Annotated in this window: 198 protein-coding genes, 1 tRNA gene, 3 rRNA genes and 4 pseudogenes (1 of these 206 cut by a window edge); 101 read left to right on the forward strand and 105 right to left on the reverse strand. The window is 69.2% G+C overall.

The annotated features are described in order from the left end of the window. Window positions 1-58 precede the first annotated feature (58 nt). Window positions 59-4,015, reverse strand: a complete 3,957-nt coding sequence (gene eccCa, locus ABR737_RS32635; protein ID WP_350254434.1) for a type VII secretion protein EccCa — start codon at window positions 4,013-4,015, stop codon at window positions 59-61. Window positions 4,016-4,271: 256 nt separating this feature from the next. Here eccCa and eccD point away from each other — a divergent pair, with 256 nt between their 5' ends. From eccD to ABR737_RS32665, 6 genes are all read left to right on the forward strand, one after another. Beyond that, a complete protein-coding gene (gene eccD / locus ABR737_RS32640; RefSeq protein ID WP_350254436.1) occupies window positions 4,272-5,735 on the forward strand; it encodes a type VII secretion integral membrane protein EccD in 1,464 nt (487 codons plus the stop codon). 157 nt (window positions 5,736-5,892) lie between these two features. After that, entirely contained in the window at window positions 5,893-6,180 is a 288-nt protein-coding gene (rpsO, locus tag ABR737_RS32645) for a 30S ribosomal protein S15 (RefSeq protein ID WP_030991941.1), read from the forward strand. Between the two features lie 293 nt (window positions 6,181-6,473). After that, window positions 6,474-8,693, forward strand: a complete 2,220-nt coding sequence (locus ABR737_RS32650; protein WP_350254437.1) for a polyribonucleotide nucleotidyltransferase — start codon at window positions 6,474-6,476, stop codon at window positions 8,691-8,693. Beyond that, entirely contained in the window at window positions 8,690-10,069 is a 1,380-nt protein-coding gene (locus ABR737_RS32655; RefSeq protein ID WP_350254438.1) for a M16 family metallopeptidase, read from the forward strand. The genes ABR737_RS32650 and ABR737_RS32655 overlap by 4 nt, the downstream gene beginning before the upstream one ends. A 36-nt stretch (window positions 10,070-10,105) precedes the next feature. Further along, entirely contained in the window at window positions 10,106-10,858 is a 753-nt protein-coding gene (gene dapB / locus ABR737_RS32660) for a 4-hydroxy-tetrahydrodipicolinate reductase (RefSeq protein WP_350254440.1), read from the forward strand. 5 nt (window positions 10,859-10,863) lie between these two features. Further along, window positions 10,864-11,319: a tetratricopeptide repeat protein gene (locus ABR737_RS32665; RefSeq protein ID WP_350254441.1), complete on the forward strand. Its 456-nt coding sequence runs from the start codon at window positions 10,864-10,866 to the stop codon at window positions 11,317-11,319. 114 nt (window positions 11,320-11,433) lie between these two features. Here the strand turns inward: ABR737_RS32665 and ABR737_RS32670 are convergent, their stop codons facing one another. Together ABR737_RS32670 and ABR737_RS32675 are read right to left on the reverse strand one after the other, a co-directional pair. Next, window positions 11,434-11,991 (reverse strand): SCO5741 family PH domain-containing membrane protein, encoded by a 558-nt coding sequence (locus tag ABR737_RS32670; protein ID WP_350254442.1) that lies wholly within the window; start codon window positions 11,989-11,991, stop codon window positions 11,434-11,436. Window positions 11,992-12,090: 99 nt separating this feature from the next. Beyond that, window positions 12,091-12,330 (reverse strand): hypothetical protein, encoded by a 240-nt coding sequence (locus ABR737_RS32675; RefSeq protein WP_088800359.1) that lies wholly within the window; start codon window positions 12,328-12,330, stop codon window positions 12,091-12,093. A 232-nt stretch (window positions 12,331-12,562) separates the two neighbouring features. On the opposite strand from ABR737_RS32675, the gene thyX reads away from it, so the two are divergent. The 8 genes from thyX to ABR737_RS32715 all read left to right on the forward strand — a co-directional run bounded on the left by thyX (window position 12,563) and on the right by ABR737_RS32715 (window position 23,000). After that, complete coding sequence (gene thyX, locus ABR737_RS32680; RefSeq protein ID WP_350254444.1) at window positions 12,563-13,321, forward strand: FAD-dependent thymidylate synthase; 759 nt, start codon at window positions 12,563-12,565, stop codon at window positions 13,319-13,321. A 197-nt stretch (window positions 13,322-13,518) separates the two neighbouring features. Then, window positions 13,519-14,418 (forward strand): 4-hydroxy-tetrahydrodipicolinate synthase, encoded by a 900-nt coding sequence (dapA, locus tag ABR737_RS32685; RefSeq protein WP_350254446.1) that lies wholly within the window; start codon window positions 13,519-13,521, stop codon window positions 14,416-14,418. A gap of 114 nt (window positions 14,419-14,532) precedes the next feature. Continuing rightward, window positions 14,533-16,218 carry a ribonuclease J gene (locus ABR737_RS32690; protein WP_350254448.1) on the forward strand — a complete coding sequence of 562 codons (1,686 nt, stop codon included), beginning with the start codon at window positions 14,533-14,535 and terminating at the stop codon, window positions 16,216-16,218. A gap of 689 nt (window positions 16,219-16,907) precedes the next feature. Further along, window positions 16,908-18,436: ribosomal RNA gene (locus tag ABR737_RS32695) — 16S ribosomal RNA — on the forward strand. Between the two features lie 305 nt (window positions 18,437-18,741). Beyond that, a 23S ribosomal RNA gene (locus ABR737_RS32700) occupies window positions 18,742-21,864 on the forward strand. 74 nt (window positions 21,865-21,938) lie between these two features. Beyond that, window positions 21,939-22,055, forward strand: a 5S ribosomal RNA gene (rrf, locus tag ABR737_RS32705). Together the 16S, 23S and 5S rRNA genes form the textbook arrangement of a ribosomal RNA operon. A 116-nt stretch (window positions 22,056-22,171) precedes the next feature. Next, window positions 22,172-22,849 (forward strand): DegT/DnrJ/EryC1/StrS family aminotransferase, encoded by a 678-nt coding sequence (locus ABR737_RS32710; RefSeq protein ID WP_350254449.1) that lies wholly within the window; start codon window positions 22,172-22,174, stop codon window positions 22,847-22,849. Between the two features lie 75 nt (window positions 22,850-22,924). After that, window positions 22,925-23,000: transfer RNA gene (locus tag ABR737_RS32715), tRNA-Thr, on the forward strand. A 268-nt stretch (window positions 23,001-23,268) separates the two neighbouring features. On the opposite strand, the gene ABR737_RS32720 is transcribed toward ABR737_RS32715, so the two are convergent. Next, complete coding sequence (locus ABR737_RS32720; RefSeq protein ID WP_350257011.1) at window positions 23,269-25,899, reverse strand: SpoIIE family protein phosphatase; 2,631 nt, start codon at window positions 25,897-25,899, stop codon at window positions 23,269-23,271. 302 nt (window positions 25,900-26,201) lie between these two features. Between ABR737_RS32720 and ABR737_RS32725 the strand changes: the two genes are divergently transcribed. From ABR737_RS32725 to ABR737_RS32765, 9 genes are all read left to right on the forward strand, one after another. After that, a complete protein-coding gene (locus ABR737_RS32725; protein ID WP_350254450.1) occupies window positions 26,202-31,751 on the forward strand; it encodes a HAMP domain-containing protein in 5,550 nt (1,849 codons plus the stop codon). Window positions 31,752-32,006: 255 nt separating this feature from the next. Beyond that, complete coding sequence (locus ABR737_RS32730) at window positions 32,007-32,666, forward strand: response regulator (RefSeq protein ID WP_129293893.1); 660 nt, start codon at window positions 32,007-32,009, stop codon at window positions 32,664-32,666. A gap of 92 nt (window positions 32,667-32,758) precedes the next feature. Continuing rightward, window positions 32,759-35,545: a DNA translocase FtsK gene (locus ABR737_RS32735; protein ID WP_350254452.1), complete on the forward strand. Its 2,787-nt coding sequence runs from the start codon at window positions 32,759-32,761 to the stop codon at window positions 35,543-35,545. 223 nt (window positions 35,546-35,768) lie between these two features. After that, the gene (locus tag ABR737_RS32740; protein ID WP_350254454.1) at window positions 35,769-36,575 is read left to right on the forward strand and encodes a helix-turn-helix domain-containing protein; all 807 of its coding nucleotides are present in this window, start codon (window positions 35,769-35,771) and stop codon (window positions 36,573-36,575) included. A 103-nt stretch (window positions 36,576-36,678) separates the two neighbouring features. Further along, window positions 36,679-38,175: a 30S ribosomal protein S12 methylthiotransferase RimO gene (gene rimO, locus ABR737_RS32745; protein WP_350254456.1), complete on the forward strand. Its 1,497-nt coding sequence runs from the start codon at window positions 36,679-36,681 to the stop codon at window positions 38,173-38,175. Further along, entirely contained in the window at window positions 38,172-38,813 is a 642-nt protein-coding gene (pgsA, locus tag ABR737_RS32750; RefSeq protein ID WP_350254457.1) for a CDP-diacylglycerol--glycerol-3-phosphate 3-phosphatidyltransferase, read from the forward strand. Before rimO ends, pgsA begins: the two co-directional genes overlap by 4 nt. Beyond that, window positions 38,810-39,346, forward strand: a complete 537-nt coding sequence (locus tag ABR737_RS32755; protein WP_350254458.1) for a CinA family protein — start codon at window positions 38,810-38,812, stop codon at window positions 39,344-39,346. Before pgsA ends, ABR737_RS32755 begins: the two co-directional genes overlap by 4 nt. Window positions 39,347-39,440: 94 nt before the next feature. After that, window positions 39,441-39,824 (forward strand): helix-turn-helix domain-containing protein, encoded by a 384-nt coding sequence (locus ABR737_RS32760; RefSeq protein WP_086720541.1) that lies wholly within the window; start codon window positions 39,441-39,443, stop codon window positions 39,822-39,824. A gap of 197 nt (window positions 39,825-40,021) precedes the next feature. Further along, entirely contained in the window at window positions 40,022-40,492 is a 471-nt protein-coding gene (locus ABR737_RS32765) for a Dps family protein (RefSeq protein ID WP_350254460.1), read from the forward strand. 529 nt (window positions 40,493-41,021) lie between these two features. Here ABR737_RS32765 and ABR737_RS32775 read toward each other — a convergent pair. The 5 genes from ABR737_RS32775 to ABR737_RS32795 form a co-directional block, all read right to left on the reverse strand. Next, entirely contained in the window at window positions 41,022-41,798 is a 777-nt protein-coding gene (locus tag ABR737_RS32775; RefSeq protein WP_350254462.1) for an SDR family NAD(P)-dependent oxidoreductase, read from the reverse strand. Between the two features lie 61 nt (window positions 41,799-41,859). Continuing rightward, window positions 41,860-42,705 (reverse strand): Fpg/Nei family DNA glycosylase, encoded by an 846-nt coding sequence (locus ABR737_RS32780; protein ID WP_350254463.1) that lies wholly within the window; start codon window positions 42,703-42,705, stop codon window positions 41,860-41,862. 69 nt (window positions 42,706-42,774) lie between these two features. After that, window positions 42,775-47,550: an ATP-dependent helicase gene (locus ABR737_RS32785; RefSeq protein WP_350254465.1), complete on the reverse strand. Its 4,776-nt coding sequence runs from the start codon at window positions 47,548-47,550 to the stop codon at window positions 42,775-42,777. 140 nt (window positions 47,551-47,690) lie between these two features. Continuing rightward, complete coding sequence (locus tag ABR737_RS32790) at window positions 47,691-48,614, reverse strand: hypothetical protein (protein WP_350254467.1); 924 nt, start codon at window positions 48,612-48,614, stop codon at window positions 47,691-47,693. Window positions 48,615-48,742: 128 nt separating this feature from the next. Further along, window positions 48,743-49,252 (reverse strand): MarR family winged helix-turn-helix transcriptional regulator, encoded by a 510-nt coding sequence (locus tag ABR737_RS32795; protein ID WP_350254469.1) that lies wholly within the window; start codon window positions 49,250-49,252, stop codon window positions 48,743-48,745. An 80-nt stretch (window positions 49,253-49,332) separates the two neighbouring features. Between ABR737_RS32795 and ABR737_RS32800 the strand changes: the two genes are divergently transcribed. The 8 genes from ABR737_RS32800 (at window position 49,333) to ABR737_RS32835 (ending at window position 56,151) form a co-directional block, all read left to right on the forward strand. Further along, a complete protein-coding gene (locus ABR737_RS32800; RefSeq protein WP_350254470.1) occupies window positions 49,333-50,502 on the forward strand; it encodes a PP2C family protein-serine/threonine phosphatase in 1,170 nt (389 codons plus the stop codon). 294 nt (window positions 50,503-50,796) lie between these two features. Beyond that, complete coding sequence (locus ABR737_RS32805; RefSeq protein WP_350254472.1) at window positions 50,797-51,675, forward strand: STAS domain-containing protein; 879 nt, start codon at window positions 50,797-50,799, stop codon at window positions 51,673-51,675. Next, window positions 51,672-52,085, forward strand: coding sequence for an STAS domain-containing protein (locus ABR737_RS32810; protein ID WP_350254473.1), 414 nt, complete (start codon window positions 51,672-51,674; stop codon window positions 52,083-52,085). Before ABR737_RS32805 ends, ABR737_RS32810 begins: the two co-directional genes overlap by 4 nt. Beyond that, window positions 52,066-52,539, forward strand: a complete 474-nt coding sequence (locus ABR737_RS32815) for an ATP-binding protein (RefSeq protein ID WP_350254474.1) — start codon at window positions 52,066-52,068, stop codon at window positions 52,537-52,539. The genes ABR737_RS32810 and ABR737_RS32815 overlap by 20 nt, the downstream gene beginning before the upstream one ends. Continuing rightward, the gene (locus ABR737_RS32820; RefSeq protein WP_350254476.1) at window positions 52,524-53,549 is read left to right on the forward strand and encodes a SpoIIE family protein phosphatase; all 1,026 of its coding nucleotides are present in this window, start codon (window positions 52,524-52,526) and stop codon (window positions 53,547-53,549) included. The genes ABR737_RS32815 and ABR737_RS32820 overlap by 16 nt, the downstream gene beginning before the upstream one ends. Further along, the gene (locus tag ABR737_RS32825) at window positions 53,546-54,859 is read left to right on the forward strand and encodes a PP2C family protein-serine/threonine phosphatase (RefSeq protein WP_350254478.1); all 1,314 of its coding nucleotides are present in this window, start codon (window positions 53,546-53,548) and stop codon (window positions 54,857-54,859) included. Before ABR737_RS32820 ends, ABR737_RS32825 begins: the two co-directional genes overlap by 4 nt. 207 nt (window positions 54,860-55,066) lie before the next feature. Continuing rightward, window positions 55,067-55,477 (forward strand): ATP-binding protein, encoded by a 411-nt coding sequence (locus ABR737_RS32830; protein WP_350254479.1) that lies wholly within the window; start codon window positions 55,067-55,069, stop codon window positions 55,475-55,477. A 200-nt stretch (window positions 55,478-55,677) separates the two neighbouring features. Continuing rightward, window positions 55,678-56,151, forward strand: coding sequence for a MarR family winged helix-turn-helix transcriptional regulator (locus tag ABR737_RS32835; protein WP_350254481.1), 474 nt, complete (start codon window positions 55,678-55,680; stop codon window positions 56,149-56,151). Window positions 56,152-56,185: 34 nt separating this feature from the next. On the opposite strand, the gene ABR737_RS32840 is transcribed toward ABR737_RS32835, so the two are convergent. Further along, window positions 56,186-56,536: an STAS domain-containing protein gene (locus ABR737_RS32840; RefSeq protein WP_350254483.1), complete on the reverse strand. Its 351-nt coding sequence runs from the start codon at window positions 56,534-56,536 to the stop codon at window positions 56,186-56,188. A 559-nt stretch (window positions 56,537-57,095) separates the two neighbouring features. On the opposite strand from ABR737_RS32840, the gene ABR737_RS32845 reads away from it, so the two are divergent. Continuing rightward, window positions 57,096-58,256, forward strand: coding sequence for a PP2C family protein-serine/threonine phosphatase (locus tag ABR737_RS32845; protein ID WP_350254484.1), 1,161 nt, complete (start codon window positions 57,096-57,098; stop codon window positions 58,254-58,256). A 143-nt stretch (window positions 58,257-58,399) separates the two neighbouring features. Here ABR737_RS32845 and ABR737_RS32850 read toward each other — a convergent pair whose 3' ends face one another. Further along, entirely contained in the window at window positions 58,400-59,266 is an 867-nt protein-coding gene (locus tag ABR737_RS32850; protein WP_350257012.1) for an AraC family transcriptional regulator, read from the reverse strand. Window positions 59,267-59,621: 355 nt separating this feature from the next. Between ABR737_RS32850 and ABR737_RS32855 the strand changes: the two genes are divergently transcribed. The 7 genes from ABR737_RS32855 (at window position 59,622) to recX (ending at window position 64,771) form a co-directional block, all read left to right on the forward strand. Further along, window positions 59,622-59,786 (forward strand): hypothetical protein, encoded by a 165-nt coding sequence (locus ABR737_RS32855; protein ID WP_350254486.1) that lies wholly within the window; start codon window positions 59,622-59,624, stop codon window positions 59,784-59,786. Beyond that, complete coding sequence (locus ABR737_RS32860; RefSeq protein WP_350254487.1) at window positions 59,783-60,049, forward strand: DUF4190 domain-containing protein; 267 nt, start codon at window positions 59,783-59,785, stop codon at window positions 60,047-60,049. The genes ABR737_RS32855 and ABR737_RS32860 overlap by 4 nt, the downstream gene beginning before the upstream one ends. A 356-nt stretch (window positions 60,050-60,405) precedes the next feature. Beyond that, entirely contained in the window at window positions 60,406-60,576 is a 171-nt protein-coding gene (locus tag ABR737_RS32865) for a hydrophobic protein (RefSeq protein ID WP_086716166.1), read from the forward strand. Between the two features lie 490 nt (window positions 60,577-61,066). After that, window positions 61,067-61,261, forward strand: coding sequence for a DUF3046 domain-containing protein (locus tag ABR737_RS32870; protein ID WP_350254489.1), 195 nt, complete (start codon window positions 61,067-61,069; stop codon window positions 61,259-61,261). Window positions 61,262-61,455: 194 nt separating this feature from the next. Further along, complete coding sequence (locus tag ABR737_RS32875) at window positions 61,456-62,631, forward strand: AI-2E family transporter (RefSeq protein WP_350257013.1); 1,176 nt, start codon at window positions 61,456-61,458, stop codon at window positions 62,629-62,631. A 355-nt stretch (window positions 62,632-62,986) separates the two neighbouring features. After that, entirely contained in the window at window positions 62,987-64,108 is a 1,122-nt protein-coding gene (recA, locus tag ABR737_RS32880) for a recombinase RecA (RefSeq protein ID WP_350254491.1), read from the forward strand. 6 nt (window positions 64,109-64,114) lie between these two features. Continuing rightward, window positions 64,115-64,771, forward strand: a complete 657-nt coding sequence (gene recX / locus ABR737_RS32885; protein WP_350254493.1) for a recombination regulator RecX — start codon at window positions 64,115-64,117, stop codon at window positions 64,769-64,771. A gap of 132 nt (window positions 64,772-64,903) precedes the next feature. Here recX and ABR737_RS32890 read toward each other — a convergent pair whose 3' ends face one another. The 8 genes from ABR737_RS32890 to ABR737_RS32925 form a co-directional block, all read right to left on the reverse strand. Continuing rightward, the gene (locus ABR737_RS32890; protein WP_350254495.1) at window positions 64,904-65,311 is read right to left on the reverse strand and encodes a rhodanese-like domain-containing protein; all 408 of its coding nucleotides are present in this window, start codon (window positions 65,309-65,311) and stop codon (window positions 64,904-64,906) included. Then, a complete protein-coding gene (locus ABR737_RS32895) occupies window positions 65,308-65,850 on the reverse strand; it encodes a cupin domain-containing protein (protein WP_350254497.1) in 543 nt (180 codons plus the stop codon). Before ABR737_RS32895 ends, ABR737_RS32890 begins: the two co-directional genes overlap by 4 nt. Before the next feature lie 77 nt (window positions 65,851-65,927). Next, on the reverse strand, window positions 65,928-66,014 hold the full coding sequence (locus ABR737_RS32900; protein WP_350257014.1) for a putative leader peptide: 87 nt from the start codon (window positions 66,012-66,014) through the stop codon (window positions 65,928-65,930). Next, complete coding sequence (locus ABR737_RS32905) at window positions 66,007-67,977, reverse strand: FAD-dependent monooxygenase (protein ID WP_350254499.1); 1,971 nt, start codon at window positions 67,975-67,977, stop codon at window positions 66,007-66,009. Before ABR737_RS32905 ends, ABR737_RS32900 begins: the two co-directional genes overlap by 8 nt. 216 nt (window positions 67,978-68,193) lie before the next feature. Next, entirely contained in the window at window positions 68,194-69,129 is a 936-nt protein-coding gene (locus tag ABR737_RS32910; protein WP_350254500.1) for an amino acid ABC transporter permease, read from the reverse strand. 73 nt (window positions 69,130-69,202) lie between these two features. After that, window positions 69,203-69,850, reverse strand: coding sequence for an amino acid ABC transporter permease (locus ABR737_RS32915; RefSeq protein ID WP_350254501.1), 648 nt, complete (start codon window positions 69,848-69,850; stop codon window positions 69,203-69,205). 130 nt (window positions 69,851-69,980) lie between these two features. Next, window positions 69,981-70,889: a glutamate ABC transporter substrate-binding protein gene (locus ABR737_RS32920; protein WP_350254503.1), complete on the reverse strand. Its 909-nt coding sequence runs from the start codon at window positions 70,887-70,889 to the stop codon at window positions 69,981-69,983. 56 nt (window positions 70,890-70,945) lie between these two features. Then, window positions 70,946-71,731: an amino acid ABC transporter ATP-binding protein gene (locus ABR737_RS32925; RefSeq protein ID WP_350254505.1), complete on the reverse strand. Its 786-nt coding sequence runs from the start codon at window positions 71,729-71,731 to the stop codon at window positions 70,946-70,948. 276 nt (window positions 71,732-72,007) lie between these two features. On the opposite strand from ABR737_RS32925, the gene ABR737_RS32930 reads away from it, so the two are divergent. The 3 genes from ABR737_RS32930 (at window position 72,008) to ABR737_RS32940 (ending at window position 74,648) form a co-directional block, all read left to right on the forward strand. Continuing rightward, a complete protein-coding gene (locus ABR737_RS32930) occupies window positions 72,008-72,748 on the forward strand; it encodes a response regulator transcription factor (RefSeq protein WP_350254506.1) in 741 nt (246 codons plus the stop codon). A gap of 16 nt (window positions 72,749-72,764) precedes the next feature. Continuing rightward, on the forward strand, window positions 72,765-74,180 hold the full coding sequence (locus tag ABR737_RS32935) for a sensor histidine kinase (RefSeq protein ID WP_350254508.1): 1,416 nt from the start codon (window positions 72,765-72,767) through the stop codon (window positions 74,178-74,180). A gap of 264 nt (window positions 74,181-74,444) precedes the next feature. Continuing rightward, on the forward strand, window positions 74,445-74,648 hold the full coding sequence (locus ABR737_RS32940; protein WP_006602702.1) for a cold-shock protein: 204 nt from the start codon (window positions 74,445-74,447) through the stop codon (window positions 74,646-74,648). A gap of 141 nt (window positions 74,649-74,789) precedes the next feature. Here ABR737_RS32940 and ABR737_RS32945 read toward each other — a convergent pair whose 3' ends face one another. Further along, window positions 74,790-75,785, reverse strand: a complete 996-nt coding sequence (locus ABR737_RS32945) for a TAXI family TRAP transporter solute-binding subunit (RefSeq protein ID WP_350254510.1) — start codon at window positions 75,783-75,785, stop codon at window positions 74,790-74,792. Between the two features lie 319 nt (window positions 75,786-76,104). Between ABR737_RS32945 and ABR737_RS32950 the strand changes: the two genes are divergently transcribed. From ABR737_RS32950 to ABR737_RS32960, 3 genes are all read left to right on the forward strand, one after another. Further along, complete coding sequence (locus ABR737_RS32950; RefSeq protein ID WP_350254511.1) at window positions 76,105-76,656, forward strand: DoxX family protein; 552 nt, start codon at window positions 76,105-76,107, stop codon at window positions 76,654-76,656. A gap of 93 nt (window positions 76,657-76,749) precedes the next feature. Beyond that, a complete protein-coding gene (gene miaB, locus ABR737_RS32955; protein ID WP_350254513.1) occupies window positions 76,750-78,264 on the forward strand; it encodes a tRNA (N6-isopentenyl adenosine(37)-C2)-methylthiotransferase MiaB in 1,515 nt (504 codons plus the stop codon). A gap of 164 nt (window positions 78,265-78,428) precedes the next feature. Further along, entirely contained in the window at window positions 78,429-79,139 is a 711-nt protein-coding gene (locus ABR737_RS32960) for a class III extradiol dioxygenase subunit B-like domain-containing protein (RefSeq protein WP_350254515.1), read from the forward strand. A gap of 92 nt (window positions 79,140-79,231) precedes the next feature. Here ABR737_RS32960 and ABR737_RS32965 read toward each other — a convergent pair whose 3' ends face one another. Beyond that, entirely contained in the window at window positions 79,232-79,606 is a 375-nt protein-coding gene (locus tag ABR737_RS32965) for a hypothetical protein (RefSeq protein ID WP_350254516.1), read from the reverse strand. Between the two features lie 185 nt (window positions 79,607-79,791). On the opposite strand from ABR737_RS32965, the gene miaA reads away from it, so the two are divergent. From miaA to hflX, 6 genes are all read left to right on the forward strand, one after another. Then, window positions 79,792-80,730, forward strand: a complete 939-nt coding sequence (gene miaA, locus ABR737_RS32970) for a tRNA (adenosine(37)-N6)-dimethylallyltransferase MiaA (protein ID WP_350254518.1) — start codon at window positions 79,792-79,794, stop codon at window positions 80,728-80,730. A 108-nt stretch (window positions 80,731-80,838) separates the two neighbouring features. After that, entirely contained in the window at window positions 80,839-81,354 is a 516-nt protein-coding gene (locus ABR737_RS32975; protein WP_350257015.1) for a hypothetical protein, read from the forward strand. 120 nt (window positions 81,355-81,474) lie between these two features. Further along, window positions 81,475-82,350: a diaminopimelate epimerase gene (dapF, locus tag ABR737_RS32980; protein ID WP_350254519.1), complete on the forward strand. Its 876-nt coding sequence runs from the start codon at window positions 81,475-81,477 to the stop codon at window positions 82,348-82,350. A gap of 189 nt (window positions 82,351-82,539) precedes the next feature. After that, window positions 82,540-84,732: a RelA/SpoT family protein gene (locus ABR737_RS32985; RefSeq protein ID WP_350254520.1), complete on the forward strand. Its 2,193-nt coding sequence runs from the start codon at window positions 82,540-82,542 to the stop codon at window positions 84,730-84,732. Between the two features lie 174 nt (window positions 84,733-84,906). Next, the gene (locus ABR737_RS32990; RefSeq protein WP_350254522.1) at window positions 84,907-86,574 is read left to right on the forward strand and encodes a M1 family metallopeptidase; all 1,668 of its coding nucleotides are present in this window, start codon (window positions 84,907-84,909) and stop codon (window positions 86,572-86,574) included. Between the two features lie 183 nt (window positions 86,575-86,757). Continuing rightward, the gene (hflX, locus tag ABR737_RS32995; protein WP_350254523.1) at window positions 86,758-88,245 is read left to right on the forward strand and encodes a GTPase HflX; all 1,488 of its coding nucleotides are present in this window, start codon (window positions 86,758-86,760) and stop codon (window positions 88,243-88,245) included. 123 nt (window positions 88,246-88,368) lie between these two features. Here the strand turns inward: hflX and ABR737_RS33000 are convergent, their stop codons facing one another. Beyond that, entirely contained in the window at window positions 88,369-89,559 is a 1,191-nt protein-coding gene (locus ABR737_RS33000; protein WP_350254525.1) for a trypsin-like serine peptidase, read from the reverse strand. A 281-nt stretch (window positions 89,560-89,840) separates the two neighbouring features. Between ABR737_RS33000 and ABR737_RS33005 the strand changes: the two genes are divergently transcribed. From ABR737_RS33005 to ABR737_RS33025, 5 genes are all read left to right on the forward strand, one after another. Continuing rightward, window positions 89,841-91,235 carry a diaminobutyrate--2-oxoglutarate transaminase family protein gene (locus ABR737_RS33005; RefSeq protein WP_350254527.1) on the forward strand — a complete coding sequence of 465 codons (1,395 nt, stop codon included), beginning with the start codon at window positions 89,841-89,843 and terminating at the stop codon, window positions 91,233-91,235. After that, entirely contained in the window at window positions 91,232-93,247 is a 2,016-nt protein-coding gene (locus ABR737_RS33010) for an IucA/IucC family protein (RefSeq protein ID WP_350254529.1), read from the forward strand. The genes ABR737_RS33005 and ABR737_RS33010 overlap by 4 nt, the downstream gene beginning before the upstream one ends. A 99-nt stretch (window positions 93,248-93,346) precedes the next feature. Beyond that, window positions 93,347-94,048: a GNAT family N-acetyltransferase gene (locus tag ABR737_RS33015; protein WP_350254530.1), complete on the forward strand. Its 702-nt coding sequence runs from the start codon at window positions 93,347-93,349 to the stop codon at window positions 94,046-94,048. Window positions 94,049-94,153: 105 nt separating this feature from the next. Beyond that, window positions 94,154-95,920, forward strand: coding sequence for an IucA/IucC family protein (locus tag ABR737_RS33020; protein ID WP_350254532.1), 1,767 nt, complete (start codon window positions 94,154-94,156; stop codon window positions 95,918-95,920). Window positions 95,921-95,961: 41 nt separating this feature from the next. Next, window positions 95,962-97,965: an ATP-dependent DNA helicase gene (locus ABR737_RS33025; RefSeq protein WP_350254534.1), complete on the forward strand. Its 2,004-nt coding sequence runs from the start codon at window positions 95,962-95,964 to the stop codon at window positions 97,963-97,965. 203 nt (window positions 97,966-98,168) lie between these two features. Here the strand turns inward: ABR737_RS33025 and lexA are convergent, their stop codons facing one another. Next, window positions 98,169-98,966, reverse strand: a complete 798-nt coding sequence (gene lexA / locus ABR737_RS33030; RefSeq protein ID WP_328384037.1) for a transcriptional repressor LexA — start codon at window positions 98,964-98,966, stop codon at window positions 98,169-98,171. A 569-nt stretch (window positions 98,967-99,535) separates the two neighbouring features. Here lexA and nrdR point away from each other — a divergent pair. Both nrdR and ABR737_RS33040 read left to right on the forward strand, forming a co-directional pair. Next, window positions 99,536-100,066, forward strand: coding sequence for a transcriptional regulator NrdR (nrdR, locus tag ABR737_RS33035; protein WP_018092899.1), 531 nt, complete (start codon window positions 99,536-99,538; stop codon window positions 100,064-100,066). A gap of 123 nt (window positions 100,067-100,189) precedes the next feature. Further along, window positions 100,190-103,063, forward strand: coding sequence for a vitamin B12-dependent ribonucleotide reductase (locus ABR737_RS33040; RefSeq protein ID WP_350254536.1), 2,874 nt, complete (start codon window positions 100,190-100,192; stop codon window positions 103,061-103,063). Window positions 103,064-103,312: 249 nt separating this feature from the next. Here the strand turns inward: ABR737_RS33040 and ABR737_RS33045 are convergent, their stop codons facing one another. Next, on the reverse strand, window positions 103,313-103,924 hold the full coding sequence (locus ABR737_RS33045) for a TerD family protein (protein ID WP_350254538.1): 612 nt from the start codon (window positions 103,922-103,924) through the stop codon (window positions 103,313-103,315). 342 nt (window positions 103,925-104,266) lie between these two features. On the opposite strand from ABR737_RS33045, the gene ABR737_RS33050 reads away from it, so the two are divergent. Further along, on the forward strand, window positions 104,267-104,872 hold the full coding sequence (locus ABR737_RS33050) for a YdbC family protein (RefSeq protein ID WP_350254539.1): 606 nt from the start codon (window positions 104,267-104,269) through the stop codon (window positions 104,870-104,872). Between the two features lie 12 nt (window positions 104,873-104,884). Here the strand turns inward: ABR737_RS33050 and ABR737_RS33055 are convergent, their stop codons facing one another. Beyond that, complete coding sequence (locus ABR737_RS33055) at window positions 104,885-105,667, reverse strand: TetR/AcrR family transcriptional regulator (RefSeq protein WP_350254540.1); 783 nt, start codon at window positions 105,665-105,667, stop codon at window positions 104,885-104,887. A gap of 250 nt (window positions 105,668-105,917) precedes the next feature. Between ABR737_RS33055 and ABR737_RS33060 the strand changes: the two genes are divergently transcribed. The 4 genes from ABR737_RS33060 to ABR737_RS33075 all read left to right on the forward strand — a co-directional run bounded on the left by ABR737_RS33060 (window position 105,918) and on the right by ABR737_RS33075 (window position 109,245). Further along, window positions 105,918-106,577 (forward strand): histidine phosphatase family protein, encoded by a 660-nt coding sequence (locus ABR737_RS33060; protein ID WP_350254541.1) that lies wholly within the window; start codon window positions 105,918-105,920, stop codon window positions 106,575-106,577. An 11-nt stretch (window positions 106,578-106,588) separates the two neighbouring features. Then, on the forward strand, window positions 106,589-107,497 hold the full coding sequence (locus ABR737_RS33065; protein ID WP_350254542.1) for an ADP-ribosylglycohydrolase family protein: 909 nt from the start codon (window positions 106,589-106,591) through the stop codon (window positions 107,495-107,497). Window positions 107,498-107,823: 326 nt separating this feature from the next. Continuing rightward, complete coding sequence (gene rnhB, locus ABR737_RS33070; protein WP_350254543.1) at window positions 107,824-108,525, forward strand: ribonuclease HII; 702 nt, start codon at window positions 107,824-107,826, stop codon at window positions 108,523-108,525. 66 nt (window positions 108,526-108,591) lie between these two features. After that, on the forward strand, window positions 108,592-109,245 hold the full coding sequence (locus ABR737_RS33075; protein WP_350254545.1) for a hypothetical protein: 654 nt from the start codon (window positions 108,592-108,594) through the stop codon (window positions 109,243-109,245). Window positions 109,246-109,538: 293 nt separating this feature from the next. On the opposite strand, the gene ABR737_RS33080 is transcribed toward ABR737_RS33075, so the two are convergent. Further along, entirely contained in the window at window positions 109,539-110,249 is a 711-nt protein-coding gene (locus tag ABR737_RS33080) for a hypothetical protein (RefSeq protein WP_350254547.1), read from the reverse strand. A gap of 219 nt (window positions 110,250-110,468) precedes the next feature. Continuing rightward, window positions 110,469-112,256, reverse strand: a pseudogene (locus tag ABR737_RS33085) (helicase-related protein); the annotation flags it as partial. Window positions 112,257-112,453: 197 nt separating this feature from the next. Here ABR737_RS33085 and ABR737_RS33090 point away from each other — a divergent pair. Next, a complete protein-coding gene (locus tag ABR737_RS33090) occupies window positions 112,454-114,613 on the forward strand; it encodes a RecQ family ATP-dependent DNA helicase (RefSeq protein ID WP_350257016.1) in 2,160 nt (719 codons plus the stop codon). A gap of 38 nt (window positions 114,614-114,651) precedes the next feature. Here the strand turns inward: ABR737_RS33090 and ABR737_RS33095 are convergent, their stop codons facing one another. Further along, window positions 114,652-116,091, reverse strand: coding sequence for a hypothetical protein (locus ABR737_RS33095; RefSeq protein ID WP_350254549.1), 1,440 nt, complete (start codon window positions 116,089-116,091; stop codon window positions 114,652-114,654). Between the two features lie 225 nt (window positions 116,092-116,316). Between ABR737_RS33095 and ABR737_RS33100 the strand changes: the two genes are divergently transcribed. The 6 genes from ABR737_RS33100 (at window position 116,317) to ABR737_RS33125 (ending at window position 127,756) form a co-directional block, all read left to right on the forward strand. Then, window positions 116,317-118,281 carry a recombinase family protein gene (locus ABR737_RS33100; RefSeq protein ID WP_350254550.1) on the forward strand — a complete coding sequence of 655 codons (1,965 nt, stop codon included), beginning with the start codon at window positions 116,317-116,319 and terminating at the stop codon, window positions 118,279-118,281. 274 nt (window positions 118,282-118,555) lie between these two features. After that, complete coding sequence (locus ABR737_RS33105) at window positions 118,556-120,079, forward strand: restriction endonuclease subunit S (RefSeq protein ID WP_350254552.1); 1,524 nt, start codon at window positions 118,556-118,558, stop codon at window positions 120,077-120,079. Window positions 120,080-120,567: 488 nt separating this feature from the next. After that, a complete protein-coding gene (locus ABR737_RS33110) occupies window positions 120,568-121,107 on the forward strand; it encodes an endonuclease domain-containing protein (RefSeq protein WP_350254553.1) in 540 nt (179 codons plus the stop codon). 516 nt (window positions 121,108-121,623) lie between these two features. Further along, window positions 121,624-125,031 (forward strand): PIN domain-containing protein, encoded by a 3,408-nt coding sequence (locus ABR737_RS33115; RefSeq protein WP_350254555.1) that lies wholly within the window; start codon window positions 121,624-121,626, stop codon window positions 125,029-125,031. Between the two features lie 37 nt (window positions 125,032-125,068). Continuing rightward, window positions 125,069-125,281, forward strand: a complete 213-nt coding sequence (locus ABR737_RS33120; protein ID WP_350254557.1) for a transposase — start codon at window positions 125,069-125,071, stop codon at window positions 125,279-125,281. Window positions 125,282-125,596: 315 nt separating this feature from the next. Beyond that, window positions 125,597-127,756, forward strand: a complete 2,160-nt coding sequence (locus ABR737_RS33125) for a RecQ family ATP-dependent DNA helicase (RefSeq protein WP_350254559.1) — start codon at window positions 125,597-125,599, stop codon at window positions 127,754-127,756. Between the two features lie 55 nt (window positions 127,757-127,811). Here ABR737_RS33125 and ABR737_RS33130 read toward each other — a convergent pair whose 3' ends face one another. Beyond that, the gene (locus ABR737_RS33130; protein WP_350254560.1) at window positions 127,812-129,095 is read right to left on the reverse strand and encodes an AbiJ-related protein; all 1,284 of its coding nucleotides are present in this window, start codon (window positions 129,093-129,095) and stop codon (window positions 127,812-127,814) included. 330 nt (window positions 129,096-129,425) lie between these two features. Between ABR737_RS33130 and ABR737_RS33135 the strand changes: the two genes are divergently transcribed. The 5 genes from ABR737_RS33135 (at window position 129,426) to ABR737_RS33155 (ending at window position 141,286) form a co-directional block, all read left to right on the forward strand. Next, complete coding sequence (locus ABR737_RS33135; protein ID WP_350254562.1) at window positions 129,426-132,929, forward strand: helicase-related protein; 3,504 nt, start codon at window positions 129,426-129,428, stop codon at window positions 132,927-132,929. Beyond that, the gene (locus ABR737_RS33140; protein WP_350254564.1) at window positions 132,913-135,636 is read left to right on the forward strand and encodes a DUF1156 domain-containing protein; all 2,724 of its coding nucleotides are present in this window, start codon (window positions 132,913-132,915) and stop codon (window positions 135,634-135,636) included. Before ABR737_RS33135 ends, ABR737_RS33140 begins: the two co-directional genes overlap by 17 nt. Before the next feature lie 45 nt (window positions 135,637-135,681). Next, a complete protein-coding gene (locus ABR737_RS33145) occupies window positions 135,682-138,492 on the forward strand; it encodes an ATP-binding protein (protein WP_350254565.1) in 2,811 nt (936 codons plus the stop codon). Between the two features lie 401 nt (window positions 138,493-138,893). Further along, window positions 138,894-140,456, forward strand: a complete 1,563-nt coding sequence (locus ABR737_RS33150; protein ID WP_350254566.1) for an AAA family ATPase — start codon at window positions 138,894-138,896, stop codon at window positions 140,454-140,456. Next, window positions 140,456-141,286, forward strand: coding sequence for an HNH endonuclease (locus tag ABR737_RS33155; protein WP_350254568.1), 831 nt, complete (start codon window positions 140,456-140,458; stop codon window positions 141,284-141,286). The genes ABR737_RS33150 and ABR737_RS33155 overlap by 1 nt, the downstream gene beginning before the upstream one ends. A 152-nt stretch (window positions 141,287-141,438) precedes the next feature. Here ABR737_RS33155 and ABR737_RS33160 read toward each other — a convergent pair whose 3' ends face one another. The 5 genes from ABR737_RS33160 to ABR737_RS33180 all read right to left on the reverse strand — a co-directional run bounded on the left by ABR737_RS33160 (window position 141,439) and on the right by ABR737_RS33180 (window position 150,315). Further along, on the reverse strand, window positions 141,439-142,644 hold the full coding sequence (locus tag ABR737_RS33160) for a hypothetical protein (protein ID WP_350254569.1): 1,206 nt from the start codon (window positions 142,642-142,644) through the stop codon (window positions 141,439-141,441). A 2-nt stretch (window positions 142,645-142,646) separates the two neighbouring features. Next, complete coding sequence (locus ABR737_RS33165; protein WP_350254571.1) at window positions 142,647-147,254, reverse strand: coiled-coil domain-containing protein; 4,608 nt, start codon at window positions 147,252-147,254, stop codon at window positions 142,647-142,649. A gap of 2 nt (window positions 147,255-147,256) precedes the next feature. Continuing rightward, window positions 147,257-148,030 (reverse strand): hypothetical protein, encoded by a 774-nt coding sequence (locus ABR737_RS33170; RefSeq protein ID WP_350254572.1) that lies wholly within the window; start codon window positions 148,028-148,030, stop codon window positions 147,257-147,259. Then, window positions 148,030-149,652, reverse strand: coding sequence for a hypothetical protein (locus ABR737_RS33175; protein WP_350254573.1), 1,623 nt, complete (start codon window positions 149,650-149,652; stop codon window positions 148,030-148,032). The genes ABR737_RS33170 and ABR737_RS33175 overlap by 1 nt, the downstream gene beginning before the upstream one ends. Window positions 149,653-149,940: 288 nt before the next feature. After that, window positions 149,941-150,315, reverse strand: a complete 375-nt coding sequence (locus tag ABR737_RS33180; protein WP_350254574.1) for a hypothetical protein — start codon at window positions 150,313-150,315, stop codon at window positions 149,941-149,943. A 76-nt stretch (window positions 150,316-150,391) separates the two neighbouring features. Between ABR737_RS33180 and ABR737_RS33185 the strand changes: the two are divergent. Further along, window positions 150,392-150,613 (forward strand): annotated as a pseudogene (locus ABR737_RS33185) (transporter); the annotation flags it as partial. 172 nt (window positions 150,614-150,785) lie between these two features. Here the strand turns inward: ABR737_RS33185 and ABR737_RS33190 are convergent. The 23 genes from ABR737_RS33190 to ABR737_RS33300 all read right to left on the reverse strand — a co-directional run bounded on the left by ABR737_RS33190 (window position 150,786) and on the right by ABR737_RS33300 (window position 169,811). Continuing rightward, the gene (locus ABR737_RS33190) at window positions 150,786-152,156 is read right to left on the reverse strand and encodes an SPDY domain-containing protein (protein WP_350257017.1); all 1,371 of its coding nucleotides are present in this window, start codon (window positions 152,154-152,156) and stop codon (window positions 150,786-150,788) included. Window positions 152,157-152,216: 60 nt separating this feature from the next. Then, window positions 152,217-153,335 carry a DnaB-like helicase N-terminal domain-containing protein gene (locus ABR737_RS33195; RefSeq protein WP_350254576.1) on the reverse strand — a complete coding sequence of 373 codons (1,119 nt, stop codon included), beginning with the start codon at window positions 153,333-153,335 and terminating at the stop codon, window positions 152,217-152,219. Beyond that, complete coding sequence (locus tag ABR737_RS33200) at window positions 153,335-154,591, reverse strand: DNA cytosine methyltransferase (protein WP_350254578.1); 1,257 nt, start codon at window positions 154,589-154,591, stop codon at window positions 153,335-153,337. Before ABR737_RS33200 ends, ABR737_RS33195 begins: the two co-directional genes overlap by 1 nt. After that, the gene (locus ABR737_RS33205; protein ID WP_350257018.1) at window positions 154,588-155,511 is read right to left on the reverse strand and encodes an adenine nucleotide alpha hydrolase family protein; all 924 of its coding nucleotides are present in this window, start codon (window positions 155,509-155,511) and stop codon (window positions 154,588-154,590) included. Before ABR737_RS33205 ends, ABR737_RS33200 begins: the two co-directional genes overlap by 4 nt. A gap of 35 nt (window positions 155,512-155,546) precedes the next feature. Further along, window positions 155,547-156,014 (reverse strand): hypothetical protein, encoded by a 468-nt coding sequence (locus tag ABR737_RS33210; RefSeq protein WP_350254579.1) that lies wholly within the window; start codon window positions 156,012-156,014, stop codon window positions 155,547-155,549. Next, complete coding sequence (gene trpA / locus ABR737_RS33215; protein WP_497137490.1) at window positions 156,007-156,747, reverse strand: tryptophan synthase subunit alpha; 741 nt, start codon at window positions 156,745-156,747, stop codon at window positions 156,007-156,009. The genes ABR737_RS33210 and trpA overlap by 8 nt, the downstream gene beginning before the upstream one ends. 95 nt (window positions 156,748-156,842) lie before the next feature. After that, on the reverse strand, window positions 156,843-157,244 hold the full coding sequence (locus ABR737_RS33220) for a hypothetical protein (RefSeq protein ID WP_350254580.1): 402 nt from the start codon (window positions 157,242-157,244) through the stop codon (window positions 156,843-156,845). A gap of 172 nt (window positions 157,245-157,416) precedes the next feature. Then, window positions 157,417-158,064, reverse strand: a complete 648-nt coding sequence (locus tag ABR737_RS33225) for a winged helix DNA-binding protein (protein WP_350254582.1) — start codon at window positions 158,062-158,064, stop codon at window positions 157,417-157,419. A gap of 201 nt (window positions 158,065-158,265) precedes the next feature. Beyond that, the gene (locus ABR737_RS33230) at window positions 158,266-158,988 is read right to left on the reverse strand and encodes an SPDY domain-containing protein (RefSeq protein ID WP_350254583.1); all 723 of its coding nucleotides are present in this window, start codon (window positions 158,986-158,988) and stop codon (window positions 158,266-158,268) included. After that, window positions 158,985-159,824 (reverse strand): hypothetical protein, encoded by an 840-nt coding sequence (locus ABR737_RS33235; protein ID WP_350254585.1) that lies wholly within the window; start codon window positions 159,822-159,824, stop codon window positions 158,985-158,987. The genes ABR737_RS33230 and ABR737_RS33235 overlap by 4 nt, the downstream gene beginning before the upstream one ends. Window positions 159,825-159,869: 45 nt before the next feature. After that, entirely contained in the window at window positions 159,870-160,469 is a 600-nt protein-coding gene (locus ABR737_RS33240) for a hypothetical protein (RefSeq protein ID WP_350254586.1), read from the reverse strand. A gap of 171 nt (window positions 160,470-160,640) precedes the next feature. After that, on the reverse strand, window positions 160,641-161,291 hold the full coding sequence (locus ABR737_RS33245) for a hypothetical protein (protein ID WP_350254588.1): 651 nt from the start codon (window positions 161,289-161,291) through the stop codon (window positions 160,641-160,643). A 77-nt stretch (window positions 161,292-161,368) separates the two neighbouring features. Continuing rightward, window positions 161,369-161,983, reverse strand: a complete 615-nt coding sequence (locus ABR737_RS33250) for a hypothetical protein (RefSeq protein WP_350254589.1) — start codon at window positions 161,981-161,983, stop codon at window positions 161,369-161,371. Between the two features lie 53 nt (window positions 161,984-162,036). Continuing rightward, entirely contained in the window at window positions 162,037-162,645 is a 609-nt protein-coding gene (locus ABR737_RS33255) for a hypothetical protein (RefSeq protein WP_350254591.1), read from the reverse strand. 56 nt (window positions 162,646-162,701) lie between these two features. Continuing rightward, complete coding sequence (locus ABR737_RS33260; RefSeq protein ID WP_350254593.1) at window positions 162,702-164,501, reverse strand: type IV secretory system conjugative DNA transfer family protein; 1,800 nt, start codon at window positions 164,499-164,501, stop codon at window positions 162,702-162,704. 39 nt (window positions 164,502-164,540) lie between these two features. After that, window positions 164,541-165,311: an SPDY domain-containing protein gene (locus tag ABR737_RS33265; RefSeq protein WP_350254595.1), complete on the reverse strand. Its 771-nt coding sequence runs from the start codon at window positions 165,309-165,311 to the stop codon at window positions 164,541-164,543. Next, on the reverse strand, window positions 165,308-165,898 hold the full coding sequence (locus ABR737_RS33270) for a hypothetical protein (RefSeq protein WP_350254597.1): 591 nt from the start codon (window positions 165,896-165,898) through the stop codon (window positions 165,308-165,310). Before ABR737_RS33270 ends, ABR737_RS33265 begins: the two co-directional genes overlap by 4 nt. A 68-nt stretch (window positions 165,899-165,966) precedes the next feature. Then, window positions 165,967-166,788, reverse strand: a complete 822-nt coding sequence (locus ABR737_RS33275) for an SPDY domain-containing protein (RefSeq protein WP_502964420.1) — start codon at window positions 166,786-166,788, stop codon at window positions 165,967-165,969. A 7-nt stretch (window positions 166,789-166,795) separates the two neighbouring features. Next, a complete protein-coding gene (locus ABR737_RS33280) occupies window positions 166,796-167,140 on the reverse strand; it encodes a hypothetical protein (protein WP_250051026.1) in 345 nt (114 codons plus the stop codon). Between the two features lie 26 nt (window positions 167,141-167,166). After that, entirely contained in the window at window positions 167,167-167,970 is an 804-nt protein-coding gene (locus ABR737_RS33285; RefSeq protein WP_350254600.1) for an SPDY domain-containing protein, read from the reverse strand. After that, window positions 167,967-168,356, reverse strand: a complete 390-nt coding sequence (locus tag ABR737_RS33290) for a hypothetical protein (protein WP_350254601.1) — start codon at window positions 168,354-168,356, stop codon at window positions 167,967-167,969. Before ABR737_RS33290 ends, ABR737_RS33285 begins: the two co-directional genes overlap by 4 nt. 272 nt (window positions 168,357-168,628) lie before the next feature. Continuing rightward, window positions 168,629-169,036 carry a hypothetical protein gene (locus ABR737_RS33295; protein WP_350254603.1) on the reverse strand — a complete coding sequence of 136 codons (408 nt, stop codon included), beginning with the start codon at window positions 169,034-169,036 and terminating at the stop codon, window positions 168,629-168,631. A gap of 25 nt (window positions 169,037-169,061) precedes the next feature. Further along, the gene (locus tag ABR737_RS33300) at window positions 169,062-169,811 is read right to left on the reverse strand and encodes a hypothetical protein (RefSeq protein ID WP_350257020.1); all 750 of its coding nucleotides are present in this window, start codon (window positions 169,809-169,811) and stop codon (window positions 169,062-169,064) included. Window positions 169,812-170,092: 281 nt separating this feature from the next. Here ABR737_RS33300 and ABR737_RS33305 point away from each other — a divergent pair. After that, window positions 170,093-171,420 (forward strand): annotated as a pseudogene (locus ABR737_RS33305) (IS630 family transposase). Here ABR737_RS33305 and ABR737_RS33310 read toward each other — a convergent pair. The 20 genes from ABR737_RS33310 to ABR737_RS33405 form a co-directional block, all read right to left on the reverse strand. Further along, on the reverse strand, window positions 171,379-171,903 hold the full coding sequence (locus ABR737_RS33310; RefSeq protein ID WP_350254605.1) for a hypothetical protein: 525 nt from the start codon (window positions 171,901-171,903) through the stop codon (window positions 171,379-171,381). The pseudogene ABR737_RS33305 and the gene ABR737_RS33310 overlap by 42 nt on opposite strands. Window positions 171,904-171,916: 13 nt before the next feature. Next, entirely contained in the window at window positions 171,917-172,771 is an 855-nt protein-coding gene (locus tag ABR737_RS33315; protein WP_350254606.1) for a relaxase/mobilization nuclease, read from the reverse strand. Then, complete coding sequence (locus ABR737_RS33320; RefSeq protein WP_350254607.1) at window positions 172,768-173,538, reverse strand: hypothetical protein; 771 nt, start codon at window positions 173,536-173,538, stop codon at window positions 172,768-172,770. Before ABR737_RS33320 ends, ABR737_RS33315 begins: the two co-directional genes overlap by 4 nt. Continuing rightward, a complete protein-coding gene (locus tag ABR737_RS33325) occupies window positions 173,535-173,969 on the reverse strand; it encodes an MDR/zinc-dependent alcohol dehydrogenase-like family protein (protein WP_350254609.1) in 435 nt (144 codons plus the stop codon). Before ABR737_RS33325 ends, ABR737_RS33320 begins: the two co-directional genes overlap by 4 nt. Window positions 173,970-174,243: 274 nt before the next feature. Further along, window positions 174,244-174,741: a hypothetical protein gene (locus ABR737_RS33330; RefSeq protein ID WP_350254611.1), complete on the reverse strand. Its 498-nt coding sequence runs from the start codon at window positions 174,739-174,741 to the stop codon at window positions 174,244-174,246. 95 nt (window positions 174,742-174,836) lie between these two features. After that, window positions 174,837-175,934: a hypothetical protein gene (locus ABR737_RS33335; protein ID WP_350254613.1), complete on the reverse strand. Its 1,098-nt coding sequence runs from the start codon at window positions 175,932-175,934 to the stop codon at window positions 174,837-174,839. Window positions 175,935-176,022: 88 nt separating this feature from the next. Continuing rightward, entirely contained in the window at window positions 176,023-177,075 is a 1,053-nt protein-coding gene (locus tag ABR737_RS33340; RefSeq protein ID WP_350254615.1) for a hypothetical protein, read from the reverse strand. Between the two features lie 17 nt (window positions 177,076-177,092). Beyond that, window positions 177,093-177,551 carry a hypothetical protein gene (locus ABR737_RS33345; RefSeq protein WP_350254617.1) on the reverse strand — a complete coding sequence of 153 codons (459 nt, stop codon included), beginning with the start codon at window positions 177,549-177,551 and terminating at the stop codon, window positions 177,093-177,095. Window positions 177,552-177,924: 373 nt separating this feature from the next. Further along, on the reverse strand, window positions 177,925-179,037 hold the full coding sequence (locus ABR737_RS33350) for a hypothetical protein (protein ID WP_350254619.1): 1,113 nt from the start codon (window positions 179,035-179,037) through the stop codon (window positions 177,925-177,927). Beyond that, window positions 179,030-179,761, reverse strand: coding sequence for a glycosyltransferase (locus tag ABR737_RS33355; RefSeq protein WP_350257021.1), 732 nt, complete (start codon window positions 179,759-179,761; stop codon window positions 179,030-179,032). The genes ABR737_RS33350 and ABR737_RS33355 overlap by 8 nt, the downstream gene beginning before the upstream one ends. 49 nt (window positions 179,762-179,810) lie before the next feature. Then, window positions 179,811-180,596, reverse strand: a complete 786-nt coding sequence (locus ABR737_RS33360; RefSeq protein ID WP_350254621.1) for a hypothetical protein — start codon at window positions 180,594-180,596, stop codon at window positions 179,811-179,813. A gap of 33 nt (window positions 180,597-180,629) precedes the next feature. Continuing rightward, window positions 180,630-181,199 (reverse strand): hypothetical protein, encoded by a 570-nt coding sequence (locus tag ABR737_RS33365; RefSeq protein WP_350254623.1) that lies wholly within the window; start codon window positions 181,197-181,199, stop codon window positions 180,630-180,632. A gap of 13 nt (window positions 181,200-181,212) precedes the next feature. Next, window positions 181,213-182,727 (reverse strand): VirB4 family type IV secretion system protein, encoded by a 1,515-nt coding sequence (locus ABR737_RS33370; RefSeq protein ID WP_350257022.1) that lies wholly within the window; start codon window positions 182,725-182,727, stop codon window positions 181,213-181,215. Window positions 182,728-182,772: 45 nt separating this feature from the next. Continuing rightward, on the reverse strand, window positions 182,773-183,300 hold the full coding sequence (locus tag ABR737_RS33375) for a hypothetical protein (RefSeq protein WP_350254625.1): 528 nt from the start codon (window positions 183,298-183,300) through the stop codon (window positions 182,773-182,775). 21 nt (window positions 183,301-183,321) lie between these two features. After that, complete coding sequence (locus ABR737_RS33380) at window positions 183,322-183,780, reverse strand: DUF6238 family protein (protein ID WP_250050999.1); 459 nt, start codon at window positions 183,778-183,780, stop codon at window positions 183,322-183,324. A gap of 48 nt (window positions 183,781-183,828) precedes the next feature. Next, window positions 183,829-185,301 carry an SCO6880 family protein gene (locus ABR737_RS33385; RefSeq protein WP_350254627.1) on the reverse strand — a complete coding sequence of 491 codons (1,473 nt, stop codon included), beginning with the start codon at window positions 185,299-185,301 and terminating at the stop codon, window positions 183,829-183,831. A gap of 72 nt (window positions 185,302-185,373) precedes the next feature. Further along, window positions 185,374-186,711, reverse strand: a complete 1,338-nt coding sequence (locus tag ABR737_RS33390) for an SCO6881 family protein (RefSeq protein ID WP_350254628.1) — start codon at window positions 186,709-186,711, stop codon at window positions 185,374-185,376. A gap of 32 nt (window positions 186,712-186,743) precedes the next feature. After that, window positions 186,744-187,418 (reverse strand): hypothetical protein, encoded by a 675-nt coding sequence (locus ABR737_RS33395; RefSeq protein ID WP_350254630.1) that lies wholly within the window; start codon window positions 187,416-187,418, stop codon window positions 186,744-186,746. After that, window positions 187,418-187,735, reverse strand: a complete 318-nt coding sequence (locus ABR737_RS33400; protein WP_350257023.1) for a DUF6112 family protein — start codon at window positions 187,733-187,735, stop codon at window positions 187,418-187,420. Before ABR737_RS33400 ends, ABR737_RS33395 begins: the two co-directional genes overlap by 1 nt. A gap of 123 nt (window positions 187,736-187,858) precedes the next feature. Next, a complete protein-coding gene (locus tag ABR737_RS33405) occupies window positions 187,859-188,977 on the reverse strand; it encodes a C40 family peptidase (protein WP_350254632.1) in 1,119 nt (372 codons plus the stop codon). A gap of 507 nt (window positions 188,978-189,484) precedes the next feature. Here ABR737_RS33405 and ABR737_RS33410 point away from each other — a divergent pair. The 9 genes from ABR737_RS33410 (at window position 189,485) to ABR737_RS33450 (ending at window position 194,899) form a co-directional block, all read left to right on the forward strand. Further along, window positions 189,485-190,240, forward strand: a complete 756-nt coding sequence (locus ABR737_RS33410) for a DNA-methyltransferase (protein ID WP_350254634.1) — start codon at window positions 189,485-189,487, stop codon at window positions 190,238-190,240. A 246-nt stretch (window positions 190,241-190,486) separates the two neighbouring features. Then, window positions 190,487-191,044: a DUF4913 domain-containing protein gene (locus ABR737_RS33415; protein ID WP_350257024.1), complete on the forward strand. Its 558-nt coding sequence runs from the start codon at window positions 190,487-190,489 to the stop codon at window positions 191,042-191,044. Next, complete coding sequence (locus tag ABR737_RS33420; protein ID WP_159482628.1) at window positions 191,041-191,514, forward strand: hypothetical protein; 474 nt, start codon at window positions 191,041-191,043, stop codon at window positions 191,512-191,514. Before ABR737_RS33415 ends, ABR737_RS33420 begins: the two co-directional genes overlap by 4 nt. 18 nt (window positions 191,515-191,532) lie before the next feature. Beyond that, window positions 191,533-192,234 (forward strand): hypothetical protein, encoded by a 702-nt coding sequence (locus tag ABR737_RS33425; protein WP_350254635.1) that lies wholly within the window; start codon window positions 191,533-191,535, stop codon window positions 192,232-192,234. A gap of 28 nt (window positions 192,235-192,262) precedes the next feature. Next, on the forward strand, window positions 192,263-193,018 hold the full coding sequence (locus ABR737_RS33430) for a hypothetical protein (RefSeq protein ID WP_350254636.1): 756 nt from the start codon (window positions 192,263-192,265) through the stop codon (window positions 193,016-193,018). Window positions 193,019-193,200: 182 nt separating this feature from the next. Next, window positions 193,201-193,515 carry an SH3 domain-containing protein gene (locus ABR737_RS33435; protein WP_350257025.1) on the forward strand — a complete coding sequence of 105 codons (315 nt, stop codon included), beginning with the start codon at window positions 193,201-193,203 and terminating at the stop codon, window positions 193,513-193,515. Window positions 193,516-193,573: 58 nt separating this feature from the next. After that, window positions 193,574-193,918, forward strand: coding sequence for an SH3 domain-containing protein (locus tag ABR737_RS33440; protein WP_350254638.1), 345 nt, complete (start codon window positions 193,574-193,576; stop codon window positions 193,916-193,918). A 76-nt stretch (window positions 193,919-193,994) separates the two neighbouring features. Further along, window positions 193,995-194,462, forward strand: a complete 468-nt coding sequence (locus ABR737_RS33445) for a hypothetical protein (protein ID WP_350254639.1) — start codon at window positions 193,995-193,997, stop codon at window positions 194,460-194,462. Further along, window positions 194,459-194,899: a hypothetical protein gene (locus ABR737_RS33450; RefSeq protein WP_109893099.1), complete on the forward strand. Its 441-nt coding sequence runs from the start codon at window positions 194,459-194,461 to the stop codon at window positions 194,897-194,899. The genes ABR737_RS33445 and ABR737_RS33450 overlap by 4 nt, the downstream gene beginning before the upstream one ends. A gap of 28 nt (window positions 194,900-194,927) precedes the next feature. Here the strand turns inward: ABR737_RS33450 and ABR737_RS44005 are convergent, their stop codons facing one another. Then, window positions 194,928-195,143, reverse strand: a complete 216-nt coding sequence (locus tag ABR737_RS44005) for a hypothetical protein (RefSeq protein WP_497137443.1) — start codon at window positions 195,141-195,143, stop codon at window positions 194,928-194,930. A gap of 239 nt (window positions 195,144-195,382) precedes the next feature. Between ABR737_RS44005 and ABR737_RS33460 the strand changes: the two genes are divergently transcribed. The 8 genes from ABR737_RS33460 to ABR737_RS33495 all read left to right on the forward strand — a co-directional run bounded on the left by ABR737_RS33460 (window position 195,383) and on the right by ABR737_RS33495 (window position 201,610). Beyond that, a complete protein-coding gene (locus ABR737_RS33460) occupies window positions 195,383-196,231 on the forward strand; it encodes a winged helix-turn-helix transcriptional regulator (protein ID WP_350254643.1) in 849 nt (282 codons plus the stop codon). Further along, window positions 196,228-196,743, forward strand: a complete 516-nt coding sequence (locus ABR737_RS33465; protein WP_350254644.1) for a hypothetical protein — start codon at window positions 196,228-196,230, stop codon at window positions 196,741-196,743. Before ABR737_RS33460 ends, ABR737_RS33465 begins: the two co-directional genes overlap by 4 nt. After that, the gene (locus ABR737_RS33470) at window positions 196,740-197,969 is read left to right on the forward strand and encodes an MFS transporter (protein ID WP_350254645.1); all 1,230 of its coding nucleotides are present in this window, start codon (window positions 196,740-196,742) and stop codon (window positions 197,967-197,969) included. The genes ABR737_RS33465 and ABR737_RS33470 overlap by 4 nt, the downstream gene beginning before the upstream one ends. Window positions 197,970-197,997: 28 nt before the next feature. Continuing rightward, window positions 197,998-198,306: a hypothetical protein gene (locus tag ABR737_RS33475; RefSeq protein WP_350254646.1), complete on the forward strand. Its 309-nt coding sequence runs from the start codon at window positions 197,998-198,000 to the stop codon at window positions 198,304-198,306. A gap of 113 nt (window positions 198,307-198,419) precedes the next feature. Continuing rightward, window positions 198,420-199,613, forward strand: coding sequence for an MFS transporter (locus ABR737_RS33480; RefSeq protein WP_350257026.1), 1,194 nt, complete (start codon window positions 198,420-198,422; stop codon window positions 199,611-199,613). Next, window positions 199,574-200,200: an HAD family hydrolase gene (locus ABR737_RS33485; RefSeq protein ID WP_350254647.1), complete on the forward strand. Its 627-nt coding sequence runs from the start codon at window positions 199,574-199,576 to the stop codon at window positions 200,198-200,200. Before ABR737_RS33480 ends, ABR737_RS33485 begins: the two co-directional genes overlap by 40 nt. A 24-nt stretch (window positions 200,201-200,224) precedes the next feature. After that, window positions 200,225-201,091 (forward strand): SPDY domain-containing protein, encoded by an 867-nt coding sequence (locus ABR737_RS33490; RefSeq protein WP_350254648.1) that lies wholly within the window; start codon window positions 200,225-200,227, stop codon window positions 201,089-201,091. A 30-nt stretch (window positions 201,092-201,121) separates the two neighbouring features. Then, window positions 201,122-201,610, forward strand: coding sequence for a hypothetical protein (locus ABR737_RS33495; RefSeq protein ID WP_350254650.1), 489 nt, complete (start codon window positions 201,122-201,124; stop codon window positions 201,608-201,610). Between the two features lie 107 nt (window positions 201,611-201,717). On the opposite strand, the gene ku is transcribed toward ABR737_RS33495, so the two are convergent. The 5 genes and pseudogenes from ku to ABR737_RS33515 all read right to left on the reverse strand — a co-directional run. Beyond that, on the reverse strand, window positions 201,718-202,533 hold the full coding sequence (ku, locus tag ABR737_RS33500) for a non-homologous end joining protein Ku (RefSeq protein WP_350254651.1): 816 nt from the start codon (window positions 202,531-202,533) through the stop codon (window positions 201,718-201,720). 137 nt (window positions 202,534-202,670) lie between these two features. Continuing rightward, window positions 202,671-203,177 (reverse strand): DUF6233 domain-containing protein, encoded by a 507-nt coding sequence (locus ABR737_RS33505; RefSeq protein ID WP_350254652.1) that lies wholly within the window; start codon window positions 203,175-203,177, stop codon window positions 202,671-202,673. Then, entirely contained in the window at window positions 203,178-203,414 is a 237-nt protein-coding gene (locus tag ABR737_RS44010) for a DUF8825 domain-containing protein (RefSeq protein WP_497137437.1), read from the reverse strand. A gap of 26 nt (window positions 203,415-203,440) precedes the next feature. Beyond that, complete coding sequence (locus ABR737_RS33510; RefSeq protein WP_350257166.1) at window positions 203,441-204,193, reverse strand: hypothetical protein; 753 nt, start codon at window positions 204,191-204,193, stop codon at window positions 203,441-203,443. Between the two features lie 24 nt (window positions 204,194-204,217). After that, a pseudogene (locus ABR737_RS33515) lies at window positions 204,218-204,421 on the reverse strand (HNH endonuclease); the annotation flags it as partial. Between the two features lie 113 nt (window positions 204,422-204,534). On the opposite strand from ABR737_RS33515, the gene ABR737_RS33520 reads away from it, so the two are divergent. The 4 genes from ABR737_RS33520 to ABR737_RS33535 all read left to right on the forward strand — a co-directional run bounded on the left by ABR737_RS33520 (window position 204,535) and on the right by ABR737_RS33535 (window position 206,736). Next, window positions 204,535-205,035, forward strand: a complete 501-nt coding sequence (locus ABR737_RS33520) for a dienelactone hydrolase family protein (protein ID WP_502964421.1) — start codon at window positions 204,535-204,537, stop codon at window positions 205,033-205,035. Between the two features lie 136 nt (window positions 205,036-205,171). Continuing rightward, window positions 205,172-205,525, forward strand: coding sequence for a DUF317 domain-containing protein (locus tag ABR737_RS33525; RefSeq protein WP_350254653.1), 354 nt, complete (start codon window positions 205,172-205,174; stop codon window positions 205,523-205,525). A gap of 85 nt (window positions 205,526-205,610) precedes the next feature. Then, a complete protein-coding gene (locus ABR737_RS33530) occupies window positions 205,611-205,898 on the forward strand; it encodes a hypothetical protein (protein WP_350254655.1) in 288 nt (95 codons plus the stop codon). 16 nt (window positions 205,899-205,914) lie between these two features. After that, complete coding sequence (locus tag ABR737_RS33535) at window positions 205,915-206,736, forward strand: SPDY domain-containing protein (protein WP_350254657.1); 822 nt, start codon at window positions 205,915-205,917, stop codon at window positions 206,734-206,736. Window positions 206,737-206,942: 206 nt separating this feature from the next. On the opposite strand, the gene ABR737_RS33540 is transcribed toward ABR737_RS33535, so the two are convergent. From ABR737_RS33540 to ABR737_RS33585, 10 genes are all read right to left on the reverse strand, one after another. After that, window positions 206,943-207,635 carry a hypothetical protein gene (locus ABR737_RS33540; RefSeq protein WP_350254659.1) on the reverse strand — a complete coding sequence of 231 codons (693 nt, stop codon included), beginning with the start codon at window positions 207,633-207,635 and terminating at the stop codon, window positions 206,943-206,945. Between the two features lie 78 nt (window positions 207,636-207,713). After that, window positions 207,714-208,154, reverse strand: coding sequence for a hypothetical protein (locus tag ABR737_RS33545; protein WP_497137432.1), 441 nt, complete (start codon window positions 208,152-208,154; stop codon window positions 207,714-207,716). 90 nt (window positions 208,155-208,244) lie between these two features. Further along, on the reverse strand, window positions 208,245-209,957 hold the full coding sequence (locus tag ABR737_RS33550) for a relaxase/mobilization nuclease domain-containing protein (protein WP_350257027.1): 1,713 nt from the start codon (window positions 209,955-209,957) through the stop codon (window positions 208,245-208,247). A gap of 13 nt (window positions 209,958-209,970) precedes the next feature. Next, on the reverse strand, window positions 209,971-210,468 hold the full coding sequence (locus ABR737_RS33555) for a MobC domain-containing protein (protein WP_350254662.1): 498 nt from the start codon (window positions 210,466-210,468) through the stop codon (window positions 209,971-209,973). Window positions 210,469-210,599: 131 nt separating this feature from the next. Beyond that, the gene (locus ABR737_RS33560; RefSeq protein WP_350254664.1) at window positions 210,600-210,833 is read right to left on the reverse strand and encodes a hypothetical protein; all 234 of its coding nucleotides are present in this window, start codon (window positions 210,831-210,833) and stop codon (window positions 210,600-210,602) included. A 90-nt stretch (window positions 210,834-210,923) separates the two neighbouring features. Continuing rightward, window positions 210,924-211,115: a hypothetical protein gene (locus ABR737_RS33565; protein WP_350254666.1), complete on the reverse strand. Its 192-nt coding sequence runs from the start codon at window positions 211,113-211,115 to the stop codon at window positions 210,924-210,926. Next, the gene (locus ABR737_RS33570) at window positions 211,112-212,740 is read right to left on the reverse strand and encodes a hypothetical protein (RefSeq protein ID WP_350254668.1); all 1,629 of its coding nucleotides are present in this window, start codon (window positions 212,738-212,740) and stop codon (window positions 211,112-211,114) included. Before ABR737_RS33570 ends, ABR737_RS33565 begins: the two co-directional genes overlap by 4 nt. After that, the gene (locus ABR737_RS33575; protein ID WP_350254669.1) at window positions 212,737-213,378 is read right to left on the reverse strand and encodes a WhiB family transcriptional regulator; all 642 of its coding nucleotides are present in this window, start codon (window positions 213,376-213,378) and stop codon (window positions 212,737-212,739) included. Before ABR737_RS33575 ends, ABR737_RS33570 begins: the two co-directional genes overlap by 4 nt. Before the next feature lie 154 nt (window positions 213,379-213,532). After that, window positions 213,533-214,240 (reverse strand): zinc finger domain-containing protein, encoded by a 708-nt coding sequence (locus ABR737_RS33580; protein WP_350254671.1) that lies wholly within the window; start codon window positions 214,238-214,240, stop codon window positions 213,533-213,535. Window positions 214,241-214,242: 2 nt separating this feature from the next. Beyond that, the gene (locus tag ABR737_RS33585; RefSeq protein WP_350254672.1) at window positions 214,243-215,121 is read right to left on the reverse strand and encodes a helix-turn-helix domain-containing protein; all 879 of its coding nucleotides are present in this window, start codon (window positions 215,119-215,121) and stop codon (window positions 214,243-214,245) included. A 657-nt stretch (window positions 215,122-215,778) separates the two neighbouring features. On the opposite strand from ABR737_RS33585, the gene ABR737_RS33590 reads away from it, so the two are divergent. Then, a complete protein-coding gene (locus ABR737_RS33590) occupies window positions 215,779-216,636 on the forward strand; it encodes a helix-turn-helix domain-containing protein (protein ID WP_350254674.1) in 858 nt (285 codons plus the stop codon). Between the two features lie 85 nt (window positions 216,637-216,721). Here the strand turns inward: ABR737_RS33590 and istB are convergent, their stop codons facing one another. The 4 genes from istB to ABR737_RS33610 form a co-directional block, all read right to left on the reverse strand. Then, the gene (istB, locus tag ABR737_RS33595) at window positions 216,722-217,495 is read right to left on the reverse strand and encodes an IS21-like element helper ATPase IstB (RefSeq protein WP_350254675.1); all 774 of its coding nucleotides are present in this window, start codon (window positions 217,493-217,495) and stop codon (window positions 216,722-216,724) included. Continuing rightward, entirely contained in the window at window positions 217,495-219,084 is a 1,590-nt protein-coding gene (gene istA, locus ABR737_RS33600; RefSeq protein ID WP_350257028.1) for an IS21 family transposase, read from the reverse strand. Before istA ends, istB begins: the two co-directional genes overlap by 1 nt. A gap of 377 nt (window positions 219,085-219,461) precedes the next feature. After that, window positions 219,462-220,718: an MAB_1171c family putative transporter gene (locus tag ABR737_RS33605; RefSeq protein WP_350254677.1), complete on the reverse strand. Its 1,257-nt coding sequence runs from the start codon at window positions 220,716-220,718 to the stop codon at window positions 219,462-219,464. 9 nt (window positions 220,719-220,727) lie between these two features. Continuing rightward, window positions 220,728-221,300, reverse strand: coding sequence for a hypothetical protein (locus ABR737_RS33610; protein WP_350254679.1), 573 nt, complete (start codon window positions 221,298-221,300; stop codon window positions 220,728-220,730). A gap of 394 nt (window positions 221,301-221,694) precedes the next feature. Between ABR737_RS33610 and ABR737_RS33615 the strand changes: the two genes are divergently transcribed. After that, the gene (locus tag ABR737_RS33615) at window positions 221,695-222,345 is read left to right on the forward strand and encodes an HAD-IA family hydrolase (protein ID WP_350254681.1); all 651 of its coding nucleotides are present in this window, start codon (window positions 221,695-221,697) and stop codon (window positions 222,343-222,345) included. A 1,321-nt stretch (window positions 222,346-223,666) separates the two neighbouring features. Here ABR737_RS33615 and ABR737_RS33620 read toward each other — a convergent pair. After that, complete coding sequence (locus ABR737_RS33620) at window positions 223,667-224,872, reverse strand: hypothetical protein (RefSeq protein ID WP_350254682.1); 1,206 nt, start codon at window positions 224,870-224,872, stop codon at window positions 223,667-223,669. Between the two features lie 205 nt (window positions 224,873-225,077). Here ABR737_RS33620 and ABR737_RS33625 point away from each other — a divergent pair, with 205 nt between their 5' ends. Then, window positions 225,078-225,581 (forward strand): NUDIX domain-containing protein, encoded by a 504-nt coding sequence (locus ABR737_RS33625; RefSeq protein WP_350254683.1) that lies wholly within the window; start codon window positions 225,078-225,080, stop codon window positions 225,579-225,581. A 17-nt stretch (window positions 225,582-225,598) separates the two neighbouring features. On the opposite strand, the gene ABR737_RS33630 is transcribed toward ABR737_RS33625, so the two are convergent. The 7 genes from ABR737_RS33630 to folE all read right to left on the reverse strand — a co-directional run. Then, window positions 225,599-226,141 carry an NUDIX hydrolase gene (locus tag ABR737_RS33630; RefSeq protein WP_350254685.1) on the reverse strand — a complete coding sequence of 181 codons (543 nt, stop codon included), beginning with the start codon at window positions 226,139-226,141 and terminating at the stop codon, window positions 225,599-225,601. Further along, entirely contained in the window at window positions 226,138-226,980 is an 843-nt protein-coding gene (locus ABR737_RS33635; protein WP_350254686.1) for a class I SAM-dependent methyltransferase, read from the reverse strand. Before ABR737_RS33635 ends, ABR737_RS33630 begins: the two co-directional genes overlap by 4 nt. 64 nt (window positions 226,981-227,044) lie before the next feature. After that, complete coding sequence (locus ABR737_RS33640) at window positions 227,045-227,968, reverse strand: DUF2797 domain-containing protein (protein ID WP_350254688.1); 924 nt, start codon at window positions 227,966-227,968, stop codon at window positions 227,045-227,047. A 22-nt stretch (window positions 227,969-227,990) separates the two neighbouring features. Beyond that, on the reverse strand, window positions 227,991-228,686 hold the full coding sequence (locus ABR737_RS33645) for a dTMP kinase (protein ID WP_350254690.1): 696 nt from the start codon (window positions 228,684-228,686) through the stop codon (window positions 227,991-227,993). Window positions 228,687-228,708: 22 nt separating this feature from the next. Beyond that, window positions 228,709-229,776, reverse strand: coding sequence for a nucleoside phosphorylase-I family protein (locus ABR737_RS33650; RefSeq protein ID WP_350254691.1), 1,068 nt, complete (start codon window positions 229,774-229,776; stop codon window positions 228,709-228,711). Beyond that, on the reverse strand, window positions 229,773-230,591 hold the full coding sequence (locus tag ABR737_RS33655; RefSeq protein ID WP_350254692.1) for a hypothetical protein: 819 nt from the start codon (window positions 230,589-230,591) through the stop codon (window positions 229,773-229,775). Before ABR737_RS33655 ends, ABR737_RS33650 begins: the two co-directional genes overlap by 4 nt. Continuing rightward, window positions 230,591-230,686, reverse strand: partial view of a GTP cyclohydrolase I gene (gene folE / locus ABR737_RS33660; protein WP_350254694.1) — the 3' portion only. Its footprint extends 549 nt past the window's final position; only the last 96 of its 645 coding nucleotides appear in the window; its start codon lies off the right edge, out of view; it ends in the stop codon at window positions 230,591-230,593. The genes ABR737_RS33655 and folE overlap by 1 nt, the downstream gene beginning before the upstream one ends.

Raw genomic sequence — 230,686 nt, forward strand, 5'->3', positions numbered from 1 at the left:
GCGGTGGGGCGCCCCTCCCAAGAGAGGCGCCCCACCGCCGTGAGGGCGTACGGACCGCTCAGCGGCTGTTCGCCGGCAGCCAGCCCGTCTGGACCAGCTGCGCACCCCGCTTACGCGTGATGAACGTGGCCCGTCCCGGAGTCAGGCTCTGGCCCTTGACGTTGCCCATCAGCGGGCCCTCGGACGGGTCGGCGGACAGGATCAGACCCTGCGCACCGAGCTCCTTCGTCCGCTGCATCACCGGCTCGAACGAGGAGCGTCCGGCGCCCGAGGAGCTGCGCGCGATGATCAGACGCAGACCCAGGTCACGGGCGAACGGCAGGTACTCCAGCAGCGGCTGCAGCGGGTTGCCGCTGCTGGTCGCCACCAGGTCGTAGTCGTCCACGATCACGAACGCGTCCGGCAGGTCGTACCAGCTGCGGTTGCGCAGCTGCTCCGGCGTGACGTCCGGGCCCGGCATCCGCCGGCCCAGCGAACCGGCGAGGCCGGTGATGACCTCCTGCAACTGCGGCCCCGCGGCGCAGTACTTGTACAGATGGCTCTCGGGGACCTCGCCGAGCAGCGCACGACGGTAGTCGGAGACCACCATCAGTGCCTTGTCGGACGGGTAGCGCTCGGCGATCTGCTTGGTCAGCAGGCGCAGCAGCGAGGACTTTCCGGACTCGCTCTCGCCGTAGATGACCAGCAGCGGGTCGGTCTCGAAGTCGATGAACGCCGGCGAGAGCGTGGTCTCGTCGACACCGATCGCGATGCCGTGATCCGGGTAGTCGTTGCCCTTGGGCAGCTCGTTGACGTGCAGCATCGTCGGGAGCATCCGCACCGCGGGGGCGGGCTCGCCCTGCCAGTGCTCGCTGACCGTCGACACCAGGTTGGCGATGCCCTCGCTCAGCGTCTCCGGGTCGCTCATCCCGTCCAGCCGCGGCAGCGCCGCCAGGAAGTCGAGCTTCTCGGGGGACATACCGCGGCCGGGCTTGCCCATCGGGACGTTCTCCGCGCGCTTGCGGTCGAACTCCGACTCCATCGGGTCGCCCAGGCGCAGCTCGACGCGGTTGAGGAGCTGGTCGCGCAGCGCGGGCCGCACCTCGGTGTAGCGCGCACCGGCAATGATCAGGTGGACACCGAAACCGAGACCACGGGCGGCGATGTCCAGGATCACCGGGTCCATCTGCTCGTAGTCGGTCTTGAACGTCCCCCAGCCGTCGATGACCAGGAAGACGTCGCCCCACTTCTGGTCGGGGTAGGCGCCCGAGGCCCGCCGCTGGCGGTAGGTGCTGATCGAGTCGATGCCGTTGGCGCGGAAGAACTCCTCCCGCTCGTTGAGGATGCCGACGACCTCGGAGACCGTACGGCGCACCTTCTCCGCGTCCAGACGCGAGGCGACACCGCCGACGTGCGGCAGGCCCTCCATGGCCAGCATGCCGCCGCCACCGAAGTCGAGGCAGTAGAACTGCACCTCGGACGGGGTGTGGGTGAGCGCGAACGAGGCGATGGCGGACCGGATCAGCGTGGACTTGCCGGACTGCGGACCACCCACGACCAGGCCGTGACCGGCACCGGCGGAGAAGTCCAGGTACATCACGTCACGCCGCTGCTCGAACGGCTTGTCCACCAGCGCCACCGGCACCACGAGCTTGCCGAGCGCGGTGTACTCCGGCGCGTGCACACCCCGTTCGGGCGTGACCGCGAGCGTCGGCAGCAGCTGGTTGACGGTCGGCGCCTCGTCCAGCGGCGGCAGCCACACCTGGTGCGCCGGCGGGCCCTGGCCCTGCATGCGCTGGACGATGACGTCGAGCACGGTGTCGGCCAGCGCGTCGTCCTGCTCCGGCTCGGCCGCCGCGACCGGCGTGGGGTCCTCGATGATCTGCTCGACGACCGGGGCCGCCGTGAACGGCACCGGCAGCCGGTTCGTCCGGCTGCCGCCCCCGCCGCCGCCGGCACCGGGACCGCGGTACGGGCCCGAGACATACGCGGCCTTGAACTGGACCATCGTCTCGGTGTCGTACTTGAGGATGCCGGAACCCGGGACGTTCGGCAGGTGGTAGGCGTCCGGCACACCGATCGCGGTCCGCGACTCCGCCGCGGAGAAGGTCCGCAGACCCAGCCGGTAGGACAGGAAGGTGTCCAGGCCGCGCAGCTTGCCCTCTTCCAGGCGCTGCGAGGCGAGCAGCATGTGCACACCCATCGACCGGCCGATACGGCCGATCTGGATGAACATGTCGATGAAGTCGGGCTTGGCGGTCAGCAGCTCGGAGAACTCGTCGAGCACCATCACCAGCGAGGGCAGCGGGTCCAGCGGGGCACCCGCGGCACGCGCCTTCTCGTAGTCGGTGATGTTGGCGTAGTTGCCCGCCGAGCGCAGCAGCTCCTGACGGCGCTGGAGTTCACCGGTGATCGAGTCGCGCATGCGGTCGATCAGCGTGACGTCCTCACCGAGGTTGGTGATGACGGCCGCGACGTGCGGCATCTCCGACATACCGGTGAAGGTGGCGCCACCCTTGAAGTCCGCGAGGATGAAGTTGAGGGTCTCCGAGGAGTGGGTGACCGCGAGCGCCAGCACCAGGGTGCGCAGCACCTCGGACTTACCGGAACCGGTCGCACCGACACACAGGCCGTGCGGGCCCATGCCCTCCTGCGAGGCCTCCTTGATGTCGAGCATGACGGGCTGGCCGTCCTTGTCGACACCGATCGGCACCCGCAGCCGCTCGTGGAGCGTGCGCGGCCGCCAGGTACGCGACACATCGACGGAACCGGCGTCACCGAGGTTGAGCAGATCGGTGAAGTCCAGGTTCGACAGCAGCGGCTCCTCGCCGTCCGCGCCGGAGCCCGCCCGCAGCGGGGCCAGCTGGCGCGCCAGCGCCTCCGACTCGGCGATCGACAGGGTGTCGCAGACACCGTGGTAGACCGCGCCGCCGGCCGACTCCAGCACCAGCTTGTCCGGCCACACCTGGACGGCCAGGCCACCGCGGATCTCGTCCAGATCGCCCGGGACGACCTCCAGGATGGTGACGCCCTGCAGGCCCTCGGCCCCGGCGATCACCGAATCCATCGGCACGTCGCCGCCGTCCAGCACGACCAGCACATGCGGGGTGTCGGTCACCGGAGTGCCCTGCGGGTTGAACCGGCCGCGGCCCTCCAGCTCGTCCGCCAGCAGCTCCTCGATCTCACCGAGGTCACCGACGACCAGCCGGCGGTTGCCCGCGCCGTCCGTCGTCTTGTCCTGCACCTGCGGCAGCCACTTGGTCCACTCCCACTCCGCCTGCGCACCGGGCGCGGCGACAACGGCCACCACCAGGTCCTCGGGCGAGTGCAGGGTGCACAGCTGGGCGACGATGGCGCGCGAGGCGCCGTAGACCGTGTCCGGGTCGCCGGAGACGGTCAGGTGGTAGAAGGCGCGCAGCGAGACCGCTAGCGGCAGATCGTCCAGCTGCCCGTGCTTGTCGAGGAATTCCTTCATCGCATGCGCGGTGAGCGGTTCCAGCTCGTCGACCGGAGCGGTCTCCGGAGCCCGCAGGGGAGTGGCCAGCTGCTGCGGCCCCAGCCCCAGCCGTACCTGCCCGAAGTCCGGATCGCCCGCCCGGCGCTCCCATACGCGTTTGCCCTCGGCCACGATCGACCACAACTGGCTCGGGTCGGGGTGGGTGAACAGCTGCGCGTCCCGCTGCTTGCGCGCGGTGCGGCGTACCTCTTTCCGCTTCTGCGTAAGGTACTTGAGGTAATCCTGGCGTTCCTGGAGCATTTGCCCGGAAGGCCCTTGGCGGGCTTTGACGATCTGCACGATCGCCATTGCCAGGGTGGACGCCACCATAAAGCCGCCCATGATTTTCATGAACGGCTGGTTGCCCATGAACAAGAATCCCGCCGAAGACGCCATACCCATCATGGGCATAAGGGTCATCAGCATGTTTTCTGATTCGCCCTCACGCGGAAGCTCCGGGGGTGCCTCGAGTGTCACCTCCTCGGAGGGAACTTCGGGTGGCAGCGCGCGGGGCGGGCGCTTGACGATGACAACGCTCACCGAGGCATCAGTCCTTCATGCATCTCGCAGACTCGGACCGCCCCCGTTGGATTCGACGGTCCCCCCGGACCAAGTGCTTGGCCCGAACCAGGCGTTGATCCTACTGTCAACCGTCAAGTCTCGGGGTGGGTGGGGCGACCGTCGAATTGGACGGTACGCTGACGCCTCGCGAGCGTGCCCACAGCCCCGAAGTGACGGCTCTCTATATAGGGCGCGTGACGCGACAAAACGCCCAACGGATAGGGGGAACCGCCAGGTGAGCACGAGCACTGGCACCGGCTTTTGCCGGGTCACAGTCGCCGCGCCGGATGCACGGATTGACGTGGCTCTGCCGGAGGACGTCGCACTCGTCGACATTTATCCGGAGATTCTGAGGCTCTCCGGTCAGTCGCAGGCGGAGGGCGCTCCGACCGGCTATCACCTAGTACGCCGCGACGGCACGGTTCTTGACGCCGGACAGTCGCTGGCGCAGCAGCAGATTCTCGACGGCGACCTTCTTCTTCTGAAGCCGTTCGCCGAGTCGCTGCCGCTCCCGGTCTTCGACGATGTCTCCGACGCCGTCGCCTCCGCGGTCAAGCGCAACCGCAGCCGCTGGAGCGACGACCTCATGCGCGTCGTCGGCCTCACCGCGGGTGTGCTGCTGCTCGTCATGATGGCGTTCGCCCTGTGGGTCTCCGAGCCCGAGCACCGCGACATGCACCGCCTGCCCGGCATCATCGCCGGTGTCGTCGGCATCGTGCTGGTCGCGCTGTCCGGCGTCCGCGCCCGTGTCTACGACGACCACGGCTCCTCCATCGCGCTGGGCCTGGCCTCGCTGCCGCACCTCCTGCTCGCCGGCTCCGGCATCTTCCCCGTCGACCCCGGCGCCGACCCCGGCCGGCTGCACCTCCTCGTCGGCTGTGTGACCGTACTGATCGCCTCCGCGCTGCTGGTGGTCATGCTGCCGCGCGGTGACGCCCCCTTCGTCGCCGCCGCGTTCCTGGCCGCCACGGGCACCCTCGCGGTCTTCGCCGCGATCCTCACCGACGCCGCGCCCAGTGAGGTCGCCGCCGTCACCGCCGTCGTCTCCATCGCCCTGGTCGCCTGGCTGCCCGGCCTCTCCGCACGCTTCGCCCGGCTGCCCATCGGCTACAAGTCGCCCGACCAGATCGCCAAGGGCTCCTACGACAACGGCGGCGAGACCGAGTCCGTCGACTTCGTCAAGATCGGCAACCAGGCCAAGCGCGGTCACGAGCTGCTGCTCGGCCTCGTCGCCGGCTGCGCCGCCCTGACCGTCGGCTCGGCCGGTGTGGTCCTCGGCTTCTCGGACAACGTGTGGGCCCAGCTGCTCGCGCTGGCCGCCGGCATCACGATCATGCTCCGGGCCCGGCTCTTCGACTACACCGCGCAGGTCGCCTGCCTGACCATCGCCGGCATCCTCACGGTCGTCCTGCTCATCCTGGGCATCGCGCTGAACCCGCCGACGGAGATGTTCGTCGATCTGGCCCGTTACCAGGACGCCGGTCCGCTGAACATCCACACCGTCTGGTTCTCCGGCAGCATCGCGGCGGGCGCCGCCCTCCTGGTCAGCGTCGGCCTGATCGTCCCCCAGAAGGGTGTCACCCCCTTCTGGGGCCGGATCTTCGACATCTTCGACGGCCTGGTCCTGCTCTCCCTGGTGCCGCTGTGCCTGGCGGTCCTGGACGTGTACGGCAAGGTGCGCGGCCTCACCAGCAGCTGAGGCCCCCGCTCACCGGCCTGCTCAGCGGCCCCCCGACCAGCCGGTCGGGGGGCCGTTTTCAACTGGTACGCTGTGTGACGGCCCGGACGAGTCATCCAAGATTCCCTGTGATGTCAACCAGGGACGCTCACCGGGCGGAACCCAAGAGGAGTACCGCGTGTCGCTCGACGCCGCTACGAAGAAGCAGATCATGACCGAGTTCGCCACCAAGGAGGGTGACACCGGCTCCCCCGAGGTCCAGGTCGCGATGCTCTCCCGCCGGATCTCGGACCTGACCGAGCACCTCAAGACCCACAAGCACGACCACCACTCCCGCCGTGGTCTGCTGCTGCTCGTCGGCCAGCGCCGCCGCCTGCTGCAGTACCTGGCGAAGAAGGACATCACGCGCTTCCGTGCGCTGGTCGAGCGCCTGGGCATCCGCCGCGGCGCGGCGGGCGCCAAGTAAGACGCCGTAGAGGGAGCGGTTCCTACCAGGGGCCGCTCCCTTTGCCATACGCACCGGACACCGGCGCCACCTCATGGTGGACGGAACCTTTGTAGTCTGGTGCCGTATCGCAAAACTGAACGCGGTAGGAGCGCCTCCTGGCCGCCGGTCCTCGGTAGTGGCCCCCGGACGATCCATGAACACCATGTGTCATCACTCCGGGTGCTTCGATCGAAGACCGGCCCGCACCGGCGCTCCACCGAAGAAGGTCCGCTGCCACACGGGCAGCGGACGCAGACGAGGAGATATTCCTGGTGGAGAACGAGACCCACTACGCCGAAGCCGTGATCGACAACGGTTCCTTCGGCACCCGCACCATCCGCTTCGAGACGGGCCGCCTGGCCAAGCAGGCCGCCGGCTCCGCCGTGGCGTACCTGGACGACGACACCATGGTGCTGTCGGCCACCTCCGCTTCCAAGACGCCGAAGGACCAGCTGGACTTCTTCCCGCTGACCGTCGACGTCGAGGAGCGGATGTACGCAGCCGGGAAGATCCCCGGTTCCTTCTTCCGCCGTGAGGGCCGTCCCTCCGAGGACGCCATCCTCACCTGCCGGCTGATCGACCGGCCGCTGCGCCCCTCCTTCAAGAAGGGCCTGCGCAACGAGATCCAGATCGTCGAGACGATCATGGCGCTCAACCCCGACCACCTCTACGACGTGGTCGCCATCAACGCCGCCTCCTGCTCCACGCAGCTCGCCGGCCTGCCCTTCTCCGGCCCGGTCGGCGGCACCCGCGTCGCGCTGATCAACGGCCAGTGGGTGGCGTTCCCGACCCACACCGAGCTCGAGGACGCCGTCTTCGACATGGTCGTGGCCGGCCGCGTCCTCCCGGACGGCGACGTCGCGATCATGATGGTCGAGGCCGAGGCCACCGAGAAGACCATCCAGCTGGTCAAGGACGGCGCCGAGGCCCCGACCGAAGAGGTCGTCGCCGCCGGTCTCGAGGCCGCCAAGCCCTTCATCAAGGTCCTGTGCAAGGCCCAGTCGGACCTCGCCGCCAAGGCCGCCAAGCCCGTCGGTGAGTTCCCGGTCTTCCTCGACTACCAGGACGACGTCCTGGAGGCGCTCACCGCCGCGGTCAAGGGCGAGCTCTCCCAGGCGCTGACCATCGCCGGCAAGCAGGAGCGCGAGGCCGAGCTGGACCGCCTCAAGGCCGTCGCCGCCGAGAAGCTGCTCCCGCAGTTCGAGGGCCGCGAGAAGGAGATCTCCGCCGCGTACCGTTCGCTGACCAAGAGCCTGGTCCGCGAGCGCGTCATCAAGGAGAAGAAGCGCATCGACGGCCGCGGCGTCACGGACATCCGTACGCTCGCCGCCGAGGTCGAGGCCATCCCGCGGGTGCACGGTTCCGCGCTGTTCGAGCGTGGCGAGACCCAGATTCTGGGCGTCACCACCCTCAACATGCTCCGCATGGAGCAGCAGCTGGACACCCTCTCCCCGGTGACCCGCAAGCGCTACATGCACAACTACAACTTCCCGCCGTACTCCGTCGGTGAGACCGGCCGCGTGGGTGCGCCCAAGCGCCGCGAGATCGGCCACGGTGCGCTCGCCGAGCGCGCCATCGTGCCGGTGCTGCCGACCCGCGAGGAGTTCCCCTACGCGATCCGCCAGGTCTCCGAGGCGCTGGGCTCCAACGGCTCGACGTCCATGGGCTCGGTCTGCGCCTCGACCATGTCGCTGCTGAACGCCGGTGTGCCCCTCAAGGCCCCGGTCGCCGGTATCGCCATGGGCCTGATCTCCCAGGAGATCGACGGCCAGACCCACTACGTCGCCCTCACCGACATCCTCGGTGCGGAGGACGCCTTCGGCGACATGGACTTCAAGGTCGCCGGCACCAAGCAGTTCGTGACCGCGCTGCAGCTCGACACCAAGCTCGACGGCATCCCCGCCTCGGTCCTGGCCGCCGCGCTGAAGCAGGCCCGTGACGCGCGTCTGCACATCCTGGACGTCATGAACGAGGCCATCGACGTTCCGGACGAGATGTCCCCGAACGCCCCGCGGATCATCACCGTCAAGATCCCGGTGGACAAGATCGGTGAGGTCATCGGCCCCAAGGGCAAGATGATCAACCAGATCCAGGAGGACACCGGCGCCGACATCACGATCGAGGACGACGGCACGATCTACATCGGTGCCGCCGACGGTCCGGCCGCCGAGGCCGCCCGCGCCACGATCAACGGCATCGCCAACCCGACCATGCCGGAGGTCGGCGAGCGCTACCTGGGCACGGTCGTCAAGACCACCACGTTCGGTGCGTTCGTCTCCCTGCTCCCGGGCAAGGACGGCCTGCTGCACATCTCGCAGATCCGCAAGCTCGCCGGTGGCAAGCGCGTGGAGAACGTCGAGGACGTGCTCGGCGTGGGCGCCAAGGTCCAGGTCGAGATCGCCGAGATCGACCAGCGCGGCAAGCTCTCCCTGATCCCCGTGATCGAGGAAGAGGACGCGGACGCGGACACGAAGGACGACGCCGCCAAGTGACGTCCCGTACGCACGCGACGACGGCCCGCACCTCTTCGGAGGGGCGGGCCGTCGCCCGTACCCAAACGCTTCTCAAGGGCACCGCGGGCGCCGGCACGGTCCGCCGGACCACCCTCCCCGGCGGTCTGCGGATCGTCACCGAGACGCTGCCCACGGTCCGCTCCGTCACCTTCGGCATCTGGGCGCACGTCGGCTCCCGCGACGAGACCCCCTCGCTCAACGGCGCCACGCACTACCTCGAGCACCTGCTCTTCAAGGGCACCGAGCGGCGCAGCGCCCTGGACATCTCCGCCGCGATCGACGAGGTCGGCGGCGAGATGAACGCCTTCACCGCGAAGGAGTACACCTGCTACTACGCGCGGGTGCTGGACACCGATCTGCCGCTCGCCATCGACGTGGTGTGCGACATGCTCACCGGCTCGCTGGTCGAGGCCGAGGACGTGGACGCCGAGCGCGGGGTCATCCTCGAAGAGATCGCGATGACCGAGGACGACCCGGGCGACTGCGTGCACGACCTGTTCGCGCACACCATGCTCGGTGACACCCCGCTCGGCCGCCCGGTCCTGGGCACCGTCGACACCGTCAACGCCCTCACCCCCGAGCGCATCCGCCGCTTCTACAAGAAGCACTACGACCCCACGCACCTCGTCGTCACGGCCGCCGGCAACATCGACCACGCCAAGGTCGTCCGCCTGGTCCGCCGCGCCTTCGAGCAGGCCGGGGCCCTGGACCGTACGGACGCCGCCCCGATCGCGCCGCGCTCGGGTACCCGCGCCATCAAGGCCACCGGCCGCGTCGAACTGCTCAACCGCAAGACCGAGCAGGCCCATGTGATCCTCGGGATGCCCGGGCTGGCGCGCACCGACGACCGGCGCTGGGCGATGGGCGTACTGAACACCGCCCTGGGCGGCGGGATGAGCTCGCGCCTCTTCCAGGAGGTCCGCGAGAAGCGCGGCCTGGCCTACAGCGTGTACTCGTACACCTCCGGCTTCGCCGACTGCGGGCTCTTCGGCGTCTACGCCGGCTGCCGCCCCAGCCAGGTGCAGGACGTCCTCAAGATCTGCCGCGACGAACTCGACCAGGTGGCCTCCCACGGCCTCACCGACGACGAGATCCGCCGCGCGATCGGACAGCTGCGCGGGTCCACCGTCCTCGGCCTGGAGGACAGCGGAGCGCTGATGCACCGCCTCGGCAAGAGTGAGCTGTGCTGGGGCGAACAGATGTCGGTCGACGAGATGCTGACGCGGATCGCGGCCGTCACCCCGGACGAGGTGCGCGAGGTGGCCCGCGAGGTGCTGGGCACCCGGCCCTCGCTGTCCGTCATCGGCCCCCTGAAGGACCGGCAGGCGGCCCGGCTGGACGACATCGTCGCCTAGGCCCCCGCGACACCACCGAGAGAGAGACGGGAAACGATGAGCAAGCTGCGCGTGGCCGTACTGGGAGCCCAGGGACGCATCGGCTCCGAGGCCGTACGGGCCGTCGAGGCCGCCGACGACATGGAGCTGGTGGCCGGGCTCGGCCGCGGCGACAAGCTGGAGACGCTGGTCGAGACCGGCGCCCAGGTCGTGGTCGAGCTGACCAACCCCGGTGCCGTGATGGGCAACCTCGACTTCTGTGTGCGGCACGGCATCCACGCGGTGGTCGGGACGACGGGCTGGACCGATGAGCGCCTTGCGCAGCTGCGCACCTCGCTCGCCGCCTCGCCCGGGGCGGGCGTGCTCATCGCCCCGAACTTCTCCATCGGCGCGGTGCTGACCATGCGGTTCGCACAGCAGGCGGCCCGCTTCTTCGAATCGGCCGAGATCGTCGAGCTGCACCACCCGAAGAAGGCGGACGCCCCGTCCGGCACCGCCGCCCGCACCGCCCAGCTGATCGCCGCGGCCCGGGAAGAGGCCGGCTGCGCCCCGCAGCCGGACGCCACCACCACCGCGCTGGACGGCGCCCGTGGCGCGGACGTGGACGGCATCCCCGTGCACTCCGTACGGCTGCGCGGTCTGCTGGCCCACCAGGAGGTACTTCTCGGCGGGGAGGGCGAAACCCTCACCATCCGCCACGACTCCCTCCACCACAGCAGCTTCATGCCGGGCATCCTGCTCGGTGTGCGCCGCGTGGTCACCACTCCGGGCCTGACCGTGGGCCTGGAAAACTTCCTCGACCTGGGCTGACGGGTATGGGTGGAAAGATCACGTACTTCTTCCTCGCCACCGTGCTGGTCCTCGTCTTCGGGGTGGTGGGGCTGGAGGGGGTACTCCTCCTGATGACCGGCGAGCCGGCTGCCATGGGCATGGGCGCGGTGGCCTTCGTGCTGCCGTTCATCGGCGCCTGGTTCCTCCGGCACAACACCCGCTTCGCACGCGACGCCCACCGGCTGGCGCACGCCCTGGAGGCCGAGGGCGGCCTGCCGGCCGACGAGCCGGCCCGGACCCCCGGCGGCCGGGTCGACCGGGACGCCGCCGACGCGGTCTTCGCCCGGCGGCAGGCCGAGACGGAGGACGCACCCGGCGACTGGCGTGCGTGGTTCCGGCTCGCGGTCGCCTACCACGACGCCCGGGACACCCCGCGCGCCCGGAAGGCAATGCAGCGCGCCATCGCCCTGCACGACGACAAGCCCGTACCGGCCGCGTAGGGCGGGTACGGGCGCTCAGGGACGGACGGATCCGGTCCTCACGGGGCCGGATCCGGCGGTTCTGCGAGGTCTTCCACGGAGCCGGCGCGGCGGGCGGGCCCGCCGCGCCGGACCTCAGGCGCGGTACTCCGCCGCCCAGGTCTCCAGCACATCCGCGGCCCGCTCGAACGCCTCCGGGCGGGACAGAAAGTCACCGTTGTGGTCGGTGAGCAGGGACCGCAGCGGTTCGCCCTGCGTCCGCTCGATGATCAGCGACTGTCCCTGCACCGTCCGCGGCAGCCCCAGCCAGCGCACCGGCTGCTGGCGCGTCCGCACGGAGGCGACCGCGCTCCACGGCTCGGTCGTCGTACGCAGCAGATTCACCTGCCGCAGGCCTTGCGCACTGACCCATACCCCGACCCGCAACAGCCGCAGGGCCAGGGTGATCATCGCTGCCCCCACCACCGCACAGGCCGCGGCGCCGGGCAGCGAGCCGGCCATCGCGATGACCAGTGCGGAGATCAGCACGAACGAGGCGAGCAGCAAAAACACCGCCGCCGCCCCTACCCGCCACGGTCCGGGGCGGTAGGGACGGCGCCAGTGGTCGGGCTCGTCATGCGCGAGCGCGGCCGCATCCTCGGCACGGGTGTCGGGATCGAGGTCGCGGTCGGCCGTCAGGAAGGGCAGGGGCACGGCTGATCCTCACTCATGGGCACGCACGGAAGCTGTGACCGGTGAGGCTATCGGGACGGGCGGAGCGGAACCACTTGGCGGCACGCCCCGCCCGCCCGATCAGCGATGCGATGCCTCGGACTGATGCACCCGGCTCGAGCCGGAGCTGTCCTGCTGCAGTGCGGGAACGCCGAACAGCAGGGCGCCGGCCAGGCCGCCCACGACTGTCAGCGTGATGAGAGACTGGCCGAGGAGCTGCGCGCGCGAGGCGCGCTGCCGCGGCGGGGGAGTGACATTGCTGCGGAACCGGTCTGCCTCGGCAACGAAGGCGAACGGGACGGGCTCTCGCCGGCGGAACATGAGCGGGCTCTCCTAGGAACCTCGAAGTGGGCACTGTCACAGGGTTAGACGTCTGCGGCGTCCAGATGGTGCCCGTTTTCAGGGACTTCTGTGAAAAATATCAACGGCCGCTCCGCGCGCTGCTACGGCGCGCCCGATTTGCGGCTAACGCGGCATCACGCGGTGTTTCCCGGACTGTCGGTGGCGGGCCGTAGGGTGGTCGCGCACGAGGATCGATTGGAAGGAACCGCCGGTGTCCCAGACCCCCGCCGAGAGCACTGAGAGCCCCGACAGTGCAGCCGTCAGCTTCCGGAGCGAGGTGACGGTCGAGCTGGTCAAGCACAGCGCCGCGGACAGCGACGTGCTGTGGGCGGCCCGGGTCTCCACGGCCGGTGAGCAGTCCCTGGAGGAGCTGCAGAAGGACCCGGAGCGCTCCAAGGGCCTGATCAACTACCTCATGCGGGACCGCCACGGCAGCCCCTTCGAGCACAACTCCATGACGTTCTTCATCAGCGCGCCGATCTTCGTCTTCCGCGAGTTCATGCGGCACCGCGTCGGCTGGTCGTACAACGAGGAGTCCGGCCGCTACCGTCAGCTGGACCCGGTCTTCTACGTCCCCGGAGAGTCCCGCAAGCTCGTCCAGCAGGGCCGCCCCGGCAAGTACGAATTCGTCGAGGGCACCCAGGCGCAGCAGGAGCTCACCGGCCGCGTCATGGAGGACTCCTACCGCCGGGCCTACGAGGCGTACCAGGAGATGCTCGCCGCCGGCGTCGCCCGCGAGGTCGCCCGCGCGGTGCTCCCGGTCGGCCTGTTCTCCTCCATGTACGCCACCTGCAACGCCCGCTCCCTGATGCACTTCCTCGGCCTGCGCACCCAGCACGAGCAGGCGAAGGTGCCGTCCTTCCCGCAGCGCGAGATCGAAATGGTCGGCGAGCGGATGGAGGCGCACTGGGCAAAGCTCATGCCGCTCACGTACGGCGCATTCAATGCGAACGGCCGGATCGCCCCGTAAGGCCCAGGTTGCGGGCCGGATACCGGAGCGCGCAGGACAGACGTGCGAAGTGTCCGGATTGCGGCATTTTGAGAAGTTCATCTACGCTGAACAGACGGACCCGGCACTGCTTGAACCCCCGAGCAGGCAGTGCCGGAGTCCACATCCCTGCTCCCCAGAGGCGCATCCCGCGGTGAGCTACGAGTAGCGTGGGACCCATGGCTCCGACTTCCACACCGCAGACCCCCTTCGGGCGGGTGCTGACCGCCATGGTCACGCCGTTCACGCCGGATGGCGCCCTCGATCTCGACGGCGCACAGCGGCTGGCTGCCCACCTGGTGGACGCCGGCAACGACGGCCTCGTCGTCAACGGCACCACCGGAGAGTCCCCGACCACCCGCGATGCGGAGAAAGCGCAGCTGGTCCGCGCGGTGGTCGATGCGGTCGGCGATCGCGCCTTTGTGGTTGCCGGAGCCGGTACCAATGACACCCGCCACAGCCTGGAGCTGGCCCGCGCCGCCCAGGACGCCGGCGCCCACGGTCTGCTCGCGGTGACGCCGTACTACAGCAAGCCCCCGCAGGAGGGCCTGCTCCGGCACTTCACGGCCATCGCCGACGCCACCGACCTGCCGGTCATGCTCTACGACATCCCGGGCCGCAGCGGTGTCCCGATCAACACCGAGACCATCGTCCGGCTCGCCGAGCACCCCCGGATCGTCGCCAACAAGGACGCCAAGGGAGACCTCGGCCGCGCCAGCTGGGCCATCGCCCGCTCAAGCCTCGCCTGGTACAGCGGCGACGACATGCTCAACCTCCCGCTGCTCTCGGTCGGTGCCGTCGGCTTCGTTTCCGTGGTCGGCCATGTCGTCACCCCCGAGCTGCGCGCCCTCCTGGACGCCCACCTCAACGGCGATGTCACCAAGGCCACCGAGATCCACCAGAAGCTGCTGCCCGTCTTCACCGGTATGTTCCGCACCCAGGGTGTCATCACGACCAAGGCCGCCCTCGGCCTCCAGGGTCTGCCCGCCGGACCGCTGCGGCTGCCGCTCGTGGAGCTCTCCCCCGAGGAGACCGAACAGCTCACGCGCGATCTCGCGGCCGGCGGGGTACAGCTCTGATCACAGACTTCACAACTGAATACGGACCAACAACCGCCTCATAGCAAGTGCACGAATGTCATGCGCGCCACGTGCCCTCGACGGCAGCGTGGCGTGTGTGGTGAGGAGAGTCTTTTGAGTCATCCGCATCCTGAGCTCGGCGCCCCGCCGAAGCTCCCCAAGGGTGGCCTGCGCGTCACCCCCCTCGGCGGCCTGGGTGAAATCGGCCGCAACATGACGGTCTTCGAATACGACGGCCGACTGCTGATCGTCGACTGCGGAGTGCTCTTCCCCGAAGAGGAGCAGCCCGGAATCGACCTGATCCTGCCGGACTTCACGTCCATCAGGAATCGGCTCGACGACATCGACGGCATCGTGCTGACCCACGGCCACGAGGACCACATCGGCGGTGTCCCCTACCTCCTGCGGGAGAAGCCGGACATCCCCCTCATCGGCTCGAAGCTGACCCTCGCCCTGATCGAGGCCAAGCTCCAGGAGCACCGCATCCGTCCCTACACCCTCGAGGTGCAGGAGGGGCACACGGAGCGGATCGGCTCCTTCGACTGCGAGTTCGTCGCGGTCAACCACTCCATCCCCGACGCCCTGGCCGTCGCCATCCGCACCCCTGCGGGCATGGTCGTCCACACCGGCGACTTCAAGATGGACCAGCTCCCGCTGGACCGCCGGCTCACCGACCTCCCCGCCTTCGCGCGGCTCGGCGAGGAAGGCATCGACCTTCTCCTCTCCGACTCCACGAACGCCGAGGTCCCGGGCTTCGTACCGCCCGAGCGGGACATCTCCAACGTCCTGCGCACGGTCTTCGCGAACGCCCAGAAGCGCATCATCGTCGCGAGCTTCGCCAGCCATGTGCACCGCATCCAGCAGATCCTCGACGCGGCGCACGAGTACGGCCGCCGGGTCGCCTTCGTGGGCCGTTCGATGGTCCGCAACATGGGCATCGCCCGCGAGCTGGGCTATCTGAAGGTCCCCGCCGGCCTGGTCGTGGACGTCAAGACGCTCGACGATCTCCCCGACGACGAGGTCGTGCTGGTCTGCACGGGTTCCCAGGGCGAGCCGATGGCCGCCCTCTCCCGGATGGCCAACCGCGATCACCAGATCCGGATCGTCCAGGGCGACACCGTGATCCTGGCGTCCTCCCTTATCCCGGGTAACGAGAACGCGGTCTACCGCGTGATCAACGGCCTCACCCGGTGGGGCGCGGACGTCGTCCACAAGGGCAATGCCAAGGTCCACGTCTCGGGCCACGCCTCGGCCGGCGAGCTGCTGTACTTCTACAACATCTGCAAGCCGAAGAACCTCATGCCGGTCCACGGCGAATGGCGCCATTTGCGCGCCAACGCCGAACTGGGGGCACTGACCGGTGTCCCGAAGGAACGGATCGTCATCGCCGAAGACGGTGTCGTGGTCGACCTGGTCGGCGGTGTCGCCAAGATCGTCGGCAAGGTCCAGGCGGGCTATGTCTACGTCGACGGCCTCTCGGTCGGCGATGTCACGGAAACCCACCTCAAGGACCGCCGCATCCTGGGTGACGAGGGCATCATCTCGGTCTTCGTGGTCGTGGACAGCACCACCGGCAAGATCGTCGGAGGCCCGGACCTGCATGCGCGCGGCTCCGGCATCGAGGACTCCACCCTGTCGGGCGTGGTTCCCAAGATCGAAGAGGCCTTGGCCAAGGCGGCCCAGGACGGTGTCGCGGACGCGCACCAGCTCCAGCAGCTGATCCGCCGCTCGGTCGGCAAGTGGGTGTCGGACAACTACCGCCGCCGCCCGATGATCCTCCCCGTGGTCGTCGAGGTCTGACGCCCAGGGCTGCAGGCAGGTACTCAAGTAGGAGCGGGGCGCCCGGATTTGCATCCGGGCGCCCCGCTCCAGTACGTTTACGTCTCCTCCTGAACGGGAAGCGCCGCACGCCTGTGCGTACGGAGCGCCCCCGCAAAACCAGGTGGAATTCCGGCCCAGAGCAATCTGATAAAGTCGGATCAGCCGAAAGGCAAACCCCTTCCGACGGGAAATCGGACCGAATAAGAACCGGCAACGGAACGAAATCGGGTCTGCTAGAGTCGGAAAGGCCGGAAAGCGAAAGCCGGACGGTCGACCCGCTCCAACACGGGGCCGGAGACGGAAACGGATCTGGTAAGGTTGGAAACGCGAAGAAGCCGAAAGGCGGAAACGCACCGGCGAAAATCGGGCCCGCAAGGATCTGATAGAGTCGGAAACGCAAGACCGAAGGGAAGCGCCCGGAGATCCTGGTGAAACAGGAACAAAGGAAGCGTCCGTTCCTTGAGAACTCAACAGCGTGCCAAAAGTCAACGCCAGATATGTTGATACCCCGTCGACCGGAAACTTCCGGGAGATGAGGTTCCTTTGAAAAAGTCCACCACGGCCCATGCGGTCGGGGTGGCACACACAGCGAGGACGCTGTGAACGACCGGACTTATTCCGTCTGGTTGTTCCGCTCTCGTGTGTGTTCACCGGATTACCGGTAAACATTCACGGAGAGTTTGATCCTGGCTCAGGACGAACGCTGGCGGCGTGCTTAACACATGCAAGTCGAACGATGAACCTCCTTCGGGAGGGGATTAGTGGCGAACGGGTGAGTAACACGTGGGCAATCTGCCCTTCACTCTGGGACAAGCCCTGGAAACGGGGTCTAATACCGGATACGACTACCGACCGCATGGTCTGGTGGTGGAAAGCTCCGGCGGTGAAGGATGAGCCCGCGGCCTATCAGCTTGTTGGTGGGGTGATGGCCTACCAAGGCGACGACGGGTAGCCGGCCTGAGAGGGCGACCGGCCACACTGGGACTGAGACACGGCCCAGACTCCTACGGGAGGCAGCAGTGGGGAATATTGCACAATGGGCGAAAGCCTGATGCAGCGACGCCGCGTGAGGGATGACGGCCTTCGGGTTGTAAACCTCTTTCAGCAGGGAAGAAGCGAGAGTGACGGTACCTGCAGAAGAAGCGCCGGCTAACTACGTGCCAGCAGCCGCGGTAATACGTAGGGCGCAAGCGTTGTCCGGAATTATTGGGCGTAAAGAGCTCGTAGGCGGCTTGTCACGTCGGATGTGAAAGCCCGGGGCTTAACCCCGGGTCTGCATTCGATACGGGCAGGCTAGAGTTCGGTAGGGGAGATCGGAATTCCTGGTGTAGCGGTGAAATGCGCAGATATCAGGAGGAACACCGGTGGCGAAGGCGGATCTCTGGGCCGATACTGACGCTGAGGAGCGAAAGCGTGGGGAGCGAACAGGATTAGATACCCTGGTAGTCCACGCCGTAAACGTTGGGAACTAGGTGTGGGCGACATTCCACGTCGTCCGTGCCGCAGCTAACGCATTAAGTTCCCCGCCTGGGGAGTACGGCCGCAAGGCTAAAACTCAAAGGAATTGACGGGGGCCCGCACAAGCAGCGGAGCATGTGGCTTAATTCGACGCAACGCGAAGAACCTTACCAAGGCTTGACATACACCGGAAACGTCTGGAGACAGGCGCCCCCTTGTGGTCGGTGTACAGGTGGTGCATGGCTGTCGTCAGCTCGTGTCGTGAGATGTTGGGTTAAGTCCCGCAACGAGCGCAACCCTTGTTCTGTGTTGCCAGCATGCCCTTCGGGGTGATGGGGACTCACAGGAGACTGCCGGGGTCAACTCGGAGGAAGGTGGGGACGACGTCAAGTCATCATGCCCCTTATGTCTTGGGCTGCACACGTGCTACAATGGCCGGTACAATGAGCTGCGATACCGCGAGGTGGAGCGAATCTCAAAAAGCCGGTCTCAGTTCGGATTGGGGTCTGCAACTCGACCCCATGAAGTCGGAGTTGCTAGTAATCGCAGATCAGCATTGCTGCGGTGAATACGTTCCCGGGCCTTGTACACACCGCCCGTCACGTCACGAAAGTCGGTAACACCCGAAGCCGGTGGCCCAACCCCTTGTGGGAGGGAATCGTCGAAGGTGGGACTGGCGATTGGGACGAAGTCGTAACAAGGTAGCCGTACCGGAAGGTGCGGCTGGATCACCTCCTTTCTAAGGAGCACTTCTTACTCGGACTTGTCCGGGTCAGAGGCCAGTACATCAGCGAATGTCTGATGCTGGTTGCTCATGGGTGGAACGTTGACTATTCGGCACACTCGGTTGGTTGTCACTAGTACTGCTTCGGCGTGGAACGTGGGGATTGATGGAGTGGGCCGGGCACGTTGTTGGGTATCTGAGGGTACGGACCGTTGAGTCTGGACCTTCGCGATGCCGGCCCCAGTGAACTCAGCCTTCGGGTTGGGGTGGTGGGTGGCTGGTCGTTGCTTGAGAACTGCACAGTGGACGCGAGCATCTGTGGCCAAGTTTTTAAGGGCGCACGGTGGATGCCTTGGCACCAGGAACCGATGAAGGACGTGGGAGGCCACGATAGGCCCCGGGGAGCTGTCAACCAAGCTTTGATCCGGGGGTGTCCGAATGGGGAAACCCGGCAGTCGTCATGGGCTGTCACCCGCTGCTGAACACATAGGCAGTGTGGAGGGAACGCGGGGAAGTGAAACATCTCAGTACCCGCAGGAAGAGAAAACAACCGTGATTCCGGGAGTAGTGGCGAGCGAAACCGGATGAGGCCAAACCAGTCACGTGTGATACCCGGCAGGGGTTGCGTGGTTGGGGTTGTGGGAGTTCTCTTTTGCAGTCTGCCGGCTGTGAGACGAGTCAGAAACCGTTGATGTAGGCGAAGGACATGCGAAAGGTCCGGCGTAGAGGGTAAGACCCCCGTAGCTGAAACATTAGCGGCTCGTTTGAGAACCACCCAAGTAGCACGGGGCCCGAGAAATCCCGTGTGAATCTGGCGGGACCACCCGTTAAGCCTAAATATTCCCTGGTGACCGATAGCGGATAGTACCGTGAGGGAATGGTGAAAAGTACCGCGGGAGCGGAGTGAAATAGTACCTGAAACCGTGTGCCTACAAGCCGTGGGAGCGTCGCTGTATGTGCTTGCACATGCAGTCGTGACTGCGTGCCTTTTGAAGAATGAGCCTGCGAGTTTGCGGTATGTTGCGAGGTTAACCCGTGTGGGGAAGCCGTAGCGAAAGCGAGTCCGAATAGGGCGTTGAGTAGCGTGCCCAAGACCCGAAGCGGAGTGATCTAGCCATGGGCAGGTTGAAGCGGAGGTAAGACTTCGTGGAGGACCGAACCCACCAGGGTTGAAAACCTGGGGGATGACCTGTGGTTAGGGGTGAAAGGCCAATCAAACTCCGTGATAGCTGGTTCTCCCCGAAATGCATTTAGGTGCAGCGTCGTGTGTTTCTTGCCGGAGGTAGAGCACTGGATAGGCGATGGGCCCTACCGGGTTACTGACCTTAGCCAAACTCCGAATGCCGGTAAGTGAGAGCGCGGCAGTGAGACTGTGGGGGATAAGCTCCATGGTCGAGAGGGAAACAGCCCAGAGCATCGACTAAGGCCCCTAAGCGTGTGCTAAGTGGGAAAGGATGTGGAGTCGCAGAGACAACCAGGAGGTTGGCTTAGAAGCAGCCACCCTTGAAAGAGTGCGTAATAGCTCACTGGTCAAGTGATTCCGCGCCGACAATGTAGCGGGGCTCAAGCACACCGCCGAAGTCGTGTCATTGCAGTAATACTCCCAACGGAGGCTGTGATGGGTAGGGGAGCGTCGTGTGCCGGGTGAAGCAGCCGTGGAAACGAGTTGTGGACGGTTCACGAGTGAGAATGCAGGCATGAGTAGCGATACACACGTGGGAAACGTGTGCGCCGATTGACTAAGGGTTCCTGGGTCAAGCTGATCTGCCCAGGGTAAGTCGGGACCTAAGGCGAGGCCGACAGGCGTAGTCGATGGACAACCGGTTGATATTCCGGTACCCGCTTTGAAACGCCCAGTATCGAATCCATTAATGCTAAGGCCGTGAAGCCGGCCTGGAGTCTTCGGACAAAGGGACGTGGTGGAGCCGCCGATCCAAGGTGGTAGTAGGTAAGCGATGGGGTGACGCAGGAAGGTAGTCCAGCCCGGGCGGTGGTTGTCCCGGGGTAAGGGTGTAGGCCGTGTGGTAGGTAAATCCGTCACACGTTAAGGCTGAGACCTGATGCCGAGCCGATTGTGGTGAAGTGGATGATCCTATGCTGTCGAGAAAAGCCTCTAGCGAGTTTCATGGCGGCCCGTACCCTAAACCGACTCAGGTGGTCAGGTAGAGAATACCGAGGCGTTCGGGTGAACTATGGTTAAGGAACTCGGCAAAATGCCCCCGTAACTTCGGGAGAAGGGGGGCCATTGCTGGTGATGAGTCTTGCACTCTGAGCTGGTGGTGGCCGCAGAGACCAGCGAGAAGCGACTGTTTACTAAAAACACAGGTCCGTGCGAAGCCGTAAGGCGATGTATACGGACTGACGCCTGCCCGGTGCTGGAACGTTAAGGGGACCGGTTAGTCACATTTCGGTGTGGCGAAGCTGAGAACTTAAGCGCCAGTAAACGGCGGTGGTAACTATAACCATCCTAAGGTAGCGAAATTCCTTGTCGGGTAAGTTCCGACCTGCACGAATGGCGTAACGACTTCTCGACTGTCTCAACCATAGGCCCGGTGAAATTGCATTACGAGTAAAGATGCTCGTTTCGCGCAGCAGGACGGAAAGACCCCGGGACCTTTACTATAGCTTGATATTGGTGTTCGGTTCGGCTTGTGTAGGATAGGTGGGAGACTTTGAAGCAGCCACGCCAGTGGTTGTGGAGTCATTGTTGAAATACCACTCTGGTCGTGCTGGATGTCTAACCTGGGTCCGTGATCCGGATCAGGGACAGTGTCTGGTGGGTAGTTTAACTGGGGCGGTTGCCTCCTAAAGAGTAACGGAGGCGCCCAAAGGTTCCCTCAGCCTGGTTGGCAATCAGGTGTTGAGTGTAAGTGCACAAGGGAGCTTGACTGTGAGACTGACGGGTCGAGCAGGTACGAAAGTAGGGACTAGTGATCCGGCGGTGGCTTGTGGAAGCGCCGTCGCTCAACGGATAAAAGGTACCCCGGGGATAACAGGCTGATCTTCCCCAAGAGTCCATATCGACGGGATGGTTTGGCACCTCGATGTCGGCTCGTCGCATCCTGGGGCTGGAGTCGGTCCCAAGGGTTGGGCTGTTCGCCCATTAAAGCGGTACGCGAGCTGGGTTTAGAACGTCGTGAGACAGTTCGGTCCCTATCCGCTGTGCGCGTAGGAGTATTGAGAAGGGCTGTCCCTAGTACGAGAGGACCGGGACGGACGAACCTCTGGTGTGCCAGTTGTCCTGCCAAGGGCATGGCTGGTTGGCTACGTTCGGAAAGGATAACCGCTGAAAGCATCTAAGCGGGAAGCCTGCTTCGAGATGAGTACTCCCACCCCCTTTGAGGGGTTAAGGCTCCCAGTAGACGACTGGGTTGATAGGCCAGATATGGAAGCCTGGTAACGGGTGGAGTTGACTGGTACTAATAGGCCGAGGGCTTGTCCTCAGTTGCTCGCGTCCACTGTGTAGGTTCTGAAGTAACGACCTGTGTTTTTGCCGGGTTGGTTAACTTCATAGTGTTTCGGTGGTCATTGCGTTAGGGAAACGCCCGGTTACATTCCGAACCCGGAAGCTAAGCCTTTCAGCGCCGATGGTACTGCAGGGGGGACCCTGTGGGAGAGTAGGACGCCGCCGAACAATTTTTCAGCTCCGGTCCCTGAACCTTCGTGGTTCAGGGACCGGAGCTTTTTTGTTCTGATTTTCGGGTGGTGGGTGTAACTCGACGTTCATCTGACCTGAGCAGGATCCGTTTCATGCGGACAGTAGGAGCGCTCAAGTCGGCCGGTGTCAGTGCTGGGGATGAGGTCGTGGTGCCGGCGTATGGCAACGCCGAGGTCGCCCGGGCCGTGCTGGAGTTGGGCGCGGTGCCGGTGTTCGCCGATGTGGACGGCGACAGTTACTGCCTGGACCCGGCCGCGGTGTCGGATGTGGTGACCAGCCAGACGGCTGCGATCGTCGCGATCCACCGGTTCGGTCGGCAGGCGGACACCGGGTGGATCCGTGAAGTGGGTCAGCGGCGCGGCCTGTTGGTGCTCGTGGAGAACGAACCCGGGGCGGACCCGGAGGGCGCCGAGCTGCGGCGGGCGCATGCGTCGTACCTGGACGGCAGGCTCAGCGGGGTCCGGACGCCCACACCGGCGGCGGGCCACAGCTACGAGCAGTATGTGGTGCGGGTACCCGGCAATGGGCGGCCCGACCGGGATGCGTTCGCGCGGGCGCTGCGGGCCAAGGGCGTTGCCTGCAGGGTGCCCGTGCTGGCTCCGGTGTACCGGATGCCGGGGCTGCGGCGGGATGTCTTTCTGCCGCAGACCGAGCGGGCGGTGGACGAGACCCTGGCGTTGCCGGTGCACGCGGGGATGTCGCGGCGGGAGCTGCACAAGATGGTCGGTGCGTGCAATGCGCTCGGCGGGCTCCTGCAGCCGGCCTTTTAGTCGAGTAACGGTGCACCGGGCGGTCGACGATTCGAACCTGCCGCCGAGTTGGGGTAATATCTATTCCGCTGCCGCGCCCCAATAGCTCAGTCGGCAGAGCGTCTCCATGGTAAGGAGAAGGTCTACGGTTCGATTCCGTATTGGGGCTCCAGAGGATAAAGGCCCCCGCCATTCGGCGGGGGCCTTTGTCGTATGCCGATCCGGTGCCGGTGCAGTGCCGATCCGGTGATGTCGTATCAGCCCCGAGGGCGGGAGCCATGGGCCGTGTTGTGGGCGGCGGTTGGGGCGGCTCCGGGAATGGCTTCCCGTAAGGGGCGGGCCAGGGCAGTCGGTCGTGCGGCACAGCGCATGAGGCGGGCGGTGGTGGCAGGGGAGCGGCCGGGGGCCGTGAGTGGTGGGCGTCGGCCGCTCCCTGAGGGTCAGTCCGCCTGGGCCTCGGGGATGCGCATGGCGAGGATGGCCATGTCGTCGGAGGCGGGTTCGGCGGCAAAGCGTTCCACGGCGCGCAGCACGCGGGCGGCGACGGCGCCGGCCGTCAGTCCCGTACAGGTGGTCAGGAGGTCGGTGAGGCCGTCGTCGCCGAGCATGCGGGTGCCCTCGCGGCGCTCGGTGACGCCGTCGGTGACGCACAGCAGGACATCGCCGGGGTCGAGTCTGACGGTCTGTTCGTAGAGCTCCAGATCGTCCATGACGCCGAGGAGCGGCTGGGGTTCGGCGGCCGGCTCGACGGTGCCGTCCTGGCGGAGACGGAGCGGAAGGGGGTGGCCGGCGCAGACGACCTTGAGGACGGCGCCGCCGTCTGCCTGGGGCCAGAGCTCGCCGTAAAGGAGCGTCAGGAAGCGGCTGCGGGCGCCCTCGTCGAGGATGGCGGCGTTGAGGCGTTCCAGGACGGCGGGGCCGCCGAAGCCCTCGCGGGCGAGGAGACGCAGCGCGTGCCGGGCCAGGCCCGTGACGGCGGCCGCTTCCGGGCCCGTACCGCAGACGTCGCCGATGGCGAAGCCGTAGGCGCCGTCGCGGATCGGGAAGATGTCGTAGAAGTCGCCGCCGACCTCGTTGCCCTCGCCGGCCGCGCGGTAGATGACCTCGACCTCCACGCCGGGGATCGCGGGCTGCTCAGGGGGCAGCAGGCTGCGTTGCAGGGACTGGCTGATGGCCGTGCGCTCGGAGTAGAGGCGCGCGTTGTCCAGGGCGAGCGCGGCCCGGCGGGAGAGGTCTTCGGCGAGCTCCAGGATCTCCTGGCGGAAGTGCTCCTCGGTGGGCTTGCCCAGGGTCAGCATGCCGATGACGCGGTTGCGGGCGACGAGGGGAAGGACGACCGTCTCGCCGCCCACCGCGGAGGCGGTGGCGAGGGTGGCGCCGGGGCCGGTGGAGGGCCGGGCGGCGTTGCCCAGGCCCAGGCTGCGCATGGAGGTGCGCAGGGCGGCGTCGTGCGCGGCGTCGCCGGGGGCGGTCCAGATACGGGCACCGGGGGTGGGGACCGGCTCGGGCGGGTCGACCTTCATCAGCAGCGTCTTGAGGCCGTCGATCCGGTCCTCGTCCTCGTGCAGCACATAGGACAGCTCGGGCTCGGAGGTCTGGTCGGCGACGGTGTAGACCGCGCACCACGTGGCGAGGGTCGGGACCGTCATCTGGGCCATCAGGGCCAGGGTCTGGTCCCGGTCGAGGGTCCCGGCCAGCAGGTCGGAGGCCTCGACGAGGAAGGAGAGGGAGCCGCGGCGGAGCTTTTCCAGCTCGGTGAGGCGGGCGCGCTCGACGGCGAGGGCGATGCGGTCGGCGGCGAACTGGAGACGCAGCGCCTCCTCGTTCGTGTAACGCCCTGCGCCCTCTGCGGCGACGCCGAGCGAGCCGGTCAGCCGGCCCTCGACCTTGAGGGGGACGGTGACGACCGAGCGCATGCCCGTGCCGCTGAGGAGGGGGACGGCGCCGGGGACCGCGGTGAGGTCTTCGTGGACGGCGGGCATCCGGGCGGAGCCGTAGCGTCCGGAGCCGGCCTCGACGGGGACGCGGGCGAACCGCTGGCGGGCGGAGGGCAGGCCCGTGGAGGCGCGGACCTCCAGTTCGGTCTCGTCGTCGGTGGCCAGGAGGAGGTAGGCGGCGTCGCCGTCGAGCATGTCGCGGGCCCGTTCGACGGTGCGCTGGAGCAGGCCGTCGAGGTCGTCGGGGGCCGGTGAGCCGATGAAGACCTCGAACGGGTCGGAGGCGCGTCCCTCCGACGAGCCGGCCTGGGAGGCGGCGTCCGGGGCGGGGGTGCGCTGGGGGCTCTGCAGGATGGCGCGCTCGTGGTCGCGCACCAGGAGGCAGACCGTGGAGGCCTCGCCGTCGGCGTCGCGGACGCGCAGGTGGGAGGCGTAGACGGGGACGACCCGGCCGTCGGAGCCGCGGATGCCGTAGGAGCCTTCCCAGCGGGAGAGCTGCAGGGCCTCGACGATGCCCGTGCCGGTTCCGGGGGTGTGCGGCCAGGCGGCCAAGTCGGTGAGTGGTTTGCCGATGACCTGCTCGGGGTCGTAGGCGAAGAGGTCCTGGGCGTCCTCGTTCCAGAAGCTGATGCAGCTTCCGCGGTCGATCTGGATCACCGCGACGCGGACGCGGGTCTCGGCGACCGGGAGGGCGTCCACCGGCAGGGCGGGGCCGGCGGAACGGGTGCCGGCCGGCCGCTCGGGGAGGTCGAGGTGGAACCATACGTGTTTTTGTGCGGCGGTGTACTCGACGCCCCAACGGGTGGCGAGCGCGCCGCACAGCAGCAGGCCGCGGCCGCCCTCGCGGTCCGGGTGGACGACGACCTGGCCGGCGTTCTGGAGCGGGATCTCGCGTTCGGGGTAGCGGTCGGCGACGGTAATCCGTACGCCGTCCTCGTTGCGCAGACACAGCACATCGGCGGCGGTGCCGGCGTGCACCACGGCGTTGGTGACCAGCTCGCTGGTCAGCACCACGGCGTCGTCGACGATGTCGGCGCAGCCCCAGCCCTGGAGGGTGTCGCGGACGAAGGCACGGGCAGTGGCGACCGAGCGCCCGACCGGCTCGAATGTTGCGGCGGCCCGCGCGGTGATCACTGGTCTCCTCATGCGTGTGTCGGTGATCTGCTCCCCCATACTCGCGGCGCCCTCCGAATAAACCTGTGGTGCCTCCACCACTGCCCGTGCTCGATGGCCGGGACGATGGACAGCCGTATGCCAGGTTACTTACCTTCGCCGCACCCGAGGATGCCGGTCACGTGTGTTTCCGCCCCAATCGTGCCCCGGGACGGTGTGCGATGCTGCCGAACTGTTATGGCCTGGTTGGGCCATGGTGAAACACTGGGCACGTATCAAGAGAAAGCCCGGGTAGAACGGTCGACCCTTGCGGGAGGGACACGGTGGAGTCTGGCGCAGCGGCGCGGGGCGCAAGCACGCGCGCGAAAGGCGGACGTTCCCGGAACAACGGGACGACCGAGGTGGATACGGCTGCGCTGAATCGGCTGTTGGTCGCTCTGGTCGCGATGCGGGACGGGAACTTCCGCAAGCGGCTCACGGTTTCCGGCGATGGCGTCATGTCGGAGATCGCGGCGGTCTTCAACGAGGTTGCGGATCGCAATCTGCATCTCACGGGCGAGCTGACGCGGGTGCGCCGGGTCGTCGGCCGTGAGGGAAAGCTCACGGAAAGGCTGGAGGTCGGCGCCGCCGAGGGCTCCTGGGCCGCGGCGATCGACGCCTCGAACGCCCTGGTCGACGACCTCGTACGGCCCGTCTCCGAGGTGGGACGGGTGCTGTCGGCGGTGTCCGAGGGCGACCTGGAACAGCGGATGGATCTGCGCTCGCGCAGTTCGGACAGTTCTTCGGAGCACCCTCTGCGGGGTGAATTCCTGAAGGTCGGCCGTACGGTCAACGGACTGGTGGATCAGCTCTCCGCGTTCACCGACGAGGTCACCAGAGTGGCCAGTGAGGTCGGTACGGAAGGCAAGCTCGGCGGCCAGGCGCGGGTGCGCGGAATGTCGGGTTCGTGGAAGGACCTCACGGAATCCGTCAACACCATGGCGTCCCGGCTGACGGCGCAGGTCCGTGACATTGCTCTCGTCACCACGGCGGTGGCCAAGGGTGATCTGTCGCGCAAGGTGACCGTCCATGTCTCCGGCGAGATGCTGGAGCTGAAGAACACCGTCAACACGATGGTGGACCAGCTCTCCTCGTTCGCCTCCGAGGTGACGCGGGTCGCCCGGGAGGTCGGCACCGAGGGCGAGCTTGGTGGTCAGGCGCAGGTCCCCGGCGTTGCCGGGGTGTGGAAGGACCTGACGGATTCGGTCAACCTCATGGCCGGCAACCTCACCGCGCAGGTGCGCGGGATCGCCCAGGTCACCACTGCCGTCGCCAATGGCGATCTGTCGCAGAAGGTTACGGTCAGTGCACGCGGCGAGGTCGCGCAGCTGGCCGACACGATCAACACCATGACCGAGACGCTGCGGACCTTCGCGGACGAAGTGACGCGGGTGGCGAACGAGGTCGGCGCGGAGGGGCAGCTCGGCGGTCAGGCGCAGGTGCCGGGCGCGGCCGGGACGTGGAAGGACCTCACCGACTCGGTGAACACCGCCTTCCGCAACCTCACGGCGCAGGTGCGGGACATCGCGCAGGTGACGACGGCGGTCGCCAACGGTGATCTGTCGCAGACGGTCACCGTCGATGTGGCCGGTGAGATGCTGGAGTTGAAGAACACCGTCAACACGATGGTGGGTCAGCTGTCGTCGTTCGGTGCCGAAGTGACGCGCGTTGCGCGGGAGATCGGTGTCGAGGGTGAGCTGGGCGGCCAGGCCGCGGTGCCCGGGGCGGCCGGGACGTGGAAGGACCTCACGGACTCCGTGAACACCGCCTTCCGCAACCTGACCGGGCAGGTGCGCAACATCGCGCAGGTGACGACGGCGGTTGCCAACGGCGACCTGTCGCAGAAGGTCACCGTCGATGTCTCCGGCGAGATGCTGCAGCTGAAGAACACCGTGAACACCATGGTGGATCAGCTCTCCTCGTTCGCCGACCAGGTCACCCGGATGGCCAGGGACGTGGGCACGGAGGGCCGGCTGGGCGGCCAGGCCCGGGTGGACGGCGTCAGCGGCACCTGGAAGGAACTGACCGACTCCGTCAACTTCATGGCGGGGAACCTGACTTCCCAGGTGCGGCAGATCGCGCAGGTGACGACGGCGGTCGCGCGTGGCGACCTGTCGCAGAAGATCGACGTGGACGCGCGCGGCGAGATCCTGGAGCTGAAGAACACCATCAACACGATGGTCGACCAGCTCTCCGCCTTCGCCGAGCAGGTCACCCGGGTCGCCCGGGAGGTCGGTACGGACGGCAGGCTGGGCGGTCAGGCGCAGGTGCCGGGCGTCGCGGGCGTCTGGCGCGATCTGACCGACTCCGTGAACGGCATGGCCGGCAACCTGACGGCCCAGGTCCGCAATATCGCGCAGGTCGCGACGGCGGTGGCCCGCGGTGACCTGTCGCAGAAGATCGACGTGGACGCCCGGGGCGAGATCCTGGAGCTCAAGAACACCCTGAACACCATGGTCGACCAGCTCTCCTCGTTCGCGGAGCAGGTCACCCGGGTCGCCCGCGAGGTGGGCACCGAGGGCATCCTGGGCGGCCAGGCCGAGGTGCAGGGCGTCAGCGGCACCTGGAAGGACCTCACCCAGTCCGTCAACTTCATGGCGAACAACCTCACCTCGCAGGTGCGCAACATCGCGGAGGTGACGACCGCGGTGGCCCGCGGTGATCTGTCCAAGAAGATCACCGTCGATGCCAAGGGCGAGATCCTGGAACTGGTCACGACCGTCAACACGATGGTCGACCAGCTGTCGTCGTTCGCCGAGCAGGTGACCCGGGTGGCGCGTGAGGTGGGCACCGAGGGTCAGTTGGGCGGCCAGGCGCGGGTGCCGGGCGCGACCGGGATCTGGCTGGACCTCAGCGACAACGTGAACCTGATGGCCAACAACCTGACCATCCAGGTGCGCAACATCTCCCAGGTCTCGGCGGCGGTCGCCAACGGAGACCTGACCAAGAAGGTCACGGTCGAGGCGCGCGGCGAGGTCGCGCAGCTCGCCGACACGGTCAACACGATGGTCACGACGCTGTCGTCGTTCGCCGACGAGGTCACCCGGGTGGCCCGTGAGGTGGGCACCGACGGCATCCTGGGCGGTCAGGCCCGCGTCCCCGGCGTCGCCGGTACGTGGAAGGACCTCACCGAGTCCGTGAACTCGATGGCCAACAACCTGACCGGCCAGGTCCGCAATATCGCCATGGTCACCACCGCCATCGCCAAGGGCGATCTGACCAAGAAGATCGACATCGATGCGCGGGGTGAGATCCTGGCGCTGAAGACCACCATCAACACCATGGTCGACCAGCTGTCGTCCTTCGCCGAGCAGGTCACCAGAGTGGCCCGTGAGGTGGGTACGGAAGGCCAGCTGGGCGGTCAGGCACAGGTGCGCGGCGTGGCCGGCACCTGGCGGGACCTGACCGAGTCGGTGAACGAGATGGCCGGGAACCTGACCCGTCAGGTGCGGGCCATCGCCGCGGTCGCCGCGGCGGTCACCCTCGGCGATCACAACGTCCGGATCGACGTGGACGCGGCCGGCGAGATCCTGGAGCTCCAGGACAACGTCAACACGATGATCTCCACGCTCCGCGAGACCACCCTCGCCAACGAGGAACAGGACTGGCTCAAGGGCAACCTCGCCCGGATCTCCGGTCTGATGCAGGGCCGGCGCGACCTCAAGGACGTCGCCACCCTGATCATGAGCGAGCTGTCGCCCGCGGTCTCCGCCCAGCACGGCGCGTTCTTCCTCGCCGCGCAGCCCGACAGCCACGAGATCGGGGCGGACGGCGGCGAGGCGGGCGCGTACGAGCTGCGGCTGATGGGCTCGTACGGCTACGCCATGGGCGGGATGCCGACGACCTTCCGGCCGGGCGAGACGCTGATCGGCACGGCCGCGGAGGAGGGGCGCACCATCCTGGTGGAGAACGTCCCGTCCGGGTATCTCAAGATCGCCTCCGGGCTGGGCGAGGCGCCGCCGGCGAATGTGATCGTGCTGCCGGTGCTCTTCGAGGACAAGGTGCTCGGCGTGATCGAGCTGGCGTCCTTCCAGCCGTTCACCCAGATCCAGAAGGACTTCCTCAGCCAGATCGCCGAGATGATCGCGACCAGCGTCAACACCATCTCGGTCAACACCAAGACCGAGGTGCTGCTCAAGCAGTCGCAGGAGCTGACCGAACAGCTCAAGGAGCGCTCGGGCGAGCTGGAGAGCCGGCAGAAGGCGCTGGAGCTGTCCAACTCCGAGCTGGAGGAGAAGGCCGAGCAGCTGCGGGCGCAGAACCGCGACATCGAGGTGAAGAACACCGAGATCGAGGAGGCGCGGCAGGTCCTGGAGGAGCGCGCCGAGCAGCTTGCGGTCTCGATGCGCTACAAGTCGGAGTTCCTGGCGAACATGTCGCACGAGCTGCGGACGCCGCTGAACTCCCTGCTGATTCTGGCCAAGTTGCTGGCCGACAACGCCGAGGGGAATCTCTCCCCGAAGCAGGTCGAATTCGCCGAAACCATCCATGGCGCCGGCAGCGACCTGCTCCAGCTGATCAACGACATCCTGGACCTGTCGAAGGTCGAGGCCGGAAAGATGGACGTCAGCCCGACGCGGATCGCGCTGGTCCAGCTCGTCGACTACGTGGAGGCCACGTTCCGGCCGCTGACCGCGGAGAAGGGACTCGACTTCTCCGTACGGGTCTCCCCGGAGCTCCCGGCGACACTGCACACCGACGAGCAGCGGCTGCTGCAGGTGCTGCGCAATCTGCTGTCCAACGCGGTGAAGTTCACCGACAGCGGCGCCGTCGAGCTGGTGATCCGGCCGGCCGGTTCGGATGTTCCGGTGGCCATCCGCGAGCAGCTGCTGGAGCACGGTTCGCTGCGCGACCCGGACGCGGACATGATCGCCTTCTCGGTGACCGACACCGGTATCGGTATCGCGTCGAGCAAGATGCGGGTCATTTTCGAGGCGTTCAAGCAGGCGGACGGCACGACCAGCCGCAAGTACGGCGGCACGGGCCTGGGTCTGTCCATCAGCCGGGAGATCGCCCGGCTGCTGGGCGGTGAGATCCATGCCGCGAGTGAGCCCAACCGCGGCTCCACGTTCACGCTCTACCTCCCGCACAACCCGGGCGGCCTGCCGCCGCAGGGCTATCCGCAGCTGGTGGCCGGCGGGATCGCGATGGACGCGGAGGCGCGGGAGACGGAGGTCGGGCGCCTGGAGGCCGAAGAGCAGCAGAGCCGCGAGCTGGACTCCGGGGGCAGCCTCAACCGGCGCCGCCGCCGGGCGGTTTCGGGCTCTGCGCGCCGCTTCGAGCTTCCGGGACGCCAGCAGCCGTCTCCGGCGCCGTCCCAGGCCCTTCAAGCTTCCCGGGCCCCGCAGGCTCCCCAGGCGGCTGAGGCGCCGCCGCAGCCGGTCGCGCCGCAGCCCGCCGAGGAGCCCTGGATCGGCAACGGCCAGGATCTGGTGGATCCCGCTTTCGAGGGCGGTTTCCATGGCGAGAAGGTGCTGATCGTCGATGACGACATCCGCAATGTCTTCGCGCTCACCAGCGTCCTGGAGCAGCACGGGCTGTCGGTGCTGTACGCGGAGAACGGGCGCGAGGGCATCGAGGTGCTGGAGCAGCACGACGACATCGTGCTGGTCCTGATGGACATCATGATGCCGGAGATGGACGGCTATGCGACCACGGCGGCGATCCGCCGGATGCCGCAGTTCGCCGGACTTCCCATCATCGCGCTGACCGCGAAGGCGATGAAGGGCGACAGGGAGAAGAGCATCGACTCCGGAGCCTCCGACTATGTGACCAAGCCGGTGGATACCGATCATCTGTTGTCGGTCATGGAGCAATGGATGCGCGCGGAGTGAGGGAGCGTCCAGTATGGAGGCGTAAGAGGATCATCGCGTGTTGACTCAGTGTCGCCGTGGACGTGTGGAAGCGCAGGATTCGGGGAACCTTCTGGTCTCTGTCTGCGTTTCTGCTACGTGCACAGTGACATCGCGGTGACAGGGTGTGGCGACAGGCGGGGTGCAGCTACCATGACCGGCACAAGGACGGGCGGCATGACGGAGTCGTCCCCTGGGGCGGCGTCCGGTTCCATGCCGGGGCGAGGAGGACGGGCCATGGTGCAGAAGGCCAAGATCCTCCTGGTCGATGACCGGCCGGAGAATCTGCTGGCGCTGGAGGCGATCCTCTCTGCGCTCGATCAGACACTGGTGCGGGCATCGTCCGGGGAGGAAGCGCTCAAAGCACTGCTCACGGACGACTTCGCGGTGATTCTGCTCGATGTGCAGATGCCGGGGATGGACGGGTTCGAGACCGCCGCGCACATCAAGCGGCGGGAGCGGACCCGCGACATCCCGATCATCTTCCTCACGGCCATCAACCACGGCCCGCACCACACCTTCCGCGGCTATGCGGCAGGCGCGGTGGACTACATCTCCAAGCCGTTCGACCCCTGGGTGCTGCGCGCCAAGGTCTCGGTGTTCGTCGAGCTGTACATGAAGAACTGCCAACTGCGCGAGCAGGCCTCCCTGCTGAGGCTGCAGCTGGAGGGCGGGCGGCCGAGCGCCGACGAGGCGCGGGAGTCCGCGGGGCTGCTCGCCGAGCTCTCCGCGCGGCTGGCCGCGGTCGAGGAGCAGGCCGAGGCGCTGTCCAAACAGCTGGACGAGACGGCAGACGCGGCGGCGGTCGCCACGGCCGCCCATCTGGAACGCAAACTGACGGGTCTGCGCCGGGCTCTGGACGCTCTGGAGCCGGGGGCGGGCAGCGTCGCGGGGTGACTGACGCCCTTTCATGAGGCGGGCGCGCGACACGTTCGGGTGAAGCGCTGTGCGCTCGTGTGATGCCCGCGTTCGCCTGTAATCTCGTCGCCATGGCCTCACGTACGTCCGGCAAGGGAACCCAGAGCACGGCGGGACCCTCCAAGCAGCGCGCCGGACGGACCGCGGGCGCCGCCAAGAAGACCGCCGCGAAGAAGGCGCCCGCCAAGCCGCCGGTCAAGAAGACCGCGGCCGCGAAGAAGGCTCCGGCCAAAAAGGCTCCGGCCAAGCGGGCTCCGGCGAAGAAGGCCGCTCCCAAGCCGGCGCCGTCACCCACCGGCGGTGTCTACCGCCTCGTCCGTGCCTGCTGGCTGGGGCTGGCGCACACCATCGGGGCGGTGTTCCGCGGTATGGGCCGTGGCGCGAAGAACCTCGATCCGGCGCACCGCAAGGACGGGCTGGCGCTGCTGCTGCTCGGCCTGGCGCTGGTCATCGCGGCCGGTACGTGGTCGAACCTCAGCGGCCCGGTCGGTGACCTCGTCGAGCTGCTGGTGACCGGGGCGTTCGGCCGGCTCGACCTGGTCGTGCCGATACTGCTCGGCGGCATTGCGATCCGCCTCATCCGGCACCCCGAGCGGCCGGAGGCCAACGGCCGGATCGTCATCGGGCTGTCCGCCCTGGTCGTCGGTGTCCTGGGCCAGGTCGCCATGGCCTGTGGCTCGCCCGGCCGGGACGACGGTCTGGCCGCCATACAGGATGCCGGCGGCTATCTGGGGTGGACCGCGTCCAAGCCGCTGATCTTCACCGTCGGGCAGACCCTGGCCGTGGCGCTGCTGGCGCTGCTGACCGTCTTCGGGCTGCTGGTGGTCACCGCGACGCCGGTGAACGCCATCCCGCAGCGGCTGCGGGCGCTCGGTGTCCGGCTGGGCGTGGTGCAACCGGACGAACCCGAGGAGTACTTCGACGAGGCCGAGGACTACGCGGAGGAGTGGCGCGAGCAGCCCGCCCGCGCGCCGCGGCGCCGCGCCGCCGCACCGGCCGCGAGCGACCCGGAAGCGATAGAGGAAGCGGCCCTGGCCCAGCGCCGCCGCCCGCGCCGGGCCTCCGCACAGCCCGCGGCGGACCGGCCGATGGACGCGGTGGATGTGGCCGCGGCGGCGGCCGCAGCGCTGGACGGTGCGGTGCTGCACGGTGTCCAGCCCTCTCCGCTCGTCGCCGGGCTCAGCAGCAGCATCTCCGGGGAACGCCGGGAGCAGGACGGCGAGGACACCGCGGGGGAGAGCGGCACGGTGCCGCCGGCCCGCGGCGCGGAGCCGAAGCCGTCCGCGGCCGAGGACACCCCGGCCGTACCGGACTTCACCAAGGCGCCGCCGGAGCCGTCCGGCGAGCTGCCGGCCCGGGCCGAGCAGCTGCAGCTGTCCGGTGACATCACCTACTCGCTGCCCTCGCTGGACCTGCTCGCGCGCGGCGGGCCCGGCAAGACCCGCAGTGCCGCCAACGACGCCATAGTGACCGCACTGACCACGGTCTTCCAGGAGTTCAAGGTCGATGCGGCGGTCACCGGCTTCACCCGCGGCCCGACGGTCACCCGCTACGAGGTCGAGCTCGGCCCGGCCGTCAAGGTCGAGAAGATCACCGCGCTGGCCAAGAACATCGCCTACGCCGTGGCCAGCCCCGACGTCCGGATCATCAGCCCGATCCCCGGCAAGTCCGCGGTCGGCATCGAGATCCCCAATACCGACCGCGAGATGGTCAACCTCGGCGATGTGCTGCGGCTGGCCGATGCCGCGGGCGATGAACATCCGATGCTGGTGGCGCTCGGCAAGGACGTCGAGGGCGGCTACGTCATGGCCAACATGACCAAGATGCCGCACGTCCTGGTGGCCGGCGCCACCGGCTCCGGCAAGTCCTCCTGCATCAATTGCCTGATCACCTCGGTCATGGTGCGGGCCACGCCGGAGGACGTCCGGATGGTGCTGGTCGACCCCAAGCGCGTCGAGCTGACCGCGTACGAAGGCATCCCGCACCTGATCACGCCGATCATCACCAACCCCAAGCGCGCCGCCGAGGCGCTGCAGTGGGTGGTGCGCGAGATGGACCTGCGCTACGACGATCTCGCGGCGTACGGCTTCCGGCACATCGACGACTTCAACGAGGCGGTGCGCAGCGGCAAGGTCAGCTCGCCCGAGGGCAGCGAGCGCGAGCTGGCGCCCTATCCGTACCTGCTGGTGATCGTCGACGAGCTGGCGGACCTGATGATGGTCGCGCCGCGCGATGTGGAGGACTCCATCGTCCGCATCACCCAGCTCGCCCGCGCGGCAGGCATCCATCTGGTGCTCGCCACCCAGCGCCCGTCCGTCGATGTGGTCACCGGCCTGATCAAGGCCAATGTGCCCTCCCGGCTCGCGTTCGCCACCTCCTCGCTCGCCGACAGCCGGGTCATCCTCGACCAGCCGGGCGCCGAGAAGCTGATCGGCAAGGGCGACGGGCTGTTCCTGCCGATGGGTGCCAACAAGCCGGTCCGTATGCAGGGCGCGTTCGTGACCGAGGCCGAGGTCGCGGCTGTGGTCCAGCACTGCAAGGATCAGATGGCGCCGGTCTTCCGCGACGACGTCACCGTCGGCACGGCGAAGAAGAAGGAGATCGACGAGGACATCGGTGATGATCTCGATCTGCTCTGCCAGGCCGCTGAGCTGGTGGTTTCCACGCAGTTCGGGTCGACCTCGATGCTGCAGCGCAAGCTGCGGGTGGGCTTCGCCAAGGCGGGCCGGCTGATGGACCTGATGGAGTCACGCAACGTCGTCGGGCCGAGCGAGGGGTCCAAGGCTCGTGACGTTCTTGTGAAGCCTGATGAGCTGGATGGAGTGCTGGCGGTGATCCGGGGGGAGGCTACCGAGTAGCACAGACATCCGGGCCGCACGGACGAGAAAAGAAGGCAACCGTTTCGCCTGCCGATACGTCAAGTTGAGGGAGATGAGGGAACGATGCTCCACCATCGAGCCCCAGGGCACCGCCGACGGCGTTCCGATGGCGTAAAACCCTGCTCTCCCGCTTGCCCGACCCTTTCGCTCCACCCCTAGACTGAACTTCCAGCAGGTGGCTACACGCTCGAAAGGCGCCCCCGTGTCCATCGGCAACTCCCCCGAAGCAGACCGGCCTTCCGTCGGCGCTGCCCTCCAGAAGGCCCGTATCGGAGCGGGACTGACCGTCGAAGAGGTCAGTACGACGACACGGGTGCGCATCCCCCTCGTGCAGGCGATCGAGCAGGACGACTTCTCCCGCTGTGGCGGCGATGTCTACGCCCGGGGGCACATCCGGGCGCTCGCCCGCGCGGTCTCCCTTGATTCCCGACCGCTGATCGACCAGTTCGACGCCGAGCACGGCGGACGGCCCGCGCCGACCCCCGCCGCACCGCTCTACGAAGCCGAGCGGATCCGTTCCGAGCCGCGCCGCCCCAATTGGACCGCGGCGATGGTCGCGGCGATCGTCGCGGTGGTCGGGTTCATGGGCTTCACGCTCTTCACGGGCAACGGCAAGAGCGACAGCGGCCCGATCGCGGGCGGCGACGCCAATGCCAAGCCGGCGCCGGCGCCCACCCGCCATCCGTCGACCATCAAGCCGCCCGTCAAGCCCGATCCCTCCGACAGCGCCGTCGCCGGACTGCCGAAGGACAAGGTCACGATCAAGGTGACCGCCCGTGACGGCCAGAGCTGGATCTCCGCCAAGGACGCCAACGGCAAGCTCCTGGAGGACGGCCTGCTCAAGAAGGGCGAGTCCAAGACCATCACCGACAAGGAACGCATCGACCTGGTCCTCGGCAATGCCGGAGCCGTACAGCTGTACGTCAACGGCAAGGAGGTCAAGAAGGTCGGCGACAAGGGCACGGTGGAGCGGCTCAGCTATACGCCGGGGGACCCCCAGGCGGGCTGAGAGCCCTCCCCGGCGGGTGCCGACCGCCCGTGCCGGGCACCCGGAACGGGCGGCGGAGACCTGCGCGCCAAGGGGGTGGCCGGGACAAAGTAGGCTGAGGCCTATGCCCGAACGCCGTACCGTCGCCCTTGTCACTCTTGGCTGCGCCCGTAACGAGGTGGACTCGGAGGAGCTCGCAGGCCGCCTGGCAGCGGACGGCTGGGACCTCGTCGAGGAAGCCGCCGAAGCCGATGTCGCCGTCGTCAACACCTGTGGTTTCGTCGAGGCCGCGAAGAAGGACTCCGTCGACGCCCTGCTGGAAGCCAACGATCTGAAGGATCATGGCAGAACCCAGGCCGTGGTGGCCGTCGGCTGCATGGCCGAGCGCTACGGCAAGGAGCTCGCCGAGGCGCTGCCCGAGGCCGACGGCGTGCTCGGCTTCGACGACTACAGCAGCATCTCCGACCGCCTGCAGACCATCCTGAACGGCGGCATCCACGCCGCACACACCCCGCGCGACCGCCGCAAGCTGCTGCCGATCAGCCCGGCCGAGCGCCAGGGCTCCGCCGGTGTCGCGCTGCCCGGCCACGCCCAGGCCGAGCCGGCAGCGGCCCCGCCCGAGGACCTGCCGGAGGGCATCGCGCCCGCCTCCGGGCCGCGTGCGCCGCTGCGCCGCCGGCTCGGCAGCAACCCCGTGGCCTCGGTGAAGCTGGCCTCCGGCTGCGACCGGCGCTGCTCGTTCTGCGCCATCCCGTCCTTCCGCGGCTCCTTCATCTCGCGCCGGCCCTCCGATGTGCTCGGTGAGACGCGCTGGCTGGCCGGGGAGGGCGTCAAGGAGATCATGCTGGTCTCCGAGAACAACACCTCCTACGGCAAGGACCTCGGCGACATCCGCCTGCTGGAGACGCTGCTGCCGGAGCTGGCGGCGGTCGACGGCATCGAGCGGATCCGGGTCAGCTATCTGCAGCCCGCCGAGATGCGGCCGGGGCTGATCGACGTCCTGACCGGTACCGACAAGGTGGCGCCGTACTTCGATCTGTCCTTCCAGCACTCGGCGCCCGGGGTGCTGCGCTCCATGCGCCGCTTCGGCGGCACCGACAGCTTCCTGGAGCTGCTGGAGACGATCCGTACGAAGGCGCCGCAGGCAGGTGCCCGCTCCAACTTCATCGTCGGCTTCCCCGGGGAGAGCGAGAGCGACCTCGCGGAGCTGGAGCGCTTCCTCACCGAGGCCCGGCTCGACGCCATCGGCGTCTTCGGCTACTCCGACGAGGACGGCACCGAGGCCGCCTCGTACGAGGACAAGGTCGATCCCGATGTGGTCGCCGAGCGGCTGGCGCGGGTCTCGCGGCTGGCCGAGGAGCTGACCGCGCAGCGCGCCGAGGAGCGGATCGGCGAGACGGTGCGGGTGCTGGTCGACCGGAACGACGACGAGGACGGCCTCGTCGGGCGGGCCGCACACCAGGCGCCGGAGACCGACGGCGTCACCCTGCTGTCGACCGACCGGGAACTGGAGCCCGGTCGTATGGTCGAAGCAAAGGTGGTGGCGAGCGAGGGCGTGGACCTCGTCGCGGAGGTGCTGTCGGTGGAGGGCACAGGGTGTACCGAGGAGGCGGCCAGATGAGCGGAGTCCCGGCTTCCGCATCTGGTGGCCCGCGCACGGCGCCGGTCGTCCGGCAGGCCGGGCTGTGGAACATCGCCAACCTTCTGACGATGCTGCGGCTGGTGCTGGTCCCGGCCTTCGTGCTGCTGCTGATGCACGACAACGGAACGGACCCCGTCTGGCGCGTCTTCGCCTGGGCCGCCTTCGCCGTCGCGATGATCACCGACGTCTTCGACGGCCATCTGGCGCGTACGTACAACCTGGTCACCGACTTCGGCAAGATCGCGGACCCGATCGCGGACAAAGCGATCATGGGTGCGGCGCTGATCTGCCTGTCGGTGCTGGGTGATCTGTCGTGGTGGGTGACCGGCGTGATCCTCTTCCGGGAGCTCGGCATCACGCTGATGCGGTTCTGGGTGATCAAGCACGGAGTGATTCCGGCCAGTCGTGGCGGCAAAATCAAGACATTGGCACAGGGCATCGCGGTGGGGATGTACGTCCTGGTGCTGACCGGCCCCCTGGCGACCTTCCGCTGGTGGGTGATGGCGGTGGCCGTCGCGCTGACCGTGGTCACCGGGTTCGACTACATCCGGCAGGCCGTGGTGCTGCGCCGGGCCGGACTGGTGCAGGAGCGGGCCGAGCGGGACGCGGCACGGTGAGCGGGCCGGGTTCTGCCGCGGCCGGGGCGCTGGAACTGCTCGCCGGGCGTGGGCAGAGCCTGGCGGTGGCCGAATCACTGACCGGCGGGCTGGTGGCGGGCGCCCTGACCGCCGTCCCCGGGGCCTCGCGGGTGGTCCGCGGCTCGGTCACGGTGTACGCCACCGACCTCAAGCGGGAGCTGCTGGGCGTGGACGCCGCCCTGCTGGCCGCGTGCGGTGCCGTGGACGGGGAGGTCGCGCGGCAGATGGCGCGCGGTGTGCGGCGGGTGCTGGGTGCCGACTGGGGCATGGCCACGACGGGGGTGGCCGGCCCCGATCCTCAGGACGGGTATCCGGTGGGCACCGTTTTCGTGGCGGTCCAGGGGCCGGACGGCGCCGGGCAGGTGCGGCGGCTGGCGCTGGAGGGCGATCGTGACCGGATCCGCCAGGACACCATTGACGCCGTGCTCGCAATGCTGTTGAGCGAACTGACAGAAAATACGCGGGCACAGGATACGGAACAACACGGGGGGAATGGATGTTTGCAGCCCTGAGTGAACACGTACTTGCACCCCGCACGCCTCCAGCCCGAGGCGGTACGGTGGGGCGAGAAGGATCCGGATCCGAGGTCCGAGGAGGGAGCCAGCGATGATTCTGCTTCGTCGCCTGCTGGGTGACGTGCTGCGCCGACAGCGTCAGCGCCAGGGCCGAACCCTGCGCGAGGTCTCTTCCTCCGCCCGGGTATCGCTCGGCTATTTGTCCGAGGTGGAGAGGGGGCAGAAGGAGGCTTCCTCCGAACTGCTCTCATCGATCTGTGACGCGCTGGACGTGCGCATGTCCGAGCTCATGCGGGAGGTCAGCGATGAGCTGGCACTCGCCGAGCTGGCAGCGTCCGCGGCCGCGAGCGACCCGGTGCCCGCACCGGTGCGGCCGAAGCTCAATTCGGTGTCCGTCACGTCCCTGGCCGGTGTGCCGGAGGAGCGCGTGACCATCAAGTCCCCGGCCGATGTCGTGGATGTCGTCGCGGCCTGACACCCCTGTTCGTACGTACCGGAGCCCCGGTGGGCAGCAGCCCGCCGGGGCTCCGTGCTGCCCGGGCGCGGGCGGGTGTGCGGGACGGAACGGGACCCCGGGGAGGGCCCCGTACGGGCCGTCCGGGCAGCTCGGAACGGGCGATTCATTTATACGATGGCCAAATCGGATAAATCGCCTGAATCAGGAGTGTCTGGATGTCTGTCGTCAAGAGCACGCTGTCCGACAAGGACAGCAAAGTGGTCGGGACCGCCCTGCAGGGAGCGCTCGTCGACCTGGTGGACCTGTCTCTCGTGGCGAAGCAGGTGCACTGGAACGTCGTCGGGCCCCGCTTCCGCTCCGTACACCTGCAGCTCGACGAGGTGGTCACCAGCGCACGGCAGCATGCCGACACGGTGGCCGAGCGGGCGTCCGCGATCGGGGTGTCGCCCGACGGGCGCGCCATCACCGTCGCCAAGACCAGTGGCATCAGTGAGATCACGGATGGCTGGATCAAGGACGGTGATGTGGTGCGGGCGATGGTGAACGCGCTCGGCGCGGTCATCGGGCGGATGCGCGAGCGGATCGTGGCCACCGCGGACCCGGACCCGGTCAGCCAGGACATCCTCATCGGGCTGACCGCCGACCTGGAGAAGCACCACTGGATGTTCCAGGCCGAGTCCCACTGACGGACCGCGGGCGCTCGCCGAGGTGCCGCGGCGTCGGCCGTGGGGCTGGGGCGCCCGCCGGGGCCGGCTTGCCGGGGCGTGCCGTGCGGGCCTGCGGTGACCGCTGCGGGGTGCGCGGCGTCGAGGTTCGTTGCGGGGCTTGTGGGGCGGGCTGCGCGCCGGAAATGCCCCGGTGCGCCCTCCCGCAGGGCGGTGGGACCCGTCTAGCGTCGGCCGGAGGAGGCAGCCATGGGGTGGCGTGACGTCGCGGCCCGTGCGTCGGCCGGCCGGCGCCCGCGGGCCGTACCCGGGCGCTGGATATCCGCGGCCGTCGTCGGGGCCTTGTGGTGGTGGGCGGCGGTCCGGCTGGTGGTGTGGCCGCAGTCGGCGGGGGTGGTCGAGGGGGTCGTGGCGCTGGGCGGCTGGGGGCTCAGTCTGCTGCCGGTGCACTGTGTGCCGCGGCCGGACCGGCCTGACGGCGGCCCGCGGCGCGCCCTGGTCCGGGTGGTCAGGGGGTTTCGCGGGGTGTGGGGGGCGTGGGGGGCGTTGGTCACCAGGGCATGGCGACGCCGCCGTTCGGGCGGAGGATCTGGCCGGTCATGAACGACGAGGCGTCCGACGCCAGGTGCAGCACGGTGTGGGCGATGTCCTCCGGCTCTCCCACCCTCCCCAGGGGCGACATTTGGATCATCGGCCCCTCCGCCTGCTGCTGGGCGTGGGCGGTGTGCCGCTCGGTCATCGCCGTACGGATCCAGCCCGGGGCGACGGCATTGACGCGTATGCCGTGCCTGCCCACCTCCGTGGCCAGGGTCTTGGTGAGCTGGACGACGGCGGCCTTGGCGGCGCCGTAGCAGAGCAGGCCAGGTGCCCCGGTGTCGATCGCGCCGGAGGCCATGTTCACGACGGAACCGCGGGTGGCGGTGGCGATCATGGCGCGGGCCGCCTCCTGGCAGCCGTGGAGCACGCCCTTGAAGTTGGTGTTCCAGACCCGGTCCAGCTCCGCGTCCTCGGTCTCCAGGACGGGGGAGGAGTACATGATCCCGGCGATGTTCGCCATCACGTCGAGGCGGCCGGTGGCGCTGCGGGCGGCGTCGACGACGGCGGCGATCTCGTCGCGCCGGGTGACATCGAGGTGGTGGGCGTGCGCCGAGCCGCCTGCCGCGGTGATCGCCGCCGCGGTCGCCGTGACGCCCTGGTCGTCGAGATCGGCGCAGTGGACGGTGGCCCCGGCCTCGGCGAGGAGGACGGCGGTGGCACGGCCGATACCGCTTGCCGCGCCGGTGACGATCGCGGTGCGGCCCGTGAGGTCGTACGCCGTGAAGGGCATGGGGTGAGGGTAGGGAGGAATCTGACGGGGCGTCAATTGGTGGGACGTGATGCGTTACGGCTCAGTCGGTGGGCCCCGTGTCCGGCGGCTCGGGCTGGCAGGCGGGGCACCAGTAGGTGACGCGGTCCTCGGCGGCGGGGTCCTGGTCGGCGGTGCGGATCGCGGTGCCGCAGTACAGGCAGGGGCGGCCGGCCCGGCCGTAGACCCACAGCCGGCGGTCGGGGCGGGCTCCTCCGCTGCCCTGGAGCGGGTGCGGGCGGTAGCCCCAGGGGGTGGTGGTGCGGGCGGGGCGGTGCTTGTTGGCCTCCAGGAGCTTTTTGGCGAGCGCGGGCAGGCGCTCGGGCCGGGGCAGTTGCCCTACGGGGAGCCAGGGGGAGGCGCGCAGCAGAAAGCACAGCTCGGACTTGTAGACATTGCCGATGCCGGCGAGATTGCGCTGGTCGAGCAGGGCCTCGCCGAGCGGGCGATCGGGGGTGGAGAGCAGCAGGGCGAGGGCTTGTTCCGGGTCCCAGTCAGGACCGAGGAGATCGGGTCCCAGATGGCCGACGACCCGGGGTTCGTCGGTGGTGCGCAGCAGGTCGAGGACGGGGAGGCGGTAGCCGACGGCGGTGTGTGCCGCGGTGCCGAGGACCGCCCTGATCTGATGGGCGGGGCCGCCGCGCCAGCGCTCGGCCGGGGCGTAGATCTTCCATGCGCCGTCCATCCGCAGATGGGAGTGCAGGGTGAGGCCGCCCTCGAAGCGGGCGAGGAGGTGCTTGCCGCGGGAGCGCACCTCCAGCACCTCGCGGCCGGTCAGATCCACCGTGGCGAGCCGGGGGACCCGCAGGTCGCAGCGGGTCAGCGGGTGGCCGGCCAGCGCGTCGCCGAGCCGCTGGGCCAGACGCCAGACGGTGTCGCCTTCGGGCATGTCACCATCATGCCGCGCGGGTGTGCGCGGGCGGGGATCCTGGCGCGGAGGTGGGGTTGCCGCTGCCCGTCACCCCCTCAGCCGCAGTCCCCTCGGGGTCGGGTGGAAGCCGGCGGACTCCAGGGCGGGGGCGTAGGGGGAGGTGAGGGCCGAGGTGCCGTTGATGCGTTCGGTGGTGAGGGTGCCCAGGGCGCCGGCGCGGGCGGCATCCGTGAGTGCCTCGACGGCGAGCTGCAGGCGGGGGTCCGTGGCGGCCGGGGCCGGGTCGTGGCCGAGCGGCCAGATGAGCAGGGTCTTGCCGCCGCGCTCCAGGTAGAGCGTCAGCTCGCCGTCGACGAGGACGACGAGGGAGCCCGCCTTGCGGCCGGGCTTGTGGGCCGAGCCCTCCGGCGGCTCGGGCCAGGACAGGGCGGCGCCGTAGGCATTCGCCGGGTCGGCGGCGGCCAGCACGAGCGCGCGCGGCGGGCCGCCGCGCCGGGACTGCGCCGGGCCGCCGTCCGGCAGGGCGTCATCGGCGGTGCGCTCGCGCTGGGTGCTGACCGCGCGCAGCCGGTCCACCGCGCCGTCCATCGCGAACTGGGCGGCGCCCAGCCCCTCGACCACATAGCCGCGGCGGGCCTGGCCGGACTCCTCGAAGGCGGCCAGTACGCGGTACGCGGCGGAGAACCCGCCCTCGACCCCCTCGGCGGCGACCGCGCCGCGGGTGACGATGCCGTGCCGGTCCAGGAGGGTGCGGGCCAGGGCGTGCGCGCGGTGGGTGGGGTCCGGTTCGGGGGCGGGCAGCAGCGACCAGCGGCCGCCCACGGTCGGCGGGCCGGAGCGGGAGGCGGTGGGGCGGCCGCTGCGGCCCGCGGCCGCGGTCAGCGAGCCGTATCGGCCCCGGGGGACGGCCCGGCGGGCGCGGTGGGCGGTCGAGCCGGCCGTACGGCCCGAGCCGAGGAGGGCGCGCAGCGGGGCCAGGGTGTCATTGGTCAGCCGGCCCGACCAGGCCAGGTCCCACAGGGCGTCGGCCAGCTGGGAGTCGGTGGCCTCGGGGTGGGTGGTGGCGCGGACCTGGTCGGCGAGCTGGCGGAAGAACAGGCCGTATCCGGGGGCGAGGGCGGTCAGCAACGACTCGTGCAGCGCGGTCAGTTCCAGCGGGAGGGGCTGCGGGAGCAGGAGCGGGGCGGAGTCGGCGAGATGCAGACAGACCCAGCCGTCCTTGCCCGGGAGCGCTCCGGCGCCGGCCCACACCACCTCGCCGGTGGTGGTGAGTTCGTCCAGCAGCGCCGGGGTGTAACCGCCGACGCGGGAGGGCAGCACCAGCTTCTCCAGGGCGGAGGCGGGCACGGGGGCGCCCTGAAGCTGCTCGACGGCGCGCACCAGACCGTCGATACCGCGCAGGCCGTGCGACGAGCCGGTGAGCGGCGCCGGCACCCCGCTCGCCGGAGCTGGCCGGGGCGCACCGAGGTGCTGCCACTGGGGGAGGAAGGTGGCGAGCGCGGCGGGCGGCACCGGCTCCAGCTCCTCGCGCAGCGCGGCGAGCGAGCGGCGGCGCAGCCTGCGCAGCACCTGGGCGTCGCACCACTCCTGGCCGATGCCCGCGGGGTGGAACTCTCCCTGGACGACCCGGCCGGCCGCGGCGAGGAGATGCAGCGCGCCGTCGGTGACGGCCGTGCCGAGGCCGAAGCGGGCGGCGGCCTGCTCGGAGGTGAACGGGCCGTGGGTGCGGGCGTAGCGGGACAGCAGATCGCCCAGCGGGTCCTTGACCGGTTCTGTGAACGACTCGGGGACGCCGACCGGCAGTGCGGTGCCCAGGGCGTCGCGGAGCCGGCCGGCGTCCTCGACGGCGGCCCAGTGCTCGGTCCCGGCGATCCGCACCGCAATGGCCCGGCGGGCGGCTGCCAGCTCCCTGGTCCAGGCCGGATCCGCGCCGCGCTCGGCCAGCTCGGCGTCGGTCAGCGGCCCCAGCAGCCGCAGGACGTCGGCGACGCCCTCCACGTCCTTGACCCGCCTCTCGTCCGTAAGCCACTGCAGCTCGCGCTCCAGCCCGGCCAGCACCTCGGCGTCCAGCAGTTCGCGCAGCTCGGCCTGGCCCAGCAGCTCGGCCAGCAGCCGGGAGTCCAGGGAGAGGGCGGCGGCGCGGCGCTCGGCGAGCGGGGAGTCGCCCTCGTACAGGAACTGGGCGACATAGCCGAACAGCAGCGAGCGGGCGAACGGGGACGGCTCGGGAGTGGTGACCTCCACCAGCCGGACCCGGCGCGCCTCGATGTCCCCCATCAGCTCCGACAGGCCCGGTACGTCGAAGACGTCCTGCAGGCACTCGCGGACGGCCTCCAGCACGATCGGGAAGGACCCGAACTCGCTCGCCACCTGGAGGAGCTGCGCGGCGCGCTGGCGCTGCTGCCACAGCGGGGTGCGCTTGCCGGGGCTGCGCCGTGGCAGCAGCAGCGCGCGGGCGGCGCACTCCCGGAACCGGGAGGCGAACAGCGCGGAGCCGCCCACCTGGTCGGTGACGATCCGGTCGACCTCGCCGTGCTCGAAGGCGACATCGGCCGCCCCCACGGGGGACTGCTCGGGGTCGTACTCCGCGCCGCGGGCGGCCAGGCCTGGATCGGCCGGATCGAATGCGGCGTCGCCGTCCAGGAGGTCGAGGCCCAGCAGATCGGCGTCGGGCAGCCGCAGCACGATGCCGTCGTCGGCGTGCATCACCTGGGCGTCCATGCCGTAGCGCTCGGCGAGGCGGGCGCCGAGGGCCAGCGCCCACGGGGCGTGTACCTGGGCGCCGAAGGGGGAGTGGACGACCACCCGCCAGTCGCCGAGCTCGTCACGGAACCGCTCCACGACGATCGTGCGGTCGTCGGGGACGTGGCCGCAGGCCTGCTTCTGCTCGGCGAGGTAGCTCAGCACATTGGACGCCGCCCAGTCGTCCAGCCCGGCGGCGGCCAGCCGGGCCCGGGCGTCGTCCGGCCCCAGCGCACCGAGCTCGCGGAGGAAGGCACCGAGCGCACGGCCCAGTTCGAGGGGGCGGCCCAGCTGGTCGCCCTTCCAGAAGGGGAGCCGCCCCGGTACGCCGGGGGCGGGGGTGACCAGGACCCGGTCGCGGGTGATGTCCTCGATGCGCCAGGACGTCGTGCCGAGCGTGAAGACATCGCCGACGCGGGACTCGTAGACCATCTCCTCGTCGAGCTCTCCCACCCGGCGGCCGCCCTTGCCGGAGTCGCCGCCCGCCAGGAACACCCCGAACAGGCCGCGGTCGGGGATGGTGCCGCCGGAGGTGACGGCCAGCCGCTGGGCACCGGGGCGGCCCGTGACGGTCTGCGCCACGCGGTCCCACACCAGGCGCGGCCGCAGCTCGGCGAAGGCGTCGGAAGGGTAGCGGCCGGCGAGCATGTCCAGCACGGCCGTGAACGCCGACTCGGGAAGCCCGGCGAACGGGGCCGCCCGCCGGACGACGGCCAGCAGCTCCTCGACGTCCCAGGTGTCCATCGCGGCCATGGCGACGAGCTGCTGGGCGAGGACGTCCAGCGGATTGGCCGGCACCCGCAGCGCCTCGATGGCGCCCGAGCGCATCCGCTCGGTGACCACGGCGGCCTGCACCAGATCGCCGCGGTACTTGGGGAAGACGACGCCCGTCGAGACCGCGCCGACCTGGTGCCCGGCCCGGCCGACCCGCTGCAGACCGGAGGCGACCGACGGCGGCGACTCCACCTGGATCACCAGATCGACCGCTCCCATGTCGATCCCCAGCTCCAGACTGGAGGTGGCGACCACGGCCGGCAGCCGGCCCGCCTTCAAGTCCTCCTCCACCTGGGCGCGTTGCTCCTTGGACACCGAGCCGTGGTGGGCGCGGGCCAGCAGCGCCGGGGCGCCCCTGGCCGCCCCGGCCTCGGCCATCAGCTCCGCGGGGGAGTGGTGCTCGGGCAGCGCTTCACCGGTCTGCCGCTCGTAGGCGATCTCGTTGAGGCGGTTGCACAGCCGCTCCGCCAGCCTGCGGGAGTTGGCGAAGACGATCGTGGAGCGGTGGGCCTGGACAAGATCGGCGATCTTCTCCTCGACCTGCGGCCAGATGGACGGCTTCTCGCCGGTCTCGCCCTCCTGGACCGGCGACCCGCCCAGCTCGCCCATGTCCTCCACCGGGACGACCACCGACAGGTCGAAACGCTTCCCGGACGGCGGCTGGACGATCTCCACCCGGCGCCGCGGCGACAGGTAGCGCGCCACCTCCTCCACCGGCCGCACCGTCGCGGACAGCCCGATCCGGCGGGCCGGGCGGCCGGCACAGCGGAGCTCGTCCAGCCGCTCCAGGGAGAGCGCCAGATGCGCACCGCGCTTGGTGCCGGCCACGGCATGGACCTCGTCCACGATCACCGTCTCGACGCCCGCCAGCGCCTCCCGGGCCGAGGACGTCAGCATCAGGAACAGCGACTCGGGGGTCGTGATGAGGATGTCCGGCGGGCGGTTCGCGATCGAGCGGCGCTCGGCGGGCGGGGTGTCACCGGAACGGATCGCGACCGTGAGGTCCGGCTCCGGCAGCCCGAGACGGACCGACTCCTGCCGGATGCCCGTCAGCGGACTGCGCAGATTGCGCTCGACGTCGACGGCCAGTGCCTTCATCGGGGAGACGTACAGCACCCGGCAGCGCTTCTTCGGCTCGGCGGGCGGGGGAGTGCTCGCCAGCGCGTCCAGGGAGGCGAGGAAGGCGGCGAGGGTCTTGCCGGAGCCGGTGGGCGCCACCACCAGGACGTCGGAGCCCGCGCCGATCGCCCGCCAGGCCCCTTCCTGCGCCGCGGTGGGCGCGCTGAACGCCCCGGCGAACCAGCCGCGGGTCGCGGGGGAGAAGGAGTCGAGCGCTGCCTTGGCCATGTCCTCCATCGTGCACCGGACCACTGACAACGCGGTCGCCGGGCGCCGCGCCGCCCGCCGCGGACCGGGGGCTGCCGGGCCGTCCCCCGGCGTCGCCGCGGCCCCCACCGCCGGTGGAGGGGCCCGGGCAGGGAGAGCGCTCAGATGAGACGCCGCCCGTAGGCCCGTAGGGTCAGCAGCGCCTTGAGCGTCACCACCGGGCGGCTCTCCAGCGCCGTCCCGGGCGCCCACGCCCGCCAGGTGACCGGCCAGCCGCCGTCCTCCTGCTGGAGCGCGCTGAGGCGGTCCAGCGCCCGGTCCATCTCCTCGTCGGTGAACCAGTCGCGGGCCAGCGAGCCGGGCGCGGGCGCGAAGTCGTACGCGAGGTGATGCTCCCCGGGGGCGTACCCCGGCGCCACCGGGACGTCCGCTGCCCGCTCCGGGTCCAGCAGCACCAGCCGCTGTTCCCGCACGAGCCGGCCGAGGCGCTGCGCCGCCGCGGCGGCCCGCGGCCGGTCGGGGGCGCCGTCCAGGAAGGCCACCGCCGCCTCGACCTCGTACGGATGGGTCCGGGTCAGGGACTCCACGGTCGCCCAGCAGTAGTCCGTGGCGCGGAAGAGCCAGGCGTGCCAGACCTCGTTGCGGTGCAGCACCCCCACCACGGGGCCGGTGGCCAGCAGCGCGCTCGGCGGGTCGTCGGTCACCGGGATCCAGGGCGCGGCCGGATAGCCGCGCTGTGAGGGGTGCACCGCGGGCAGCGCGCCCTCCGGGGTGGAGATCTTCGTCAGATAGCGGCAGATGCGCTCCACCTGGCGGCCGTCACAGCGCCCGATCAGATCGAGGACGTGCAGGGCGTGGGCGGTGTGCAGCGGCTGGCTGACCGGGCCGCGGAGGTCGGGCTCCAGCGCGTGGCCGAAGCCGTCGTCGTCATTGCGGTACGCGGCGAGGGCGGTCTCGACCGGATCGGCCCCGCCGCCGAGGAAGTGGTACGCGAAAAGCCGCTGTTCGAGCACCCGCGCGGTCAGCCAGACGAAGCGCTCGGCGCGCGCGAGAGGGGTCGAAGGAGGAAGTGCGTTGTCGGCCATGGCCTGACCGTAGGGCGGAAATCCCCCGGCGGTACCGGCTCGCGCACCGCTGCCCTCCCAGGCGGGATACTGGAGGCATGCGGTTGACGGATCTTGCGGCGGAGTCCGCCGGCCCTGGGCAGGCTGCGCTAGGCGCTGTCCGCGACGTCGCCGCCCTGGGGGGCTGCGTCGTCCCGGTCCGCCGCGAGCCGGGCGGACGCGGCGTGGAAGGCCTCCAGGCCTGCCGCGAGCCGGGCGACATCGGCGGGTTCCATGCGGTCGAGGGTGGCCGTGACCTCCCGGCTGCGCGCCACGCGGTACTGCTCCAGCAGCACCCGGCCGCGCAGGCTCAGCCGCAGCTCGACCTCCCGCCGGCTGGTCGCACTGGGTCCCCGCTCCGCGAGGCCCATGGCCTCCAGGCGGTCGCAGAGCCTGCTGACCGCCGGCGGACGGGAGCCGAGTGCTTCGGCGAGGGTGCGCAGATTGGTGCCTTCGCGGCGCTCGATCACCAGCAGCGCGCGCAGCTGGGACAGCGAGACCTCCGCCGAGCGTGCCGCTTCCTGCCCGCGTCCCCACAGCACCTCGAGCAACTCGGCCGTGGCAAGCGTCGCCGCGCTTGCGCGCTCGTGGGAATGGGGCCGACCGGTGAAACGGGACACACGAACACTCTGTCACCCGGTGCGTGCCCTTGTCAGACCGACCCTGCCCTTGGACCTGGACGAAGGGTGTCCGCGAAACCATGACTCGACTCCTCGACGTGGAAACAGCGCTGCGTGCCGCGGCGCCGCATGCCCTGGTCGACGCCCTGCGGGGCGTCCTCACCACCGCCTACCGGGCCACCGAGGTGCGGCTGCTGCTGACGGACTACGGCGGGACGGTGCTCAGATCGTGCGACGGGCCGGGGCCCGGTGCGGTCTCGCTGTCCGTCTTCGGCAGCCCGGAGGGGCGGGCGCTGGGCAGCCAGGAGCCCCGGGAGCAGCAGGTGGCACACGGGGACGCCGTTGATCACCATCTGCCGGTGACGGTGCGTGGCGACCGCATCGGCATCCTGACGGTGCGGCTCCCGGACGAGGGCTCCACGCCGGAGGCCGCCAACGAGCTCAGGTACGTGGCGGACCTGCTCGGGCGCGAGATCCTGGTCGCCGAGCGCGACACGGACGTCTACCAGCGGGCCCGCAGGGTCAGCCGCCTCACCCTGGCCGCCGAGATGCAGTGGCAGCTGCTGCCGGCCCGCGCCTACCGCGACGCGCGGTTCGCCCTCGGGGCCCAGCTGGAGCCCGCGTACGCCGTGCACGGTGACAACTTCGACTGGTCCGTGGACGCCGACGAGCTGATCTTCACCGTCACCAACGGGATGGGCGAGGGCATCGAGGCCTCGCTCCTCACCCACCTCGCGGTCAACGCCCTGCGCAATGCCCGCCGGGCCGGTATCGGCCTCGCGGACCAGGCGGCACTGGCCGATCAGGCCGTCCACGACCACTACCGGGGCGCGGCCCATGTGTCGACGCTGATGCTGCGCATCGAGCTGGCGACGGGGCGGGTGGAGGCCATCGACGCGGGCTCGCCGCAGATGTGGCGGATGCGGGGCAAGACGGTCGAGCGCATCGATCTCGATGCCCAGCTGCCCCTGGGCATGTTCGAGGAGTCCCATTACACCCCGCAGGAGTTCACGGTCGCCCCGGGAGACCGCCTGATCTTTGTCAGCGACGGGGTGTACGAGACTCTTTCGCCACGGGGGGAGAGGTACGCCGAGCAGGCGCTCTCGCGCGCCATCCACGCCACGGGTCTGCTGCCGGCCGCCATGGTGCCGCGTGAGGTCCTGCGCGATGTGGCCGATTACCGTGTGACGGAGTCCTTGGATGACGCCTTGGTGCTGTGTCTTGACTGGGTCGGCGACGGTCACTGCTGAACGGAGATCATTGCTGTCCCTGTGCGGGAGCGTGGCCGGCCGTGATGACCGGCGTTGTGCCTGGACAGGAGGTCGCCGCCGCTCCGGGTGAGCCGACCGCAAGAATCCGGCTGCCCGGCCGCTCGCGACCGCCGGTGGGTGAAGAGCGGGCCCGCGGGTTCCGGCCCTTGATCGTGCTCGCTAACATTTGCCGGGCGACAACTGTTAACGACGGTGTGCGGGCCGGCCCGCCGCAACCGCAGGGCGAACCGGCCCGAGGCAGCCACCGGGCCGGCCGACCGAAAGGACGACGAGTTGGGATCCGCTGAGGTTGCCGCACGCGAGCGCGTCATGAGCGTGCTGCGCGAAGAGGCCGATGAGATCTCGGACCGTTGGGTGCAGTTGCAGCTGGCGCAGCCGACCCTGGACGGGGAGGTGAGCGACGCGGAACTGGGTGAGGAAGCCGATGCCCTGGTCAGCGCCCTGCTCTCCGGTCTGGACCGCGGTCTGCCGGTGGAACACGTGGTCACGTCCCACGAGGAGATCCATCAAGCCGTATCCGAGATCTCCCTGCGACGCGCCCGCCGGGGGGTCTCGCCCACCGCGACGTCGCTGGCCGTGATGTCGCTGAAGGAGGCCCTGCTGAAGGCCGTTCAGCGGCACACCCGTGACGGTGAGGACCTTTTCCACAGTGCGGTGCTGATCAACCGCCTCCTGGACAGCGCCGGGGCCCTCTCCTTCGAGATCTTCGTGGAGGGCCGCGAAGAGATCATCCGCCGGCAGAGCCAGCAGCTGCTGGAGGTGTCCACCCCGGTCGTCAGGCTGTGGCGCCAGGTGCTGGCCGTCCCGCTGATCGGCACGCTCGACACCGCACGCACCCAGGTGGTGATGGAGAACGTGCTCCAGGCCATCCAGGAGCACGAGGCGCTGGTCGCCATCATCGACATCACCGGCGTACCGACCGTCGACACCGCCGTCGCCCAGCACCTGATGCACACGGTCAACGCGGTCCGTCTCATGGGCGCGGACTGCATCATCAGCGGCATCCGGCCGCCGATCGCCCAGACCATCGCCCAGCTCGGCATCGATCTGTCGACGATCATGACCCGGGCCACTCTGGCCGACGCCCTGGGAGAGGCCGTGAAGCTCACCGACGCCGTGCCGTCGAAGTCCGCCCCGCTGGCCCAGCGGTGAATGTCCCCGCGTCGGCCGGTGTGCCGATTCTGCGGCTGGGCGACGTCCTGGTCACCGGGCTCCTCAACGAGCTCGACGACAAGACGGCCGTGGCGTTCACCGAGGAGCTCACCGCACGCATCACGGGCGACCGGGCGCGTGGGGTGCTCATCGACATTTCCCGGCTGGAAATCGTCGATTCCTTCGTGGCCCGTACTTTGATGGAGCTGACCACCATGGCGCGGCTGCTGGGCGCCCGGGTGATCGTCGCCGGGATGCGGCCGCCGGTCGCCATCACCCTGGTCGAGCTGGGGCTGCAGCTGACCGGTGTGGAAACGGCACTCAACGCCGAGCACGGCATGGCCGCGCTGGGCTGGTATCAGAGCCTGCAGCCTTCCGAAGGGGTGCTGCGTGAGTCCGGCACGGAATAGTGATCACGCGGTGGGCCTCGCCACGGCCGCCCGGCACGTCCCCGACGCGGAGGGCAGCACATCGGTGCACCAGGTGCGGACCGAAGAAGACCTGCTGACCGTCCGCCACGCCGTACGGGCGGCCACCGTGCGGGCCGGTTTCAGCATCGTCGATCAGACGCGTGTGGTCACCGCCGCCAGTGAACTGGCACGCAACGCCTACATCCACGGCGGAGGGGGCACCGTGACCATCGACTGCCTGATGTCGCGCGAGACCACGGGACTCCGTCTGACGATCACCGACGACGGTCCCGGCATCGCGGACGTCCGCGCCGCACTGACCGACGGCTTCACCACCGGTGGGGGGCTTGGCCACGGTCTGGGCGGCGCCCGGCGGCTGATGAACGACTTCGAACTCCATTCGGCCCCGGGACAGGGTACGACCGTGATCGCCACGCGATGGGCAAGCCGTTGACGCTCCCCTGCCCCCGGCCGACGGCACACATCGCCGTGGACCACTACAGCGCCGTGCATCTGGCCGCCGAAACCGCCCGGGCGGTCGCCGGGCAGTGCGGGCTGCCGGGAGCGCTGCCCGACCGCGCCGCGGTCATCGCCTCGGAACTGGCCAGCAATCTGGCCAATCATGCGACCAACGGAGCGCTGTTCATCCAGTCCCTGCCCCTGGGCGGCGGCATGGAGATCGTCGCTGCGGACCACGGGCCCGGCATCGGCGAACTGCACCAGTGCCTCGCCGACGGCTACACCACCGGCAGCACCCTCGGCGCCGGCCTGGGAGCCGTGAAACGGATAGCCACCACCCTCACCATCCGCACGGCGCCGGGGGACGGAACCCTCGTCAGCGCCCGCCTCACCGCACCCGACGGGACCGCGTCGGCCGGCCAGGAAGCGGGTGCCATCTGCGTACCGGCAGAGCGTGAGCAGACCAGCGGCGACGGGTGCGCCCTCGCCGATCACGGCTCCGCGCGCACCGCACTCGTCGTGGACGGCCTCGGCCACGGCCCGCACGCCGCCGAGGCCGCCCAAGTGGCGCTGCGGACCTTCCACCGCGGACCGGACGCGCCGCTGCCGGAGATCCTCACCGGTCTGCACCGGGCGCTGCGCCGCACCCGCGGGGCGGCCGTCGGCCTGCTGCGCCTGCACCCCGGACAGGCGGAGTACTGCGGGGTCGGCAACGTCCGCGTCGTGACGCTGACCTCGCTCGGCCCGGGCCACCGGCTCAGCGGTCAGCCGGGAATCGCCGGACTGAACATGACGCCACCGCAGGTGCGAGCCTTCCCCGTACCGCCCGGCGGCACGGTCCTGCTCCACTCCGACGGCGTCGACCACCGCTGGGCCCAGGGGCCCTCGGCCTTTGTGTGCCGCCTGCCCCCGTCCCTGCTCGCCGCGTCCCTCGTCCACAGCCACCGCCTCCCCCGCGACGATGCGACCGTGCTCGCCGCCCGTCCCCGCCAGAGACTTCCGTGACCCCCCACACCTTCCACGACCTGCCGGCCCTCCGCCGCGCCGTACGGCGGATCTGCGAAGCGCACCGGCTTCCCTCCCGGACCGGAGGGCGCCTGGTGCTCTCCGTGGCCCAGGTGGCCGGCGCCGCCCTGCGCGCCGGCGGTCCCGTCCGCCTCGAAGCCGCCGAGCGGACCGCTCCGGGCGGCACCGCCCTGCTGGCCGTCACGCTGCACGCCGCACCGACGCCGGCCCCGCCGAGCTGGGCCCACCTGCCGCTGCCGGGGCAGGCCACGCCCGACGGCGTGGTCGCCTGGCACCTGCCCCTCGGCGAGGAGCAGCCCGAGCCCGCTCCGCGTGGTGCCGCGCACGGCGGAGTGCCCGGCCAGGCCGGGACGCGCCAGCCGGAGACCGCCGAGGCGTACGAGGCACGGATCGCGGCGCTCGAGAGCGACCTCACCGCGGCCCTCGCCCGGGCGGACACCCTCTCCACGGAGCTGCACCGCCTCAAGGACGAACTCGCCGAGACCAACAGCGGCGTGCTCGCCCTCTACGTCCAGCTGGAGGAGCGGGACGAACAACTGCGGCGGGCCCACGGCCAGACCCTGCGGGAGCTGGAGGACGCGCTGCGTCCCTCGCCGATCAGCGTGGAAGGCCTGGAGTTCGCCGTCCACTACGAGCCGGCCGGCACCGATGCGCCCACCGGGGGCGACTTCTACGACTGGCTCAGCCTCCCCGACGGCACCGTGCACATCACCGTCGTCGATGCGCTGGGACACGGTGTGCGCAGCACCCGCAGCGCGCTCAACGTCACGCATGCCGTGCGCACCCTGGCGCTCGAAGGCCACCCGCTCGAATCCATCGTCGCCCGTACCCACGACATCCTGGCCCCGTTCGACCCCGAGATCATGGCGACGGTGCAGCTCGCCCGTATCCACCCCGGCACCGGTGAACTCCGCCTGGCCAACGGCAGTCATCCGCCGGCCCTGCTGCTGCGTGCCGACGGAACCTGCGACTATCTGGAGGTCCGCGGCCGGGGTATCGGGTTCCCGCTGCCGGGGAGCGAGTCCGTACGGCAGGACACCCTGCACGAGGGCGACCTCCTGGTGCTCTACACCGACGGTCTGACCGAGAGCCGGCGCGACCCCATCGAAGGCGAGGCGCGCCTGGTCAAGAGCGCCCGGGCCCATGCCCACCGGCCGGTGGACGAAATCCCCGGCGCCGTCGCGGAGGACATGCACACCGTCATCCTGCACTCCGACGACACCCTCGCCCTTGCCGTCCGCCGGGCCCGGCAGGACGCCTCGCAGCCGGGCACGCAGACGCGCGCGTGACCGGCCCGGCCCCCTGCCTGTTTCCGCGTGCCCCCAGGGGGCCGGACGCAGCCGGCCACCCGCGTCCTCGGGCGCCCGAACGCACCGCCCACCGGCCCGTCAACTTCCCTGTTCCGCACGGGTTCTGCTGGGTAGACGCCTCACGAACACCTGATGACGCTTGCACACCAGCCGAACGAGGCGTTCCACTGACCGGGGTGAAATCTTGTGCACCAACATCTTGCGACTGACGACCCCTCGACCCCGCCCGCCCAGGACCTCCGCAGTCCGGGAACGGCTGCAGAGGCCCGCGACTTCGCCAGAGGATTCGCCGACCTGCTCCATCCGCCGCCGGCCGCCCGGACCACCCAGAACCTGCTTCTGCTGGTGTCCGAACTCGTCACCAACGCGCTGCGCCACGCGGGCGCGGTCACGGCGCTGCGTCTCTCCGCGGACCACGACAGCATCCGGATACGCGTCGAGGACGCCAGTCCGGCCCGGCCGGCGGAGCGCAGCCCGGACCTGACGGGCCGCGACGGCGGCTTCGGCTGGCCCGTGGTGTGCGCCCTGGCCCGTGAGGTCACCGTCAGCCCCCGGCCCGGCGGCGGCAAGATCGTGCGGGCCGCACTCGCACGCTGAAGACGGCCCCGGCGCCGGGCCGTTGACGTGCCGGCGGTCGTCGACCTGCCCGGGCCGTGACGTGCCGAGGCCGTGTGAACCCGGGAGAAGCGGGCAGGGCACCGGGACCGTGCGCCTGCGGATGCCCCTCGGTTGGTCCCCGAGCTCTGCCCGCAGCGCGCACCGCACCTGTCGTCGGACCGTGGGAACGGGATGCGTCCATGCAACGCCACAGCGCCGAAGGGCCGGTAACGACACTGAGGGAGGCCGCGGAACAACTTGCCGCCGCCGGTGAGGCGATCGCTGCCCTGATGCGGGACGCGGCCGCCCCGGTGGAGCCGCGGCTCTCCCCGGGCGGCCTGAGAGTGCTCTCCGTCGTCTCGGTGCGTCCCGGGCGGAACCTGACCACGGTGGCCGCCGCCGTCGGCCTGGGCCTGCCGCGCGCCAGCCGGGTCTGTGCCGCACTGGAGTCCGCCGGTCTGCTGCTCCGCCGCCCGACGGCTGCCGACCGGCGCGAGATCGGGCTGCAGCTGAGCCCTGAGGGCGAGGCGTTCCTGGAGCGCTTCCGGGCGACCCGGGTGGAGCGGATGGCGGCGGTGCTGCGCCGGATGCCGACGGACGAACGGGGCGCACTGGTCGCGGCGTTGGGCGAGCTGTCCGTCGCCGTCGCCGCCGTCGGTTCCGAACGGAGCTGACGTCCCGGCGTCGAGCGCCGCGCGGAGCCGGCCTTCAGGCGTCGAGCGCCGCGCGGACGGACCCGTACAGCGGCAGCACCGTGTCGAGTCCGGTGAGGGTGAAGAGCCGTTCCAGAACGGCGGAGGGGGCCGCGAGGCGCAACGCGGAGCCCAGTGCGTCATGCGCCTGGATCAGGACGTTGACGGTCGTCGAATCCGCGAACGCGACGTCCGACAGGTCGATGACGACCGGGCCGGCGCCGTCCTGCGCCAGCCGCTGCAAGGTGGCGTCGAGCGGCGCGATGTTGTCCAGGTCGAGCGGTCCGGCGACGGTGAGGATCACCGCCCTCTGCTCCCGTCGTGTGTCGATACGCAGGGGCCGGCCGCCATGGGGCTGGGACAGCACGATGAACCTCGCTGTAGGGGCTGACGCTTCGTGAGTGGACAGGTCCTCGGGGTGCGGCACCGCCAAGGATAGAATTCATAGTTGCCGTTTGACAACATTCGCCATAAGGCAACAATCTGTTCCCGATACCTGGCAAGACGGCCGCGCCCGGCGCGGCTTGGGGACGAGAAGCGGCCTGAGACCCGCTACGTGCTGTCAGACACACGAGCGTGGCCGCCGACGACGAGTAGTGGGCCGTCACCCTCATCTGCGAAGGGGGAGGAGGCCGCCGCGTGGAACGCTCCGCGTCCCGCCGTACGCCGGGCGGCGGCCGTCGATGCCCGGTGCCCGGGATCCACGGCGGACACCCGTGTGCACGCTGCCGCACCGCTCCGGGCCAGGGCGTTGCCCCGCGGCCCCCCCGGCGGCTCGGAGGCGGTGAGGGCGGCCGCGCCCGCGCGCTCGCGCACAGGCACCGAACCGGTGAGACGGGACACACCCGGTCACTCTGTCATCCGCCGCGGTCCCCGGCCAGCCCCCGCCTTTGCGTCGTCCGTGGACAAGGAATGCCTGAGAGACCGTGACTCAACGCTGTGATGTGGAACGAGCACTGCGGGCGTCGGCCCCGCACGCTCTGGTGGACACGCTTCGTAAGGTGCTCACCGAATCGTACGGAGCACTCTGTGTGCAGTTGCTGCTCGCCGACTACGGGGCAACGGCACTCACCCCCTTCGATGCGCCGGGCACGCCCGGCGCACCGATCCCGGTGGCGAACAGCGTCGAGGGCCGGGTGTTCGGGAGCCAGGAGCCCCGCCGGCAGGTCCGGCAGGGCGATGTGGTCGAACACCACCTGCCGGTATCGGTCCGCGGGGAGCGCACCGGCATCCTCACCGTGCGGCTGCCCGTCGAGCGGTCCGTACCGCACACGGTCGACGACCTGGTCTACGCGGCGGAATTGCTCGGCCACGAACTCCTGGTGGCCGAGCGCGACACCGATGTCTACCAGCGGACGCGGCGCATCAGCCGGCTCACGCTGGCCGCCGAGATGCAGTGGCAACTGCTGCCGGCCCGGGCCTGTTCCGCTGCCGAGTACGCCATCGGGGCCCAGTTGGAGCCGGCCTATGCCATCCACGGCGACAACTACGACTGGGCCTCGGACGCCCACGAGCTGACCCTCTCCGTCACCGACGGCATGGGGACGGGCGTCAACGCGTCGCTGCTCACCCACCTCGCCGTCAACGCGCTGCGCAACGCGCGCCGGGCCGGCATCGGCATCGAGGACCAGGCGGCACTGGCCGACCAGGCCCTCTACGCCCAATACCGCGGCAGCGCGTACGTCTCCACCCTGCTGTTGCGGTTCGATCTCACGACCGGCCGGGTGCAGGCGGTGGACGCGGGCTCGCCGCAGCTGTGGCGGATGCGGGGGAAGACGGTCGAGCTCATCGACCTCGATCCGCAGATGCCGCTGGGCATGTTCGAGGAGACCCAGTACGTGGCGAAGGAATTCGAGGTACTGCCCGGAGACCGGCTCCTCATCGTCAGCGATGGGGTGTACGCGGCGCTCTCGCCCCAGGGGGAGGGGTACGCCCAGCGCGCCCTGGCCCGGGCCCTGCACGCCAGCATGCTGCTGCCCGCCGCCACCGTGCCCCGCGCCGTGCTCCGTCACCTGGCCGAGTACCGCGCCGCTGAACCCCTGGACGACTCCTTGGTGTTGTGCGTGGACTGGTTCGGCAAGTCGTAGGTGGCGGGGGGCCGGCACATCGCAGGCGGCGGGGGGAGAGAGGCGCCCCCGGGTGTGCGCATGTTCGGCGCGGTACGGCGGCATGGCGGTACGGCGGCCCGGGGCCGAGCCCGGACCGCCGTGCCGTGGTGTAGTGGCGCCGCTCAGGCGGCGGACCGCTCCACCGGAATCCACAGCTCCGCATCTGCCTGCGCCCCGTCCTGCGACAGGCGGGTGCGCAGGATCTCAGGCCCCTGCCTGCTCTGGTACGGATTCGACGGGAACCACTGGGTGAACACGTCCCGCCACATGAACTGCAGCGCCTGCGGGAACGAGCCGGAGCTCTCGAAGACGGCCCACATCCCTGCCGGGACGGGGAGGGCATCCATGTCCTCGGGCACCTCGGCGCCTGTCACCACGCCGTGGTAGTAGTCGAGTTCCGTCCCCTCCGCCCGGCTCGGATCGAGCTGGTCGCTCACCGCGATGATTCCGTCCGGCTCCTGGTCGGACAGCGCCGTGATGCGCTGCAACGTCTCGGGGCCGATGCCCCGGATGAACTCGGCGATCGCCGGGTTGACCCCCGCGTGCACCAGCGGGACGCGGGCCTTCTTGCCGACCACACGGAACCCTTCCTTCTCCACGATCCGGTATCGCATGCTGCTACTCCCCTCGACGATGAGACGGAAGGACATCCGGGGCTGGGAGCGCAGGGTCGCACCGGTCCGCCGGGCCTCGCCCGGGCCCACCCCGTGCATACCGCGGAACGCCCGGGCAAAGGCCTCTCCCGAGCCGTAGCCGTAGCGCATCGCGACGTCCAGCAGCGTCCGCTCACCGGCGAGCACCTCGGCGCCCGCCACGGTCAGCCGCCGGCGCCGGATGTACTCCGACAGCGGGATGCCGGCCAGTGCCGAGAACAGCCGACGGAAGTGGTACTCCGACGTCACGGCCGTCTGCGCGAGACGGGCCACGTCGATCTCCTGGTCGAGCTGCGACTCGATGTGTTCCATGGCCTGGTTCAGCCGCTCCAGCACCTCGGCCTCCTTCCCTTTCGGCACTCACGTTAGGAAGCGGCCGGGGTGCCGGACCCGACATCCTGTGCCCGGTCCGATCGGGTCCGGCAGGGGTCCGGCCTCCGCGTCCGTGCGGCCCCGGCGACCGGCCGGCTCCGCGTTCGTTCGACCCCGCGCCTTCGCGGACACCGCCATCGCCGTCGTCGCCGCCACTGCCGCAGTCTTCCTCACCGGGGCCGCCCCGGATCATCCGGAACCGACCCGTTGGGATGCGGCCGGCCTGGGTACGCGGGCCAAAGCGGCACCGCAAAGGCGCAGTTGGAGCCCGCGAGGGCTCGCCGCTACCTTGCCGTCCTACACATGGGAAAGGTGCAACATGCTCTTCCTGGTCGTAGCACTGTTCCTCTTCGGTGTACTGATGGGGACCGCGGGGCACGTCCCCGTGCCCGTCACCGTCGTCGCCTCTCTCGCCATCGTGGCCTGGCTGGTGGTCTTCTTCGCCAAGGAACGCCGTAAGGCGGCGAAGGGAGGCGGCCGATGACCTCCGCCCGGATCCCCGTCAGGACCGGACCGCACCCCCAGGCCGACCGGATGGCCGTCGCCGGGTTCGTCTGCGGTCTGCTGGGCGCCCTGGCGTTCAACATCGTGCTCGGTCCGTGCGCGCTGTTCTTCGGCGCCGCGGCCCTCTACCGGGGGACCGTCCGCCGTCTCCGTGCCTACCTGGGCCTGGCGTTCGGCGCCCTCGATCTCGTACTGCTCGTGGTGCTGTCCTCCCGGAGCGGGACCCTCAGCTGGCACCTTTAGGGCTGCTGGGTTCAAGGACCGCCAGGCCTCCGGGCGTCCGGCTGCGGGTCCCCGTCTCCACGGCCCGCGGCCCGCGGCCCGCGGCCCGCGGCCGGCGGCCGGCGGCCGGCGGCCGGTGGCCTGCCGCGCGAAGGCCGCAGCCTCTGCATTCGCTCAGGCCGCTCCAAAACCCTTATTCCCGAAGGGAATCCGGACCGTCCCGGATACTGCTGAAGAGGCCCCACCGGGCCCGCCGACGAAATGGATCTTGCCAGGTGAGCAATCCCGGATGCCCCGGGAACCGGCTAAGAAACACATAAGTTCGGGAGGTTGAGGGAAATGCCGCGGGGCACACGATGCCTCGGAGGTTGATAACTATGGTTCCCCTGCTTCTCGTACTTCTTCTCGCGCTCCTTCTCTTCGGTGCCGGATTCGCCTTGAAGGCCCTGTGGATCGTGGCGGTCATCGTGCTCGCCGTGTGGCTGCTGGGATTCGTACTGCGCTCCGCGGGTGCCGGCGGTAAGCGTGGCCGGTGGTACCGCTGGTGAATTTATGGCACGACATTCCCGTCCTGCGGGTGGGGGCCGGACCTCGGTGTCCGGCCCCCACCCGTGTGTGCGGACACCTCCTACGGGAGATGAAGAAAGATCCGGAAGATTCGTCCGGATTATTCGGGAGGTGCGAGAACGGTCAAACGGCATTCTCCTCGGGGTCGGGAATTCGAGAATGCCGTGACTTTTCTCGCTGCTCCACTCGCCGGGCGCCTCTGTCGACGGTCCCGGAGGTGTCCGCACTCCGGGCGCCTCGGGATTCCCCGGCATGCCTGGGTTTGCCGGTCCGGGCGTGGCTGTCGGCCCGGGCCGGATTGTCGATCCCGTCTCGGCTGTCGGTCCGGGGTCGGGGCCGGGGCCGGTTGTCGGTCCGGGTGTGGGCGCCGGGCCTTACTCTGCGTACATCCCTCTGCGTCACGCCTGAAGGGGGGCGTACGGGTGGAGAACATGCGGATATACGGGTCAAAGCGGGTACGGAGCGGAACTCATGCGGTTGACGATCTTCTGGCAGCGGATGGCGGATCACTTCGGTGCGGCGTATGCCGACTCCTTCGCGCGCGATCATGTGATGGCGGACCTGGGCGGCCGGACCGTGCAGGAAGCGCTGGACGCGGGGTGGAGCGCCAAAGAGGTGTGGCGGGTGGTCTGCGCGGTGATGGACGTGCCACCCGAAAAGCGCTGAGAAGGCCGGGCGCGAGGCTCTGACCTGGGAAGGAGCGAGCCCCGGCGGCCGGGCGCCGCGGACGGAAACACGGGCCAGGACCCGGGATACCGCAGCCGTGCGCGACACTTGGCTCCGTGCCCGAGTCAGATGAGATCATCAGTAACGACATCCCACGCCCCGAGGGCCGGTCCGAGGACCGGTCCGATGCACGGATGCCGCGCTGGCTTCCGCGTGCCATGGTGCTGGCGCTCGCTCTGGTGGCCTGTTTCCAGCTCGCCACCTGGGGATTCCACCAGCTGATCACCCTGCTGCTGAATGTGCTGATCGCGTTCTTCCTCGCGCTGGCGATCGAACCGGCCGTCGACTGGATGGCGGCCCGCGGCATGCGGCGCGGCCTGGCCACGGGCCTGGTCTTCGTGAGCATCCTCGTCGTCGCGGCCGGGTTCTTCGCGCTCCTGGGCTCCATGCTCGCCGGCCAGATAGCCAACATGGTGGAGGAGTTCCCGCAGTATCTGGACTCCGTCATCAGCTGGATCAACAGCACCCTGCACACTCACCTCTCGCGGGTCGAGGTGCAGAACAACCTGCTGAAGTCCGACTGGCTGCAGAAGTACGTCCAGGACAGCGCCAACAACGTCCTGGCTGTCTCCGCGACGGTGCTGGGCAGCCTGTTCAACCTGCTGACGGTGGCCCTGTTCTCGTTCTACTTCGCCGCCGACGGCCCCCGGCTGCGGCGCGCCCTGTGCTCCGTGCTCCCGCCGCACCGCCAGACGGAGGTGCTGCGCGCCTGGGAGATCGCCGTCGCCAAGACCGGCGGTTACCTCTACTCCCGCGGCCTGATGGCGCTGATCTCCGGTTTCACGCACTACGTCCTGCTGCAGGTCCTGGGAGTGCCCTACGCCCCGGCGCTGGCCATCTGGGTGGGGCTGGTCTCCCAGTTCATCCCGACCATAGGCACCTACCTCGCGGGCGCACTGCCCATCCTGATCGCGTTCACCGTCGACCCCTGGTACGCCCTGTGGGTCTTCGGTTTCGTCGTGGTCTACCAGCAGTTCGAGAACTACCTCCTGCAGCCGCGGATCACCGCCAAGACCGTGGACATCCACCCCGCCGTCGCCTTCGGCTCGGTCGTCGCCGGCACGGCCCTGATGGGCGCGGTGGGTGCACTGATCGCGATCCCGGCCACGGCGACGCTGCAGGCGTTCCTCGGCGCGTACGTCAAGCGGTACGAGGTCACCGACGACCTGCGGGTCCACGGCAGGCGCCGGCGCGGTGCCGGCGTGCTGGCCCGCTTCCGGCGGACCTTGCACGACGAGCAGCCCCCGGCCCCGCTGGAGGACCGGAAGGCGGCCGGCGGCGTCCAGGAGGATGGCGAGGGCGTGCGCTGACCCCCCTGCGGCGCAAGGCCCCGGGCCGCCGCGCACGACCGGGAGGCCGTAGAGGGCTGGATGCCGCCCACAGCCGGGAGCCTCAGGGGCTGCTGCGCGCGGCCCGGAGGTCTCCGGGGCTGCGGTGGGCGGCCGGGAGCGGAGGGCCGGCCGGTCCGGCAACCCGTCGGCGACGCGCGGCGGTACCGCTTGACACCAAAATCGAACATCCATTCTCATGGGAGATCTGGCCTGTGTCCTCGGGCTTTTCCGTGGAGTTATCCACAGGCCGGAGCCGGGTCCGGGCGCATTGTCAGTGGCAGGCGTTAGCGTCATGGACGTGAAGCGATCGACTCAAGCAAATCGGGTGGAACCCATGGCAGGCACCGACCGCGAGAAGGCGTTGGACGCCGCGCTCGCACAGATTGAACGGCAATTCGGCAAGGGCGCCGTGATGCGCATGGGGGAGCGGCCGAACGAACCCATCGAGGTCATTCCCACCGGCTCCACCGCGCTTGACGTCGCGCTCGGCGTGGGCGGCATCCCCCGCGGCCGTGTCGTCGAGGTCTACGGCCCGGAGTCCTCCGGTAAGACGACCCTGACCCTGCACGCCGTCGCGAACGCCCAGAAGGCCGGCGGCTCCGTCGCGTTCATCGACGCCGAGCACGCCCTCGACCCCGAGTACGCCAAGAAGCTCGGCGTGGACACCGATGCCCTCATCCTGTCCCAGCCGGACAACGGCGAGCAGGCCCTGGAGATCACGGACATGCTGGTCCGCTCCGGCGCCCTCGACCTCATTGTGATCGACTCCGTCGCAGCCCTGGTGCCGCGGGCCGAGATCGAGGGCGAGATGGGCGACTCCCACGTCGGCCTCCAGGCCCGGCTGATGAGCCAGGCGCTGCGCAAGATCACCAGCGCGCTCAACCAGTCCAAGACCACCGCGATCTTCATCAACCAGCTCCGCGAGAAGATCGGCGTGATGTTCGGCTCGCCGGAGACCACCACCGGTGGCCGTGCGCTGAAGTTCTACGCCTCGGTGCGCCTCGACATCCGCCGCATCGAAACCCTCAAGGACGGCACGGACGCGGTCGGCAACCGCACCCGCGTCAAGGTCGTCAAGAACAAGGTCGCCCCGCCCTTCAAGCAGGCCGAGTTCGACATCCTCTACGGCCAGGGCATCAGCCGTGAGGGCGGCCTGATCGACATGGGGGTGGAGCACGGCTTCATCCGCAAGTCCGGCGCTTGGTACACCTACGAGGGCGACCAGCTCGGCCAGGGCAAGGAGAACTCCCGCAACTTCCTCAAGGACAACCCGGATCTCGCCAACGAGATCGAAAAGAAGATCAAGGAAAAGCTCGGTATCGGCGTGCAGCCGCAGAACCCGGCGGCGGAGCCCGGCACGGACGCCGTGGTGGCGGCGGGCGGACCGGCTGTCGCAGCTCCGGCACCGGCGGCCAAGGGCGCCAAGGGTTCCAAGGCCGCCGCGGCCAAGAGCTAGCCCGCCATGACGCGGCGAACGGAATGGCCGGGCAGCGAGGACGACACCAGCAGCGCTGCCGGCGACGCCGAGACCCGTCAGGGCCGCAGAGGCCGTCATGGCCGGGAGAGCAGCGGTGGCCCCGACGCGTCGAGGGCCGGGTCGGGACCACCGCGTACGCCCGAGGAGCAGGCACGGGCCATCTGCCTGCGCCTGCTCACCGGGAGCCCTCGTACACGCAAGCAGCTCGGGGACGCCCTGCACCAACGGGGCATCCCCGAGGAGGCGGCGGAGGAAGTGCTCTCCCGCTTCGAGGACGTCGGACTGATCGATGACGCGGCCTTCGCCGACGCCTGGGTGGAGTCCCGCCATCACGGGCGCGGCCTGGCCCGCCGCGCGCTGGCCCGTGAACTGCGCACCAAGGGGGTGGACTCCGCCGTCATCGATGTGGCCGTCGGCCGCCTCGACTCCGAACAGGAGGAGTCCACCGCCCGCGAGCTGGTCGACCGCAAACTGCGCTCCACCCGAGGCCTGGACCGCGAAAAGCGCCTGCGCCGTCTGGCCGGAATGCTGGCCCGCAAGGGTTACCCGGAAGGCCTCGCCCTCCGGGTGGCCAGGCAGGCCCTGGAGGAGGAAGGCGAGGATCCGGCACTCCTGGAGGAGCACTATCTGCCGGACACCTGAGCAAGCCGAGGCCTACAGTGAGCCGACGCCGCAGCGAGCCGACGCCACAGCAAGCCGAGGCCACGGGGTGGGGAGGGCGGGGGAGGGGGAGGGGCGGGGGAGAGACGGCGAAGAAGCCGCCGCCCCCTCACCTCACCTCTCACCCCCTGTCTCACCCCTGCCCGCCCCCACCGGCAACCCCGCCCCTCGCCAAGTCTGGAATCCGCCCTCCAGGTCGGTTGCCCGGTGCAGGCCCAGCTCGCGCAGGGAGAGTGCCGCGAGGCTCGATGCATAGCCCTCGTTGCAGACGACCACGACCGGCAGGGCGTGATGGGTCGCTTCCGGGGCGCGGTGCTCGCCCGTCGGGTCGAGCCGCCACTCCAGCTCGTTGCGCTCCACGATCAGTGCGCCGGGGATGATGCCGTCGCGCTCCCTCAGCTCCGCGTAGCGGATGTCCACCAGCAGCCCGCCGGCCTCCTGGACGGCGGCGGCCTCCCGCGGACCCACCCGGTGCCCCAGCTTGCGCCGGGCACGGGCCAGCAACTCGTCGACCGCGCTCATGTCCACTCCTCGGGCTGCTCGACCGCTTCCAGCCGCAGCACCGGCCCGGTGCGGCTGTAGCGGCGCATCAACGGCAGCGGTGGGTAGTAGGCGTGTACCGACACCGCATGGGTTTCCGGGGACAGGTTGAGCACCTGATGGACATGGTGCGGGCCGAACGCCCGGCCGCGGCCGTCGCTGAGCTTGCGCTCGCGGTCCACGCCGTCGGCGAGCTCCAGGGTCTTCCAGCCCTCGGTGGGGAGCTGAGTGGTGAGCGACTGTTCCGTCAGCTCGCCGGCGGCGGTCGCGAAGGCACCGTGCGAGCCGCCGTGGTCGTGCCAGCCCGTACCGGTGCCGGGCGGCCAGCCGATCAGCCAGGCCTCGCTGCCGCCCGGCCCGTCCAGCCGGATCCAGGTACGGCCTTCGGGGTCGAGCGGGAGCGAAGCGATGAGCTCCGGGTCCGCGGCGGTGCGGTGGGCGAAGTCGAGAAGTTCACGGGCGCTGGGCCCACCGTCATGGCCGGTGGCACGCGGGCGCGCAGGGGTACGTACGTCGGGCACGGAAACCGTCCTGGGTGATCGCGAAGAGGCGCGGCTGCCGGAGGGGCAGGCGGCCGCGCGGTTTCAGGAACTGCGGATCAACAGGACGGACGACACATGCAGCCCGCATAGCGGAGCAGGTCGAGATGGACCCTCCGCCAGAATCGCGAGCCGCGTTCAGTCATTCTCGGAGTGAAGCATGGACGTTCGCAGAGGGTCAACCATGGAAGGCCCGCCCTCCCCGGCTCCGCCCGCACCATCTCCACTCGCTTCGGCTCCGCCTTCCCCGGTGCCACCCGCACCATCTCCACCGGTCCCGGCATTGCCCCCACCGGTGCCACCCGCCCCGGGCTCACCGGCTCCAGGTTCACCGCCCCCGGGCTCCCCGCCCCCAGCTCCCCCCTGCCCGGCTCCGCCCTCCCAGGACACCCCAAAGCCGCCGGTCCCCTCGGGCCGCTGGGCCTCCCGGCCGGGCTCCGCCTCCTGCCCGTACGCCCTGCCCCGTACCGCGTCCGCACAGGCGGCCATCTCGGCCGGGCGGACCCCCGACAGCGCGGTGACCAGATGGCCGTCCGGCCGTACGAGCAGCACGGTGTGCGCGGCCGCACCCGGATAGGCCTCGGTGACCAGGATCTCCGCGTCCATCGGCAGGGCGCCGACCGCGTCGGTCAGCCGGGGCATCAGGCCCGCCGACTGCCAGTGCCGCCGGTCCCAGACACCGGTACCGGGCGCCACCAGCACCACCAGGAGGCCCCTCCCGAGCCGGTCGCGCAGCCGGACCACCGAGCCGTCGGACGCGGTCACCGGCACATCCGTGACGGCCGCGCCGGGGACCGTCTCGACGACGGGGCCCCCGGTCACGGGCGGCGCGAGCGGGGTGCGGGCGTACACCGGCGGCGCGCCCAGCGGGCCGCGGCTCAGATGGCCGTCGGTGAGCTGGGTGCTGCGGCCGCGCACCGCACCGGGGAGCACGGTCCGCCAGCGGGCCGAGCGGCCGTCGCGCAGCAGCGGCAGCGCCTGGTCCGCGGCGCGCAGCCGGGCCGCGACCGCGCCCCGGCGCTCGGCCTGGTAGCTGTCGAGCAGCACCTCACAGGCGCCGTGATGCCAGGCCAGGCCCAGCTTCCAGGCAAGGTTCTCGGCGTCCCGCAGCCCCTCGTCCAGGCCCTGGGTGCCGAGTGCGCCCAGCAGGTGGGCGGCGTCCCCGGCGAGGAAGGCGCGGCCCTGGCGCCAGCGCCTGGCCAGCCGGTGGTGGACGGTGTGCACCCCGGTGTCGAGGAGTTCGTACGGCGGGACCAGCCGCCCGTGGCCGCGCCCCCGTGCGGGCGCCGCGCCGCCGTCCGCGCCGGCCGCGTCCGCCGGGGCCTCGGTGGTCCAGCCGGCCAGCGAATCGCGGATCCGGGCGACCAGGGCGTCCGGTGTGACCAGTTCGCGCCCCGGCGGCAGCAGCCAGTCCAGCCGCCAGATGCCGTCGGGCAGCGGACGGGCGGACACCTCGCTGCCCGGTCCGCCGCCGTGCCGGGGCGGCGAGCGGTGCAGCAGCGCCTCGCCGGGCCAGGGGAGCTCGCAGCGCAGCGCGGCGACCGCATGCCGTTCCACCGCCGTACGGCCGGGGAAGCGGATGTCCAGCAGCTTGCGGACCGTCGAGCGGGGGCCGTCGCAGCCGATGAGGTAACTCCCGCGCCACCATGTCCCGTTGGGCCCGCGGGTCTGGGCGCTGACGCCCTGCTCGTCCTGTTCGAGGCCGGCGAGCCGGCTGCCGGTGACGATCTCGGCAAGCTTCTCGTCGGCGAGTGCGGCGCGCAGCGCGCGGGTGAGCGCATGCTGCGGCAGGTGGACCGGGGAGACAGCGGTGGCGGGGGCGGCGCCGTCCGGGGGCTGCGGGGCGAAGGCGATGCGTTCCAGCAGGCGCCGGCGGCGCATCGTGCGCCAGGCAGTCCAGCGGGTGCCGGCGCTCTCCAGGGTGCCGGCACAGCCGAGCCGGCCGACGAAGGCGGCGGTGTCCTGGTGGAGCACGGCGGTGCGGGCCGGCCGGGTGTCCTCCTGGCCGGCGGTCTCGTCGAGGACGACGCTGGGCACGCCGAGGCGGGCGAGGGCGAGGGAGAGGGAGAGGCCGACCGGGCCGGCTCCGACCACGATCACCGGGTCCACGGCGCAGCTCCCCGGGGCCGCTGGTACGTACGGGACAGGCGGAAACTGGCAGTTGGAGCCCGGTGCGTGATCACACAGCGTATGCAACCCACTGCGGCCGCTCGCGTCAAGTGACGGAGGCGGTGGCAGCGGTGCCACCGCCTCCGGACGGTCTCCTCTCGGCCGCGCAGCGGCGGCGCGCCGTCAGGGCGGCGCGGGGGGCGCAGCGGCCGGAGCTCAGTCCTGCGGGGCCGCCGGCTTGTCCGGTACCGCGTCGGCAACCTCCATCGCGTCGCCGGCCGCCACCGGCTCGCCGGCCGCGGCAACCTTGATGCCGGTCCTGGCCCGGCTGCCGCGCCGCTCGATCCAGTTGGCGAGGGAGGACAGCGCCAGGCACATCGCGACGTAGATCGCTCCGGTCACGATGATGAACGGCACGTAGGTGTCGTTGCCGTTGACGAGGATGTTGGTGCTCATCTGGCGGGCGGTGAAGAGCAGTTCCTCGAAGGTGATGATGTAGCCCAGCGAGGTGTCCTTCAGGGTCACCACGAGCTGGCTGATGATCGTCGGAAGCATCGCGCGGACGGCCTGCGGGAGCAGCACCGTCGTCATGACCTGGGTCTTGGTCATACCGAGTGCGTAGGCGGCCTCACGCTGTCCCGCCGGGACGGAGTTGACGCCGGCCCGGAGCACTTCGGCCTGGACCGAACCGTTGTAGACCGTCAGACCGATGACCAGTGCCCAGAACTGCGGCCCGTTCTCACCGAGGCCGAGAGCTTCACGGTTGGTCAGGAGCGCCACCCACAGCGCGTAGATCGTGATCAGCAGCGGGACGGCGCGGAACAGCTCGATGAAGCCGGTCGCCAGCCAGCGGACCGGCCTGTGGTCCGACAGCCGCGCCACCGCGAGCAGCACGCCCAGGACCAGCGACAGCACCGCCGCGACCGCGAAGACCTGAAGTGTCGTCAGGATGCCGTCGCGGATGTTGGTCCGCACTCCGGCGTTGTTGAAGATGTTCCACACCTCGGGTTCGAGCTGGCCCTTGGTGTTGAGCCGGACCACCGCGAACGCGAGCAGTCCCAGCATCGCGAGCGCACCGCAGACGCCGTAGACGCGGTTGCGTGTCCTTGCCTTCGGCCCGGGTACGTCGTAGAGAACGCTGGCGCCGCTCATGCCCTTACCTCACTAGTTTCCGCCCCGCCTGCGCGCGGCACCCACGTCGTCCCGTCCGGCCTCCCGCGTCCGTTCACCGCACGACCCCCATCCGGCGCTCCAGCACCCGGAAGGCGCCGCTGATGGCGAAGGTGATGACGAGGTAGGCGAGCGCCGTCCACAGGAAGATCCAGGCGATCGCGTATCCCTTGTCGTTGAGCAGCTTGGAGACGTTGAACAGCTCGCCGTAGCCGAACGCTCCGGCGATGGCGGAGTTCTTCGTCAGCGCGATGAAGATGCTGCTGAGCGGCGCCAGTACGGTGCGGGTGGCCTGGGGGAGCACTATCTCGCGCAGCGTCTGGGAGAACGTCATGCCGATGCTGCGCGCGGCCTCCGCCTGGCCCAGCGGCACGGTGTTGATGCCGGACCGCACCGCCTCGCAGACGAAGGAGGAGGTGTAGAAGCCGAGGGCCAGGGTGGCCAGGATGTACGGGCTGGCGCCGCGGAAGAGCACCTGGGGGACGACGAAGAACGCGACCAGGAAGAGCAGCGTCAGCGGGGTGTTGCGCAGCACCGTGACCCAGGCCGTGCCGAAGGCGCGCAGCGGCGGGACCGGAGAGACCCGGAAGCCGGCTATGGCAACGCCGAGGACCAGGGCGAGCAGCGCGCTGGACGCGGTGATCGCCAGGGTTCCGAGGAACCCGTCCCGGAACTCGGGCAGGTAATCGAGGAGTACGTTCATGGGGTCTCCGCGGTAGCGGTCGGGTCGACGGCGGGAACAGGATCAAAAGGGGGCGGCGCGGAAGACACCGCGCCCCGTACACCCGCCGCGGCGGGCGTACGGGGCGGCGCGGTCCGGTGGGCGGGGTGCCTCAGTCGCGCGGAAGCGGGGTCTCCGGGGCCTTGAAGGGCGAACCCGACTTGCCGAGCGTGCCCTTGTAGGCCTTCTCGTAGTCGCCGTTCTTGATGTGGTTCTCCAGCGCCGTGGTGATGGCGGTGCGCAGGGCCTTGTCGTCCTTGCGCATGCCGACGCCGTAGGGCTCCTTGGTGAACGGCTTGCCGACGACCCGGAGCTGGCTGGGACGCTGTGCGGCGTAGCCCTTGAGGATCGCGTCGTCGGTGGTGACCGCGTCCACCTGGCCGTCCACGAGGTTCTTGACGCAGTCCGAGTACTTCGACTGCTCGCTGGTGTTCGCGCCGTACTTCGGCTTCTTGATCTCCTGCAGCGGAGTCGAGCCGACGATCGAGCAGACCTTCTTGCCCTTGAGGGAATCCGGGCCGGTGATGGCCTTGTCGTCCCTGCGCACCAGGAGGTCGGCGCCGGCGGTGTAGTACGGGCCCGCGAAGCCGACCTGCTTCTTGCGCTCGTCGTTGATCGTGTAGGTACCGACGTAGTAGTCGACCTGGCCGTGGGAGATGGTGGTCTCACGGACGTTGGAGTCGATCGTCTTGTACTCGATCTGCTTCTCGGAGAAGCCCAGGTCGGCGGCGACCATCTTGGCGATCTCGATGTCGAAGCCGGAGTATTTGCCGGCGGTGTCCTTGAAGCCCAGGAACGGCTGGTCGGCCTTCACACCGATGACGATCTTCTTGGCCTTCTGGGCCTTCTTCAGCACCGGGGAAGCGATCTTCGGTGCCGAGGCGACCTTGTAGGTGCCGCTGAAGACCTCGCCGCCGGCCGGCTTGTCGCCCGCCGTTCCCTTGTCCCCGCCGCACGCAGTCGCCGTGGCCGCCAGCGCGAGCACCACCGCACCGGCCGCAGCCGTTTTACGAATCCTCATGGTGAACATCCTTTGGTTCAGCAAGTGTTGGCAATGACGGTGGCCCGACTGCGGCCTCAGTGGTGGAGGATCTTCGACAGGAAGTCCTTGGCGCGGTCGCTGCGCGGGTTGTTGAAGAACTGGTTCGGCTCAGCCTCTTCGACGATGCGGCCGTCCGCCATGAAGACGACCCGGTTCGCCGCGGAGCGCGCGAACCCCATCTCATGGGTGACCACGATCATCGTCATGCCGTCCCGGGCGAGCTGCTGCATCACGTCCAGCACCTCATTGATCATTTCCGGGTCGAGCGCAGACGTGGGCTCGTCGAACAGCATCACCTTCGGGTCCATCGCCAGCGCACGGGCGATCGCCACCCGCTGCTGCTGACCGCCGGAGAGCTGTGCGGGGTACTTGTCCGCCTGGGTGCCGACGCCGACCCGGTCGAGCAGGGTGCGGGCCTTCGCCATGGCTTCGGCCCTGTCCGTCCTGCGGACCTTGGTCTGCCCCAGCATCACGTTCTCGAGCACCGTCTTGTGCGCGAAGAGGTTGAAGGACTGGAAGACCATGCCCACGTCGGCACGCAGCCGGGCCAGCTCCCGTCCCTCCTGCGGCAACGGCTTCCCGTCGATCGTGATGCTGCCGCTGTCTATGGTCTCCAGGCGGTTGATCGTGCGGCAGAGCGTCGACTTGCCCGAGCCCGAAGGCCCGATCACGACGACGACCTCGCCGCGGTGGATCGTCAGGTCGATGTCCTGGAGCACGTGCAGCGCGCCGAAGTGCTTGTTCACGTTGTCCAGCACGACCAGCTGGTCCCCTGCGGGCGCGGGACCCTCGGCGTTCTTGGTCACCGATACTTCGCTCATCGGCGTGTAGCTCCGTCCTCCTCGGTTGGGAGGACCCTAATGACGCCCTGCGACCAGCGTCATTACTTCTGAGGGGAACTTGAGCATAACGATCCGGCCGCAAACGGACACTCTGCGTCAAGCGGGTGGTGCGCAGGGCGACGCCGGCCCGGCCCCGCGGGCGTACCGGCTGGGTAACGGATGGCGGCCAGGAGGTGGCCTCCTCTTGACGCGCATGCCTCGTATCGCCGTAGATGCCCTGTGGCCCTGCACACGCACCCCGGAGAGGAGGCCCGCATGAGACTGCTGCTCGTCGAGGACGACGATCATGTCGCCGCGGCCCTGTCCGCGGTGCTGGCCAAGCACGGACTGTCCGTCGTCCACGCACGCAACGGCGAGGAGGCCCTCAAGGCCCTGCTGCCCGCCGGTGCGGAGCCGTTCGCGGTGGTGCTGCTCGACCTCGGGCTGCCCGACCAGGACGGCTTCGAGGTGTGCGGCCGGATCCGCAAGCTCTGCGCCATCCCCGTCATCATGGTCACCGCGCGCTCCGATGTGCGCTCCCGCATCCACGGCCTCAACCTCGGCGCCGACGACTATGTCGTCAAGCCGTACGACACCGGCGAGCTGCTGGCCCGTATCCATGCGGTGAGCCGGCGAGGCGCGCCCGGCGGCGCCGAGCAGCCCGCCGACGAAGGCGCCCCCGGCGAGGCGCTGTACCTGGGCGCGGTCACCGTCGAACTCCCCACCCGTCAGGTGTCCGTGGACGGCGCCGCGATCCCGCTCACCCGCAAGGAGTTCGACCTGCTGGCGCTGCTCGCCCAGCGGCCCGGTGTGGTCTTCCGCCGGGAACAGATCATCAGCGAGGTGTGGCGCACGAGCTGGGAGGGCACCGGCCGGACCCTGGAGGTCCATATCGCCTCGCTCCGCGCCAAGCTGCGGATGCCCGCTCTGATCGAGACGGTGCGCGGCGTCGGCTACCGCCTGGTCGTCCCGGCCGCCGGCGCGGGGCGGCGGCTGCCGGCCTCCCCGGCCTCCTGAAGGCCGCCGCTGCCAGGTGCGCACCCGACTCCTCCCGCTCCTCATCGTCCTCATGGCCGGTGTGCTGCTTGCGCTGGGTATCCCGCTGGGCGTCATCACCGCCGGCGTGGAACAGCAGCGGGTGGTCGTCGACCGGATCGACGACGCCGCGCGCTTCGCCTCCCTCGCCCAGTTCGTCACCGCCCGCCCCGCCACGGCCACCGACCACAAGACCCCCGAGGAGGACGAGCGGCTGGCCACCCTCCGTACCGAGCTCGCGCGCTACTACGGCCTCTACGGCATACGGGCCGGCGTCTTCTACCGCGATCACACCCCGATGGCCGCCGCCCCGGCCGGTATGCCGGCGCCCCGCGACGGCGAGGGCGCCCAGGCCTTCCGCGAGGCGCTGGCGGGCCGCCGCAGCCACGATCCGCACCAGATCTGGCCCTGGGACGACACCGGACGCATTCCGGTCGCCTCACCGGTGATCCGCGACGGCGATGTGGTCGCCGTCGTGACGACCGACTCGCCCACCGGGCACCTGCGCGCCCGCGTGCTGCGCAGCTGGCTGCTGATCGCGGCCGGGGAGTGCGCGGCCATGCTCGTCGCCGTCGCCGCGGCCTTCCGCCTCACCGGCTGGGTGCTGCGGCCGGTACGGGTCCTGGACACGGCCAGCCACGACATCGCCACCGGCCGGATGAACGCCCGCGTGGCAGCCACCGCAGGACCGCCCGAACTGCGCCGGCTGGCCCGCTCGTTCAACGAGATGGCCGACCACGTCGAGGACGTCCTGGAGCAGCAGCGCGCCTTCGTCGCCGACGCCTCTCACCAACTGCGCAACCCGCTGTCCGCGCTGCTGCTGCGGATCGAGCTGCTGGCCCTCGAACTCCCCGACGGCAACGCGGAGATCGCCTCGGTCCGCACCGAGGGCAAGCGGCTGGCCCGCGTCCTGGACGATCTGCTCGACCTCGCGCTGGCCGAACACACCGCCGCCGACCTCCAGCTCACCGATGTCGCGGCGCTGGCCGCCGAGCGCGTCGACTCCTGGCGCCCGCTGGCCGACGACAAGGGCGTCCTCCTCACCTACGAAGGCCAGCGCGCCGTCACCGGCTGGGCCGACCCGGTCGCGCTGTCCAGCGCGCTGGACGCCGTCGTCGACAACGCCCTGAAGTTCACCCCGGAGGGCCGGCCGGTCACCGTCGGTGTCGCACCGGCGGGCGAGTGTGTCCATGTCACCGTCGAGGACCGCGGACCCGGCCTGACCGAGGACGAACTCGCCCGGATCGGTGACCGCTTCTGGCGCAGCGGCCGCCACCAGAACGTCTCCGGCTCCGGGCTCGGTCTCTCGATCACCCGCGCCCTGCTCACCGCGGGCGGCGCCACCATCGCCTACGCCCCGCACCCGCCGCACGGGCTGAAGGTCACGGTCACCGTGCCGCGCACCGGACCGTGACGGGGCGCCGTGGTGAGGCGCCGTGACGGGGCGGCTCGCACGGGACGCGCGGCGGCGGGCACGGTTTGCGGGGTCTCCCCGGCACCTGTGCTATCGTGAACGGCGTTGCAGTTGTGGTACCCATGATGAACTTTGTGCGCGCCCGGAGGCTGGATGCCCCGGGCGTTCCTTGTTTTCCGGACCTGTTCCGGTGTGGGGCAATCATCTCGGCGACAAGGAGGCCGCGCAGTGTGGTCTCCGGCTTGCCCCATGAAGGAGAAAAACATGGCTTCCGGCACCGTCAAGTGGTTCAACTCGGAAAAGGGCTTCGGCTTCATCGAGCAGGACGGCGGCGGCCCCGATGTCTTCGCCCACTACTCGAACATCGCTGCCCAGGGCTTCCGTGAGCTCCTCGAGGGCCAGAAGGTCACCTTCGACGTGACCCAGGGCCCGAAGGGCCCGCAGGCGGAGAACATCGTCGCCGCCTGACGCTCTCGCGTCCCGTGATCGGGGCCCGCACCGGTTCGTCCTGTGCGGGCCCCGGTCCGTTCGCGGACGCCGCGGCCCCGGCGCTTCCCGCCCAGCGCCTGCGCCTCGGCGCCGCAGTGCTTCCGGCTCACGGCTCCCGGCTCACGGCTTCTGGGACAGGTAATAGCGCCGGGCGCCCACATGGAGCTCCAGCGGATCGGTGAACACCGCCGTCCGCAGATCCACCTTCTGCGCGGCATGGACCTGGCGCCCGATCCAGTCGCGGCTGTCGATGACCGTACGGGTGATGCCCTGGGTCATCACCGGATCCTCCCGGTCGGTCGTGACCAGCAGATTCGCCACCGCGATCGTCTTCACCGCCTGCCCGTCCTGGGCCAGGGGATAGGCATCGGCGGGCAGCACCGCCGCCCGGTAGTGGCGGGTGCGCTCGCCCTCCCGGTGCAGCGCCGGGCTGAGATCACCGAGCTGGACCAGCCGCACCGGGAAGCGCTCTGCCAGGCGCTGCACGGCCGTCGTCGGCAGCCCGCCGGACCAGAAGAAGGCATCCAGTTTGTGCTGCTCCAGCAGCTTCGGCATCTGGTCGATGCCGACCCGCACCGGCTCGATGTCCTTGTGGAAGTCCAGCCCGGCCGCCTCCACCAGCCGCCGGGTGACCAGCTGGACCCCGGAGTCGTCGGTCCCCACCCCCACCCGCAGCCCCCGCAGGTCCTTCGTCGAGCGCACCGCGGACTTCTTCGGCACCACCAGCTGCATGTAGTCGTCGTAGAGCCGGGCGCAGGCCCGCAGCCGGTCCGCGCCCGGCTCGCCCCTGACCTGGTACGTGGCGACCGCGTCGGCCGTCGCGATGGCGAAGTCCGCGCGCCCGGAGACCAGTTGCCGCAGATTGTCGATGGAGCCCTCGGTGCGGGCCAGCCGCAGATCGACGTCCGGCAGGTCGTGGGCCAGATCCTGCTTCAGCAGCTCCCCGTAGCGCGCGTACACGCCGGTCGGCACGCCCGTCGCCAGCGTCAGCGAGCCACGGGGTGTGGGCTCACCGCCCATCGCCAGCAGCCACCACAGCGCCAGCCCGAGGGCGACCAGTGCCGCGACCGCCGCCTGGAAGGCCCGGCGGCCGGCGCGGGAGAATGCTGTGACCATGGGCGGGATCCTGCCAGTACCGCGGCGGGAAAGGGAGGGGCAGGGCTTCCTGAGGGGAGGTGCGGGACCTCCTGGCGGGAGGTGCGGCACCCGGACGGGGCGCCCCGGTGCGCGACCGCCCTTTGCAGACGGCGCTTCGCGTAGCACGATCGATGGTGGAGGTTTCAATCCTCCCGACTTCCGACGTAGCGGGGACCTGGCAGGTCTCCCACCGCGCGCCGGCCGGCGCGCACCCCACTCGATCCCCTCCACCATGAGCGCACCGGCGCAGGTGTCCGACACCGCAGCCCTGACGCGCCGGTGCGGGAAGCGAGTCCCCATGAAACCGCTGAAATTGCGCACCGAGCCGCGGACGGATGCCCATGCCCGGCCCGGCACCCTCCGCTCACCTCCGCTCGCCGCCGACCTCGGCCTGCTCCTCCTGCGCCTGGCCGTGGGACTGATCCTCGCCGGACACGGTGCCCAGAAGCTCTTCGGGATCTTCGGCGGCCACGGCCTCGCCGCCACCGGCAAGGGCTTCGCGGCCCTCGGCTACCGCCCCGGCCAGGTCTTCGCCTGTCTCGCCGGGGTCTCGGAATTCCTCGGCGGCCTCGGCCTCGCCGTGGGACTGCTCACGCCCCTCGCGGCTGCCGCACTCATCGGCGTGATGATCAACGCCATGGCCACCTCGGCGCCCCAGGGGTTCTGGGCGATGACCGGCGGCATCGAATATCCCCTGACCATCGCCGTCGTCGCGCTGGCCGTCGCGGCCACCGGGCCCGGCCGCTTCGCGCTCGACCGCCCCTTCCGCTGGGGGCACGGCGGCCTGGGCAGCGCGGCCTTCGCGCTGGTGGCGGGCGGTGCCGGCGCCGCCATCGTGCTGGCTTTGTGAGGCGGGCCGCCCGCGTCGCCGCCTACCCGGGGCCGGATCCGGCCCGAAGACTCCGCGGCGGGAGGTACTTCCCGTACCGCCTACCCTTGTTGCATGACCAGCAGCGACCGGAGCCAGGCAGTGGGCGTGAACAAGAGTTACGAGATCCGCACCTACGGGTGCCAGATGAACGTCCACGACTCCGAACGGCTGTCGGGCCTGCTGGAAGAGGCCGGATACGTCCCCGCGCCCAAGGACGGCGAGGGCGCCGACGTGGTGGTCTTCAACACCTGCGCGGTGCGGGAGAACGCCGACAACCGGCTCTACGGCAACCTCGGCCAGCTCGCCCCGAAGAAGGCCGCGCGCCCCGGTATGCAGATCGCCGTGGGCGGGTGCCTGGCCCAGAAGGACCGCGACACCATCGTCAAGAAGGCCCCCTGGGTCGACGTGGTCTTCGGGACGCACAACATCGGCAAGCTGCCGGTGCTGCTGGAGCGTGCCCGCATCCAGGAAGAGGCACAGGTCGAGATCGCCGAGTCGCTGGAGGCGTTCCCCTCGACCCTGCCCACCCGGCGCGAGAGCGCGTACGCGGCCTGGGTCTCGATCTCGGTGGGCTGCAACAACACCTGCACCTTCTGTATCGTCCCGGCGCTGCGCGGCAAGGAGAAGGACCGCCGGCCCGGCGACATCCTCGCCGAGATCGAGGCACTGGTCGCCGAGGGCGTCAGCGAGATCACCCTGCTCGGCCAGAACGTCAACGCCTACGGCTCCGACATCGGCGACCGCGAGGCCTTCAGCAAACTGCTGCGCGCCTGCGGGCGGATCGAGGGCCTGGAGCGGGTCCGCTTCACCTCCCCGCACCCCCGCGACTTCACCGACGACGTCATCGCCGCCATGGCCGAGACGCCCAACGTCATGCCCCAGCTCCACATGCCGCTGCAGTCCGGCTCGGACACCGTGCTCAAGGCGATGCGCCGCTCGTACCGCCAGGAGCGCTTCCTTGGCATCATCGAGAAGGTGCGCGCCGCGATGCCGGAGGCCGCCATCTCCACGGACATCATCGTCGGCTTCCCCGGCGAGACCGAGGAGGACTTCGAGCAGACCCTGCACACGGTCCGCGCGTCCCGCTTCGCCCAGGCCTTCACCTTCCAGTACTCCAAGCGCCCCGGTACCCCGGCGGCCGACATGGAAGGGCAGATCCCCAAGGCCGTCGTCCAGCAGCGCTACGAGCGCCTGGTCGCCCTCCAGGAGGAGATCTCCTGGGAGGAGAACAAGAAGCAGGTCGGCCGCACCCTGGAGGTCCTGGTCGCCGAGGGCGAGGGCCGCAAGGACGAGGCGACCCACCGTCTGTCCGGGCGGGCCCCCGACAACCGCCTGGTGCACTTCACCCGCCCCGACGAGCCGGTCCGCCCCGGCGACACGGTGACCGTCGAGATCACCTACGCCGCTCCGCACCACCTCCTGGCGGAGGGCCCGGCCAAGGCGGTCCGCCGCACCCGGGCCGGTGACGCCTGGGAGAAGCGCAACGCCGCCCCGGCACAGAAGCCCCAGGGCGTGCTGCTGGGCCTGCCCACCATCGGCGCCCCGGCACCGAGCCCGGCGCCCACCGCGGGCTGCGGCTGCGACTGACCGCGCCCTGACTGCCGGCTGCGGCTGCGACTGATAGGCCGTGACTGCCGGCCGCGACTCCGACTGACCGGCAGTGACCGCCGGTCTCGGTGCCGACCGCCTGGCACGGCGCCCCCGCAGGGCGCCCTGACCGGCTCCGCAGCCGGGGCGTTACGCTGCGTGGCATGCTCGTAGCCGCCGCTGTCTGCCCCTGCCCGCCGCTCCTCGTCCCGGAGGTGGCCGCCGGGGCGGCGCCCGAACTCGATGCGCTGCGCGCCGCCTGCCTGGACGCGGTCGGCGTGCTCGCCGCGGCCCGCCCCGACCGGCTGGTCGTCCTCGGCCCGGCCGACGAGGCTGCCCAGGGCCCGTATCTGCAGGGCGCCCTGGGCTCGTTCCGCGGTTTCGGGGTGGATCTGGAGGTGCGGCTGGGCGCCGCGAAGACCGTGCCGGAGCGGGAACTCCCGCCGTCGTTGTCGGTCGGCGCCTGGCTGCTGTTGCGTACCGAGTGGTCCGGGGCCCCCGTGGAGGCGCTGGGGGTGGCCGAGTCGCTGCCCCGCGACCGTGCACTGCCGGCGGGCCGGGAGATCGCGGCATCCGCGCCCCGGGTGGCACTGCTGGTGATGGGCGACGGCAGCGCCTGCCGGACGGTGAAGGCGCCCGGCTACTTCGACGAGCGGGCCGAGGCCTTCGACGCCGCCGCGGCCCGCGCCCTGGGCACCGCCGACACCGAGGCGCTGGCCGCCCTGGACATGGAGCCGGCCGCCGCTCTCCAGGCGTCCGGACGGGCCTGCTGGCAGGTGCTGGCGGGCGCGGCCGGGGACGCGGGCCTGAGCGGACGGCTGCTGCGCGCGGAGGCCCCGTACGGCGTGGGGTACTTCGTGGCGTCCTGGTCTTAGCGCAATACCGAGGGCGGGTACGCCGACGGCCGCGAGGTACTTCGCCCCGCGGCCGTCGGGCTCCGTACAGCGAGCACGGTGAGCACGGCGGGCTACTGCCGTGCGCTCTCGCTGTCCGCGGCGGCCTCGGCCGACTGCTGCCGGGGGATCCCGGCGCTCTCACCGGCCTTCTCCGCCGGCGGCCCGTCGCCGGCTGCCGTCCCGGCCGCAGGCCCTGCGGACGCTTCCGGGGCTGCGGCGCGGTCGGCGGCGCCCTCGTCCGCGCAAGAGTCTCCCCCGGCCGCATCGGCAGCCTCCCCGGCCGCATCAGCAGCCTCCGCGGCCGCCGGAACAACCGCCGACGCCGGCTTCTCCACAGGCTCTTCCGCCTCCGCCGGCTGCTCCGCCCCGGCCGTCACCGCCGCGGCGGCAGGCTCCTCCGCCGACGCTTCGGACTTACGGCGGCGAAACCGCGAAAACACGCCCATAACTGCTCCTACGCTCTTCAGATGGCGACATCCCGTGCCGCCGGGGGAACGGTCCCTTGCGCCGCCCGCGGGCGCCGGTGACGGCGCACCGGCTTCTCGGGACCTCGCAACAGGCAACGACCCCATCGGTTGCCCGTCACGTCGCTCGTTCGGGACGGGGGTGCGATGTTTGCGAGACTGACGGGGTGAACACCGTCGTTCCCGCTCCGCGGGTCATCGCCGTCGTCGGTCCCACCGCGGCCGGAAAGTCCGATCTGGGCGTCGCGCTCGCACAGCATGTGGGGGGCGAGGTCATCAATGCCGACTCCATGCAGCTCTACCGCGGCATGGACATCGGCACCGCCAAGCTCACGCCCGAGGAGCAGCAGGGTGTCCCGCACCGCCTCCTGGACATCTGGGACGTGACCTGCGCCGCCAGCGTCGCCGAGTACCAGCGGCTGGCCCGCGCCGAGATCGACCAGCTGCTCGCCGAGGGCCGCACCCCGGTCCTCGTCGGCGGCTCCGGCCTGTATGTACGCGGCGCGATCGACGCCCTCGACTTCCCCGGCACCGACCCGGAGGTGCGCGCCCGCCTGGAGGCCGAACTGGCCGAACTCGGCAGCGGCCCCCTCCACGCCCGGCTGGCCGCCGCCGACCCCGGGGCGGGCCGCGCGATCCTGGCGAGCAACGGCCGCCGCATCGTGCGCGCCCTGGAGGTCATCGAGATCACCGGCCGCCCCTTCACCGCGAACCTCCCCGGCCACGAAGCGGTCTACGACACCCTGCAGATCGGCGTCGACGTCGAGCGCCCCGAGCTCGACGAACGGATCGCCCGCCGGGTCGACCGCATGTGGGAGGCGGGCCTGGTCGACGAGGTGCGCCGGCTGGAGGGCCAGGGGCTCCGCGCGGGCCGTACGGCCTCGCGGGCGCTCGGCTATCAGCAGGTGCTGGCCCAGCTCGCGGGGGAGTGCACCGAGCAGGAGGCGCGCGACGAGACGGTGCGCGCCACCAAGCGCTTCGCGCGCCGCCAGGACTCGTGGTTCCGCCGGGACCCGCGGGTCCACTGGCTCAGCGGCGCCGCCGAGCACCGGGCGGAACTTCCCGGGCAGGCGCTGGCGTTGCTCGAACGACCGGTCACAGCCTGATCACGTCATGGCATCGGGACGCTCCGGCCGCCATCCGGGCCCCTGAGGGCGTGTCATCATCGACCTTCGATCGAGGCGTGCAGTCTGCAGTGGGGAGGGCGCGTGGCAATGGAGGCCGGCCCTCGCAACCGAACGCAGCAACCGGACGGCGGCACCGACCCGGCACCCCTGACCCACGATGGTCCGGATGCCGAAGACGGCCTGCCCGGCGCCGCACCCGACCCGGACACCCTGGACGACTCCGACGCCCCGGACTCCGGCGCCGACGGCCCCGGTGAGGGCGGCGAGTCCTTCCGGGAGCTGCGCCCGCCACGCCGGCTGCGGCTGTGGCAGCTGGCGCCGATCGTCGCGCTCGCCGTCCTCGGCTCGCTGATGTTCGCCTTCCCCCTCGCCTTCGAGCTCGGCGGCGACGGCGGGGCGATGATCGCGATGCTCGGCCTGCTGCTGTGCTGCTGCGCGGCCGGCTGGGGCATGATGGCCGCCCGCCGCGTCGGCCACACCTGGCCCGGCCTCCCGGTACCGGGCTCCGGCCGCCGTGCCGACTGGCGTGTGGTGCTGCTCTACGCCCTCGTGGTGGCGATCCCGGCCTCGCTGGCAATCTGGCGCGTGGCCCGGCTGCGCTGAACCGGCGCGGTTCCCCTCCGCGACGGCTCCCGTCTCCACGGACGGCCCCTGCGTGCCGTGAACGGGCGCGCGCCCGGCCCCGTAAGGCCGGACCCCCGGGTGGCCCCGTACGATGCAGGGGTGACCAGCACACAGCGCCTCGCCTACCTCAAGGGCCACGGTACCGAGAACGACTTTGTGATCGTCCCCGACCCGGACGGCCGCCTCGACCTGCCCGCGAGGGCCGTCGCCAGGATCTGCGACCGGCGGGCCGGACTCGGCGGCGACGGCGTGCTGCGCGTCGTCCGGTCCGCCGCGCACCCGGAGGCGCGGGACCAGGCCGACGAGGCCGAGTGGTTCATGGACTACCGCAACGGCGACGGCTCGATCGCCGAGATGTGCGGCAACGGCGTCCGCGTCTTCGCACGCTATCTGCTGCACGCCGGCCTGGTCGAGGCCGGTGACCTCGCCATCGCCACCCGCGCCGGCGTGCGCCGTGTCCACGTCGCCAAGACCGGCGATGTCACGGTCTCGATGGGCCGCGCCGAGCTCTTCGAGGAGAGCGTCATGGTCACCGTCGGCGGCCGCAGCTGGCCGGCCCGGAACGTGAGCATGGGCAATCCGCACGCCGTCGTCTTCGTCGACGACCTGTCCCACGCCGGTGACCTGCTGGCCGTACCGCCGTTCAGCCCCGCGTCGGTTTATCCCGACGGCGTGAACATCGAGTTCGTCGCCGACCGCGGACCGCGCCATGTGGCGATGCGGGTCCACGAGCGCGGCTCGGGCGAGACCCGCTCCTGCGGCACCGGCGCCTGCGCGGTCGCCGTCGCCACCGCCCGCAGGGACGGTCCGGCCCCCACGGAGACCGGCGCCCCCGCCACCTACACGGTGGATGTGCTCGGCGGCAGCCTCTCCATCACCGAGCTGCCCGACGGCACGGTCGAGATGACCGGACCGGCCGAGATCGTCGCCGAGGGCACCTTCGACCCCGCCTGGCTGGCCGCCGCGCTCGCCTGACGCGCCTGCTCCCGGGCCGGGGCCTGCATGAGGAACGGCTACGGCCGAAAGGGTCGCTCGAACGGGTGATCCGCCTCACCCTGAGCGAGAGACGGACAGCGCTGCGTGATGGGGTCGGTAGCATCAAGCACCGGCCCGGACGCCCGAACTGACGCGTCCCACCGCCGGTCGACGCTGCCGGAGGTGCCCATGAGCGCAGAGGCCACAAACCCTGGTAACCCTGGAGCAGCGGGCCGCAAGCGCGGACGCCGCCGGCTGGAGCTCAGAGGGCTGCGCCGGATCGGCCGGGCCGCGCTGCTCGGCCCCGCCCCGCGCGACGGCCTCCCGCACGCCCTGGAGCACGTCGCCAAGGTGCACCGCGGGCACCACCCGGACGCCGACCTGGACACCCTCACCCGGGCCTATCTGCTCGCCGAGTCCTCGCACCGCGGCCAACTGCGCAAGAGCGGCGAGCCGTACATCACCCATCCGCTCGCGGTGACCCTCATCCTCGCCGAACTCGGCGCGGAGACCACGACCTTGACCGCCTCGCTGCTCCACGACACCGTCGAGGACACGGAGGTGACGCTGGATCAGGTGCGGGAGCGGTTCGGCGCGGAGGTCTGCTATCTGGTCGACGGCGTCACCAAGCTGGAGAAGGTGGACTACGGCGCGGCCGCCGAGCCGGAGACCTTCCGCAAGATGCTGGTGGCGACCGGCAACGACGTCCGGGTGATGTCCATCAAGCTCGCCGACCGGCTGCACAACATGCGCACCCTCGGGGTGATGCGCCCCGAGAAGCAGGCCCGGATCGCCAAGGTGACCCGCGATGTGCTGATCCCGCTCGCCGAACGCCTCGGCGTCCAGGCGCTCAAGGCCGAGCTGGAGGACCTTGTCTTCGCGATCCTGCACCCCGAGGAGTACGCCACCACCCGGGCCCTGGTCATGGAGTACGCCGCCCGGCCCGACCCGCTCACCACCCTCGCCCAGCGGGTGCGCACCGTCCTGGCCGAGGCCGGTATCGACGCCGAAGTCCTCGTCCGGCCCCGGCACTTCGTCTCGGTGCACCGCGTACGCCTCGCCCGCCGCGAGCTGACCGGCGCGGACCTCGGGCGGCTGCTGGTGCTGGTGGCGGAGGACGCCGACTGCTATGCCGTCCTCGGCGAGCTCCACACCTGCTTCACCCCGGTGGTCTCCGAGTTCAAGGACTTCATCGCGGCCCCCAAGTTCAACCTCTACCAGTCGCTGCACACGGCGGTCACCGGCCCGTCCGGGGAGATCGCCGAGACGCTGATCCGTACGCACCAGATGCACCGGGTCGCCGAGGCGGGGGTGATCGCGCTGGGCAACCCGTACGCCCCCACGGACGGTGCGGACGCCCCCGAGGGCGAGCGGGCCGACCCGACCCGCCCCGGATGGCTCTCCCGGCTGCTGGAGTGGCAGCGCACCACCCCCGACCCGGACACGTTCTGGACCTCGCTGCGCGACGACCTCGCCCAGGACCGGGAGATCACCGTCTTCTGCACCGACGCCCCCTCGGACGGCTCGTCGGGCGTCCCTGGCGGCGCCATCGGTCTTCCCGCCGGGGCGAGTTGTGTGGACGCCGCCTACGAACGGCACGGCGAGGTGGCGCACTGCTGTATCGGCGCCCGCGTCAACGGCCGGCTCGCCACCCTCTCCACCGTCCTGCACGACGGCGACAGCCTGCAGCTGCTGATGGCCCCGGACTCCGCGGCCGGCCCCTCGCCCGAATGGCTCGACCACGCCCGTACACCCGCCGCCCGGCTCGCCATCGCCCGCTGGCTGGCCGGGCCGCAGGAGCCCGGCGCCCGTCCGGCCGGTGCCGGTGAGGGGCCCGTCGCGGTGCCCCCGGCCGACCGCAGGGCCGCGGACGACGACCGGCCCGGAGCGGACCCGGTCGCGGCCTCGGTCCTCGTGGTGGCGGATCTGCCGGGCGCCGCGGTCCGGCTGGCGGGCTGTTGCACCCCGGTGCCGCCGGACGCCGTCACCGGATTCGCCGTACGGGGCGGCACGGTCACCGTCCACCGCGCCCTGTGCCCCGCCGTGGCACGGATGGCGGCCACCGGGCGGCAGCCCGTCGGGGTGCGCTGGCGGGGCGCAGGCCAGGGGGGTCACGGCTGCCGGGTCACCCTCCTGGCCGAGGCCTTCAGCCGGCCGCAGCTCCTGGCCGACCTCACCGAAGCGATCGCCTCCCAGGGCGCCGCCGTGGTGTCCGCCGCCGTCGAACCCCCGCGCGAACAGCGGGTCCGCCACACCTACACCCTGCATTTGCCGAACGCCGCCGGGCTGCCGTCCCTGATGCGGGCCATGCGCCAAGTGCCGGGAGTCTTCGACGTGTTGCGGGCCGGCCGGTCCCGCCCGGCGGCGGCCCTGCGTCCCTGAAGGGTGCGCCGCGGCCGCTGCGCCGGTGAACGGGGCCGGTGGGCCCGCAGGGTGACGGCCCGTCGGAAACCGCTCCGTCCGGCGGCGTAAGACGGACGCACGATCCGCCGCCCGTTCGGGTGCCGTTTGCCGCGTCACCCGCGGGGGAGGGGGCGGCGTTGGTAGCCGTAGTGCATGTCCCTTCCCCCGCGCCGCCCTTCACGCGACCCCGTTCGCCCCGCTCCTGCTCCCGCCCGCGCGCTGCCCCGCGACCCGGGCGGGCGGCTCCGTTGGACCGGCCGCCGGGCCGCCGCCCTCGGGCTGGCCGCGCTCGCCACCCTCGGCATGGCCGAACCGCCGTCCCTGGGCCCGCAGGGCCTCGGCGACCGCCTCTTCCCCCTGCTCGGCAACACCGGCTACGACGTCACCTCCTACGACGTCTCCCTGGACTACTCCGGCCACAACGACCGGCCGCTGAAGGCCACCACCGTGATCACCGCCCGTGCCACCACTGAGCTCGACCACGTCAACCTCGACTTCGCCCGCGGCACCGTACGCTCCGTGAAGATCGCCGGCCTGCCCGCCGGGCACCAGCAGCACGGCGAGGACCTGGTGCTCACCCCGGCCTTCCACATCTCCAGCGGCCAGGAGGTGAAGATCTCCATCGAGCACACCAGTGAGCCACGCGGCAAGGGCGACGGCGGCTGGCTCCGTACCTCCGACGGTCTGGCGATGGCCAACCAGGCGGACGCCGCACACCGCGTCTTCCCCTGCAACGACCACCCCTCCGACAAGGCGCTCTTCACCTTCCACATCACCGCGCCGCAGGAGCTGACCGCCGTCGCCAACGGGCTGCCCATGAGCCCCGGCACCCGCGCGGGGCGCCGCACCTGGACCTATCGCACGACCCACCCCATGGCCACCGAACTGGCGCAGGTCTCCATCGGGAAGTCCAGTGTGCTGCTGCGGCACGGGCCCCACGGCCTGCCCCTGCGCGATGTGGTCCCGACCGCGGACCGCCGGGCCCTGGCGCCCTGGCTGGCGAAGACCCCCGCCCAGGTGACCTGGATGGAGCGCAAGGTCGGCCCCTTCCCCTTCGAGGCGTACGGGGTGCTGATCGCCAGCGCCAGGACCGGCTTCGAGCTGGAGACCCAGACCCTCTCGCTCTTCGAGAAGGCGATGTTCACCGGCGACCGGCTGCCCGCCTGGTACGTGGAGTCGGTGATGCTGCACGAGCTGGCCCACCAGTGGTTCGGCAACAGCGTCAGCCCGCGCCGCTGGTCCGACGTCTGGCTCAACGAGGCCCATGCCACCTGGTACGAAGCCCTCTACGCCCAGGAGAGGAGCCACGGCCGGGCCTCCCTGGAGGCCCGTATGCGTCATGCGTACGAGGAGTCCGACGGCTGGCGCGCGGAGGGCGGGCCGCCCGCCGCGCCCAAGGCCCCCAGCCCGGGACAGAAGATCGGCATCTTCCGCCCCATCGTCTACGACGGCAGTGCACTGGTGCTGTACGCCCTGCGGCAGAAGATCGGCGCCGCCGCCTTCGACCGCCTGGAGCGCACCTGGGTCGAACGGCACCGCGACGGCGTGGCGGACACCTCCGACTTCGTGCAGCTGTCCTCCCAGGTCGCCGGGCAGGACCTCACCGGCTTCTTCCAGGACTGGCTCTACGGCGACCGGACCCCGCCGATGCCGGGACATCCGCAGTGGCTGCCCAGGGGGGCCGCGGCGAAGCCCGGGCATCCCAAGGGGGCGGGCCCCGGCCCCGGGCCCAAGGGGACGGCCGCCAGTCCCGCACCCAAGGGAGCCGCCGGGGCCCCCGCGCCCAAGGGAGCCGCCGCACACCCCGGAAAACCCGTGTGACGGCCTTCCCGGGCCATGGGACCATCGTCGGGACGGCACCGGCCGGCCCGGGAATCTCCCGGACCGCTCGGACGTTGTCACCAGCGACGGACGCGGCAGCGCCGCGGCGGTCGCCGCACCACCGACAGTCCCGGCGGGAACACCAGGTCCCCGCGAGGGCTTACCGACGACGCAAAGGATCAAATGACCTCCTCTTCTTCCCTTCCGCAGGACCGGCAGCGCCTCCCCGAGAGCCTTCGGGCCAACGCCCTGATGGAAGAGGACGTCGCCTGGAGCCACGAGATCGACGGGGAGCGTGACGGCGACCAGTACGACCGTTCGGCCCGTGCCGCGCTACGCCGTGTAGCGGGTCTTTCCACCGAACTCGAGGACGTCACCGAGGTCGAGTACCGCCAGCTCCGGCTGGAGCGCGTGGTGCTCGTCGGCGTCTGGACCTCCGGCACGGTCCAGGAGGCCGAGAACTCCCTCGCGGAACTCTCCGCCCTCGCCGAGACCGCGGGCGCCATGGTGCTCGACGGCGTCATCCAGCGCCGCGACAAGCCCGACCCCGCCACGTACATCGGCTCCGGCAAGGCGCTGGAGCTGCGTGACATCGTGCTGGAGTCCGGGGCGGACACCGTGGTCTGCGACGGTGAGCTCTCCCCGGGCCAGCTGATTCACCTCGAGGACGTCGTCAAGGTCAAGGTGGTCGACCGGACCGCTCTGATCCTCGACATCTTCGCCCAGCACGCCAAGTCCCGGGAGGGCAAGGCGCAGGTCTCGCTGGCACAGATGCAGTACATGCTCCCCAGGCTCCGCGGCTGGGGCCAGTCGCTGTCCCGGCAGATGGGTGGCGGTGGCTCCGGTTCGGCGGGCGGCGGTATGGCCACCCGTGGTCCCGGTGAGACCAAGATCGAGACCGACCGGCGGCGGATCCGCGAGAAGATGGCGAAGATGCGCCGGGAGATCGCGGAGATGAAGACCGGCCGGGACATCAAGCGCCAGGAACGCCGGCGCCACAAGGTCCCCTCGGTCGCCATCGCCGGCTATACCAACGCCGGCAAGTCCTCCCTGCTCAACCGCCTCACCGGCGCCGGTGTCCTGGTGGAGAACGCCCTGTTCGCCACCCTGGACCCCACCGTCCGGCGGGCCGAGACGCCCAGCGGGCGGCTCTACACCCTCGCCGACACCGTCGGCTTCGTCCGGCATCTGCCGCACCACCTCGTCGAGGCGTTCCGCTCCACGATGGAGGAGGTCGGCGAGTCCGACCTGATCCTGCACGTCGTCGACGGCTCGCATCCGGTGCCCGAGGAGCAACTGGCCGCGGTGCGCGAGGTGATCCGCGACGTGGGCGCGACGGACGTGCCCGAGATCGTGGTCGTCAACAAGGCCGATGCGGCCGATCCGCTGGTGCTGCAGCGACTGCTGCGCCAGGAGAAGCACGCCCTCGCGGTCTCGGCCCGTACGGGCCAGGGCCTGGACGAGCTGCTGGCCCTGCTCGACGAGGAACTTCCCCGGCCGCGGGTCGAGATCGAGGTGCTGGTGCCCTACACCCACGGCGCCCTGGTCTCACGGGCCCACGCCGAGGGCGAGGTCATCTCCGAGGAGCACACCGCGGACGGCACGGTCCTCAAGGCGCGGGTGCACGAAGAGCTGGCCGCCGAACTCCAGCGCTTCGTCCCCGCGGCGTAGCGGCCGGGCGGCACGGACGGCACAAGGCCCGCCCCCGGGAGACCGGGGGCGGGCCTTTGCGTATGCCCACAGGCGAGGTGCGGTGCGGGCGGCACCGTTCCCGGCACCGCCCGCCTCATCCGCTTACTGCTTGGTGGCCCACTTCTTGCTCATGGCGTCGAAGATGCTCTTGGCCTCGGGACCCAGGTGGGGACCGGCGGACCAGCGGGCCGGGCGCGGCCCCATCGACATGTTGGAGATCAGCTCCGGCTTTCCGTCCTTGCCCTTGGCGAACCAGGGACCGCCGGACGAACCACCGGTCATGGTGCAGCCGATCCGGTACATGGTCGGCTTCTGGGCGTCCATCGACAGACGGGTCGGCTTGTCGGTGCACTGCTGCTCTGCCGCACCGTCGAACGGCGGCTCGGCGGGGTAGCCCTGCGCGGTCAGGCTCGGGATCTTGGACATCGCGGGCGCGTTGAAGTCGACCGCGTACGCACCGCCGGCGACCTCCTCCAGCGACTTGCCGCCCGTGCTCTCCTCGGGCTTCACATGCATCAGCGCAAAGTCGTACGGAGCCATCGGCACGCCGGGAACGGCGCCGCCGGCCTTGATCCACTGCTGGGACGTCGCCATGTCGTCCGCCCACCACTTGCCCGACGGGACACGGTCCTCGTAGGGCTTGCCCTTCAACTGGGCGGCGCTGCCGCCGGTCCTGTTGAAGTTCGGCACGAACATCATGTTGCGGTACCAGCCGCCGTTCTTGCCGGCGTGCACACAGTGCGCCGCGGTCCACACCAGGTTGGACTTACCGGGGTGCGCCGGGTCCTTGACGACGGTGGCGGAGCAACGCGAGCCGCCCTCGGGGGTGCTGAACACCAGCAGGCCCACACCGGGAGCGGTCGAGGTGTACGGGGTCTTGACGGCCTGAGCCGGGACGGCGGCGGGCTCAGGGTCGGTCTTGCCCTGGTCCTCCGAGATGTCCTCGGGCTTGCTCGGGTCCTGGGGCGGCTTGACCTTGTCGATCTTGTCCTTGTCCCAGAAGTCCTTGATGATCGGGTTGATGAACTCCCCGGCCTCCCGGAGCCACTTGTCCCGGTTCCAGTTCTTCCACTCGCCGTTCTTCCACTTGTCCAGGTCGAAGCCGTGCTCCTTGAGCTTGTCCTGGATGTCCTGAGGAATCTTGAAGTCACCCCCGCCCGTGGAGTCCTGCGCCGCGGACTGGCTGGGCTTGGCGTCCGCGTTGTCGCTCTCGGGTCCGCAGCCGGTGGCGGTGAGTGCCACAACAGCGGTGAGGGCGGCGGCGGCCAGGACTGGCCGACGTATGGATCGCATGGGTGAGCTCCCCCTGGAGAATTCGGACCGAGCCGGTGTGGCTCGTTCGGTGGTGCACCGGCCGGGTCTTTGTCATGAACCTCAAGATCTCGGTGCAGCACCCCACTATGCCGGTGACGATGGGGACGGCGGTACTCGGGTCCCCGGTTCCACGCCACCAAGGATCTTGCTGACAACCGTGATCCCGGGTCGCCGCCGTCGTTGGTACGTACGGGGGACGGCCGGGCTGCCCCCAGCCCGCGCGGCATTCCGCAGCTCACCAGCAGGAGGACACAACTGCCGTGGTGTTGACCGAAACCGTGCCGGCGGCAGCGCCGCCGGCCCATGAGGGGATTCTGCGGCGGCAGTCCCTGCGCGAGTCCGCCGCCCGTACCTACGCGCGCTCGCTGCCCATCGTCCCGGTGCGCGCCCGCGGGCTGACCATCGAGGGCGCCGACGGCAGGCGCTATCTCGACTGCCTCTCCGGCGCCGGAACCCTGGCGCTCGGCCACAACCACCCGGTGGTGCTCGAGGCGATCCGGACGGTCCTCGACTCCGGCGCGCCGCTGCACGTCCTCGACCTGGCCACGCCCGTCAAGGACGCCTTCACCACCGAGCTCTTCGCCACCCTGCCCGGAGAGTTGGCCGAAAAGGGTCGCATCCAGTTCTGCGGCCCGGCCGGCACGGACGCCGTCGAGGCAGCCTTCAAACTCGTCCGCACCGCGACCGGCCGGGACGGCCTGATGGCGTTCTCCGGCGCCTACCACGGCATGACCTCACAAGCGCTCGCCGCCTCCGGGGGAGCGCAGCACACCAGCGTGGTCCGGCTGCCCTATCCGTACGACTACCGGTGCCCCTTCCGGACCGGCGGCGAGCACGGCGCCGAGCTCGCCGCGCGCTGGACCGAGAGCCTGCTCGACGACCCCAAGAGCGGGGTGTCCCAGCCGGCCGGGATGATCCTGGAACCCGTCCAGGGCGAGGGCGGGGTGATCCCCGCGCCGGACGGCTGGCTGCGGCGGATGCGGGAGATCACCGCCGCCCGGCGGATCCCCCTGATCGTGGACGAGGTACAGACCGGCGTCGGCCGCACCGGCGCCTTCTGGGCGGTCGACCACAGCGGCATCGTGCCCGATGTGATCGTGCTGTCGAAGGCGATCGGCGGCAGCCTGCCGCTCGCCGTGATCGTCTACCGCGAGGAGCTCGACGCCTGGCAGCCCGGCGCACACGCCGGCACCTTCCGCGGCAACCAGCTCGCCATGGCCGCCGGCGCCGCCACCCTCGCCTACGTCCGCACGAACGGCCTCGCCCGGCGCGCTGCGGAGCTCGGCGCCAGGATGCTCGACCGCCTCACCTCCCTCGCCGCCGCCCATGACTGCATCGGCGACGTCCGCGGCCGCGGACTGATGCTCGGCATCGAGCTCGTCGACCGCACCGCCGACGCCGACGCCACGGGCGCCCGCCCCGCCGACCCGCAGCTCGCGGCGGCCCTCCAGCACGCCTGCCTGGACCGCGGCCTGATCGTCGAACTGGGCGGCAGGCAGTCCGCCGTCGTCCGGCTGCTGCCACCCCTGACCATCACCGACGAACAGGCGGACGCCATCCTCGACCGCCTCGCCGACGCCCTCACGGCGGCGGTCCGCACCACCCCCGGGCCGACGGGCTCGTCCCCCACGACCATGCGAGGCACCACCCCATGAACGAACGCCCCGGCACCGACGGCGGCCAGCCCGCCGAGCGCGTCCCCGCCCACCAGGGCGCGGGCACGATCGAGTCAGTACCCCGCCAGCAACGGCGCGCCCCCGACGCCGCCTGCCACCAGCAGTCCCACGAGGCCCCGGACCAGGCCGTCCCCGGCCCCTACGACCGCGCCCGGGTGTCCGGTGACCACGACCCCCTCGACCACCCGGACCCGGCGGTCGCCGCCGACGCCGCGGGCATCGAGCACCTGCTGCGCTGCTGGCTCCGGGAGAGCGGCACCCCGCACCCCGCCGAGGGCGAGGTGGTGATCCCCCTGCGCGCCGCCGCGGGCGCCCTGCGCATCCCCGTCCGCTACTGGTCGCCCACGGGCTGGCACCGTCTCGGCGCCCCCACCCTCGAAGGCGCCCCGGCCGGTGCCGCCCCGCTGGACGCCGTCACCCTCGCCGCGCTGCTGCGCCGGGAGGCCGCACACGGCGACCGCCGTGCCTCCGACGGCGGCGAGCACCGGGTGGCGGACACCGACGAGCGGCCGGACCCGGACGCTCTGCGCCGGCAGGCACCGGACGGCGGCGGCGCCGAACTCATCGGCCGGGTCGCCAACTCCGTACGCAATGTCGCCCTCTTCCTCACCGACCGGCGTGCCCGGCCCGCCGACGACCACGGCGCCCTCTTCCTCGAAGCCGAACAGTCCCTTCTCCTCGGCCACCCGCTGCACCCCACACCCAAGAGCCGCGAAGGGCTCTCCGAGGCCGAGACCCGCGCCTATTCGCCCGAACTCCGCGGCGCCTTCCCGCTCCACTGGACGGCCGTGCACCGCTCCGTCCTGGCCGCCGACTCCGCCTGGACCGAACGCGGCAAGCCCGTAGCGGCCGAGCAGCTTGCCAGGGACCTCGCCGGGGACGGCCTCCGGCTCCCCGACGGCACCGTGCCCTTGCCGGTGCACCCCTGGCAGGCCAGGGAGCTCGCCGACCGCTCCGACATCGCCGCCCTCCGCGAGGCCGGCCTGCTGTACGACCTCGGCGCCCACGGCCCGCTCTGGCACCCCACCTCCTCCGTCCGCACGGTCTACCGCCCCGACGCGAACGCCATGCTGAAGCTCTCCCTCGGGCTGCGCATCACGAATTCCCGCCGGGAAAACCTCCGCAAGGAACTGGCCCGCGGCGTCGAGGTCCACCGGCTGCTGCGCACCGGCCTCGCCGAGCAGTGGCAGACCGTCCACCCCGGCTTCGACATCGTCCGCGACCCGGCCTATCTCGCCGTCGACGGCTTCGACGGCGCCCCCGTCCAGGGCCTCGACACCGTCATCCGCCACAACCCCTTCAGCACCACCGACGACGCCGTGTGCATCGCGGGCCTCACCTCCCCGCGGCCCTGGCCCGGCCGCTCGGGCGTGCGCTCCCGGCTCGAAGACCTCGTCGTCACCCTCGGCGCCCGCACCGGCCGTCCCCTGGGGGCGGTGGCCACCGAGTGGTTCCTGCGCTACCTGGAAGCAGTCGTACGACCCGTGCTGTGGCTCGACGGCACGGCCGGCGTCGTGCTCGAGGCCCACCAGCAGAACACCGTGGTGCTGCTGGACCCCGACGGCTGGCCGGTCGGCGGCCGCTACCGCGACAACCAGGGCTACTACTTCCGCACCTCCCGCCGCGCCGAGCTGGAGCGGCGGCTGCCCGGTATCGGCGTGGCCGGCGACAGCTTCGTCCCCGACGACGTCACCGACGAACGCTTCGCCTACTACCTCGGCATCAACAACGTCCTCGGCCTCATCGGCGCCTTCGGCTCCCAGCGTCTGGTCCGCGAGGAGATCCTGCTCGCCGCCTTCCGGCGGTTCCTCGCCGATGCCGCCGCGGCCCCGCGGGCGCACCGCTCGCCACTCCCCGAGCAGCTGCTCGCCGCCCGCACGCTGCGCTGCAAGGCCAACCTGGCGACCCGCCTGCACGGCCTGGACGAACTCGTCGGCCCGGTCGAAACCCAGTCCGTCTACGTGACCCTGCCCAACCCCCTCGCCCCGTAGCCGCCCCGGCACCCCTCCGACAGCAGCCTTTTGCCCCCGTCCCCGGCGCCCCGCGACCCACCAGGCCACGCGGCACGCGGCCACGAGAGGAGAGTCGCCGTGCCACCCACCGATTCCGGCCTCGGCTCCAGCTCCGAAGACACCCTCGACCTGCAGCTCCCGCCCGATTTCGGCGCGCTGTTCGCCGAGGGGCGGGGGCAGCAGGTGCCCCCGGACGTCCCGGCCGCCGGCCCGCTGCTCGACAACCTGGCGGGCTGGGGAGCGACCGGCACCCCCGCGGGGCCGTTCGCGCTCGTCCCCGTCCGGCCGGCCCGCGATCTCGACCGGATCGCCGGCTGGATGAACGATCCGGCGGTGGCGGCCTTCTGGGAACTGGCGGGCCCGCCGGAGACCACCGCCGCCCATCTGCGCGCCCAGCTCGACGGCGACGGCCGCAGCGTGCCCTGCCTGGGGGTGCTGGCCGGTGTCCCGATGAGCTACTGGGAGATCTACCGGGCCGACCTGGACCCCCTCGCCCGTTACTACCCGGCCCGGCCCCAGGACACCGGTGTTCACCTGCTCATCGGCGGCGCCGGCGACCGGGGACGCGGGCTGGGCGCCCTGCTGCTGCGCGCCGCCGCCGACCTCGTATTCGACCACCGGCCGCAGTGCACACGCGTCCTCGCCGAGCCCGATCTGCGCAACACCGCCTCCGTCGCGGCCTTCCTGAGCGCGGGATTCCGCTACGGCGACGAGATCGAACTGCCCGGCAAGCGCGCGGCGTTGATGGTCCGCGACCGCGCCCACCGCCACCTGCTCTGACCCCGGCGCCGTCCGCCGACGGCCCCGCTCCGGCCCGCCGTCCACCCCAGCTGCCCCGGTTGTCCCCCGTACGTGCCGGGGTGGCCCCGCTTCGAGGAGCCCGCCTTGTCGCCCGAGCCCCAGCCTTCGCACAGCGCCTGGCAGCACGCCGCACGCCGACTGTTCGCCAAGACCCTGGCGGAGTTCGCGTACGAGGAAGTCCTCACCCCCGAGCCCGACGGCACCGCACCCGACGGCACCCCGCAATACCGCCTGCCCGTCACCGAAGGCCTGGTCTACCGCTTCCGCGCCCGCCGCGGCGCCTACGGCCACTGGCGCGTCGACCCCGATTCGATCACCCCCGACGCCGATCTCTTCCGCTTCCTCACCCACGCGCACGACACCGTGCTGGGCCTGTCCGGCGACACCACCGGCCATCTCGTGCGCGAGCTGACCGCCACCCTCGCCGCCGACACCCGGCTCGACGCCACCGCCGTCAGCGCCGCCGACCTCGCCGATCTGGACTACGCCTCCCTCGAAGGCCACCAGACCGGCCACCCCTGGCTCGTCGCGAACAAGGGCCGGCTCGGCTTCTCCGCACACGACGCGGCGACCTGGGCCCCCGAAGCCCGCACCCCCCAGCGCCTGCCCTGGCTCGCCGCGCACCACAGCATCGCCCACTACCGCGGCATCCCCACCCTGGCCACCCCCGACCGTCTCTACGGCGAGGAGCTGGCCCCCGCCACCCGGCACGCCTTCGCCCGCACCATCGCCGACGAGGGCCACGACCCCGCCGACTACCTCTACCTCCCCGTTCACCCCTGGCAGTGGGACGAGACCATCGCCCCGCTCTTCGCTCCGCAGCTCGCCGACAGATCCATCATCGCGCTGCCCACTGACAACGACCTCCGCCTGCCGCAGCAGTCGATCCGTACCTTCCTCAACCTCAGCCGCCCCCGGGCCCGTACGGTCAAACTGCCGCTGTCCATCCTCAACACCCTGGTCTGGCGCGGGCTGCCCACCGAGCGCACCCTCGCCGCGCCCGCCGTCACCCGCTGGGTACACGGCCTGCGTGACGCCGACCCCTATCTCCGCGACGAGACCCGGGTGATCCTGCTCGGCGAGACCGCCTCGGTCACCGTCGAGCACCCCCTCTACGACCGGCTCCCCGGCGTCCCGTACCAGTTCAAGGAGCTGCTGGGCTGTATCTGGCGCGAGCCGGTCAGCGGCCGGCTGGACCCCGGCGAACGCGCCCGCACCCTGGCCGCGCTGCTGCAGACCGATCCCCAGGGGCGCGCCCTGACCGCCGAGCTGGTGCACCGCTCGGGGCTGGCCCCGCGCGACTGGCTGGCACGGCTGTTCGCCGCCCTGCTGCCGCCCCTGCTGCACTTCCTCTACCGGTACGGCACCGTCTTCTCCCCGCACGGCGAGAACGCCATCGTCGTCTTCGACGAGCACGACGTCCCCACCCGCCTCGCGGTCAAGGACTTCGTCGACGACGTCAACACCAGCTCCCGGCCGCTCCCCGAACACGACTCCATGCCGGACGACGTACGGGCGGTGCTGCTGACCGAACCCCCCTCCTTCCTCACCCAGTTCATCCACTCCGGCCTGTTCGTCGGCGTCTTCCGCTACCTCGCGCCGCTGTGCGCGGATCAACTGGACGTCCCCGAGACCGTGTTCTGGTCACTCGTACGGGCAGAGATCCTGCGCCACCACGAGCGCTTCCCGGCCCTCAAGGAGCGGTACGAGACCTTCGACCTGCTCACCCCGCGCATCGAGCGGCTGTGCCTGAACCGCAACCGTCTGCATGCGGACGGTTACCGGGACCGCCGTGACCGCCCGCACGCGGCCGTGCACGGCACCGTCCCCAATCCGCTCCACCACCCGTGACCGGGCCGGCTGTCAGTGGTCCCGCGTAGGCTTGCCACGCTATGACGAAGCCCTCTCTCCCCGATCTGCTCCACGCCGCCGTCACCGCCGTCGGCGGCACCGAGCGCCCCGGCCAGGTGGCGATGGCCGAGGCCGTCGCCGAGGCCGTGGACGACCAGGCCCATCTGCTGGTGCAGGCCGGCACCGGCACCGGAAAGTCCCTCGGCTACCTGGTGCCGGCGCTCGCGCACGGCGAGAGAGTGGTGGTCGCCACGGCCACCCTGGCGCTGCAGCGCCAGCTCGTCGAGCGCGACCTGCCGCGCACGGTCGACGCGCTGCATCCGCTGCTGCGCCGCCGCCCCGAGTTCGCCATGCTCAAGGGCCGCTCCAATTACCTGTGCCTGCACCGCCTGAACGAGGGCGTCCCCCAGGAAGAGGAGGACGGGCTCTTCGACGTGTTCGAGCAGGCGACGCCGACCAGCAAGCTCGGCAAGGACCTGCTGCGGCTGCGCGACTGGGCGGGCGAGACCGAGACCGGCGACCGCGATGCGCTGACCCCCGGCGTCTCCGACCGTGCCTGGGGCCAGGTCTCGGTCTCCTCCCGGGAGTGCCTGGGCGCCTCGAAGTGCGCCTACGGGGCGGAGTGCTTCGCCGAGGCCGCCCGGGAGCGCGCCAAGCTCGCCGATGTCGTCGTCACCAACCACGCGCTGCTCGCCATCGACGCGATCGAGGGCGCGCCGGTCCTCCCGTCGCACGAGGTCCTGATCGTCGACGAGGCCCATGAGCTGGTCTCCCGGGTCACCGGCGTCGCCACCGGCGAGCTCACCCCCGGCCAGGTCAACCGTGCCGTCCGCCGGGCCGCCAAGCTCGTCAACGAAAAGGCCGCCGACCAGCTCCAGACCGCGTCGGAGACCTTTGAGCGCCTGATGGAGCTGGCCCTGCCCGGCCGCCTCGAAGAGATCCCCGAGGATCTCGGCTACTGCCTGATGGCACTGCGGGACGCGGCCCGTACGGTCATCTCGGCGCTCGGCTCGACCCGCGACAAGTCGGTCCAGGACGAGGACGCCGTCCGCAAGCAGGCCCTCGCCTCGCTGGAGAACGTCCACGCCGTCGCCGAGCGCATCGCGAACGGCTCCGAGTACGACGTCGTCTGGTACGAACGCCACGACCGCTTCGGCGCGTCCCTGAGGGTGGCCCCGCTGTCCGTCTCGGGGCTGCTGCGCGAGAAGCTCTTCGACGACCGCTCGGTCACCCTCACCTCCGCCACCCTCAAGCTGGGCGGCGACTTCAACGGGGTCGCGGCCTCCCTGGGCCTGGCGCCCGAGGGCACGGAAGGCGAGGACGTCCCGACCTGGAAGGGCCTGGACGTCGGCTCCCCCTTCGACTACTCGAAGCAGGGCATCCTCTACGTCGCCAAACACCTCGCCCAGCCGGGCCGCGAGGGCAGCCGCACCGACATGCTCGATGAACTCACCGAGCTGATCGAGGCCGCCGGCGGCCGCACCCTGGGTCTCTTCTCCTCCATGCGCGCCGCCCAGGCCGCCGCCGAGGAGCTGCGCGGCCGGCTGGACGTGCCGATCCTGCTCCAGGGCGAGGAGACGCTGGGCGAGCTGATCCGGACCTTCGCCTCCGACGCCCGTACCTGCCTGTTCGGCACGCTGTCCCTGTGGCAGGGCGTCGATGTTCCCGGTGTGAACTGCCAGCTGGTGGTGATGGACCGGGTGCCGTTCCCGCGCCCGGACGACCCGCTGATGAGCGCCCGGCAGAAGGCCGTGGAGGAGGCCGGCGGCAATGGCTTCATGGCGGTCGCCGCCACCCATGCCGCGCTGCTGATGGCCCAGGGCGCCGGCCGTCTGGTCCGCGCCACCGGCGACCGAGGCGTGGTCGCCGTCCTCGACCCCCGGGTGGAGCGGGCCCGGTACGGCTCCTTCCTCCGCAAGTCGATGCCCGACTTCTGGTACACCACCGACCGCAACCAGGTCCGCCGCTCCCTCGCCGCCATCGACGCAGCGGCAAAGGCGGCGGCCTCCCCCGAAGCGGCACAGCCGGCAGCGGACGTGTCCTAGCCGGGGAGCGAACCCGCAGCCACGGGGAGCGCCCCGCAGCCAGGGGCCGACCCGCGTGGGTGGGCGGGCGAGGTCCGGCGGCGAATCCGCGGCAAAGGGGAGCGGCAGAAGGGGTCGGCGAAAGCGGCTCACACCACGGGGGACCGCAAAACCAAGCCCCGGAACCGGCGCAGTGGTTCCGGGGCTCGGTCGTGAGGAGTGGCTCAGACGCGGCGCAGCACCGCCACCACCTTGCCGAGAATGGTCGCCTCGTCGCCGGGGATCGGCTGGTACGCGGAGTTGTGCGGCAGCAGCCACACATGGCCGTCCTCGCGCTTGAAGCGCTTGACGGTGGCTTCGCCGTCCAGCATGGCGGCCACGATGTCGCCGTTCTCGGCGACCGGCTGGCGGCGGACCGTGACCCAGTCGCCGTCGCAGATCGCGGCCTCGATCATGGAGTCGCCGACGACCTTGAGGACGAACAGTTCGCCGTCGCCGACGAGCTGGCGGGGGAGCGGGAAAACATCCTCGACCGACTCCTCGGCGAGGATCGGGCCACCGGCGGCGATCCGGCCGACCAGCGGGACATAGGAAGCGGCGGGCTTGCCGGCGGTCTCCGTCGCGGCAGCGGTCGTCTGGTCCGACCCGCGGACCTCGTACGCCCGGGGGCGGTGCGGGTCGCGCCGCAGGAAGCCCTTGCGCTCCAGAGCCATGAGCTGGTGGGCGACGGATGAGGTGCTGGACAGTCCGACGGCCTGGCCGATCTCGCGCATGGACGGCGGGTAGCCGCGCCGCTGCACCGAATCCCGGATCACCTCGATCACCCTGCGCTGGCGGTCGGTGAGTCCGGAACTGTCGGCCCGGATCCCCGGTGGCCGGCCGGGCAGTGAACGGGCCGGCTTCTGCTCTTCGGAGTCCAACGTGGCGTCGTCCATCGGCGGCCGCTGTGCCTGTTGCGGATCGAACCGGCTCTGGGAGTGGCTTTGTGCGGTGATGGTCGCGCTGTCTGCGGTGGTGGTCACGTCGGCCCCTCTCGAAATGTTCTCCCTAGTTAGCCAACGGTAGTTGCTTTCGAAAGGTTGCGCCAAACACACGTTCGAGTGAAATATTCGGCGAATGGCTGACCGGATCGAGTGACTGGGTGTATGGCCGAGCGGTAATTCCGGCCCGGGCGGGCACTTCCGCCCGGATGTCCCGGCCTCCGGTGCGTCGGGCCGTCGACGCGCGAAGGGGTCGTGAGGGGATGCGCGAAGGGGGGCGGTGACCGGCCGTCGCGACCCGGCCGATTCTGTCATCTCCGCCCCGCCGCGCCGCCGGCCGGGTGGCTTCCCGTACTCTCATGGGCGACCGCGCGGCCCGTCGCCGCCGCGACACGCGGTAGGCGGATGTAAGCGCCCCGACACCACATCTAGTGGTTAGATGCGATCGGTCACCCAGAAGTTGTGGTGCCCTGGTCCCTCCGGGGGTCGGGAATCGCCTATGCTGGAGACAGCTCCGAAGGGCCCGTACGGGCCGGTCGGAGTTCTGTCGCCGTATGCCGGGTTCGTTGGCGTACGTACGTCCGTATATCGAGGGTGAGGAGGGTGGGGCCATGCACTGCCCCTTCTGCAGGCACCCGGACAGCCGGGTCGTCGACAGCCGCACCACCGATGACGGGACAGCGATCCGCCGGCGCCGCCAGTGCCCCGACTGCTCCCGCCGTTTCACGACCATCGAGACGGCGTCGCTGATGGTGATCAAGCGGAGCGGGGTCACCGAGCCCTTCAGCCGCAACAAGGTCATCGCGGGAGTGCGCAAGGCGTGCCAGGGCCGTCCGGTCACCGAGGACGCCCTCGCCAAGCTGGGCCAGCGGGTCGAGGAGGCGGTGCGCGCCACCGGCAGCGCCGAGCTCTCCACCCATGACGTCGGGCTCGCCATACTGGGCCCGCTGCAGGAACTCGACCTCGTCGCGTACCTGCGCTTCGCGTCCGTTTACCGGGCCTTTGATTCACTCGAGGACTTCGAGGCGGCCATCGCCGAACTGCGTGAGCAGCGCGAGCAGGGGCCGCCCGGGCAGGAATGCGGGACTGACGGGGAGGCCGGCGGCCCGGCCGTTCCCGTGCCCGCCACCGCCGCCGACTGAGCTCGGCGCGCATCCAGAACCTTTACCGGGGCGAGAGCAGGGCGTCCCGGTACGGAAAGACATACACCGTGCCACGGAATGAGTGCGCACATATGGGCGTTTGCCCGTATACAGGGAGGCGGCATGACAGAGACGACGAGCGGCCCGGCACGAGGCTCCCGCGCCAAGGGCAGCAAGGCGAGCAAGGGTCTGCGTATCGAGCGCATTCACACCACACCCGGCGTGCATCCGTACGACGAGGTGGAGTGGGCGTCTCGTGACGTCGTCATGACCAACTGGCGCGACGGCTCGGTCAACTTCGAGCAGCGTGGCGTCGAGTTCCCCGGATTCTGGTCGGTGAACGCGGTCAATATCGTCACGAGCAAGTACTTCCGTGGTGCGGTGGGCTCCCCGACCCGTGAGGCGAGCCTCAAGCAGCTCATCGACCGAGTGGTCAAGACGTACCGCAAGAGCGGCGAGGAGAACGGTTACTTCGCCTCGCCGGCGGACGCCGAGATCTTTGAGCACGAGCTGGCGTACGCCCTGCTCCACCAGGTCTTCAGCTTCAACTCGCCGGTGTGGTTCAACGTCGGCACCCAGCAGCCGCAGCAGGTCAGCGCCTGCTTCATCCTCTCCGTCGACGACTCCATGGAGTCGATCCTCGACTGGTACAAGGAAGAGGGGATGATCTTCAAGGGCGGCTCCGGTGCAGGCCTGAACCTCTCCCGCATCCGCTCCTCCAAGGAGCTGCTCTCCTCCGGCGGCAACGCCTCCGGCCCGGTCTCCTTCATGCGCGGCGCCGACGCCTCCGCCGGAACGATCAAGTCGGGCGGCGCCACCCGCCGTGCGGCCAAGATGGTCGTCCTGGACGTGGACCACCCGGACGTCGAGGCCTTCATCGAGACCAAGGTGAAGGAGGAGGAGAAGGTCCGCGCACTGCGCGACGCGGGCTTCGACATGGACCTGGGCGGCGACGACATCACGTCCGTCCAGTACCAGAACGCCAACAACTCGGTCCGGGTCAACGACGAGTTCATGAAGGCCGTCGAGACCGGTTCGAAGTTCGGGCTGCGCGGCCGGATGACCGGTGAGGTCATCGAGGAGGTCGACGCCAAGGGGCTCTTCCGCAAGATGGCGGACGCCGCATGGGCCTGCGCCGACCCCGGCATCCAGTACGACGACACCATCAACCACTGGCACACCTCGCCGGAGTCGGGCCGGATCACCGCGTCCAACCCCTGCAGCGAGTACATGCACCTGGACAACTCCTCGTGCAACCTCGCCTCGCTCAACCTGCTGAAGTTCCTGCGCGACGACGACCTGGGCAACCAGTCCTTCGACGCCGAGCGCTTCGCCAAGGTCGTCGAGCTGGTCATCACCGCGATGGATATCTCCATCTGCTTCGCCGACTTCCCCACCCAGAAGATCGGCGAGACCACCCGCGCCTACCGCCAGCTGGGCATCGGCTACGCCAACCTCGGTGCCCTGCTGATGGCCACCGGTCACGCCTACGACTCCGACGGCGGCCGCGCGCTGGCCGGTGCCATCACCTCCCTGATGACGGGCACCTCCTACAAGCGCTCCGCCGAGCTGGCCGCGGTCGTCGGCCCGTACGACGGCTACGCCCGTAACGCCGACGCCCACAAGCGCGTCATGAAGCAGCACTCCGACGCCAACGGCACCGCGGTGCGGATGGACGACCTGGACAACCCGGTGTGGGCGGCGGCCACCGAGGCCTGGCAGGACGTGCTGCGCCTCGGAGAGAAGAACGGCTTCCGCAACGCGCAGGCCTCCGTGCTGGCCCCGACCGGCACCATCGGCCTGATGATGGACTGCGACACCACGGGCGTCGAGCCGGACCTGGCCCTGGTCAAGTTCAAGAAGCTGGTCGGCGGCGGCTCCATGCAGATCGTGAACAACACGGTCCCCAAGGCGCTCAAGCGGCTCGGCTACCAGCCCGAGCAGGTCGAGGCGATCGTCGCCCACATCGCCGAGCACGGCAATGTCGTCGACGCCCCGGCCCTGAAGGCTGAGCACTACGAGGTCTTCGACTGCGCCATGGGCGCGCGCTCGATCTCCGCCATGGGCCACGTGCGCATGATGGCGGCCGCGCAGCCGTTCCTCTCCGGTGCGATCTCCAAGACGGTCAACGTCCCGGAGACGGCCACCGTCGAGGAGATCGAGGAGGTCTACTTCCAGGGCTGGAAGCTCGGCCTCAAGGCCTTGGCGATCTACCGCGACAACTGCAAGGTCGGCCAGCCGCTCTCCGCCAAGAAGAAGGAGGAGAAGAAGGCCGAGCCGGTCGCCGAGAAGAAGGTCGTCGAGTACCGCCCGGTGCGCAGGCGCCTCCCCAAGGGCCGTCCCGGCATCACCACCTCCTTCACGGTCGGCGGCGCCGAGGGCTACATGACCGCCAACTCCTACCCGGACGACGGTCTCGGTGAGGTCTTCCTGAAGATGTCCAAGCAGGGCTCGACCCTCGCGGGCATGATGGACGCCTTCTCCATCGCGGTGTCCGTGGGCCTCCAGTACGGCGTGCCGCTGGAGACCTACGTCTCGAAGTTCACCAACATGCGCTTCGAGCCGGCCGGCATGACGGACGACCCGGACGTGCGGATGGCGCAGTCGATCGTCGACTACATCTTCCGCCGCCTCGCGCTGGACTTCCTGCCCTTCGAGACCCGTTCGGCGCTCGGCATCCACTCCGTCGAGGAGCGCCAGCGCCACCTGGAGACCGGCTCGTACGAGCCCTCCGAGGACGAGGTGGACGTCGAGGGCCTGGCCCAGTCCGCGCCCCTGCGGACGGAGCCGGTGACCGAGTCCACGCCGGCGGTGAAGGTCGTCGAGGACGCCGCTGTTCCTGCGCCCAAGCAGGCGCACACCAACGCCGAACTCGTCGAGATGCAGCTGGGCATCAACGCCGACGCGCCGCTGTGCTTCTCCTGCGGGACGAAGATGCAGCGAGCCGGCAGCTGCTACCTGTGCGAGGGCTGCGGGTCGACCAGCGGCTGCAGCTGAGCGTGAGCGGGCCCGCGCGGGAGGTGTTCCCCTCCGCGCGGGCCTGCGCCTCGGGCTGAGCATTCCGAGGCAGAACTCGGGCTGGGACAGTCCGTGGCAGAAGGGGAGGGGACCGGCCGACGCCGGTCCCCTCCCCTTCGTGCTGCGGCTTGCTGTGGCCTCGTGCTTCCGTTCGTGCCGCGGTTCTTGCTCCGGGTATTGCCCGGGATCTTGCTCCGGTTCGCGTTCCGGTTTCGGTGCCGCGCCCCGTCAGCGGCCCATCAATGAGGCAAACCCGTCCGGGTCGGTGTCGAATCCCCGGAGCGCCGGGCGAAAGCGCCACTGCCCCGTCCCGTCCCGGGTGAATTCGGCCACCGTCGCCGCGGTGGCACCCGCGACGTCGTTGAAGTCGTTCTCGGCCAGATCGGTGTAGCCCTCGCGGATCCGTACGAGCGTGTTCTGTATGTCGCCGAAGACCTTGCGGCCCTCGCCCTGCTGGATGGCCACCCCCACGATCACCCGGGTGTAGGTGTCGGACAGCCGGTCCAGCTCCAGGGTCATGATCTCGTCGGAGCCGAACCCCTGGCCGGTCCTGCTGTCCCGGTTGAGGGTGATGGTCCCGTCGGGCGACCGGCTGTCGAAGTGCACCAGATAGGCCGGGTCGCCGTGCGGCGCGTCGGCTGTATAGGTCGCCGCGACGATGTCGAGGTCATTGTCCGGCGTCCCGAGGGGGCTGGGGTCCCACTGGAGCGTTACCTCGACCTTCTCGATCCCTTTGTTGAACGTGTTCACCGGACTTTCCCTCCCGTCATCTCCCGGGGACGCGGCGCGGCCCACGCGGGCACGCGCACGCCTTCCCGGGACTTCCCGTTGACTGACCATCGTGCCACGCCCGGCGGCCCCCGCGCGGAGTGAACTGCCCCTGGTCACCTGCGCTTTGCCCCGGGTTCGGGTGGCTGGAAAGCGCCCCTGGGGGGAGAGGCGAGCACCCTGGGGAGAGGGGAGGGAGCACAGGGGCACCCGTACGGCGTGCGGCTGATTCGGCGCTCCTACGGGAAGGCCTGCGCCCGGAGATGTGCGGAGGCGTCCCGGGGGCTACCGAAGCGGTGGAGCAGCGGCGGCGCGGTCCTGACGGTGATCGACCCGCGCCCGTAAGGAAGTTCGGGCCGGTCGGAATGTGACGCGCAGTGATCCCGCCCGGCTCCCGGGCCGTACGATGGCGCGGTGCTGGTCAAGTGGATTCGCCTCACCGTTGTGGACCGTCGAGGGTTCGAACGGGGGCAGCGGAAATGGGCGGGGCTGCTGGGTGAGCCGGGATTCCGGGGGCAGGGCGGTGGGTGGAGCCGGGGGCGGCCGGGCGTCGCGCATCTGGTGGCCTTCTGGGAGAGCCGGGCCTTTTACGACTCCTTCATGGCGCGCTCCCACGACCGCCTGGCGGCCGCCCAGGTCGGCACGTACAAGGACGCCCAAGTACGGCTGTTCGAGCACGAGTTTGATGTGAAGGTGGGCTTCCGCCCGTCGTTCGGCGATGTGGATGTGCTGCGGCTGGCGCACTGCCAGGTGCGCCAGGACCGGGTCGAGCACTTCATGCTGATGCAGGAGAAGGTCTGGAACCCCGCGATGGCGGGTTCGCCGGGAATGCTGCGGGGGATGCTGGGGCGGGCGCCGGGGGAGGAGTTCCTGGTGCTGTCGCTGTGGCAGTCGGCCGCCGAGCGGGGGAAGTACCGGCCTGAACGGGTGGAGCGGCTGGCACTGCGGGCCCAGATAGCCGCGGATGTCCGGGCGATCGCGGGCGATGTGGTGCAGCTCGAACCGTCGTGGACGGTGTGAGGGGCGGCGCGGTCATTTCGCGGCGCCGGGGGGTGTGCCGGTGGATGAGCCGACCGTGGCGCCGGTGGTGAACGCCCCGGCGCGGGCGGCGGCCAGGGTGGTTGCCACGGCCTGGTCGGCGACGGAGTCGTCCACCGGCTCCCGGGTGATGAACAGGCGGAAGAAGAGCGGAGCGGAGACGGATCGGACGAGCGCGCCGGCGTCGATGGCGCTTTCCGGGGCGGTGGGGGAGGCGGGACCGGGCGGGGCGGTGTCCGACGGAGCGGTGTCCGGGGTGGCCGGTACAGTGCCCGGGGCCGCCGGCAATTCGCCGCGTCGGACGGCGCGTTCGACGAGGGCCTCGCAGCGCGTGAATCGCTCGGTGTAGTAGTCACGCAGCGCCACGGCCGCCCGTTCCGACTGGAAGGCGGCGGCGATCATCGCGGAGCCCGATGCGGCCACCGCCGGGTCGGTGAAGGAAGCGACGACCTCGCGCGCCAGGGCACGCAGATCGCCCTCCAGGGATCCGGTGTCGGGCGGGACCCAGCTGTCCTCGCCCGCAAGGTCGAGGGCGTCCGCCACCAGGCCCTCGACGTCCTTCCAGCGCCGGTAGAGCGTCGTTTTGTGCACGCCGGAGTGCTCCGCGACGTATTCGACGGTCAGGCCCGGATAGCCGTGCTCGGTGAGCCCGGCCAGCACGGCGTCGCGGACGGCGGCGCGGGTGCGGGCGGTGCGGCCGCCGGGGCGCCGGGTGCCGGGAGTGGGCGCGGGATCGTCGGACTCGCGCCGGTTCCCGGGCACCGTCTCGTCAGGCAATTGCAACTCCTCTTGCGTTAGCTGGGCCGGTGTGTCACTCTTATCGTAATGCGACGGTGGTTGCATTTGCGTGGAGAGGGAGAATGTTCGCTCGGATCTCATTACGTGACACCGCCGCCCGGTCCTGCGGGTGGCTCCTGCTCGCTGCGTGTCGCCGCGGTCTCGCCGGGGTGGTGGTGGGGCTGACCGCCCTGCTGGTGCTCTCCGGTCGTGTGCGGCAGGCGCAAAGCAGGAGATTTAGGCTGGCGGCATGGCTCGGCCCCGACGTATCGTCCTCATCCGCCACGGAGAGTCGGCGGGGAACATCGACGACACCGTGTACGAGCGGGAGCCCGATCACGCGCTCGCCCTCACCGAATCCGGGCTGCGGCAGGCGAAGGAGGCCGGTGGCCCGCTGCGCGAGATGTTCGGTGAGGAGCGGATCTCCGGCTATGTCTCCCCCTACCGCCGCACCCACCAGACCTTCCGCGCCCTCGGCCTCGACCCGGCCAGGGTCCGGGTGCGCGAGGAGCCCCGGCTGCGTGAGCAGGACTGGGGGAACTGGCAGGACCGCGACGACGTACGGCGGCAGAAGGCCTACCGCGACGCCTACGGCCACTTCTTCTACCGCTTCGCCCAGGGCGAGTCCGGCGCGGATGTCTACGACCGTGTCGGGGCGTTCCTGGAGAGCCTGTGGCGCAGTTTCGAGGACCCGGACCACCCGCCGAACGTCCTCATCGTCACGCACGGTCTCACCATGCGCCTGTTCTGTATGCGCTGGTTCCACTGGACGGTGGCCGACTTCGAGTCGCTGTCCAATCCGGGCAACGCGGAGTGGCGCACCCTGCTGCTCGGCCCGGACGGCCGCTACACCCTCGACCGGCCGTTCGCGCGCTGGTGTGTACCCGAGCCTTATGGCGTCACCGGTTAGAGTGCACAGCGATGAACCCCGACCACCGTGACGCAGACCGCTGTGCGCGAGCTCTGGCGAGCTTGCGCGGCCTTGCCGTGGGTGATGCGCTCGGATCCCAGTTCTTCGTCCCCGCCCATTACCCCTCCCTCAAGCGCCGCACGCTGCCTCCCTCTCCCTGGCAGTGGACCGACGACACCGAGATGGCCTGTTCCGTCCTCGCGGTGCTCACCGCCCATGGCCGGGTCGACCAGGACGCACTCGCGCGCTCCTTCGCCGACCACCATGACTTCGACCGTGGCTACGGTCCGGCCGTCAACCGCATGCTGCGGCTGATCCGCGAGGGCGGCGACTGGCGCGAGCTGGCGTCGGAGCTCTTCAACGGCCAGGGTTCGTGGGGCAACGGAGCGGCCATGCGCATCGCTCCCCTCGGTGCCTGGTACGCCGACGACCCCGAGCAGGCCACCCACCAGGCGGAGATCTCCGCCTACACCACCCACCAGCACCGTGAGGCCGTGGTCGGCGCCATGGCCGTCGCTGCCGCTGCTGCCCTGGTGGCCGACCCGAGCCGTGACACCGGGCCCGAACAGCTGCTGGACGGCGTGCTGGAGCTGATCCCGCGCAGCGCCGTACAGGCCGGACTGCGCCGCGCCAGGGACATGCTCGACTACGCCGACTCCGGCACTGTCGCCGCCGTCCTGGGCTGCGGGCGGCGCACCAGTGCCCACGACACCGTGCCGTTCACCCTCTGGGCCGCGGCCCGGCATCTGGGCAACTACGAGCGGGCGTTCTGGACCACCGCTCAGGCGGGCGGCGATGTGGACACCACCTGCGCCATCGTCGGCGGCATCGTCGCCGCCGGCCGCGACGGCAACCCGCCCGAGGCGTGGCTGGACGGCACCGAAGCACTCCCGTCCTGGGCACCCGTCCTCGCCGGCTGATCACCTCGCTCCGTCTCGCCGCGGCCTCCCAGCCGCGCTGCGACTCGTCCGCGCCCGTCCGCTGCTCTTCTCCCGCGGTCGTCCCCACCTCCTCCAACGGGCGGTGCTGGGAGGCCACTTCGCCCCGCACGGCCCCGCTCGGGCCGAGGGGACGACGGTGTCCCCTGGCGGCCGCGACCGGCCTCGGTCTGCCGGCGTGTACCCCTCGGTAGCGGAAGCGAAGGGTCCCGTTCATGTGCTGCTCACGCCATCGCCCCCACCGATTGCCGCCAGGTGGGGATCCGGTGCGGACGACTGAGTCGAATAGGCGTAACCTTGCTGGCGCCATGCCGTACGAGCCCCCCACCCATTCCGTCGAGCGATCGTTGCGCGCCACGACGGGCGCCAAGATCGTTGCAGGTATCGACGAGGTCGGGCGCGGAGCGTGGGCCGGTCCGGTCAGCGTCTGCGCAGCCATCACCGGCCTGCGCCGGCCGCCCGACGGACTCACCGACTCCAAGCTTCTGACCCCCAAGCGCCGCACCGAACTGTGTGATGTGCTCGACACGTGGGTCACGTCGTACGCCCTGGGGCACTCCTCGCCGGAGGAGATCGACGAACTGGGCATGACCGCAGCCCTGCGGCTCGCGGCCGTACGCGCCCTGGAGGCGCTGCCGGTCCGGCCGGACGCGATCATTCTCGACGGCAAGCACGACTACCTGGGCGCGCCATGGCGGGTCCGCACGGTCATCAAGGGCGACCAGTCCTGTATCGCGGTCGCCGCCGCGTCCGTGATCGCCAAGGTGCGACGCGACGCGATGATGGCCGAACTGGGCCTGGTGTACGCCGACTTCGACTTCGCGGCCAACGCAGGCTACCCCTCGCCGACCCATCGCATTGCCCTGGAGGAGTACGGTCCTACGCCGCACCACCGAGTGTCGTGGTCCTACATGGATGCCCTGCCCCGCTGGCGGCATCTGAAGAAGGTGCGCATCACCCCCGAAGCAGCCGCTCTGGAAGCCGGTGGCCAACTCGGCTTCGATTTCTGAGCGGTACGGACATCAATTCGGTACCCGATGACGTGTTCCGCACTTACGTTTGATAGACATCCCTTTATGCCTCTCATCCCCGAGGAGCCTCAGATTCACGAGAGTGTCCCGGGTCCCCGCGCAACTCCGGCCGCCGGCCGTACCGCGCCGACCCCCCGTCCCGTTCCTGGTCCCGGTCCCCGCCCCGCGCCGCCGCGCGGCGCTCCCGCGGCCAGTGTCCGTCCGGGCAAGCCCGGACCTGCTGCCCCGCCGCGTGGGCCTGTCGCCGCTCCGCCGGCGCAGCGCACCAGCTCCCCGCAGCCGCCGCCCGCCGACAAGGCCGGCACCGCCACGGGAGCACAGCTCCAGCTGATCCCGGCACCCGCCGACGGCGCGGTCGACGCCGCCGACGAGGCCGTCGATCTGCTGCTGGACTCCGGGCGTGCGCCGGGCGAGATCCTGGTGCTGACCACTGGCGAAACGCACCCGTGGGCCGCACATGAACTGTCCTTCGGCGAAGCGTCCTACTGGGCCCAACACGACGCCGCGGACGATGTGTTCTACGCGGACGCCGATGCAGGGCGTGCCACCGGCCGGCCCGTCGTGGTCGTTGCCGTCAACGGCGGTACGGACGAGGTCACCGCGCAGGCGCTGCCCGCGGCGATGGCCCGTGCCGGAACGCTGCTGATCGTTTGCGGCGACCCGCAGCGGATCAACACCGTTCTCGGCGCACCCGCCTGACCGCTGCCGGTTCGCAACAGCCCGTCGGCCCCAGAGGCCGTCGGGCTCGCTTGCGTTCCCGCCGACGAGGTCCGGACGTGGCACGGATGCCCGGCGCTTCGGTGGGGGAGGGGCGCGGCTGTACCGGTCGAGGCGGTCCGTCTTCTGCCGGGCACCGAACGCCGGGCGAGCCCTGTGTGTGCCGGACCGCCCCGTGGGGAGCTCTGCCGTGTGCGCCGGAGCGTCCGACGGGGTGTGCCCTGCTTCCGCCACCCGACGTGAGCCCGACGTCTGACGGATATCTGCCGGTCCGCTCAGCGTGCTGCCGTGTGCCGATGGGCATCCTGGGCGCCGCCTCCCGTGCGCCGTGGCACCAGCCGGCCGCGGGCGACGGGAAGATTCGCGGCCGCGTGCGGCGCATCGGGAGGCGCCGTCGTGCGACGGTTCTCCAGGGGCCCGGCCGTTGCACGGCGTGATTCCGTGACCGGCTCGTTCCAGGACGAGGCCCTGGGGCGGCGCCCGCCCCGGCCCTCTCCCAGGACCTGCCAGCGGTCCGGGGTCAACGTGATGTACGCCCCGCAGCGGAGCCCGTGCAGGGTGCAGGCGTCCCGCAGCCCCCACATCCATGCCCCGTCCGTCTCCGTCCAAAGGGGCTCGCCCTCACGGCAGTAGAGCAGCACGGCGGTCCGGACCGGGGCGCGCAGCCGCAGGTCGTGCGGGATGACCCGGCGCAGGTGTGCCAGTAGTACGTTGCGGAACTCCCAGCCGTCGGGAGCGGCCGTGAACTCGGCGAAGGAGGCGCTGGCCGTCACCCGCTCATGGGTGTCGAGCACCGCGACGACGGCCGTCGACGGCACCGGCCGATGACGGTCGTGCAGGCCGGTGACGACCTCACGGGGATTGCGCAGCAGCGGGATACCGGCCGAGGCCCATTCGGCGGGCTCCAGCATCCGGCCCAGTCGGGCGGCGGAGTCGGCGGACGGAGGCGGGGACACCTGCGGGGGCGGGGCGAAGCCGAAGGACACGTTCCTCCCATCGTCTACGCGTCCGCGTCGTCGGGCGGTGGCGTGGCGCGGGTGAGCGCCACGGCATGACCCTGCCTGGCCACGGACGGCCGGTTACGGGGAAGCGATTCCAATTCTCGCGGTCGTACCCGCACGCGGCAACGAGCAATTCCCGCCCGCGACCGGAATCACCCGGGGAGCGGCAAATGTCCCTGCCCGTCGCCGCATGCCGTACGGCTCCTAGCCCTGTACGGCCAGGACCAGCGGAAACACCTCTGCTGCCCCCGCCCGGCGCAGCAGCCGGGCGGCAACGGCCAGCGTCCAGCCGGTATCGGCGTAATCGTCCACCAGCAGCACGGGGCCGGCCGCCGACGCCAGCGCCTGCGCCAGCTCCGGCGGAACGCCCAGTGAACCGTGCAGCGCCCGCAGCCGCTGGGCACTGTTACTGCGCGGAATCCTGCCGTCGGCACCGTCGTCCACCGAGCTCACCGTCCCCAGGAACGGCATCCGGCCGACCGTGGCGATCCGTTCGGCCAGTGATCGGATCAGCTGCGGGCGGCTGCACGACGAGAGCGCGACAACGCCCACCGGGCGGGCCGGGGCATCCGCTGCCCCCGAGGCCCAACCACCGGGCCCCTTGGCCCAGTCGGCGAGCACGGTGACCACCGCGGCGGCCACATCGTCGGGGACCGGGGCGTCCGGCGCCTGCGCCGCGAGCATCGGCCGGAGGCGGTTGCCCCACCCGATGTCGGACAGACGGCCCAGGGCCCGGCCGGTCGCCGCGAGCTCGCCTGCCGGGATGCGCCCCTTGAGGTCGACGCCGACGGCCGGCAGCCCCGTCGGCCACATCCGCCGCGGCTCCACTTCCACTCCGGGCCGCCCCAGCTCACCGCGCGCCGCATCCAGCGATGCGGCGGACACCTCGGCGGCGAACCGTGCCTCCGCGCAGTTGTCGCAGCGGCCGCAGGCCACGGCCGCCTCGTCGTCCAACTGCCGCCGCAGGAACTCCATCCGGCAGCCCGTGGTGGTGGCGTACTCCCGCATGGCCTGTTGTTCGGCCTCGCGCTGGCGGGACACCCACGCATAGCGCTCGGCGTCGTACGACCACGGCCGGCCGGTGGAGGTCCAGCCGCCCTTGACGCGCTGCACGGCCCCGTCCACATCGAGCACCTTGAGCATGATCTCCAGGCGCGAGCGGCGCAGTTCGACCTGTGGTTCCAGAGCCGGCAGCGACACCGGGCGGCCGGCGGCCGCCAGGACGTCCAGGGTCCGCCGCACCTGCTCCTCGGGCGGAAAAGCCAGCGAGGCGAAGTACTTCCAGATGGCCTCGTCCTCCCGCCCGGGAAGCAGCAGCACCTCGGCGTGCTTGACCCCGCGCCCCGCCCGCCCCACCTGCTGGTAGTAGGCAATGGGGGACGACGGCGAACCCATGTGCACCACGAAACCCAGGTCGGGCTTGTCGAAGCCCATACCCAGCGCCGAGGTCGCCACCAGTGCCTTGACGCGGTTGGCGAGCAGATCGTCCTCGGCCTGCTGGCGGTCGGCGTTCTCCGTCTTGCCGGTGTACGAGGAGACCGTGTGCCCCCGCTGGCGCAGGAAGGCCGTGACCTCCTCGGCGGCGGCCACGGTGAGCGTATAGATGATCCCCGAGCCCGGCAGCTCGTGCAGATGATCGGCAAGCCAGGCGAGCCGGTGCGCGGCGTCCGGCAGCGGGAGGACACCCAGGCTCAGGCTCTCCCGGTCCAGCGGCCCGCGCAGCACCAGCGCCTCGGTGGAGCCCTCGCCTGTGCCGAGTTGTTCGGCGACATCGGCCGTCACCCGCGCGTTGGCCGTGGCGGTGGTGGCGAGCACGGGCACACCGGGCGGGAGATCGGCGAGCATGGTGCGCAGCCGCCGGTAGTCCGGCCGGAAATCGTGGCCCCAGTCGGAGATGCAGTGCGCTTCGTCGACCACCAGCAGACCGGTGGCCGTCGCGAGCTTGGGCAGCACCTGATCGCGGAAGTCGGGGTTGTTGAGCCGCTCGGGGCTATGGAACGGGGAGGGCATTCAAATTCCAGGTGAATCTAGAGCCCTGACCTGCACAAACGCTCCGATCGAGGATTGGCGTGGCCGAGGGCTCCGCCCAGGCCGTCCTCGATGGGCGGGCGGCACGCGCACTCTTTGTGATCGCTTTATCGCGTTGGGTGGATTCGCTGATTGTCAGTGCCATCGGGTTGCATGGGGGTATGGACCATCTGGAGCTGCGTACTGAAGCCGACGCCGTCCTCGCTGAGCTGGTCGGTGATCCTGGAGGTTCGGCGCGTCTGCGGGAGGATCAGTGGCAGGCGGTGGCGGCTCTGGTGAAGGAGCGCCGACGTGCTCTGGTGGTGCAGCGCACTGGCTGGGGTAAGTCGGCGGTGTACTTCGTTGCCACCGCATTGCTGCGTCGGCGTGGCTCGGGTCCGACGGTGATTATCTCGCCGTTGCTGGCGCTCATGCGGAACCAGGTCGAGTCGGCGGCGCGGGCGGGGATCCAGGCGCGCACGGTTAACTCGGCCAACCCGGAGGAGTGGGAAACGATCTACGGGGAGGTCGAGCGTGGTGAGACCGATGTTCTCCTCGTAAGCCCGGAACGCCTTAATTCTGTGGACTTCCGCGATCAGGTACTGCCTAAGCTCGCGGCCACCGCGGGCCTGCTGGTGGTCGATGAGGCGCACTGCATTTCCGACTGGGGGCACGACTTCCGCCCTGACTACCGCAGGCTGCGCACCATGCTGGCAGAGCTGCCGGCTGGTGTGCCGGTGCTGGCTACCACCGCGACCGCCAATGCTCGGGTCACGGCGGATGTGGCGGAACAGTTGGGTACGGGTGGCGGGGATGCACTGGTGCTGCGCGGCCCGCTGGACCGGGAGAGCCTGCGGCTGGGGGTGCTGGTGCTGCCGGATGCGGCGCACCGGCTGGCGTGGCTGGGGGAGCGGCTGGAGGATATGCCGGGTTCGGGGATCATCTACACGCTGACGGTGGCGGCGGCGGAGGAGGTCGCGGCGTTTCTGCGGCAGCGCGGGTTTCCGGTGGCTTCCTACACGGGGAAGACGGAGAACGCCGACCGGTTGCAGGCGGAGGAGGATTTGCTCGCCAACCGGGTGAAGGCGCTGGTCGCCACTTCCGCGCTCGGTATGGGCTTCGACAAGCCTGACCTCGGCTTTGTGGTGCATCTGGGGTCGCCCTCGTCGCCGATTGCCTATTACCAGCAGGTGGGGCGTGCGGGGCGCGGCGTGGACCACGCGGACGTGCTGCTGCTTCCGGGCAAGGAGGACGAGGCGATCTGGGCGTACTTCGCTTCGGTGGGCTTCCCGCCCGAGGAGCAGGTCCGGCGCACTCTGGCGGTGCTGGAGGAGGCGGGGCGTCCGCTGTCGCTGCCGGCGTTGGAGCCGTTGGTGGATCTTCGGCGCTCGCGCCTGGAGACGATGCTGAAGGTCCTGGACGTGGACGGCGCGGTGAAGCGCATGAAGGGCGGCTGGACCGCGACGGGGCAGCCGTGGGCGTACGACGCGCAGCGGTATGCGTGGGTCGCGAAGCAGCGGGCGGCGGAGCAGCAGGCCATGCGGGACTACGTGGCGACCTCGGGGTGCCGGATGGAGTTCTTGCAGCGGCAGCTCGATGATGAGAAGGCGGTCCAGTGCGGTCGCTGTGACAACTGTGCCGGGCCCTGGCTCGATCCCGCCATCTCGCCTGCGGCCCTTGCGGCAGCGACGGGGGAGCTGGACCGCCCCGGCGTCGAGATCGAGCCTCGCAAAATGTGGCCGACCGGGCTCGCCGCGGTCGGCATGGATCTTAAAGGCCGTATCCCTGGGGGCCAGCAGGCGGTCACTGGGCGTGCGCTGGGAAGGCTGTCGGATATCGGCTGGGGCAACCGCCTGCGGCCGGTCCTGGCGGCGCAGGCGGCGGACGGGCCGGTCCCGGACGACGTGCTGGCCGCCGTCGTGAGGGTGATGGCCGACTGGGCTCGCTCGCCGGGCGGCTGGGCCAGTGGTTCTCCTGACGCGGTGGCGAGGCCCGTGGGCATCGTCGCCGTGCCCTCCCGCACCCGCCCCCAACTGGGCGCCTCCTTGGCCGAGGGCGTGGCTCGTGTCGGCAGGCTCCCGCTGCTCGGCAGCCTTGCCTACACCCCGCAAGCGGATGAGTTTGCGGCGCACCGCAGCAACTCCGCCCAGCGGCTGCGGGCCCTGGTTGCCTCGTTCACTGTGCCCGACGAACTCGCCGCCGCCCTGGCCGCTACCCCCGGCCCGGTCCTGCTCGTCGACGACTACACCGACTCCGGCTGGACTCTGGCCGTATGCGCACGCCTCCTGTGCCAGGCCGGAGCCGACCAAGTGCTCCCGCTCGTCCTTGCGTTGGCCGGGTAGGCGAACGCTGTTGGCTCTCGCACAGGCCAACCAAGTGTCTACTGCTCGGAGTCAGGGCCGAAGAGCGATTCTTGCCTGTACACCTTGTGTACGTACGAATTATCTTTGGAGGTTCGAGTCCGATTGCGTTTTTGCCGGTCGCGCACAGACTCGCTACTGTTTTCCTCGGCGACGAGGACATTGTTACCTTCACTGACGCGGCGCTTGACCATAGACCACAACTGCTCTCGCGTGGTGCCGACAGTGCCGACCAGTCCTTCCTTGACCAATTCGACAAATTGTGCGCCTACGAGGTGACGTTCGACTCGGTCGTAGCCCAGCAGTCGAGCTTGACTGCCTTTCTGGGGGCCGAGCGTGCAGTCGTTTTCAAGCAGCATGCGCACATAGGAAACCGGAAGGTACATTCCGTGCGAGAGTCCCTCGACTGGATTCTTGCGAGTGTCCTCGGGCCAGTGGGCGAGCTTGAGGAAGCAAGGGTCGCTTCCCAGACGCCATTCGTGCGGTTGCGTGGGCGGGCTGTTCAGCTGTGCCACTTTTTCGAGTCGATCAAGCTGACTTCGTAGCCGTTCGTCGACGCGTATCTCTCGCTTGCGTGGATCTAGGCGCTTGTATTGAACGAGTGTAAAACTCTTGGTGGGCACGTGATAGTAGATCATGTCGGTTCCGGTCCGGGACTCCAGTGGAAGGGCGTTTACGTTGGTCACCTCGAGCCGTCGCCCGCTCGAATCCCAAAGCACGTTGATGTCGCATCTGGCCCCGCTCCCGTTCACCCAGTCACTGTCCAGGCCGAACGCCCGTCCTGCGGCGCGCACATCATGGTCGATCAGGCTGTTTTCCGAGGGCTGCGGGATGATGCCTGCCGTGTAAGGCGCGTCGCGGGACTCGGGGCGCTTCCAGGCGTTTAGTGAAGGCAGAGGGAAATCGGCGATTCGCAAGATGCTCCGGACCGCGTCTTGCTGTTCCTGCCAGGCTTGATCTGCTTCGTCATGGCTGTCTAGTACAGGGGGATTGGCCTGGGCCAGCAACCAGTCGATCAGCGGGACGAGACGGGGAAACTTCGCACGGAGCCCTCTTTCAAGTGCCTGCCAGACCTCACCGCTGCACCATCTGGCTGTGCCGATGAGACTTGCTCGTTCGAATTCGTTCCGCAAGTCAGATTCCAACAGGGCAAGAAGGCCGTCCTCTCCGTCGAGTGGCACATCTTCCATGCACTCACGCAGCGGATCGATGGTGATGCTCTTGTCGACGGTGCCGGGTGTGTTGTGGCGGGCCACGCTACCCATCCAGATCAGCTGTCTGGATCGCCGGCCGGCGCTGTTCTCCGTGTCTTCGCTGATGACCAAGGCCATTGGCGGGCCTACATTCGGCCCAACTGGCTGATCCTGCGCTGCGAGGACCTTGGTCAGGCGGAGCTGTAAGCGCAGTCGATCATGGATCTTTGTCATCTGCCTCGCTGGCAGCGTCACGATGTAGGCCACGGTCGGAGCGTAGTGCGAGCGATCATCGTGCGAGCCAGCTTGCCTCATCTTGGACTGCCTGGCGCTGCCTTCAGACGTGTGTGTTCGGATGGACTGTTGGGGACGGTCCGCTCCCTGCGAAGGTTTTCACGGCCTGCATCCTGGGGTAACGGGGCTGACGTGCAGGATTTTCACGCGGCCCTGGTGGCGACGCGGCTGCGGTCGGGCCGGCGGACATTGCGGGCTGTGGACTACCTGCGTGTGTCGACGGAGGAGCAGGCCAAGGGGTACGGCATTGCGTACTCGGGGAAGAAGACGGCCGGGTACATCAGTCAGAAGGGCTGGGAACACGTCGGCACTTTTGTCGACGAGGGAGTCTCCGGGGCTTTGGAGTCCCACCAGCGCCCGGATCTGCGGCGGCTGATGGAGCGGGCGTGGACGGTCCCGCGGCCCTTCGACATCGTCGTCGTGAACGAGGGCCGGGCCATCGGCCGTACCGGGCGCGCCTTTTGGAGATGGGTCTGGGAACTCCAGGAAATCGGCATCTTCGTCGCCGTGGTCAAACGGGACTACGACAACAGCACTCCCGAGGGGGAGAGCAAGATGCGCAAGGACGCCGATTACGCCGAGGACGAGCGGGAGATCATCCGCGAGCGGACCCAGGGCGGAATCCAGGAGAAGGCCGAGAGCGGCGGTTACATTGGCGGCAAGGTCCCTTACGGCTACTGCGTCGGGGCGGGTCGCCTCGTCCTGGATGAGTGCCGTAAGGGCAGGGACTGCGCGGCCAAGCACGAGGCGTGCGCGTTGCGGCGGGGCCGGACGCTGTATGTCGCCTTGCGGGACTGGAGCCAGGCGGCGCTCGCGGTGAATACGGAGGGCTACAGGAGGCGGGACGGCGGGCTGTGGGGCGGTCAGAGTCTGCGCCAGCAGGTGCTTAACCCCATCGTCCTGGAGGCACGGCAGGTGTTCCGCGGCTCTGGGGGAGTACGGCGAGACCACGAGGGACGGCCGGTGAACGGCGAGCGGGTGGTCATCCCGCTACCGCCGGTCTTCACCCCGGCCGAGGTCGAGGAACTCCGGGCGGCCAGCGGGCGCCCGGTTCGCACATTGCAGAAGGCCCGTGTCTACACCCTCAGTGGCCGGATCGTCAGCCCCTGCGGTAAGCGCTACATCGGCGGGGGAACGATCCTGAGGACGAAGGCATACCGGTGCCAGGGTCGGAGTAGGGCATACGCCGGCGCACCCACGTGCTCCTGCCCCTATCTGGCTGCTGATCCGGTCGAGGAGCGGACCTGGCGAAGAGTGAGGACGCTTCTCGGCGACGCCGACCGTCTCAAGGGAATCGCTGGCTGCCAGAGCGAGCCATCAGCCGCCCAGTGTGACGGCTCGAGGGAGCGCAGGGGCGAACTCGACCGGCAGATCAGGATCCACAGGCAGGCCCTCGCCATCGCCCTCGGTGTGGCCGCGAAGGAAGTCGCCGCGCTCGATCTGGGTCTGGAGGAATCGGAGAGGGCGGTGGTGCGCCAGATCGCGCCGCTGCAGGCTGAACTCGGCGTACTACTCGATGCCCGGAGGGAGCTGAAAGCCCGGCTGGCGGAATCGGATGCGGCACGAGAGCGGTCCGCTCAATTGGTCGAGCTTGCGGCCATGACCCGACGGATGTGGAGCGGCCTTCCGCTGAAGCGGCAGAAGGAGCTCATGGCCGCACTGGACGTTGAGGTGACGTTCCTTGAACCGCCTCAGCAGGGGCGCAAGGGGCAGCTGTGCGCGCTGACTGCGTGGTTCACCGACAGGAGACTGCTGGTCCCGCTGCTGACCGATGAGGGCTGGGCGACGATCGAGCCGATGATCACCCACCGGCCGCGGGGAGTTAGTCCCCGGCTGGTAATGACCGGAATCCTCTACAAGGCCCGCACCGGCAAATCCTGGAGCGCTCTCCCCGACCTGTTCGGCTGTCCCTCGACGTTGCAAACCTATGCGGCCCGCTGGCGCGAGTCCGGCTTCTGGGAGAACGCCATGCGATCCCTCGCCGCTGCCGAGGGCACACCAGTGCCTGCATCACCTGAGATGAAAACCCGGATCGGGTGCTCCATCGAGCCACGGAAGCTGCTGAGCAGCGCGCAGTGGGGGAGCATCAACACCTCACTGCCGGACCATGGTACGGGGAGGGCGTTCAGGTTCCGGATAGAGCTGGAGCCCTGTTCCCAATAGATGCACCGTAGGGGTGGGGCGGTCCAGAGCACCGGCCAAAACCCTTCTCGACCTGTAGGCCCTCAATCGGAATGTCCCGTTCCGCTGTGGCAACCTGCGCATTCTCAGCACGTCTTATTCAGACCATGCGGAGTGGGATCGTCTCCAGGTCCTCCTATGCGCTGGCCAAACCAAGACGGCATGGTCAGACCTCGTTTCACGGGCATATTGATCCTGCTCGGCGATCAACTGGAATAGTCTGGCCACAGGTAGGGCGGGATGTCGGGGGTGCACCGTGCAGAGCAGTGACTCAGATGGAGTCGTTCAGGCCAGCGGGACTCCGCTGGGCTCGCTTTTTAGCCAGGTGGGCGGGCTTCGATTCAAGCGCGAAAAGGTCCCTGCGCGCACGTCAGGAGCGATTCGCATCGTGGTGCCCCGCGACATCGGACACGACGGTTCACTTGCCGCCCCCGATCCGACGAGCAGTTGGGTGGTGCCTCCGGATAGCCTGCCGCGGCTCGAGGCCGGCGACATGATCGCGACTGAAGTTCTCGCCGCGGACGGCAGCATCAGGGCCGCAGTGGTTACAGAGGCAGACCTACCAGCTGTTGCGAGTGACAGCGTGCTGGTGCTGCGTTCCCACGAGCCACTCGATCCCGGGTACGTGCGGTGGGTTCTTGCCTTCTTGCGCTCGTCGGACCTCCGGGCGATCGCTATCGGAACAGTCGGAATCGTCCGTGTGAAGCGGAGCGATCTGGTCAACCTCGAAATTCCGCCCCTGAATGACGCTCTAGCTGCGGCCTTGGACGATCTGGCCATCGTCCGAGAGCGGATGAGCGATTGGCAACGTGCCGCTACTCAGCTACTCCAGTCGGCGTTCCGTGACCGCAACGTCGTTCAGGCGCGTGAGCGGATCATCGCTTCTGGACAGACGCTGCGGCTGCGAGTCGAAGCAGCGACGCAGCTGGATGAGTTCGGCTACATCATCCGTACACGTTTCCCATTTCCGATCGCCGCGCGTTGGCGAGAAGTGGAAGTGCGGATGAGCGCCGGCGAACCGAAGGAAGCCTATGAGGCGGTGCTCGCCACGGCCGAGATCCTGTGTGGCTACAGTGCCCTGATAGTCGCGGCGCTCGCCCGTGAGGCGGGCATCGAACTCAGCTCCGTTCGCGCTATCCGGGAGAAACTGGCAGGGGGGCGCACAGGTCCCGGGTTCGGGGAATGGGTTGCGGTTCTTGAGGAGATCGTCAGCGGACGTAAGCGGAGAACGCTACCTGCGGAACACCCCCTACACGAGTTCGGTTCCCTGCTCTCAGGTTCCGAGACCGTAGCAGCACGCAAGCGGCTCTACGATCAGCGCAATGCCGTGGCGCACCACCGCGGCCCCGATCACGTAGAACTTCCTGCTGCCCTGAGCAGCGCTCACGCTGATCTATCCAAGCTGTTGGACCGGGCACGCTTTCTCGCCGACCTGCGCCTGGCGTACTTCACGGACGTGCGATGGGATCAGTTGCTAGGGTCCGCGACTGTGGACTACCGGAGCATGATGGGGGACCACCCGGTAGTCCCGACCAACATCATGTCGAGCAGCCGCAACGACCTTGAGCCCGACAGCCTGTATCTGATTGACCGCGAGCACGGACTGCATCTCCTGCGTCCATTTCTGATTGGCCGCCCGTGCCCAAGGTGCCGGAACTGGTCAACCTTTCATGTTGATCAAGTTCCTCGCAGCGGGGCTGTACTGAAAAGCCTTGACCATAGTCACACTCTGCCCGATGCCGCAGTGGGCGTTTCGTTGTCGGCGGTTGGCTTGATCTAGCCCGCGCTCCGGCGGGCTTCAAGGTCCCCGACCGCTTCAAACTGAAGAATGCGGTACAGGAGTTCAGTTTCTTCGGGAGGACTCCGAGTCGATCGGGCCAGAGGAAGGACCGCCCGGGCCACGCGCTGCCCGAACTCGGTGAGCTGCATGGACCGGCTTTTCGACGCGCGCACCACGAGTTGACCGCCGAGGTCCGCCTCCAAGCGCACAGGACAAAAGCGTTCGTCTCACATCGGTGTCCCATGGCCGGACAAGGGTCACCGGCATTGAGAAGGGGACATCCGAATTGCGAACCTACACGACCCGGTTGCGACTGGAGACTGCTCGTTGCGATCGGAGACCAGGTGTCAACGGTGATCGTCAGCCCCTGACCGACATCGGCTACGACGCCTCAAAGTACTCGGTTATGCTCGTGTTACGAGCCCTTCGGCGGGAGTAAATACCGGGTTGTCGGGGTTGATGTCAGTGCTCGGCGCTAGGTTCTGCCCGTGGCACGTAGACGCGAGATTTGCGAGTTCGATGACGAGTATTGGTGCGAGATCTGCGAAGACCCCATCGACTATGGCGAGAAGGGCCGGGTCAAGGGCCACTGCTCTGCATGCAGCGTTGCCGTCCGGCAGGCCCGAAGGCATGGCCTGACCGTCTGGCAGATGAACGCCATCCTTCGCGTACAGGACGACGAGTGCGCCCTGTGCGGTCAACACCCAGGGGACTCAGGCACAGAGGGGGTGTCGTTCTGGCATATCGACCACGACCACACCCACTGCCCCAACTCTGGTTCCTGCGGAAGGTGCGTTCGGGGGCTGCTCTGCAAGGCGTGCAACCTCTACGGGATCTCGTGGTACGAGCGGCTGCCCCCGGCCTGTCGAGACTCCCCCCGCTTGAACGCTTACCTTGCTGACCCTCCCGCTCGTAGACCAGAGGCGGCAGTCAGCACGTGGGGCGACGTGACGGGAATCCGTGCTCGAGACGGGGCCTTCGCGAGCTGGCGGTCTTCACGACCGCTCGAAGAGGGTTCGGGTATTTGACCAGTACCTTGCCGCACGGTCTCATCAGAGGGCCGATTATGGCACTCTCTTTCCTTCTGGGCAGAACGGGCGTTGGCGACAGATCGGTGAGCTGGTGGCTATGACGGGGACGGCACGCGTGTGGATATCGGTGACGGCTGCGTTGACCGGCCTGGCGACCGTCGGGCTGGCCCTGGGCGCTGTTTTCGCGGACCCCGACACGACAGAGCGGACCGTGGGGGTGGTGGGTGCGGTCGTCGGATTGGTGACCTTGCTGGTGTCTGTGATCGCCCTGTTCCGCAACACGGGTGGCGGGTCTACAGGTGGGCGGCGCGTGCGCGGCGGCCGTGGATCGGTCGTGGCCGGCGGCAGCATCACCGGCTCCGCGATCGGGAACAACTCAAAGGTGACTGGTCCCCACACCACGCCCAGTAGCACTGCAGCGAGGCGGAACGTGGATGACGTGCGAGCTGGTCGAGACGGGATCGCGGCCGGCGGTGACATCACGGACAGCGCCCTTGGGGAAGGTAGCGAACGGTGAAGCCGTTTTCCTGGATTCGCCGTAAGGGGAAGATCGCCGCCTCAGAGGGTGAAGCAGTTCCCGTCGAAGCTGCGCGGACGGTGTCCGCCGGTCCGGGTGCGGTTGTCGCTGGCGGAGCAATCACAGGTTCTGCGATCGGTGACAACAACACGGTCACGTACATTGAGAAGCAGTACGTGACCGACGGGGGCGCAACGCTGGGGGCGGGCCGGTCCTGCTTCGATCAGGCGCTAGCCACGCTGCCACCCGTATTCCAAGAAGAAGCACGTCAATTGCGTGATCGCTGGCCTGACGTGGAGGCGGTCGTCAATCAGCTTCCGACGGGTAGGACTGCACGCAAGAAGATATTGGAGCAATGGGCCGAGCACGAGCCACGATGGCTCGCCAGCGCCCCCGTCCAGGCATTTCCTTGGCTAGCCCACCTGGCGTCGACATACGATGCTCGCACCGCATCCTTCTCTTTCTATGACCGGGCGGTACGCGACGGCGGATACCCTCGTGACCTCCTGGTCGTGCGGGCTGCTCTGCAGGCAGAGACAATGCCCGAGGGCAGCGCGCGCTCGTACCTGGCCGCCCATCAAGACCTTGACTCGCCACTGGTCTGCGCCTTGCAATTTGCTTTGGACGGCGACCGGCCCGCGGCCCTGAACCACCTCAACCGGTGGACAGCTCCTGATGACAGCGCGCATGCTCTGCAGCTTCTCCTGAGAACGGACGCCCTCGTAGGGCAGGACTTGACCGACCAGGCCCTGCCAGCACTGCGTGAGGCGGATGTCGCACGCTTTCCTCAGCTTGGGCTGGCGCTGGCACAGGCTCTGCTGCAGCGAGCCACGCGCCGCGCTACACGCAGTAAGCTCGCCGACGCCCAGGAAGCCCTGGCCGTCGCCCTCCGTGTGCGTAACGCACGTCGGGAATGGTTCGGTGACAGCGCGGCGGCGGTGGTCCTGGGAATACAGGCCGCAGTGTTCAGCCAGGATCTGTCGACCGCGTGGGCTCTCTCGCAGCTGGCTCCAGAAGGAGACGCTGACGCGCAAGAAGCGGAGGATCCTCGGGTCCAGGAGGAAAGTGCCCTGATCGCGGCGCTGACGGGCCGCGAACACCGGGCGCGCGCACTTTTGAGCGTGGTGACAAGCCCGTTCGCGAAAGCGCAGGTGCTGGCTGTGCTCGAAGAACGCCGTGCCGGTAGCGACAGCGAGGACGAGCGAGTAGCTGAAGCCTGGCAACGCGCCTGGGATGCAGCGGAGCCAGGGCCCGAACAGCTTATGGCGGCCATGGGGCTGGTTGAGTCTGGGCGGAACCTGCCGGAGATCGCTCACCTGAAGAACGATTATCCCGAGGCAGTAGGGGATCTCGAGAAGTTCGCCCGCGCCGTCAGCGGTAAAATGGGCGGCGATCTGGTGGTCCTGCGCGCCAACGCGAACCAGAGTCCGATCATCGCCCTGAAACTGGCGCAGCGCTATCAGCAACTCGATGATCGCGAAACGGCCGCGGCCACCCTGCAGGAAGCCGCGGCACAATGGCGCGATGCGCAGCTGATGGCAATGGCAGCCCGTACCTACCAACAAGCCAGGGACTACGAGAAGGCTAAGGAGTGCGCTGAGAGTGCGCTGCGGATCGCTGGCCCGGGTTGGGCAGCACAGGGCGCGATGTATGAGCTGCTCGTTGAGACGGAATCCGCCGCAGGGAACTGGGAGCGGGCCACGGACGCGGCCATCGTCCTCCTGGGACTGGATCCGCACAATCTTGACGCACGCTGGGCCCTGGTGAGGTGCTACGTCATACGGGCACGGCCCGACGAAGCATGGCGGACACTCACCGAATTCAGGGAAGCGGCTCCACCACGGCGCCGAGACGAAGCGCTCCTGTGGGTCCAGCTCGGTGCACGTCGCTCTACTGATCCCCAATTCATCGGGCGTGCGCTGGAGCTGATGCAGAACTGGCCACAGGATGAAGAACTCTTGGGGACTTTCCTGGGCGTTCTTCTCTGGCGCACCACTACGACGCAGCCCATGAGTGCAGAGGCGGCCGAGCTGCTGCATGAAGCGAGCTCGGACTACCGGGAACGCTTCCCGAACAGCGTCTACTTCCGCGCCCTCGATGCCACCGATCCACAAGCGGTACTCGAAGAAATCGGCGAGGGCCTACGCCGTGAGCACGAGGGCGAGGGCCGTCGGGAAATCCGAGAGCGGATCAATCAGGGCCAGCTTCCCATCGGGATGCTGGCTCCTATGAGTGGCAGGTCGTACGCCGAAGTGTGCGTGCGGCTCACTGTAGAACGTCCTGGCCTGTTTGCCTCCGACCCGACCGCAATCACGGTGGAAGCAGGCGCAATCCAGGTCGCGCTCACCCGGCGGGTGGTCGTGGATACGAGTGCGGCGGTGTCTCTCGCCGTGTTGGAGCCGGGCGCCGCCGAACGGCTCATCGGCTCCTGCCAGAGCATCGTGACAACCGACCAAATCGTCGGCGATGTTTTCCACGCCGTCGACTCATTCGCCCTGCGGTCCGATGCCACGCTGGTCTGGAATGAGGACGAATCACGGCCGATTCTTCACGTTGCGCCGGACGGGCAGGTGAGCGCCTTGCGTCGCACCCTTGAGCGTGCCGCCGACATCGTGCGGTCACTGCCCCGAGTGGCCCGACCAGAGCTGCGCGCACTGCCGGGGCTGCCTGCCGGACGGGGCGCGGAGATATGGCTCACGGCCCTGGATCATGCCAAGGAGCACGGCCTGGTGTTGTGGTGCGACGACCGAGCTCTGCGGAGGTTCGCCCGGTCGGCGGGTGTACCCGCATTCGGAACGCTCGCCCTGATCGACGCGTGCCAACGCCAGCAGACCATGGCACCACAGGAGGCGATGGTCCTGAGAGCCGAACTCCTGCGGCATTTCTACATGGACATCCCCTTCGCCAGTGACCTGTACGGTTTCGCGGCGCAGGCCGACGGCTGGCACGCACGAGGAGTAGCTGCCGCGATCGCACGACCGACAGCCTGGAGCGATCCGTGGGGCGTGGTGCGGTTGGTCCTCAAAGCAGTTGCACAGACCATCGATTCTGAACCGGACCATGCTTCGGCTTGGCTGACAGCTGCTTACGCGGGCCTCTGGCGGGCAACGCTGCCCTCCCACAGGTCCGGCAACCTGCAGAAGCTTTCCGTCCAAGCCCTGACGCAGCCCTGGGTCTCCGACTCATCACTGCCCTTCCTCCTAGGAGGTCTACACAACGGGGCCGCAGAGGTTCAAAGCAGTGACGGTCCACTGATGGCTGCCCTGGCTCGCTACTACGAGGCGCTGATTCAGCAAATGGGCCATCCCTGGGCAGGAACGGCGCTCATGAACCTGTTCAGCCACGCTGCCGAAGCGGACAAGTCTGCAGCTGCACGCATCGTGCTCACCCACCGAGACGGGTAGCACAGGCTCGAGCAGGAGGGCATCTTCTGCGTCCTGTGTGTCGATCGTTGGGGACCTCCGGACCTTCGCAAAAGGGTGCTCCTCCAGCAGGGCCTGGGGCGCTGACGGGACCGAACCCGACCGACCGCGCAAGAAGGGGGCGAAAACCCATCTCATCGTCGACCGCCGCGGTCTGCCTCTGTCGATCGGCATCTCCGCCGCGAATCTCCACGACAACCAGGCTCTCATTCGGCCCATCCGCGCACTGTGACCGTCGGTCCAATCAGACGCGCCGGTCAGGTAGTCCGCGGGCAGGTGTCCACAGACGTGAGCAGTGAGTCGCATGTGCCGTTGCCGCTTGCATTTGGAGAAGTCAGTGGTTCGGGGCTGCCGAACGGGGAAGGCATTCAAATTCCAGGCCGAGTTGGAGCCCTGACCTGCATAAACGCGCCGATCGGGGGCGAGGTGGTCGAGCGCTGGGCCCTGGCCATCCTTGATCGATGCGTGGTGGGAGGGGCCGTGCGCAAGCTGCTTGTCACGCTGGGTGAGTTAGTGGATTGTCAGTGGCATCGGGTTGCATGGGGGCATGGACCATCTGGAGCTCCGCACTGAAGCCGACACCATCCTCGCTGAGCTGGTCGGTGACCCCGGGGGTTCGGCGCGGTTGCGGGAGGATCAGTGGCAGGCGGTGGCGGCGCTGGTGGAGGAGCGCCGACGGGCGCTGGTGGTGCAGCGTACTGGCTGGGGCAAGTCGGCGGTGTACTTTGTGGCCACTGCTCTGCTGCGCCGGCGTGGCTCCGGGCCGACGGTGATCATCTCGCCGCTGTTGGCGCTGATGCGGAACCAGGTCGAGTCGGCGGCGCGGGCCGGGATCCAGGCGCGCACGATCAACTCGGCCAATCCGGAGGAGTGGGAAACCATCTACGGGGAGGTCGAGCGCGGCGAGACTGACGTTCTCCTCGTAAGTCCGGAACGCCTCAATTCCGTGGATTTTCGCGATCAAGTGCTGCCCAAGCTTGCGGCCACGACTGGCTTGTTGGTGGTTGACGAGGCGCACTGTATTTCCGACTGGGGCCATGACTTCCGCCCTGATTACCGCCGCCTGCGCACGATGTTGGCGGAGTTGTCGGCGGGTGTGCCTGTGCTCGCCACGACGGCGACGGCGAACGCGCGGGTGACCGCGGATGTGGCAGAGCAGCTGGGCACGGGGGGCGGGGATGCTCTGGTGCTGCGGGGGCCGCTGGACCGGGAAAGTCTGCGGCTCGGGGTGCTCGAGCTGCCCAATGCGGCGCATCGGCTGGCGTGGCTGGGCGAGCGACTAGGGGACCTTCCGGGTTCCGGGATCATCTACACGCTGACGGTCGCGGCGGCCGAGGAGGTCGCGGCGTTCCTGCGGCAGAGCGGGTATCCGGTGGCCTCCTACACGGGGAAGACGGAGAACGCCGACCGGCTGCAGGCGGAGGAGGATCTGCTGGCGAACCGGGTGAAGGCGCTGGTCGCCACGTCCGCGCTGGGGATGGGCTTCGACAAGCCGGACCTGGGATTTGTAGTGCATCTGGGGTCACCCTCGTCTCCGATCGCCTATTACCAGCAGGTAGGGCGTGCGGGGCGTGGTGTGGATCATGCGGATGTGCTGCTGCTGCCGGGGCGGGAGGACGAGGCGATCTGGGCGTACTTCGCTTCGGTGGGCTTCCCGCCCGAGGAGCAGGTGCGGCGCACGCTGGCGGTACTGGAGGAGGCGGGCCGTCCACTGTCGCTGCCGGCGCTGGAGCCGCTGGTGGATCTTCGGCGCTCGCGCCTGGAGATGATGCTGAAGGTCCTGGACGTGGACGGTGCGGTCAAGCGTGTGAAGGGGGGCTGGACGGCCACCGGGCAGCCGTGGGCGTACGACGCGGAGCGGTACGCGTGGGTCGCGAAGCAGCGGGCGGCGGAGCAGCAGGCCATGCGGGACTATGTGGCGACCAGGGGGTGCCGGATGGAGTTCTTGCAGCGGCAGCTGGACGACGAGAAGGCGGTCCCGTGCGGTCGCTGCGACAACTGTGCCGGGCACTGGCTGGAGGCGGTGGTCTCTTCCTCAGCACTCGCGGCGGCGGCAGGCGAGCTGGACCGTCCGGGGGCAGAGATCGAACCACGCAAGATGTGGCCGACCGGGCTCGCCGCGGTCGGCATGGACCTGAAAGGCCGTATTCCCGTGGGCCAGCAGGCGGTCACCGGGCGCGCGTTGGGCAGGCTGTCGGACATCGGCTGGGGCAACCGCCTGCGCCCCCTGCTGTCGGCGCAGGCCACGGATGGGCCGGTCCCGGAGGACGTGCTGGGTGCCGTCGTGACGGTGCTGGCCGACTGGGCGCGCTCGCCGGGCGGCTGGGCCAGCGGCTCCTCTGACGCGGTGGCGCGGCCGGTGGGGATCGTCGCCATGCCGTCGCGCACCCGCCCGCAGTTGGTCGGCTCACTGGCTGAGGGCGTGGCCAGGGTCGGCAGGCTCCCGCTGTTGGGCACCCTGGTCTACACCTCGCAGGCGGATGAGTATGCGGCGCACCGCAGCAACTCCGCCCAGCGGCTGCGAGCCCTGGCCGCCTCGTTCACCGTGCCCGACGAACTCGCCGCCGCTTTGGCCGGCACTCCCGGCCCGGTCCTGCTCATCGATGACTACACCGACTCCGGCTGGACCCTGGCGGTAGGCGCACGCCTCCTGCGTCAGGCCGGTGCCGATCAGGTGCTCCCGCTCGTCCTGGCTCTGGCCGGATAGGCCGCGGCAGGATTCCCGAAGATGGCTGTTGCGGCCAAGGGGCACTAGGGAGAGGTCAACGGGGTGGGAAGAGCGTACGGGTGAGGTCTTCGCGGAGCCGCTCTTTCACGGATGCGGGATCGCTGGTGTGTTCGTGGGCGATCCGGATCGTGTGGATACCACAGCGGGCCCAGTGCCGGTCGCGGTCTTCGTCGTCGGCTTTGCGGGTTCGGCCGTAGTGGTGCGGGCCGTCGACCTCGATGATGACGGCCCGGCCGTTCCCCAGGACGGTGAAGTCGGGGCTGCGTACACCGGCGTCGCGCAGCTTGGCCGAGGCGAGCGGCAGGATGGCCATGCCGTTCTGGGTGGGGCGCTCGCGCTGGAGTTCTTGGAGGACGTGGTAGACAGCGAGTTCGGCCCTGCTGGCGAACACGAGGTCGTCTGCTGTCGGGTATCCCTCGTTGCTCTTCCTTTCCCGGCGTGCCTGGTTGGTCGGGGTGAGGGGGTCAGTGTCTTGGTGCCGCCAATCCTGGGTGATGCCGGGGAAGGGGCGGAGGGCGGCCTCGACAACGAGCGATTGGACGTCTTCGCGCTCTAGCCGCTTGAGCACGGTTGCCAGCCGCTGCCAGATCACGTCGGTCACTGCCGTAGTGAACTCGGGTACGAGTGCACGGTCGGCGGTGATGACAGCTTCATAAGTGTCGGCTGTCCAGTTGTCATTGGGCATCGGATGGAAGATGCCGCCGTCGCGGCGCAGGGTGAGCTTGGCGGAGCGGACGAGGTCGCGAGCCAGCCCCTCACCGTCTTCGTCGAGAAGGTGGTAGGTCTGGCCGAGGACGAGATCAAGTTTGCTGGCGTCGTCGTCCCTCAGCGGCAATGCGATCAGCGGGCCACCGGTGTTTTCCGGGACCGGCGTGTAGACCGGCCGGCCCGACAGGAATGCGTGGGCGCGTAGGGCCCAGCCGTCCGGTGCCAGGAGCCGGTTCAGTTCATCGACACGCCTGGCTGACTGATCGGTGTCGGCTTGAACCGCGGGGTGGACCGTCCGTGCGAGGAACGCCAGGAGGAACTCGTCGGGTCCCTCAAGAAGTTGGAACCGGGCGTCCTCGAAAACCCAGTCGTCCTCCCAGTCGAAGTTGCTCACCCGGTGCTGGATGATGTCGCCGCGAGCGGTCGGCCGACGCGAGTCGGTGGAGGGCAAGGCATCCAGGTCGTACAGGCTCTCCAGGAAGGTGACTTCTTCGAGCCGCCCCCACCATCCGCCCTCTGCGCTGCGCAGGAAGTCGAAGATGTCGCGCCGGGTCACCGCTGTGATCTTCTGCGAGGTGCCCTGAGCAGGTGAGGTGTCGCGTGGAGTCATGAACCCAGAATGGCGTGCTGTTTGCCTGTCTGCCGGGTTTTTGTGTCATGCCCATCGGGGTAGCGAATCTGACGTGCAAAACCCTCACGTGGCGGCTGTGGTGGCGGCCCGGCTGCGTGGGAGCAGACCGCCGAATCCAGCGGTCGGCGGCTGTCTGGTTCCGGTCGCTGTTGCCAGCGGCAAGTGGCGTCAGCGATGGTCGCGTTGATGGTCTGTGCGCCAGACCACAGGACCCAGGCGGCTGACGTGTCCCCTGTCCGGCAGCTGTGTCACTGACGTCAGCTAGGTTTGACTGGCTGGCCGCTATGGGAGCGATGGAGGGGGAGTCCTGTGAGTGATGTGGGCGAGCGGGCGAAGAATCGCTTGATCATGCTCGATGGCCACTTCGCGCATCCTGTGCGGGTGGAGCACGTCGAGTCGATCGGCGCTGGTGTATTCCTCGTCAGGGTTCGCCACTCAAATGGCGCGCCTGATGAAACTCAGGTCTTGGAGTCTGAGCTTGAGGCTGCCCTCGCAAGGGTTGCGCCTAAGTCCGAACTGGTCAATGCGCGGGACCTCTTTCTGTGGGTGGAGTCTCAGCGTATTAAGCATGCCTTTGCCCACGATCCGCTGTTTGCTGTTTCGATGAGCGGTGTCCGCGGCCTTCCTCATCAAATCGAGGCCGTCTATAGACACATGCTACCGCAGCCCAGGTTGCGCTTTGTCCTCGCAGATGACCCCGGCGCCGGTAAGACGATTATGGCCGGGCTTCTGCTGAAGGAATTGAAACTCCGCGGTGCGGTCGAGCGAATCCTGATCCTTAGCCCTGCTCCACTTACCACACAATGGCAAGATGAATTGCTCGAAAAATTTGATGAGCAGTTTGAGATTGTGTCCAGTGAGCAGGTTCGCAATCAGGTCGGACAGAGCCCCTGGGGCAGATTCCCGCAGGTCATCAGTAGTATTGATTTCACCAAGAGAGATGACGTACGCAACGAGCTGCTCCGTGCACAATGGGACTTGGTCATTGTTGATGAGGCCCACAAGGCGTCGGCCTTTACGAAGCGGGGCAAGGATGAACGAATAGTTAAGACCAAGCGATACGTTGTGGTGGAGGGTGTGGCCCAGCAAGCCGATCGGCTGCTGCTGCTCACGGCTACACCGCACTCTGGCGACGAGGATAGGTTCACACGATTCTTGGGTTTACTCGACCCTGACCAGTTCTCAACGCCCGACCTGGTGAAGAAGCAGATTTCGAACGATGGAAATCCGTATTTTCTGCGGCGCCAGAAGGAAGACCTTGTGGATGAGCAGAATAATGCGCTGTTCGTCGCGCGGCATGTCTACACGCAGCCATTCCAGCTCTCGCAGGCTGAGTACGAGCTGTACCAGGACGTCACTGCCTACGTGAACACCTATCTGGGTTCGCGTGGAGGCGCGCGGGGTAACGCCGTGGCTCTCGCGCGGACTGTGCTGCAGCGCCGTCTCGCTTCAAGTCTGGGGGCGATAAGATCTTCCTTGGCTAAGCGAGCCGATCGCTTGAGTGATCTGGTTGATGAACTGACCACAATGACCAATGCTGATCAGAAGCGGCGGTTGGCCTCGCTCGGGCGCATGCCAGCGGATTCAGACTTTGAAGACGATAATGAGGCAGCGTCCGACGATATCGACGAGTTCGTCGATGACGCCCTGGCTACCGAAGTCAGCAGTGCAGATCAGATTTCCCAGCTGCGGACGGAAGTGCGCGAACTCCGGAAGCTGGTCGCCCACGCCGACCGAGTCCGAGCTCAGGGCGACGAACGCAAGCTCGTGGCCCTCCGCGAGTGCTTGGCCAGGGCAGAGTTCGACGAACTAAGGGACGGCCGGGGGAAGCTCCTCATCTTCACCGAGCACCGCGACACCCTGGACTACCTGGAAGAGAACCTCCGTCGACAGGGCTACTCGGTCTGCACTATTCATGGCGGTCACCCTCCCGCGGAGCGCAAGAGAATCCAGCACGACTTCCGGCAGAACAAGCAGATTTGCATCGCCACCGAGGCGGCCGGCGAAGGCATCAACCTCCAATTCTGCCACCTGATGATCAACTATGACCTTCCTTGGAACCCTGTGCGCCTGGAGCAACGCATGGGGCGAGTACATCGCATCGGCCAGATCGCGGACTGTCGGATCTTCAACTTCTGCGCCACCAACACGATCGAAGGCCAGTTGTTGGCTAGCCTTCATGCCCGTCTGGAAGCGATGCGGGCCGACCTCCAGGGTCGCGTCTATGACGTGATCGGCGAGCTCCTTACCATCAACGGCATTGACTTCGAGCGGTTGGTAAAGGAAACCCTGGCCAATCCCACCCGGGCAAACCGGCACGCAGCCGCCGCGGCCATCAATGGACTCAACGCGGACAAGCTGAAGGAGTATGAGCAGGCCACGGGTATCGCCCTGGCAAGGAAGTACGTAGACATCGACTGGGTGCGTGGCCAGAACTTCCTCTCCGAAGAACGTCGGCTCATGCCGGAGTACGCAGAGGCGTTCTTCCTGCGTGCTGCGAATCGTCAGCAGCTTCGCGTCGAGCGCCGCGCCGATCAGCTGCTCCGCGTTGAACATGTCCCTGTTGCTCTGCGCAGCGAGACGCTCATGGCAGTCAAGCACCGGGGGCGTCCCGACACCGAGTACCGCAAGCTCACCTTCAGGAAGGAGGAGCGCGACCGCGTAGAGAACGAGGATGCAGTGCTGTGCTCTCCCGGCCATCCGCTGTTCGCGGCGCTAACTGAGGCCCTGGAGCGGGACCTTGCTGCGGACAACGTCCCCCAGGGTGCCGCAGCGTTTGTAGACCCAGGTACTCGTGTCCCCTATTTCGTCCACCTCTTCGCCTATGAGGTGGTGGGTGAGGACGTCCACGGTGCCCCCGAACTCGCGTACGCAGAGGTCGTCGCGGTGATAGAGGACAGAGACGGTCTCCACCGAGGGCCGGCAGATGTACTACATACGCTCACGCCTGCGCCCCCTGACGAAGTGCGGAAGGCGGCGTCTCTTGCTCCCGAGCAGATCAAGGCCGCCACCGACTGGTTGCGCGTTCAGGTCCAGCTCCCGCGGACTGGGGCGGAGCGACACAGTCGACTTGATCAAGCCAAACTTCGGGCCTCCTACCTTGGGGAGGCGATGGATGCGCAGAAGCAGCGTTTGGAGAGCCGATGGGAGGCGTACGACGTCAAGGTCGCTGCTGGGGACGACTCGTACAGGCTCCAACGGGACAACGCAGCTCGGCAGATCAAGGAACTGAAGCATCGGCGGTTGTCCAAGTTGGAGTCCCTCAACCGCCTCGGCGTGGTGCGCTCAGGGAAGGTCACGCACCTCGGCTCTGCCTCTGTAGTGCCCCCCAGCGCGCCAGAGCATCCTGACGTCGACGTCATGCGCCCCAACAGCAAGGAAGTTGAGGACGCTGCGGTTGCGGTCGCGATGGCTTTCGAGGTGGAGCAGGGATGGGAACCGGAATACCTCGGACACCTGATGGACGGCAGCGGCTTCGACATTCGCTCGACACGGACGCTTCCCGACGGCAGCACGCAGGTGCGTCGGATCGAGGTGAAGGGCCGCAGCGCTGCCGCGGGCGATGTGGGCCTGTACCGGACCGAGTGGTACGCGGCCCAGCGATGGGCGGCGGGATTTTGGCTGTATGTCGTCTACAGCGCGACGACGAGCCCTGTACTGATGAGGGTGCAAGACCCCTACCACACGCTGCCCAACGTGTCAGAGATCCGGCAGGTTACCGGCTATCGCGTACCGGGAGCTAGCATCCGAGCTCACGCGGTTGTAGAGGCAAGAGCTGCGGAGCGAGAGGAACAGAGTGCGCGACAGCAGTGACAAGCGGCTGATCGAAGACGTCATACCGATCGACGTCATCAGCCGCACCAGCGCCAGCGAGAAGGTGGGCGGCCGGGTCGGCCACCCTGCGTCGCTCCATCTTTGGTGGGCTCGCCGACCGCTCGCGGCCTCCCGCGCCGCTGTCTACGCTGCCCTGGCGCCAGCGGAAGGGCGCACGCGCACGCTGGAGCAGGAATCGGACTTCTTCGATGCGCTGTGCACATGGGGCGGCAACGACCAAGCCATCCGTACAGCGCGAAGCGAGGTTCTCGCTGCAAGCCCTGACGGCCCGCCAAAGGTTGTCGACCTCTTCTCAGGCGGGGGCGCAATACCGCTAGAGGCGCTGCGGCTGGGATGCCAGGTCACAGCCAATGAACTGAACCCGGTGGCTCACCTCATCGAGCGCATGCTCTTGGAGTTTCCGCAGAGCTACCCCGGGCTCGCCGACGACGTACGCAAGTGGGGCCAGACCTGGCTCGACTCAGCCTGGAGTGACCTGGCTCCTTTCTATCCGCCTGTCGACGGCGGCACGGGCCAGCAGGCGTTCCACGCCGACGACGAGACTGAGCAACGTCTTCCCCTGGCGTACCTGTGGACACGCACGGTGCGTTGCCCTAACCCTGCCACCCCCGAACACGACGCCCACCTTGTGCGCCAGACCTGGCTCGGCCGGAAGAAGAACCGGCTCGTCGCCCTCAAGCCCGTGGTCGACCGGAAGTCGCTGTCGCTGCGCTATGAGGTGGTTCAGGCAGCGACCGAGGCCGATCTCGGGTTCGACCCTGCCGAAGGATCCCGGGGCGGTGAAGTGGCGTGCCGTATCTGCGGTGCCACGGTCACGGGCCAGTACGTCAAAGCGGAAGCCCGCGCCGGCCGTATGGGGACAGCGCCCCTTGCGGCCCTCGCAGCCAAGCCAAACCGCCGTGGACGCGACTACCTTGCTGTTGGCGACTATGAGCTCCCGGATGACGCGCAGTGCCAGAAGGCCCTTGAGAAGCTGAAGGACGAGCTGAAGGTCGATCCGCTCAATGAGCCCCTTCCCGGCACCATGCGCATTACCGGCGGAACGTGCATGGTCTACGGGTTCTCTCAGTACAGCGACCTGTTCACGCCACGACAGTTGCTCGCGCTGAGCACCCTGGCTGCTGGCATTCGTACCGTGTACGACAAGGCATGCGCCGAGGACATGGATCCCGGACGTGCGGCTGCTATGGCTACCGCGTTCGCCATGGCTTTGAACAGGGTCGCAGACCGGCTGTCGAACCTGTGCCGCCTTGACACGAAGAATGAGGGCGGAACGAATACTTTCGCCCGTCAGGCGCTGCCGATGGTGTGGGACTTTTATGAGGCTAACCCGTTCGCAGGGGCCTCTGGGGATGTGCGTAAGTACCTCAAGGAGACCGCTGACCTCATCGAGAGGCAGTCGAGTCTCCCGAATGCTGCTACCTGCGTGCGAGGGTCCGCCGCTTCTCTTCCACTTCCTGACGACTCGCAGGACGCGGTCATCACGGACCCGCCCTACTACGACAACATCTCGTACGCGGACCTCTCTGACTTCTTCTACGTGTGGCTGAAGCGGTCGGTCGGATTCCTCTACCCCACGCACCTTGGTGGAGAGCTGACGCCGAAGAAGAAGGAGGCAGTAGTCGCTGCCTACCGTCATGCCGGCAACAAGGAGGAGGCACGCCGGCATTACGAAGACCTCATGGAGCGTGCGTTCACCGAAGCCCATCGGGTGCTCAAGCCAGGTGCACCGCTCGTCTGTGTCTACGCGCACAAGACCACCTCGGGGTGGTCCAGCCTGGTCGAATCCCTCAGGAACGCAGGCTTCACCATAACCGAGGCATGGCCCCTGGACACCGAGATGCCGGAGAGAGCTGTCGGCCGAGGTACAGCCAGCCTGGCTTCCTCCATCTTTCTCGTCGCACGCAAGCGCAGACCCGACGCCGGAGTGGGCAGCGAGGCCGACGTCATGGCTGAGCTCGACCAGATCATCGCGGAACGCCGCACGCGCCTGGAGAAGCTCGGCATCACAGGAGCAGACCTGGTCATTGCCACCGTCGGGGCTGGCCTCCGCGCCTTGACCCGGTACGAGCGTGTCGAGCAGGACAACGGCGAGCTGCTGCCCGCCGAGACGTTCCTGGAGATGGTCCAGAGCCGGGTCCTCGACGAGATCGTCGAGGGCTTGGCCGGCACGGACCCCGTCACCCGCTACTACCTGGCGGCTCAGTTCTCGTACGGGTACGCAGCCGTTCCGTTCGACGAGGCCAACAACCTTGCTCGGATGGCCGGAGCCAACCTCGACGGATCCGGTGGCCTGACGGCTGGCCCCAATCCGCTCGTTTCCAAGGTCAAATCCACCGTTGTTCTCAGAGACTTCGAAGAACGCGGGGACGATCCGCGCCTGGGCGAGCCGAACACCGAAGCCAGTGGGACACTGCCGCTCTACGAGATCGAGTCGTCAGTCGCGCCGCCCCTCATTGACGTTGCCCATGCTGTCCTTTGGCGCGCCGAGCACCGTCCAGCTGCGATTCCCTCCTACCTGTTGTCGGTGAACGTCGACGTCGACGCCGTTCGCCAGGTAATCCAGACCTTGGCAGGCCGGGCCTTGCGTTCCAGCTCTAGCGAGTCGAGGAGCCGAGAGGCGAGCGCAGCGGAGCGTCTGCTGGCGTCGTGGAGGACGATCACCGGGGAACGAGGACTGGTCTGAGGTGTTGACCATCCACAACGTTGAAGTACAGGGGGTTGGAACGCAGTGAGTTCGAGCTATCGGCTGTCGTCCTGGACAGAGGTCGCACGTCCGCACGAGGATGTGGCGGCTGGCGTCCTCGACATGGGGACGTACGCAGCCAACCTCTCCGGGGTCTTCCGAGGCCGGAAAGGTATCTCACCCGTCTACGCAGATGCCGGTAGGTTCTATCAGGCGACGTACCTCACCGAGAAGATGCGAGAGCTGCTCACGGACGTCGTGAGTGTTCTGGCCGGAGGAACCGGCTCTCACGTGTTGCAGCTCCGGACCCCCTTCGGTGGCGGTAAGACCCACAGCCTTGTCGCGCTCCTCCACTTGGTTCGCAACCGTGCCGCCTCCCTGGCTGCTTGTCCCGAGTTGAAGGACATTGCTGACCCGGGGGACGTGCGGGTCGCTGTGTTGTCTGGTGAGGAACTGGACGCGCTCACTCCGATGACGGCCACGGGAATCGAGACGCACACCCTGTGGGGAGAGTTCGCAGCGCAACTCGGGCGCTACGAACTCGTGAAACAGCACGATCTCGCTGGTGCCGCCCCGGGCGGCGATGTGCTGCGGCAGGTTATTGGTGACAGCCCGACCCTCATCCTCCTTGACGAAGTCTTGATCTATGTCGAGAAGGCCATGGTCGTTTCGAAGGGAGAATCGAACGCTGGCCGTCAAGCCATGCTGTTCCTTCAGTCCCTGACAGAAGTGGTCAGCGCACAGCCCAATGCAGCCATGGTCTACAGCCTTCAGGCCAGCGTCGGTGAGGCCGTGGGTGCCGAGGGGCTTCTCAGCGACTTGGACAAGCTCGTCGCGAGAGTGGATGCCAAGCGCGAGCCTGTCGCTGGCGACGAGGTGCTCCGCGTTGTGCAGCGGCGGCTCTTCGCGGAACTCGGCGACGAGACCGTCCATCAGGAGGTCGCACGCTCCTATTCCGACCTGCTTCGGAAACAGCTACTGGCTACAGCGGAAACTGGTGACGCGCGACGAGAAGCCGATGCAGCGGCCGACTCCCTGGAGGGGCGGATCCTGGCTGCGTATCCCTTCCACCCCGAACTGCTGGACCTCATGTACCACCGATGGGGGTCTCTGGTCTCGTACCAACGCACCCGCGGTGCCCTGCAGTTCCTGGCAGCAGTCGTCCATGCCCTGTGGCGGTCGGGGGCGCAAAGCCCACTTGTAGGCCCCGGCGATGTTGACTTCAGCGATGAGTCAACTCGTGGTGCATTCTTCTCCCAGGTCGGTGAACGGGAGCGATACGCATCGGTTCTGGCCAGCGATGTGACGTCGGACGGTGCGGGATGCGCGACCGTAGACCGGACCCTCGGGGCAGATAGCCCGATGCTCGCGCAGCTCCGAATAGGAACTCGTGTGGCCTCCGCCATCATGCTGTACAGCTTCGGGGCGCGTGAGGGCGAAGACCGAGGTGTCCTCGAAACGGATCTCGTCCGAAGCGTCCTGGTTCCCGGGTTGACTCGAAACGTGGTCGTTTCCGCGTTGCGCGACCTTCGTGAGGAGGAGCTCTACCTCCACTACACGGGACGCCGGTACCGCTTCGAGCCAACTCCCAACCTGACGAAACTCGTACGCGACGAGGGCACCAAGCTCAGCTCCAAAGAAGTGCTCGCCGAGGTTCGAGGCGACCTTGAGAAGCAACTGCAGGGCAACAAGGGAGTGGCTCTGTGGCCAGAAGCACCGGGCGGCATCGCTGACGAACGGCCCTTCTTCACAGTTGCCTACCTGCATCCGGACTGGTCCGAAGACCGTGATCCTCAAGCAAAGTTCATTGAACAGGTAGGCAAGGGAAGCCCACGGCGCTATCGCAACGGACTGGCCCTGGTCCTCCCGGATAAAGGCCAGTTCGACCTTGCCCGCCATGCTGTAAGGCTGCGTTTGGCTGCTGAAACACTCCTGGCGAAAGCCAGGCAGTACAACTTCGGCCCCGAGCAAATCGAGGAACTCAGGGAGAAGGCCGGCAACGCGCGACGAGATGGCTCCGCCGCTATCAGCGCCGCATACAGCACGGTGACCATCCCGACGCGGTCGCGGGCGGGGGACACGCCATACGTGCTTGAGTCCGCAGACCTGCGCACGATGCTCGCGGCTGGCCGCGCCCTTCACGAACGCGTGGTGGAAGCCCTCAGTCAGCGTGTATTCAGCTCCATCACCCCTGCGAAGCTTGTTGCCCTGGCCGGCCTGGGGCCGGACCGGAAAGCCGTCACGTGTGGCGACCTAGTGGACTGGTTTTACAGCTACTACGACTTCACCAAGCTGTGGGGCAAGAAGGCCATCGCCTCCGCCATAGCGAAGGCTGTCTCGGAGTCCGAACTCGGCTACGTGGTTGGCGTAATCCGAGAGGATGCAGAGATCGCTCCTCGTGATGCACGCCAAGTTCGTTTCGGTGATCGGCTGCCGGCCGATGAAATCGACCTTTCGGACGACGCAGCCATCCTGTGGCGTGACTACGCGCAGAAATATGTCCAGGCGGCTGCGGAACCAACTGCTCAGCAACCCGAATCCAGAGCTGAGGCCCGACCTCAGCCCACCCCTTCAGCGCAGCCCGCCAAACCGCAAGGGGGTACGCAAGGCGGCGGTGGTCCGGCAACCGGAGTCCAGAGTGATGTAGTGCGAGTGGCCGACGTCAGAGCCACCATTGAACGATCTGGTGTCTTCAACCTCAACCGGGCCCTTTCCTGGCTGAGGGGCGAGGTAGGCCCCGTTCGCATTGAGATCAGCATTCACGCCGAGGGCGAGTTCGATCGAGGTTCCTTCCGTAACGGGTTCCTGGAGCCCCTCGAAGAAGCCACGGAGGATCTCGACATCAACACGCAGTAATGCAAGGTCTTTCGTCTCCCACGGATAGTGCAGGCATGCAGCGCGGGCTTTCGCCCGCGCTGCGGACGGTTGACCTCTGAACCGAGATGTTGGATTGGTGAGACTCGCACAGGTGGCATGTGGGCCTCATGTTGTTCAGCGGCCGGGACCGGACTCGCTTTCCCCAGAACCCCAGCAGCACGTCTGTGGCGTGGAATGGCGCGACAGCTTGGCGACACGAAATGGAGCGTCTCATCTGGGGGTTGGGCGCATGCCATGCGCAAGCTTAGGCGTAGGCCGTAGTGAACACGCTGGGCGCTATGTGTGGATGAAGCTACGTGGGCCTGCTGTGGTTTGCCTAGTCCAGATGCCGGTGGTTACTGACCGTGTGGGAGCGCGGGCGCGGGAGGGGTGGAGGAAGCGTGCAGTTCACAGTTGTGGAACGGGGCGAGCGGCAACCGAAGGACCTGCGGTCGCACGCGCTGCTTGTACGAGACCGGTGGAACGACTTCGGCTTCGTGACCATGTTCCATCTAGTGATCTACGACGAGGCCGGCCGTCGGCACGGGATTGGTGAGGTGAAGATCGGCGAGTTCGGGATGCAGGGAGGGCAGGAGCAGACGCTGAAGCGCCCCGGCCGCATGGTGCGAGTACCTGGAGAGTTCGAAGAGCTCGGGGAACGTCACTTTTCCCTGGGGCAAGACGACTCGTACTATGAGCGCCTGCGGCAGCTTGGAGATGTTGTTCGTGTTCCGGTGCTGTCCGCTTTGAAGGACATGGCCTTCAGGGAGAGCATCTTCGATCGTGCACAGCACGAGCAAGTAACGCGCGAGTCCCTCATGCGTTTCTTGAAGCCGAGTGCAGTCGAGGAGCAATTCCGCCGAATTGCCCAGGGGGGTGCCCGAGTCTCAGGCTTCGAGGTGGCATACGAGGCGCCTGTTCCTGTGGGAGGTGGAGGCAAGTCGCTGGTCCTGCAGTTCGGCGTGATGCCGAACTCGCGGCCTTCCACGAACATCCATGTGTTGATCGGCCGCAACAGCGTCGGCAAGTCCTTCTTGCTGAATAGTCTGGCCCGGGCTGTCGCCAATCACGAAGCTGATCAGCGCGAGGTGGGTCGCATTGTCGAGAGCGCGCGGGGCGCCCGCAGTTCCTTCGCGAATCTGGTTAGCGTGACTTTCAGTGCCTTCGATGAGTTCCCGCTCATCAGCGAGGACGAGGTCGCCATCTCCTACGCCTATGTCGGGCTAAAAATTCCTTCAACTAGCTCTCGCCAGCCGCGCGTCAAGACTCCCAGCCAGCTAATGGGCGACTTCGCAGATAGCGTGGAGGCTTGTTTGACTGGGGAGCGCGCAGACCGATGGGCCAATGCTCTGCGGACCTTGCAGTATGCGAGCATTGGCTTCCTCGACGAGCGCTGGGTGGAGGAATTCCAGTCCACGCAGAGCGCGAGCGCCCGCCGACGCAAGGCTCGGCAGCTGTTCGCAAGTCTCAGCTCGGGGCACAAGGTTGTCTTGCTGACGATGACCCGTCTCGTGGAACACGTCACTGAGCGGTCGCTGGTCGTTATAGACGAGCCTGAGTCCCATCTGCACCCGCCCCTGCTGGCTGCATTCATCCGCGCTCTTTCTGATCTGCTCACCGACCGTAATGGGCTGGCGGTCCTTGCCACCCACTCGCCCGTCGTCCTCCAGGAGGTTCCCGCGTCGTGCGTGTGGAAGCTGCGGCGCTACGGAAACCAGTTGGTCGCCGACCAGCCGACTGTCGAGACGTTTGGTGAAAACGTCGGAGTCCTCACCCACGAGGTGTTCGGGCTTGAGGTGACGGACTCTGGATTTCACCGTGACCTGAAGGCTGCTGTGCGGCAGGGGCTTTCGTACGAGAACGTACTTGGGCGTTTCGACGGGCAGTTGGGCGGCGAGGCGAAGGCCATCGTCCGGTCTCTCATCACTATCCGGGATTCAGACGAGGTGGAGGGTCAGGTCTGATGTGGTCTCTGCCCGCGCCGGCTCTCTCCCCGCGCACTGTTTATTCGCTGTGCATCAGCAAGTCTTTGCCGAAGACCAAGGCGCGTCTGCATGCCTTGGAAGAGGATGTGGTAAACGCTGCTGACCGTTTTGAAGCCGCAGCTGCCGTGGCAGCTCTCCATACACTGGGTGACCTCAAGACCAAGCCCTGCGATAAGGCCGTCCGAAAAGAGCTGAGGAACAACTACACGCAGCGCATGTCGAGCAAGAAGCACCCGGCGAGGGTGCACTACGACCAGCTGAGGAACGTCCCTTCTGGTCGTTGCCCTCTGTGCGGCCACCGTGATGTGGAGACGCTCGACCATCAGTTGCCGAAGGCGGACTACCCCCTGCTCGCAGTGGTGCCGACCAACCTGGTCCCCGCTTGTCGCAGTTGTAACACGCTGAAGAGTGATACCGGCCCGGAGAGCGCAGGCAAACAGACGCTCCATCCCTATTTCGATGACATCGGCGACGAGCAGTGGCTCTTTGCCCGAGTACATGAAGTAGTGCCAGCCGCGGTCACGTTCTTCGTGACGCCGCCGAAGACCTGGGACAGTGTTCTGACAACTCGGGTGCGATGGCATTTCAAAGTGTTCAACCTCGCAGAGCTCTACGCAGCCCAGGCTGCCCGAGAGATGGGCGATCTCCGGTACGTACTGAAACGCAAGGCCCCGTCCGTGATCGGTGATCATCTCAAGGACGAAGCTGAGGGCCGAGCCGAGAGATCCCCTAACCACTGGAGGACCGCCATGTTCCAGGCGCTGGCCAGCAGTTCCTGGTACATCGGAGGTGGCTTCGCGCTGGAGTAGTGGCTGGTCGTCCCGACCAGCAGGAGTGGATTAGGCAGACGGTTGGCAAGCTGCGTTGGTCACGCCTCAACGTAACCATCTTGGGCACTGCTTGTAGAGCGGAGCCGGGGCCTCGGTCATCAGTCACGCGCCACGTGACGATTGCCGTGATGTTACCTTCGCGGGCTCGGCTCCGAAGGTGTTGCCGGACTAGCCCGGGCGACATCTGTGGGGGGCGCGTGGTGGGTGGGCAGGGGACCGTCCCCTGGAACGTCGCATTTCTCAGCGGCGGTGGCGCCGGGAACGGCAGCGAGCTGTTGCCGCAAGACTCCGTGGCCTGGCGTGAGGAGATCCCGCAGAGCGGTGAGGTGCAGGGCCTCCTGTCGGACGATGGCTCCGTTGGTGAGCAGGTGGGTTGTGCGGGGGCCGAGCGGGGTGGTCAGCCAGGAACAGACGCTGCGGGCGGCTTCGGCGCTCACCGCGGCGGCCTTTCTGTGCGTGCGGTTGAGGAGTGCGGCGTAGAGGCCGCCTGCGGGTGTGAGCGGCGGAAGGCCGGCCGAGACGGATCGTTGGCTCGCGAGGGCGACACAGTGGAGACCGTCGAAGTCGAGGTCCCCGTAGTAGAGGATTTCGGTGAGCCGGTGGCCGGTTTCTGCGAGGCGCTCGGGGAGAGTGCTGATGCTGGCGGCGATGCGGTCGCCGTCGCCGAAAGCGATCCAGCCGACTTCGTCGCGGTGGGGCCACTGCCGCAGGATGCGGCGGAGGTTGTCGAAGGCGGCCGTGTTCTCGACGATGAGTAGCCAGGGCGCTGGCCCGAGTTCGATGACGTTCAGGGGCTCGGGGGTGAGGTAGGCACGCAGGTGGTCTCTGACGCTCAGGAGCCCTTCGAGTACCCACTTCGAGTCGTGAATGCCGTCGAGGTACTTCTCGTCGCCGAAGAGCTGACAGGCGCGGTCGCGCAGCGGTACGGGTTCGCTGGTTGCTCCGCCGGCTAGGAGGAAGTCGTTGAGGGCGGTGAAGAGGCCGTGGTCGTGCTGGCTGAGTCGGCGTCCGTCGAGGAAGGACAATTCGGCGGCCCAGGAGCGGGCCGCTGGCCGGTGGGTGGCGGAGCGAGGCGGGTCGATGCGCTCGGCCCAGCGGGGCAGGGGCGGCAGCGCAGTGTGGTCCCAATGTTTCTTGGTGGCGGGCAATCGAAGGGTGCCGGCGGTCTGGAGCGTGTTGAGGGCATCGGCGAGGAGGTTGCGGCGTTCGGGCGCGGTGAGGAGGGCGGGGTCAGCGGAGTACGCGGCGTCGGCCAGGTCGTCGAAGAGGATGCGTTTGCGTGGATGCGCGTGCAGCCGTTCCCGGAGTATCTCGCTGAGCGGGCGTAGAGCAGTCATGCCTATTCCTCCCCATCCTGGTCTGCCGGTTCTGGTGTTTCGCCGGTCTGGTCGCTGGTGGGCTCGGTGAGGGGGAAGCGGTGCAGTCGTGCGGCGCGGATGCCGTCGGAGTGGGCATTGGTGACGCCGTCGCTGACGGCATCTCCGTAGCGTTCGGCCAGCTGGACGAGACGATGGCCAGTCCGCGCGTCGTGGGCGTTGTTGCGCAGTCGCAGGATGAGGGGGAAGCGGCCGACGGCGTCGAGGTCTTCCACGCCGGTGGTGTAGATGAGCTGAACGCCATGGGTGGCGGCGACTGTACGTTGCAGGTCGATGAAGGGCACGTAGTTGGACTTGCCCATCGGGTTGTCCAGCAGCAGGGTTCCGACTCCACCGGGCAGTCCGCGGTTGCGGTTGGCCGCGCGGACCTGCGCAAGGCAGCAGTACAGCAGCACGGACACGGTCAGGAGTTCACCACCGGAAAACTTCTTGATCTTCGTGACGTCGACGGGGTCCATGACTGGGATCGGGTGCGGCTTGAGGACCTTTGCGGTGATGTTCCCGCTGCCGCCCAGGGCGGCCAGTACCAGGCGCTTGGCCAGGTCGAGCGCCGGGGGCAGGACGTTGGCGCTGCTGGAGTGTTTGACGGCGACGCCGGCGACCAGGGTGTCCACACTGGTGGAGATGCGGTGGGTGAGGGTTTCTTCGCTGCCCCAGTCGGCGAGCTTGAGGGTGAGGAAGGGCTTGCCTGACCATGCCCCCAAGCCCGCGGGGAGTTTGGAGTGCCGGGCGACCTGGTGCAGCGAGTCCACGACGGTCTTGGCGAGCGCGGCGCACTGCTGGACCAGGAGAAGCTGGTCCTCGGTGAGCTGATCGAGCAGCGTGGTGATGCGCTTTTCGCGCAGTTCGATCTCCGGAATCAGGGTGGCCAGCGAGGCGTAGAGCTGCGCCGAGTCCTCGGTGAGCCGCGCCACGAGCTGGGCATCGACGGCGTCGGCATATTGCCGATCAGCGGCCAGCTGGTGAACATGGCGGGTGGCTGCGGCGAGTCTTCGCGTGGCCTTGGTGAGGGTCTGCTGCGCATCGGTGATGGCTGTGGTGAGCAGGTCCCGCAGGTGGTGGGCCTGCTTCTCGGTCATCTCCGACGCGTCCGCTTCCACAATGTCGCAGCGCTCTGCGAGCCACCCGGCGGCGTCCGGCAGCGGCGCTGCAAAGTCGGGTGTCCAGTGGGCAGCCAGCCCGTCGAGGCTGGCACGGAGCGCATCGTGGGCACGGTGCAGAGAACTCGCCTCCAGTGCAGCTGTGTTGGCCTTCTCCTTGAAGGCGTGGTGTTGCTCGATACAGGTGGTTTGCTCGCGGTCTGCCTGTTCGGCTGCCTGCCGGGCCGCCGCGGCTGCGACTGCGGCGGTCTGGGGCTTGGAGAACTCCCGGAGCGCCGATGTCGAGGCATCCGGGTCATTGACCTGATGGGCGGTGGACGCTTCGGATGCCTCGGCTTGCTCGGTCAGCATGGCGCAGCGTGTAGCTCGGGTGGCCGCCTCCTGGGCCTCGCGGCCAGCTCGCTCGACTGCCTCGTCTCGCCCTTCCGGCGTGGTTGCCTCAGGGCGGGTGGCCAGCTCGGCTGAGAGCATGCGCGTGGCGTCGTCCAGGGCACCCAAGCTTTTGTCGGCGTGCGCCAGGCGGCTGGCGGTGATGGCAAGGTCGGTGCGCAGCTGGGTGTCGGCCGCTTCGGACTCCAGGACGGTCCGGGCGTTGGTGAAGCGTTCCTCCAGAGCGTCCAGCGAGGCACGCTCCAGGGCACGCTGGTCCAGGTTCGCTGCGCCGGTCTCGGGTACCAGTGTGGCGAGCTTCCGCAGGGAGCTGCGGTGGCGTTTCAGGTCCTGTTTGCAGACCGTTTCGTCACGCCGGTGGCGCTGCTCGGCTTTTCGAGCAGCTTGCTTGTCGCTGGCAGCCTGGCGTGCCGACTCCTGCTGGTCGGCTTGGTGCTGCCGGAAGGCACCGAGCTGTTCCCTCAGGTCCGCAGTGCGTTGGGACTGCTCTGCGACGTGCCGGGACCGTTCGGTGCTGGCGACTACCTGACCAAGGCGGCTCGTCGCGTCGACGGTCTCTTGCTGGATCCGATCGCGGAGAGTCTGCGCCTGTCGGTGACGCTCGTCGTGTCCGTCAAGTTGGGTCTTCCATGTGTCCCTGCGTGTCTCGGCGCGCTCCAGGCTTTCCTGGAGCCGTCGGCGCGGCTCGACCCCGAAGGCGTCCAGGTGTTCGGCCAGCTCCCGGGCCAGGGCCCGGTCCCGGTCCTGCGCTGTGATGAGGTGCTGGCAGCGCTCTTGGCTTTCACCGATCCGGGTACTGAGCCGCACCAGTTCGTCATCGGCGGCCCGACGCTGCAAGGCTGCTGCCTGGATGGGGAAGACGGCGTGCACATCGCCGGGACCTGCGCTGGTCAGGCGGGCACGGGCGGTGTGACTGTCACAGACGGAGATCACTGAGCGGGTGCTCATGCCGGTGGCGGCGATGGACCGGTGCAGGTCCTGGTCGTCGACGGAGCCGAGGACGACGATGCCACCCACGACGTCGGGCGCTTGTGCGATCGCGGCGGCGTGCCGTGAGGGAGGCAGGGAGTCGCGCAGGAACTGCAGGCCGCTGACCGCGTCCACCGTGCTGTCGGTGGCCTGCAGGGCGGCCAGGGCACGTTCGGTCTCCAAAGGAGCGGGCAGGAACCCCTCGCTCTCCAGGCAGGCCAGGGCACGCCGGTCGGCTGCCGCGGCAAGCTGTTCGGCAATCAAGGCGTCCCGGGCCCGGGTGATCTGGTCCTGCAACACCTGCAGCAGAGGCCGGCCGGCCACATCGAGGTCCATGCCGCTGCCAGTGACGTCGAGTTCGTCGTCGAGCTGGGCGAGCTCGGTCAACCGGGAGTGCCGGGCCAGGCGCTGCTGCTCTGCGCGCAGTGCGTCCCACCGGTCCCAGATCCGGCCGTATTCGGTTGCTGCCTCCCGCCAGTGCCTGTCGGCGGTATCCCGGTCGTCTGCAAGCTGGGTGAGCTGGTCAGCGAGCTCCTTCAGACGTGCCTGACCACGGACGAGCTGATCCTCCAGGTGTGCGGCGTCCGCGGCCCATCGGGCCTGAGCTTCCGGCGGGGTCTCCTCCCTCTCCAGGAGGCCGTCTTTCCGTGCTTGAGCGATTAGGGCGTCGATCTTCTTGAGGGACTGCTGGAGGGACATGAGGCGGCTGCGTGCCTGTTCCTCGGCCACCAAGTGCTTCTTCTCGGCCTTGTCAGCCGCTTTCCCTTCGCGTTCGGCATCCTTGATCTGCTGCGCGAGGTGGCCGGCGTCGCCTTCGCGCGCGCCTATGACCTGAGTGAGCTTGGCCCGGAGCATCGCGCCAGCGGCCTCCATGGCTTCACGCAGAGGGGCGATGTCGTGGGCGCGGCGAGTGAGCAGGGCATTCAGCTCGGCTTGTTCGCGGGCCAGACCCTCGCGCTCCAGGTACGTGTGGACGCTCTGCCAGGCTGTCCGATGCGCTTCGGCCTTGCTGTTCTCGGCTTCGGCCTTCTTCTGGTCGGCGCGGCGGGCCCGGGTGGTGAGGACCGCAGCCGCGTGATCGAGCAGATCGGCCCGCAGCCTGTGCGCTTCGCCGCGAGTACGGGCCTGTTCGGCCTGCTGCTTGGCCCTGCTGGCGCTGGTGGTCGCTGCGGTCTGCTGAGCGGTGAGTGTGTCGCGGCGGGCGCTGATCCATGAGCACGCCAGCTCGCCGGCTGCATGGACGGATGTCATCTCGCCGTTGAGGGCTGCCACATCGGCGACAGCCTGCTGCAACGGCCGCAGCCGGGTGATCGCCCCGGTCAGGAAGCGCAGTTCGAGTTCCCGCGCGGGTCGCTTGGCCAGCCGGACCGCCTGGTTCTTGAGATTGTTGCGCACCGTCGTGGGCTGTGTGGGATCGACAACCAGGTCGATGAGGAGTTCCAGGAAGCCCTCGGCGCTGTCGAACTGGAAGAGTTCGGTGATCGCGCCCTCATCGAGGTTCATCCGGCGCTGCACCTGTAGCAGCCGCGGATCGAGCCCGCGGTCCGAGAGCATCTTCTCCCAGGTGCCTTGATTGCGGTCATTCACGATCTGCAGATCCAGATGGTGGTCGGCAGCCATCTGGAGAGTGAGGGCCTTGAGATAGCCCTCCTTGCTGCGCCAGCCCCCCAAGGTGTGCACGGGCAGGGTGGTGAGGTCGGTGCCGGCGGCCGGGCGCAGGGTGTACCAGGCGCGCTGGAGCTTGTCCCAGGCGTCGTCGTCGCTGGCCGGGCGGTGTCCATCGGGCCACTGGTAGACGGCGCCCGTGATCAGGGCGGGGCCGCCGAATGGGGAGGCGTCATCCTCCCATTCCGCGACGACGTGCGCGGGTTTGCCCTCCAGGACGTAGTCGATCAGCCCCTTGTTCTTCGCGTAGCCTATGAAGTCGGCCTTGCCGGGCAACAGCAGGTTGAAGAATAGGGCGAGCAGGCTGGACTTGCCGCCGCCGTTGCGCAGCCAGACGATGGCGTCGCTGATCTGGCCTCCGGGCTCGGTCAGGTCCAGCAGGGTTCCGTTGAAGCGGGCGTCCTTGTGGCCGATGTTCTCCAGCCGGATCCGGCGCAGTCGCAGCATGTTCAGTTCTCCTCGGCGACAGCGTCACGGTGGTTGGTGTCCGCGGTCTGCTGCCGGCGGACGTCGGTGATCTTCTGGAAGGCGGGCAGGGCGGCTGCGCCGGCTACCTGGAGGCGGAAGCTGTTCAGCAGCCGGTACTCGAACGGGCCGAGCGCTTTGGCCTGTTGGGCGTATCCCTGCAGGACAAGCCAGTCCAGGACGGACTTGATCCTTCCGAGGCTGGAGGACGCGGCCAGCTGCCCGGTCTTGGTGAGCCGGTGCGGGGAGAGCGCGTCGTAGGTGTTCCACGCCGCTCGGGCCGCGGCTACTGCGGGGAGCAGACCCGCATCGTCCTCGCCGTCCTCGCGGAGCCGGTGGATCAGGTGCCGCACGAATGCGTCAATCTCCTTGACCGAGACTCGCTTGATGGTCTCCTCTTCCAGATCCGCAGCGGTGGGATAGGCGTGCGCGGCGATCGCCACGTGAATCAGCCCGTAGACCAGCCGGTCCTTGGGGTCGCGCATCTTGGCCGGGAGGTCGGCGAGTTTGAAGGCGAACAAGCCCCCGGTCGCGGCCGATACGCGCAGACCTTCCTCGGAGTGCGCCGTGATGACGTGCAGCGACATGCCCTCTGCGATGGCATCGACTATTTCCCGGAAGGCGGGCGAGGATCGGTAGCGCTCCACGAGGTCGTGGTAGTCGGCGTCGCCCAGCGGTTTGCGGCGGGGCTGGCAGGCGTAGCGCACCAACCGGGCGGCGTCGGTTATGTGCTGGGTGCGTGGCGTGGGTGTGTTCATCAAGCAGCCTCTTCTGCCACGGGGTGGCTCATGGCGGGCGCGGGAACGGCGAGCAGGTCGCTGCCCTGGTGGGTTCCGGTGGCAAGAGGGGTGCCGTCATCGAGCAGCACGAGGTGGCAGGCCAACAGCTGCCTCAGCCGGACCGCTGGATCCGGGTCGTCGGCGTCGGTTTCGGTGTCCTCCGGGTTGGGCGCGAAGGCACGCAGCACGCTCAGGGCGACCAGGTCGGTGACCACGGGCCCGAAGCCCGCTGCGTCGGCCAGCAGCTGCGACAGGCGCACCGGCCCGCCCAGTGCCCGTGTGAGGACGGTAAGGGCCTGCTCCCAGGTACTGCCGTCGTATGTCGGTGCCGTATCCAGGCGGTCGTCGATGATCACCATCTCGTCGTCGGGGAAGGCCGCCATCTGCTCCCGAGGGGGAGTGAGCAGCATCGGATAGAGCTCGGCCAACACCGGCAGCGCGCCAACGACCGGCCCGCACACCGCCTCGGCGAACGCCTCCGCGACCTGTAGGGCCTCGGGCCAGTCCAGGTTCAGGAGCGGCGTGAAGACGTCGTCTTTCATCGCGACCGTGTGCAACTGCGCTGGGGGGCGGAACCGCTGGGCGGCCTGGGCATCCAAGAACGTCGGCTCGGCACGCATCACCTGCCCGTGGAGTTCGGAGTGCCGCGTGTAGGCCCGCTGCAGCAGATCCAGCACCCGCCCGCAGGCGTCGCGTACCTCCTTGTCTCCAAAGCCGCCGTAAGTCTGGCGTAGCCGGTCAATGAGGTCGCCTTCGGCCGCCAGGCGTTCCGTTAGGTGCTCGCGGGCGTCCCGGAGCAGCTCTGGTGCCCGCTCGTTCCAGTCCACCGATGCCACGTCGCGTTCGGTGGCCACCAGCACCACGCGCACCCGCTCGGCGTAGGCGACCGACAAGCGCAGGCTCTGAGCTGCGCTCTGCTCGGCTCGGCCCCACTGACCGTGTGCGATCTGGCGGCGCAGCACGGTGTCCATGGCGGCCTGCGCGTCCTCCACCGCCAGGTCCAGTCCGCTCAACAGCACGTTGATCGCCTCGCTGCTGGCCCGGACAACGGGGTGCCCGGAGCGGTGCGGCTCCTCGCGCACCAGATAGAACCGCACCGGCTGCATCTGGTGGCCGTCCCGGAAGTCGCTGACGGGAACAGTGAAGTCAGCCCCGCCGGCGTCATCGTTGAGCAGCCCCCGCCACACGAACCGGGCCACCGCCACATGCTCATCGTGAGGCTGGCCCGGTGCGGACCGGGCCGCCAGCCCAGTCAGGAACCGCACGATTTCCTCGGTCGTGGCCTCGTCCTCCAGCCCCTGTCGTGAGACCACTGCGTCCAGCGCCGCCAGCGCGAAACTGACAAGGTCGTAGTGCTGCCGCGGGAAGGGCTGGGGCCCCGGGCGCCGTGCCAGGTCATGGAGCGTCCCTGAAAGAGCCAGCGACATCCGTCGGCGTACAAAACCCGGGTCACGGACCAGCTCCCGCCACTCGGGTGCGTCCGTCGCGGGTTGCCCAAGATCAGCGAACAGGTCGCGCTCTTCGGCCGTCAGACCCTCTGAACCAAAGGCGCCAAGATCCACATAATATGGATCTTGTTCCCTATCGCTGTCATATGCCATGCGGTTTGTATAGCAGGCATATCTGACAGAGCTCTCCGCCCCATCCGGTCACCGCCCACCACCTGGTAGCACTCCGGAGCGCGCACGCACCATCACGCCACCGGAGTGCCGCGCGGCGCCGCCTCTAACCGAGGAGCTGAAGACCCTGCTGGAGGACTGGCTGCTGCGCCGGTCCGAGGGGCTGTGCTGCGAACCTGCTATGCACCGACCACGGACGCCCGGTCAACGGCACGTGGGTTCTCGAGATTCGCGCTCCGGCCGGCATGTGGCCGACCGGTGCGGGAGGGCTCATCGGAGGGTGCGGGCTGCGGGCGGTGCGGTTCGGGGTGGTGGTCCAGCCCGGGGGATCGCCGGGGCGCGCGGTATACGCGTTGCTGTAGATGGAATGGTGGCGGTGGCGCGTTGCCAGCGGGTGCGCAGGGCAGTCAGGTCGGCCAGGGCACGGCGGCTGCCAGTGATCAGCTGATGGGGGGTGTTGGCCGGGTCCTCGGTGTACGTGGTGATCCGGGTGGCGACGGCGTGGGCGCGGGCGAGCAGGGCGCGCTGCACGACCTTCTCGCCCCAGTACTCGGGTGAGCCGACGGGCGTGGAGATGAGGGACATTAGGTGGCTGGGGGCGATGCCGTCGGCGAGAAGACTGCGGTGCTGGGCCTCCCACAGCACAGTGACTGGATCGACGGGATCACCGCCCGAAGCGGACGCGCCATCGGCTCGGACGCGGGCCGCGCGGCAGAAGGCGCGGCGTCTGCGGAACTTCGCCTGCGTGTGCCCACCCCAGCGGAGCAAGATCCTCGTCTACCTGAAGGTCGACCCGAAGCACGTCGACCTCGTTCCGGGATTCACCCGGGACGTGTCCGAACTCGGCCACCACGGGACGGGCGATCTGGAGGTGCAGCTCCGTACGCCGAGGGACGTGGAACGAGCGCAGGATCTGTTCCGCGCGAGCTACGCGGCGGCTTGATCGCCCGACGACACCCTGGTCATGAGTGTCAGGCGTTGAGTCTGTGGTCGTCGGGTGCTCTCCTTCGACGTGAGGGCAGGTCGTGGCGGTGGACCATCAATGATGCGCGGGATCGCCGGTTTGGCTAACCGGCGATCCCGCGCTATGTTGCTCCGCCCTGACCCGCTGGTGATCAGCGTGTACGGCTGGGTGTAGGGCTGGCCCTGACTGCTGGGACGGCCAGCGGTGTGGTGCCGAGGCTCGTTTTGCGTTCGTGGCCCGCGGGGCGCGTCTGGCGGGTGCCGACTCTGTGGGCGAGGTTCTCGGAGAGGCCGGCCAGCAGCGAACTGGGGGTGTGCGGGGAAGCGGTGAGGATCCAGGCGGGGCGGTCGGGGCCGGGGCCGGCCCAGATGGTCCAGGTGGCGAGTGTCGGCTGCGGACGCTGGGCGGCGAAGGCATCGAACTGGACCCCCGCGTCACCGGCGGGGGACGTCCAGCGGATCCATCGCCCGTCCACGGTGTGCTTCCATCCGGCGTCGGAGAGGGGCTGTGTGGCGGCGGTGACGGCTTTCTCGTCCACCGGTGCGCCGAAGGGCGCGTCCCAGCCGTCACCGTCGGCCAGGTGATCCAGCAGCTCCTCCAGCACGAGGTCAGGGGTTGCGCCGGTCGCGGTGAGGACCCATATCCGGTCGGATACGGGCGTCTCGTAGGCGGCCACGGTCCAGGCGTTCTCGTGGGCGGGCGCTTCGTGGATGCGCTCGATGCGCAGGGTCTGGGATTCGTGGATGGCGTGGGTCGTCTCATCGGACCAGGTCCTCCACTTCTCCCAGTCGCCGTGCGCGTCGAGGAACGCGTCCAGGAGGGCGTCGTGGTCGCCGGGGTCGGCGGCGTAGGCGGGCACGGTCTCCTGTACCGATAGGGGACGCTCAGGTTGCGCGGGCGGTGCGTCGAGGGAGGTTCGGGCTTCGGCGGTTTCGCGTTCGGTGTCGGTCATCGGCGCGGGGCCTGGGCGCATGGTCTCGCCGTGCAGCCCTTCGAAGGTCACCAGAGCTTGGGCGGGTGAGTCGAAGGTGTCGGCGACCTGCCTCAGGTGGTTCTCGCCGTGGAGGTAAACGCTCTTGCCGGTGTTGAGGTAGGTCCCGACCGCGACGGTGGTGTGGCCATCGTGGGCGTGGGCGTGGATGAGGAGGTGGCCGTGACGGATGTCGTCGTAGATCTTCTGGGCCTCGGCGGAGACCTCTCGGATCTCAGTACGGGTGCACCAGTGCATGGGGTAATTGGCCCATGTCCATTCCTCGTCGATGGCCTCCCGGAGCTGGGGCGTGATCTCGACGGCGACCCCCGAGGTGATCAGTTCCCGGGCGGCTTCCTCGGCCCAGTAGGGCTCCTCGTGGTCGATGCGGGCCAGGACCAGGGTGTTCTTGGCGACGACGTGCCAGTCGGCGGCTTCCAGACCAACGTGGGGGATGTGGGCCTGGGCGCCGGTAAGGGTGGCGATCACAGCGCTGGGGTGTGTGGGGTGGGTGTCGAGGCGGACGTGGGCGTCGATGGACGGGGGTGTCACCAAGGAGTGCTCTTTCTGCCGGTGTCCGGGCCAAGGGGGCCGGACACCGGCGGGCTTGGGTCAGCGGGAGATGCGTGCCGTGGGCGGAGCCGTGGTCCGCGGTGGACTGGCCCGGGGCGCCGCCGTGCCTCTGGTCGCGGGCCTGCTCTCTGGCGCGGGTGAGGTGGCGTGTTGCCACCGGGTGCGTATGGCGGACAGGTCGGCGAGCGCGCGGCGGCTGCCGACGACGAGCTGGTACGGCGTGGTGGCCGGGTCTTCGGTGAATGCCTCGATGCGCCGGCCTGTGTGGTGGGCGGTGCTGAGGACGGAGCGCTGGAGGATCCGCTCGCCCCAGCACTCTGCGGAGCCGACCGGTCCGGTGAGGAGGTCGAGCAGCTCACTCGGCTCGGGCCCGGTGCTGAGGAGGCCACGGTGCTGCGCCTCCCACAGGACCGTGACGGGGTCGACGGGGGTGTCGCGTCGTGTCAGGGCGACCAGGCACTGCCACAGTCCGGCGTGCAGAGGGTGGGTGAAGTCGTCGGGCTGCAGCCACCGCATGGTCGTCACTTCGTTGGGGTGGGCGGTTGCGGTGGCGAGCAGCAGTCGCTCCTCGTCGAGGGCTTCATCTTCGGCCTCGGGCGGGGGCGGTGGCGGTGCAGGGGTACGGGGCAGGGAGCCGGGGTGCGGGGTGAACTGGGACGTGAGTTCGTCGAGGTAGCGACCCAGGGCATCGGCCTGCGCAAGGACGGCCACGACCGAGTCCGGCAGCGTGGTGTCGGTGGCGATCTGGCACAGCCGGTCGGCGTGCTCGCGCAGCATCCGGCGGCCGTGATCGGCGCGGATCATGCCCGCATACGCTGCGGCGTGCTGGGGCCGGGGGCAGCTCTGGATGAGGGTGTGCAGGTAGGAGGCGGTCAGCCCCGGCGCCTCGGGTTGCGCCTTGGTCAGTACGGCGCTGAGCCATGCCGTGTCCTTGGCGTGCTGCTTCGGGCTGGGGGTCGGCACGGTGCGCATGGCGAGGAACAGAGTGCTGTGGGCGTGATTGCCGAAATTGTCTGGCGTCAGACGGCCGATGGTGCCCAGCCGGTGTGGTTCGAGCAGGAGGGCGCCGAGCAGGGCTTGTTCGGCGTAGTGCACGGGTCGTGGCGGTGGCAGGTCGTCCAGGTCGTCGCCCTCGTACGGGTCGGCGGGGATGGGCATTAGGCGGCCAGGGTGAAGTCGTCGAGGGTGAGGGTCTTGCCGAGGTGCGGGGCGAGGAGGTGGGCGGCGAGGCGGGGCGGTACGGCGTTGCCGATCTGGCTGAAGACTTGGCCCTTGTTGCCGGCCCAGGGGTAGTCGGCGGGGAAGGTCTGTAGAACTCCGGCTTCCTGGGCGGTGATCCGGATGGGCGCCGGGACGGCGGGCGATTCTGCGTCCCCGGCAGGCGAGGCGACGGGCTCGGCGACCCAGGTGCATTCGTTCGAGCGGTGCCCGAAGAACAGCGTTCCCGCGGGCTCGGACAGGGGCCGGATGGTGGCGTGGGCCTGGTTGTTGCTCCGCAAGGACCACGACCAGTCAGGGACCGGCACCGGCCGGCCCGCTGCCTGTTCGGCCTGGTCGCTGGGCCGGTCGGCAGGCTTGGTTCCTGCCCGGCTGGAGTGCTGTCGGGGGGTGTCCGGGTGGGGTGTCCAGGTGCCGCGGTCTCGGGCGGTGGACAACGCCTTCCGCGAGCCGGAGGGGAAGGGCTCGGCGCCGCCGCCGGGCCCGCCGCCGGCGCAGACGGTGGGCACAGGCCGGTCGGTCGCTCCCCACCCCAGGGCCTGCGCCATGCTGACCCAACGGGTGCGGCCCGGCCCGAACAGCCCCTCGGGCTCATCGATTTTGGCGTGGGTCGGCGGGGGCGGCTGGGCGGTGCGGACGCGGGAGGCGAGCAGGATCGCCCTCCTCCTCGTCTGGGGCACCCCGTAGTCCGCGGCGTTGAGGATGCCGGTCCACACGGAGAACCCCCAGCGGCGCAGGATCACCGCGTACTGCTTCCACAGAGGGAGGACGTCCGGCACTTCCTCCATGGCGACCCACTCCGGCTCTCCGACCGAATTCAGGTCGTGGAGGTAGCGCATGGGCTCGGCGGCCAACAAGGAACGCACATCCCGGCAGGCGCCGAGGAGCGCTTCGCGGGTGTCGCGACCAGTGGCGAGGTCTGAGACCGCCTGGTGGACCAGGGGCTGGTCGATCAGCCCGAGGCGTTTGCCGGCCATCGACCATGCCTGGCACGGAGGGGACGCGATCAGCCCGCGCGTTCGGCCGATGAAGGGCCACGTCGGATACGTCGCCACGTCGGTCCGGATCGTCAATTGTCCAGCGGCGGTACGTGTTTTGCAGGCCCACTCGTCCCATTCCAGGCCAAGGTCCTGGGCGCCGAGGACGCTCAGTGCCCTGCTCCAGCCGCCCGGCCCCGCGAAGAGGTCGAGGATCAAGCGGCCAGCCCGAAGTCGTCCTGCACCGCGGCTTCGGCATCACCGCGACAGGCCCAGGGCGAGCAGCCGTCCACGACGCCGTTCTCCAGCTCGTCGGCATCGTCAGCCCCGATGCGCAGGGCGGCCCGCTCGGCGGGGGTGACGTGATCGATCGGTGCTTCGCCGAGAGGGACGCGGGAGCGGTGCAGGAATGCCTCGCCCAGCAGGCGGTTGCCGCTGGCGTTGGCGCGGGCGTTGCCCTGGCGGATGGCGGCGTCGAAGGCCACCACGTCCGCCCACTCGGCAGGCGAGGTGTCGCGGATGTGGCGCCACTGCGCGTTGCCGTGGAACGGGCACCCGAGGCATGACGACTTCGGGGTGTCCGCGAGGTTGAGCGACGACAGGTAGCGGACGCAGTCGGCCCGGCTCCAGCCGAGGTCGATGAGCGGGTGCCGGTTGCGCATGTACTTCACGTCGGCGTCCTTGGCGCGGTGGAACTCGTCGGTGGAGATCCCGACCCACTGCTCGACGAACACCTCGCGCGGGATGCGGGCGGGGTAGGGGTAGCCGAGGAGTTCGCGGACCTGCTTCTTGATCGGCTTGATCTTGTATTCGCCCGTGCACTGCCGCCGGGTCATTCCGGCCTTGCCGTCCTGGTTGAGGATGTGGAGCGGCATGGAGGCGAACCGGTGCTGGGGGGCGAGCGCGTCGTCGCGGATGTTGCCGGTGGACACCCGCAGGACGGGGATGCCCGCCGGCGCAGCGATCTCCCGCTCCAAGCGGTCGAGGTGCGCATAGACGGCCTGCGGTTCCCAACCGGTGTCAGCGAAGATCGCGTAATCGACCTTCGGAAGGATCCCCTCGGCGGAGAGGGCGAGGAGGGTGCTGGACTGAACTCCGGCGCCAAGGGAAAGGGCGCGGAATCGGGGTTGATCTGAAATGGTCTGTCCTGGAGATGGGGAAGCGGCGGCACGCCTCAATGCGGCAGGTGCGTCGGCAGGTTGGGCGGGGCCAGCCGGTCACGGTGTATGGCGTGGCAGAGGGCGGGGATGCGGTCGAGGAGGTCGGTGGCCGACTCGATGAACTGCTGCGGTGACGGGCCGATGAGGACCACCCGCTGTGACACGGCGTCGGCTCGGCGGCGCCGGTTCTCCACGGCGCGCGCAAGGGCGGCGGCCAGTTCGGCGCCCGCGTCCTGGGCGGCCTTGGCGATGTGCGCGACCCGTTCGAGGATCAGCAGGTCCGCGGACGTGGTGTGCGGCGTGTGCTGTGCGAGGCCGCGGAACAGATACAGGGCGGTGTCGGCGAGGTCTTGGGTCTCGGTGATCCACGCGGCCAGCGCGTACGCGTCGTCGGTGGTGCTGGTGCGCAGGGCCCGGTGCAGGGCCAGGGCGTCGGTGGTGATCCGGTCGAGGATCTGAGCCGGTGCGGGGTGATTAGGCACGGGTCTCCGTGGAGGTGGGCGTGTGCAGGGCCTGGGCGAACGCGGCAGTCACTTCGCCAGCCCGACCGGGGGCGGTGGCCAGGGCGCGCACGACCGGGGTGCCGATGACGACGGCATCCACCACCGGGGCGACGCGCGCGGCGAGGGCCGGGGTCGAGATCCCCACGCCCGAGACCACGGGCAGCGGGCTCGCGCCGCGCAGGCGCCGGGTGAAGTCGCCGAGCGCCGGGATGTCGAGCGGCCCTTGGTAGCCGGTCGGGGCTGTGTTGGCGGGTGCGTAGAGCCATCCGGAGGCGCCGGCGACCGCGGCGGGGAGGCTGATGTCGGGGGTGGTGCGCGGGATGAGGCGTGGGGCGCGAAGGCCCGCTTCCCGCGCGATCTCGTGCCAGCGGGCCGCCTGGTGGGCGGGCAGGTCGACGACCATCACGCCGGCGGCACCTGCGGAGGCGAACAGGTGGGCCAGGTGCTCGGGGCCGTGGCGGCGGACGGGCTCCCAGTAGGTCATGACGACGGTCGGCCGGAGGCCGGCGGCATGCTCGACGGCGCGGACGGCGGCATCGAGGACATTTCCGCGTCGCAGGGCACGGTGGTACGCGGTCTGAATGACGGGGCCGTCGAGAACGGCGTCCTCGGTTGCCAGGCCGACCTCGAACAGGTCGGCACCTGCCTGCGCGAGCTGGTCGAGGTGACGGCGCTCGGCGGATACCGGATGGAGGCCAGCCGGGACGAACACGCCAAGCGAGCAGCGGGGTTGGGTGAGGAGGGTGTGGAGGGGATCGGCAGTGGTCAGGGTGGGGCCTTTCCCGGCGGATGGGCTGTCGCCGGAGGTCAGCGGCGGCGCCCGGCCGGTGGAGTCGGGGGCACGGGCGGGCCTGCGGTGTGTCGCGGTTGCGGGCCGGGCGGCTCGGGCGCGGCGGGAGGGCTGCTGAGGGCGGGTGCGACGAGGTCGAGGGTCAGGGCGACCTGCTGGGCCTGGTCGTGGGCGTCACGCAGATGCCCGGCGACGTCGTCAGGGAGCCGATCCCACTGGGCTCGGTACTGGTAGCGCTGGATGATCTCGGCGGCGTTGCGCAGCTGGTCGGCGACCTGCCGCAGGATCGCGGTCTGCTGCTCGGGTGCTGTCGCGGTGTGCGTGGCCTGCAGGAGCGCGTCCAGGGCGGTGGGCAGCGGCTCGTCGTCCGCGGGGAGGCCGAAGAGGTCGGCATGCAGTGCCTGGGCGAAGACCGTCACGGGTCCGCCTCGGCCGCGGTGGCGGTACTCGGCTGGGGCCTGTCGGCGAGCTTCGAAGCTGACGGTCACGTCGCGGGGGGCGGCGCCGGGGCAGAGCTGGTCAGCGAGAGCCCGGGCGAGATCGTGTGCTGTCGGGGTGTCGGAAGGCGTCGTGGGGCTCCGGGAGTTGAGGTCAACGGGCCGCGGCTCGTGCCGCGGTCGCGGCTGGTCGGGCTGGTGGGCGTGTTGCGGCGGGTGCGGTGGAGCGGGGCCAGGCGAACGAGGCGGCGAGGTCGCGGCGCCCAGCTGCGGTGAGGTGGACGCGCTCGTCGCGGAACCAGTCCGGGCAGTCCTCGCGCATCACCAGGCCGCGGCTCTCCAGGGCGCGGATGGTGCTGATGCTGACGCGGAGGTCCTCGCGGCACAGATAGGGCTTGCCACTGGTGATCGCCACGTCGCCGCGCGCCACCGCGCGCAGCGTGGAGTCCTGGATGTGAGACAGGGCGGGCGGCCGGTACTCGGGTACGAAGCCCCGGCGGCGGCGTTCGACAGCGAAGAGTTCAGCGGTCGCCAGGGCGTCTGAGGAGCCCAGGGCGGTGAGGCTCGCGACGAGGCTGAAGCACCGGCCGGCTCCCCGGCGGGCCTCCTGCTCGGTCACGACCGCCAGGAAGCCGTCGCCCAGCTCAACGGGCAGCCCCGCGCGGGTGTGGTCGAGGAGGTCCACGGCGTCGATGAGATGGTCGGCTGCGTCGGAAGCGAGATGGGCGAGTTGGCGAACGCGTGCGTACACCGCGTGGATCACGGGGCTGTGGTACATCGGCTGGGCATTGAGGGTGTCCACGATGGCGAGCGCGGACCGGGCCAGGTGCTGTGCAGATTCCGTCTGGGCGTTCAGCAGGGCGGTGGGGGCTGGCCCGTTGAGCGCGTGCCGCTGGTGAGCGTCGTTGAATCGGGTGAAGTCGGCCGCCAGATTGAGGAGTTGTTCGGCGGGCTCAAGGGAGGCGGTCTTCTCGGTCAGGATGGCTCCAGGGCGATCGGGGAGTCAGCGACGGCGGCCGGGGCGGTCGGGACGGTCGAGCTGTGCAAGGGCGTGATGGATCTGGGGGTTCACTCCGGACCCGCGGACCGGTGTGATCAAGGCGCTGTTTCCATGCCGCGTGCTGAGGGGGATGTCGGAGAAGACCCGCTCCACCGCCATTGGCGCGGTCAGGTGGGCGAAGAAGTTGCGGACGAGGCACTCTGGGGTGTCTTGCGTGAAGGTGGCCAGCGGCGCGCCCTCGAAGTAGACGTGCTCGACCTGCCAGGCGATTTCCTCGCCGGGCGTGTGCTGCAGTCGGCAATACAGGTCGGGCGAGGTGAGGGCGCCGTCCTCGGCGGACCAGTCGTTCAGCTCGGCGAGCTGGTCCAGGGGCATGTCTGTGATCGGGATGCGGTCGGCGTGACGGACGTCGCCGAGCAGCTGGGGCAGTGCCTGGGTGACGGCGGCGACCGCCTCCAGGGGCGCCTGCCTGCTGAACGTCGCTTCCCAGTACGGCTCATGGTGGGCCACGGTGAGCCACTGACCGCGCGGGTGCAGTGGGGCGAAGTCGACGAACAGGCTGGCGTCGGGGCTGTCGATTGCGACGTGCCCGGTGGCGGCATCGTGCTCGTGCTTCCACCCGAAGAGGTGGATGAGGGGGCCGATCACGTCGGCGACCCGGTCGCCGGCGCCTGCCATGTACGGAGGCGAAACCATGACCCGGTCGTCGTGTGCGTACGGGCTCATCGGCGCACCTCCCGCTTCACCGCAACCGCCGTGGCTGTTGGCGCGGCTGCCGGCACCGCGGTCACACCGCTGCGGGACCGGTACTGAGTCAGCGCGCGCTGCCCTTCGGCGGTCACGGTGATGCCCCGCCCCTGGTAGAGCGGTACAGAGGTGTCGAGGTGGACCAAACCGCGCGTGTCCAGGGACTGGAACGTGCTGATGGTGATCAGGGTGTGGTCGGGGGTGAGGACGATGGTCGAGCCGCGGCCTCGTGTCTGCATCGTGGCCCCGCCCTTCGCCAGCGCGCGCAGCGCTTCGTACTGGGTGGGACTGATCTTGTGCGGCGCCTGTTGGCTGTTGGTGGATGCGCGTTCGAGGTCGCGGGTGATGCCGGTGACCAGGTAGTGGCAGGCGGTTTCGCACACGTCGAGCTGGTGGGCGGCGTCGGCGAGGTAGCCGATCATCTCTGGTACGGCACGGGCGTGCCTGGCGTTGCGGATGCTGTCCTCGTCCTGGTGCGGTCCAGCGAAACCGGTGCTGTCCAGGGGGTTGGCGGCCAGCGCGTGCGCGAGGCCGGAGCTGGCCAGGGACGCACCGGAGACGACGGCACCGAGAGCGTTGAGCGACTGTCGGCTGCCGCTGACGGCTGTGTACGGGCTTCCGTCGAGGGCGGACAGCGGCATGAGCGCCTTCCCGACCAGCTCCTGGCTCTTGAGCACGAGGGGCGTGAGCTGCCGAAGGGCTTCTGTTCCTGGTGCGACAGCGAGGTCGCGGACCCGGTCGTGGAGGGCCTTGAAATCGTGGGCGAGGTGGCGCAGGTGGTTGATCTGCTCGTGGAGATCGACGGCGGTGGTCAACAGGGCTCCGGGGCATGCCCTTGAGAAGGGCGGCGGGTGTGGGAGTCAGCGCGGGCGACGACGCGTCGCCGGACCGGGCGGCGGGCTGGGGGCCGAAGGTGATGCAGGGCGGGGTGCGGCCGGGATGTCCATCGGTGTGGGGATGCCGAGGCCGACGTGGACCGTGAGGCCGTGGGTGTAGGCGTGCGTTTCGGCGGCCGTGACGGCGCCGAGCAGGCCGTGCTGCTCCAGACCGGGTGGCGGTTGGTAGGAGGGTCCGTCCACGGTGGTGAAGCCGTGCTGTTCCAGGAGTGAGCGGGCGGCGGTGGTTGCGGCTGTCGCCGTCACGGTGCCGTTGGCGAACTGGAAGCGGAGGTCCGGATCGGCTTCGGGAGTATCGGGGCTCCAGCGCGTCGTCCAGGAGAGGTCGACAATGTCGATGGTGCGGGTCAGAAGCCCGTCCATTGCGTCCCCGGCGCTCTCGTGGGCGTCCCGGGCCGTGCCCGGTGGGAGCAGGTAGAGCGTGCGGCCGAGGTGCTCACGGGCGAGGAATCCGGCATCGGCCAGCATGCGGTCGGCGTCGCGGATACGGCGGTTGAGAACGACGAAGGTGTGCCCGTCGTCGGTGGAGCCGATGAACACATCGGGGATGTTCAGGAAAGACAAGGAGGTCCAGGGAGTGGTTGGGGAGAGGGTTGGAGGCTGCTCAGCGGGTCCGGCGCGAAGCGGTCTGTTCCGATGTCGCCACCTGGGACGGGGCAGAGGGGGACGGACGCCGTGCCGGGGTGGGCGTGCGTAGCGCGGTGCGGGCATCGTCGAGGGATTGCGCGGCGGCGTTCAGGTGCATGCGCAGCGCGCAGTGATGTTCGATGTCGTGCAGCCGTGCAGCCGTGCAGCCGTGGACGTGTCGGGGTTCGGTTTGCTGAGCGCGGCGAGCGGGACCATGGCCTGGGCGTAGTGGTACTGCGCCCTGCTGAGCGGGACAGCCGCGTCGGTGAGCGCTTCGACCGGCCGCCAGGAAGAGCCGGTCTCGTGGGCAGAGTCGAGGTGATAGTGGGCGTCGCCGGCGAAGCGCAGGGCGAGGTGGCTGAGCAGGTCGATCTGGTGCAAGGCGGTGAAGAATCCGTCGGGGCCGGTTCCGACGGGGTGGAAGCGGACGTCGGCGATGACTGCGTCCAGCGCGGCGGTGGGCGTCATGTCGTCGAGTTCGTAGGGTTCGATGAGGGTGTCCTGTCGTGGGCTTGCCAGACTGCGAGGGCGATCTGCTCGGTCCCGAGGTCCGTCCGCGGCCGGGACGGCGTGTGTCTGGCGGCTGAACTGGGCGGCCCAGTAGGGCTCGTGGTGCCGGATGTCCCACCAGATGCCGTCGTTCCGGGGAGGCTCGAAGTCGAGGAAGACGCTGCCGCAGGGGCTGTCGATGTCGATGCGCCCGGTGCGCGGGTCGTGCTCGTAGGGCCAGTTGAACAGGTGGACCCTTGGGCCGATCACATCGTTGAGCTTGTTCGTCCCGCTTCCAGCCAGGTGTTGTGGGGAGACGAGGACCAGGCCGTTCGGGGCGAATCCGTTCAGCGGTGCCTTCTGCCTGTGTTGCCTGGAGCGGGCACTGGGCCCGGTGATGCTGCCTGGGCACGGGCAGGCTTCTGGCGCGGTGCGATCGGGATCGCGTCGGGCGTGGGGATGCCGAGGTCGACGCGTGAGCCAAGCCCCTCGATGTAGGCGTGCAGGTGTGCATATTCGACGGCGTCTAGGAGGCCGAGTTCGTCCAGCCCGCTCGGCGGCAGGTATGAGCCGTCCGGGGAAGGGGTGAAGCCGTGCTGTTCCAGGATCCATCGGGCCGTGTCTGTCTCGGCGGTTGCGGTCACGGTGCCGTCGGCGAAGCGGAAGCAGAGGTGGGACCCGGGCAGGGGACCGTGGGGGTCCCTGTAGGTCGTCCAGGACAGGTCGACGAACTCCTTGTTGCCGACCAGAAGCCCGTGCAGGGCCCATACGGCTCGTTCGTTGGCGTCCTGGGGAATCCCCGGCGGGATCAGGTAGATGGTGCGGCCGTTGTGCTCGCGGGCAGTGAAGCCGGCATCGGTCAGGATGTGGTCGGCGCCGTGGCGGGGGCGGTTGAAAACGACGAAGGTGTGCGCGTCGTCCGTCGACCCGACGAACACATCGGGCAGGTCCACAAAGGACATATTTCTCCGGGTGAGGCTGCGAGGGTAAGGGGGAGACGTTGAACCGGTCGCGGTCAGCGTGTCCTTGGTGCGGCTGCGCGCGTTGCGGGGCTCGGGCACGGGGCGTTCACCGCTGTAGGTGCCGCTGCGGATGAGGTGGTCGGGATGCCGGGGCTGACGAGGGCGCGGTCGATGAGCTGCTGGTCCTCGCGTTGCGCGGCGGCGGAGGCCAGACGACGGGAGAGCCGTTGTGCCAGCGCGCGGTATGCCTTGGCGGAGGCATCCATTCTCTCGGCGGCGTCGTTCAGGACGCGTCGGCTCGCCTCCGGGGTCTCATCGGCGTCCTCGTACAGGAGCACTTCGGTGCGGGTGTGGATGGCAAGGGTGCACATGGCGGCGGCGAGCGACACCTGGGCTGAGGCTTCGGCGAGTTCGGCGAGGTTCTCGTGTCCGTCCTTCATGACCGCGTACTGGCTGGTGGACAGCTCCGCGAGCTGCTGCGTGCACCGCGTCGCCAGCTCCTGGGTCCGTACGGCGATCGGAGCCAGCTCGCGGACCGGCTTGGAGATCTCTCCGGCACTGACCTGTTCCACGTCTGCCCGCAGCGATTCCAAAGTGGGCGCCACCTGGCCGAGGAGGCGGGTCTGCTCTGCCAGGTCGATGGACTGCAATTCGAACTCCAAGAAATGGAAGGGGAAGGGCGAAGACGTCCGGATGACGCAAGGGAGCGGGCAAAGGGCTACGCGGCGGTGCCGTAGTCGTCCTGCTGGGGAGCGTGCTTGGCGACGGCACGGGTGGTGATGGCCTTCGACGCGCGGGCCGAGGCAGCGGACAGTTCGTCGGCGCCGGGCTCCAGGTACCACGGCCTCAGATCGAGCATCGCGGCGCGCATGCCGGTGGCGAAGCACAACGCGGTGCCCTTGGGGAGGGCGCGGATCGCGTCGGCGGGCAGGATCCTCTCCTGCCGCATGCTGACGGAAGTGGACTTGCCGGACTCGGAGTGCGAGGTGGACGTGGTCTGCACGTCGTGGTCGCCGATCAAGCGGGACAGTTTGTCGGCGAAGTCCGGGTCGTCGATGCCGGACCCGATCACCTTCACGGTGGAGGCGGACCACATGGCGTCCATGCCGGCGTCTCCCCAGACTTTCTGGCCCTGGCGGTAGCTCTGGAGGATCGTGATTGGGATGATTCCGCGGCTGCCGAGGTGGGAGTACAGGTCCGGCAGGTCGCTGATTTTGCACACGTTGGCGGCCTCGTCCAAGATCGCCAACATCGGCGGATCAAGACGTCCTCCCGCCCGCTCGGCCTGTGCAGTTGCGGCCCGCATCACCGAATCCGCGCACGCGGCGATGAGCGCGCTCGCTCCGCCGCCGCCGTCCTTGCTGAGCAAGAAGAGCGTGTCGGTGGAGGTGACGAACTGCGCCGGCCGGAACTCGGGGACATCCTTCTGCGGTGTCACCCATGCCGCGATCTCTGCGTTGAGCAGGGCGGAGGCGTACTGGCGGGCGGTCTCGTAGATCCCGTCCCTCGTCTCCGGCGGCCCCTCCACGGTCCCCTTGAGCTGGGCGGCGACGGCAGCGAAGCCGTGGTCGCGGAGGATGTCGAGCGGGGTGCGGTCGGCCGGAAAGGCGAGCCAGGCCATGATGTCGGTGATCGGCCGCTCGTCGAGGGCTGCGGCCAGGAGCAGTTGGCTCAGGATGTTGCTGCCGGCCTTGGACCAGAAATCGCCCTGCTGGCTCGCGTCGACGCTCGCGGCCAGGAAGTGCCCGGCCAGCCTGTTCGCGCCGTCCAGGGTCTTCGCGCTGGCGAGGGGGTTCCACCACATCTCGCGGGCAGCGTGGGCGATCTGCTGCGGGTCCATGGTCCACACCTGCCCCACCTCCGCCCGGGCGTCGTAGGCGGTGGTGAAGGCATCGCCGGCGGCCTTGTTCGAGGTCAGCAGGACCGGGCCGGGCGCGGCGAGAACGGAGGGGATGGCCAGCGATGTGGTCTTGCCAGACCGGGGGGCCATGATCGCGACGGCGACGTCCTCGAACCCCATCCGCACCTCATGGCGACTGCCTTGGAGGTTGCCGAGCAGGATGCCGGTGTCCTTCGCGTCGATGCGCTTGGCGTCCTTCAGGCTCGGACGCAGCGAACGGGCCTTGTCGGTGATCGCCTTGGCCATCAGTGGCTCGATGTCCCCGGCCTTAGCCATGTCGGTGATCTTCTTCCGGCCACCGCCGCGGTTCTTGTACCGGGCCCACAGGAGACCAGCCGCTGCCCCGAGGGCCAGCAGGAGGAGAACGGGGACGATGCGGGTGCCGATCAGCAGGGACGTTTCCCCTGCCTTGGGCCACAACCGTTCGGGGTGGAGCAGGGCGGCGGTCGGCTGGTAGGGCGCCGGTGTGGCTGATTCCGTCAGCCAGGCGGCAGCGTTTCCGCCGAGCCAGGCGAGATTGGCCAGGGGGACGGCGATGGCGAGAACGCCGAGGAGGATCTTGAAGGCTATGTCGTAGCCGTCGTTCGAACTCAGTGACGGGGAGGAAGGGTTGGGCAAAAGGGGGATTCCAGAGAGTGTCGGAGTGTGCGGTTGGCGTCAGCGGGTGCGCCGGGGAGGCGGCGCTTTCGTCGGCACGGGGGCGGACACTGGCTGCGTGGACCGATTGGCGAGGGCCGCGACGCGGCGCTCCAGGGCGAATTCGACCTCGGCGGCGGGACGTTGCGTAATGGTCACGTGGGCCTGTCGTCGGACGTTGAGCGGGACGCGGAGCGGATAGGCATCTCGGAGCAGCGGGGCCGTATCGGCGAGAGCGCGGGTGAAGCCGGTGATCAGGTGCGCCGGTGTGTCACCGCTGAGGTACGCGCGCCAGATCAGGCCCTCGGGGTCCTCACTGACCGCGGTTCTGGCGAACCAACAGTCCGTGAAGCCGTGGGTGAAGTGCTCCACATGGGCGAGGCCGTCGGGGGAGGTGAGGCCGTCGTGGTCGTGGCCTTCGAGCCATCCGGCCTGACGCAGGGGCTCATACGCATCGGGGGCGGGCGCCTGGGCTGTGGCCGGGTCGGCGAGGGCGTCGGTGAATCCGGCGATGATCTCGACGGGGGTGCGGACGCCGAAGCTCACCGACCAGGCCCGCTGCTCGCCACCTGCGTGCTGGAGGTTCCACCACGGACCGTCGGGGTCCGGTCCCAGACGCAGCACGGCCCTTCTGTCGGGACTGGTGAGCACCACGTGCGGTACCAGCGGGTTGGGTTGGGAACTCCAGTCGCAGGATCGGTGCAACGGGGCGGTGACCCACGCGGGATCGCCCCCGCCAGCCAGGTAGCGCGGGGCGACCAGTGCCATATCGACGATGTCGGGCGCGCTCACCGGTGGGCCCTGGTTGTGCGGCTGGCCGACACGAGCGGTGCGGGGGCTGGCACCAGAGGCGCGCTTGTCAGTGGTGAGGGTGTCTGCTGCGCGGCCCAGTGGATTTCGAGGATGGCTTCCCCGGCCGAGGCCCACTCGTCGAGGTAGGGCCCGGCTTCGGCATTGCGCTGGGCTCGTTCGTCGTCGTAGAGCCAGATTCCTGGGCGTGCGGAAGGGGGCAGGTTGTCGCGGGTGGCGAGCCATTCCTCCTGGAGGACGGCCAGGTAATCGAGCGCACTGTGGAGGGCCCCGAGCTGCCAGGCCCACCGGGACTGGATGGTTCCGGCCGGGAGGTGTTGCAGTTGCGTCTCAGCGGTGGCGACGAGGGCCTTGGCACCGGGACGGACCCGGTTGAATGCCCTCCAGATTTCTGCGTCGCGGTGGTAGGCGCGTCGCACATATGCCCCCACGTCGTGGGGCTCGCCGGCGAGGTTGGTGTGCTGCTCGGAGTAGGCGTCCCAGTCGGCGAGGATCTGGTCGCTTTCGCGGAGGAAGACGGCCAGCTGTTCCAGGCGGTGCTGGTGGATCTTGTGGGGGGATGTCTGCACAGGGGTCTTTCGGAGTGCGGTTCACCGGCCCGTAGCGGCGGCCCTACGGGCCGGTGGTGGTTGGATGGTCAGCGCCGCAGAGGTGCGGTCGCGCTTGTGGGCGGCGCTGGAGCCGAGGCGGTGACCGGTTGTTGCTGGCGGCGGGCGGCGCGGGCCTGCACGCGGAGGGCGTCGAGGCGGGTGGTGTGCGCGTCGAGGACCTGCTGCCGGGTGAGCGGATGGCTCTGCCGCTTCTGCACGGCGCTGCGGCGCGCGGTGCGTTCGTACATGCCGCGCTGGAGCGGGGCAGGGTCGGCGAGCGCCGTGATGAAGGCGTCCACGAGGTGGGCGGGCGTGTGCCCGTCGAACGAGGCGTGCCAGATCCGTTCCCCCAGGGTGCCGGGGCGCTGCTCGACCGCTTCGACGCGCCAGTGAGGCGTGCCGCCGTGGATGCGGTCAGTCTGCAGCTCTACGTGGCACAGGGCGTCGGGGGAGGCAGCCTCGTCCCCTGCGTCGATCAGCCAGCCGGACGACTCCAACGTTCGGAAAGGGTCGGCCTGTTCGGCGGGCGGCGGGGCGATGAGGGCGTCGGTGAAGGCGCTGAGGATCTCGGCGGGGACGAGTTCGCCGAATTCGGCGTACCACGGCTTGGTGTCGGTGGGCTCGGCCCGCAGCCGCCACCAGGCGTGGGTGGCGGACTGCGGGTCGAACTGTAGGTGGTGGCGCCTGTCTGGGCTCGTCAGGACGATTTCGGGGCTGAGTGGGTCCGACGTGCGGGTCCAGCCGGCTGCGGCGAGACCGTGGGTGACGTGGCGGCCGTCGCCGGGGCCGGCGAGGTAGCGGGGAGTGGTATCGAACGGGATTCGCCAGGCGTGCGTGTCGGCGAACGCTGCGAGTTGCCGATCGCTCACCGGCACCCTAGGACTCCGCCGCGGTGGAAGGCCCACTCCGCACAAGGGTGCGCAGGTTGTCGAGGGTGTAGTGGAGGGTGTGCTGGTCTGTCAGCTCCCACGCAGCGGTGCGCAGGTCGTCGACCAGGGCGTGCACGGCCGTGCGGTTCGGGATGTCCGGGTGAGCGAGTACGGCGCGGGCGAGGGCGCGCAGGGTGTCGCCGAGCTGGACGGGCAGGCCGGTGTACTCGTCGAGCAGGGGTTCCATCAGGGCGATGGCCTCGTCGAGGTCGGGGTTCTCGCGCAGGTGCTCGGTGAGCTCGTAGAGGGTTTCGGTGGCGCAGCGGACGTCGTCCGGAGTGGGTGCGGGCATGGATCTCCTCGTGGATGCGGGGTGGTTCAGCGGGTGGCGCGGGCACTTCCGGCCGCCGCGTGGGGCCGGGCCGTGCGGTTGCGGGGTTGGGCGGCGGTCCAGGAGTTGCGGGCCCAGGTGGCGGCGCGGGCGGCGGTGATGCGGGTCTGCTGCCAGGCGCTGAGCTGGGAGGGCAGGACGGAGACGGAGATGGTGCTGACACGGGCGGAGGGCGGAACGGTTCCGCGGGGACGCATCACCGGCTGCGGGTCGGCCAGAGCTGCGGTGAGCGCCTGGACGAGGTGCATCGGGGTGGTGGGGGACAGATGGGCCTCCCACGTTCTGCCGTGCTCGGTGCGTGCCCCTGCCCACCAGAACGCCGTGCCGGGAGCGGTCTGATGGAACTGCATCCAGCTGCTGTCGTCCGGGCTGGTCGCCGTGGGGTGCCGGCGTTGTTCGGTTGTCCAGCCGTGCTGGTGCAGGGGGGCCCAGGGGTTGGGGGCGTGGGCGGAGCGGGGCTGGGTGAGGGCGTCAGTGAACCCGGCGACGATCTCCACCGGAGTCTGACGGCCCAAGGTCACGTGCCAGGCCGGTTGCCCACGCGTGGCCTCGGCGCGGATCATCCACCCGCCGGGTTGGATGAACGGGTCGTACGCGACGCGGATGGTGCGGTCGGGGCTGTCGAAGGCCAGAGGGCCGCCGCTCTTGGAGCGGTCCTTCCAGCCCGAGGCGCGCAGAAATTCGCTGACATGCCGCACGTCGCCGCCGCCGGCCAGGTACCGCGGTTCGACCAGGTAGTGCTGCTGGGCCTGTTCAACCGGGCCGCCGGCTGGCTGCTTGTGCTTCTTCACCGGTGCCGCCTGATGACCATGTCGGAGGCCACCGGCTTGGCCACAGCGGGGTGTGCGGCAGTCGGTGGGTTGGCGAGGCGGTGGATGTCGTAGGCGTGCTCGTCGAGGTCGAGCGCGATGTCGTTGAGTTCGTTGGCGGCCCGGCCCAGGGCGAGGAAGACCTCAGGCGGGAGGGAGCCTGCCTGGGCGCGGTGCTGGGCGATCTGGGAGCCGGTAGCCATTAGTCCGGTCATCCGGCCCAGGACGCCTTCGTCGGCGTCGAGGACCTTTCCCAGGATCTTGGCTGCCTGGCGGGGCGGGGCCTGGGCGAGGTGCTCGGTCAGCTGGTCGAGTCCGTGTGCGATGTCCTCGGCGAGGGTGACGGCGTAGGGGGTGGGGTCGGGCATGGTCCTCCCGGAGCGCAGGGGCAAGGGGGTCAGGGGCGGTGTCCGAGGCGGCGGGATTCCCCCAGGGCGCCGTCGGGCCGGCCGGTGGCGAGCGGGCTGCCGCGGTCCTGCACGACGCAGGCGTGCAGATATCGACGGAGCAGTGCGGTCGCGAGTCTGGGCTTGAGGTGGTGGGTGATCGGTGGGGGTGTGCGGGGTGTTACTGAACTCTCCGGTCGGCTGTGTGGTGCAGGCACTGGTGGCCCCAGCCGGTGCCGGGGCCACCATCGTTCCTACGGGGTGCGCCGGGACGGCTCGGGGCGAGAGGAGGGGGCGGCCGGAGCCGGGCGCGCCGCAGAGGGGCGGGCTCGACGGGAGCGGGTCTCCTGCACGGCCTGCTGGTAGGCGGCCTCGTTGAAGATGTCGGGGGTGCAGTTGACCTTGTATCCGGCTACGAGCAGAGCGGGTATAGCGCGGCTCGCCAGACGCTTCTGCTCGTCGGCATCGAGGTGCCCGGGAACCTCGTGCCAGATGTAGACGGGACCGGCGGTACGGACCTCCTGGCGTTCCAGGCCAAGCTGGTCGAGCAGGTCGAGGAGCAGCTCGGGGGCGCTGGAAGGGGTTTCGGCGTAAATAGTGTCGGTCAGGGCTTTGCGGTAGATTTCGACATCGGTGCCGTACTCGTCGGCTCTATTGCCCATCAGGTTCTCCATTCCAAAACGAGATTCATCGAGTCCTGGTCATTGAGGCGCGGACAGCAGGGGCCGCCGCCACCGCGGGCGTGGCGGCGGGTGCGATGCGGCCCGAGGGATGCTGAAGGGCGGTGTCGATGCCGAGGGCGTCGAGCTGTCGGCCGGTCTCGCGCACGGCGCGAGCCTGGGCAAGGGTGTCGTCGCCGTTGAGGCGGTACACACCCGCGCTGTCACGGACGAAGCCGTTGGTGGCCAGGACAGTGCCGGCCGTCTCACCGACGGGGGAGGCGGCGAGGCCGCCGTCGGGCTGCCAGGTCAAAACGACCCGGTCTGCCTGCGACGGCTGAACACTCTGGGCAGCGTTGTGTCGGGCCTGCGTGAGCGCGATGTCGTAGCGGGCCAGCAGGTCACCGGCGACCTGCTCGGCCCCCAGGAAGGGGTCGTCGGTCAGGGCGATGCCGTTCGGTTCGTGGATGTCGCGGTATGCCTCGTCGGGCAGGTCGCGGGGGGCGACGGCGGCGATGAGGAATCCGTCGCGTTCGTCGTGACGGTAGAGGACGGCGAGCTGGGCACCGTCGGGTCGGGTCAGGACGGCTGCCTGCTGGGGCGGGTGGTGGGCGAGGGACTCGGCGACGAGGTCCAGGTCCCAGATCCGGTCTACCAGTTCGGCGAGGTCGTCCTTGTGCTCGGACGGGTGATAGGTGCTGGTCCAGCTGTCGGGGAGTTCGCTGGCGAGGACGTCGGCGTACGAAGCGAGACGCTCGGAGCTTTCGTGGTCGTGCATGGTGTCCTTGGGCGGATGGGTCAGCGGCGCATCGAGGCGGCCACCGGCGGGGGAGGCGGAGCCGGAACCGTGCGCGGCGGGGGAGGGCAGGCGCACACGGCGGAGCGCTCCCGCTCGTTCGACGGCACCTGCTCGGTACAGGTGCTGCGGCCGGAGTGCGCGGCGTGGCGGTCGGCGAGGGCGTTGCGGGTGTGGGAGAGGTCGCTCGTGATGACGCCCAGGCGCTCGTCGGCTAGTGTCCTGCGCCTGAAATCCCGGCATTAAGTTGCTAGGGTTTCTGGATGTCGTTTTCGGGGCGTCCTTCCGTCGAGTTGGTGTTGACCGCTGAAGAGCGTGATCAGCTGGTCCGTTGGTCGCAGGGGGCGTCGAGGTTGGCTGTGCGGGCGCGCATTGTGTTGCGGTGTGCTGAGCCTGACGTTGTGTATGCGCGGGTTGCCGATGACTTGGGTGTGTCGGCGATGACGGTCGGCAAGTGGCGCAAGCGGTTCGTGGAGTCACGGCTGGAGGGCCTGACAGACACCGACCGGCCGGGGCGGCCGAAGGCTGGCCTGGCTCTGAGTGATCTTGAGCGGGAACAGTTGACGCGCTGGTCCCGTCGGGCGAAGTCCTCGCAGGCATTGGCGTTGCGGTCGAGGATCGTGCTGGCGTGCGCCGAGGACACGTCGAACAAGCGGGTCGCCAGCCGGCTGGGAACCTCAGTGTCCACGGTGTCCCGGTGGCGACGCCGGTTCGTTGAGCTGCGGCTGGAAGGTCTGGCCGACGAACTGCGGCCGGGCCGGCCACCGTCGATCCTTCTCGACCGGGTCGAGGAGGTTGTCGTCGCCACACTTGAGACGACGCCGCGTGATGCCACGCACTGGTCGCGGGCGTCGATGGCCGAGCGAACCGGCCTGTCGAAGTCGACGATCGGACGGATCTGGCGGCAGTTCGAACTGAAGCCACACATCCAGGACTCGTTCAAACTGTCCACGGACCCGCAGTTCGTGGAGAAGGTCGTCGATGTCGTCGGCCTCTACCACCACCCCCGGAGAAGGCGGTGGTGCTGTGTGTGGACGAGAAGTCCCAGGTTCAGGCCCTGGACCGGTCACAGCCAGTCCTGCCGATGATGCCCGGCATGCCGGAACGGCGCACTCACGACTACCAACGGCACGGCGTGACCAGCCTGTTCGCCGCGTTCGACATCGAAGACGGAAGCGTTATCAGTTCCCTTCACCGCCGTCACCGGGCCGTGGAGTTCAAGAAATTCCTGGTCAAGATAGACAAGGCGGTGCCGGCCGAACTCGACGTCCACCTGATCTGTGACAATTACGCCACCCACAAGACGCCCGCGATCAAAGCCTGGCTTGGACGTCACCCCCGATTCCACGTCCACTTCACACCGACTGGTTCCAGCTGGATCAATCAGGTCGAGCGGTGGTTCGGACACCTCACTGACAAGCTCATCCGCCGCGGCACCCACCGATCGGTCCAAGCCCTCGAAGCCGACATTCGCACCTGGATCCAGACCTGGAACGAGGACCCCAAACCGTTCACATGGACCAAGAGCGCCGACGAAATCCTCAACTCATTAGCGAAATATATCGCCAGGATTTCCGGCGCAGGACACTAGGTAGCGCAGGCGCCGGGCGATATGCGGATCGGCCGGGTCACCGAGCCCCTCGTGGAAATCGGCGAGGGCGACGAGCACCTCGTCCACGGCGGCGAGGACACCGTCGTGCGCGGCGGTCAGATCGGTGAGGGCATCGGCCACCTCGTCGGTCGTAGTGGCTTCGCGGATGCGTTCGGCGATGTGGGCGACCGAAGCCCCCAGCGGCAGATGGTGCACTGGGCGGTGGTCGGTGTCGAAGTCACCGTCGCAGTCGACGTGGTAGCCGGCGGAACGAAGCCGGCCGACCGCTTCGGTGGCGAGGCGGGCCTCGTCGTGCTCCGCGAGGTTGGCGGGGACGCGGTGGTAAGTCTCGTGGGCTCGTACGACGGGGACGAACCCGGTGCGCTGAAGGAGGCTGTGGGCCTCTGGGACGCCGCCCCGGGCGAGGACTTCATCGGAGAACGGATCGCGTCGGATGCTCAGGAAGCGGTCGGCACGGGGCAAAGAAAAGTTTCTCCTAGCGTGGTTGGCGTGTGGCTGCCTGGATCGCGGGTGGTGCCGGAATGGCTGTGCGCGGGGGCGGGGCGTTCAGGTGAGTGGCGACGGCTTGGAGATCCTGCTGGATGCCGTAGAGGCGGTGGGCGATTAGCTCCAGACGGTGCGCGGTGTCGGCGCCGGCGGCGCCGGACTGGTGGGCGATGCGGTAAGCGGTCTGTTCGACGAGGCCACGCACCGCGACCAGCAGGCCATCCTGTTCATTGGCGAGCGGGGCGAGAACCCTGCCGAATTGCGATGACGCTGTCGGCGCTTCCTGAGCGCTGCCCAGCTGTTGGGAAGTGACCCGTGGAGGAATGAGGCGCAGGTCCGCTTCGATGAGGCGGGCCTCGTCGGAGAGCCTTCGCAGGAGATCAGTTGGCTGGTGTAGCCAAGTGCCGTCGAGGCGGATGAGGTTGGCGATCAGATCGAGGCGTCCGTGCTTGCCCTGGACAGCGATCCAGTGGCAGTCGTTCGAGTCCCCTGGTGTTTCGATGCCGGCGACGCGGGCGAGACGGTGGGCGGCCTCCGCCCACTCCGCACGGGACAGCTCCCGGTCGTCGGGGTGGAGTCGCGCATCGAGGTGGAAGATTGCCCGCCGGTCGTCTTGGGGGCTGGCGGCGAACGGATGCTCCAGGAGTGGGTCTTCGAGGTGCTCGGCCCACTGTTTGGCTGTCCACGTGGCCTGTTCGTCGTCCAGGGTGTAGGAGTCCAGCCCCGGCCAGTAGGCGACGACGGCATGTTCGGTCAGTCCACCCACGAAGGGCACCGCGTATCCCAGCGCCTCGCTGAGCGGGTCGTGCGGGGTGTGGGTGCGTTCGTTGATGCGGGGGATCATGCTGCTGTTCCTCCCTTGGGACTGGGCAGATCGCGGGCGGCTGCGATCAGGGAGCGCTCGCGCACCAGGTCGGCGTGCACGGTGATGTCACCCGGCGGGAGAAGGTCCAGGGCCCGGTCGATGGCAGCGAGCCCTTCGTCGTATCGGCCGAGCCGACGCAGGGCGCCGGCCACGCGGAAGAGAAGGATCGGGTCTCTGTCGGTGTCAAAGCCCGGTCGGGAGCTGAGAGCCAGGAGCCGCTCTGCGCCTTGCTCCAAGTCCTGGCCCAGCCAAAGACCGTGCAGCAGAACGTGCAGCGTCTTGGCGTGCTCCCCTGCCTCCGCGAGCACCTCGTCCATCAATGCCAGGCCCTCGGGACGGGACTGGCCCAGCAGCGCGAAGGCGTACAGGGCGCGGCTGTAGCAGTCCAGCGACCGGAGCGTGGTGCTCGGGAGCTGTTCGATGACGGCTTGGAGGGTGGGGCAGCGGAAATCGAACCGAAGGGCGCTCAGGTACAGATGCCGGAAGGTGCGGCTGGTGACCGGATCGGGGCCAGCGGCGGTGGCCTGCTCCGGGCTCAGCAGACCAAGAACGCTGTGCCCAGCGGAGCGTGCCGCCCATGCGGCATTCGCGCATACCTCAGCCGATTCGCGCCAGTCGGCGTCGAGTTCGCGCAGATCCCCTGCCAGGCGGACCGGCCAGTACGTGTCGGCCGGATGAGCGGCGGCTCGGGCTTCCGTGTCGAGGAGAGCGCGGGCCCGGCCGGGGCGGCGTACGGGGAGGGTCACCGGCAGCTCCGGGCATCGGCGATGTGCACCAGCTGGCCAAGGGCGGTAGTGGTGTACCAGCCGCAGTCGATCACCGCGTCATGGTCGGCGTACTTCGGCAGGAGGTGGTCTTCCATGGCGCGCAGGTGGATCAGGCAGTCCGGGCATCGGCGCGAGAGATGCACCAGGTAGCGGGGGTGGCCTGTGATGTACGTCTGCGGACCTCCGGTGGCGTCGCGCAGACGCCATCCGTCCTCGTCGGTGGGCGTGTGCCAGGAGGGAGCGACGACGTGCACTGCATCTCCCCACAGCTCCCCGCCGGCCACGCCCTTGAGGATCACGACCTGGTCTCCGGGTTCGAAGTGGGCGTGGGTGATGTCCCGGGCGGGCGTGAGCGGGTCAGGTGTCGGCGCGAACGCAGGTGTGGGCGGGGGCGTTGAGGGCGATGTCATACGAGTCCTTCCACGCGGTAGGGGTGGCGGCGGAAGGATCAATGGTCCGGAGGATCGCCGGTTTGGCTAACCGGCGATCGTCGTCTATGTTGCGCCCGGCTGGCCCGGGTGATCGCGCGGGTTGTCTCCTCCCCACTCCGACTAGTCGGCTTCGTTCCCAGGAGCCTCGACGACGTGGATGTCTGCCGCTGCGAGGTCGACGGCCCTGCGCAGGGCGTAGAGCGGCGCAGGGACCCAGAAGCCGCCCGCTGATTCGCCCCCGACCTGGTGGCGGTTAGCGGAACGGGTTCTCCGTCCCACGGTCTGCCTCGCTGGCCGCATCGAGGAGTTCGAGCAGGTCAGAGCCGTCCGCGTCACGCTGGTCGATCCACCAGCCAGCCCGGGTTACCAAGCGGGCCTTCTCCTCCAGCTCCGCCCAGTCGGCCTCGTCCCAGGCGCCCTCGATGACCAGCGCGGTGTGCGCGGCGGCCATCAGCTGGTGACGAGAGCGCTGCCCCCAGTCCAGGGCCTTGTCCGGGCCCTCTAGCGGCGGCATGTCGAACTTCTCGGCCCATTCGGCGGCGGCCTGCTGCTCCTCGGCGCGCTTGGCGGCGAGCCACTGCTCCTTGGACGCGGTGTCGGCGTCACGCGCCGCCTTCCAACAGTCGGTGCAGTCCCTCCCTGAGAGCCAGCGGGCGAAGCTGGCCCGCCGGTCAGCCGGGCGGTCGGACAGGTCGTGGGTGACCGAGTGGCCACAGGGGTGTTCGGTGATCCAATGTGTACGGACAGCCATAGGTGAATCTCCTTGAAGACGTGCAAGGGGCGGGAAGTTGGGGTGCCTGCTCAGGCATGTCTGCATCGGTGTGTCGACCGGGGCGGAACGGCGCTCTAGCGGTGGCGTGCGGTTGCTGTGGTGCGCGGCGGTGGTGCGGGCGGTGTGGTGTCCAGGGCGGGGCGTGGGCGGATCCGAGGTGCGGGGGTGCGGTGGGGCGGCAGGACGGCGATGGTCGCGCCGAGGTCTTCGGCTGCCTCGTGGACTTCGCGGGTGAGGAATTCGACCTGTCGGCCGAGCGCGGCGAGCCGGGCAGCGACCTGGCGGCCCTGCACGCTCTCCAGAGCGAAGGCGAACTGTCCTGCGGTTTCCAAGAGTTCCTGGAGGCGGACCAGCGGGCCCGCGTCGTAGCCGTGCTGGGTGGTGGTGAGCAGAGCTTCGGAGACGTCCGCTGCGGTGCGGGCCTCGACGACATCCCGGCGCAGTTCCTGCAAGGACACCTCGGGCACGGGCTCTGGGCGGTTGAAGCGCGAGACGTCCGGTCGCAGCACCCCAGGGGGAACGGGGCGCGGTAGCGCCTGTCCGGCCGCGTACTCGCTGTCGTAGTGCCCGATCACCTGACACTCCGGCGCATCCGGGTCACCGGCCAGAGCAATCGTGGTGGACGTGTCGTCCTCGACCAGATCGGCGAGCGTGATCCGTCGACCGTCGGCGGCGTACCACGACTCCATCAGCTCCAGCTCACCACGCCTCTGTGCAGCCCGGGCCCTTTCGTTCCACATCTGACGTTCCTGGGCGGTCAGTTCGGGTGCGGGCTGGTGATGTTGGTCGGTGAGGTCGGCGGCGATGGAGCCGTGGTCGGCCCAGGCGGCGAGGTGCGGCCATACCCCTGCGTGCTGCTCCCGCTCGGCGTCCGAGCCGGGAGTGGCGGGCTCATCGAGGACGCGGATGATCTCGGCATGGGACGCGGCGAGGCTGTCGAGGACGTTTCGCCACGCGGTGGTGTGTCGGGCGGGGGGAAGCTCGTCGAGAGCGCGGTGGGCGGCGGTCAGCAGTTCGTCGGCGCGCGGGGCAAGATCCATGGCGTAAGCCTCGATAGCTGCGTGATTCCGGCGTGCGCGGGCTGCCGTGGCGGTGTGATGGTGGACGGTCCGTCCATAGCGGTCGCGGGTGGTGTCGAGCACGGTCTCCACCTCGCGGTCGATGACGGCCATCCGCAGCCGGAAGTCACTTGCACGGGAGCGAAGTTCGGCCGTCGAAGGCGTGGGGGATATGGGGATCGGTTGCTCCTGGTGGTCGGTGTCAGCGGGACCGGGCCGTGCTCGTCACCGCCGCCGGCGGCGGGACGGGAACGGCGGTCGGGGTGGCCGGCCGTGTAACGGTGGTCTGGCGAGTGGGAACGGCCTGAGTGAGTTCGATCAGTTCCTCGCCCTCGGTGAGCCAGAGGGCCATCGCGTCGCCTCCGCCGCTCTGCGCCTGGCCGAGAGCTGCCTCGAAGTCGTCAAGAAACGCGGCATCGTGAGCTGCGAGGGGATCTTTCGCCCTTCGCAGGTGCGCGATCAGCTCGGGGGCGTGGTCGAGGAACCGGTTAAGACCCGCGGCCAGTTCCCGTGAATAGGGCTCGACAACGTCTCCGGGCTCGTAGGTTTCCTGGGCCCAGCGCAGGTCGTCGTCGGCCTCGGTCAGGCGCGACGAGAAGACCGCTTCCTGGTACTGCGGCAGAAGCCGATTTTGTATCAGGCTGGCTGCCATGTCAGTGCTGGCCGCACTGATACTGCTGGGTCCGGCGACGAAGGTCTCAATGACGCCCGGGCTGGGCAACATGGCCCCGATCACGCACTCGTTGTCGGACTGGACCAGCAGCAGCTCGGTGTCGCCGCCGATAAGTCGGGCGGCGCAGGGGATGCGGTGCCGCTCCAGGGCTGCAGTGAGGGGCCCCGGGCTCCAGACCCAGGGCAGGAGGTCTCTTTGGCGCTCTGCTTCGGGCAGCGGCACGGGGTCCACTTCCCAGTGGCCGGGCAGCCGTTGCGCGAGATCGACGGCGATGTCGCCGAGGTAGGGCTGGGGGCTCAGGGTGACCGTGACGTCGAGGTCGCGGGCGGACTGACGAAGCTGATGCAGTGCCTGGCGGGTCTGGTCGGGATCGTCCGTGGACAGCTGATGGATGCCGTCTTCAGCTGGGGCAAAGCCGGCGAGTTCCAGTGCGGTCGTGGCCCACTGGTGGCTGGCACCTGAAACGTGGCCGGCAAGAGTGCTGTGGGCTGTGCGGTGGAGGGTGATCTCGGCGGCCGTGTCAGGCGACGGTCCTTCGTCTGCGCCGGTGGACCAAGGCGCCCCGCCGTAGGCGATACGCATCGGATGGCGCGGGACCGTCATCGCGACCGGCCGGGGGCAGAGTCGGGGAATCGGGCGGTGGGCGCGTAGCCCGGCTCCGGCAGGGCCGACCGCGCGGGCGGCAGTGAGGCCGTCGGTGTCATGCCGTACTGCGGTGACTGGCCAGCGGCTGCCTGTGCGATCCGGCTTCGCCGATCCGACAGGCCATTGGACTGGATGGGGCGAGGCGGACTCGCTGAGGCAGCCGGATCGAGGGCGACGTCGGTTTGCACGTCGTAGCCGTGGCGGCGCAGGTCATGGACGGCCTGCCGGGTGCGGCGCGGGCCGTCGCGCTCGGGCTCGGTAAGTCGGAAGAGGCCCGGTTGGTCGGGGACGGGCTCGAACTGTTCCCGGACGAGGAACCAATGGGCCAGGTGCGCGGGCATGGAGGAGGAGAAGGTGGCGACAAAGCCGTGGTTGGGGTGAGTGCCGAAGGCGAAGTGGGTGGATGCGGCCAAAGTGCGGAGCTTTCTTTCGTGGCTGGGCGCGGGCACCGACGGACGGGTGGCTGTCTCAGCGGGCGGGAGGGGCGCAGCGCCCGCGTGGAGGGCTGGGCGCCGGCCCATCGGCGGTGCGTGCGCTGATGACCTGGTGCAGCCCGCGGCCTTCGGCCCGGCGGTCGTGGTGCAGGGTGATACGCCCGCAGGGGCTCATCGCCGTGAACGTGGTTTTGCTCATGCGGGACGGCCACTGCTGGGTACTGGCGAAGCTGGCGAGATGCGACTGGTGTTGGGCCGGCCAGCTGGCGGCCAGGTACCGCGGGCTGATGTGGAAAGAACCGTCGCCCATAGGGTGTTCGGGGGATGTCATGAAGTTCTTTGGGCGTGGTGCTCAGCGGCGCGGTGAGGGGGCGCCCGGCGGAAGGGCGAGAGGCGGAGCCGGGGCGGCGATGCCGTTTCGCACACGTGGGGTGCAGGTGTGTGCCTGGCGGAGGAACGTCTCGCCGTGGGTGAGCCAGGTCTCGATGGGCGTCCAGGTTCGGGTAGCGCGCTCGCCGCGGGTGAGCGGGACGCCGGAGGCCAGCTCTTCGTGGACGGCCTCGGCGTCGGCCAGGGCTCCCGCCAGGCGTGCAAGGGCGGTGGCGTCCTCGGGCCACGGGGTGGTGGCGGGACGGCAGCGGTTCAGCAGCGCGGGCGCGTGGTCGAGCACGGCGAGGAAGTTGCGCCAGGCGTTGTCCAGGAGATCCTCGGTCGAGCTTCCGAGGGCATCGAACTCGGGCGGGGTGGCGTCGTTGTACTGGCCGGAGGCAACCATGGCCGTCCAGGTGCTGTGTTCGCTGCGGAGGCGGGCGAGCGCCGCGGCGACGGCGTCGGTGCTGCGGGCATGGACGGCGCGGTCGTAGGTCGGAAGGTACCGGTCGGTGATCGCTCGTGCCGCGAGACCGGGGGAGGGCGGCAGGACGACGCTTCGCGGGGCATGCGGGTCAGCGAAGCCCCCTTCCAGGGGCATGGGCGCGAAGGCCCCGATCAGGTAGTCGCGTTGGTGCCCGGGGCGCTCGGCAAGTAGGAGGCCGGTGCCGGTGGTGGCGTTGGTGAGGGTGGCCGCGTACGGGAGGCGGGTGGTGCGCACGGCGCGTCCGAGCTCGCCGCTGTCCCACAGCCACGGCACGAGGTCCTCCTGCCACAGGGGATGGGAGTAGATCTCGACCTGCGCATCCCACTGGCCGGGCAACAGGCGGGCGACGTGGTCAGCCATGTCGCCGATGAACTGCCGGCTGCTGACACTGACGGTGGTGTTGTGCCGCTCGGCGCACCGGATCAGACCGGCCACCGTGGTGCGGGAAGCGGTTGACTCGTTGGCCGGCAGGTAGTAGATGCCGGCTTCGCCGCGCTGGAATCCGCTCTCTCGCAGAGCGGTGTGCGCCCAGGGGTACTTCTCGCCGGAGGCGAGGGCGACGATGCCGTTGTGCCGACTGTCGGTGAGGATGATCTCGGCGTCAGCCATGGGCGAGTGCCTCCCCGGACCGGAAGGCGGCGCGCAGGCTGCGGCCGTAGTTCCAGGCGTGCTCGCGGGACGCGGATTCCAGCTGGTCGTACGTGGCCTGCTTGGTCATCTGGCCCGGGTGCTTGCGGTAGCGGTAAACCGGGACGGGTAGCAGGACCCCGGGGGCTAGGTTGGTCACGCCGAGGGCCATGTAGTCCTCGCCCTGGACGAGGCCGCCCATCGGCGCCGCCCGCACCAGGTCGGTGCGAGCCAGGATCGTGGTGGGGCCGATGGGAATGGTGTCCGACGGGCGCTTCCAGTACGTCCACACATCACCGGCCTGGTGCAGGCCGGGCGGCGTGGGACAGCGCCACAGGGTGGTCGAGCCGTCGGGGTGACGGTCCTCGCTCCAGCCTGCGCACCAGCCCACTCCGGTTGATTCAAGAGCGTTGAGCCGCGTCGCCATGGCGTCGTCGGTGAACTCGTCATCATCGTCTGCCCAGTTCACATAGCGCGTGCGGACCTGGGTGAGGGCGAGGTTGCGGGCGCAGGCGGCGCCGACGGCCCGGGGGAGGGCGAGAGTGCGGATGCGGGGGTCGGTCACGAGCGGCGCCGGCAGGCGGGCGGGGTTGGCGCCGTCGATGGCGATCACTGCTTCCCACGGCACGGTCTGCCGGGTGAGGCTGGCGTGCATGGCGGTCAGGTAGTCGAGACGTTCGTCGTGCAGGCGGGTCGCGATGACGATCGTGATGCGGGGAGTGGGCAGGTCGGTCTCCGGTGAGGGGCGGGAGGGGTCAGCGGCGTGCAGTGGTTCGGGGCCTGCCCAACGCGGTGGCGGGAGCGGTCGTCGGAGGCGCGGGTGGGTGCTGGTTGGTGGCCGGTGTCGCGTGGCGGAGATTCACGCCGATGCCCTGCGTCGCGAGCTGGTGGGTTACCGCCTGGATACGAAGTGCACGATCCGCCTCTCCGTACGCGGTGGGGAGGAGGAAAGCGGCTCGGTGCGGGTGGTACTGGAAGCCGTGCGCGTACAGGTGTATCCGTGCCTCCTCGGGCACGCTGGCATAAGGGGTGCCCAGCACTCCGTCCTCGTACCAGACCAGAGTGACGACCTGGTCGGCCTCGGGCGGGATGTGAAGCAGTGGCGGCTCAGGCTGTTCCCGGGCGTTGCGGCGTACGTCGATCAGGGCGCACCTGTAGTGGGGCAGGAGACGCCGGGTGACCGCGGCGGCGGCACGCAGTGGGTCGCCGCCGACCTTGATGCCGTTGGGCTCGCCCACACCATCGAAGTGGTGCGGCTTGAGGGTCCCATCGCGCAGGGGTGCGACGAGGAACTGGTGGCGGTGCAGGGGCCGGTCGATGACGCAGAGCCGTTGGCCGGCGGGGCCGTCGAGCAGCGCGTGGTGGCGGAGGACGAACTCGGAAAACGCCCAGCTGACGAGGCCGTTGTCCCAGACCTCTTCCGCAAGTGGGAACTGGTCGCGGTAGGCGCCGTGCTGGCGATATTCACTGGTCCAGGTGCCGGGCAGGCGGGCGGCGAGGGAGGCGGCGAAGGAGGACAGGTCTGCGCGGTGGTGGGGCATGGGCTCCTTGGGGCCGAGGTGTTTCGGTTCGGGTCAGCGGTGGCGTGTGCTCGGCTTGGGCGGTGGAGGTGCTGGGCTCTCCCGTTGGGAAGGCGCCGGGAAGAAGCGGTGGAAGTCGAGGTGGTTGCTGAGTTCCTTGGCCGCGTCGCGGAGCGATTCCGACGTGCGTCGCAGATAGGCGCGCCCCGTGGCATGGTCGATGACCATGCGGTGTTCCAGTTGCTGCCTGTCGGCCGGGCGGGAGGACCGGCGCAGGGAGAGGGCGGTCTCCGCCGTCTCTGCGAAGTACGGTGCGGCGAAGCACGCCATGGTGGAAGCCGTCGAGAGGCGGGCGAGTACAGCACTGCCGTCTCGGTTCGTGCTGTGGGCGGTCTGGGCGAAGTCGGCGGTGAACTGGACGACGTCGCGGGCGAGGGACTGCGCGTCGGCGGCGTGCTGGATCAGCTCGGCGTAGGACGGCGCGGCCGGCATATGGCCGGTGCCGTCCAGCAGCCGCCACTGCTCCGCGGCGTCGAGGAGTTTGACCTTCATGTCGTCGAACGCGGCGATAAGACGGAGAGTGTCGTCGCGAGGTATCAGTTCGCGCTGGACATTGGGATTCATGAGCCTCTTGTTGTCAATGCATGCGGGCGTCGGTGTCGAAGAGCGCTAGCTCGTGGCTGTGCAGGAGGTGCTGCACGATGAAGCTCCGGCCCGCGACTTTCCACAGGCCCCTGCCACGGTTGAGGTGCGCGATGGCGTCCATCTCGACGGAGGTCAGGCCGAGCAGAGAGGCCGCGGCGTGGAGCTGGTCGGTCTCCTGGCGGTAGATGATGCGGGTGGAGCAGTCGGCGAGGAGGCCCTCGGCCAGCGCCCGGCCTTGTGATCCGGCGTCGCCTGCGGTGAGCAGATCGCTGAGCCGGTGGATCACCATCAAGTTCGCGATGCCGAGGCCGCGGGAGAGCTTCCACTGGGCCTGCATACGTTGCAGCAGTCCGACATGGCCCATCAGACGCCATGCCTCGTCGTAGACGATCCACCGTCGGCCGCCGCGCGGGTCGGTGAGGGCGGACTCCATCCAGGCGGAGGCGCAGGTCATGGCGAGGACGAGGGCGGTGTCGTCACCGCCTCCGCCGAGCCGGGACAGGTCGATCGTGAGCATCGGTGTGCTGGGGTCGAATTGCACGGTGGAGGGTGCGTCGAACATGCCGGCCAGGTCGCCGTGGACCAATCTCCGCATGGCGTGGGCGAGGTCGGATGCTGCCTCGCCGAGCCGTCCGGACATCATCCCGGCGGCTTCGTCGAGCTGGGTGGGGTCGTTGAGGGCGGCGGCGACGTCGCCGAGAAGCGGGGCCCGGTCGGCGGCTTGGGCGCGGATGACCACGGCGTTGAGGGCGACGTCGAGGGCGGTGTGCTCCATGGGCAGCAGGTCCCGGCCGAGGACGGTCCGCGCCAGGGAGCCGAGCAGCAGCAGACGCCTCTTGCGGATCTCGCCGACCCAGTCGGCCTCGGAGATGCTCTCCGGGCATGGCGCGGCATCCAGGGGGTTGAGGCGGCCGGGCAGCCCGGGGCCCAGCGCGACGGACGTACCGCCCAGCGCCTGCGCTACCGGCGTCCACTCACCCTTGGGATCGCAGGGGACATAGACCCGGTAGCCGAAGGCGACCGACCGGAGGGCGAAGCTCTTGGCCAGCGCGCTCTTGCCCTGGCCGATCACCCCTGCCAGCAAAACGTTCGGATTCGTGAAGCCCTCCACACGGCCGTAGAGCGCGAACGGGTCGAACACGAAACTGCCTTCGGCGTGGACGTCGCGGCCGATGTAGATGCCCTCTGCCCCCAGCCCGCCCTCGGCGAGGAACGGATACGCTCCCGCGACGGTGGCAGTGGTCATGCGGTGGGCGGGCAGCCTGAGCTTGTTGTTGCGGGAGGACGCGGGGCCGGGTCGCCCCGCGGGCGGGAAGAGGGGCGCCGGCATCTCCTGCTCCTCCACACCGGTGCCGCTGGCGTAGACGGCTGCTTCGACGCGGGCCTTCGCGGTTGCCTCGGCGAGCTGCCGACGGGCGGTTTTCCGGGAGGCGCGGTCCGTGCCGTGCGGGGTGAACAGGGGGCTGGCGCTGGCACGGCGGGCACGGCGCGCGGGTCGGTGGCTTATGGCAGGGCGGCTTTCACGTGACGACGGTCTGGACGCAGTGCGGGGTCAGACGCGCGGGGAGGCGCGGAAAATCAGCGGCTTCCGGTAGCCCTTGCCATCGCCCGCCCAGTCCAGCTCGATGTAGCCGTCGGCGAGGTAACGGCTGGAGCCCGCCCGGTGCTTGAGGGTCCCGGTTTCGTACGAGCCGTTGCCGTTGCTGCTGCTGTGTGCGAGCGCGTGCTTCAGGCCGGTGTAGTTGGCGTACTTCACGACCGGGTCCGTGCCCTTCGCGCTTCGCTTGGTCTGCAGGTGGAAGCGTGCCTTGTTGAAACGGTTCTTCGGGGCCGAGTAGGGGCCGTCCCAGTTGACCTTGGCCGTGGTGTAGATGTAGCCGCCGCTCCGCTTGGCGCACAGCTTCACGTCGAAGTCCCAGTTGTCGCTGTCCGGGTTGAACGACGGGTCGTCGACGGTGTAGCTGCTGGTGGTGCAGTGGTAGCTGGCGGCGGAGGCCGGTGTGGCGGTGACCAGGGCGGTGGTGCCGGCGAGGGCGGCGAGGATGGCGGCGGTGGAGGTGGAACGCTTAAGGGCGCGCATTTGGTGCCTTTCGGTGATGGGTTACTGGCTGCTGGGGGCGGTGTGGCCGTGCAGCGGGGTGTTGAGGTCGCTCGGAGTGGTCTTGCGGCGGACGCTGTGCCCGGTGGCCAGATGGCGCTGGCAGATCGTGAGGACTGGCGGTCCCTCCGGTAGCCGTTCCGGGCGGCACTCGGTGGAGGTGGTGGACGCCGCCGGCAGGAGGTGGAAGGCGGAGTGGATCTCGGCAATGGCCTGCCACAACCGGGTGTGTGCGACGGAGAGGTGCCGGCTCGCGCCGGGAAGCGGAGGGCGCGTTGTGTCGGCGAGTTGGTCGAGTAGCCGGTGCAGGGCGGCCAGGTGGGCATGGAGCACGTCGAGGTGAGCGCGGTCTGCCGGCTCCGGCGATGCTGTCTGGGCAAGTGCGCGGGTGTGGTGGCGGATGCCGGCGGTGGCGGCGCGGAGGTAGGGGTGCGCGTCGTCGGCGTGGGGAGGCGAGTTCAAAGGTGCGGGGGTCCTTGCTGCCGCCGTATCAGTGGAGAGGGCGGGGGGTCAGAGAGTGGTGCGAGCCAGCGGCAGTGCGGAGACGGCGAAGGCGTCGGGCTGCTGGTAGTTGAGGCGTCGCAGGTCGACACCGGCGGTGACGGCGGCGGTCTCGATCTGCGCGCAGGCAGCGTCCAGGAGGTCGTCGCTCTGGGCGGTGACGGTGACCAGTCCGGTCAGGGCGACATCGGCGTGTCCGGCGATGAGCTGCCGCTCGCGCTGCTTGACGTCGGCGTATTCGACGCTGTCCTCTTCGCTGTCGACCTGGCCGCGCCGGGCGCGTTCGCTGGCGTCGGCCATGATCGCCGACTTGCGGCGCTGGACGTCGCGCAGAGCCGACTCGATTCCCTGGGGCACATACACCAGGGACAGGCTGCGGCGGACCCCGGCGGTGAACATCAGGCCGTGGAGGAATCCGGCGCCGACTTGGATGCGCGGCCAGTTCTCCACCCAGTAGGTCGCGTGGCGGGCGGAATCGGTGGCCAGTCGGTCCCAGTCCTCGACCTGGACGACGGGTCCGGCGGCGGCGGGGTCGGCTTCTGCGCGGCCGGTCTCGGACCACTGTTGCAGGGCCGACAGGGCTTTGGGGTCGTAGGCGGTGCGGATGACGGCGGCGACTTCCCGTGCGCTGAGCCAGCCGGTGACCGTTAGCCCGGCGTTCCGGGCGGCCTGGGCGACGCTGGCCGTGGTCTGCTGCATGACGGTGAAGGCGCCGGGCAGCCCGCCACCGGCCTGCGATATCAGGCGTTTGGCGGCTTTGAGGTCCAGGGAGATCGCGAGGTACGTCTCGTGCGGTGCTGCCGCGGGTCCGGCGGCGGCGACCAGTTCGGAGTAGACCTGCCCGGCGACCGGGGTGTCGGGGCGGCCGTGTTGGGTCCAGTGCCGGGCGAGGGTGTCGCCGCTGTCGGGGACGGTGCGCTCCAGGACCTGCACGGTGGCGACGTGTCCGGTGCGGGCGATGCCCGCCAGCGTTCTGCCCCAGCCGTTGACGTTGTGGTTCTGCGTCGCGGGGTCGAGCAGGGCGAATGCGCGGCTGCTGACTCGGGCGATGGCGGTGAGGGTCTGCTGGTGTGGGTCGTGGATGGCGGCGGAGCCGGTGGCGGAGTCGCCAGGGGTGACGACCTTGAGGGAGGCGGAGGTGCCTGGCAGGTGGAGGATGCCGTCCTGCCGGGGTCGGGTGATGGGACGGGCGAGCCAGAGGGTCTGCCCGGTGTGGCGGCGGTTTGCGTAGCGGCCCACGATGGGGGCCCAGTCGATGAGGGAGCGGCCGTACCGGCGGATCGTGACCAGGGCGGCGACGGCCGCCCACAGCGGTGCGAGGGCGATGGCGCCGAGCAGTCCGGTGGTCACGACCGTCACCAGAAGTAGCGCCAACGCACATGAGACCAGAAGGAGTTGGGGAAGGGCGAGGCCGAGGAGGATGCCGCGGCGGGACCGGTGCGGAAACTTCACCGAGACCGGGGCGACGGAGAGATCAGACAAGGAGCGGTGGTCCTGGGCGCGGGGCTGGGGGCGGGAGACGGAGACCTCCCGCCCCCAGGGATCGGGTAGGGGTTAGGGGCCGGTCGGGGGCGGTGGGGAGGCGCTGACGGGCTGTGCGCCGGAGGGCGGTGCCCCCTGTGGCGGCGGGGTTGTGGTGGGTGGCGTGGGCTGCCATCCACCGGCCTGGCCGGCTGCGGCGCCCTGTCCGGAGCCGTCTGCTGCTGAATTTCCGCCTACGTGACCGCTGGTGTCATCGGCGGCATTGGTCGGCGGAGGTTGGACGGCTTTCTCCAGACCCGACTTGGCGGCGTCACCGCCTGGCGAGCCCCCCGAGTCTCCGCCGGAGGACGTGGTGGCGATGTCGCCGGGGAATTCTCCGGAGCCTGCGTCGGGGCCTTGGGGAGCTGCGCCTGCCCCAGCGGCTGCGCCGCCGGTTCCGGCAGTGGCGGCCATGGAAGCACCCTTGCGTCCGGCACGCTCGGCGTGCTGCCGGGCCATCTGCGCACCGGCGCCACCGGCGCGGTGGATCGACTCCCCATCCGTGCCCTCGGCCGCCCAGTGCACGAATTTGAACACCGCATAGGGGCAGAGCAGGACCAAGACCATGATCACGATGCCGGAGAGGACGTCGGCGAGCGCACCGAGCCCACCCTTGGGAGAGGTGTTGCCCATCGCGGCGACGCCGAGCACGAAGATGATCGTCATCAGCAGCTTGGAGACCACGAGGGTGGCGGTGGCTTCGATCCAGCCCTTACGCCAGCGGCGGGCGGCTTCCCAGCCGCCACCGGCGCCGGCGAACACGGCGAGGGTGACCATGACGAGGATGCCGACCTTGCGGACCATCATCACGCACCAGTACAGGACGGCGCCGAGGGCGACTCCGAGGCTGGCCACGGTGGCGACCATCCAGCCCAAGCTGGATAGCGCGCCGATCTCCGAGACCTTCACGGTGCGTCGCACGGCCGTCTCGATGGACTGGTGCGAGGCTTTGAAGAGCCCGTCGGACAGGGCGTCGACCACTTCGATGGCGATGGTGGTGGCGGCGACGGCGCCGAAGGTGAACAGCACGCCACTCATCGTGCCGGTGAATGCCTGGGCGAGGGCTTGTCCGTCGCGTCGGACGGCGGCACGGATGAGCTGCGCGCAGAACGTCCCGACCAGGATGATCAGGCCGATCGGCAGCAACATCTCGTAGTTGTCGCGGAACCATCCGGCGCTCAGATCGACATTGGTGGTGGAGTTGACGGCTTTCGCGGCGAGGTCGGCTGCTGCGGCGGCGAGTTCGCCGGCGCTCTTGGCGATCCAGTTGCCGATCGCCTTGCCGGGGTTGGAGGCGAAGTCGATCGCGTCGCCGGCTGCGTCGGTGGCCGAGCAGACCTTGTCCGCCAGGGGCAAGTCACAAAAGCCCATGGGAGCGTGTCCCTCCTTTCGGGATCAGGCGGTCAGGGCGCGACGCGGGGGGCGATGGCGGCCAGCGAGCAGTCGTGGTGGGGCCGGCACTGCACGGCGAGCGTGATGGCGCGATCCTCGGCACCGCCGCCATGCTTCTTCCAGGCGATCTTCTGCTTGCCGTTGACGGTGACGACGTAGACGTACGCCTGGGTGATCGCTGACGGGTCGTCCGCCAGGGCCTGCTTGAACGTGCTCGGGAAGTGGCCCTCGGCGGCCGTGCCGGTGGCGTGCTGGTCCTGGTCGGCCATACGCGACCACAGCACCGGATCGGGGACCTGGCCGGAGACGGAGGTCCAGTCGGCGTACTTCGCCTCCCCGGTCATCCACGCCTGCATGCCGTCGAGTTGCTGGCTACGGCTGGTATTCCGGGTGTCGTAGGACCACAGCATCTTCGCGGCGGCCTTGGCGTAGGCGACCGGCTCAGCGGTCCGCGGCGGCTTCGGCACCGACCCGGTCTTCGCCGGTCGGTCTGACGCGGGCGCGGGTGGAGACGAACTGCTCGTCGGTGTGGGGTGGTCAGGGTGCTGTTCGCCGCGGCCGGTGAGGAAGGCGGCGCCAGCGGCGATGACCAGCAGTACGGCCAGGGCGAGGGCGACGATCGCGATGCGTCGGTTACCTGGCCAGCCGAAGCCGTACGCGGATCGGGGAGAGGGGGGCTTGGGCATCAGTGGATCTGCGACCCCAGCGAGCTGAAGAAGGCCACAATTCCGTTCGCGGCTCCAAGACCGAGGGCGGCACCGGCGGAGACGGTGGCGCCTTTCTTGCCGTTCGCCTCGGCCTGGTGGCCGCCCGAGTGATGGCCCCAGGCCCACACGCCGAGCGAGACGGCGAGGGCGCCGACTACGGCGATGATGCCGAAGAGGTTGATGCTGTTGACGACGGACTTCAGGACGGAGAGGCCGGGCAGGCCACCGCCCTGCGGTGTGATGCCAGGGTTGTAGGCGAGGTAGACGACCCCGCGGTCTACGAGTGACGAGGTGATGGCAAAGCTCCTTGCATGCGCAGGCCCGGTGAGACCCGGCCCGGCGGGAAGGGGAGAAGAAAGAAGAGGGAGGGGCGCCGCGCTCCGGGGGCGGAGGAGAGGCGATGGGCCGGGCGGGCGGCGTCAGAGGACGCGGCGGGCGGCGAGAATCGTCCAGTCCGTGATCGGCGTGATCCGGACCGGCTTGGTGGTCCTGGGAGCCTCGATGACGAGGCCGTCGCCCATGAACATGCCGACGTGCTCGGGCCGGGAGGCAGTGCCGCGGCTGAAGACCAGGTCGCCTGGGCGAAGGTGCGTGGCGGAGACGGCTTTGCCCTCGTGGACCTGCGTGTACGTGGTGCGGGTGAGCTTGACGCCGGTGTGCGCGTACGCCTGCTGCATCAGCGAGCTGCAGTCGCAGCGGCGCATCGGGTCAGGTCCGTGCGCGGCGGTGCAGGTGCCGCCCCACTGGTAGAGCGTGCCGAGCTGGTGCATCGCCCACTCGATCGCCCTGCGGGCCTTCGGATCGGCGTCCTTGGGGATCTTGTAGCCCTTCGGGACGGTGCCCTCGGGGATGGGGCCCCAGCTGGAGCCGTCCTTGCCCGGGACACACGCTGAGGAGGCGCCCGATGACGCGCCCTTGGGGTCTTTGCCCTGGGCGGAGTGGGGGAGGGACGCGGTGATGGCCTTATCCAGCGCGGTGGCCAGGCTTTCCCACTTGGCGTACGCGTCGGGGAAGCCGGACTTCTGGACGGCTTGGGCGGCCTGGGCGACGGTCAGCTGCTGCCAGCCGTGAACCTTCTCCAGCGCCTTGTAGAACTTCGTCGTGGCGTAGACGGGGTCGTGGAGCTGCTGGGCGGTGCCCCAGCCCTGGCTGGGCCGCTGCTGGAACAGCCCGACCGAGTCGCGGTCGCCGCTGTCCAGGTTGCGCAGGCGTGATTCCTGCATCGCGGTGGCCAGGGCGACGACTTGGCCGCGGGCCGGCACGTTGAGGCTGATACCGGTGGTGACGATGGTCTGGGCGTTGGGGATCTGCGTCGCGGGCAGCGTGAGGTCCTTGATGTGGACGTGCTTGCTGTCCGCGCCGTCGAGGATCTTGGTGATCTTCTTCGTGACCGCACCGGTGTCACCCGCGGGGAGGCAATCACCGAACCGGCCGCTGTTCTGAGCGGCTTGGCTGGCAGTAGCCATCATCGTGGCCGTGCCGAAGAGGAGAGCGGGGGAGAGGACGACGACGCCGAGGCCGGCGGCGAGCGCCTTCAACCCGTGCGGCTCGCTCGCAGATCACCGTTTTCGAGCAGGGGTGGGTAGCGAGAGGTCATGAGTGTCCTTTGGTGCAGTTCCGGCGTGCCGCGTGCGCTTGGGGTGGTGGATGGGGTGCGGCGGCCGGGGTGGGCGGTCGAGGCGTTGGTCGGCTTTGGCGAGTTGCCGCTCGCCGCGCCGGCCAGGAGGTGAGCTAGGGGTGCCGGGGCAGGGGGAACCTCCGTCAAGCAGGGTGGGGGATCAGCCAGCGGCGGTGTGCGCCGGGCAGTTCAAAAACAGTAGGCCCAGATTGGCAGTTGACCAAAAAGTTGACGCGAGGGGTCGGAATCCGACCCCCCTGTGCGTCACTTCTTGGTCGTCGGCGAATTCGCCTCTACAGTTTTGGGACTCCCCTCGCCTCCCGCTTGTAGCCCTGGGCTTCTGTATGCCCAATTTCGGCTCGCGGGGACTTGCACGTGCGACGGGGAGACATTCCACCTCAAGCTCCCACACGAATCGGGGTTCTCTTTGCCCTTTTCCCTTCACCAGGGCGACGCTCTGAGCGTCCTCGCCGAACTCCCGGACGACTGCGTCGATTCCGTCATCACCGACCCGCCGTACAACTCCGGCGGGCGCACGGCGAAGGAACGCACCACCCGCAGCGCGAAGCAGAAATACACCTCCGCCGACGCCGGCCACGGCCTCGCCGACTTCACCGGCGAGAACATGGACCAGCGCAGTTACGGCTTCTGGCTGACGCAGATCATGACCGAGGCGCACCGGCTGACCAAGACGGGTGGCACCGCCCTGCTGTTCACCGACTGGCGCCAGCTCCCCGTCACAACAGATGCGATCCAGGCGGCCGGGTGGCTGTGGCGGGGTGTGCTGGCCTGGCACAAGCCGCAGGCCAGGCCCCAGAAGGGCCGCTTCACCCAGAACTGCGAGTTCATCGTCTGGGCTAGCAACGGTGCCATCGACGCTTCCCGTAACCCGGTCTACCTGCCGGGGCTGTACTCAGCCTCGCAGCCGTCGGGCAAACAGCGCCAGCACATCACGCAAAAGCCCGTCGAGGTGATGCGCGAGCTGGTCAAGATCAGCCCCGAGGGCGGCACAGTGCTCGACTTCTGCGCCGGCTCCGGCTCCACGGGGGTGGCGGCCCTGCTGGAAGGCCGCGACTTCATCGGCGTAGAGAAGACGCAGCACTACGCCTCGATCGCGGCCGACCGTTTGACGGAGACAATCCGCACAACCCTCACCCAGGACGACGTGACGCTCACTGCCTGACGCCACAACGGCACGACCTGCGGCGGAGTTTTACACCCTTCGCGGACCTGGCGGCACCCCATAGCCCTGCCGACAGTCCGAGGGCGGAATTGCTCACCACACTTCCCGCTTCCCCATTTCCATGGCTCGTAGGAGGCCATTCCTTTCATGCCTGAATCCGTAGAACCCCCTGTCGACGGGGAGTTGGAACCGGTCCGCATTCCAGATGCCCAATTGGAGGGGATAGAGGCCAGCGTCCGGCGGCTGATGGAGCAGTCGGCCCAGCAGGCCCAACAGCTCGACCACCTTGCCTCCACCCCGGCCGCCGGGGGCACCTCTCCGTTCGCGGCGTTCGGCCTGCCGGCGCCCGGCGGACCGGCCCCGGCAGCGCCGCCGGAGCCACGTCCCATCCTGGAGCTGGAGGGCGAGGCGTACGAGGACGAACTCGACGGCCTCTCGGACTGGGTGGACGACTTCCTCCTGCCCGCCTACGGGACGGAGGTCACCACGGCGACCCCCTGGTGCCTGCAGTGGCAGGAGCACACCGACGTCGTCGCTTGGCTTCATGCCCTGTGGCTCGCCTACCAGCAGCACAAGGACCCAGAAGCGGGCCCGTCCGGGATGCTCGTATGGCACCGGGACTTCCTGACCCACACCATCGCCGCGATCCGCTCGCCAGGCGGTCCACTGTCGGCATGCATGACCTCCCCGGACCGACCCGCGCACCGGGTGCTTCCCGGACCTCCGCCATCGGCGCGAGCCGAGAAGGCGACAGAGACCGAGCCGGAGCCATCCGCGTCCGGTGAGCACGAGCTGACGTCATGACCCGGGGGCAGCATCAGCCGGCCTTCGGCCTGAGCTTCGATCCTCGTGCCCTCACTGACCTCCTCCAAGCCCCCACCGACATCCGCGACCTCACCCTCGCGTACCTGCAAGAAGTGGTGAACGCGGAGCGATTCGGGCTCCGGCTCACGGGTGACTTGGAGGGCTACCGCAAACTTTTTATCGACTCCCGGAAGGACTGGCGCGTCGTCTACGGCCTCCGCCCGGCGCCCGAGACATCCACCTACCGACAGGAGATCCACGTCGTCGCTGTCCGGCCACGGGCCGGCAACGACGTCTACGACACCGTCGGACGCCGCCTGGGGATGACCAGCCGGCCGCTGAGCGCGCGCACCCACGCGGCCCGCTCCAGCTCCCCACAGCTCACGACCCGCAGCCCGGCGCCCATGCCTTCCGCGGTACCGGGCCTGCCCCACCTCCCACAGGCACCCTCGCACCATCACGCCCGTTGAATACACGGAGCCTTGCCTATGCCTCCTGATCCCGCGCCGGTACCCGCCCGGCGCGCGGTCTCCCAGCTCGACCACCGCATCGAGTCCAGCACCGGCCACGACGTCGATGCCCTGCGAGCCCGCCGCGACCGCGGCGTTCTCGACGAGCCGCACGCCCGCCTGGTCGACCGGCACCGCGAACTGGCCCAGGCCGAGACCGCCGTGGCCTTCTACCGCACCCACCTCCACCGCTTGACCAGCGGCGAGTTCCCGATCGATGGAGCCCTGTTCGAGCGCATCAAGAGAGCCGTGGAACAGCTGGAGAACGCCGCCAACGAACGCGACGCCGCCGCTCCGCAGGTGATCGCTGCGCTTGAGCCGATCGAGTCCGCCGCCCGCACAGCGCCAGCGGCCAGGAGCGAACCGATCCCAGCCGCCGACCAGGCAGCGCTGCTGGCCATCATCGGCGGCGCCAAGCTCTACCAGCACCTCCACACCGGACGGATCTCGGCAACTACTGCCGCCGGCATCCGCATCCCCTATCCCGAGCTGAAGCGGCTCGAATCGGCCGGGCTCATCTCACGGGACACCAGCCACCCCCTCCACGCCGGCCAGCCGCTCGCCCTGACCGAAGCAGGGCGCACCGCGCTGGTCTCCGCCCGCCGCATGCCGGTGACCGAGGCGGCCACGAGGGTCACCCGGCCAGGAGCGTGGCCCACCACCTCAGCTCATCGGCGCTGACCGCGCCGATTCCCCATCGAAAGGCTCCATGTCAGCTACCGAATCAAACCCGCCTGACGACCGAAGTCGGCACGCGCCTGAGCTGGATGCCCGGCTTGACGGCTTCGGGGCCGACGAGAAGACCACCCAGGACTATTACGGTCAGATCGTCCTGATCGAGGACCACCTCATCCCGCTCGGCGAGCACCACACTGCCGATGGCGTCCACAGCTTCTACGTCCTGCACGACTCCTCGGCCACCTGGGACGTACCAGGCCACCCCCAGTACGTCGCTCTTCACCTTCAACGCGACCTTGAGTCAAAGACGTTCCGCTTCGAGCGAGCTCTGCTGCCACTGCCCGCGATGGCGCAGTCGTGGCTGATCCACCGTGGCTGCCCGCCGCAGTCCATCGGGCTCAACCCGGAGCTGGGCCCGAAGCCCGCGGACGAGGCGACGCGGGCCCTGGAGCGACGGCTCATGACCGACGGAGACCACTTCGCACTCGGGTACTCCTACACCTGCGACGACCCGGGCGACCCGGTCATCGTGGTGGCGCTGCGTGCCCTGGACGAGCAGGCCCCGTCCGAGTTCCGCGTCGTGGCCGAGGAACTCGATTCCAACGCGTGGACCTACAGCCTGCGCGAGGGCGGCTTCGACACGGTCGAAGAAGCCCTCCAGTGGTGCGACGACCGTCTCAGCGGCACGGCAGGACCGCTCCCACCCGTCAGGCCGGCCACGTCATTCGCCCGGACCGCTCCCGCACCGAAGTCACCTGCTCCACACCCGCCGGCCCGATCACGCTGAGCCTCAAAGCGACCGTGCGCGGCGAAACATAGCCGACGATCGCCGGTTGGCCAAACCGGCGATTCTCCGGACTCTTATATGGCTGCCGGGACGACAGATCTGGCCGCCGCTCCACGCATTCCCCCCTTCCGTAAGGAGGTGTATTTCGCATGCGCTCAACCCGAATTGCGGTATCTGCCGCGATGCTCGGCGTTCTCGCCCTGTCGGTTGCCTCGACTGCGGCGGCTACGGCCGCCCCAGCTTCTGCGGCGAGTAGTTCCCAGGTCGCCCGGCCATGTGACCGGCCTGGTCCGTGGGTGATCGACACGAAGGCCGTGACCATCCGCTCGAAGGCGTCGTCGAAGTCGACCTCCGTCGGGATTCTGTACCGCGGCCACAAGTTCACCGTCCACAAGACCCAAGGCAACTGGCACTACATCACCGACGCGACCACCGGTGAAAGGGGCTGGGTTTCCGGCACCTACGTCTGCCGGCAGGTCTACATGTGCCTCGACTGATTTAGCTGCCTCCGCCTGCCCCACCTCTCTCCCTCCCTTCAACTGTTAGGAAATCTCCTTGCGCCTTTCCCGCATTGCCGCTGCCGCAGCTGTGACCGCGGCCATCGCCCTGCCCGCCGTCACCGCTCCGGCCGCCAACGCCGCAGCCCCGGCGTCTTTCGCTGCCTCTGCCTCGTGTGACAAGTCCGGGCCGTACAAGGTCCACGCCAGCGCCGTGACCATCCGATCCAAGGCGTCGTCGAAGTCGACCGCCGTCGGGGTTCTCTACAAGAGCCACAAGTTCACCGTCCACAAGGTGACCAAGTCCGGCTGGTGGGTCTACATCACGGACAAGAAGACCGGCGTAAAGGGCTGGGTCTCCGGCGTCTACGTCTACCCGACCGTCTACACCTGCCTCCACTAAAAGGCCACACCACGCCGCGCCATCAATGGCTATCGGCGACCTCTCACGGAACCGCCGCAGATGAAAGGAGTCCGTTGTGCTTGACGGCGTAGACGACGTCATGGGCGTCATCACCGAGCATATCGAAGCCCGCTTCGATATGAACCTCGCGGAACTGCAGAAGGCTGTCACCGCGGCTCCGCACGCGAACCGTGAGGCCACAGAGGTCGTCCGCTGGCACGGCATGCTCGCAGAGTCCCAGAAAGCACTGGAAAGGGCTGAGGACGAACTCGTTGCCGTGCTCGAAACCCAGCCGATTGAACTCGACGATCGAGCTATGGCAATGGCTCACCGAGTGAATATGGCCGTGACCGCGAGGAACGGGCGAGCCATGGTCGTGCAGTGGCTCCTCGACCCCACCGCGTACGGAAAGCAGGGCCTGGCCGCGGAACGGCTGGCCCGGCTCAGCCGCGGGGCCCGGCAGGGCCCGGCCGTGCAGACCAGCGCGCCATTCCGGCCAGCGACTGCACCGGAACCGGCATCGGGACGAAGGTTCCTGCGGTGAGCGTCCGACTCAAGCCCAGCACCCTGGACGGCCGGCTGGAGCAGGTCTTCGACGCCGTCATCGCCGACCTGTACGCGACAGCCGCCAGTCCGGACGCCCCCGCCGCGGTGACCCGCGCCATGGAGCTGCGTTCGTTCCTCGCCCTGGCCGAGGAACAGGTCATCCGTGTCCGCGACCGAGTCCACCACGCCATGGCGGCCGAGCGCGACATGGACGAGCTGTCCGCGGGTGACCTGCGGTTTGACGCGCAGTGGCTGGAGGCCGCGCTCGATGCCCGCAACGGCTATCGAGCCGCGCTTGATGACCTGCTGCGCACCATGCCGACTGCTGTCCAGCAACCCCGGCCCGTCCGCATGGCACAACCGGTGGCCACCACCACCCTCCCCACCGCCGCCCCGGCACCGCAGCGTGCCGGGGCGGCCCGGGCCCGACCGTGAAAGCCCCCGATTGCCTGACCACATCACGTCACCCGAGATAGCGGGACAGATCCAGGACCTGTACGGCGCACCGCTGGCCGACCTGGAGGCATACAGCCAGGACCAGCCGCCCGGCATGCTCGCCGCCCTTCTCGGCATGCACTGCGACCTCGCCGTCGCCGAGCAGAGCATCACCGTCCACCGCGACCGCCTCGCCCAACTCGTCCACCCGGATCGGCAGATAGGCGGACCTGAGGTGTCGCACGTTCTCGACTGCGCCCGACGGCTCGCCGAAGCAGTCGCTGTGCGCGACCTCCAGGCCAAGACGGCTTGCGCCGTCCTCAGGAGCCTCGGTCGCGTCACCCCGACCCCGGGGCGCGCCGCCTCACCCGAGCCGGCACCCGCCCCCGTGCCAGCCCTGCCCGCTTCACCCGTCCCGACCGCGAGCACTGCTCCAAGCCGCTGACCCACGGGCTCCGTTCACTCACCCAGGAAGTTCCTCCATTGGCTACCACCGGTCTGCCCTCCGACACCGGCGCCGATATCGCCCGCGTCTCCGAGGCCCTGGCCATGATCACTCCGCGATGGCACGTGCGGATCCTGCTGGCGCTGGGCCGTCCGCTGCGCTACAGCGAAGTCGCGGACAAGGTTGCCTGGCTGCAAAACGGCCAGCTCCATCCCCGGCTTCAGTCCCTGTGCGAAGCCGGCCTCGTCCAGCGCACCGAGCACACCCCGCGGCACGTCACCTACGGCCACACCGATCGCGGCGCCGCCCTGCTGCCGGTACTGCCGCTGATCGTCACCTGGGCGGAGGAACATCTGGAGAAGGCAGACCGGCCGCTGCCCGCGATCGAGCAGATCGAGGACAGCCTCACCCTCCTCACCCGGCGCCACGCCGCCGCGATCCTGTGGGTACTGAAGTCCCGCGGGCAGACCGGCGGTCGGACCCTGGCCAAGATGGTCATGCCCGACAGCGACTGGACCAACGTCTACCCGCCCCTGCGGCAGCTCGTGGCTGACGGCTTGGTCGACACCGCCGGCATCGGGAAGCCCTACCGCCTGTCCGATGCCGGCGACGCTCTCGGGCCTGTCTTCGGCGCTCTGTCCGCGTGGTCGGCCGGGCAGCCCCTCACCCAGGCCGCCCGGCACCCGCTCTGGGGACGCCCGGACACCGCGCCCGCTCCGAAGACCTGGGTCAGCAACCAGTCGCGGCTACCAGCCCCAACCACCACGCCCGCACCCAGCACGAACGACCAGATCTCCTCACTGACGTGGCAGCACCGCGACCTGTTCTCCCATGCCACACCCGCTCGTTCGGGGGCAGCACTCGCGGCGGGAGGGCCGCGCCGATGAACAGCTCCCCCTCCACGGCCACCATGCCGGATGCCTGCTCGGCGCTTTCCTATCCGGCCCTGATCCGCCTGATCGCCGAGATCGACGACAACGGACCCATACCCCTGCGCCGACTGGCCGGCACCCTCGCTGATCTCTCCGAGAACCGCCTTCGCAGGGCCACCGATCTGGCCCGCGACCTCGGCCTCGTCCACGTCCGGCCTGAAGGCCGCCTCGGACTGACCACATCCGGATCGGAGTTGGCGGACCTCTACGACGCGACAGCACGGTGGGCCCGCCGCCACTCCTATCCGAGCACCACCTCCGACTTCACCAACCGCATCCAGAGCACCCTCGCACTCCTGGCAGCGGCACCCGCCCTCACTGAGGAGCGCGGCCTCTGTGGCCCAACAGCCGACTCCCAGCTGACCGCGGACGCTCACGCCGACTTGACCGGGGCACGTGATCTGCTGGATCAGTGGCTGGCCGCGAACCAGGCAGTCCAGCGCGGCGCGTCCCAGTCCGCCGAGTGACGGGCCCCACCGTCTGGCCCCGGCAGCCCGGCACAACCGCTCCGACCTTGCTGCGTGGCGTCTATCTGCCCCGGGCGGCCGACGGCGCCGCGTTCGCGATGACCACCTACGGCATCCCCCTCCTCGTCCTGGCCACTACCGGGTCTGCGGGGCTAACGGGGTTGGCCTTCGCACTGGAATGGCTGCCCCGGCTCGGCGCCTTCGTGGTGGCCGGCACTCTCGTCGACCGCCACGGCACCGCACGCGTCTTCCGCGCCGCGTGCGTCCTGCGGGCCCTGGTCGTCCTCACCGCTGCGCTCCTGCTGACGGTCCACGATGCCGGGGCGCTCGCGGCGGTGATCGTCATGGTGCTCGCCCCGGCATCTGGCGTCCTCACCGAGTTCAGTTACGTCGCCGCCGAAACCGCCGGCGGCGAGGCGAGCCGTACAGCCGGAGGCCGGGCGCACCGAGTGCAGTCCGTTCTGCTGGGGATCGACCAGAGTGCCATGCTCGCCGGACCTGCGGTGTCGGGCCTGCTGTTGGAGCACGGCGGCCCGCCAGTGATGCTCAGCACGCTCGCGGGCTTCTCGCTCCTCGCCGCCGCCCTCAGCCCCCGCCAGCGCTCGCACCCTATCGGTGCTATGCCGGAGAAAAGCGGGCTCGGGTCAGGCTGGCGGACGCTACGTACGCTGCCGGCGCTCGCTTGGCTGGTGGGCGGCCTGCTCGTTTCCAACGTGGCCATCGGCCTTCTCCAGGCGGCCATGCCGATGATCGTGGTCAACGAACTCGGGCGTTCCAAATCCGATGCCGGACTCATCTGGTCCGCCGCAGCCCTCGCGTCCCTGCTCGCCGTCACCTCAGCCCGCCGGGCGATCGACCGCTGGGGCCTGTGGCCGGTGGGCACCGCCTCCGCTGCCATCGCAGCCACGGCAACCCTCGCCGTCGCCCATGCCGACTCCTACCGCGGCTACCTCCTGCTGATCGCCGTCCTGATGGCCGGCGAAGGCGGACTCACCGTCGTCCTGCGCACCATGCGCTCCCATCTCATCCCACGTGACGTCTTCGGCAGCACCCTCGCGGTGACGATCCTGCTGCTCCTGCTGCCCTTCCCCGCAGCCGGACTCCTCGTCGCGGCGATTCCGCCCTCCCAGCTCGGACACGCCCTCACCGCTGCTGCCCTCCTGCAAGCCCTCGGTCTCGCGACCACCTTCACCCGGCTACGCACACTGCCCGCCGCATCTTCTTGACCCGCAGCAAAGAGAGGATTCACCGCTCATGCCCACCATCACGCAGGACCGACTGCCGGGCCTTCGCCGTTCCTCGACGATCACCGACCGGTTCCGCGCCTTCGACGCCCAGCACCCCTGGATCTACCGTGCCTTGGAGCAGCTCGTCGAGGAAAGGCTCGGCGCGGGGGCGAAGAACGTCGGGACGAAGGCGCTGTTCGAGGCTCTGCGATGGCGCCACCCGCACGAGGTCAGGGGTCTCAACAACGACTACACCGCGCTGTACGCGAGACGGCTGCTCGCCGAGCACCCGCAGTGGGCATCCGTGATCGAGATTCGCCGCCGACGCAGCCCGTGAACACCCCATCCCATCACCCGACCCTGTTCTGACCGTCGAGGAGCCTGTTCTTGCCCGACCGTCCTGTCGCCCTGGGCGTCGCCGCAGCCGACACGGAGGGGCAGGCCGGTCGCGTGAGTCCGACAGCCGCCTCGGCCCGGCGCAGCCGGGGCCTGCTGACCGGCTACTTCCTCGGCATGGGAGTGGTGATGGCCATCTGGGGCGCCCGGATGCCGGCCGTACAGCAAGCCGCCCACCTGACCACCGCACAGCTGGCTCTGGTGCTGCTGGCCGCCGCGCTCGGCATGGTCGCCGGACTGAAATTCGGAGGCCGTCTAGCCCTCCCCGAGCGGCTTCCCACCCTGCTCACCGGCGGAGCCGCCGGCCTCGCCGGCTGCCTTGCCCTCCTTGGGCAGTGCAACAGCCTTGCCTCGCTGCTCGCGGCGGCGCTGGCCTTCGGGGCCACCCACGGCGTACTGGACGTCGCCGCCAACGCAGCGGCGGTGCGCTGCCAGAACGCGTACGGCAGATCGATCATGTCTGGCTTCCACGCCGCTTACTCCCTCGGCGCTCTCGGCGGCGCCGCCCTGACCGCCGCCACCGCCCACACCGCGCACACCAGTCTCTTCCTCGTAACCGGCCTGGCTGTGGCGGTGGTTGCGCTCGGCGCCGCACCGGCGACCCAGACCCTGAGCGGTGCCGATCAACCGACGACGCCCACCTGCCGAGGGGCCGACGAACGCCGACCGCCGCTGTCCCGCGCGAAGTTGTGGCTGCTGGGGGTGCTGGCCGCGGGATCGCTGCTGGGTGAGGGGGCAGCCGCCGACTGGGCGGCCGTCCACCTGCACAGCCTGCATGCCACAACGGCCGTAAGCGCCACCGCATTCGCCGTCTACAGCGCCGCCATGGCCCTCGGACGCCTGACCGGGGACCGTCTCCACACCGTCTTCGGCGCCACAGCCGTGGTCCGGGCCGGCGCGGTGCTCGCCGCGGCCGGGCTTGCCACCGGCGTCCTGGCCGCCAGTGTGCCGTGGGCGCTCGCCGGATGGGCGGTCTTCGGACTCGGCCTGTCCACCACCGTCCCCTCGCTGATCACCGCGGCCGGAGCCGGTGGCCCCAGCGCCGTGGCCACGGTCGCCGTCATCGGCTACGTGGGCCTGCTGGCCGGCCCCGCCTTGATCGGCGCCCTCGCCAGCGCCACTGCCCTGCCTGCGGCCCTGCTGCTGCCCGCCCTGCTCGCTGCCGCCGTTGCCGGCCTGTCCCATCGCGCTCTGGAGAACACCGCCCCGTGCCCCGCACCACCACGCACACCGGCCCCGACGCCGTAATCCTCGACTACAACGGCGTGCTAGGCGTCCAGCCCACCACCACCCAGTGGCTCCGCCTCGCCCGCACTGCCACCGGGGAGGCAGACCTCGCCGCCTTCCAGAACGCCTTTTGGAGCGCGCGTCCCCTCTACGACGCCGGCCAGCTCAGTGACCAGGCGTACTGGGCTCAGGTCCTCGGCTTCCATCCCAGCAGGCGCCTGCTGCGCGAACTACGTGTCGCTGACACCAACATGTGGATCACCACCGACGACCGCGTCCTGCGTGTCCTGCACCGCGCCCACCAGACAGGACTGCCGATGGTGCTCCTGTCGAACGCGCCCGCCCACCTCAGCGACGTGCTCGACACCCACGACTGGCGCCGGTTGATGACCCACGCCCTGTACTCGGCTCGGCTGGAGGTGTGCAAACCCGACCCCGCCACTTACCAACACGCCCTGAACACCCTCGGAGCCGCCCATCCGGAGCGCGTGCTCTTCGTGGACGACCGTGGCGACAACTGCAGCGCCGCCCGCCGACTGGGACTGCGCACGCTGCACTACACCGGCCGGCCTGCCGACCTCGAAGCAGCGATGCTGCCCGCCGGCTGACCAACCCCAACCTCTCAGGATCCCGTGCCACCCCACGACGACCTTCGCACGTTAGATGGAGACGTCTATGTCTCCCCGCGCTACCTCGCCCGCTCCACCACGACTGGCGACCCCGCCCTTGCCCCACTCCTCGACCTCGGCTGGGACCTCCAGCACGACGACCTCGGCAACGTCTACGTCCATGCACCCGACCGCAAGGTCCGCCTCGGATACCTCCCCGAAGGCGAGGACGACGGTCTCTGGCGCATCAACGCCTATACGGACCCCTTCGGCCCGCCCACTTGGGGCGCCTGCTTCAACGATTCCAGCCCGACAGAGTTCGTCCGTGCCTTCACCACCGCGCTCGCCGAGGCGTACGAGCACGGGCCGGATACCTACCTCGCGGCGCCGGATCCGGGGCGCACCGACCGAGACCCGTTCCTTGCGGTAGCGCCGCTCATCAACCGTGGCTGGGAGGTCGAACACCCCCGGTGGGGCGTCTTCGCGGTCCAGTCGGCCGACGGGCTTGCCGGGCTGGAGTTCACCACCGGACACCTCGATCCGGAAGCCGAGCTGACCACCCGCGATGCCCGCTGGCAGCTGTGGGCCGGCACTTCCCTCGACCGCCCCGCCTGGTACGCCACCGCCAGCACCGACACCCCCGTCGCCCTGCTCAAAGCCGTCACCGAGTGCGTCTCCGACCCGGCCCCGCTGCCCCGATGGCGACAGGACACCCACAGCTACGTCGAGGGCTTGGCCCAGCTCACCCCCACCCTTCCGCCGAGCCCCCCGGCCCCCACCCCACTCGACATTCAACGGGCCGCCTCTCGCGGCCCGGCTGTACTCCCCGCTCCCAGCGTCCCGCGCTGGAGTACCACCAGCCGCCCTGCCCTGCCCGGCCCCCGTCGATAGGCCCTGCGCCACTCCTACCGGAAGCCGCTCATGTCACTTCAAGCCCGCCAGTTCTTCGCCGAGCTGTGCCTGCCCTTCACCGACAGCACGGTCGTCGGGAACACCTACTACGCCACCCCTATCGCGGGAGCGGCGCTGCGACTGCGCATCAGCTTCACGGAGATGATCTATGCGGATACGTACGGCGGCCTCCGTGTGGCGGTCGTCCACGCAGACAGGGGCGAGATCGACGCCGTGGCACTCAGCTTCGTCGATCACGGCACCTTCCACCGTCGTGATGAAGCCCAGAACACGCCGCGGAACAGCCGCGAGTGCGGCACCTTCAACACCTACCACCGACCTGGCCAGCCGCCCTGGGAAGGGGCAGTCGTTACCGATCTTCGCGATGCCGTCGAGCAATACACAGGGGTCTGGTTCCCCGAAGCCTGGAAAACTCCCACACCGTTTCGTGTCGCCGGCCGCACCGCCCAGAAGGCTCCGGCACCGCCGGTATCCCGCACTGCGAGCCGCACCCGCTGAACCGCCCCCGCCCGAACCATCGCCCTGAGCAGCAGGCCCCCGGAAGAAAGTCCGGGGGCCTGCTGCGTACGGTCGGATCGGCGCGACGCGATGGTGGCAATGCAGCGTCAGCCGCTCTTGCGGCCGGGATCAGGCGATCTCCTCTTCTTCGAGCTGCGTGTGCCCTGTGCAGCCCGAACGCTCTCCTCAAGCATGGCCATCAGGTCCACCACCGGCCCGACTGGCGTCGCAGGGGCATGCGGTGGCTCCTGCCCGGCGAGCTTCGCCGTCACCACGTCGTCCAGGGCCGTCCGGTAGTGGTCATGCTGCTCATCGAGCCGAAAATCCTCCGAAAGCGAGGTCATCAGGGTCCGGGCCATCTGCAACTCCTGGCGTCGCGGCTCCGGGGCAGGGGCCACCAGGGCTTCCGCGGAGCGGATCTCGTCTGGCCACAGCAGCATCTGCGCGACGATCACCTCCTCGCGGACCCGCAGGACCACGAGGCGTTCCGGGCCGCGCAGAGCCATGCGGGCAATTCCGACCTGGCCGCTCTGCTTCATCGCGTCCCGCAACAACCGGTACGGGCGGGCTCCGGCTCCATCGACTCCCAGGAAGTACGACCTGTCCAACGTGATGGGGTCGATCTGGTCGGACGGCAGGAAGCCGACCACCTCGATTGCCTTCACGCTGGGAAGGGGCAGATCTGCCAGATCGCTGTCCCTGAGCACGACGGTGCGGCCATCCGGGGCCTCGTAGCCGCGCGCGACTTCCTCGTACGGCACCTCGACACCTTCAGCCTCGCAGATGCGCCGTTGACGGATTCTGGCGCCATCCTTGGCATGCACCTGATGCAACGGTACGGCGCGCCGCTCGGTCGCCGAATGAACCAAAACGGGTATGGACACCAGCCCGAAGGTGATGTGGAGTCTCGTGATGGCGGCCATGCCTCCATGCCACCTCCGAGCAGCGGTGATCGCATTCCGGCGCCCGACTGACCAGCATCGATGCCATCCGCGGAAGCCGCCCAGGAGAGCGCTGCTCCGGCGAAGACCGGAGCGGGTGAGGGCCGGCGGACAGCGAGCTAGGCGTACCCCGTTCCGAGTTCCAGCGCGGGCTTGAGTACCGCGGCGGCGTCGCAGTCGTGGCAGGCTCGCGCGCCCGGCCGCATCAGTGCATCGAGCGCTTCCATCGCGTCCAGCTCCCTCCCCCCGCCGCCCGCCTTCCGGCAGCCGGCGTCGTGCACAACCGTGCCGCCCCGCCGCTCGGGATCCGGCCGTACTACCCATCCCGACGGTGGGGGCGGGGGGAGTTCTGCCGGGAGCCGGTGCGTCGGAACGGAAGACAAATCCACCCCCTCGATCGGCTGGAGCTGGTCGGCTGTGACCCAGACCCTGTACTCCGCCGCCTCCACGCCAGTTGATGTTGCCACCCAGGACGGCACCCCGATGAGATAGCGCCACGGGTGCGGCCCCCGCGTCTCACGCCTCTCATGAAGGCGCACGCGTACGGTCTGCCCGTCAGGCAAGGTCAGGGAGATCTCGGCCGACCGGCTTCCGGCCGGCGGCTGGTCCTTGGCGCCGCCGCCCATCTACGGCGCTCCGGACTCCAGATGCCTCGCCCGTCCGCGCAGAGTCACCCGCTCGCCGCATCCTGCATCGCGCGACGACCAGTGCGGGTGCCACCACACCTGCACCGACAGCTTCAGCAGACGCCGCCGAAGCGCAGTCGTCCCTCCTCGTCGCGCTGGATCGGCGAGGGCCCGGTACGTACGGTCCCAGGCGCATTGCGCGGCGAGAAGGTCCTCGGGGAAGGAAGGGCATCGCATACCAGTTATTGCATCACGTGTTCGATTTATGGCGCATCCGCGCAGGTGGGGCGAGGTGGCCTGTTGTGACTGAGCGCCCGAGTTGGCCGCTTAAGCACCTCGCCTGGCCTCTGCGGGTGCCCGGTCGACTCCGGGACCACATCGAGCAGCGCGGCCCCCACCCCGAAGGCTCGCTCGGGTACACCGGAGCGGACGCCATCCCGTGCCTGTTCGGGGGCGCCGGAGTGCTCCTCGCCGCTGAGGTGAGGCGTTGCGGGGAGGACACCGCAACGGCCCGCGACCTCGTTCTTGTCTACGAGGTCGTCCACGAGGATCGGAGGTGTCGGCATCACTTTGAGCGTCTTTCGGGCAGGCTTGTTGACTACCTTGTGGATCTCGTGATGCAGATCTGCCCACATCGCAGGGAGATCATCAGAGATTGGTCCCGCATCCAGGAAGGTGGTGGGGACTGACCTGCCCACTACCTTGCAGGCACTCCTCATAGTCGCGTTCAAGATCTGATCAGCCAGCTTCCCCACACCAACCGGTGACACCGCGCAGAAGCAGAGCCGTGCGTAGCTGGCCTCCTTGGCCGCGTGGCCGATCGCTTGAAAGCTCCGCCGGAGTTCGTTGGTTGAGGAGCCTCGCTGCTCCGTCGCCTGAAACGAGTGGGCAGCAGTGAGCCACGTCTCGATGAACACGCGGAACTTTTGGTAGGCCGCCAAAAAGTCAATGTGATCAGGATGCGCAGCGAGAGCGTACGGAGAGAACGGGCTCAGGTTCGCCTTGTACTGGAGCATGGACACGCGGTCGATGTGGCCTCGATCGAAGAGCGTATGGCAGGTCGGGCAGAGGGCGATCAGGTTCTCGAACTCATGTCGCTTTACCTGGGCCCAGGGTCGGATGTGGGCAATCTCGATGACGGGGACGCGGCAGACCGGTATGGCGCAGCGATGGCCAGCTTCTACACGGACTCGCCGGTCTAACGCGCTAGGAATTGCGGGGCGATTGGCGGGCATGACCATCATGCTAGAGAGGTCTACCGACAGTCGATGCCCACTGCCTGCGCAAGCGCACCTTCGAGGCGCAGGGCGGCAGCCTTGATGATGGCCCCCAACAACGGCCTGGGGAATCCTGGCTGGTGGCCCGGGCCCGGCAATCCGCGGCGTGCGGCTACGCGATGGCCGCCATCGACGCCCCCGGGTGCAGCGACCGGCCTCGTTCCGCCGTCGATGAGCAGGCCCGCGCCGCCCTCCGCCGGGCGATGCAGGTCGGCGAGCCGGTCGACGAGATCTCTGAGTCTCTCACCGGCCCGCTGGTCGAAAAGGCGGTCCCGGAATGGCGGACCACCCTGGATGCCCTCCTTTCGCTGCCCGAGATCGGCGGCCTGATCGGGTACTCGGGGATGACCGCCATCGGCATTCGGCTGGCGGTGGTCGAACCGCGCATCGCGGCCGCCGGCTTCTTCGCCGGGTTACGTGCCCCGCGCCCAACGCGAGAAGGCCGGCAGGTCACCATTCCGCTGCTGTTCCTGCTGCAGTGGGACGACGAAGGGAGCCCCCGGCAGCGGGCCCTCGACCTGGTCGATGCCTTCGGCACCAAGGGGTGCCCATTGGACGTGAGACTCGGCCACGGGAGCTGAGATCCCACAACTGTCCAAGGACACCAGTTCGCCTGGGGCAGACGCGAAAGATCCACGAAAGACTGGCCAAGGGTTGCAGGGGCATGTCAACGTAGAAGTCTTCCCGGAAAACCCCAGGTCAGAGAGGTGATTGCTCGTGACCGTGGCTCCTGCCAGCCCCGGTTTTTCCACCACCGCCGAAGCCCTGCGGCTGCGCGATTGGCAGCTCGGCCCGGGCCAGCCGACGCTCGTCATGGACCAGTTCCCCGCCGAGGACTTCAACCTGATCGTGGACGACCGGGGGGACGTGCATGTGAGCAGCACGGACGGCCGCCTCTACCTCGGATGGTTCCCGCTCGGCCGCCCCGGCGGTGACGGCGAGGGGTGGAAGATCGCCGTCACCGGCACCGCCAAGGCTCGCGGCTACCAGATGTCCTTCGACGTGGAGACGCCGGCCGATGTGGTCGCCGCCGCTGTGGCACGCGTGCTGGAGACCTCCCGGCGCCGTTGACTCCAAAGGCTCGAATCGGAAGTCCTCCACGCGAGGTCTCCATCCCCGGCGGCACAGTCCGCCACCCCACCGAAGGAGGCTGTCCGTGGACCCGGAGTTGACCGTCGGCGATCTCATCGGCCTGCTGTTGGCCTGCGATCGGGACGCGCCGGTGCGGCAGGCGATGAACCCGTTCTTCCCAATGGCGCACCGCCTCGCGCAGGTCGTCCAGTCCGTGGACGAGACGGGCCAGACCGTCGTCTATCTCGCTGAGGGGAGGGACGCGGACACACAGTTCGGCCATCTGCCGCCCGACGTTGCCGTCGAGCTGGCCTGGCAGTCGCCCATCCAAGCGCCCCCGCGCCGCCCCCGTCGCACCGCCGGCCGCAAGTAGAACCGCAACCTAGCCTTTGGAGGCGCCCCTGTACCCCGAGCACCCCCTCGACCCGTCCACCCCGCACACGGCTCAGACCGCGTACTGGGTCGGTCCCCGGCACCTGGCCGGTGACGACGGACGTCTCTACGACACCGTCGCCGACACGCTCGCCGGCCTCGGCTGGACGAGCCTGACGATCGTCCGCGGACGGCAGGAGCCAGACGATCAACCGGAGGACCGCCAGGTCCTGCGCAGCACCGTCCTGCACATCAGCCCCGACACTCTTCGCTGGGCCCAGTGGGTTCTGGCGGACGAGCCGTTCCACCTGGGGGAGCTGCCGATCGCCTGGCAGGTCTCCGCTCGCGCGGATGCGAGCAGCCCGCTCGCACAGTGGTCCGCCTACTTCACCCCCGACGTCCCGGGGGAAGTCCTTGCCGACTTTCTCATCGCGCTTGACGCCCGCGACGAGCCCGATGTCCCGCTCGGTGGCGCCGAGCTGGTCCTCGATGCGGTCACCGCACACGGCTGGCTCCGCGACATCGACCAGCCTCACGCGGGAGCGATCGACCCGACCTTCGCCTCGCACCTCAGTTTCGGAGAGGTGCCACCCCTCATCCAGGACGCAGACCCGCGCGCCCTGACGGCCCAGGCCGACGAGGCGAGGCCGGCCGGGTGGCAGGCGTGGGCCGAGCCCGTGCTGGGCGCACCCATCCTGTGGGCCGCCTCCTTCAGCGCCAGCGTGCCGCAAGACCTTGTCGCGGTGTTCGCCAACGGGCTCAGCTCGATCGCACCGGTCCTGCGCCGGGTCCTGCCCGAGAGCACACGCGAGCGGCTCCTGCGCGCCCCGGCCAGCTGAGACAGGGGCGGCGTGCCGGCCCGTCTCAGATACGTCAATCAGACGCTCGTAAGCCCGGCCACCCCGATAGGGGCGGCCGGGCTTACGACTTTTGGGGGTGCACTGGCCCGGGCCAGGTCATGGGGGCGACGGCATGTCCGTCCAGGTGCCCTGATGGCGCGCCGGTGCCCCCGACCCCGCGGTCGGGGGCACCGGCATACGGCGTGTCAGCGGGTTGCTGCCGCCTTGGCGAGGGCCTCGTCGAGGTGCTGGTCGACGAGGGCCGGCGAGCCGGAGACGATGACCAGCACGCCGCCGTTACGGATCGCGGTCTGCTTCACCACGGTGTCGCGCCCATCGGAGGAAAAGGTGAGGAGCTGACTCCACCGCTCGTCCCCGAGCTGGGGCGCGATCATCTTCTGCGTGGTCACGTCGGCCTTCGTGCTGCCGACGAGGACCTGGTACTGCGGGCATCCGGTCATGGCGTCGAAGATCCGGCCGGTGCCGGTCGAGAGCTTCCCTGCGGTGTCGCTGTAAAGCTCCTCGGAGATCTCCGAGTTGCTGCTGGCTGTGTAGGTGAAGGTGGCCTTCGCCTTGTGCGAGAAGTTGAGCGAGCCGCCCATGGCCGCATCGCCGCCCAGGGCGTTCAAGGCGGGACAGCCGAGAACGGAGACGTCGTCGTGCTGGGTGGGACGCTTGGGCGTGCGGGCGTAGCCGCTACCGAGGTCGCTCTCGTCGAGCAGGCGCGTCTTCAGCGCAGCCGACGACAACGGCGCGTCGTGCCCGGCATGGGCCGGCTTACCGCTGCGGGCGGAGGAGGGAGTGGCCGGCTTGGCCCCGGTGCTGTTGCCCGAGCAGGCGGGCAGGGCGAGGAGAGCAGCGGCGGTGAGGCCGAGGGCGGCGACGATGCGAACGCGCATGGTGGAACTGACCCCTTGGTGTTAGGTGACGGTGGTCAGTACGGGCGCGTGGGCCCGGTGGGGTCGTAGGAGTGGGGGTCAGTGGCCGAGGTGCCGCAGGCAGTCCTCGAACGTCGCATGTGTCGCGTCCGCGGGGCCAGCATGACGGTTGTACCAGGCCGTGTCGAGTCGCGTCTCCTGCTGCTGGTGCCCCTGGCGACAGCGCAGCCAGATCTGGTCGCGGGTGGAGAGGATGAGCCAGTCCCGGTACGCGCCGCACTCGGCGCAGGCGACCATCTCGCCGTCGAGGACGATCGGTTGGGCCCAGGGCATCATCCGGCCGTCGAGCTGGTCGTGGCTCGGGATGCGCAGCTCCGGCGGGAGGAAGTCGTCCACGACCGACGCCGGCTCGCAGGGCTGTGGTTCGGCCGGCATTCGTTCGGCCTCTGGAGGCACCAGGCCCTCCAGCTGCGCCCATGCCTCGTCATGCAGGCGCCGCATCTCGTTTGTCTCCGCACGGCGGCGTATCCGGTGAAACACCGTGGTGTCCTCCCTCGTCGTGTCCTGCTCGCTTCATGATCGTGCCTCAAGTCCCTGACCTGCTTCAATTCACAAAGTCCACAGTCACGGTCATCCGCGCCGGGGCCCGGGCCGTCCCGGTGTCCGCTGTGCTGCAGGGTGTGGCGAGCGCTCCGCTGCGTGCACGTCGTTCGCCGTGTCACTGGTGTCGGCGGGCAGGTCCGCAGTCCGCCGCAGCCGCCACACGAGGACGTCCGCGACGGAGTCCGCGGTGCCAAGTTCCCGTCGCCCGGCGGCGTCGGCGAGGAGGCTTGCCGGGTCGTGGCCGGCGGCTTCGGCGTCGGCGAGGGTGGCTGCGAGCGCGTACCAGCCGGGCTCGGCCAGGATCTGTTCCGCCAGCTCCGGCAGCGCTTCGCGCAGCACCGACGTCTGCCGCTGGACCAGGGGGCCGCCCAGGCGCCTGCCGCGCTGGTAGAGCGTGCCAAGGGGGTGGGCAGCGGCAGCCTGGTAGGCGGCACGCAGGTGCTCGGCGGCCTGGCGGGCGGCCTCGGCCTGCTGAACGTGGCCCTTCTGGGCGTGCCAGTGCATGGCGGCGGTGATGAGGAAGACCAGCATGTCGATCGCCATCGCGGTCGTGGCGCCGTCTTCACCGCGGCCGAGGGCGGGGCCGCCGCGGACGAGGTCGCGGGCAGCCTGCCGCAGAGCCCGGTCGCGCCCGCGTTCGGCACGGATGTGAGAGCGGGAGGCTCGTTCGAACTCGAAGGCAGCGTCGCGCAGTTCACGGCGGGTGTGGGCAGCGGAGGTCTTCGCCAGCGCGTCCAGGACCTCGCCGGTCGCCGCGATGTGCGCTGCCGCGACCGCATCGTCGCCATCCTCGACGATCGTGATCGCTGCCCAGGCGGCCGACGCGGTCCGGCGACGCGCGGCAGAGGGGTTGTCCGGGGTCGCGCGGCCGGGAGTATCTGTCGAGGGAGCCGGGTCGGGGTGGTCGGCGGACCAGCGTTCCCGGATCCGAGGCAGGGACAGGTCGGGGGCGAGGCGCGCGCCGGGGTAGAACACGGGCTCGTCATCCTTGTTGCGGTCGTCAGGCAGGGCGACCTTGTAGCCGAGCAGGTCACCGGAGGGGGCTACGCGCTTGCGGATCAGAAGGCCGGCTGCGGCCAGCCGGTCGAAGAACTCGGCCTCGCCTGTGGCGCCGGCGACCGCGCGGCGCACGGTCTCGCGCAGCTCTTCCCGCGCGGTGCGTTCGCGGCCCTGCCGTTCGGCCTTGTGGCGCTCCGCGCTGGTGGGGCGCTTCGCTGCGGTGCCGTCGCCCTTGTTGAGGCGGCGTATTCCCAACTCGGCTTCCAGGGCACGAGCTTCGGTCTGGACGCGGTTGGCGTCGTTGTTGAGGTCGGGGCGGTAGCCGTCCTCGCGTACGAGGGTGGCGACGATGTGGATGTGGTCGTCGGCGTGCCGGACGGCCGCCCACCGGCACCCAGCCCCCTCCTCGGGGCCATCGATGCCCGCGGCAGCGACCATTCGGCGGGCTACGTCCCCCCACTCCTCGTCGGTCAGGATCCGGTCGTCGGGCCCGTTGCGGACGGACAGGTGCCACACGTGCCGCTTCGGTCGTTCCGCCTGGTCGACGTTCTCGACCGGCTGATCCAGGAGTTGTTGGAGCTGCTTGAGGGTGGCAGTGTCATCCCGTCCGGGGTCGGGTGCGCAGTGGTCCCAGGAGGCCACCAGGTGCGGGTCGGTGTGCTCCTCGAACTTGCCGGGCCCGTACAGGTAGCAGAGGAGACCGATGGTGCGCTTCCCGCGCTTGTGGATCCTGGGGACCATGGCGGTGTCGGCCTCAGTTCTGTTGGAGGAGTTGATCGGTCGCATCCTGGACGCGCTGCGCAGCACGGTGGGTCGCGACGAGGACGGCGTCGAGTTCGGCGGGCCAAACACCGGAGTTGAGCGCCTTCGCGGCCTGATTGAGGTTGTTGCCGACTTGCCCGAGATGCCGGCGCGCGGCGAACAGCTCAGCGACCAGCTCGCGATGGCCAGCGACGGCGGCAGCCGTGTTGTCGAGGTCGTGCGCGGCGGCGAGACCGCTGCGGGCGAGGAAGGCGGGCAGGCTGGTTCGCGTCGTGGTGGCGGCAGCGGTGAGCACCGACTTCTCGGTGTCATTGAGACGGACATAGATCACGTGCACGCGCTTGTCGCCGCCGGACTTCGGTGAGCGCTTGCGCACGGTCTTCGTGGCGTCGCGGCGCTTGCGTTGCGACGGCTGCTCCTCCGGCTGCGATCCGCCCTCGGTCGCTGCCGCCCGGACCTGCGCCCCCCGGTGCTGGTCCGGTCCCGCCACCCTGGGGGCGGGGTGCCCCGAGGCCGTCTTCCCCGACGGGGAAGACGGTCTTGGGGGATAACTTGCTCGCCCCGAGACTGAGTTGAGATCACGAGACGGTTCCGGGGTGGAGGGGGGCCGGTCCGGGTTCGTCACTGTTCACCGCCCTGTGCGCCGTCGATGATCTCCAGGATTTCGAGGACGAAGTCGAAAGCATCCTCCGTGTCGGTCAGGTGATGGATCTGGTGATCGGGTCCTATCTGGACGAACCACTGTCCTTCGGGGCCATCGACTGCCGAGTGGATCAGTCCGTACCGCAGGAAGGTGTGCAGGAACGCCCAGACCAAGCGGTCTTCGAACTGTTCGGGAGCAGTTGCGTGTGTCATGGCGATCTCCTTCGTGGAAAGGGGCGGTGGCCCGGTGTGGAGCCGGGCCACCCTTGGCGGGTCAGGGCTTTGAGCTGCTGCTTTGCGGTTTCAGCCGCACTCGGGGCAGCGCCCGACGTGGCCGCTGAGAGCCCGGGCCATCCGCGCCTTCGTCGATGCGGCGTGCTTCGCGCTGGACTTGGCCGCCGGCCGTCCGGCATGGCGTTTTGAGTGAGCGGTCAGGAATCCGATCTCCCGCTCGTACTCGGCGCGAAGGGCAGCGAATTGGGGGCAGGTCTTCATCGGATGGTGCTCCTTGTCGTCGTGCTCGTCTCGCTGCGCAGTTGCTGCAGGACGAGGCTCAGTCGGTCATTCCGGCCGCCTACGAGGCCCTCGCGCCGGAGGATTTCCCGCAGCTGGACCCGGGTTACGGTCTCGTTGCCGTCCCGGTTGAGCAGGGGCGGGACGTGGGGGCGAAGCTGCTGGACGAGTTGCTCCACCGTTTGCTCCGGCCCGCGCGGGGGACGCTGCGTCTGCGGACTGCGGGACCGGCTACCACGGGTTGTGGTCTTGGGGGTCGGCTTCCGCTTGTGTCCCTGGTCCCCGGTCCCGGTGTTGGTCTCCGGTCCTCGGTCCCCGGTGGGCGCGGTCCCCGGGTGGTCCCCGGTCCCGATTTGGTCCCCGGTCCCGGTGTTGGTCTCCGGTCCTCGGTCCCCGGTGGGCGCGGTCCCCGGGTGGTCCCCGGTCCCGATTTGGTCCCCGGTCCCGGTGTTGGTCTCCGGTCCTCGGTCCCCGGTGGGCGCGGTCCCCGGGTGGTCCCCGGTCCCGATTTGGTCCCCGGTCCCGGTGTTGGTCTCCGGTCCCCGGTCCCCGGTGGGCGCGGTCCCCGGGTGGTCCCCGGTCCCGATCTGGTCCCCGGTCCCCGTGTGGTCTCCGGTCCCCGGTCCCCGGTGGGCGCGGTCCCGGCGTGGTCCCCGGTCACTGATCGATACGGTGTCACTGGGCGGGCTGCCGGTGGGGACCGTGGTGGGCTGGTCCTTCGGTGAGGGGACCGTGACGGTGGGCCTTTGGTCGTGGAGCGGGGACCAGGGGGAGGGCAGCGGGACCGTGGCGAGCGTGAGTGCGTGCCGGCGGGCGGCGAGCTGGTCGAGCAGCTCAGCGCGCTGGCGGGGGTCGGTGCCGACTCCTGCCCGTCCGATTGCCTTCGACAGTCGCCGCGTGAGTCCTCGGCCTCGCCAGCCTTGCTGCTGCTTGGGGGTCCGTTCGGCGAGGCGGACCACGAGGGCGACGGCGCGTGCCGTGGCGCGGTCTGCGGTGATCTGCGCAGCGTCGCGATCTCGCGCGGCGATGCCAAGGCGGGACAGCAGCCTTTCGCGTGCCTCCCGCCCCAGGACGGCGAGCAGGCCGTTAGATGCGGCGCCTGGGCTGCGCAGGCGCAGTTCGATCCCCATTGCCTGATGCCAGAGCATCGCCGCCATGATCGGGCCGACGAAGGCGCGGACCGTACCGCCGATGGGGCCGCTCTCGGCATAGGCAGGGATCACCTGCACGCCGGTGATGACCCAGACCAGCGACCCGGGCAGCCCAGGTGCCCTCTGGACCGCCAGATTCTGCCGGGCCATCAGTGCGGTCGCGAACAGTCCGATTTCGGCTGCCGCGAACATGCCGATTCGCTCGCCGACGCCAGCCACGTCGAGGTAGTCGGCGGCGAACCGCCAGCTCGTGTCGGCAGAGTAAGCGGTGCAGCCGGCCGCAGCGAGAGCGGCGACCTTGACTGCCGGGCTGCCGAAACGATTCGGCGTACGCGCTTTCCGGCGGCGGGCCGCCCAGCCGGTCAGGGCCAGGGCGAGGGCGACGGCGGGAAGGCCGATGGCGAGGAGGAGGGAAGGGCCCGGGGCGACACCGAGGGTCAGGTGGGTCAGGGTCATGCGGCCTTTCCGAGAGGGGCGCCCGTCGAGGGCGAGGTCACTGGGCCGGACACGGGCTGCTTCGTGTCGGGTTTGGTGGGTGTGGGCCGCCTGGCCGTCCGGGTGCTCGGCGTCCGCTTCTTCTTGCGGCGGGGCACGCCGAGGGTTCGGTCGCGGTCGAAGACCTTGAGGGCTGCTTGCCGCAGTAGGTCACGGGCGTGCTTGTGGCCGATTTGCAGGGCGGCGGCGAGCCGGTCGGTGTGCCAGCCCCGGACGTAGGCGTGGTTGATGACGACCTGGCGCTCGGACTCGGTCAGGTGCACGTCGCGTCCGTTGAAGAACGCGATCACACGGCTGTAGTCGAGGCGTTGAGGCAGTCCGTCATGCCAGGGGCGCCGCTCGGCTTCGGTCAGCCCGCCCCAGACGCCCTCCTTGAGGTCGTTCTCCAAGGCGTAGTTGAGGCAGTCGCGGCGAACCGGGCACCAGCCGCACAGCTCCTTCGCCTCGGCGATGGCTTCGTGGTCCCGGGGGAGCGGGAAGAACACGGCGTCGGCGTCCTCGACGTCCATGCCGTGGCACGCTCCGCGGGTGTGCCAGCTGGTGTCGCTGATGCTGCGCAGGCCGGTGGCCGGCGCGTCGTGGGTGGTGATGTGGCGCAAGGGGGGGCTCCGATGTGCTGCCGCGTCGGCCGGTCGGGGGCCGGTGGCGGATGGACGCGGTGTCGGGGGCCGGCTGCGGCGCAGGGCGGGCGCCGCAGCCGGGGGATTGTGGTGTCGCGTCGGGGCACCGGATGGGGTGCACCGACGCGGTCGGTCACGCCAGGGCGGGCTGGCCCTGCTCGGTCTCTTGGGCCTGCCGGGCGGCGGCGAGGTCGAGGCGACCAGGGTGCGGGGTGACACGTGGTGCGGTTCCGCGTGCGCCGCCGTCGGGGGCGACCCGGCGGCGGCGGCATGGCTCGCCGATCTGGGCCCGGCACCATTCGCACATGACGCCGAGGGCATCGGGCCGGCCCTGGGCGACGGCTGCCTCGCGCGCCGCACGAGCGGGCCGGTAGGGCGCGAGTGCGACTCGGACCTCTGGCGGTATGCAGGAGCCGTTCTTCCGCAGCCGCGCCTTCAGTTCGGGGGCGAGCTGGCTGCTGGTGATTGCCCGGTACTGCGCGGGCTGAGCGCTGCCGGCCGCCACCGCGCGCCGGGTGCCGACCAGCTCGGCAGTCCAGGCCGCCTGGTCGTCAGGATCAGCCCCCGGCGTTGGGTCGGTGTGCCGGGCCAGCCGGTCGCGCCGGTAGCTCTCCCACGGGCGGGCGATGTCCGCAGGCAGGACCTGGTAGGGCGAGACCCTGATGTGCTGCCGGGCGGCGGCGCGGGCATCCCAGCCGTGCGGCGTGGTCATCGGCACGTCGCCGAGCAGCTCGTGCCACGTGGCGAGCTGGTCGCGGGCCTCGCCCTTGTCGGTGCGGATGGTGCGGGGGTCGAGTCGGCCGATGTAGGCCAACAGGGCGGCGAGTTCGCGGCGGTCCATGGCTACTCCGATCCGGTCGGCTCGTCGAGGGCGGCGAGCAGAGCTGCGGTGTGGGCTTCGGCGCGGGTCATCCCGCTCGGCTGGGCGGGGCCGCTGCCGGGCACGGCGTAGAGGTTCGGGCGGCCTGGGGCGTGCTCTCGGGCGATCCAGGAGCGCCAGTCGGCAGCCCAGGCTCCCGCCGACCGGGGCTTGAAGTCGGCGCGGTAGGCACGCCACTTCGCGTCGGCGGCGGCGAGGCCCTCTTGGCCGAGGCGATCGAAGTGTCCTTGCTGGCGGGCCCAGGTGTGGGTGTCTGGGTCGACCTGCCATTCGCTGGCCGGGGTGACGCCGGTACCACTGCTGTACCTACGGTTCACCTTCGGTTCACTACGGTTCTGGGGACCGGTTTCCGGTACACCGCTGTGCCGGTTTCCGGCACGTCGCTGTGCCGGATTCCGTCGCGAGGTACCGGATTCCGGACCGGCCGGATTCCGGACCGTGCCGGAGGATTCCGGTACCTCGCGGGGGCGGATTCCATACCGCCGCAGAGCCGATATCCGAAGCGCTATCCCCGCCTCGGGCTCGTCCGGCGACGCGTTGTCGTCGTCCTGATCCCTCGCGTCCTTCGCGGCCTTCGCGGCGACGGGAAGGCGGTAGACCGTGCTGCGCTGAGGGCCGGTGAGGTCGTCGAGCTGCTCCAGCTCACCGCTGGCGAGCAGCCGGTCGAGGGAGTCGCGCACGGCGGACCGCGAGGCGTTCGTGCGCTCTTCCAGGCTGGTCAGGGAGGCCCAGGCGATGCACTGTTCATCGACCACTCGATCGGCGATCGACAGCAGGACCAGGCGCGCGTTTCCCCGGCTTGAGGAGTTCTCCCACACCCACTCGCGGGCTTCGCTGCTCATCGGCCGCTCCCGCTAATGCGGGACCGGCGGCTCGGCGAGGCCGCGGGGGTGGGCTCCGGCGCGCGAAGTGGCGCCGAGGCGAGGGTGGCTGCCGCGCAGGCCAGGCATTTGGGCCTTTTGCGCAGGGCGGGAGGCATGCAACAATCCCCTTGCAGTGTTTCCACGCTGAAGCGCCCGGTGGAATGGGATCAGCGTGGTGATGGTGGGCATTTGCCGCCCTTGCCGGGGCGGGCTATGCCGTTAAGCGTTCGGCGTCCGGGAGTTACCGCTCTCGGGCGCCGCCGCTGTTTGCGGACCTGCAACGTCGTCGGTCCTGCCGTGCTCCTCGCGTTCGTGCTGTCGGGCGGTGTGCCCCGGGGTGACGAACATAGGCATGGGGCTGCGTCAAGATCCAGAGTTGGTTCTTAATCTCTGTACTAGTTGCAGAGCGTGAGGAGGGGTAGCGGAATGCACGCGCTCTTCTTCCGTTCGTGCTCGATGGGCTCGGTCCGACCGACGGGTGGTTCGGCCGGCGGGCCGAGGGGAAGGGTGTCAAGAAGAGGTCGAGGCAGCCCCTCACCTGCCGTGATGCACAGAACCTACGCTAGGTCGGTCCGTGCATCAACCTCGAAGGTAAGCTGCTCCTGTACTAGTCACCACAGGTCAGGAGCGTGCGCCGTGCCGGGTCGCCAATTCGATGGCCAGCGAGTGCTGGCCGCGCGGCGAGCCGCAGGACTCCAGCGACAGGAGTTGGCGCGCCGGCTCGGGGCGAGTAAGACGACAATTGGCGACTGGGAGCGGTGTGATGCCACCCCTTCCCCCGAGCGTTTTCTGGCGCTCGCCGACGCTTTGGGTCAGGACCCCGAGGTCCTTTTCCCCCGGCTCGGGCCACCGGATCTGCGGGATCTACGCTGCGATGCCGGGTACACCCAGCTAGAGGCGGCCCGGGCCCTCGGCATCAGCCGTCTTCCCCTCAGTAATGCCGAAGCGGGGACTCGCCGACTCAACACCGATTACATCGAGCCGGTGGCTGACCTTTATGGGGTGGAGTGCGACGTTCTGGAGGCGGCGCAAGAGCGATCTTTCACCACGTCCGCCGCTCCTAAAACGGAAGAACAGCGGCCTCAGTCCCTCGGGGAGAAGATCACTGCCTTCCTTCAGCGAAAGCCCCTCTCAGACGCGGAAATCGCGGAGGCTGTCAATGCCGCAGCAGGCTTCCCCGCTGTTGACGCGGCTGGTATCGAGGCGCTGCGCACCGATAGCCGCGATGCCACTGAAATTCAGGCCAGCCTGCCCCTCGACAGCCTCTTCGCGGGGTTGGGGGCGGCCTTCGGCGTCCAGCCGTGGCACTTCGCACCGGGGGAAGAACTTGAGCGGCAGATTCTCGACCGGCTGGGATTCCTGAGCCTCATGCGTAGCGAAGGCGTAAGCGTGGCTGCCCGCGGAGCCGGCGAAGGGGTCTCGGCCGCCATGCTGGCAACGCTGTCCGAGGTCCTTGTACGCCATGAAAATGCACCGCGCCGCGAAGAGAGCTAGCGTTCCCTTCGCGGCGGTGTGAACGATCACGTAATTCCCCGGGCCCGGCGTCACGTAATTCCCCAGGTCCTGACCTCGTCCATGTCTACTTGATCGAGGGCTTGGTTGTCTTCTCGGAGCCTCCTCTGGGCCGCTTGTTGGGCCGGTAGCTGGGGCCGTTCATGATGACCTGGTGGCTGGTGTTGATCAGCCGGTCCAGGAGCGACTCGGCGACCACGGGGTTGGGGAAGAGTGGATACCAGTCGCTCGGCGCCCTGTTGCTCGTCAGGATCAGCGACCGGCCCTGCCGCTCGGTGACCAGCTCGTAGAGGTCGTCGGCCTGGGCCGCGGTGAGCTGACGCATCGCGAAGTCGTCGAGGATGAGCACGTCGGGACGTACCAACTCACGGATCCGCTTGTCCCAGGTGCGGTCCGCGTGCCCGCCGGCCAGGTCGGCCAGGACACGGCTGGTCTTGGCAAAGCGGACGTTCGCGCCCTGACGGATGGCCAGATGCCCGAGTGCTTGGGCGACGTGTGTCTTCCCGACGCCGACCGGACCGAACAAAATTACGGACTCTCCGGTGTGCAGCCAGCGCAGGGCCGCGAGGTCACGGATCTGGGCCGCGGGCAGCTTCGGAGAAGCTGCGAAGTCGAACTCCTCCAGGGTGACCTGCTGCTCGAACTTCGCCCGGTGCATGCGTCGTTGGAAGGCAACGGTCTCGCGGCGGGTGATCTCATCCTGGCAGAGCGTCTGGAGGAATTCCAGGTGCCCGAGCTCGCCGCCGTGGGCCTGTGCGAGGCGGGCGTCCAGGGTTTCCAGCATGCCGGAGAGCTTCAGCGCGCGAAGCGCGTCGCGCAGGGCGGTGTCCATGATGGTCATCACGCCACTCCTTCGTCGTGACGGTGGTCATCACGGTCGTCGTTCGTCATGTCGGGGGTCGCGGCGGTCGCGAAGAGCCGCCTGGGTCCGTGCAGGAACGCGGAGGCGCCGCCGTCGCCGGAGGTTTCGGGGGCGGGTTCGGTCTCGGTGCCGGCGACGAGGATGCCCTTGACGGTGCGATAAGACGGGTCCCCGACCGTGGTCGCCTTCGCGCAGGCGGCCTCCAGCCTGCTGTCGCCGTACTTCTTGCGCAGACCGAGCACGCCCTGGGCGGCGCGGAGCCGATAGAGCGCGTTCACCTCCAGCAGCCCGTCGATGACCTCTCGGCAGGCGGTCCCGACCTGCGCGGACTGGGTGCGGCACCACTGCGGGGTCCGCATATGGAAAGCGATCTTCTCCGGCGGATAGTCGCTGTTGTGAGTGCGTTTCCCCTGCTCAAGTGCCGCATGGGTCTTCACGAGATCGCCGTCGTGGAAGACCTGGACGAAGGCTTGGGTGGAGCGGACGTCGACCCGCTTGCCGATCAGTTTCCACGGCACCGAGTAAAGGGTGCGGCCCACCTTGATGTGGATGTCCGGGCCGACGGTCGCCGTGGACCAGCGGGCCAGCACGAACGGCGTCTTCGGCAACGGCAGCAGCGTGGCGGCCTCGACGGCCTCGTACACCGACAACGGAGACGCCCCGCCGAGTGGCCGGCACTGCCGCAGCCCCGCGACCTCGCGCGACCAGCGGATGGCGTCACTCTGCATGTGCTCGAGGGAGACGAACTCCCGACCCCGCCACCACGAATCACGTATATAGGGCATAGGGCGCTCGACGCGTGGCTTGTCTTTTGGCCTCAGAGCGCGAGCTGGATCCACCAACGTGCCGTAATGCGAGGCGAGTTCAGCATACGCCTTGTTGATTTTCGGGTCGTAGAGGTCGGGCTTGTCGACCCCGGTTTTCAGGTTGTCGGGCACCAGGCGCTGGGCGATGCCGCCGAAGAACTTGAAGGCTTCGACGTGCGACTCGGTCCAGGAATGCTGGTCCAGATGGATCACCGGGCGGACGAACATGTGCCGCGAGCAGGCCAGGATCATCACGAACGCCCAGATCCGATGCCGCTTCCCCGAGCGCGGATTGATCCACTGACCGAGGAAGCCGTAGTCGATCTGGGCCTCCAGGCCCGGCTCGACCTCGTCGCGCAGGACGGTGACCTGCGACCGCCTCGTGTCCTCCGGCAGCGTCGCCGATATCCACCGCCGCAGCGAGGACACCGACACGCTCAAGTCGTGCTCGTCACGCAGACGTTGGTGGATCGTGGAGACGGTCACCGTCCCCAGCAGGCCCTTGATGTAATCGCGGTGCTTATCGATCTCGGGCCAGGTCACCTGCCGCAGCCGCTTGTCGGCGAGCTCGGGGAACCAGCCCTTGATCAGCTCGGCCCAGTCCCGCCCGGTCATCGCCGCCCCGCCCGGGGCCATCCCGGCGGCCTCCGCCGGCGCCAGATACTTCCTGATCGTCTTGCGGTCCAGCCCGAGCGACGCGGCCAGCTCGCTCTTCGAGCGGCCCGCGTACCAGTGGACGTAGATCTCAGTCACATCGACCACGTTGAACGTTCTCCTTGCCATCGTGCGCTTCCTTCGACCTCGAACCACTGATCGAGGAAGCGTGCGCCTTCGCGATGGCCAGGACCTACTACCCGCCGCCACCGTCGTCCCCATGGGGAATTACGTGACCGCGGGGGTGGGGAATTACGTGACGCAGAACCCGCCTACCTGGGGAATTTCGTGATCGCTCACAGGCGGTTCGACTCCGGGCCGAATACGTCCCAATGCATCGTCGGCACTCAAACCACGCGGTGCTGCAGGCCGGGCCCCGCGAAGCGAAGAGATCGGGCGCCTGCGCAGGTTTCAGCTGACCCTGATAGCCCCTGTCTGGCCGCGTCTCGGCCAGAAACGGTGCAGCTCCTGTCCTGCGGTGTTGGTCAGGCCGAGTGCGCCTCGCACCTGTCCTGCTGACGCCAGCAAGGCAGGCCGGCTTCGGCAATCAGCTCCTCCGTCTCCTGTGGTCGGATCCCGGCGTAGACGGCCTGCACTCTACGCAGCCACGCAGCTTCACCGGTGGCGGTGCCGAACGGCTTTTCCGGCAGGGGCTCGGCCGGGACGGTCGAGCGGCAGCCACGAGTGGCCGAGACGAGCGCGGCCTTAATCCAGTGGGCCTCCGCGGCCGGCTCGGCGTCGCGATGAGTGAGTGCGGCCTCTTCGGCGGCCGGCCACAGCTCAGGGGTCACGTGATGGCGCAACAGGTCGACGGCGTCGCCGATTTCCTGAATCCACCCGTCCTGTCGCACATCCATTGGGGGAGTCCAGCGGGTCATCTCTCGAAGCCGGGTACCAGCAGGCTGAAAGGTCACCTCGGGGAAAACTCTGGTCAGGTCACGCCGGAGCGAATGCATACGCCACAGAGAGCGCCATGTGCGCCAACGATCGGCCGCTACATGGGTGGTGGGCAGACTGGCTCCGAGAGCGAACAGAGTTGCCGCGAACACGTTGAATACGTTGCCCAGGTTTTCAACGAAGTGATCGACGTTCGCAGGGGTGGGGGTGAGCATTGCGCCCCACATGTACGTCAGGCGCAGCACCGCGTAGAGGGTGTAGAGCCAGGTGGAGGCAGCACCCAGCGCCAGTCCGATGCGCAGCACGAGGGAATCGGCCCGGCGGCTGACGTGCGTCCACTGATAGGCGACGGTCCAAGCGGATGCCCCGAGGTAGAGGTAGTAGCACGCCATGAAGGCTGCCGCTCCCCATTCGCCGGCGTGGTCGGCGGCGAAGTCGCGACTGGGTTGCCTCCGGTCGATGGCGAAGAAGAACAGCAAGATCATTACGGGCACGACGGCGGGAATCGACAGCCGGGCGATGCGGGCCACTTTCCGCGAGATGGCGATGTGTCGCGGGGCGTCTTTTCCGGCAAGCACGAGCAGATAGCTGGTAACGGCGTAATTGAGCAGAGAGAGGCAAGCCGCGATCGAGACCAGATATTTCACCAGAGCGTCGAAGTCGACTATGCCAACCTGTCCCAGTGCATCTTTGATCGGGGGGAAGCGGGTCCATAGCGTGACGGCGAAGCCGGCGCTGCAGCCCCACAAGGTCCGTCGGAGGGGGTCGCCATAGCGGGCACCCGGCAGACGCCATAGCGCTACGGCGGTCATCGCTACGGAAACAGCGAGAATCAGAGAATCCAAGGCAGTCTCTTAAGGCAGGCGCCTACGAGGCGGTGCTACGGGGTGCGTGAAACTGGCTTCCATCAAACTGATGAGATCATTGCCAGGTGCTGCTTGCTGGCGCGCCAGGCGCTTTATGAGTGAAGCAGAAAACTCTGCCTGACGCTCTTCATGACTGTCGTAATGTGCACGGGCCTGGTGGGTCACCGGACCGTCCCCACGCACGTCAGCGAGGAACGTTTGGAATAGAGGAGGCAAGAGCCGATTCTCCTCCTCCGGGGTGAGGGATTTACCGTGACCCAACCACAAGTGAGCTATTTCGTGGATGATCGTGTGCTCAGTCTGGTTCGGGGTGGGGCGTGGCCTGTAGAGAATGAACGTCGAATTCAAACGCTCCACGGTGACGCGCAGACCGCAAGCTGTCCTCATGTCCCCATGCGCATCCGACACGGGCACGAGGTGAATCTGGCATTCGCGCGCCGCTTCAATTTCGGCGACGAGTCCCGTGAGGCTGAACGGGGATGGGATGGGTAGGTCGGCCAGCTGGCGTTCACAACGCTTGCGCAGCAGGCGCATCTCGCCAGCCAGGCGCAACGGCCCCATCACTGCTCCCTCCAACAGATGTAAACGTCAGACTCCGCTAGATCCATGGCCAAACTCACATGTGGCCTTGAATTAAAAGCGGAAGGCGCGGTTCCGCCTCAGGATGTGTGGAAGAGCATAGATCACGAGAGTGAACTCACTCATCGTGAACTTTCGTCGTGTCGGGTGCCTTCTGCGTCTCGACCGCCGCTCGCGCGGGGGGAGTTGGTGGGTCTGTGGCGCGTTCGAGATTCTGCGAGTGGCTGGAAATGTGCTCTACGCCTCACTCGATTCACGTGCCATCCAGTCGCCTATATTGGGTGCTTGATTCCACGATGTCCGAACTTGAGTGTGCGCAAATGGGCCAAATCCCCTTGTCAGTGGTGAGGTGAGTGTCGCGATATCGTCAACCACCATGAAGTTTTCGGCCGATGCCATCTTGTTCGACAGCGACGAAACGCTCGTTTCGTCTATGAAGTCGGTCTTCCGCTGCTGGTCGCAGTGGGCGGACGCTCATGGCCTCACGATCGCGGAGATCATGGAGGTCCAGCCGCACGGCAGGCCGGCCGCAGCCATCGTGGCCGACCTTCTGCCGGCCGAAGAGGTCGCTTCGGCAGTGGCTCTCCTGGAGCAGGCAGAGGTCGACGATGCCATCGCCGGAGGAGTTGTCCCGGTCCCTGGTTCGCGGGAGCTGTTGGCCTCCTTGCCGGCAGACCGCTGGGCTGTGGTTACTTCCGGCACGCGTAGGGTCGCCGACGCGCGCCTGACAGCCGCAGGGGTGTGCGCGGCTCATGTCGTCACGGTGGATGACATCACCCATCACAAGCCCGACCCAGAGCCATTCCTTCTAGCGGCGCAGCGCCTTGGTGTCGACCCCAAGCGTTGTGTGGCCTTCGAAGACGCTCCGGCGGGACTAGCGTCTGCACGTGCGGCGGGGATGACAACGGTGGCTGTCACAACGACCCATGACGCGAGTGATCTTGACGCCGATGTGGTGATAGCGGACCTGGCGGCAGTCACCACGTGCGCCACTGAAGCTGGCGTGGAGTTGACCATCGCTATCTGAGGCTTCGATCGCGCCTCGCCTTTCGGCGGGCTCCGCTCCTTTGCTCGAACACGCTTCTTCAGAAGGGGAGCTGGGTACGGTTCGGCGAGGCGGTACGGGGAACGAACGAGGCCGGGCGCGACTACGCCTTCGGCGCCTCAAAGCCACGCCTCGGCCGAGCCGAGCTCATTGAGAAGGAGGCGGCGCGGGGAGGCCATTGTTCTGCGCGGCGCTGCTCACGAGCGCGGCTTGGAGCTGCCGGGCGCTCCATTGCGAATGGCTGGGCGCGAGTGTCCACTGGTACCCACAGGGGCACAGGACGCTGGCCGGAGCCCCCCACTGCCCCTGGAGCGTCAACTCGCCGTCAACCTGGCAGAGGGGACATGCGAGTGGCTCTGTGATCCATTCAGTAACGTAGTCGCCGTCGAGCGTCGCGTGTAGAACGCTGTCGGCCGTGGGGATGTGAACGCCCCGAGGGACGTTGATTGTGCCAATCTGAACGCGGTAGACCGCGGAGGGATCGAGACCCCGTGGTCTCTCGGGCTCAGGCGGCAGGCGATCAGCGACCTCGATGGAGTCGATCCTCCTGGCGATCTCAGCGTGCTCCTCAGCTCCCATACCTGCCAATGTAGCGGCATGGCCCTCGCGGAGCAGCCGATCGGGACCGGTTGGCCGCGGCGGGTGTTTACCTGCGGGAAGTCATCTACGGCCGCTGGTCGTTCGAGCAGGTAGCACAGCCCTTTCGTCACGTCACCACCTGAAGTCCCGCGGGTTCCGCGGAGTAGCAGACTCGAAGGTCAGGCCGAAGGCCAGGTCGGTGCGGGTTCACTTCATCGAGCGCAAATAGTGACGTTCCGTCGGGAATCCTGATGGTCTGCTGGGAATGTCGATGCACGTTCGGGTCTCCTGATCTGGAGGTGTCGATGACTCTGGCGGTGGTGCGGTCGCTCGGTGCTCCGCGGCAGTTGGAGACGCCTCAGGAGTTCGAGGGCTTCGAGCAGGAGATCGTCGACCAGTACCTGCTCGCGGGCCTTGGATCGGGCGTCGCCGACAGCACCTTGAACTCGGACCGGTCCCCGGTCTTCGAGTTCATCCACTTCCGGGGGCGGCCGGTCCTCGGGAGGGCCCGTAACGGCCCGCGCGGGAGCAGATCGTGGACTCACGTTCTAGATTCTGGCGGAGGTCAAGTGCGACCTAGCCTGTGGCATTTGGGGTTCGCTCGAACAGGTTGACCCGCTCCTTCGGGGGATTGTCGTGGTTGGACGTGACTGCCGGTCAGGTCGCCGTTGGCCGGGCGCTTCATGGGCAGGTGTGCTGCCGCGCCCCCGGGGGAGGTGGCGCGTTAGTGGTCAGAGGCCAGCTCGGGCCGGGCGGCGACGGCATCGCGCAGGAAGCTCCGCTTGGAGTAGAACGTGCGTTGCTTGGTCAGTCCGCGCGCGGACAGGTAGCTGAGAAGCCAGTGGTCGATGCGCTCCATCTCCCACAGCACTTCGTTCTCGTCGTGGTTCAGGAGGCTGCGTGAGCGCCGGTATTCCAGCTCGCACTGCGAGAGCACCACCTCGGGTGCTGCCAGGAGGGAGCAGTGGTCGAAGAAGATGCCGTAGACGTGGCCGCTTCGCATCGATTCGCACTGCACGTCGTAGCGGACGCGCCGGAAGGGCGGCATGGCCGTGACCTGGAGGCCCAGTTCCGAGCACAGGTACGCCTCGAAGCCGTCCGGCGAGAGCTCGATGCCGGAGTAGAGCTGCTCGCGGCGGGCGAAGGCGTCTTGTTCGAACCACTTACGTTTTAGCACGTGCCCGGCGGTGACTGTGGGGATGAAGGAGGCGTAGCCGCGCTCGGATTCGGGGCCGGTGACGTCGAAGAGATAGTTCTCGGTGAAATGGATCTGGAACTCCTCCCGGTACTCCGGTCGGCAGCCGTCCAGTTCACCGATCCGCAGTGCCTTCAGCAGTTCCAGGGACACCGCCCAGACGTCGGGCGCCGGGTCGAGGTTGTACTTGTACTCCAGCTCCGTCCCGGCGAAGTGGGTGCGGAAGTAGCGCAGATGGTTGTTGAGCTGCATGGACGACGCCGTGTGCGCTGCCAGTGCCGGCGTCAGCCAGCGCAGGGCCTGCACCGGGCCTTCACCGACCGGCTCGGGGGTGGTGCGGACGAAGCAGGCGTCCTGGGGGTAGAAGCGGATCTGCGCGTACACGTGGTAGCCGCCGGGGTGTTCGGCCAGGTAGCACAGGGGCACGAGCCCGGGGGCCGCGGACGGGCCGACCAGCGCGCGCAGAGCGGGGCCGGCGATGGCGTCGGGGAACAGGCCGCTGCCCTCGATCCGGTCTGCTCCGAGTCGGCCCCCCTCTGCGGTCAGGCCGATGACGTCGCACTCTCCGAGCGTGTCCCACCTGATGACGACGGTGGTGCTCGGTACGCAGACCTCCTGGGCAGCCACCCGGACCAGGACGATCGGGTCGTCCGCCCGGCGGGGTGCGGTCCCGTTGAGCAGGTGGATTCCGCCCAGGACGATCCAGGTGCATCGGGTCGTCTCGTCACTGCTCACGGCTGGACTTCCTCTCCGAAGCAGACACCGTGGCGGCATACTCGTTGCTGGCTGCTTCGCCGTCGTGGTGCTGTCTGTGCGTCTCGTTGTTGAGCAGGGCGTCCGCGTCCGTGGGGCGCATTAGGGCGGCCGGTGGGCCGAATGACAGGCAGCTGCGAGGCGTCCGCATAGGGTGTGACGAGTGAGTCACGGTGAACTTGAACAGATGATTTTGGACGCGGCGGTCGCCGATGCCCGCCTCGCTGCGCTGGTGTTCGACGGTGCCCAGGCGTGGCTGGAACAGGCACGCCAGGCGCCTATGGAGCCGCTGGCGGCCGACGTCTGGGCCACCGATCCGTCCTTCAGTCACGTCCTGCTCGTGAAGCACCGGGTGCGCGGCTGGGTGCCGCCCGGCGGCAAGGTCGAGCCAGGTGAGACGCCACGGGCCGCCGCGGCACGTGAACTGGAAGAGGAGACTGGCCTGCGGGCAGAGCTGCTGTCCGTGCCGGCGGCCGTTGCCGTCCGTTCGTATCGTTCCGACTGGTCCCCGACGCTGGGCCTGTCGTACGCCGCCGTCATCGACCATGAGGTTCCGCTGGGTGAAAAGGGCCAGCCGGCGGCATGGATCAGCCTCGATGAGGAGTGGGAGAGCGTTTTCCCCGAGGACCGCGACCGCATCCTCGCGCACGTGCGTCGGCTGAAGTCGGGGAGTTCGGTCGCGGCTCACTGACTCTCGCCCCCGGCCGGTCAAATGACGGTGTCGATCCGGGCGAGGCTGTCGCCGGTCATGGTCACGAGCTGCAGCTCGTGCAGGAAGCGGACCCACACAGGCTCGAGTCCGGGCTCCTTGGTGAACTCCGTATTGCTGAGGCGCCCATCGGCGTAAGCGGCGGTACGCAGCGCGTACTGCTGGAGCTGGTCGGGGTGTATCCATCGGGGGGCGCGCACCTCTCGGGCGGACGGGCGGAGTGGACCTGATGCCTCGGCCTGGTAGATCCACCAGCGGTGGCCAACGGCGCTGGTCGATGTGCGACGGCATCGGTTGGGCCGCCACTCGGTCAGCAGTAGGTGGAGCTGGCTGACGGCGAGCCCGACTTCTTCGGCGACCTCAGCGCGGGCGGCACCTTCGGGGCCGCCGTGCTGATCGATGTGACCGGCGACCGGTGCGATCCCGGCCGGGGGCGTCGCCCGCTCGAACACGAGGAGGCCGTCGGGGGAGGAGATGAGCACCCCGACGCTGGCGTGGTCACAGATCTTCTCCCCCGAGGTGGAGGTGCCCGGGGCAGTCACTGCGCCTCTTCGGGACGTTGGGCGACCACGACGAGCCAGCTCGTTACGGTCGGGGCGTCGGGGGCGGTGAGGGCGTATGCCTTCTCCAGGATCGCCATGCGCTGTTCGTGGGTGAAGTCGCCGTCGGGGCGGGCGAACACGGGGATGGACAGCCATGCCTTCTTCTCGGCCATGGTGCTGTGCTGGGCGGTGATCTCGGTGTCCAGGACGGTCATTCCGGCGGCGGCCAGTTCCCCGGCTACGGTGCTCAGGGGCAGCTTGGGCGGTGCGTAGGTGGCCGGGGGCGGGGTGTAGCCATGATCGCGGGCGGCGATCTGCTGGATGAGGCGATTCAGCGAGAGCCCGGTGCGCATGGTGTTCTCGTCGTCGTGGCGGATGCCGGCGAAGCCGCCGCCGATGTTGAAGACGAACCGCCCCCCGGGGCGTAGGACGCGGTGGACTGCGGCGAACACGGCGGGGACGTCGGTCTTCCAGATCGCGGAGTTGCACACCACGGCGTCGACGGATCCGGTCGGGACGTGGGTGGTTAGGTCCTCGGCCGGGGCGGTGACCCAGGTCAGGCGCGGGTCGGGCAGCATGCGGCAGCCGACGCGCTGCATGGCGGCGGCGTAGTCCAGGGAGATGACCCGGGCTTGGGCTGGTGCGAGCGCGAGGATCGCCTCGGCGGTCGCGCCGGCTCCGCCGCACAGGTCGACCACCAGGTTGCTGCCGGTGATCTGGGCGCGGTGGGCGAGGTCGCGGCTGGTAGCGCTGTACATGGGGTAGTCGCGGGTGAAGACGGCGTACGCCTCGGCGGTGGTGTTCTCGTCCCATCCGAGGACAGCGTCATGGGGTGCCATCGTGAAGTCCTTCGCTTCGGGGAAGGGCCCCGGCCAGGTCGAGCGGGCCGGAGCCGGTCTGGGGTCAGAACAGTGCGGATTGGACGGCCGTTTTCCGGGAGTTGAACGGGCCGAGGACGATGCGGCGACCCTTAAGCGCGCCGAGGTCGAGCAGGTAAGCCATGTCGTCTTCGCGATCGAGGGCGGCAAGGGCCTGGGAGCCGATGAAGGAGTCCAGGGTGAAGCCGTGCTCGCCCTCGCGCAGGTCGTGGGGGTAGAGCGCACACTTCATGCCAGCCCTGCGCATGCGGGCTCCCTCGGCAGGCGCTGTCCACTGTTCCAACACCGCGGCCGTGTTCATGTCGGCCAGGGTCTCGGCGGCGCGGGTGACGTCCTTCTCGTGCGCGGCTTGGGCCGTGGACAGGTCGCGCAGCTCGGACAGGGCCTGAAGTTTGGCCGCGGCCCGTACGGTCTGGGGCACGTTCAGGCGCCGAGTGAGGGCGTCCTCGAGGTGCCGCACCGTGCGCCCGTCGTCGGCCTTGGCGAGGTAGGTGGCGAACAGAGCGCCCTGTTCGTCGAGGCGGGAGCGCTTGCGCGGCTCGGCAGCGGTGCCGATCTTGGGGGTGCCATCGGCGAAGGTCGCCAGGTACAGCCAGTGCGGCTGTTCCATGTACCGACGCAGCACCTCGGGGGCGTGGCCGCCCTGGTGGACCTGGTGGGCGAAGCGGAAGTCATCCTGGCCGCCGCACCGGGTGCACTGGCCGCTCTGCTCGGCCGGCGCGCGGTCGGGGCAGGCGAGCGGCTCGACCCGGATGGTGTCGGCGAACTGGTACCGGCCGGTGCACCACCGGCCGGTACCGAGCGCCCGGAAGCCGAGGCGTTGGTTCATGATCTCGGCGTGGACCAGTGGCCCGCCGGGCAGCGGGGCGAGCAGCAGCCGGGGGTCTCCGGTCGCCCAGGTGATGCCGTGGCATACGTACTCCCCGTCGGTCGGTCGGGTCACTGGCATGATGCGTTCCTTGTGGTGGGGATCAGATGGTGAGCTTCAGGCGGTCGGACAGAGCTTCGGACGCGCTCTTGAAGACCGCGTCGCGGTCCATGTCGGTGACGTCCAGGCACAGCCATCCGCCGCGCTGCTCCTGCTCGCGCAGCTGGGCCAGGACGGTGTTCTGGTAGCGGATGAAATCCCCGTCGCCGCCGCCGGAGTGGCCAGTCTCCAAAGAGGTGAACGAGCCTTTGCGGCGCAGGGCTTCGCGGGCGCCGATGCGCAGGAAGACGACCAGGTCGGGTTCGGTGAGGTGGGCGAAGACCTGTTCGGCTAGGCGCGTGGAGACGTTCGCGTTGACGGCGTAGCGGGCGAGGATCTTGTGGTGCGCGTTGTCGAGGATCACGTGGGTGCCGGCGGCGAGCGCGGGCTGGATGACGAGCGTGTCCTGGAGGGTGTACCAGGAGGCCATCGCCAGCAGCCAGTAGTGGTCGCCGCATGACTGGGCGACGCGGGCGTCGCGGCGGTAGACGAGTTCGTTGAGGCGGTCGACGTAGGCGGACAGTTCCGGATCCATGGGGACCTCTGTGCTGTGCTTGCCGACCAGGATCGCCGGGTGGCCGGCGTCGTTCAGGGCCTGGTGCAGGCGTGCGGAGAGGGTGGACTTCCCGGCTCCGTCGATGCCGGTCACCGTGATCTCCCGCCCCCGTGCGGGGGCGGTGGGCTGTGTTGCGGCCGTCATGCGCGTGTTCCTCCGTGGGTGTTCAGATCGGGCTGGCGGCCAGGCGGTCCGCGATGATGTCGCGGATCTGGTTCACGAGGACGGCGCGCCGCTGGATGACGTCGCGGTGACGCTCATTGGACAGGTCCGCGGGGTAGTGGCGGGCGAGGTTGTTGGAGATGACGTGGAGGTAGCCGAATCCGATCCCCGCGTGGCGCGCGGCGGCCCCCATGGGGCCGATCTCCGGATCGACGAAGGCGTGCTCGCCGTGCTTGGTCAGCCAGTCCCGGTTCTCCAGCAGGATCGACGGGGAGGTGACGTGGATCCCGGTGTGGACGCCGGGCTGGGCGGCGACGAAGTCGCCGAAGAAGTCCCTCCACTGCACGAGCGTGCCGTCCAGGAGGCTCTCGTTGCCGGTGGCGAGCATGGTGTTGGGCTCGATCTCGGGGGCGAGCGCCCCGACCTTGCCGACATAGACGATGTCGCAGGCCCCGAGTTCCGCCAGGCGTCCGACGACCCGGCCGGCGACGTCGCCCCAGATGCTGTGCAGGAAGCCCAGGTAGGTCACCCGGCGGCCGTGGACCACGGTGCGCTGCCAGGCGTATCCCGGCCCGCGGGTCCACACGCCGTCGGCCGGGGCGAGGTGCGTCAGGCCCCAGCCGACGACCACGAGGTCGCCGTTCAGGTCCAGTTCGAGCTGCTGGATCGCGTGATGGCAGGCGACGGGTTCGGGGAGCTGGTAGGTGACCGTGTCGGTCGGCCGGCCGGTCATGGCCAGGTAGGTGGCGATGATCAGCGCGTAGTGGTGGACGTAGTCGGTGCCAGGGAACGCCTTGATGACGAGGTCGTGGCCGTGGGCCTCGGCTGTGGGGCGCTCGACGTTGAACAGCTTGCCGGTCTTCTCGTGCTCGGAGACCACGGCCTGGCGGTCGTAGCCGCCGACGACGCGAATGCTGTCCCAGGCCCGCTTCTGGATGAGGTGGTGGACCTTGATCTGCAGGTAGCGCAGCAGGCTGTCCGGGCCCATCGTGTGCCCCTCGACCGCGATCGGCCGGGCGCGCAGCACTGTTCCGGTTGCTGCTGCGAGAGGCGGGTTGGGGCGCAGGCTCATGAGCGGGCCTCCGTGACCCCGACGGTGCTGCCCGCCGCCTCGCGGACGACCGCGATGTTGCGCCGAATCAGCTCGAACCGGTCCTCGGGGATAGGACCGAGGTTCTCGATGCGGGGCGTGCTCGGCTTCTCGTGGGGACCGCCGGGCAGCATGGCGATGCCCATCGCGCCGAGAATGACCGGTGCGGCGCCGTCCACGGAGGCGATCCACTCGTGCTCGCGCTGCTCGACCAGCTCCAGGTGCCCGGTCCGGCCCAGACCCAGGAGACGGTAGACGATCCGCTCCTCCACCAGTCCGTGGTCCTCCAGGTAGCGGGTCGCCGCCCAGCGGGTGCGGCACAGCTGATGCTCGGGGGCGGGGCGCCGGGAGGCGGGCAGGGCGATCGTTCCGACGTAGTCGGCGCTGGCGAAGTGCTCGTAGCAGCGTAGCCACTCGTCGTCGTCCGCGGCGTGGACCACGGCGCATAGGCGGAAGGCGTCGCTCAGGTCGAGGATCTCGCGGGCGGCTTCGTCGCTGGCCCTGATCGTGGCGGGCCCGTCGCGCATGACGTCCGGGAGGACGATCTCCCGGGCGTCGACCGCGCGGGCCGCCGCGATCAGGTCGGCGGCCGGCAGAGAGTGACCGAGGTCGAAGACGCCGTTGTCGACGATGATCTCCGCGCCGTGCTCGGCCTCGCGGTGGAAGAACGCGCGGTAGGCAGCATCGGTGAGGACCCGCTGGGCGGCCACGTGGTGGACGCGGGCGGGCTCCTGGGCGACGAAGGCATCCAGATAGGCGGGCGGGGCGATCACGGAGACGTCGATTCTCTTGGCCATCAGGCAGTCCTCCACTGGTCGGCGGCGAGGGCGAGGAACTGCTGGGAGAGGACCGGATCGGTCTCGAAACGGCCGCCTGCCTGCAGCGAGCTGGT

It is taken from the genome of Streptomyces sp. Edi2, assembly GCF_040253635.1.
Lineage (GTDB): Bacteria > Actinomycetota > Actinomycetes > Streptomycetales > Streptomycetaceae > Streptomyces.

Coding starts and splice junctions, on each gene's coding strand:
- dapB (WP_350254440.1), top strand. CDS start 10,106: ATGAGCAAGCTGCGCGTGGCCGTACTGGGAGCCCAGGGACGCATCGGC.
- ABR737_RS32665 (WP_350254441.1), top strand. CDS start 10,864: ATGGGTGGAAAGATCACGTACTTCTTCCTCGCCACCGTGCTGGTCCTC.
- ABR737_RS32675 (WP_088800359.1), bottom strand. CDS start 12,330: ATGTTCCGCCGGCGAGAGCCCGTCCCGTTCGCCTTCGTTGCCGAGGCA.
- dapA (WP_350254446.1), top strand. CDS start 13,519: ATGGCTCCGACTTCCACACCGCAGACCCCCTTCGGGCGGGTGCTGACC.
- ABR737_RS32710 (WP_350254449.1), top strand. CDS start 22,172: ATGCGGACAGTAGGAGCGCTCAAGTCGGCCGGTGTCAGTGCTGGGGAT.
- ABR737_RS32730 (WP_129293893.1), top strand. CDS start 32,007: ATGGTGCAGAAGGCCAAGATCCTCCTGGTCGATGACCGGCCGGAGAAT.
- ABR737_RS32735 (WP_350254452.1), top strand. CDS start 32,759: ATGGCCTCACGTACGTCCGGCAAGGGAACCCAGAGCACGGCGGGACCC.
- rimO (WP_350254456.1), top strand. CDS start 36,679: ATGCCCGAACGCCGTACCGTCGCCCTTGTCACTCTTGGCTGCGCCCGT.
- pgsA (WP_350254457.1), top strand. CDS start 38,172: ATGAGCGGAGTCCCGGCTTCCGCATCTGGTGGCCCGCGCACGGCGCCG.
- ABR737_RS32760 (WP_086720541.1), top strand. CDS start 39,441: ATGATTCTGCTTCGTCGCCTGCTGGGTGACGTGCTGCGCCGACAGCGT.
- ABR737_RS32765 (WP_350254460.1), top strand. CDS start 40,022: ATGTCTGTCGTCAAGAGCACGCTGTCCGACAAGGACAGCAAAGTGGTC.
- ABR737_RS32775 (WP_350254462.1), bottom strand. CDS start 41,798: ATGCCCTTCACGGCGTACGACCTCACGGGCCGCACCGCGATCGTCACC.
- ABR737_RS32780 (WP_350254463.1), bottom strand. CDS start 42,705: ATGCCCGAAGGCGACACCGTCTGGCGTCTGGCCCAGCGGCTCGGCGAC.
- ABR737_RS32785 (WP_350254465.1), bottom strand. CDS start 47,550: ATGGCCAAGGCAGCGCTCGACTCCTTCTCCCCCGCGACCCGCGGCTGG.
- ABR737_RS32790 (WP_350254467.1), bottom strand. CDS start 48,614: ATGGCCGACAACGCACTTCCTCCTTCGACCCCTCTCGCGCGCGCCGAG.
- ABR737_RS32800 (WP_350254470.1), top strand. CDS start 49,333: ATGACTCGACTCCTCGACGTGGAAACAGCGCTGCGTGCCGCGGCGCCG.
- ABR737_RS32820 (WP_350254476.1), top strand. CDS start 52,524: ATGGGCAAGCCGTTGACGCTCCCCTGCCCCCGGCCGACGGCACACATC.
- ABR737_RS32835 (WP_350254481.1), top strand. CDS start 55,678: ATGCAACGCCACAGCGCCGAAGGGCCGGTAACGACACTGAGGGAGGCC.
- ABR737_RS32855 (WP_350254486.1), top strand. CDS start 59,622: ATGCTCTTCCTGGTCGTAGCACTGTTCCTCTTCGGTGTACTGATGGGG.
- ABR737_RS32860 (WP_350254487.1), top strand. CDS start 59,783: ATGACCTCCGCCCGGATCCCCGTCAGGACCGGACCGCACCCCCAGGCC.
- ABR737_RS32865 (WP_086716166.1), top strand. CDS start 60,406: ATGGTTCCCCTGCTTCTCGTACTTCTTCTCGCGCTCCTTCTCTTCGGT.
- ABR737_RS32870 (WP_350254489.1), top strand. CDS start 61,067: ATGCGGTTGACGATCTTCTGGCAGCGGATGGCGGATCACTTCGGTGCG.
- ABR737_RS32875 (WP_350257013.1), top strand. CDS start 61,456: ATGCCGCGCTGGCTTCCGCGTGCCATGGTGCTGGCGCTCGCTCTGGTG.
- recA (WP_350254491.1), top strand. CDS start 62,987: ATGGCAGGCACCGACCGCGAGAAGGCGTTGGACGCCGCGCTCGCACAG.
- recX (WP_350254493.1), top strand. CDS start 64,115: ATGACGCGGCGAACGGAATGGCCGGGCAGCGAGGACGACACCAGCAGC.
- ABR737_RS32890 (WP_350254495.1), bottom strand. CDS start 65,311: ATGAGCGCGGTCGACGAGTTGCTGGCCCGTGCCCGGCGCAAGCTGGGG.
- ABR737_RS32900 (WP_350257014.1), bottom strand. CDS start 66,014: ATGACTGAACGCGGCTCGCGATTCTGGCGGAGGGTCCATCTCGACCTG.
- ABR737_RS32910 (WP_350254500.1), bottom strand. CDS start 69,129: ATGAGCGGCGCCAGCGTTCTCTACGACGTACCCGGGCCGAAGGCAAGG.
- ABR737_RS32915 (WP_350254501.1), bottom strand. CDS start 69,850: ATGAACGTACTCCTCGATTACCTGCCCGAGTTCCGGGACGGGTTCCTC.
- ABR737_RS32920 (WP_350254503.1), bottom strand. CDS start 70,889: ATGAGGATTCGTAAAACGGCTGCGGCCGGTGCGGTGGTGCTCGCGCTG.
- ABR737_RS32925 (WP_350254505.1), bottom strand. CDS start 71,731: ATGAGCGAAGTATCGGTGACCAAGAACGCCGAGGGTCCCGCGCCCGCA.
- ABR737_RS32930 (WP_350254506.1), top strand. CDS start 72,008: ATGAGACTGCTGCTCGTCGAGGACGACGATCATGTCGCCGCGGCCCTG.
- ABR737_RS32940 (WP_006602702.1), top strand. CDS start 74,445: ATGGCTTCCGGCACCGTCAAGTGGTTCAACTCGGAAAAGGGCTTCGGC.
- ABR737_RS32945 (WP_350254510.1), bottom strand. CDS start 75,785: ATGGTCACAGCATTCTCCCGCGCCGGCCGCCGGGCCTTCCAGGCGGCG.
- ABR737_RS32950 (WP_350254511.1), top strand. CDS start 76,105: ATGAAACCGCTGAAATTGCGCACCGAGCCGCGGACGGATGCCCATGCC.
- miaB (WP_350254513.1), top strand. CDS start 76,750: ATGACCAGCAGCGACCGGAGCCAGGCAGTGGGCGTGAACAAGAGTTAC.
- ABR737_RS32960 (WP_350254515.1), top strand. CDS start 78,429: ATGCTCGTAGCCGCCGCTGTCTGCCCCTGCCCGCCGCTCCTCGTCCCG.
- ABR737_RS32965 (WP_350254516.1), bottom strand. CDS start 79,606: ATGGGCGTGTTTTCGCGGTTTCGCCGCCGTAAGTCCGAAGCGTCGGCG.
- ABR737_RS32975 (WP_350257015.1), top strand. CDS start 80,839: ATGGAGGCCGGCCCTCGCAACCGAACGCAGCAACCGGACGGCGGCACC.
- ABR737_RS32985 (WP_350254520.1), top strand. CDS start 82,540: ATGAGCGCAGAGGCCACAAACCCTGGTAACCCTGGAGCAGCGGGCCGC.
- ABR737_RS32990 (WP_350254522.1), top strand. CDS start 84,907: ATGTCCCTTCCCCCGCGCCGCCCTTCACGCGACCCCGTTCGCCCCGCT.
- hflX (WP_350254523.1), top strand. CDS start 86,758: ATGACCTCCTCTTCTTCCCTTCCGCAGGACCGGCAGCGCCTCCCCGAG.
- ABR737_RS33000 (WP_350254525.1), bottom strand. CDS start 89,559: ATGCGATCCATACGTCGGCCAGTCCTGGCCGCCGCCGCCCTCACCGCT.
- ABR737_RS33010 (WP_350254529.1), top strand. CDS start 91,232: ATGAACGAACGCCCCGGCACCGACGGCGGCCAGCCCGCCGAGCGCGTC.
- ABR737_RS33025 (WP_350254534.1), top strand. CDS start 95,962: ATGACGAAGCCCTCTCTCCCCGATCTGCTCCACGCCGCCGTCACCGCC.
- nrdR (WP_018092899.1), top strand. CDS start 99,536: ATGCACTGCCCCTTCTGCAGGCACCCGGACAGCCGGGTCGTCGACAGC.
- ABR737_RS33040 (WP_350254536.1), top strand. CDS start 100,190: ATGACAGAGACGACGAGCGGCCCGGCACGAGGCTCCCGCGCCAAGGGC.
- ABR737_RS33045 (WP_350254538.1), bottom strand. CDS start 103,924: ATGGTCAGTCAACGGGAAGTCCCGGGAAGGCGTGCGCGTGCCCGCGTG.
- ABR737_RS33060 (WP_350254541.1), top strand. CDS start 105,918: ATGGCTCGGCCCCGACGTATCGTCCTCATCCGCCACGGAGAGTCGGCG.
- ABR737_RS33065 (WP_350254542.1), top strand. CDS start 106,589: ATGAACCCCGACCACCGTGACGCAGACCGCTGTGCGCGAGCTCTGGCG.
- rnhB (WP_350254543.1), top strand. CDS start 107,824: ATGCCGTACGAGCCCCCCACCCATTCCGTCGAGCGATCGTTGCGCGCC.
- ABR737_RS33075 (WP_350254545.1), top strand. CDS start 108,592: ATGCCTCTCATCCCCGAGGAGCCTCAGATTCACGAGAGTGTCCCGGGT.
- ABR737_RS33090 (WP_350257016.1), top strand. CDS start 112,454: ATGGACCATCTGGAGCTGCGTACTGAAGCCGACGCCGTCCTCGCTGAG.
- ABR737_RS33125 (WP_350254559.1), top strand. CDS start 125,597: ATGGACCATCTGGAGCTCCGCACTGAAGCCGACACCATCCTCGCTGAG.
- ABR737_RS33130 (WP_350254560.1), bottom strand. CDS start 129,095: ATGACTCCACGCGACACCTCACCTGCTCAGGGCACCTCGCAGAAGATC.
- ABR737_RS33155 (WP_350254568.1), top strand. CDS start 140,456: ATGTGGTCTCTGCCCGCGCCGGCTCTCTCCCCGCGCACTGTTTATTCG.
- ABR737_RS33160 (WP_350254569.1), bottom strand. CDS start 142,644: ATGACTGCTCTACGCCCGCTCAGCGAGATACTCCGGGAACGGCTGCAC.
- ABR737_RS33165 (WP_350254571.1), bottom strand. CDS start 147,254: ATGCTGCGACTGCGCCGGATCCGGCTGGAGAACATCGGCCACAAGGAC.
- ABR737_RS33170 (WP_350254572.1), bottom strand. CDS start 148,030: ATGAACACACCCACGCCACGCACCCAGCACATAACCGACGCCGCCCGG.
- ABR737_RS33175 (WP_350254573.1), bottom strand. CDS start 149,652: ATGGCATATGACAGCGATAGGGAACAAGATCCATATTATGTGGATCTT.
- ABR737_RS33195 (WP_350254576.1), bottom strand. CDS start 153,335: ATGCCCATCCCCGCCGACCCGTACGAGGGCGACGACCTGGACGACCTG.
- ABR737_RS33230 (WP_350254583.1), bottom strand. CDS start 158,988: ATGAGCCCGTACGCACACGACGACCGGGTCATGGTTTCGCCTCCGTAC.
- ABR737_RS33250 (WP_350254589.1), bottom strand. CDS start 161,983: ATGTCCTTTGTGGACCTGCCCGATGTGTTCGTCGGGTCGACGGACGAC.
- ABR737_RS33280 (WP_250051026.1), bottom strand. CDS start 167,140: ATGCCCGCACCCACTCCGGACGACGTCCGCTGCGCCACCGAAACCCTC.
- ABR737_RS33290 (WP_350254601.1), bottom strand. CDS start 168,356: ATGCCCGACCCCACCCCCTACGCCGTCACCCTCGCCGAGGACATCGCA.
- ABR737_RS33295 (WP_350254603.1), bottom strand. CDS start 169,036: ATGGGCAATAGAGCCGACGAGTACGGCACCGATGTCGAAATCTACCGC.
- ABR737_RS33300 (WP_350257020.1), bottom strand. CDS start 169,811: ATGCACGACCACGAAAGCTCCGAGCGTCTCGCTTCGTACGCCGACGTC.
- ABR737_RS33315 (WP_350254606.1), bottom strand. CDS start 172,771: ATGATCCCCCGCATCAACGAACGCACCCACACCCCGCACGACCCGCTC.
- ABR737_RS33325 (WP_350254609.1), bottom strand. CDS start 173,969: ATGACATCGCCCTCAACGCCCCCGCCCACACCTGCGTTCGCGCCGACA.
- ABR737_RS33330 (WP_350254611.1), bottom strand. CDS start 174,741: ATGGCTGTCCGTACACATTGGATCACCGAACACCCCTGTGGCCACTCG.
- ABR737_RS33335 (WP_350254613.1), bottom strand. CDS start 175,934: ATGGCCGTCATCGACCGCGAGGTGGAGACCGTGCTCGACACCACCCGC.
- ABR737_RS33340 (WP_350254615.1), bottom strand. CDS start 177,075: ATGCGTATCGCCTACGGCGGGGCGCCTTGGTCCACCGGCGCAGACGAA.
- ABR737_RS33350 (WP_350254619.1), bottom strand. CDS start 179,037: ATGGCTGACGCCGAGATCATCCTCACCGACAGTCGGCACAACGGCATC.
- ABR737_RS33360 (WP_350254621.1), bottom strand. CDS start 180,596: ATGCCCCACCACCGCGCAGACCTGTCCTCCTTCGCCGCCTCCCTCGCC.
- ABR737_RS33365 (WP_350254623.1), bottom strand. CDS start 181,199: ATGAATCCCAATGTCCAGCGCGAACTGATACCTCGCGACGACACTCTC.
- ABR737_RS33375 (WP_350254625.1), bottom strand. CDS start 183,300: ATGCGCGCCCTTAAGCGTTCCACCTCCACCGCCGCCATCCTCGCCGCC.
- ABR737_RS33390 (WP_350254628.1), bottom strand. CDS start 186,711: ATGGGCTTTTGTGACTTGCCCCTGGCGGACAAGGTCTGCTCGGCCACC.
- ABR737_RS33395 (WP_350254630.1), bottom strand. CDS start 187,418: ATGCCCAAGCCCCCCTCTCCCCGATCCGCGTACGGCTTCGGCTGGCCA.
- ABR737_RS33415 (WP_350257024.1), top strand. CDS start 190,487: ATGGAGCAGTCGGCCCAGCAGGCCCAACAGCTCGACCACCTTGCCTCC.
- ABR737_RS33420 (WP_159482628.1), top strand. CDS start 191,041: ATGACCCGGGGGCAGCATCAGCCGGCCTTCGGCCTGAGCTTCGATCCT.
- ABR737_RS33425 (WP_350254635.1), top strand. CDS start 191,533: ATGCCTCCTGATCCCGCGCCGGTACCCGCCCGGCGCGCGGTCTCCCAG.
- ABR737_RS33430 (WP_350254636.1), top strand. CDS start 192,263: ATGTCAGCTACCGAATCAAACCCGCCTGACGACCGAAGTCGGCACGCG.
- ABR737_RS33435 (WP_350257025.1), top strand. CDS start 193,201: ATGCTCGGCGTTCTCGCCCTGTCGGTTGCCTCGACTGCGGCGGCTACG.
- ABR737_RS33465 (WP_350254644.1), top strand. CDS start 196,228: ATGAACAGCTCCCCCTCCACGGCCACCATGCCGGATGCCTGCTCGGCG.
- ABR737_RS33475 (WP_350254646.1), top strand. CDS start 197,998: ATGCCCACCATCACGCAGGACCGACTGCCGGGCCTTCGCCGTTCCTCG.
- ABR737_RS33495 (WP_350254650.1), top strand. CDS start 201,122: ATGTCACTTCAAGCCCGCCAGTTCTTCGCCGAGCTGTGCCTGCCCTTC.
- ku (WP_350254651.1), bottom strand. CDS start 202,533: ATGGCCGCCATCACGAGACTCCACATCACCTTCGGGCTGGTGTCCATA.
- ABR737_RS33505 (WP_350254652.1), bottom strand. CDS start 203,177: ATGGGCGGCGGCGCCAAGGACCAGCCGCCGGCCGGAAGCCGGTCGGCC.
- ABR737_RS44010 (WP_497137437.1), bottom strand. CDS start 203,414: ATGCGATGCCCTTCCTTCCCCGAGGACCTTCTCGCCGCGCAATGCGCC.
- ABR737_RS33510 (WP_350257166.1), bottom strand. CDS start 204,193: ATGCTCCAGTACAAGGCGAACCTGAGCCCGTTCTCTCCGTACGCTCTC.
- ABR737_RS33540 (WP_350254659.1), bottom strand. CDS start 207,635: ATGCGCGTTCGCATCGTCGCCGCCCTCGGCCTCACCGCCGCTGCTCTC.
- ABR737_RS33550 (WP_350257027.1), bottom strand. CDS start 209,957: ATGGTCCCCAGGATCCACAAGCGCGGGAAGCGCACCATCGGTCTCCTC.
- ABR737_RS33560 (WP_350254664.1), bottom strand. CDS start 210,833: ATGACACACGCAACTGCTCCCGAACAGTTCGAAGACCGCTTGGTCTGG.
- ABR737_RS33565 (WP_350254666.1), bottom strand. CDS start 211,115: ATGAAGACCTGCCCCCAATTCGCTGCCCTTCGCGCCGAGTACGAGCGG.
- ABR737_RS33570 (WP_350254668.1), bottom strand. CDS start 212,740: ATGACCCTGACCCACCTGACCCTCGGTGTCGCCCCGGGCCCTTCCCTC.
- ABR737_RS33580 (WP_350254671.1), bottom strand. CDS start 214,240: ATGGACCGCCGCGAACTCGCCGCCCTGTTGGCCTACATCGGCCGACTC.
- ABR737_RS33585 (WP_350254672.1), bottom strand. CDS start 215,121: ATGAGCAGCGAAGCCCGCGAGTGGGTGTGGGAGAACTCCTCAAGCCGG.
- istB (WP_350254675.1), bottom strand. CDS start 217,495: ATGACCATCATGGACACCGCCCTGCGCGACGCGCTTCGCGCGCTGAAG.
- ABR737_RS33610 (WP_350254679.1), bottom strand. CDS start 221,300: ATGGGGCCGTTGCGCCTGGCTGGCGAGATGCGCCTGCTGCGCAAGCGT.
- ABR737_RS33615 (WP_350254681.1), top strand. CDS start 221,695: ATGAAGTTTTCGGCCGATGCCATCTTGTTCGACAGCGACGAAACGCTC.
- ABR737_RS33625 (WP_350254683.1), top strand. CDS start 225,078: ATGATTTTGGACGCGGCGGTCGCCGATGCCCGCCTCGCTGCGCTGGTG.
- ABR737_RS33635 (WP_350254686.1), bottom strand. CDS start 226,980: ATGGCACCCCATGACGCTGTCCTCGGATGGGACGAGAACACCACCGCC.
- ABR737_RS33640 (WP_350254688.1), bottom strand. CDS start 227,968: ATGCCAGTGACCCGACCGACCGACGGGGAGTACGTATGCCACGGCATC.
- ABR737_RS33645 (WP_350254690.1), bottom strand. CDS start 228,686: ATGACGGCCGCAACACAGCCCACCGCCCCCGCACGGGGGCGGGAGATC.
- ABR737_RS33650 (WP_350254691.1), bottom strand. CDS start 229,776: ATGAGCCTGCGCCCCAACCCGCCTCTCGCAGCAGCAACCGGAACAGTG.
- ABR737_RS33655 (WP_350254692.1), bottom strand. CDS start 230,591: ATGGCCAAGAGAATCGACGTCTCCGTGATCGCCCCGCCCGCCTATCTG.